Raw genomic sequence first — 222,631 nt, 5'->3', positions numbered from 1 at the left:
AACCGAGGCCGGACCGCGCGTGCGCCGCGCCCCTCGTCCCGGCCCCCGTGTCGAGCCCCGCCTCGCCCCCTCTGTCGAGCCCCGTCGCGCTTCCTGCGTCGCTTCCCGTCTCGCTTCCCGCGTCGCTCCCCGTCCCGCTCTCCGTCCCGGTCGTCCTCTCGACGGCCGGATCGCACAGGTCGGTCAGCAGCCGCCCCACGCGGGCGGTCGCCTCCGCGGGGAGCCCGGCGCCGTCGAGGACGGTGGCGGCGCGTCGGCGCAACTGCTCGGTCCGCGCGACGACCTGGTCGCGGGCACCGCTCGACACGAGCACGTCGCGCACCCGGCGCAGCTCGTCCTCCGTCGCGTTCGAGGACCCGACGACCTCGTCGAGCAGGCGCAGCCCGGCGCCGTCACCGCGCCTCGCACAGCGGGCCCGGGCGACCGCCACCAGGTAGGTCGCCTTCCCCTCGCGCAGGTCCTCCCCGGTCGGTTTGCCCGTGACCGACGGGTCACCGAAGGCGCCCCGCAGGTCGTCCCGCAGCTGGAACGCGATGCCGGCGCACCGCCCCGCGCCGCGCAGCGCGCGCACCCACTCCGGTGGCGCTCCGGCCATGGTCGCGCCCAGGACCAGAGGGTGGGCGACGGAGTAGAGCCCGGTCTTCAACAGAGCGGTACGCAGGGCACGCCCGGGCGAGCAGGACCCCGTGGCCTGGGCGTGCAGGTCCAGGTACTGCCCGGCGACCATCTCGGTGCGCATGTGGCGCCAGACACGGCCCGCCTCCCGCGCATGGGCCGTGGCCGCGACGGCCTCCGCGAAGACGTCGTCCGCCCAGGCCAGCGCGAGGTCTCCGGCCAGGACTGCGGCGGAGCCGCCGAACGTGCCGTACGGCCGTGGTCGCCTCGCCGTGCCGTACTGGGCGTCCATGGCGACGTGCACGGACGGGCGCCCCCTGCGGAGCGGCGAACCGTCCATGACGTCGTCGTGGATCAGCGCACAGGTCTGGATGAGTTCGAGGGCCGCTGCGGCGCGGAGAGCCGCCCCTGATTCCGGCGCGCCTCCACCACACGCCCGCATCGCCCACCACAGGAGCTGGGAGCGCCGCCGCCGGCCGCCGGCCAGCGTGAAGGCCGCCACCCGTCGGGCGAGGTCCGCGGCGAACAGCGGGTCCGCGGCCGCGGCGTCCTCGAGACGGCGCCCGAGCACCTCGTCCAGCACCAGCCCCACGGCCGCCGGGACGTCCCGGTCGACGACGAGCGGGTCGAGTGTGCGCATCGGGAACCCCTTGCTGCCAGGCGTCGGCGAGTACCGTTCTTCTCTGGCCTTTCCGTACCGCCGCCGGGTTCGGATGCATCACCTTTTGAGCCGTCCGGCTCAAGCACACGCCCGGCTCGGCGCCAGGCGCACGGCGTGGTGCGACGATGTGTGTTCCGGGCAGGCCGCCCCGCACCCGAGGAGTGCGTATGACCCTGTTGCGCGACACCGAACTCGCCGCCGCGTTCGACCACGCGTCGGACACGTACGACCGGATGACCTCGGCGAGCCCCGGATACCACGCGCACCTGCGCCGTTCGGCGCGCCGCCTGGGCCTGCCCGGCGACGGGGCCGGACTGTCGGTCCTGGACCTCGGGTGCGGAACGGGCGCGTCGACCCGCGCGCTGCTGCGGGCCGCGCCGTCGGCGACGATCACGGGCGTCGACGCCTCCGCCGGCATGCTGGCGCACGCACGGCGGAAGAGCTGGCCGGCGCGGGTCTCGTTCGTCCACGCGCCGGTCGAGGCCATGACGGCCTCCGGGGTGTCGGGGCCCTACGACGCGGTCTTCGCCGCCTACCTCTTCCGCAACGTCGCGGATCCGGACGCCGTCCTCGACGTCGTGCACGGTCTCCTCCGCCCGGGTGGGAGGCTCGCGGTCCACGAGTACGCGCTCGGCGGCCGTACGCTGCACCGGGCTCTGTGGTCGGCCGTCATGGGCGGTGTCGTCCTGCCGTGGGGCCGCCTCCACGGCGACGCGCGGCTCTACGCCCACCTGCGGCGCAGCGTCCTCGACTTCGACACGGCGGACGCCTTCGCCGACCGTCTGCGGCGCGCCGGATTCGGCGGGGTGCGGATCCTTCCCCAGCCGGGTTGGCAGACGGGGATCACCCACACGTTCGTGGCCCACCGCCGCTGACACCGGTACCTGCTGACACCGGTACCTGGGTACGCATCGCGACGCGCGATCGGCACGCGTGGCAGGGCGGCCCCGGCGGGAGGACCATGGGAAGGACTCGTGGGTACGCCACCGAGGGCAGAGGAGGCGTCATGGTCGACAAACTCGTACCGCCCCAGGAAACACCCCCCGGCGAGGGCTCGACATCGTCCGCACACCCCGAACGGCCGGACGGCGGCATGTGGGAGCACCCCTTGATGTGGGTCTCCCTGATCGTCGTCGGATCGGTCATGGTGGCGCTCCTCTTCGCGTTCCGCATCGGCGGCGGTCTCTGACCGCTCGCTCGCGGGGGACGCCCGAGGGCGGCCCGTTCCGTACCCTGGCGACATGCGTATGCGTCCCACGTTGAGCTGGACCCCGACCGAGGGCCTGCCCCCGGGCAGCACGGATCTGGAGCCGGTGGCCGACGCGCTGGGCACCGGCGGTGTGCTGGTGCTCAGCGGGGCGGGCATGTCCACGGAGTCGGGGATCCCCGACTACCGCGGGGAGGGCGGGAGTCTGAGCCGGCACACCCCGATGACCTACCAGGACTTCACCTCCAGCGCCCAGGCGCAGCGACGGTACTGGGCCCGCAGTCATCTCGGCTGGCGTACGTTCGGCCGGGCCCGGCCCAACGCCGGCCACCGGGCCGTGGCGGCGTTCGGGCGGCACGGCCTGTTGTCGGGTCTGATCACCCAGAACGTCGACGGTCTGCACCAGGGCGCCGGCAGTGAGGGTGTCGTCGAGCTCCACGGGAGCCTGGACCGCGTCGTCTGCCTCGGCTGCGGAACGTACAGCGCGCGCGGTGAGCTCGCCCAGCGGCTGGAGCAGGCCAACGCGGGCTTCGAGCCGGTGGCGGCCGGGCTCAATCCCGACGGTGACGCCGACCTCTCGGACGAACAGGTCAGGGACTTTCGTGTGGTGCCCTGCACCGTCTGCGGCGGAGCCCTCAAGCCGGACGTGGTGTTCTTCGGTGAAGCCGTCCCGCCGCAGCGGGTCGAGCACTGTCGCGCTCTGGTCCGGGCGGCCGCCTCCGTACTGGTCCTGGGATCCTCGCTGACGGTCATGTCCGGGCTGCGGTTCGTCCGCCAGGCAGCCCAGGACGCGACGCCGGTCCTGATCATCAACCGGGACCCGACCCGCGGCGACCGGCACGCCACGACACGCGTCGCCCTCCCCCTGGGAGCGGCGCTCACGACTCTCGCCGACCGCCTCGGTGTTCCCGTCGACAGCTCGCCCGTTCGCTGAGAACTCACCGCGCGGCCCGGTCGACCATGGGGCGCGCGGACGTACGGCCAGGTCATGGCCATGCGCCGCCCGCCGCCGTCACGCACTCTCGACACCGGGCCGTCCGAGCGCCACCATGTCAGGCATGTCCACGACAACCAGAATCGCCGTCTCGTTCGCCGCCGTCGGCGCTCTCACTCTCGCCCTGGCCGCCCCCGCAGGAGCGGAACCGACGGTCCCGGAGCACGCGGTGATCGTCTGTGACAGCGCAAGCTTCTACGCCAACTACGACAGCTCCGCCGGGCCGGTCGGCCTCAAGCGCACGCTCGCGCGCGGCAACAAGGTCGGACACACCCGTGGGGCTCATCCGGTGTACAACGGCTGGGCGGCGACCTTCGACTTCGGACCCAACGACTGGGGCTTCGTCCGGTCGGAGTGCCTCGGCGGCTTCGGCTCGTGGTGACCGCCCGCGCGCTCGCGACCGGAGACCGGACACCCGACTCAGGAGAACGCGTGAAGCTGCGAACATCCGCCACGGCGGCCCTTGCCCTCGCGGCAACCCTCACCCTCACCCTCACGGCGACACCCGCCTCCGCCGCCGACGGCACGGTCGGCCAGCGGGAAACCGTCTGCGCGGAGGACCTGTTCGTCCGCGTCACGGCGCCGCACGGAGCCTGGATGGGGACGCTGTACCGGGGTCAGACCTTCCTCGTCGAGAAGGACGGCGGCGACTGGGTGTACGGCTTCGCCTACGGGGACATCAACCGGCGCGGCTGGGTCCAGAACGGCTGGTTCTGCCCGTAGAGCCGCGCGTCCCAGCCGCCGCACCCGCACACCGCCCGACGCCGGCGGCGGCGCCCACGGCTTGGTGGACGGCTCGCGCCAGGCGCGCGCCCCACAGGGAGCGCGGACCGGCGAAGGCGTGGACCTCGTCGCCGGGGCGCGGGGACAGGGCGGCGACGCACACCGCGTCCGTCGGGGTGCCCGAGCAGTCGTAGCCCGCGTCGAGCAGCGCCTGCACCTTGGCCTCGGTGGCGGTGGCCACGGCGTTGACCAGTGCCGCGTCCGTGAGTGCGACCGGCAGCGCGACCAGGATGTTGACGGTGCCCGGCCCCTCCGCGAGGGCCGTCCCCTGAGCGGGGGAGGCGGCCCAGCCGCGTACGCCGAGCCCCGCGGTGGCGACAGCGTCCACACCGCCGTCGTGAGCGTGGCCGTACTCCCGTACGTCGGCGGCCGTCATCAACCCCACCCCCGGCCCGTGGGCGCCGGCGTCACGTGCCAGGTCGGCGAGGTGTCGGTCCGGGTCGGTGCGCCGGTAGCCATGGGAGACCTGGGCGTTGAGGACCCAGGCGCGCTCCCCGGTGCCTCCGCCGAGCACGGCGCTGCTGATCATCCGCCGGCGCTCACCCACCCGCCACAGCAGACCGTGCAGACGCTCGCCGTTCTCGACACGGGTGAGAAGGAGCGCCGGCGGCAGACCGGTGGCGGGACGGGGCGGCGGAATGACGGCGGTCACCGAACAGGCACTCCTTGCAGGCGTGGGGCCCATGATCGTACGTCGCGCGGCGCGGCCCGCACGGAGAGACCAAAGTCGAACCACGGCCCCGAAGACGGATACCTTCGGCCGATACCGGGGCGGTGGCTCGCGCTCTAGCGTCGAGGGTGAGGCCGGAAGAAGGAGCGCGGGTGCGATGGCGGGGGACGCGGTGGATCTGAGCAAGGGCGGCGGGACGGGGACGTCGACCGAGGTCTCGCTGCCGAAGCGCGACCGGTGGGTTCTCGTGGGCGGCGGCTTGGTGCTGGGCGGGCTTGTGGGCCTGCTCCTGCCGCCGCTGTCGGGTTGGATCCTCGACCTTCCGGTCGTGCCCTTCGAGCGGGTTGTCGCGTGGGTGGCGGGCCTGTCCGGCGGCTGGGTGCCGCCGGTGGCCGCGGCGATCGGCGCCCTGCTGGGGGCCCTGGGGGGTGCCGTGCTCGTGTCGGTCTGCATGCGCGTGACGCTGGAGGACGGCACGGTGCGCATCGACAAGGAAGGCAAGCACTGGACGTTGCCGGGTCCGGAGATCGGGGCTGTCTTCCTGGACGGCAGAGAACTGGTCGTCCTCGACCGAGCCACACGCCATCTGTACCGGGGCGAGTCCGACGTGGACGCGGGCGAACTGGCGGCGGCCTTCACCGCGCACGGCTATCGCTGGGTGGACGCAGATCCGCACGCGACGGAGTTCAGCCGCTGGATCCCGGGCACGCCCGACCTCCCGGCGGCGGCCCACGCGATCCTGCGCGCCCGCCGGTCGGCGCTGGAGAAGAAGGACACGGCGGACGCGACGGAGCTGCGCGAAGAGGCCGAGCGCCTGGGCTACACACTCCGTGACAAGGGCGAGCGCCAGTACTGGCGGCGCCTGGGGGAGTCCGGAGTCGCAGACGTCTGACGTCAGCGCGTGGGCGGGGTGAACTCCGGCTGGTCGAGGACGCACAGCCAGCTCGGCGCTGAGCTGTTCGACCGTTCCGCCCGCGCCGTCACCCCCACCGTCGCCGGAGAGGCGGCGCTCACACACGCCCGCGCCGCACTGGCCGCCGCCGAGGCGGTCGGCCAGGCGGTCGGGGAGGTGACCGGACTGATCCGGGGGGCGGCTCACCGTCGGGATGGTGGTCGGCTGCACGCTCACCCCGCTGTTCGACGCCCTCGCGGCGTTCCACGAGGCGCACCCCGCCGTGGAGATCTCCCTGCTGGAGGACAGCTCCGACCGGCTCGTCGAAGGGGTGCGCGCCGGAACCGTGGACCTGGCGGTCATCGGGGCCGCGGTGGCGACCCCGGACGGCCTCGACGCGCTGACCATCATCAGCGAGCGGCTCGTCGCCGCGGTCCCGCCCGACCACCCCTTGGCGAAGAAACGGCGGGTCACCCTGCGCGACGTGATCGCCCACCCGCTGGTGTGCATGCCACCCGCCACCGGCCCGCGCGCGGTGCTCGACCAGGCGTGCGCCGCACAGGGCCTGAGGCCCGAGATCGCTCTGCAGGCCGGCGCCGCGGACGCCATCGCCGACCTCGCCACCCGCCGCCTCGCCGTCGCCGTCCTCAGCGACTCCATGGCCGCCGCCTACCGCGACCGGCTCACCGCCCGCACCATCGACGACGTCGACACGCCCGCCCTGCTAGCCCTGATCTGGAAGGGCACGCACAACCCAGGAGTACGTGACCTGACGGCCCGCGCCCGACAGGCGTTCACCAGCTGGAGCGGGTGATCAGACCGCGGTGGTGAACAGGTCGGTCAGGGGCTGGGCCGAGTCCGTCCCGGAGTGGCCGAGGGGCGCGTCGAAGCTCCAGACGAGGAAGAGCAGGAACACCACCAGGGCGCTGAAGGCGGTGGCCAGCAGGAGTTCGCGCGCGGAGCGGCGGATCTGCAGGGTGTAGAGCAGGCCGAGCGTGACCAGGGCGCCGGCGACGAGGCCGAACCAGAGAGCGGCGGGCAGGGTGGTGCCGGCGGTGTCCAGGCGCTGGTGACGGGCGTCGTCCGCGGCGGCCACCTGGTCCAGGAGGGGCTGGTAGGCCTGGGCCTGGAGTTCGTCGGCGGGGGTGCGGTGGGCGAGGTCGCTACGGATGCGCCCCAGCAGCTCGGCGCCGGTGCCGTCGACGGGCGTGCCGTCCTTCAGCGCGGGCCATTCGGTGGTGACGGCGTGCCGCGCGTAGGCGTCGATGTGCGCCTTGACCTGCGTACGGAAGGCGTCCGGGTAGACGTCCAGGCGCTGGTCGATCTCGTACAGGGCCTGCGCCTCGCGCTGGACCGTGTCCTCGGCGGCGCTACGTGCTTCCCATACGCCGGCGATGGCCAGGCCGAGCACGATGGCGTAGACGACGCCGACCATCATGACCATGTACTCCAGCACGTCCGGGGTCTCGGAGGTGTCCTCATCGACCGCCACGCGGCGGTGGCGTACGACGGTCGCCGTGACGACGAGCACGCAGACCAGGACCGAGGCCAGGGTGTAGACGAGCCATTCCGGCATTGCACAACTCCAGGACTAGCGAAGTGACGTGAGAACGAGATCCGGGCGGTGGAAACCGGGCGGTGAAGTCCGGCCGGTGGTCAGCCACGACCGCGGCGACGACCCGGCCGCAGGGCCGCCGCGGCCAGCACGGCCGGCAGGGTGATGACGACCGTCGACATGGTCATCGAGATCGTGGCGGGTGCCGGACGCGACGGACCGCCGGTGTAGTGCGAGCGCGGCACCCACCGGAAGGCCTGAGGGACCATCGCCGGGCGGGAGGTCGCCGGGTCGGGGGCGGCGGCCCGGGGCACCGGCTCGACCGGTGGTGCCGACGAGGGAGCGGCAGCGAGTGGCGCCGGTGCGGCGGGCGCCGGGACCGGCTCCGGCGCGGGCGCGGCGGAAGGTGCGGGCCCGGGCCGCCCCGCCTCCGTCGGCTCGGAAACGGCCGCCGACGGAGCCGACGGAACCGGCGGAGAGGGCCGCGAGAGGGGCGGCGAGGGCGGCGACGGCGGTGCGCACGTGAGGCTTTGGGGCGGGGCCTGGTCGCCGTACGCCAGGTCGACCCCTACGTCCGGTGCACAGACCAGCAGGCGGCTGCCGGTGGGGGAGTGGTCCATGACGACGGCTACGTCGCCGCACTGCGGCAGCGGGCACAGGGCTGCCGCAGCCCCGAGACCGACACTCATCCAGCCCACCACTCGAATTCCTCCCGTGCCGACCCGACGTCGACGCGCCTTGATGCCACGTGATGCAAAGGGGGCGGGGATCCCGCCACCGCGGGCGCCGCCACGCGGGTAACGATCATGTGCGGAGCGAGTCACGGACCCCGGGCAGCCGCGCCACCCCTGGCGCTCTTCACCGGCAGTGGCTCTTCGAGGGCACCGACCCGGATCCGAGGCAGCGGCCGAGAGGGTGCCCCGGACGGGGTCGGTGCGAGGACTGGCGGTCTGCCCTGGGGGCGGGATGATGGAGGAGACCCGTCCGCGCGCCCGTGCCCGCGGATGGGGTGGCGGTGGGGTGGCTGGTCGCGGGGGCGTCGAGGAGGGATGCGGTCTGGATGAGCGCGGCGGCTTTCCCTGCCGGCCCGGACGCGGCGGGTAGTGACCTTGCCTGGGAACCCGGCGGTCTTCTTGATGTACTCGGGGTGGCCGCGATCGTGCTCGACGCGAGCGGGCGCGTCGTGTTGTGGAGCCCGCAGGCCGAGACCGTCTTCGGGTACCGCGCGGAGGAGGCCCTGGGCCGGCCCGCCGCCCGGCTGCTGGTCGAGGCGCGCCACCGGCACCTGGTGCTGTCGCTCTTCGAGCGGGTGCTCGCGGGGGGCGGACCGTGGGCCGGTGTCTTCCCGGTACGGCACAAGGACGGCCGTACGATCCCGGTGGAGTTCCGCAACACCCGGCTCCAGGACGACCAGGGGCGGTTCTACGCCCTCGGCCTGGCCTCCGACCGGACCACGGTGCGGCGCGTGGAACAGGATCTGTCCCTTTCCTCGCGCCTTGTCGCCCACTCGCCGATCGGGCTGGCCGTCCTGGACCCCGATCTCCGGTTCGTCCTGGTCAACCCGGCGTTGGAGCGCATCGACGGCCGGCCGGCCGTCAGCCATCTGGGCCGTACGTTCCGTGAGGTGGCCGCGTCACCCGACGTCGCGGCACTGGAACCGACGCTCCGCGAGGTGCTGCGGACCGGGACCCCCGTCCTCGCCCAGACCCTGCGGGGACCCGTGGGCCCGGGCGGGAGGGAGCGGGTGTGGTCGGTGTCCCTCTACCGCCTGCAGACCCCGGGGCGGCTCGTCATCGGAGTGGCGGCGTCGGTCGTGGACATCACCGACCAGCACCACGCCGCCCATGCCGCCGCACAGGCGAGGCGCCGTCTCGCGGTCGTCGCGGACGCGTCCGAGCGGGTGGGCACCACACTCGACCTGGACCTCACCGCGCACGAACTCGCCGACCTGGTGGTGCCGGAGTTCGCCGACATCGCGGCCGTCGACGTCCTGGAGTCCATCCTGAGCGGACCGCACCTGCGCGGTGCCCGGGCAGCCCCGGGCACGGCGGTGTTCCGTGCGCTCGCGGTGAAGGCCGCGTACCCCAGCCCGGCGGAGGCGGCCGCCGACCCCGTCGGTGAACCGGCCCGCTACGACACGGAGCGGTTGGTCACCCGCTGTGCACGGACCGGCCGGCCCGTCCTGGTCGAACACGTCACGGACGGCGACCTGACCCGGATCGCGCGTGACGGTCCCGCCGCGGCGCTCCTGCGGCAGGCGGGCGTCCACTCCTACCTCGCCGTCCCCCTGCGCGCCCGCGGTGTCGTCCTCGGTGTGCTCGACCTCAAGCGCGCCCGCAACTCGGTCGCGTTCGACCAGGACGACGTACTGCTGGCAGGGGAGCTGGCGGCCCGCGCGGCCGTCGCGATCGACAACGCCCGCTGGTACCGGCACCAGAGCCAGGCCGCGCTCGCCCTCCAGCGCCACCTGCTGCCGCACGGCCCGCCCCGCCTGAAGCAGCTCGACGTCGCCGCCCGCTACCAGCCCGCGTCGGCGGCGGTCGAGGTCGGAGGCGACTGGTTCGACGCCATCCCGCTGCCCGACGACCGGACGGCCCTGGTCGTGGGTGACGTGATGGGCAGCGGTATCAACGCCGCCGCCACCATGGGGCAGTTGCGCACCGCGGCACACACGCTGGCCGGGCTGGGCCTCGCCCCCGCGGTGATCCTCGACCAACTGGACCGTACCGCCGCCGACATGGACGACGCGATGGCCACCTGCGTGTACGCCGTGTACGACCCCCACCGGGAGACCTGCCGACTGGCCTGCGCGGGACATCCGCCGCCCGTGTACGTGCCGGCCGGACAGGCCCCGCGTCTGCTCGACCTGCCCACGGGCGCGCCCCTCGGCGTGGGCGGCGTCCCCTTCGAGACCGTGGAGATCCCGTTCACCGCCGGGGACGACCTCGTCCTGTACACGGACGGCCTGGTCGAGACCCGGGACCAGGACATCGACGTACGCCTCTCGGCACTCACCGACCTCCTCGCCCAGTCCGCCTCCCTCCCCCTGGAGGAGACCTGTGACCTGATCCTCGGCGCGCTGCGACGCCCCGACGACCACGACGACGTCGCCCTGCTGATCGCCCGCGCCCAGCCCGCGTCCGGCCGGGACCACGGCCTCGACGGCGAGGAGGAGCACGCTCGGGACCACGGGCACGGCCGGAAGGAGGCGGCGCCGTGAACGGCGTCGCCGTCCCGGGCCACGGCCTCCTGCCGTTCGCCGAGGAGACCGCCGCCGCCGTCCTCGACCTCCGGGGAACGGTGAGCTGCTGGACACCGGAGGCCCGGACGCTGCTCGGCCGGTCCGCCGCGGACGTCGTCGGCCGGCCCGCACGCGCCCTCCTCGCGAACCCGCTCGCCTGGACGGCGCTCGTCGAGGCGTACGCCCAGGGGGAGCGGCGTGGCGAGGCCGTGCTGCGCACGGGCGGGGGTGAGGACCTGCCCGTCGTCTTCAGGACGTTCGGGCTCACCGGCGGCGACGCGCACGACGGTGCCAGGGAGCACCGCGCGCGGGACGAGGCCTCCTGCCTCGTCCTGGCGGCCCCGGCGGCCCTCGCCACCCGCTGGAGCCAGGACCGGGCGTTCGTCGACGAGCTGTTCCTCCAGGACCGGGTGGGGCTCGCCGTCTTCGACCCGGAGCTGCGGCTCCTGCGCACCAACACCCACCTCCTGCCCTACACCGGCGTACCGTCCGACCTGCGCGGACGCCGCCTGTCGGACTTCCTGTGGGCCAGGGACGCGGCCGCGGTCGAGGAGCAGCTCGGAGGGGTTCTGCGTACGGGCCGACCGCTGATCGGGGCCGAGCAGATCCTGCGGACCGTGGAGGATCCCGCCGGCGGAGTGTTCATCACGATCTCGGCGTTCCGGCTGCAGGCTCCCGACGGCCGGGTCCTGGGGCTCACCGCCCTGTTCACCGACGTGACCGAGGTGCGCCGTTCGGGCGAGCGCCTGGCGCTGCTGCACCGCGCCACGGCCTCCGTCGGCGGTTCGCTCTCGGTCACGGACACGTGTGCGGAGCTGGCCGCGGCGCTCGTGCCCGGCCTCGGCGACCTGGCCGTCGTGGAGATCGCGGACACCGTGGCGCTCGGCGAGGAACCGGTACCCGACGGGGAAGGCCGGCTCGTGCTGCGCCGTACGGCCGTCGCGGGACGGCCCGCGGACGGGGACGACCCCCCGGCCTCGGCCCTGGTGCGCGTCGCCGCCCCGATCGCGAACACCGCACGCGTCTCCGGGACCCCCCGCTCCCCCGGGAGCGCGCCCGTCGGCAGGGCCGCCCCCGCCCCCGGGGGCGCGCACGAAGGGGCAGCGCCGACCGCGGACACCGCGCCCGCCCCCGACGTCGTCGGGGGCCACCCGATGACCATGACCGCTCTTCTGCGGGCGCGAGGAATGATCCTCGGCCGGGTGTCGGTGGGCCGGCGCGCCGAACGTGGCCCGTACGAGAAGGCGGACCACGACCTCCTGCGCGAGATCGCCGACCGCGCGGCCCTCGCCCTGGACAACGCCCGCCGTTTCGCCCGCGAGCACCGGGCGGCGGTCGGACTCCAGCGCAGCATGCTGCCTCCGACGCAGAGCGAGACGGTGGCGGCGACCACCTCGGGCACCTATCTGCCCGCCGACACCTCGACCGGTGTCGGGGGAGACTGGTTCGACGTCATTCCGCTCTCCTCCGCGCGGGTCGCGCTGGTCGTGGGGGACGTCGTCGGACACGGACTCGCGGCCACCGCCACCATGGGCCGGCTGCGCACGGCCGTGCGCACCCTCGCCGACCTCGACCTGGAACCCGACGAACTGCTCACCCACCTCGACGATCTCGTCTCCCAACTGGTCGCCGAACCCGAGGACCCGGCGGAAGAGGACGTCGAGGACGGCGGCCGGGACACCGGGGGCGACGGCCGGGACGGTGGCGGTGGTGGCCGGGGCGTCGGGGGCGCCGCGGACGGCGGTTGGCGCGCGCGCCACCCTTCCTCCTCCTCCACGGGCGCGACCTGCGTGTACGCGATCTACGACCCGGTGTCCCGGAGGTGCGTGGTGGCGTCGGCCGGGCATCCGCCTCCGGCGGTGGCGGATCCGCAGGGCGACGTCTCGTTCCTGCCGGTCGACCCGGGCCCGCCGCTCGGCGTCGGCGGGCTGCCGTTCGAGACGACGGAGGCCGAGGTGGCCCCCGGTACCGTCATCGCCCTCTACTCCAACGGCCTGATCGAGAACCGGCACGGCGACCTGGACGCGGGGATGGCCGAACTGGCCGGTCGGCTGGCCCGCCCCGACGCCCTCGGCGGGTCGCTGCGCGACCTGGGCAGGCAGACCGTCGCGGGCCGTCCCGCCGCCGGGCTCGGGGACGACGTCACCGTCCTGCTCGCCCGCACCCGTGCCGTACCGGACGGGGACGTGGCCGCGTGGGAGGTCGAGACCGATCCGGCGGCGGTGGGCACGGTGCGGGAGGCCGCCGAGGCCCAACTGTGCGCGTGGGGACTCCAGGAGCTGGTCTTCACCACCGAGTTGGTGCTCAGCGAACTGGTCACCAACGCCATCCGGTACGCCGGCGGGCCGGTCCGGGTACGGCTGATCCGCGCGGGCCGGCTGATCTGCGAGGTGTCCGACCCCAGCGCCGCCCATCCCCGTATGCGCCGGGCCCGGTTGACCGACGAGGGCGGCCGGGGCCTCTACCTGGTGGCTCAGCTCACCACCCGCTGGGGCAGCCGCTACAGCCGGAGCGGCAAGACCATCTGGGCCGAGCAGGAGTGGGGACCCCCCGGATGACTCGACCGGAGCGGTGCGGTACGAAGGCTTCCGTGAACGATCAGTACCCGACCTCGACCGTCCGCGCCTTCATCGCGCTCGCGCCGCCCGACGACGCCAAGGCGGAGCTGGCCCGGGCGCTGCGCCCCGCCTATGAGGCGTACCCGGGAATGCGGTGGAACCACATCGAGGACTGGCACATCACCCTGGCGTTCCTCGGAGAACTCCCGGTCGCGACCGTACGGCTCCTCCAGCCGCCGCTCGCGCGGTCGGCGGCGGCCCGCAACCCCCTGAAGCTGGCGCTGCACGGCGGCGGACACTTCGACGGACGGGTGCTGTGGAGCGGGATCGACGGCGACCTCGAAGGCCTGCACCTGCTGGCCTCCGAGATACGCGCCGTGGTCGACGGGTGCGGGGTGGTCCTGGAGGGCCGTCCGCTGCGTCCGCACCTCACGCTGGCGCGTGCCCGCCGGAACGATCCCACCGGCGTGGTGGACGCCGCGGCCGAACTCGACACCTTCACCGGCCGCCCCTGGTCGACCCCACGCCTCCACCTGGTCGCCAGCAACACCGCCCGGGGCCCAGGCCCGATCCACTATCGCGACGTCGACTCCTGGCCCTTCGGCGGAGCTCTCTGAACCGGCCGGTCCGCCGTCGCCCGTGTGCGGGTGACGGCGCCGCGTGGCGCGGCCGGGGCCGGCCAGGGCGCGGTTACCTTACGTTTCATGACGGCAGCAGCACCTGACAACGGCCCGGCCGAATCGGCCGACGCGCGGGAGGCCCGCCGGGCCATCGACGACCACCTCGGTCGCACCGCCGCCCACGAAGAGCTGGCCCGCTGGAGGGACGGCGGCCGCATCGACGACCGGACGGCCGAGGACGTCGCGCGGGCGGCGTGGGACGCGGTCCAGGACGCCACCCCGCCCCCGCCGTCACCTACGGACGCCACCCCGCCCCCGCCCCAGGCGGGCCCGGCGGAGAAGACCGCCCGGTCGCCGGAACGGGCGGAGCGGCATCGGCGGGCAGTGGCGGTGGCGCTCGGCCTGCGCGAGCTCGGCTACCACCTGGACGAGACGCTCCTGCCCGGTCCGGACATGGCGGCCGGATAGTCCGTCGGACCGGAGACCGGCCGGCCCGCGGGTCACGCGGACATCCTCCGTGAACGCGTCGACGGTACGACCGGCCGCTGAGGCCGCGACGACGTGCGCGGAGCGGCGCCCCGGCCGGAAAGGGGGAGAGCCCGGCCGGGGCGCGTCACGGTGTCAGTTCACCTCCCAGGGCACTCCTTCCACGCGAGGTGGTACACGGTGCTGATGTCACCGTCGGTGGAGTCCATGGTCATGTAGCTGGTGGCGGCCGGGTTCGACGTGCCGGCGTTCACCCGCAGCTCGGTGTTGATGTTGAAGTTCCGCTGCACACCGCACGGCGCCCACACGAGCTGCGCCCAGTCGGTGGTGTCGGTGGCCTGCCAGTTGTCCTCGTACGGCCCGCGGAAGGTGTGGGTCCGGGACGCGGTGCTCGGCGAACCCTGGAAGTAGTACGAGGCCTTCTCGGTGCTGCTCGCACCGGGCCGGAGCGAGGCGTAGCCGCGGTAGTCGGCGCTGGCGACCGCGTAGGTGAACCCCTGGGGCACGTGCACCAGAAGGTTGAGCTGACAGTTCCTGCGCGCCGCGGTGGGGGAGGAGCCACCGCCCGCCTGCGCCAGGTACTCGCTGTAGGTGACGGTGAAGGCGGTGTTGTCCTCGGACACGGCGACCGCGGCTGTGCCGAGCGGGCAGCCGGAGCCGTTCACCGTGGCGACGTCGATGACGATCCTGTCCGGGGGTGGATCGACGATCGACGACGGGCCTGCCTGCGCGGGCAGGGCCGAGGCGAACAGAGCGGTGATCGCTCCGCTCACCAGCAGGGGGACTCGCATGGTTCTCCCATCTGTTGCTCGGACAACTGTTGAACTATCATGTTCATGTCAGTGCAGTCCCTCGGGCGCCCCACCGGTGCGGGCGGGGGTGGTCGAATGCTAGAAGCCCGCGAGCCCCAGGGCAGGGCGGACCCCGGCCAACAAACGCCCCGCGAACACCCCTGCCTTTGGCTCACAACAGCGGGTGCCGCCCCCGGTGCCCCACACGACCCGCACGCCCCACCGGTCACCCAGCCGGGCGGCGCGCCGGGCGCCCGCGGCTCCGTCGACGCTCAGGAATCTCCGCCGAGCCGTTCCCGTGAGCGTGCGAAGGGAATGCGGGGGCAGACGGGCAGCACCCGACCAGAGGAGTCAGTTCATGCTTGGTATAGCGGCGGCAGTGCTGTTCTTCGTTGCCTTCTTGATCAACGCGGCGGACATCGGCACCAACGAGGTGTTCTCCTCGGCGAATGTGATGCTGCTCGGGCTGGTCGCCCTGGCTCTGCACATCGCGGGAATCGGTGCCGGCCGGCCCGCCCGACGCAGGCGCTGACCGGGCGGGAACACGCCCGTCAGGGCCGCAAGCCGGCCTGTCTGAGGGCGACCTCGCAGAGGTCGGCGATGACGAGCTGGTCCCCCCGGCGCCAGGCGTCGGCGAGCCCGCCCGGCGGGACCGAAAGCGCCACCAGGTCGCCGGGCGGGCCGGTGAGAGCGCGCAGGGCGAGCAGGTCGACGCCTCCGGGTGCATCGACGAGGCGTCGGACGGTCGTACCGCGCCGGATCCAGCGCAGCCGCGGGGGGAGCCACAGGAGCAGGACCAGGGCCACCGGGACGACGATCAACACCGTTGTGGTCACGGTGGCCAGCTGGCTGACGGCCTGCTGCAGCGACTCCCCGGCGTCGGCGAATCCGGCACTGGCGTCGGCCGCCGACCGGAGCGGCTTCGACAGAAGGCCGCCGACGAGCGGCACGTCCGATGCGGCATCGCCGGCGTTGCCGAGTTCGGCGGCCAGGCCGTCGCCCGAGCTTTCGACCCTCACCCCCGGCTCGGCCAGGAGCATGATCGCTTCGCGGACCGCGAGGGCGCCCCACACCACCGCGCCGATCAGGAGTACGGCGATCAGATCCACGAGCACCTGACGGTTCCGGCGAGCTGGTGTCTGGGCGTACAGGCGCATCGGCGGCCCCCTTGGGTCACAGGCGTCGGGGAGGGCCGGTCGCCGGGCGCGGCTCGGCCGACCACGTCGGGCCCGACTCTTCCATCTCCTCGCGCGGACGGACACCGTGACACGACGCGCGGTTGCCGCACCGTCCGACCCCCGCCCGCGGCTGCCGGGCACGCCCCGGTGCCGAAAGCCGGTGCGAGGCCGCCCGGGGTACTCAGCCGCGGGCTCCCCCGGCACCCAGGCGATTGAGTAGCTGCGCCCAGGCTTTCGAGGGAGTGCGCGCCCGACGATGGGGGCAGTTCCCGCGACAGTCAGGAAGGCCTCGCATGCTCAGTCGTCTCGCCGCCGCGATCGCTCCCGCCCTGGGGAGACTCGCCGTCACGGCCGACATGCCCCGGGTTCCCGAGGGCGGGGCCCTGATCGTGGCCAACCACACCAGCCTCGCCGACCCCGTCGTCGTCCTGGCGGCCCTGCGCCGGCTGGGCGTCGAGCCCGTCGTCCTCTGCGCGGCCGGCCTGTGGCGAGTCCCGCTGCTCGGCCCCGTCCTGACCCGCGAGGGGTACGTGCCCGTGCGCCGCGGCACCGCCAGGGCCGCCGAGGCCCTCACCGCGGCGGAAGCCGCCCTGCGCGCCGGCCGCTGTGTCCTCGTGTACGGCGAGGGTGGCATCCCGCCCCACCCGGACTCCTCGGACGCTCCGCCGCAGGCCTTTCGCAGCGGGCCGGCCCGACTGGCGATGCGCGCCGGGGTCCCGTTGCTCCCGCTCGGTCAGGCCGGTGCCCGCCGCATCACGTCCGGTAGCGTCGCCAAGCAACTCGCCGGACTCCTCACCGCCCCCTTGCGCCGCCCCCGTCTGCACGTCCACCTCGGCGCGCCGGCGCGGCTGCCGGCGGACACCACCTCCGCGACCCATCTGATCCGGCAGTCCGTCACGTCCGCCTGGCGCACGGCCGCGGACCGTCGCGTGACGGCCGGCTCGCGCCCGACCGGCTGAGGGCGCGGTCGGGCCGTCTCTTCGGAGCGCGGGGAAGCAAACCGATTCGCACGTCTATCGCTGGGGCTCCGATCGCTGCTACAAGAGTGACGCTTCAACAACTCCTGGCCCTCACCTCACCCCAAGGAGTAGGTTGTCATGTTCGCGTCTAGATTGAGATGGGTCCTGCCCGCGTTACTGTCCCTCGCCGCCGCGACCGTGGGACTGGCCCAGCCCGCCTCCGCGGCCACGGCGGCAGGGGAGCGCTACGTCGCTCTCGGCGACTCGTACTCCTCAGGAGTGGGCGCCGGCAGCTACCTGTCCGACAGCGGCAGTTGCCAGCGCAGCAGCAAGGCCTACCCGTCCCTGTGGGCGGCGGCCAACGCCCCCGCCTCGTTCTCCTTCACCGCCTGCTCGGGAGCGACGACCAGTACGGTCAAGAGCGGTCAGCTGGCCCCGCTCACCAGCTCCACCACGCTCGTCAGCGTCACGGCGGGCGGCAACGACGTCGGGTTCGCGAACGTCATGCAGACCTGTGTGCTGCAGAGCGAGGCGACCTGCGTCAACGCGGTGAACAACGCCATCACGCAAGTCAACAACACTCTGCCCGGGAGCCTCTCCTCCCTCTACAGCGCCATCCGCGGCAAGGCGCCGCAGGCCCACGTCGTCGTACTCGGCTACCCGCGCTTCTACCGGCTGAGCGGCAGCTGCATCGCCGGGCTCAGTGAGACCGAACGCGCCGCCATCAATCGGGGCAGTGACGCTCTCAACGCGGTGCTGGCCAAGCAGGCCGCCGACGCGGGATTCACGTACTCCAGCGTCGTGGACGAGTTCACGGGCCACGAGATCTGCTCGGGCGACGCCTGGCTGCACAGCGTCTCGGTGCCGGTGTCCAACAGCTACCACCCCACGGCCACAGGCCACTCGGGCGGCTATCTGCCCGCCTTCCGCTCCGCCGCCTGATCCCCCGGTCCGCTGTACGGAGGTCTTTCGCGTCCAGGAGTCGACGCGGGTAGACCACCAGGCCCAAGGCCGCGCCACCGCGCACCGGACCACCGAAGCCACGGCACCGCACACCGAGCCACCGCACACCCCGCCACCGCACACCGCACCCATCCACCGAAGTCCGCACCAGGAGGAACGTCATGAAGTCTCCGCACCTCCCCACTGACCCCGCGACCGACGGCACGGCCGCGCGTCGCCCCCGGCGATCGGCCGTCCGCTCCGTCGTCACCGCACTCGCGCTGGTCCTCGGCGCCCTCTTCGCCCCGGGTGTGGGCGTCCTCGGCAGCGCCGGCGACGCCCACGCGGCCACCAAGATCAGTCACGCCTCGGCGACCTCGATGTTCCGCGGCTCGGGGATCACCTGGTCGTCGTCCGGCGGTTGCTCGGACCGGAACAACCCGACATGCACGTCGTTCGAGCAGCTCAACCTCGCCACCGCGCAGGGGGCCCAGACCCTCAGGAGCGCGAGCGGCTGCGCCCTGAACATCACCGGCGGCACGGAGACGGGCCACGCGTCCGGCACGTACTCGCACTGGAACGGGTACAAGCTCGACTTCAGCAAGTACACATGCCTCGGGAACTACATCAAGAACACGTTCACCTACATCGGCGTGCGCGGCGACGGCGCCCCGCAGTGGAAGTCCGGTGCCGGGAACGTCTACGCCGACGAGGGCAACCACTGGGACGTCACGTTCTACAACTGCGGCGGCTGCTGAGCCCGCACCCGTCGGGTAGCAGGGGCGGTCCGTCCGGACTCCGGTCCGGGCGGGCCGCCCTTCCGTACGCGCGGGCTTCCGTCTGTTTCCGATGACATGCCCGGAAAGGGCACTCGCCGCCCAAACCTACTCTTCACGCGAGGAATCCATCGCATTCTCACTTCGCCCCGAGGCGGAGAGCGAGAAGCGCCACAGGTCCTGTCGTTCTCGTACGTCCCGGAACCGACAAGAGGGCAGGCCCGGGCGGCTGCGGGGGTGTCACGACGCGACGTGCGAGAGCCTCGTCCGGACATGCGCGAGGGCGCCACGAAGGTGAAGAACCTGTAAACGCAACCGTGTTGTCGTGCACCTTTCCACGGCACGCTCTTGTGTGCGACTGCGACGCCTCGGAATAGTTCGGCGGGTCATCCTCCGTACCCGGAACCCCACTTCGTCCGGGCACGGCCCCCCACAGGAGGTCACTTTGAAGCATCGTCGCATCACCGGGCGAAAGACTGTCGTCGCGGGCGGAGCCGCCGCCGCGTTGGTCATCGCGGGAATCACGTTCCAGAGTGCGAACGCCAGTGACGACACCGAGCAGTTCTCCGTGAAGGCGCTGACCGCGCCGGCCGCCGGCACCTTGTCTCTCTCGCTCAAGACGGACCTGGGCGCGGCAGAGGCGGGCTCCTACTACGAGGCCGGCACCAAGGCGCTCGTCGTGAACGTGGTGTCCGAGGACGCCGCGCAGACCGTACGGGCGGCGGGTGCCAAGCCGCGGGTGGTCGCGAACACGCTCGCCGAACTGGGCGCCGCACGGAAGACCCTGACCGAGAAGGCGACCATAGCGGGCACCTCCTGGGCCACCGACCCGGTCAGCAACAAGGTGATCGTCACGGCCGACCGCACGGTCTCGGGGGCGAAGCTCGCCACCCTGCAGCAGGTGGTGAAGAACCTCGGCGGCAAGGCCGAGCTCAAGCGCAGCGCGGGTGAGTTCAAGACCTTCGCCTCGGGCGGAGACGCGATCCACTCCGGCGGAGGGCGCTGCTCGCTCGGCTTCAACGTGGTGAAGGGCGGAGAGCCGCACTTCATCACCGCCGGTCACTGCGGTGACTCCGGCAGCGAGTGGTCGGCCTCGGCGGGCGGTGCGGCGATCGGCTCGATGGTCGACTCCCAGTTCCCGGGCAACGACTTCGCGCTGGTGAAGTACAGCGGCGACACCCCGCACCCAAGCGAGGTCAACCTCTACAACGGCAGCGCTCAGGCCATCACCAAGGCGGGCGACGCCACCGTCGGCATGCAGGTGCAGCGCAGCGGTTCGACCACCCAGGTCCACGACGGCCAGGTCACCGGCCTCGACGCGACCGTGAACTACGGCAACGGCGATGTCGTCGAGGGCCTCATCCAGACCTCGGTCTGCGCCGAGCCCGGCGACAGCGGCGGCTCGCTCTTCGCCGGTGACACGGCGATCGGCCTCACGTCGGGAGGCAGCGGCGACTGCTCGTCGGGTGGCGAGACGTTCTTCCAGCCGGTGACCGAGGCGCTCGCGACCTTCGGCGCCGAGATCGGCTGACGGCGGGATCGCCCCGACCATCGTGGGACCGTCCTTCCCAGCAGGGGAGGGCGGTCCCACGCGTCGTATCGTGATGCTCGGCCCCCCGAGGGGCCGGACGCGACCGGACGCGACCGGACGCGCGCGCTGGCGCGCAGCGGTTGCTCCTGTACGGGTCAGCTCGTACCGACGGTCTCGGGCGCGGCCGCCACGCTGCCGTCCGCATCGAGCCCCCAGCGCCGGAGGCGATCCGCCTCGTCCTCCCGTCCGTGGCGCGTCAGCCATCCCACCAGCTCACTGGCCGCGAGCTTTCTGCCGGCGTCCACCCCCTCCCGCAGCAGAGCGAACGCCTCTGCGAACCTGCCGCGCGTGACCAGGGCGTCAGCGGCGACATGCGTCAGCCGCTCCAGGGCGATCGTGTCGCCTCGCGTCGCCCGGTCCGCCAGCTCGTCCGCATGGCCGTGCTCGGCCAGCAGGTGGTCCAGCCAGACGAAGACGAAGGGGTCCCCGGCCCGCTCCCTCTCCCGCAGGAGGTCCAGTGCTTCCTCCGCCCTCCCGCAGGCGACGAGCAGCTCCGACAGGCGAATCGCGGAACTGAAGTCGCCCGCCGCGGCCAGGGCCCTCAGCCCGTCGAACGCCTCATCGGGCCGTCCGTGCTCGCAGAGCAGTGTGGCGCGCATCCATTCGGCATTTCGCTCGCCACGGACCTGGTCGAGTGCGTCGAGCGCGGCACCGACGTCCCCAGCCTCCGCCGCCTCACGAGCCACCTCCTCCGGCGGTCGCGGAACCCCGAGAGGAGGTGGCGGTGTCCCCAGGGACGGCTGCTGCGTCACCGCCAGGCCGCTCAGACGTGCGGCCTCCGACACGAACAGCTCTGTCACAGCGAGAAGCCGATCCACGAAGGTGGCGTGGTCACTGTGGTGAGCCGGCGCCAGAAGTGCCCCCGGCCCCGTCATGCGCCCTTGGGAGAGAAGGACGAGGAGGGCGTCGGCTTCGACGATCTCCGCGCGAGGGGCTTCCGACGTCGGTCCGGTCGATCCATGAGTGTCCGCCTCGGCAGGTTCCCCTTGCGTCGGCGGCTGTTGAAGCAGCTTCAACAGCTCGCTGCCGCTGTGCAGGAAACGGCGGGAGAGCAGGCTCGAAGCGAATCCGTTGCCCGCCTCGGCCAGCTCCGCCAGCCTTCCGACGTGCCCCGAACCGTCGCAGACGGTGGCGGTCAGCAAGGAGGCCAAGTCGTTCTCGGCGTGCGGCAGCAGCAGTGCCACAGCCTCGTCCGCGCAACCCGCCTCGGCCAGCGCGTGAGCCAACTGCATGGCGCTCATCACCGGCAGCCGGGTGCAGCGCTCTTGATGCGCACGGACCAGCGCGACCAGAGCCCCGACTCTCCGCTGCCCCTGCAGAATCGTGGTCAGAGACAACAGCGCACCCGCCTCACCGTCTTCGAAGGCCTTGGTGAGCAGCGGAACGGCATGGACGTAACGAAGCCGGTCGACCGCCGAGGAGCCCAGGGCCAGCAGCTCACGCCCATCGGTCAGATGTGTCGCGCAGGCCCGCCAGAAAGCCTCCGGAGGGGAGAGGCCCGCCCTGTCCACCGACGCCCGCTCCAACAGGTAGTCCGCCGGGCGATAGCCGACGGTCTCCGACCCGTCCCTCTCCACCATGACGGGGACGAGGGCGGAGGTGGCTCCGAGGAGGACGCGGGTGGCGTAGGTCAACGCCTCGTCGAACCAGTCCGCAGTAGCCCGTGCGCGCTGCTCCGGTGTGCAGTAGCCCCAGGCGACCGCCTTCAGCAGTTCGGCTCCCAACGGTGAGGTGACGCCGAGACGAGCGAGGTCGATCCCGGCGGTGAGTACGGACCTCGCGTAGGGAAGCTCCTGGCCGTCCGCGTTGCGCCAGCGTTCGATCAACTGGGGAGCGGCCGCCAACGTCTGCGTCAGCCCGAACCGTGAGCTGTCGGACGGAATACGGGGCTGGGCGGCCTCGACCTGCTCGCTGAACCAGAGAATGGCCCGTTGCTGCACCTCGGACATGAGGGCGTGGTCGGGACCGAGGTGGAGCATCAGACCGGAGCCGTCCGACGCCTGCGGTCTCCCACCGGGAGCCGTCCCGCGGCCACTGTCCGCCGCAGCCGGCTCGGCGTCTTCCGCCGAGGAAGCGGACGGGCCCTCTCGTCCGGAGCGCGCGTACTCCACGGCGACCCGCAGGCGCCGGTCTCCCGCGGCGGCCGACTTCCGCGCCGTCATCTCCGCGCGGTGCCACTCGCGCGGGCTGAACTCGCTGCCGACGTGGAACACCTCAGCCAGCCGAAGCACCTCACGCTTGCCGCGGTGCCGGTCCTCGCTCCCGTCGCCCGCGGGGGGAGCGGTGAAGCCGGCGTAGGCGCGGGGGCCGATCGTCGCGACGACGAGGACACCGGCCTTCAGCAGGGCTCGCACGGTCGGCGCGCCGACCGCCTCCTGGCCCTCCAGGTACCGGTGCAGCTCGTCCAGCCACACCACCAGGCGCCTGGACGAATCGCCCACGACGGCCGCCGCCACCTCGGACGGCGACGAGGGCTGCAGGAGATGCCAGGCCGGCACCGTCTCGGCCAACGCCTCGTACAGAGTGCGGGTCTTGCCGACCGAGGACCCTCCGACGAGAAGCAGGAACCCTCCGTTCCGTACGGCTGTGCGCAGGCGTGTGCGCAACCCGCCGGCCCCGTGGTCCACGTCGCGCCGCACATAGGGCGGCAGCGTGGACTCGTCGTGACCATGGACGCGGATCGGCCGGTGCACACCCAGAAGGAGCGGGTCGGCTTCACGGACGGTCGGCAGGTCCCGCAGGCTGTTTCGGGCGGGTCGAGGGCGAGGTCTGCTGCCGGGCCGCCCACCCCGGGCCGCGCTCTTCTGGGCGAACGCCCGAGCGCGCAGCTCCTCGTACCAGTCGACTCCGAAGAGCTCGTCGTGGTCGCGCGCGACAGCCCTGCCGTGGAGGTAGCGCAGCAGAAACGCGATCGGTGGCTGCGCATCCGGAGCGCTGCGCCCGTTGAACCAGTCGCTGAGCGTGGAGCTTTTCAGGGAGACAGGCGGAACCTGCCTCTCCGCCTGATGCGTGATCTCCTTCAGCGGCGGGTTTCCCGCGTACCCTTTGAGAGCGCGAAGCTCCGAAGCGAACACGGCGAGAGCGTCCTCGTGCACCTGCGGCCTCCCCCAGGCAGGGCCGCGGTGGACCCGGCCGGCAGCCACCCGCGAGTCTAGAGCGGCGCCGGGTGCTTCCGCGGAGTCTCCGGACGGAACGCCACGACATCGTTCCGGAGGGGCCGTTCGTCGGAATACCCAACGCCTGCCGCTGACCGGCGACTTCGAGCGGAGCCCTGCCCCTTGCCACGCGGACGACATCGCCGGAAACCCTCCGGACGCCGGTTGATGAGACATCGCGAGCCGGCCTGGATCGCCTTCGTCCTGGAGTCCGCATGACCATCCTGTCCGCACCCGACGCCCCGGGTGCGAAGCCCGGTACCCCTGCCCCGCGCCGTGTCCCGCTGATCATCGTGCGCCTTTGCACCGTGCCGATCGTGCTCGCACCCACGGAAGGCTGAGGCGGACGGGAGCCTCGTATCCGGCTGATCGTTCCGGTCAGCCGGGTTTCGCCATGCCCGGCGCCTCGCAGTGCCTCACACCATGCGAGCGGCGGACAATCGGTCGTTTACGGGTGAGAGAGGAGTGGTCATGGAGACCGAGACCGCGCATCACGACGCCGACGACTCCGGTGAACGGTTCGAGGCGTTCCGTCGAGCCGTCACCCGCTCGGACCGCCCGAGCAGGTGGGCCGAGGTGAGGGAACCGTGCCGTTCAGGGGTCGGCACGGCTCCCTCGCACGAGGCGGGAGGTGCGCCACAGCACGGTGCGGGAGAAGGCGGCCCGCGGGGAGGTGGCTTTGCCGAACCGGCAACAAGGGTGGCGTGACAGGCCCCTCCTCGGCGACGGTGGCCCGGTGACCGAAGACATCGCACATGGATCGCCCGCCGACGCCTACAGGGGAGACCCGACCGTACGGGCGGAGTGGGACAGCCGCTACGCCGATCGCCACCAACTCTGGAGCGGCCGCCCCAACGGCGCCCTGGTGGCCGAGACCGCCGGCCTCACCCCCGGCCGGGTGCTCGACGTCGGCTGCGGCGAGGGCGCGGACGCCGTCTGGCTCGCGCGCGGCGGCTGGGACGTCACCGCACTCGAGGTCTCGGGCGTGGCACTGGAACGGGCCGCGGGCCACGCCCGTGACGCCGGCGTCGACGTCCGCTGGATCCACGCCGAACTGACGGAGGCGCAGCTGGAACCGGCCTCCTTCGACCTGGTCTCCGCCCAGTACCCGGCGCTGCTCCGCACCCCCGACGCCGCGGCCGAGCGGGCCCTCCTCGCGGCCGTCGCGCCTGGGGGCGTACTCCTGCTGGTCCACCACGCCGGCATGGACACCCGCACCCCCGACGACAACGGCTTCGACCCGGCCGACTACGTCTGGCCCTCCATGATCCCCGCGCTCCTGGACGACGCCTGGCAGATCGAGGCCGACGAACAACGCCCCCGCGTCGCCCCGGAAGGCGGCGCCGGCGCCCACCACACGGACGATGTCGTCCTCCGCGTCCGCCGACTACGCTGAGCGCACGACGGGACGTGGCGGCGCTGGGGGGCAAGAGTGGGACGACAGGAACGCGCGGACGTGCTGGACGCGGAACTGATGAAGCGACCGCTGCCGACCGACGGTGTAGCCGCCATGGGCGCATGGTGGTCCGGCCCGGGGGCCGCATACGCGACGGGCACGGCCGCCCACACCGTCATCTATGTCCGGCCGTGCTCCGCGCGGACGTCGACGACGACATCACCGAGGACCACAGCTGCACCCAGGTGACGTACCCGAGCACCCAGGACTTCCCTGTCCCCTGAGCACCAGCCGTACCGAGTAACTCCGGGCCGCTCGCGTGTCCTTGCTCGTGGACGTGCGTTGGTATCAGCATGACGACACGTACTCTGCTCGGCGCCGCCGCGCTCACGATCCTGCCCCTCGTCCTCGCCGCTCCTGCCCACGCCGAGGGCCCCAGCAGTGTCGCGGTCACCGCCAATGACGTGAACGACACGGCGGGCGCCCTGGCCGGACCCGAGGGGCTCGGTCTCGACGGCGTCGCCCACTCGCTCGCGGGGCACTGAACCCGGTCCCTTCGTACCACCGTCCGCTGCGCGCCGGCTCCGACATCGGGCCGGCGCGCGGCGCGTTCGAAGTCGAGTGCAGTCAGTCGGCTGGAGGGCGCCAGGCGGCTTCGGCGGCTTCCGTGCTGGGGTGGGTCGGGAAGACCTGGTCCAGGCCGACGATGCGGAAGATCCGGCTGACACGGTCGGGGACCGCGGCCAGGGCGATGGTCGCGTGCGCGGCCAGGGCGTGGTTGCGGGCCGCGATCAGTACGGTGATGCCGCTGGAGTCGCAGAAGGAGAGGCCGCCGAGGTCGAAGACCAGCTGTTGACCGGGTCGCAGGCTGATACCGGGCAGGGCTGCCCGGACTTCCGTCGCGGTGTGGTGGTCCAGGTCCCCCACCAGCTCGACGACCGCTCCGGCGGGGGTGGCGTGGGTGGCCAGGGTCAGATGCTTGGTCACTGGTGCTCTTCACTGGGGGTTCGGGGCGCGTGGATGGCGAGGACGGCGGTGTCGTCGTCGACGCCGGTGCCGAAGGTGTCGAGCAGGTCGCGGACCGCGCGGATGGTGGCCGAGGCGGTGGTGGGGGCGAGGGCTCGGCCGAAGTCGAGGAGGGCGTCGTCGCCGTAGCGCTCTCCGTCGCCCGCACCGGCGTTGGTGTGGGCTTCGGTGAGGCCGTCGGTGTGCAGGAGCAGGGTGTCGCCGGGGGCGAGGTGGACGGTGGTGGTGGCGATGTGGGGGTCGGGCAGGACGCCGATGAGCTGGCCGCCGGGGGTGGGCAGGTAGTCGGCGGTGCCGTCGGCGCGCATGAGCAGGGCGGGAGGGTGGCCGCCGGCGGCCAGGGTGATCCGGAAGCCGCCCCGGTCGGTGTCGGGGGTCAGGAGGCCGAAGACGACCGTACAGAAACGGGGATCGGCGCCGTTGTACTCGTGGTTGAGGACGGTGTTGAGGTTGCCGAGGACCGCGGCCGGGTCGGGGTCGTAGACGGCGGCGGCGCGCAGGGTGTAGCGGGCCAGCGAGGTGACCGCGGCGGCGGCGGCGCCCTTGCCGCAGACGTCCCCCAGGAACATCCCCCAGGTGCCGGCCGCCAGGCGGAACAGGTCGTAGAAGTCGCCGCCGACCTCGTCGGCGGACGCGAGGTGGTAGTGGGCGGAGACGTCCAGGCCCGGCACGTTCACCAGGGCCGGGGGCAGCAGGGTCTTCTGCAGGGTGGAGGCCAGGGTCTGGAGGCGGTCGCGTTCGCGGTCGGCTTCCTGGCGGGCGCGCAGCAGTTCGGTCTCGTAGGCGCGGCGGTCGCGGGCGTCGAAAAGCGTGGTGCGGACCAGCAGGGGCTGTCCGTCGCTGCCCGTCTTCACCGTCGAGGTGACCAGGACCGGCAGCCGGGAGCCGTCGGCGTCCTTCAGCTCCAGGGCGATGCCGCTGACCTCGCCCTGCATGCGCAGCATGGGGGCGAAGTGGGTCTCGTGGTAGAGCCGGCCGCCGACGGTGAGCAGATCGGAGAAGTGCCTGCGGCCGACCAGGTCGTCGCGTCGGTAGCCGAGCCAGTCCAGCAACGTGGTGTTGACCTTCGCGATCAGGCCGTCGAGCTGGGTCGAGAGGTAGCCGCAGGGAGCGTTCTCGTAGAGGTCCTCGGCGCTGTCCTCGAGCAGCGCGAAGAACTGGGCCTGCTCGTCCGTCGGCCCCTGGTTCTGTCGCGGACCGCTCTGTTCCTCGTCGTCGGTCTGGCTCATGGCCGGGTGGCCCCCGCGAACGCGGCGATGGCCGCAGCCGTCTCCTCGGGCGCGGCGAGCTGAGGGCAGTGCCCGGTGGCGTTCAACGTGATGAGGCGGCTGCCGGGAATCTGCGCATGCACGAAAGCACCCACTTCGGGAGGGGCGATCGCATCACGGGAGCACTGGGCGACCAGCGTGGGCACCCCCACCTTGGCGAGGTCGGCGCGGTTGTCGGACAGGAACGTCACCCGGGCGAAGGTCCGCGCGATCTCCGGATCGGTACGACAGAAGCTGCTCGTCAGCTCCTCGCCCAGCTCCGGCCGCTCCGGGTTGCCCATGATGACCGGCGCCATCGCACCCGACCAGCCCAGATAGTTCGCGTCCAGCGACTCCAGCAGCTCCTCGATGTCCTCGCCGGTGAACCCGCCCCGGTAACCGGTCTCCGGATCGTCCACGAAGCACGGCGAAGGGGCCAGCAGGACCAGCCCGGCGAACGCCTCGGGCTCCCGCGCGGCCGCCAGGACGCCCATCATCGCGCTCACCGAATGCCCCACGAACGTCACGGGGCCGAGCGCCAGCTCCCGGCACACCTCCAGAACGTCATCGACGTACCCGTCCAGGGTGGAGTACCGCTCCCGGCTCCACGCCGACAGCTCCGACTTCCCCGCGCCCACATGATCGAAGAGGACCACGGTGAAGTCGCGCTCCAGCACGGGCACCACCAGACGCCACAGGTTCTGGTCACACCCGAACCCGTGCGCCAGCACCACCACCGGTCCGCCGGCCCGCCCCGTCACCGTCACATGGTTCCTGCGCCGTACATCCATGCGCCCCATACTCCCAGACCGATCCCCGACCGGTCCCCGACCATCCGGGCAGCTCACGACTCCCGACCGGCCGACTCTGCCGACCGGGACCGACCGAGACCGCCGATCCGCAGACAGCCGGTCGCCCACGTGCGGTGCCGCAAGGGCGAGGGAGGCGGCGTACTTCCGCCACTGCACCGAACAGTGGGCCTCCGGTGGACCGTTGCGTGCGTTCGGGATCCGGGTGGATCCGGGTGGATCCGGGCAACTCCCGGTCGGCAGCGGTCGCGCGACGGTGCGGGTTCACGTACGACAAGCGCGTTCGGGAAGCGGACGGCAACCTGAACCGCATTGCTCCGCGCACGGGCGTCACTTACCGTGTTTAGCGGCTCGGATTCTGGTAACAACAAGTAGCTACAGACAATCGGAACCCGACGGAAGGCAGGAACATGACCCTCGTCACCGTGCTCATCCTCGTCGCGGTCCTCGCGTTCATCGCCCTCTTGGTCCTTGCCCCGAGCGCGCCTGCGCGGCGTAACCCCTTCCCGGGGCGCCCGCGTCGCTCCACCCACCGCCGTTCCGCGAGGTCCAAGCTGACCAAGGTCCCCTCGCAGCGGGGCATCCAGCACCACGCCCGCTGAACCAGGCGGGCGGACGGGCGACGGAGAGTTCGAAGAAGTCGAGTGCTTGTGAGCTGGCCCACGAGTGGTGACGAGATCCCGCCCGATCGATGCATCGGGCGGGATCCCCATTGCCTCGCCTGGGCGCTGTCCGGCTAACGCGCCACGCGGTAGCGGAGGTAGACGACTTTGTCGCCGAAGGTACGGGTCTCGACGAGTTCGAGATCCACCTGGCGCTCGTGTGGGGGAAAGAAGGGAATGCCGCCGCCGACCAGGACCGGGTGGACCATCAGCTGGTACTCATCGATCAGTCCCAGCGCGGCCACCTCGGCGGCGAGAGTCGCACCGCCGATCGCGATGTCGCCTTCCCCCGGCTCGGCACGCAACCGCTCGATCTCCTCCGCCACACCGCCGGATGCCAGGCGGGCATGACCCTGCACCGCCGACAGCGTGGTCGAGAAGACCACCTTCGGAAGCGGGTTCCAGAGCTGTACCCACTCGCGCGTCGAGTCGTCGAGCGACGGATCCTGGTCGACGGTCTCCCAGTACAGCATCGTCTCGTACAGCCGTCGGCCCAACAGGTGGACGTCGACCTTGCGAATGTCCTCGATCCAGAAGCGGAAGACCTCCGGGTCGGGCTCCGTCCAGTCGAAGCGGCCGTCCGGTCCGACGATGTAGCCGTCGAGTGAGACGCCCATCGAATAGGTGACCTTGTGCATCAGAAGTCCTCTCGACAAGGGGGTCGACAGTACGACTGCCGGACGCCGCAGTTCTCATCGCGGCTCGTGGGATTACCTGAGCCGAGTCACCTCACGAGATCACTCCGCTGCGAAAACCTTACGCACCGACGCCAGGAATATCCTGATCATCTCGCCGTGGATCAAGAAGGAGTTCGCCGTAACCCCATTCGCGCACGGTCGACAGATCGAAGCGCGACGTGCACGCGTTCGGGGCGCGGCTATCGGCGACCGCTTACGAAGCGGGTCGGTTCTCCCCGCCCGGGCAGCTCAAGGGCCAGGCCCCGCACGTCCGTTCGCAGCAGCGGCTCGCCCAGGGGAGATCGGATCTGGACATTCCCCGGTGGCCCCGGTCGCCCTCGCATCGCTTCGGCCTGCCCACCGGTCGTACGCAGGGATCGGTTCCGGCCCCAGCGCCCCCGAGCGCGCCCCCTGTGCGCCAGGTGCCGCGTTCTCGCGCGGGAGACAAGGGCAGAGGGGGGAGGGGCTGATCGCGTCACGCCCTGAGGGCGTGACGCAGACCGAAGGGGTGGGAATGATAAGAGTGACGGTGGTGTATGAGGCACAACTCCTGCGTGCCGCGCTGGTGGATCTGCTGCGGTCGGACGCCGGGGTCCTGGTCGTCTCCTCGATGTCCCACTGGCCGGACGGTTCGGAGGCCGTCGCATCGGCGCCCGACGTGTACGTCGCCGACGCCGAGTGTCTGCCGCCCTCCGCGGCGGAGTCCGACACCGCCACCACGTCGGTGTCGGCGACAGTCGCGGCGGGCGGTTCGGCTCTGCTCGCGCTGATCCCCGCGCACCGGCCCGGTGTGCTGCGCCGGGCGCATGCGGCGGGGGCGACCGGTTTCGTCGACAAGAACGGTTCGAAGAGCCGATTACTCCAGGCCCTGCACCGTGTCGCCAAGGGGGAGCGTTTCATCGACGACGCGCTCGCCCTCGGGTTCCTCCAGGCCGCGGAGATGCCGCTGACCCGGCGTGAGCTGAGCGTCCTCTCGCTGGCCGCCGAGGGAGCGCCCGTCGGTGAGATCGCCGCGACCCTGTACCTCTCCAAGGGGACCGTACGGAACTACATGGCGAGCGTCATCCGCAAGGTCGGCGCGCGTAACCGGGTGGACGCCATCCGCATCGCCCAGGGGGCCGGGTGGACCTGACCGCCGCGGTGTGACGTCTCCGCCGCCGGTTGACGCGTCGCCGTCGCCGCGTGACGTCTCCGTGGGCGCGGTCCCTTCTCAGCGCTGGACGTCGTTCCAGTGCCCTACCAGATCGCGGTAGAGAGCCGACCGTACGAGCAGGTCCTCGTGCGTGCCGTACTGGGCGCGGGTGCCGTCCAGGACGAGGATCCGGTCCGCGCGCAGAGCGGACGACAGCCGGTGGGCGACGACGACCAATGTCCCGGGCCGGGCGCGCAGGGCGCGTTCGGCCACGGCCTCCGCGACGGGATCCACGTGGCAGGTCGCCTCGTCGAGCAGCACCAGCGGGGCCGGGGAAAGGTGGGCGCGCCCGAGGGCGATCAGCTGGCGCTCGCCGAGGGACAGGGCCTCCGGCCGCAGCGGACGGTCGAGCCCGCCGACGCGCTCGACGAGCGGCTCCATCGCGAGAGCCCGTACGACGTCGTCGACGTCGGACCGGTCGGCGTCGGGCCGCAGATAGCGGAGGTTGTCCCGCAGGGTGCCCGTGAAGACGTACGCCTCCTGCGGAATCAGCGTGCGGAGGGCGGCGAGTTCGGACGGCCGGAAGCGGTCGACCGGGCGGCCGGAGAGGCACACGTCGCCCTGATCCGGAGGCAGCAGGCCTGCCGCGACCTGGAGGAGGGTCGATTTGCCGATGCCGCTCGGACCGACGACCGCGATGTGCTCCCCGTCCTCGACGGTCAGGTCCAGAGCGTCGAGGACGGCACGGGCGCCGGGGCCGTACGCGGCTCGGACGCGGCGCAGCTCCAGCGCCGCCGTCACGCGTACCGCAGGACTGTGTCCGCCTGCGCGGGGCGCGGCGGAGGGAGATGCGAGGGCGGCGGCGGGGGAGGGGGGAGGCCCGGGGAGTGGGCCGGTGAGTCGGTCGAGGATGACGAAGAGACGGGCACCGGCGGCCCCCAGGACGGTCATGAGCGTGTGCAGGGCCGGCAGCAGTGCCTGGAGGACGTAGGTGAGCGCACCCACGAGGGCGCCCGCCGTGACGCCCTGGCGAAGGAGCCACGGGGTCGCGGCCAGGAGCAGGAACACCGGCAATTGCCCCGCCGTCGCCACGGACAGCGTACGGACCGCCGCCCAGCGGGCCATGGCGCGCTGGGCGGCGGCTGCCTCCTCGACCGCACGCCGGTTCAGGGCGGCGGTCGGTTCCTGGGCGCCGCAGGCGACGATGTCGCGCAGCGCGGCACGCGTGATCTCCGCGCGCCGCCCGACCGCCTCGTCCGCGTCGAGGTAGCGGTGCTGGGCCCGTGCCATGGGCCGCAGGGAGGCGACGAAGAGGGTGAGGCCCAGCGCGAGCGGCGGCAGTACGACGAGGAGGAACTGCGGCGCGAGGGACAGGAGGCCGACCAGGGCTCCGGCGGCGACGAAGACGAAGGAGCGGGCGGCGAGCACCAGCCCGGCGAAGCTGTCCCTGGCGATCTCCGTCTGGCTCGTCAATCGGGACACCGCCGTCGTGTCCACGCTGCCGCCCCCGGCGGTGGCGGCACGCAGAGCCCGCACCACCGACCGGCGGACGAGATGGTCGCGTAACGGTTCGGTGAGGTGAGGGAGTTGAGCGAAGACGCCCCGGACGATCGGCGCTCCGAGGACGATGACCGCGGCTGCTCCCGCAAGCCAGAGCAGGCCGGTGGCTGTGGCACCGCGCAGGAACCCGTCGTCCAATGACCGGGCCACGCAGTAGCCGCCGAGGAACGTCTGCGCGGATTCCGCCGCGGACCACGCCGCCAGTTTGACCAGGACGCGCTTGCGGCGGCCGAGAAACCCGCGCGCCGAAGCCATGACGCGCCGCGACGTCCCCGCGACGGCGGGCCTGGGTTCGGCGGCGGCCGGCTCGGGTTCGGACCGCCTCGGAGCCGGCCGAGGCTTCGGAGCCGTCGCCCGGTTCGCGTCCGCTGCCGGTTTCACTCGCCGCTCCCCAGGTCGACGCGGGCGGGTCGTCCGGCAGGGCGGGTGTTCCGCGCGACCGAAGGGTCGGGCGAGGGCGGCGTGCGTGGTGTGGCGGACGACGCCTCGGCCAGGAACACCGCGCGGTAGTCCGGGTCCTCCCACAGCAGCCGGTGCGGTGCGTATCTCCGCACGCGTCCCGCCTCCAGCCAGATCACCCGGTCCGCGCGGGCCGCCGTACTGACCCGGTGGGCCACCACGAGTTTCGTGCAGGGCCGCAGTGACGTGGCGAGGGCGAGCTCCACCTGGCGTTCCGTCGCCGTGTCGAGGCTCGACGTCGCGTCGTCCAGGATCATGAGCCGCCCGCCGCCGATGAACGCCCGTGCCAGGCCGAGGCGTTGACTCTCGCCGCCGGAGAGTGGCGCGTCGTCCAGAGGTGTGTCGTACCCGCGCGGCAGCAGGCGGATGAGGGCCCGGTCGAGGGCCTCGTCGTGGCGGTGGAGGAGATAGTCGTCGATCACCATGCCGATGCCCACGCTGCCGGCCCCGAGGTACGGCATCGTGCGCCAGCCCTCGTCGACCTGGAGCGTGCCGGAGACCCCGCGCACGCAGCGGCTGAGATCGTCGTGGAGCGCTTCGGCGGCGAGATCGAGGAGCGCGGTGTCCTGGGTACGTTCGTAGAGCCGTACGAACAACAGGGCTCGGCCGGCCGCGCCGTGCAGCAGTCCGGTCCGCACCCGGCCCGACGCCGCGGTCCGGGTGGACGCGGCGGGCGGGCGGGCCGCCAGTTCGGCGCACCGCAGCGCCGCCGCATGCAGGCCGGTCTCGCCGGTGGCGGTGGCGAGGGCGTCGAGGGCGAGGCCGATTCCGGCGGTTCCGCCGTGGAGGTCGGGCGCGAGCCCGACGTGGTCCTGGGCGAGGACGAGTTCGGCCAGTTCGAGGGCCGACGCCGTGTGCCCGAGTCGATCGAGGGTCCACGCGATGCCGCTGAGCCCGTCGTAGAAGCCGAGCGGCGTGCCGGACTCGGGCCGCTTGGCGTACCGTAAGAGCTTTTCCTCCGCCGCCGGACATCGTGCGGCCCCGCTCTCGTGCAGGGCATGGAGGATGCCCGCGGTGCCGTGACCGACGGTCATGCCGCCCCCGGCCGTGGCGAACTGGGCGATGTCCCCAGGGAAGAAACGGTCCTCCCGGTCGGGTGTCGCCGACGCCAGGATCGCGCGGACCATCGAGTCGCGGCTGTCGGGCCATGCCCCGGGCTCCACGGGCGGGAACGGGGCGCGGCGGCCGGCGGGGCCGCCGGGAGCAGCGCCGCCTCCGGCGACCGGGGCGCTGTCGTGAGGCCCGGCACCGTCGTGCGGCGAACCACCGACGCGGGTCGCCGGCGCGCCGCCACGGGCCGAGGTGCCGGCGCCGGGCGAGGTGTCAGTGCGTGGCGAGGCGCCGGCGCCGGGGGAGGTGCCGGCGCGTGCTGAGGCGCCGGCGCGGGCCGAGGTGCCCGCGTCTGTCGCCGCTCCGATGCGCGGGCCGCGCGGCGAGGTGCCGACGGGCTCGCGTGTGATCTCCCGTACCGCCGCGTCCAGGAACCCGGGCGGCAGGGGGAATTGCGCCGCCGCGACCTCCGCCAGATGTGCGGCCTTGGCCCGGTCCACGGCGAGCAGGCTGGTCAGCGGGACGAACAGGGCGATCCGCAGACAGGCGAGCGCGTAGCGGTCCACGTCGACGCCACGCCGGTCGGCGGGTGCGACGAACGCCGGGTTGGCGACGGTCTGCCGACCGCCCTCCGCGGCCGGCTGGGCCGCCTCGAAGTCCAGGAGCACCACGGACGTCTCGTCCTCGGACACCATGATGTTGAACAGGTGCAGGTCGTTGAAGACGATCCCGCGTGCGTGCACCGCCGCCACGGCCTGCTCGACGAGACCATGGATCCGCAGAGCCCAGTCGGTGTACTTCGCGAGCCGTTCCGCCGACGGTTCGGACTCCATCAGGGGATGCCTGCGGGCGAAGAAGGTGTTGAGCGGCCTGCCCCCCACGAATTCGAGGGCCAGGAAGTGATGGTCGCCGAGGGTGAAGCTGTCGAGGACCTCCGGTGTGCAGTCGAGCCCGGACAGCCTTTCCAGCGCGCTGCGTTCGCGGTGCAGCCGGGTGACGGCGTCGGCCCCGTCGGCGGCCAGCCCCGCGAACGGACGCGCCTCCTTCAGGACGACCCGCCGACCGGTCTCGCGGTGCCGCGCCTCGTACACGCCTCCGCCGTTGGAGAAGTGCAGCGCCTTGTCGATCCCGTAGGGCATCTCCTGCACCGTCACCGAGGCTCTCGCCTCCAGGTGCGGGCGCAGGAACGGCGGCGGTGTGACCCAGTCGGGCACCCGGAAGACCGGCCCGCGCTGGTCGGGTACGAGGGTGCCCGAGCCGTCCTCCATGGCCGGCCGCAGCTCGCCGTGCTCGTCGTAGCAGTGGCGGCGGGTGAAGCTGCCGTACCGCAGGTGCACGGGGCCCTTCCCCCAGCGCAGATCGCTGAGGATGTACGGGCCGGGCCGGCCGTCGAGCAGCCGCGCGAGATCGGTCGCCAGGCGCTCGCACTGCTCGTCGTCGGCCGGGTAGACCGTGATGAACTTGCCGCTGGCAGCGCGGTCCGCGTACTTGGCGTTGCGCTGGTGCAGCAGGTACCGGCTCGGCACGAACTTGAACGCCACCTCGTGCCGCAGGCAGTGCTCCTGGACCGTGTCGAGGACCTGCTCCGCGTTGTCGAGACAGGCCGATATGTGGATCTTCCAGCCCTGCGAAGGGAGCTGACGACCGCCGAGGGGACGCAGAGCGAGCCAGTCGCCCGTCCGATGGCTGGTCCACCCCTCGGGGACGGGGCGGGTGGCGGCCCGGTAGAGGGAGTCGCCCGCGCCGTCGGCGAAGACGAGTCGGTGCGGCGCGTCGTAGAAGTGACGGTCGGCGTCGCAGAAGACCGCGTACCCCTTGTTCACAACGCACTCCCTCGGTCGGTGACGGAGATGACGTTGTCACGCCCCACGAGGGCCCCGACAGTCGCCGCTGTCACGTCTCGCGTGTGCAGTACGCACAGGTAACCGAGGCTTCCCGCGCCCCGCCTGAGGTCGCCCGCCCCAGGGGCCGGGCCTCGGCTCGCCCGAGCCGTTGTCCTGCGGCGACGTCCTGCCCGTTCGGCGTCGGGCATGGGCCCGGGGATTCCCGCCGGTCGGGGCGAGAGACGGGTCAGCCGCGGTGGATGCGCGTGATCCCGTAGTACTTCGAGACGCACGCGGACACCCAGTCCCGTTCGTAGGCCTTCGTGTAGAAGGGCTCCGCGAGCTCGCCGATGTGCAGAGGTCGATAGGCGACGTCCGTCGCTCCCCGGGCGATGTCTCCGCGGATGCGCGCGTTCTGCGCGTCCCAGGCAGCGCCCCGCGCGGTGGTCTCCGTCGTCAGGGTGCGCACGTCCGGCACGAGCGAGGCCATCAGCCCCAGGGCCGCCGCGCCGACGACGAGCGCGGCAGCCGTGGCCAGGCCGGCCTGCGGGAGGTGGAGCGTCCGCAGCCGCCGGCCGAGCGCCCGGCCCAGCAGCGTCCCGTAGAGGACGAGGGCGAGAACCATCGGTACCAGGAAGCTCATCCAGGTGCGGGCGTACGTCCAACCGCTCGGTCCGTAGCCGCTGTGGAGCCCGAGGGCCACCATGAAGGACCCGAGCGCCACGAGGGGCACGGGGAGGACGACGACGGCGATCCGCACCCCTCGCGGGGCGTGGCGGAGAGCGCTCCCGCCCGGCGGGGGGACCGCGGAGGGAAGGACGAGGACCAGGCCCAGGAGCACGCCGACGGCCAGCGCCCCCAGGTAGGCGGGCTGGCTCGCCACGGCGCTCCACATGTGACCCCAGTCCTCGACCGTGGCCTTCATCTCCGCGGGGGACAGGACGGAGGTGGTGCGGGGGTTCTGGGCGCGCCGCCACCGGGCGCCGGGCGAGGTGTAGAGGAAGACGAGACCGGCGAGGAGGCCGGTGCACCAGACGACGCACCAGGTGAACGGGCGCCAGTCCGGCGCCAGCCTCAACGCGGGCAGGGACAGGACCGCGACCGTCGCGGTGATCAGTCCGCCGACCAACGAGAACGGCTCGCTCGTGGTGCCGATGGCGAAGGACAGGAGCAGCGCCGAGAACAGGCCTGCGCGGCGGACGGCCACGGACGGGCTGCGGGCGGCCCAGATGCCGCACAGGATCGCCCACACGGCGATGATGCCGGGAAGGGTGTGGGAGATCGTGGCGGGCGCCCACAGAAGCACCTGGTAGGAGCGCGTGCCGGCGAAGAAGAGCAGGACCTGGAGGGTCAGCACCACGGCGAGCAGAGCTGCCGCGTCGACTTTCCAGCCCACCAGGCGCAGTACTTCGCGGCCCAGCAGAAACAGACCCGCCGTGAGAGAGAGAACGATGAGCGCAGGCAGGATTTTCGGCCCCACGATCCCGTTGCTGTAGACGATGCCGCTCAGGAAGGCGTTGGTGACGCGCCCGTTCTGCGTCATGTAGAAGTCGGACGTGATGCCGAAGACACCCATGTCGCGGGCTTTCCAGGCGGCGCACCAGTCGTCGGATGTGGGGCGTACGTACAGTCCGAGGAAGAGGCCGACAGCGAGAAGCGCTCCGGCCGCGCTGGCGAGGACGAGCGTCACGGAACGCAGCGACCAGCGACCGAGCGCCTGATTCCGACCGTTTCTCGGGGGGTTCAGGATCTTCCCCCCTTCAACATCGACGACGGTCGGGGCTGCACTCATCAATTCACTTTCGGCAAAAGTAATCCAGCACGTCGGGGGGTGCGAGTCGAACCCGAAAGGCGAAGAGCTGACAGTGTGTGACGTGCCCGGCGGAAAAGTACAACACTCGCCGACGGGAAGTCCACACGCCCTGGCGGTCGCGTGCCGAATTGAATCCCCTCGCTCGAAAACATATGGCACGAACGAAAGAAAGAATGAGAATCGCACAGAAGGCGGTCCCGGAATGGCGGACCGCCCTCGGCATCCGCCTCGCGGCCGCCGGCTACTTCGCCTCCAGGCCTTCGAGGCTGTCCATGAAGGAACTCACGGAGAACACCGCGCGACCGGGGCCGGCCGGCCCGTAGCCCGGCGGGGAGCTCAGGCCGTACTCCTCCAGCGTCGCCCGGTAGGTCTCCAGGAGGCGGATGTGGTATTCGAGCGGCGCGCCCAGCGGGTTGGCCTTGCCCAGCGGGGTCGTGGGCTCCGGGCACCAGGTGGTGAACCGGGGGACGACACCGTTCGACATGAAGAACCGCAGCCCCTCGGCGGTCGACTCGATCGCCTCGCTCACCTTGGTGAAGCCGAACGGCTCGGCCATCTCGATGCCCGCCACGAAGTTGGGGATCACGTTGCGGGGTCCGAACACCTCGGTGGAGTCCAGGATCCTGCGGTGCCATTCGTCCCGGCCGACGTAACGCTCCTTGCCCGGGCAGTGGAGCTCGAACAGACGCCGGTCCCACACTTCGAAGTTGGGGTGGTAGATCCGGATCCCGTAGTCGTGGAAGCGCTGTACGGCGTCCCTCGGCAGGGCCTGGGCGACGACCTTGCCGGTCCACCGGCCCGGGAAACGCTCCTCGATGGCCTTCGCGTAGTGGCCGTAGAAGTCCGCCTCGTCACGGCCCGCGACCTTCGACGTGATCGAGCCGCCGGTGAGCGTGTAGGCCCGGGACGTGCCCGCCGTGTCGTAGCGGTCGATGATCTCCAGGGCCTCCAGCACCTCCTCGACCGGCTTCACCCCGGTGTACGGCCGGCCCGCGGCCTTGTGCTGGCGCCAGTTGTGGTTGATGTCGCAGAACTGGCACTCCTCCTTGGCGCCGAAGTACTGGCACACCCGGAAGACCGTCAGATAGATGAGGTAGCCCCACTGGATCGTCGGCGCGACCTCCATCACCGACTTACCGTTCGACAGCGTGTGCCGGTAGTACTCCGGCATCGGCGGCAGACCGACGTCCGCGATCCGCGCGCCGTCCAGGTACAGGCCGAGCGCACCGTCCTCGCCGCTCCGCACGACGTACGGCGAGTCCGGATTGACCCGGACGGAGACGACCGTACGGCGCAGTTCGTACGGTCCTCCGGTGAGCACGATCTCCTCCGGCGGGCGGTTCAGCGCGGCGGCACCGAGCTCCGGAAGGGTGCGGTGGTCGAAGGAGAAGATGAAGTACGACTTGGGCTTGACGTCGCCGGAGGCTCCGTCGACCGTTCCGCTCAGCGCGGACTCGTCGAAGGCCATACCGCCGCGCAGCAGGTCCTCCTTGATCACGGCCTCGCGCGGGACCTGCGGGAAGCGCCCCATCAGGTCCTCGACCAGCGCGGTACGGCTCGGGCTGTCCATGTGCTCTCCTCAAGCGTGAAGGTCCGTCGGAACGTCGTTCAGGCGCCGTGACCGTGGCGCAGAGGCCCCCAGTCCAGCCGAAGGACGGCGAGGTCGTCGGTGTGCCGCCCGGCGTTGAGGGCGCGGGTCTCCTTGATGAGCAGGTCCACGTGCGTGCCGGGATCCCCGGGCGGCAGCCGGTCCATCAGGGCGAGGAGACCGTCGACACCGAGCCGGTTCCCTGTCGTGCCCGCATGCCCCTCCGTGAGGCCGTCCGTGTAGAGGATCAGCGCCCCGGACTCCGGCAGCGGAATCACGGTGGGGGGCCAGTGGCCGAGCTCGGGGGCGATGCCCAGAGCGATGCCGTGCGCGGCGGCGACCTCCAGTGTGCCCTGGTCGGTGCGGAGCAGGGGTGCGTCGTGCCCGGCCAGGTGCAGGGTCGCCGTCCCGGCGGCCCGGTCGAGGGTGACGAGGGAGCAGGTGGCGAAGAGGGGCTGCTCCCGGCGTTCCGCACCGAGGATGCGATCGAGCAGCCCCAGCAGCTCCGCGCCCCGGTGGCCGCCGAGGACGAGCGAGCGCCACGCGATACGCAGGCAGACCCCGAGGGCCGCCGCGTCCGGGCCGTGGCCGCTGACGTCGCCGACGATGGCGTGCAGCTGACCGTTGTCCTCGACGACGTCCAAAAAGTCGCCGCCCAGCAGGGCCTGTTCCCGCCCGGGCAGATAGCGGGTGGTGATGGTGACCGACCGCGTCTGCAGTATCGGTTGGGGGAGCAGCCCCCATTCCAGCCGGGCGTTCTCCTGCGCCTGCAGCCGGGCGGCCTGGGCCTCGACGGCCGCGCGTTCGGTCCGGCTCCGGTACACCGCGTACCGGACCGTACGCCGGAGCAGGTCGGGCTCCACCTTGCCCTTGACCAGATAGTCCTGCGCGCCGGCGGACATCGCGTCGGTTCCGGCCTGGCGCTCGGACAGACCGGTCAGGACGACCACGGCGGTGTGCGGGGCACTCGCGCGCACGGTCGCCACGGCGGCCGTGCCCGAGGCGTCCGGCAGGTGCAGGTCGAGCAGGATGCAGTCGGCCGCATCGGTGGCCAGCTCCGCACAGGCCTGGGCCAGCGTCGTGGCCACGGTCAGCTCGAAGGGCAGCCCGGTGTCGTGGAGCAGCTCCTCGACGAGCAGGGCGTCGCCGTCGTCGTCCTCGACGAGAAGGACCCTGTAGACCTGCTCTTCCCCGTACGCGACGTAGGACGGCGCCGTGAGGGTCACAGTGCTTTCTCCGTTCCGGATCCCGTGCCGTCCGGCGGACCGGCCTCGGTCTCCTCGGCCCTGTCGGCCTCGGTCGGCAGCGGTTCGGGAGCCAGAGTGAAGGTGATGCGTGTGCCGTCGGTGTACGAGGTGTCGACGGCGATGCCGCCGCCGTGGAACTCGACGATCTTCTTGCACATGGCCAGGCCGATGCCGCTGCCCGAGTAGGCGTCCTTGGTGTGCAGCCGCTGGAAGATCACGAAGACCTTCTCGGCGTACTCCGGCGCGATGCCGATGCCGTTGTCGGTCACCGTGAACCGCCACAGCTCGCCCTCGCGTTCGGCGCTCACCGCGATCCGGGGCGGTTCTCCGGGGCGGCGGAACTTCACGGCGTTGCCGACGAGGTTCTGCCAGAGCATGCCCATCTGCGTCGGATCGGCGACGAGCGTGGGCAGCGGGTCCCTGGTGATCTCCGCGCCCGACTCCTCGATGGACACGCTGAGGCTGTCCAGAGCGTCGTCGAGGACCTTGTCCAGGGAGACCGGCTGGGAGGCGTTGTGGACCCGGCCCACCCGGGAGAAGTCGAGCAGGTCGTTGATGAGGGTCTGCATCCGGTTGGCGCCGTCGACGGCGAAGCCGATGTACTGGTCCGCCCGGTCGTCGAGCTGCCCTCCGTAGCGGCGCTGCAGCAGCTGGGTGAAGCTGGACACCTTGCGCAGCGGCTCCTGCAGGTCGTGCGAGGCGACGTACGCGAACTGCTCCAACTCCGCGTTGGACCGGCGCAGATCGGCGGCCTGCGCGTCCAGGCGCGCCCGTGCCTCCTCCGTGAAGGAGAGCTCGCGCAGGAGCCGCTGACGCATGAAGTCGATCTCGTTGCCGAGCCGACGCAGGTCGGCGGGGCCCGTGGGGGTGATGGTGTGGGCGAAGTTGCCGCCGGTGACCGTGCGGGCGTCCCTGCCCAGCCGCTCCACCGGAACGTTGATGCCGCGCCGCAGCCCCTCGAAGACCGTCGCGGCCAGCGCGACGATGACCAGAGCGATGGCGGTGAAGACCCAGTTCCGCAGACGCATCACGTCCCGGAGCTCTTCCCGCTTCTCGTCCCGCTCCGTGCGCAGGTGCTGCTGCAGGGCGCCCACCGCCTCGCGCACGGTGTCGAAGGCGGCCTTCCCCTCCGTCGCCCGATCCATGGTGGCCGGGGAGGGCGGCCCCGCGGGCGTGGACGCGATCGGCCGGGCGGTCTGCGCCTGCCACGTCTCCAGCGCCTCTCGTACGGTCGCCAGGTCGCCGCGACCGGTGGCGTCACCGCGCAGCAGGTCGGAGAGGTCGGCGGCGGCCTCCTGCTCCGCGGTCAGACCCTGCCGGTACGGGGCGAGGAAGTCGGTCGCGCCGGTGAGCGCGTAGCCGCGGATGCCCGTCTCCTGGTTCAGTACGGCCAGCTCCAGCCCATCGGCCGTCGACAGCGCCACGGAGGTCACATCGACCAGCTCGTCGCTGATCGAGGCCGTCCGCGACAGGACCCACCCGCCCAGGGTGCCGAGCACGGTCAGCACCACCAGCCAGACGGTGAAACCCACGCGCAGCCATGTGCGGGTCGTCCATCCGGAAAGGCGCCCGTCGGGCGACGGTCCCTCCATGCCGCTCACCGTGTCCACTCCTCCGTCTCTGCGTACCCCTGGTGGGGTGCGGCGTGCACACTCTAAAGCCACAGTGGACAACGCTTGTTGTCGAGGGTGCGTTCGTCGGCCTAGAGTGCACGGCATGGACGGCAAGAACTTCTCCGCGCGAAAACCGCGGCAGGACCTGGCCGCCTTCGCGGACACAGGAGTCCATCAGCTGGCCCAGCGCATCACCCATCACGTTCTCGACGCCATGACCTCACCTGGCATGGACCCTCGGGTACCGGCACTGACACGGCTGCTCGTCCTCGAGGAGCTCCGTCAGGCCGCCGAACGACTCCAGCGTGTCGCAGCGGCCGAAGCCGCTCGCGCCGGGGCCGGATACCCCCAGCTCGGCGAAGCATGCGGCATGACCCGGCAGGGCGCGCGACGCCGCTGGCCCGGACTCCTCGCCCCACCCCCCGACCACCCCACGGAGCAACGATGACGACCGCCACTGCCCGCCCCTTCGATGTCCTCCTCGTCGAAGACGATGCCGCCGACGCGATGCTCATCGAGGAAGCCCTCTCCGAGCGAGGCACGCGCAACCTCGTCCAGGTCACCGATGGGGTCGCCGCGCTGGAGCACCTGCGGGCCCCCGGCAGCGCCCGCCCGGACCTCATCGTCCTGGACCTCAACATGCCCCGGATGAGCGGCCGCGACCTCCTCCAGGTCCTCAAGAACGACGAGGCCCTGCAGACCATCCCCGTCGTCGTCCTCACCACGTCCTCGGCCCCCGAGGACATCGCCGGCGCGTACAGCAGCCACGCCAACGCCTATGTCACCAAGCCGGTCAACCTCGACGAGTTCGAGCGGGCCGTCCAGAGCATCGACGCCTTCTACCTGGAGACCGCGGTGCTGCCGCGCACCTGAGGCCGCGGCACGGTCGCGACCCGGCAGAGGGGCCGACGATCAGACCCCGGGATCCGGGCCGGCCGGCTCCTCCACTCCCGCCCGTACGGCTTCCAGCTGCGCGGCGAACGCGACGCCGAGGAAGAGGGCCAGCGACGTCAGGTACGACCACAGCAGCAACGCCATGACCGCGCTGAGCGGCCCGTACACACTGGTGAAGGAGCCGCTCGCCCCGACATACAGGCTCAGCCCCCAGGTCGCCGCGTTCCACAGCACCAGATAGAGGATCGCGCCGAAGGCCAGCCACGTGTAGCCGGGCTGGTCCCGGCGCGGGGAGAGCCGGAAGATCGCGCTGGTGGCCAGCACGGCCAGCAGCACCCCCACCGGCCACCGCACCACCTCCCAGGCGCGGGTGGCGTCCGGCCCGAGACCGTAGACCTCCGCGAACGCCTGGGTCAGATCCGAGCCGAGCACGGTCAGGAGGAAACTCAGCCCCAGCGGCAGGCCGGCCAGCACGGCCATCACCATGCCCCGGACGTACTTGCGCAGGAACGGCCGGTCCCGTTCGTCGCCGTAGATGCGATTGGCGCCGCGTTCGACCTGACACAGGCTGGTGGTGACGTTGACCAGCGAGAAGAGCAGCCCCAGCCAGAGCGCCGCCTGGCCACCGTCGCCCGCGTGCCGTCGGCTCAGGCGCAGCGCCTCGTCGACCATCTCCTGGCTCGGGCCGCTGGTGATCCGGCGGATGGTCAACTCGGCGACGCGGCCGACGCCCTCCGTGTGCAGCACCCCGGACAGGCCGATCGCCACGATGGCCAGGGGCACGAGGGAGAGCACGGTCTGCAGTGCCAGCGCGCGGGAGTGGCTGAAGCCGTCGGCGTAGCGGAACCGTATGAACGAGTCCCGCGCAAGACTCCACCCTCCGTACCGCCGCAGAGCGGTCCACGCCTCGTCACCGGACAGTTCCTCACCCACGACATCACGTCTCTGGGGTACGCGTGTGGCGGTGCCCATCATCGTCCTTTCCGCGCGGTCGGGGACCGAGGCACGTCGACGTCGGCTCGCGCGACGAGCGGGCCCTCGGCGGGGGAGCGGATCGACAGCAGGACCCACCCCACGAGCAGGAGTGTGACGGTGCCGTTGAGCAGGCCGCCCAGGACGTCGGTGGGAAAGTGCATGCCCCGGTGGATCCGGGACACCCCCACGGCCGCGGGGACCAGGAGCAGCACCACCGACGCGTACCGCCACGGGCCGCGTGCGCGAGCGAGCGCCAGGACGACCAGCCCGCCGTACAGCGCGACGGACGCCCCCACATGGCCGGAAGGGAAACTCGACGTCGGCGGAGCCGGGTCCAGCGGGAGAACGCCGGGGCGCGGCCGCTGCACACAGGCCGTGACCGCGAGAAAGACCGCCGACTGCAGAGCGACCGCGGCTCCCAGGAAGCCGGCCTCACGCCACCACCGCCCGCCCGACAGCAGGAGGAGCACGGCGCAGGACACCAGCGTCACGCCGATGACCGTCTCCGTACGGGCCAGTGCCGACAACCACGTGGATACGGCGTCGACCCAGCCGCCGCGGTACGAGACCGCCTCACCCACGGCGCGCCCGTCCACGAACTCCAGCCGACCGTCCTTCCCTCCGGACGCCACGGCGCGACCCAGCCCCACCATCAAGGCCGTCTGCACCGGCACCAGCGCCGCGAGCCAGGAGAACCTCGCGACCGTGCCGCACCCCGTCGTCATGACACTCTCGTTGCCCGGTCAGGGCCAGATGATGTGCCCATGCCCGCCCCGCGTCGGCGTGGCCCCACGAGAGGCCGCCGCCGTCCCGGAAGAATGTCGGACGCTGCGCGATGGTTCGCGCCGACCGGGGTACACGGCCCGGCATGGCACCGAAGACTGATCACCTCACGTCCTTGCGGGCCGCGCGGCAACTGCGCCGGGTCCGTACCTTCTACGCGGCAGGCTTCCTGTTGTGGGCGGTCGCGGCGGCGTGGACGGGATGGGCGCAGCCGGGGAGCCGGCAGATGTGGGTCTCCGTACTCCTCGCGGCGATCTTCGCCGGCCTGCTCGCCGCCGCCTCCCAGTGGCTACGACGCCTTCGCCTGACCACCGGCCACGAGCCGGCCCCTCACACCGCCCCGCGACGAGCGGCCGGTCCGCGACGGGCGGCCGGTCCGCGACGGGCGGCCGCTCCGCGCCACGCCGGAGCCTGACGCACACGCCTGCCGCGGCAGGCGGCGCTCAGAGGTTGCTGTCCAGGAGTTCTCGTACCTCGGCGGTGGTCGTGGGCCAGGTGCCGTGTGCCACCGCCTCTCCTTCCTTCAGCAGGACGTAGGACGCGGCTTCGGTGATCCCGTAGCGCCTGGTCGCGGCCGGGCAGCGGGTCATGTCGGTGCGGACGGCTGTCAGGCGGCCCGTGTACGCGTCGGCGAGGCCACTCAGGACGAGGTCCATCGCCCGACAGGGTTCGATCGCCTTGGGCCATGTCCCGATGAAGTACGCGAGGACCGGGACTCCGCTCATCCTGAGGATGAAATCGAACTCCGCGTCCTCACGGGGCTGGTGAACCGGCTTCGCCATGGAAGCTCCTGACCTAGCGTTCCGTCATTACGCCCCCATCATCCCCGCATGACCCCGCGTCCCCCGCGCGCGGTGCGGCGTGCGAGGTCGGGCGAGGTCGGGCGAGGGCGGGCGGGGCGAGGCCGGTCCGGCCCCGGCGTGGGGGTCGCGGTCGGACCGGCCTCGCCCCGGCTGTCGGGGTGGATCAGCGCAGCCGGCCGGCGCCCGCGCGGTGGTCGACCAGGCCCGGTACGGCCCGTGGGCTGTCGACCCGGCCGCGGAGCACCGGCGTCCAGCCCGCGTCCCCGCGCAGCACCTCGTCCGGGAACTCCGCGTTGTGGACGGCGAGAAGGTCGACGGACCTGCCGTTGACGTAGTTGTCCGCGGTGGTGACCGGGGCGTCCTTCCACTTCTTCAGGATCTTCCCGGCGCCGACGCCCGCCGGCAGGGTGAACGCGTTCTTCTCGGCCACCAGCCGCGACTCCTGGCCGATGCCGAGGCTGTACGCGTATCCCGACACGGGCACCACGAAGTGGTTGTTGTACGCGTCGACCTTGCCGAAGCGGACGCGCGGCGCCCGCTCGACGACGTTCTCGAAGAGGTTGTGGTGCAGCGTCACCCGCAGCCTGTCGCGGTCCGTCGCGCCCGCGCTGTCGCTGTTGCCGATCATCAGCGTCTTGTCGTGGTCGGCGAAGACGTTCCAGGAGACGGTCACGAGATCGGCCCCGCGCACCACGTCCAGCTCGCCGTCGTGCCGCTGGTAGACCTCCCCGTAGTACGACGGCAGCGAACTGTCCGGGTGCGCACCGTCCGTGAAGGTGTTGTGGTCGATCCAGACATGGGTGGAGCCGTACACGACCATGCTGTCGTACTCGGAGTTCCAGGCGCCGGTCGCCCCGTCCGTCGGGTCCCACTGCGGGAAGCAGTCGAGCGGGCTCTCCAGCGTCAGGTTCCGGATCACGACGTTGTCGACACCCTGGATCTGCAGGCTGCCGCCGGTGATGCCGGCGTTCCGGCCGACCCCGACGAGGGTGGTGTTGGCCGGGACGTAGGCCTTGATCGCCTTGCCCTGCGCCGCGGCGGAGGCGGCCCGCAGCTCCTCCTGGGGGCCGCTCACCGGGGTCTCGTACCCCCAGACGGCCGGGTCGTAGTCCGCGAGGTACCGCGCGAAGTCGTAGCCGGGGGCCTCGAAGGCCGAGCACCCGGCGGCGGTCGCGTTCAGCGTCCCCTTGACCTTGACGATCCTCGGCTCGGTGCCGGGGACGGCGAGCGCGGCCCGCAGCTGCTCCCAGGTGGTGACGGTGAAGACCCGGGCCGCGGCGGCCTTCGCGCCGCCGCTCGTCCCGGTGCCCTCCGAGGCCCAGCCGTCCCCGGCGGGCAGGGTCTGCCGAGCCGGGTCGGGCGAGGCCTGGGCGGCGGTGGCGGCGGTGGCCGGCGTGGCAGCAGGCGCGGTGGCCGGCGTGGCGGCCGTTGCGGGGGCGGTGGCGACGACGGTCAGGGCCAGGGCTGTCGCGCCCACCGCCCACAGGTGTGTCTGTCTCACGGGTCAGCTCTCCTCGGAATCGGGCCAGGTGATCCACTCCGCGGGGATCTCGTCGTCGAGGCGACGTGTGTCGCCCGGCGCGAGGACGCGCGTGTGGAGGAGTGCGCCGGCGACCAGCCGGGCCACGGCGATGGCGCCGGGCGGGTTGACATGCGTGTTGTCCTGCTCGGTGGGCGTCCAGTTGAAGTACGTCTTCGAGGCCTCCGGGCCGAGCTCCTGCCAGAGCGCCAGCGACAGCTCCTGGACGTCGAGCAGCGGGACGCGCTCCTCGCGGGCCACCTCGCGCATCGCCGCCGGATAGTCGCCCAGCGTCCGCAGCGCCGTGCCGGCGTCGTCGAACCTGCGCCGCTCGACGGAGGTGGCGAGCACCGGCCGTGCGCCGCGCTCACGCGCCCCGGTGACGAAGCGGCGCAGGTTGTCCTGGTAGCCGGCCCACGGCTCGGTGTAGCGACTCGGGTCGGCGGCCTTCTGGTCGTTGTGGCCGAACTGGACGAGCAGGAGGTCGTCCGGGCGGATCACCTCCAGGATCGCGGCCAGTCGCCCCTCGTCGAGGAAGCTCTTCGTACTGCGGCCGTCCACCGCGTGGTTGGCGACCGTGACGCCCTTGCGGAGGAAGAAGGGCAGGGCCATCCCCCACCCCGTCTCGGGCGCCGCGTCGGCGTACTTCGGCGCGGCGGTGGAGTCACCCGCGATGTGGAGGGTGCGCGGGGGACGGTGTGCTCGGGACGGGCGGCGGGAGGCCGCGGCGGCGGTCGCGGTCGGGGCGAGCGCGAGGGCCGTCCCGGCCGCGACCACCGCCCGGCGACTCGGCGCGGACGTCACTTCTGCTGCGACTTCCGCTCGGCCTGCGCCGCGTTCAGCTGCTCGGCCAGGCTGTCGAGGAACTCCTTGGCGGTGGACTTGCCCAGCAGCACCTTCTGGAAGGCGGGCTCGTTGTCGGCCTTGGAGATGGTGTTCCAGTCCGGCAGGTAGTACGGCAGCTGCACGATGGCGGCTTTGCCGCTGAACAGGACGTCGGCCGCCAGCTTCGTCGGCTCGGCCTTCTGGAGCCAGGCGTCCTCGGCCGCCTCGGTGTTGGCCGGGATCGCGCCCGCCGACTCGTTCCACTTGCTGTTCGAGGCGTGCGAGGCCGCGAACTCGATGAACTTCCAGGCCGCGGCCTTGTTCTTGCTCGACGAGAACAGCCCGAGACCGTCGACCGGGTTGGAGACCTGGACGCGCCTGCCGTCGTCCGTCGTCGGGTTCGGGATGCCCCGGAACTTCTCCGTGCCGAGGGCCTTCACATGGTCCTTGTACGATCCGAGGTTGTGGTTCAGCATGCCGATCTCGCCGCTGTCCCACTGCGCGACCATCTTGGTGAAGTCGTTGTTGACGTCCGCCGCCGGGGTGTTCTTCTTGAACAGGCCCGCGTACCGCTCCAGCGCGGTCACGTTCCTCGGGTCGTTGACGGTGGTCCTGTCGCCGTTCCAGAAGGACGTGATGCCGCTCTGGCCGTAGACGGCGTCCAGCGCCTGCGCGATGGAGCCGGAGCCGCCGCGGATGGTGTAGCCGAAGCGGTTCTTCTCCTTGGCCGTGAGCTTGTCGGCGGCGGCGTAGAACGTCGACCAGGTGGTGGGCTCCGCCAGGCCGGCCGCCTCGAAGAGGTCGGTGCGGTAGTAGAGGACGCCGTTGCTCGCCGAGGTCGGGACCGTGAACAGCTTGCCCTGGCCGCCCGCCGACTTCACGCTCTCCACCATGCCCGCGTTCAGCTTGCCCTTGAGGGCGCTGCCGTCGATCCGGGCGTCCAGCGGCTCCAGGGCGTTCTGGGCGGCGAGCCCGGCGAGCATCGCCGCTCCCACACCGCCGACGTCCGGCAGGCCGCCGCCCTGGATCGCCGTGTCGTACTTGGACTGCACCTCGGTGGAGGCGATCCCCACGTAGGTGACCTTGATGTCGGGGTGCTCCTTCTCGAAGTCCTTGATGATCTCCTTCCAGACGTCGGTGCGGACACCGCCGTTGTTGTCCCAGAAGGTGATCTCTCCCTTGCCCGAGCCCTCGTCGCCCTTGTCGCCGCCCGCTCCGCTGCCGTCGTCTCCGCAGGCGGTGGCGGTCAGGGCGAGCACGGTGGTCAGGGCGAGGGCGCAGACGGCTCTGCGCCGTCCGTCACGGAAGATGGTCATCGTCGGCTCTCTTCTCTCGGGTACTACGGCGGTCCTACGCGGGTTGCTGCGCGGGTTCTACGGGGGTCCTGCGGGGGTGCTACGGGGGCCCTGAGGGGGCTTACGAGGGCCGAGGGCACCTAAAAGGCAGCCCGGGGCCCGTCGCGGGCCGGTCAGGGGCCGACGCGGAACGAGGTGAACACGGCGGTCCCGGCGGGGCCCGTCCCGGGCGGGGCCGCGGCGAACAGGCCCAGCAGCGCGCCGACCCACCGCCAGGGGGTGGCGGCGAAGACCTCGCCGACCGGACGGAAGCCCTCGCCCGTGTCGTACGCGAACCGGCAGCGGGCGTCCCGCCCGAGGACGATCCGCAGCCGGGCCGTGCCTCCGGGAGCCGGCCGGTCGTACGCGGCGTCCCGCTCCCGGTCGGCGTTGGCGGGAGCGAACCGGTGGACGAGCCGGGCGGAGCCGTCCCCCTCGCGGCGCAGCCCGATCCAGCTGTAGGCGTCGCCGAGCACCGCGAGCCCGGCCCGGGCGCCGGGGGTCTCGCTGTCGAGCCGCAGCTCGACGTCCACCGTCGCGGCGCGCGCCGGGACCCGCTGGGTGAGCAGGTGCGGCAGCGCCCGCAGGTCGTCGATCCGCTCCGCGCGCCGGCAGGGAAGCCACAGTCCGTCCCCGGCGTGGAGGGTGGTCCAGCCCGCGCCGGGGTTGGCCGTCCACTGCCACTGGCGGCCGAACCGACCCCCGGGGAAGGCGTCGTCGGTGGCCGGGGCGGAGCGCGGCTGCTCGGGCAGGTCCGGCTTGGCGTGGACGGCGACCGGGGTGCCCGCCGCGCCGAGCACCGGCCACCCGTCGGTGCCCCAGCGCATCGGCTGGAGGTGGACGAGCCGACCGTACGCGCCGCGCTGCTGGAAGTGGACGAACCAGTCCTCGCCGTACTGGGTACGGACCCAGCCGCCTTGGTGCGGGCCGTTGACGTCCGTGTCGCCCTGCCGCAGCACGACCCTCTCCTCGTACGGGCCGAAGAAGGAACGCGAACGGAAGGCGCCCTGCCAGCCGGTGGCGACACCGCCCGCCGGGGCCAGGATCCAGAACCACCCGTCGTGGCGGTACAGCTTCGGTCCCTCCAGCGTGAACCAGCCGGGGATCCGGTCGGCGTCGACGATCGTCGTCCCCTCGTCGAGGACGCTGCTCCCGTCGGGGCTCATCCGGTGCCCGGTCAGGCGGTTGTTGACGCCGGAGCGGGACTTGGCCCAGGCGTGCACCAGGAAGGCCTCGCCCGTCGCCTCGTCCCACAGCGGACAGGGGTCGATGAGGCCCCGGCCCGCCTTCACCAGCACCGGCTCGCTCCACGGACCGCGCACGGAAGGGGAGTCGACCTGCCAGATGCCGTGGTCGGGGTCGCCCCAGAAGATCCGGAACCGGCCGTCGTGATGCCGCAGCGAGGGCGCCCACACCCCGCCGTCGTGCCGCGGCGCGGCGAACGCGGCCTCCGGCCGCAGCCGGTCGAGGGCGTGCCCGACGATCGTCCAGTTCACCAGGTCGCGGGAGTGCAGCAACGGAAGGCCCGGCGCCCGGCCGAAGCTCGACGCGGTGAGGTAGTAGTCCTCCCCGACCCGCACCACGTCGGGGTCGGACCAGTCGGCGGTCAGGACGGGGTTGCGGTACGTCCCGTCGCCGAGGTCTCCGGTCCGGAACGCGGGATCGAGGCGCCCGCTCCTTGGGTCGTTCACCCGACGCCTCCCGTGCGTACCGTCTGGCGTACGGGCGTGCGTACCGTCTCGTGTGCGGCCGTACGTACCGCCCCAAGTACGGGCGTGCGTACCGCCGTGCCCACCGCCGTGCGTACCAACGCTGCGGCCTCGGCCCGGTCCAGGCGGCCGTCGGTGACCACGGTGACCACCCGTCGTACGGCCGTCCCACCGGCCTCGACGGGCAGCCGGCGGTGGTGGGCCAACGAAGAGCCGACACCGGGGTACTCGGCGGCGCGGACGAACCACGGATCGCGCCGTGTCTCCTCCGTCGCCCCGGCGAAGACCAGCGTCCAGCCCTCGCCCGCGAGAGCCACCCAGTCGCGGACGGACCCGTGCACCTGCTCCTCCCCGTCGGCGTCGGGGCCGAACACGGCCGGAGCCGTCGCCGTCCTCGGTGCGCGCCAGAAGAACCCGCCGTATGCCGCGCCGGGCCGCCCGTTGGTGGCGGGGCTGCCGACGGAGAGGCCGGCCCCCGAGACGTTGGTGAGCGCGAAGGTCAGGTCGAGGGCCCACGCCGTACCGCTCAGCGGTACCACCGCCACGGTCCGGACCTCCCTCAGCAGCACCCGGTCCGCCGCCGTCCAGCTCAGTCGCTCCACGAAACCGTCCGGTTCACGCCGTGCGAAGCCGTCGTGCCGCTGGACACCGTGGTTGGCGAGCACCGTCGGCCCCTGACCGCGTACGAAGGTGCGTCCGCCCCAGAAGTTGTGGCCCGCCACATCGGCCACCGCGACGCCCGCGCCGAGGTGGTGCGGATGGTCCGCGGGCAGCACGTCGGTGACCGGGACCCCCGCCAGCGTGGTGACGGGGTGCAGATACGGCCGGGGCGCCTGGTCCGTCGCCAGGTCGGGCCGGGTGAGGTAGCGGGCGACCGGGTGCCCGGCGCAGCGCAGGACGATCTCGCGGTTCATCGGACCTCCGCAGGGGCCGGGAGCGCCCAGGGGGGAGACAGTTCGGAGAAGAGACCGAGGGTGTCGGCGCTCCGGTCGACGAGGGCGTCGATGCCGGGGACGACCCGCCGCGGCCCGCTCCCGCCTGTCTCGGTGCGCCAGTACGACGCGGGCAGAGGCACCGGGTCGGGCGCCTGCCGGATCGCCTCCACCACCCGCATGAAGGCGCCGGTGTCCTCGGGCGGCACGCGCAGGGCCTCGCCCCGGGTGACGTGCCCGACCAGGTTCTCCAGCAGGTCGGTGCGGCCGTGGACCGTCTCCCGCGGACCGTGCCCGCCCCGCTGGAGCAGGACCCGGTCCTGCTTGTACCAGAAGGTGATCCGGCCCCGGGTGCCGTGGACCACGACGTACGGCTCCGCCGCCGTCTCGGCGCACAGCGTCGCCGCCACCGTCACCCGCGTGCCCCGCGCCGTCAGGACCCGTACGCAGGAGGTGTCGTCGGCCTCGATCGCGTGGGCGCGCAGGAGTTCCGTCTCGATGTGCTGCACGTCCTCCGCCCGGGTGGCGCCCGCCAGCGCCAGGGCCGTGGCGACGGCGTGCGCGAGGGGGTTGGTGAGCGCTCCGTCGACCACGTCGACACCGTCGAGCCGCCGCCGGCCCGACCAGGGAGCGCGCCGGAAGTACGCCTCGTCACGGACCCAGGCCCCGGCCGCGCCCACACCGAGGAGCTCGCCGATCGCGCCCTCCTCGACCAGCCGCCGGATCTCCGGGACGGCGTGCGAGCCCAGCGACTGGAAACCGATCTGACAGGCGACGCCCGCCGCGGCCACCCCGTCCGCCATCCGCCGGAACTCCGCGTACGACGGGGCCGGCGGCTTCTCCAGGAGCACGTGCGCGCCACGGCGGGCGGCGGTCAGCGCCAGTTCGGTGTGGGTCGGGATCGGCGTGCAGATCACCGCGAGCCGCGCCCGGGTGGACTCCAGGAGCGCGTCGAGGTCGGCGGACTGCTCGGGCGCGCCGGCCTCCGCCGGCGCTGCCGCGTCCAGCGGCGCGAGCGCGGGCCCGCCCGCCGGCACCGCCACGTCCAGCGGCGCGCGTGCACGCCCGCCCGCCAGCTCGGCCGGGTCCAGCGGCCGCAGCTCGCACACGCCGGCCAGCCGGACCAGGCCGAGCCCCTCCAGACGGCGGATGTTGTCCAGGTGCCAGCGGCCGTGGCCGCGCGCGCCCGCCAGGACCACGGGCAGCGGAGCGGATGTGGTGCTCATCCCTTCACCGCCCCCGCGCTGAAGCCCGTGACCAGCCACTTCTGGATGAAGGCGAACACGATCACGACGGGTACGGCCGCGATGACCCCACCGGCGGCGAGTGCGCCGAGGTCCACGCTGTCGGCCCCCATGAGGGTGTTGAGGCCGACGGGGATCGTCTGCTTCTCCTGGCTGCTGAGGAACATCAGCGCGAAGAGGAAGTGGTTCCAGGCATGGACGAACGCGAAGGAGCCGACAGCCACCAGACCGGGCCGCAGCAGCGGAAGGACCACGATCCGAAAGGCGCTGAAGCGACCGCATCCGTCGACCCAGGCTGCCTCCTCCAGGGAGTACGGCACGTTCCTGATGAAGCCGCTGATGAGGATCATGGACAGCGGAAGCTGGAAGACCGTCTCCGCGATGATGACGCTGCCCAGCGAGTTGATCATCCGCAGGTTGGCGAAGATCTGGAACAGCGGGACGAGCAACAGCGCGCCCGGGACGAACTGGGAGCAGAGAAGGGCCAGCATGAAGCCCCTCTTGAGCCGGAAGTCGAAGCGGGCGAGGGCGTAGCCGCCCGCGAGGGCGATCACGGTGGTCATCACCAGCGTCGCCACACCGATGAGCAGGCTGTTCTGGAAGAAGGTGGCGAAGCTCCGCTCGGTCCACACCTTCTCGAAGTGCTCGGTGGTCATCGGCCAGGGCACGAGCGAGGTCGAGCCCGCCGGGCGGAGGGCGAAGAGCAGGATCCAGTAGAAGGGGATCAGGGTGAAGAGGAGGTAGATCCCGAGCGGTACGTAGATCTGCCAGCGCGGGGCCTCGTCCCAGGCGCGGCGGCGGCGTCGGCGGGCGGCGGGCGCGGGGGTGCGGGTCGGCGGCGGGCCGCCGGAGTGTGTCGCGGCCCCCGGTGCGGCCGGCGCGGTCAGGGTGGTGTCGCGGGCCGTCACGTGTTCTCGCCTCCGAACTTGCTCAAGCGCAGATAGACCATCGAGAAGAAGAGAAGGATCACGAACGCCACCGTGGTGAGCGCGGAGGCGTAGCCGAAGTTGTGGGCGTCGACACTGGTGTTGGCGATGTACAGCGGAAGGGTCGTCGTCTCTCCGGCCGGACCGCCGCCGGTGAGTGTGTAGAGCAGGTCCACGTTGTTGAACTCCCACACCGCGCGCAGCAGGGTGGAGAGGATGATCGCGTCCTTGAGGTGGGGCAGGGTGATGTGGAGGAACTGCCGCAGCCGCCCCGCTCCGTCCACCTCGGCCGCCTCGTACAGGTCCTTGGGCACGGACTGGAGGTCGGCGAGGATGAGGATCGCGAAGAAGGGCACTCCGCGCCACAGGTCGGCGACGACCACCGCGGGGAAGACCGTGGCCGTGTCGGAGAGCCAGGACGTGCCGTACTCGCCGATTCCCATGTCCGCGAGGTAACGGGTGATGCCCGTCTGGGAGTTGTAGAGCAGCACCCAGATGGCGGAGGTCAGGACGCCGGAGACGGCCCACGGCGAGAAGACCAGCGCGCGGCCCAGGGCACGGCCCACGAAGGTCTGGTTGACGATCAGGGCGAGGGCCAGGCCGAACAGCAGCTGCAAGGTCACCTCGACGACGACCCACTTCAGACTGAAGCTCAACGTCCCCCAGAAGTGCGGGTCGTCGGTGAAGAGGCGGGTGAAGTTGTCGAAGCCGGCGAAGCCGTTACGCCAGGGCTTGGTGGGGTTGTAGTGCTGGAGGCTGTAGTAAAAGACGCTGATCACCGGGTAGGCGATGAAGCCCAGCATCAGCAGTCCGGCGGGGGCGATCAGCAGATACGGCAGGCGGCGGGGCGCCGAGCCGGTGCGGCGGCCGGGTGCCTTGGGTGCCTTGGGTGGCGGGGTCACGGCTGTGGCCATGACGGCGGCTCCGTTCTCGGGCGCGAAGCGCTTCGCGGACGGTGTTCGAGATCACGAACAGGGAAACGGGGGTCGGGCGTTGGCGCGGACGGTGCGGCGGGCGGGGACGGCGCGGACATCGACCGGCGTACGGCCGGGCAGCCTCGGGTCCGGTCGGGGTCGGCCCGCGTACGGCCGGGCAGCCTCGGGTCCGGTCGGGGTGTACGGCTCCAGGGGCCGCTCGCGCACGGACGGTTCAGCCCGTGTACGGATCCGGCGTCGTCCCCGGCCGTGCCAGGAACGCGAAGTCGCACCCCGTGTCGGCCTGGGTGATCTGTTCGTCGTACAGCGCTCCGTAGCCACGGGTGTAGCGGGCCGGCGGTGGCGTCCACTCCTCCCTCCGGCGCGCCAGCTCCTCTTCCGAGACCTCCAGGCGGAGGGAGCGTGCCTCGACGTCGAGGGTGATCAGGTCGCCCGTCCGGACGAGGGCCAGCGGACCGCCGACATGTGACTCGGGCGCCACGTGCAGCACACACGTGCCGTAACTCGTGCCGCTCATCCGGGCGTCGGAGATCCGGACCATGTCGCGCACGCCCTGCTCCAGGAGGTGCCGGGGGATCGGCAGCATCCCGTACTCCGGCATCCCCGGGCCGCCCCTGGGCCCCGCACCCCGCAGCACGAGCACGTGGTCCGCGGTGATCCCGAGCGCGGGATCGTCGATGGTCCCCTGCAGGGTGCGGTAGTCGTCGAAGACGACCGCGGGCCCGGTGTGCTTCCACAGGCGCGGCTCCGCGGCGATGTGCTTGATGACGGCGCCGTCCGGACAGAGGTTGCCCCGGAGCACCGCCATGCCGCCCTCGGCCGCGAGTGGCCTGTCCCGTGGGCGGATCACCCTCTCGTCGTGCACCGTCGCACCGGCGAGCTGTTCGCGCAGGGTGGCGTGCGCGACCGTCGGCCGGTCCAGATGGAGCACGTCGGTGAGACGGGAGAGGAACCCGGGCATGCCGCCCGCGAAGTGGAAGTCCTCCATCAGGTACCGCCCGCCGGGACGGAGGTCGGCGAGTACCGGAACGGTCCGGGCGATGCGGTCGAAGTCGTCCGGCGTCAGCCGTACCCCCGAGCGACCGGCCATGGCGATCAGATGGATCACCGCGTTCGTCGAACCGCCCAGTGCCAGCACGGCGGCCACCGCGTCCTCGTACGCCTCCCGGGTCAGGATCCGCGACAACCGCAGGTCCTGCCGCACGAGTTCGACGATCCGCAGGCCCGACGCGGCCGCCATCCGGTCGTGGCCGGAGTCGACCGCGGGGATCGAGGACGCGCCCGGCACGGTCACGCCCAGCGTCTCGGCCGCGGCGGTGAGCGTGGAGGCCGTTCCCATCGTCATGCAGTGGCCGGGGGAGCGCGCCAGACCGCTCTCCAGTTCGGCCATCTCGCAGTCGCCGATCAGACCCGCCCGCTTGTCGTCCCAGTACTTCCACATGTCCGTCCCCGAGCCGAGCGTCTCGCCCCGCCAGTGCCCGGGCAGCATCGGCCCGGCGGGGACGAAGACCGTCGGCAGGTCCACGGAGGCGGCGCCCATCAGCAGCGCCGGGGTCGACTTGTCGCAACCGCCGAGCAGCACCGCCCCGTCGACCGGATAGGAGCGCAGCAGTTCCTCCGTCTCCATGGCGAGCAGATTGCGGTAGAGCATCGGCGTCGGCTTCTGGAACGTCTCCGAGAGCGTGGCGACCGGGAACTCCAGCGGGAAGCCGCCGGCCTGCCAGACTCCCCGCTTGACCGCCTGCGCGCGGTCGCGCAGATGGACGTGGCAGGGATTGATGTCGGACCAGGTGTTGAGGATCGCGACGACCGGCTTGCCCAGGTGCTCCTCGGGGAGGTAGCCGAGCTGACGGGTGCGGGCGCGGTGGCTGAAGGAGCGCAGCCCGTCCGTGCCGTACCACTGGTGACTGCGCAGCTCCTCGGGGCGGCGGCTCATACCGGCCACCCCGCTGCTATCGCGGCGACCTCGGCCCGTGCGGAGCGGGGCAGTTCCCGGCTCGGCGGCCGGATGTCGCGGCGGCACAGGCCGAGCGAGGCGAGGGCCTCCTTGACGACCGTGACGTTGTCGGCGCTGCCGTTCGCGGCCCGCATCTCCTCGAACCGGCGGATTCGCTCCCACACCTTCATCGCGGCCGGATAGTCACCCGCCCGCAGCGCGTCCAGCATCTCCAGCGAGACCGCGGGGGAGACGTTGACCAGGCCGGAGGTGAAGCCGGTCGCGCCGCCCGCGAAGTACGACGGGGCGTACGGCTCGGCGAGCCCCGCCACCCAGACGAACCGGTCGAGACCCGCGTCCCGCGCGAATCCCGCGAAGCGCGCGGCGTCCGCGACGGCGTACTTCACGCCGACGACGTTGGGACAGGCGTCCCCGAGCTCCGCGAGCCGGGCGCCGCCCAGGAGCGCGTTGCGGATGTAGGGGACGACGCCGAGCTCGGGCACGGCCTCGGCGATGGCCCGGTGGTAGTCGACCCAGCCGGCCTCGGAGACGTACGGATGGACGGGCTGGTGCACCATCACCATCCGTGCGCCGCTGTCCCGGGCGTGCCGGGCCGCCTCGACCGCCGTCGGCAGATCGTGGCCGACACCGACCAGGACCACGGCCCGGTCGCCCGCCTCCTCGACGGTCGTCTCCGTGACCAGGCGGCGCTCGTCCGGGGTCAGGGCGTAGAACTCGCCGGTGTTGCCGTTGGGGGTGAGGGTGCGCACACCGCCGTCCAGGAGGCGACGCAGCAGTGCGCGGTGCGCCCCGGTGTCGACGGCGCCGTCGGCGGTGAAGGGGGTGACGGGGATGGCCACGACATCGGCGAGCGCGGTCCGCAGAGTCTCGAACGACATGGTCACTCGCCGTTCCGGGGGAAGGCGCGCTCGACGAAGGAGGCGATGTGGGCGTGGACGGCCTGCCCCGCCCCGGCGACGTCACCCGCCGCGGCCAGGCGCAGGATCTCCTCGTGCTCGGCGGCCTCGCGCTCCCAGGAGGGCACGGCGGCCCACGCGACGGTGGAGACCAGGGCGGCCTGGTCGCGGACCTCGTCGAGCATTCGGCCGAGCAGCGGGTTGCCGCAGGGGAGGTAGAGCGCGCGGTGGAAGTCCCGGTTGGCCAGGGAGCGTTCGGCCGGGTCCTGGGCGGTGGCGGCCCTGCGCAGGGCGTCCTCCGCCGCGTCGAGCGGGGCGCTCGTGGCGACGGTCCGGCGCACCGCCTCGGGCTCCAGGAGCAGCCGGACGTCGTAGACCTCGCGGGCCATGTCGGCGTCGACCATCCGGACGGTGACGCCCTTGTACTGGCTCATCACCACGAGTCCGCTGCCGGCGAGCGTCTTGAGCGCCTCGCGGACCGGGGTCTTCGACACGCCGAAACGTGCGGCGAGTTCGGTCTCCACCAGGGCCTGACCGGGGCTGAGCCCGCCGGTGAGGATGTCGTGCTTGATCGCCTCCAGGACGAACTGGGTGCGGGACGGAATGGGGCTGGGGGCGAAGGTCATGACGCACTCTCAGATCTCGTGTATCGCGTCTCATATATGACGTACGAAGTGCAATGCGATGAAGCTAGGGGCGCGTCGATGCCTCGTCAATGCTTCGCGCACGATTTCCAGAAAGCGCTTGCTGAGACGCTTGCGGGTGCCTGAGGCTCGGTGCGTCGCCCGGTCGGGGATGACACGCGACGTTCACATCACTGAACTTTTTCTGTGTGGCGGAACCTTGTCAGCTTCGCCGGGGCGCCCTACTCTCCCGACCGGCAAGCGCTTTCTCCGCTCCTGTGCACGGTCCAAGACGAATGGAGAACGACCATGAGACGACACGTCGCACCGCGACTCAGCGCTGCGTTGGCCGCGGCGGCCCTCCTGGCCGCCGGCGGCGTGGTGCTGTCGATGCCAGAGGCGTCGGCGGCGCCCGGCGGCGCCACGGGGTACGCGACCCAGAACGGCGGGACCACCGGAGGCGCAGGTGGGCAGAGTGTGCGGGCGACCACGGGGACCGCGATCCACGCGGCCCTGTGTGCCCGCCCCAGCACGAGCACGCCTCTCGTCATCGAGGTCGAGGGAACCATCAACCACGGCAACACCACCAAGGTGTCGGGAACCGGCTGCAACACCGCCGACGGGGCGATCGAACTCAAGCAGATCAGCAACGTCACGATCGTCGGCGTCGGCGGCGGGGCGCTCTTCGACCAACTCGGCATCCACATACGTGAATCCCGCAACATCATCATCCAGAACGTGACCGTACGGAACGTCAAGAAGTCGGGCTCGCCGACCTCCAACGGCGGCGACGCCATCGGCATGGAGAGCGGCGTCCGCAACGTGTGGGTCGATCACGTCACCCTGGAGGCGTCGGGCGGCGAGTCGGAGGGGTTCGACGGCCTCTTCGACATGAAGGACAACACTCAGTACGTGACCCTGTCCTACAGCACGCTGCGCAACTCCGGCCGCGGTGGACTCGTCGGGTCCAGCGAGAGCGACCTCTCGAACGGCTTCATCACGTACCACCACAACCTGTACGAGAACATCGACTCCCGCGCGCCCCTCCTGCGCGGGGGCACGGCGCACATCTACAACAACCACTACGTGAGCCTCAACGAGTCCGGCATCAACTCCCGGGCCGGAGCGCGCGCCAAGGTGGACCACAACTACTTCGAGGACTCCAAGGACGTCCTGGGCACCTTCTACACGGACGCCGCCGGGTACTGGCAGGTCAGCGGGAACGTCTTCGACAACGTGACGTGGTCGAGCCCCGGTACCGACAACAACCCCGCCGGCCCGAACCCGCAGTCCAACACGACGGTCGCCATTCCGTACGCGTACAGCCTCGACACCGCCGACTGCGTGCCGGCGGTCGTGAGCCGGACCGCGGGCGCGAACAAGGGCCTGCTGGTCTCGGACGGCAGCTGCACCCCGCAGACGCCGACGCCCACGACCCCTCAGCCGACGACGCCGGCGCCCACCACCCCGACGCCCACGCCCACGCCGAGCCAGCCCGGTGGGACCAACCTCAGCATCGGGGCGGGCGCCGACGGATCGAGCAAGGCCGACGGCACGAGCTACGGCAACGTACGGGACGGTGACCTGAACACCTACTGGTCCCCGGCCGGCGCCACCGGGTCCGTCTCCGTCAAGTGGGGATCGGCCACCACCGTCTCCAGGGTCGTCGTCCGGGCGGCGGGCGAAGCGGGAGCCGTCGGAACCTGGCGGGTCGTCAACGCCGACACCGGCGTGGTCCTGACATCCGGCAGCGGGGCGGGCGCCATCACCTTCCCCCGGACCTCGCTGAAGAAGATCACCTTCGAGATCACGGGCTCGACGGGCACCCCCAAGGTCGCCGAGCTCGAGACCTACGCCCAGTAGCCCGTCAGGCGCCCCTCCTCCCTCCTCCTCCCCGCCCCCTCCCCACTCCTCTCGCAGCGCGGCGAGGACCGATCGCGACGTGCGAGCGCGGCCGCGCTGCCGGGGGAGTGCCGGCTGCCTCGGCCAGGTGCGACGTACGCTCCCGGACCGGCGGCGCCAGGGGCTACGACTGCGGTGTCAGTCCGCTGAAGTATCCTTCCCGCCACCGCACACCGTCTGTCAGGACCAGGAGATTTGACCGGCTTGTCTGCATTCCCGTTGCCCTTTCGCGCTTCCCGTTCCCTCCCGTACGCGACCCCTCGAACGCTGCGGGAACTGCAGATGATGCAGTGCAGTGCTCACATCCGGGCGAAGCCGGGGTGGTTCGACAAGATGAACGACGCGGACATCGTCGCCAGATGGACGCGCGAGGCGGTCGACCAGGGCCTCACCGAAGCACAGGTCAGTTACGTCCGTGCCGAACTCGCGCAGTACGCCGCGCTGCGGGACGGACGAACCGGCGTCGAGGTGTCCGCCGTGGACGGGGTGTGGCAGTCGGACGAGCTGGTCGACGACAAGCTCGGAGCCCGGCTGCGCGAGGCGGTTCGGGTCCTCGAGCAGGTCCCCGAAGCAGAGCGGGACTGGCACCCCGGATCCGACGGCCAGGTGCTGGATCTGGTTCACCCCTCCCTGTTCTGCTTGGTGAGAGAGGCGAGCGGCGGTCCCGAACGGGCTTGGCGGAACCCGACGGACCGCTACTCGAAACACGAGTTCTCGGAGATGTTCCAGTGGCTGCCCACGGACGTCGACGTCAGCGACGACGGCGAGGTCACCTTCCGTTCGTACGTCAACAACGTCCATCCCGAGACGCATCACGAACTGGCCTCCGTCCTGCCTGACGTGTTCGCGCGCTTCCGCCCGCTGCTGGAGAACGTGCTCACCGATCTGCGCCACCCGCGGCCGCTGCGGATCGAGGCCGACCCCTACGGGTGGTACGGCTCGGCGCCGGAGCATCCGGACAAGTCCTCCTACAGCGACGAGGGCGCGTACGCGGAAGCCGTCTGTGCGTGGGAAGAGGCGCAGGACGACTGGTGGGACAACCGCCGCCCCGTGGTCCCGGACGCCCCGGCCTTCACCCCGCACGAGCCCCCCGACGAATCCGCGCGAGTCGACCTGCGGGGTCGGCGTCTGCAGGTCATCGTCAAGCTCGCGACCATCCATCTCACCCCGGACAAGCCCGAGTACGCCGGTGGTTCCTGGCATGTCGAGGGGATGTTGAACGAGCGGATCGTCTCGACCGGGATCTACTACTGGGACAGCGAGAACATCACCGAAAGCCGGCTGAGTTTCCGGACGGCGCTGGACGACCCGTCCTACGAACAGAGCGACGACAACGGTATGCGTGAGGTCTACGGCCTGGAGAACGAGGACGCCCTGAACCAGGTGCTGGGATCGGCATCGACCCCGGCGGGCCGCTGCCTGGCGTTCCCGAACGTCCTGCAACACCGCGTCGGCTCGTTCCGCCTCGCGGACCCCACCCGCCCGGGCCATCGCAAGATCCTCGCGTTCTTCCTCGTCGACCCGTCGGAGAAGATCGTCTCGACATCCGATGTGCCGCCGCAGCAACCGTGGTCCGACACGTCGACCATGACGCTGGAACAGGCGAAGAACTACCGCGAACAACTCATGCGGGAACGCAAGTTCTTCGTCGCTGAACACAACGAGCAGCTCTACGAGCGAGAGTTCTCCCTCTGCGAGCACTGAGCCGTCAGCCTTACGGCAGGTGAGCGCGGCCCGCCCATCGACCAGGTGGGCGGGCCGCGCGCGTCGGAGCCACCAGTCCGAACGCAACTGTTCCGTCGGGCTGGGCATGACAGATCATCATCGAGAGGGCAGGATCAGTCGTTATGAACGTTGGAGAGATACGAGAGCACCCGCCGATCTACGACCGTCTGGTCGAGGAGCGTGGCGACGTCCTGGCCGAGGCTCGTCACGCGGCAGAGCTGGCGCGGCACCAGTCGGAGCAGGCCCTGGACTGGAGCAGCCTGCGACCGTCCGCGCAGCAGAGCGGGCAGCGGGAGGGGCGGGCTTTCTCCGCCTTCGGCTGAGACGCCCGGCGCCGCCGTGGCCCCCGCGGGGCCGCGGGTCGGCCTCGGCCCCTACCCTGGAGCGGCGGCGCGCGACGTGCTGACCGTCGACGGCGACGACAGCGGCAACAGGGCGGCCGGCCTCCGTAGTTCGTCACGTCCTGAGGGGTACGGCCGACCTGGCGGCCTGCTCGACCCTCGCGCAGTGGGTCGCACGGGCTTCCCCGTCGATCCGCATCTCCAGGTCGGCGCGCAACCCGGTCCGGCCGTCGAGGCCCTCGCGCAGGATGTCGGCGTGCCCGGCATGCCGGATGGACTCGCCGAGGACATGGACCATGATGGCGAACAGGTTCGTGTCCTCCGCCCACCACGGCACGTGGCCGGGGGCGTCGAGGGAGAGCGCGTTGATCGTCGCGTCCGAGTGTTCCCACGTGCGCCAGTAGAACCCGATGATCTGATCGCGGGTCTCGTCCTCGGTCGCCCACAGATCGCTGCCGTCGGAGTCCTGCCACCGGGGCAGCGGTTCCGGGGAAGGCCGGTCGAAGACCTCGCCGAAGTACCTGGCCTCGACGGTGGCCACGTGTTTGACCAGGCCGAGAAGGTTGGTCCCGGTCGCTGTCAGAGGTCGGCGGGCGTCGTATTCGGACAAGCCGTCGAGTTTCCAGAGCAGCGCCTCGCGATCCCGCCGCAGTCTCCTGTGCAGGTTGTCTTTCGCGAATTCATCGATCATGCGGCATGAGCCTGCCATGGGCTGATCGTGGTCTCAAGGTCCCACAGGCTGGAACGCCGGCGCGAGGTCGGTGTTACGCGGACCCCGACTGCGCCGATCGCTTTTCTCCTTCTCAACCCAGTTGCTCGGCCAGTCCGACGATGACGCCCTCCGGACCGCGGACGTAGCAGAGCAGGTAGCTGTCCTCGAACCGGGCGATCTCGCCGACGAGTTCGGCACCGTGTGGGCGCAGGCGGGCGACGGTGTCCTCGAGGTCGTCCACGGCGAACATGACACGGTGCGTGCCCAGAATGTTGTGCGGCCCGGCGCTGATCGCCGCGGGGCTGCGGTACCTCGCCAGCTCGAGCCGGCTGTGACCGTCCGGGGTCCGGACCATCGCGATGTCACAGCGGACGCCATCGAGTCCGGTGCACCGGTCGGCGACGAGACCCTCGATCTCCGCCCTGCCCTCCAGCTCCATACCGAGTTCGACGAAGAACGCGATGGCGGCGTCCAGGTCCTCGACGACGATGCCGACGTTGTCCATCCGCTGAATCGCCATGCTGGTCTCTCCTTCTGCCTCGTGCGGCCGGTGGTGGCCCCTGATGTTCCTGGGACGGAGCCGATGGCGCGTTCTCGACATCCTCGGACCGCCGAATTCCGAAAGCGTAGTGCTCAGCCGCACCATCGGAGGAGGAGGCCCGGTCGGGGCTCGAAACGCGTCCTTGCCGCTCGGCGATCCGCGCCGCTACCGTCCGGCGGATGCCTGACTCCTATGCCGACCTGTCGCACCACTACGACCTCGTCATGACCTCGGGATACTACGACTACGACGCCTACGCGCAGGCCCTCCTGGCCCGCATCGGTACCCGCTCAGACGTGCTGGAACTCGGGGTGGGCACCGGGCTGGTCGCCGATCGTCTGCTGGCGCTGGGCCCCAAGGAACTGCGGCTCACCGGAATCGACCACACCGACAGGATGCTCGCCCAGGCCCGCCACAGGCTGGGCGACCGTGCGCGGCTCCGCCGCGAAGACGTCCTGGACATGTCCCTTCCCTCGTCCTTCGACCTCGCGTATTCCGTCGGTGGCGTCTGGTACATCGTCCAGGACGGTGAAACCTCCTGGCTGAGCAGTCACCTCATGGAAGAGGAGGACAACGAGACAGGGCTCTCCAACCTCGCCGCCGCCATCCGACCCGGCGGCTCCCTGCTGCTCTCCGTCCAGGGGCCCCACCGGCGCGCCGACCGAACCCTGCCCGGAGGCCTGCTCTACACGCAGCACGTCGAGATCGATCCGGAGGGGCGGCACACCAAGGACTACTTCATCGAGGACCAGGGGGCGGTGGTGGCCCATCAGCGTCTTCGATTCCGGCTCTTTCCCCGGGAAACGGCGGACAAGCTCCTGACGCGCTGCGGATTCCACTTCCACGGGAGTGACGGCGTGCTGTGGCAGTACGTTCGGCGATAGGGGAGAGAGGCGGGGCGCGCGACGCGTCGTACACGTGAGCCAGGCGGACGGGTGGCCCCTGAGGGTTTCGCCGAGGCTGCGACCGCTGGAGGCTGCCTGGCCCGCGAAGTGGGCTCGTTCGGGGGAGTCACTCCTCGATCGCCGAGGCTGGAGTGCGGTGAGTGGGCACGGATGCGTTGCCCCGCCGCGGAAGTGGGACAGGCCCGAGGCCGCCCGCGTCCGCTTCACCACCCAGATCGAAGGAGACAGGTCATGTCGCAGGTCAAGGGGTCCATCGAGGTCGACGTCCCGGTCCGTACGGCGTATGACCAGTGGACGCAGTTCGAGTCGTTCCCGGAGTTCATGGACGGGGTGGAGCGGATCGAACAGCGTACGGACACGCTGACGCACTGGGTGACGAAGATCGGCGGAGTCGAGCGGGAGTTCGACGCGGAGATCACCGAGCAGGTCCCGGACACCAAGGTGGCCTGGGTGACGGTCGAGGGCGAGAGCGAGCAGTCGGGCCTGGTGACCTTCCAGCCCATCGATCCGTCGCATACGAAGGTCACGCTGAGGATGGACTTCGATCCCGAGGGAATGGCGGAGAACATCGGCGACAAGTTCGGCTTCGTCGACCGGCAGGTCCAGAGCGACCTGAAGCGCTTCAAGCACTTCATCGAGGAGCGTGGCTCTGCCACCGGAGGATGGCGGGGCCAGGTCTGACACCGTCCCCCCTCGCTCCAGGGGCACGTACCCACCGGCGCATACGCAAGCAGCAGAAGTCCTTGAGTGGGCCGGCTCACTACCTGGGCGCCTCCGCCGTACGACCAGTCCGAGTCGGTGGCCCGTAGGTCGACGCCTGCGAGGTCCGCACCGAAGAAGCGCAGCGTTCGCGGGCCGAGGTGCCCAAGACTACGCCGCGGGAGGCCTTAGTCGGCCACCCGCCCGGACCCCGCGGGAGTCGTCCGGGACATCGTCGGGGAGGCGTCGAACAGGGCGTGGACGGCCGCGCGGACCTGGGTGGCGACCACCTCGGGGGTGGAGATGTCGAGCTTGCCGTCGAGGTGCAGGAACGCGAGGCCGTGGACGAGGGCCCACACCGTGGTCGACAGGGCGTCCGCGTCCACGTCGGGGAAGGTGGCGCGAACGATGCTGCGGACGTACTCCGAGATGGCCGCGGTGGCGGCGACCCGTTCCTCGCTGGTCGGGTCGCAGGGCTCGGCGAACATCACCCGGAACAGGGGCGGGTGCTCGAGCGCGAACCGGACGTAGGCGACGGCGACCGCGGCGAGCTCGTCGGGCGTCGAGGGGGCCGGATGAGCCTCGGCCAGGTATCCGGCGAGTTCGCGGTACCCCTCGGCGGCCACCGCGGAGACGAGAGCGTCCCGGTCGGCGAAGTGGCGGTAGGGGGCCGTCGCCGACACCCCGGCGCGCCGGGCGACCGCGCGCAGCGAAAGGCCCGCGCTGCCGTCTTCCTCCAGGAGTTCGCGGGCGGCACGCAGGCAGGCGGCGCGCAGATCGCCGTGGTGGTACGTGCTGGCCTGCGGCACAGGTCACACTCCTCGATGTTCGCAGTGCTTACATTGTCGTCTAATGTGAACGATGCATACATCGTACGTGACAGAGACGAAAGAGAGGGACGGGCATGACCAGTGAGCTGTTCTCGCCGCTGCCCCTGCGCTCCGGACAGGTGTTGAACAACCGGATCGCGAAGGCGGCGATGGAGGAGAACATGGCGGGCGCCGGCCAGTTGCCCGATCAGCGGTTGCTGACGCTCTACCGCCGCTGGGCCGCCGGCGGCAGTGGACTGCTGATCACCGGGAACGTCATGGTGCACGCCGAGGCCCTGACGGGCCCCGGAGGCGTCGTGCTCGACGAGCACGCGCCGCTGAAGCCGTTCACCGAGTGGGCCACGGCCGGCAAGTCCGGCAACGGGAAGATGTGGATGCAGATCAGCCACCCCGGCCGGCAGGTGGCCTCCGACATGCCCGGCGTCGTGTGGGGCCCCTCCGACGTCGGCGTCGACCTGGGCCGGCACAGCGGCCGCTTCGGCCGTCCGACCGCCATGACCGCCGCCCAGATCGATGCCACCGTCACCCGGTTCGCCGTCACGGCCCACCGCGCCGAGGAGGCGGGCTTCGACGGCGTGGAAGTCCACGCCGCCCACGGCTATCTGCTGTCGCAGTTCCTGTCTCCCTTGGTCAACAAGCGCGCCGATCAGTGGGGCGGGTCGCTGGAGAACCGCGCCCGGCTGCTGCTCGACGTCGTCCGCGCCGTCCGAGCCGCCGTCTCGCCGTCCTTCGCGGTCGCGGTGAAGCTCAACTCGGCCGACTTCCAGCGCGGCGGATTCGACGCCGATGACGCCCGCCAGGTCATCGAGATGCTCGAACCTCTCGGCGTCGACCTGGTCGAGCTGTCCGGCGGGAGCTACGAGAGCCCGGCGATGACCGGCCGCTCCGCCGACGCGCGCACCCAGGCGCGCGAGGCCTACTTCCTGGACCTGGCGCAGGACCTGGTCAGGACCAGTCCCCTTCCGTTGATGCTCACCGGCGGTATCACGCGGCGCGCCACCGCGGAGCGGGTACTGGACAGTGGCGTGGCGGTCGTCGGCTTGGGAACCGCCCTCGCCGTCACCCCCGACCTGCCCCACCGCTGGCGGAAACAACGCGAAGCCGACCGGCAGATGGCGCCGGTGACCTGGTCCGACAAGGCCCTCGCCTCGGCCGCGGGCATGGCGCGGGTCCGCCACCAGATGGCCCGGCTCGCCCGCGGAAGCGACGCCAGGCCCGGCATCCACCCGGCGTACACCCTGCTCTCCGAGCAGTGGAAGCAGCGCGGGGCGCTGCGCCGCTACCGTTCCTGGCTGTCGGCCTCGCAGGGCGCCGGGGCGGTGGACCGGCCCGCGTAGCCGGACCGACGATGCCGCCGGCCTCCCGGGAAATCCCAGGGGGCCGGCGGCAGCTGTCGTACGTGAGCAGCAGGAAAGGAAGGTGGCCCGGTCACGGTGACCGGGCCACCCCCTCGTCGCCTGCGGTACGGGGGCCTGGGCGTCGGGGTCCGCTGTCCGGGACCGCGTTCAGCGGACGCCGACTGCCTTCATGACCTTCAGCGCCCCCGTCAGGAGGGTCGCCCAGGTTCCGGGTGAGACGCGGGACGGCGGGGTGAAGCCCTGGAGGCGCTGGTGGGCGACGGTCTGTGGCTCGGTGTACTTGAGGATGCCGTCGGCGCCGTGGCGGCGACCGAGTCCCGAGTCGCCCATTCCGCCCATCGGTGCGTCGACGCTGCCCCAGGCGGCGGCGAAGGCTTCGTTGACGTTGACGGTACCGGCGCGTACGCGGGCGGCGACGGCCCGTCCGCGTGCGCCGTCACGCGACCAGACACTGGCGTTGAGCCCGTACGGCGAGGAGTTGGCCAGGGTGACGGCCTCGTCGACGTCACGGAAGGAGGAGATCGAGACGACGGGACCGAACGTCTCGTGGTCGTACAGCGTCATGTCGGGGGTGACGCCGGTGAGCACGGTCGGCTCGTGGAACAACGGACCCAGATCGGGGCGGGCCCTGCCGCCGACGAGGACGGTGGCGCCCTTGGCGACGGCGTCCTCGACGTGTTCGGTGACGGTCCTCAGCTGGGAAGGAGTGGTGAGGCTGCCGACGTCTGCGCTGTAGTCGTACGCCGCACCGACCGTGAGCGCCTGGGTATGTGCGACGAAGGCGGCGAGGAACCTGTCGCGGATGGACTCGGCCACGTACAGGCGCTCGATGGAGACGCACAGTTGGCCTGCGGAGGGGAAGCAGGCGTTGACGGCGCCGACGGCCGCCTTGTCGATGTCCGCGTCGTCCAGGACGATCATGGCGTTCTTGCCGCCGAGTTCGAGGGACGCGCCGATGAGACGCCGGCCCGCGTCGCTCGCGATCTGGCGGCCGGTGGCGGTGGAGCCGGTGAACATCATGTAGTCGGCGTGCTCCATCAGCGCGCCGCCGATGGAGCTGCCCCGGCCGATCACCATCTGCCACACGCCGGCCGGCAGCCCGGCCTCGTACATCAGCTCCATGGACCACAGGGCGGTGAGCGCGGTCTGGGTGTCGGGCTTCTGCACCACGGCGTTGCCGGCCATCAGCGCGGCGACGGCATCGCCGGCGGCCATGCTGAGCGGGTAGTTCCACGGCGAGATCACGGTGACGACACCCTTGGGGTGGCGCAGCTCGGTGGTGTGGGTCAGCAGCGGGATCGCGCCGCGGCGCCGTTTGGGCTTCAGGTAGGTGGCGGCGGTGCGGGCGTAGTAGCGGGAGACGATGCCGATGTCGAGGACCTCGAGGAACGCGTCGCGGCGCGTCTTGCCGTTCTCGGCCTGCATGAGGTCCAGCGCCAGGTCCTGACGGGCCAGGACGAGATCGTGGTAGCGCAGCAGGATCCTCTTGCGCTCGTCGATCGGCGTGGCGGCCCAGGACCTCTGCGCCGTGCGGGCACGGGCGAACGCCTCCTCGACGTCGGCCGGTGTCGACACCGGCAGGTCGGCCAGCGGGGCGCCGCTGTAGGGGGCGGTGGTGGTGACCCTGGCCGCGTCAGGAGCGGCCGATACGTGCGCGGCAAGCCGCTGGAGCAGGGCGGGGGTGAGGGATGCCGGCAGGCCCAGGACCCCTGCGATGGGACGAGTGGTGTGTTCGGTGGCCATGGCGGGACCCCTTCCTACGAGTTTCGGCTCGGCACCGAGGTGGGGACCGGCATGTGGAGGGCGAGCTGCCCTTCGGTCATGGCGTCGAACTGAATGGTCCTGATCGGCTTGAGCGAGCGCAGGTCGTCCGCCATCCGGCCCTCCCCGACCTCGAGGGAGACGCCGCGGGCCGAGCGCGTCGTACCGGCGCGGAGCACGTTGGTCTGGCTCAGGGTGGAGTGCCAGGCACCGTTGACCGACGTGTACGACGTGAGTGAGCCGACGCGCTCACCGCTCGGGTAGGCGGTCTGCTTCGGCGTGCTCGCCGCGAGGGCCAGATCGACCTCGCCGATGTCGTTGGCCACGCGGGCCGTCGTCCGCTGGGCGTTGATGTCGACGTCGAGGGCGGTGACCCACTTGGGGAAGCCGTAGCCGTCGTGGCCGCGGACCTGGGCGATCCGCGTGCTGACAGGCAGAGACCGCACATAGGAGCCGAGGTGCTCGTTCTTCAGGCCGGCGACGAGATCGAAGAACCCGAGCTTTCCGTGCCGGGCCGGCTTGACGGCGATCCCGACGGCGGCCTCGGTGTAGAAGTCGATGTCGCACACGTCGTAACGGAAGAACATCACCGAGACCAGGCCGAGTCCGGGCGCGACCTCCAGCGGGGCGAGCTCCTTCGGCAGCCGGGCGCGGATCGCCCGGGAGCGGGCCAGCATCGTCAGTCGGGCGGTCGAGATCCGGTAGTAGAAGTTCGGGGTGAGGGTGGGGCCGATGGGGGAGTCGACCCTGGTCTTGGGCAGCTGCCGGAAGAAGTCCACCCCGCTGACGCGCGGGTCGCCGGCGACCTCGTCGAGGTCGGTGTCCATCCGGTACCGGTCGTACAAGCCACCCCTGGGGACTGTGACCGTACGGCCGCCCAGGTCGACCTCGACCGTCTCCGGCCGGTCCGTTGCCTGCCGGCCTGATCGCCGCCCGCCTGGTTCCTGTCGGCTCGATGACATCGCAGCAGCTCCCTTTCCCTCATGTTTACGGTGCTCACATGAGCCTAGCCCGTCATGTAAGCACCGTCAACACTGGGGGTCGCGGCCCGGCGGCCCGTAGGGGCGATGTCCGTCGCCGTGCTACGCGCGCTCGCCGTGCAGGGCTGTGCGCAGGGCGTCCACGGCGAGCTTGCGTGCGACGTTGGCGGCGCGGGTGTCGCGCAGGCTGTCCAGGAGGAGGAAGTCGTGGACCATGCCGGCCACGCGTACGGAGGTGACGTCGACGCCTGCCTCGCGGAGCCTGTTGGCGTACTGCTCGCCCTCGTCGCGCAGCACGTCGGCCTCGTCGGTGACGACCAGGGTGGTGGGCAGTCCCCGGAGCTGGTCCAGGGGTGCCTGGAGCGGGGAGGCGTGCACTTCGGCGCGCTGGGCGGGGTCGCCGGTGTAGGCGTCCCAGAACCACTTCATGCCGTCGCGGGTGAGGTAGTAGCCCTCGGCGAACTGGAGGTAGGACGGGGTGTCGAAGTCGGCGTTGGTCACCGGGTACAGCAGGACCTGCGCCTTGAGGTCGATCCCGCCGCGCTCCTTGTTCATCAGTGCGAAGACGGCGGACATGCAGCCGCCCACCGACTCGCCGGTGACCGCGATCCGCGAGGTGTCCAGGCCGTGCTCCGCGCCGTTCCGCAGGACCCACTGGCCGACGGCGTAGTTCTGCTCGACCTGGGTGGGGTACTTCGCCTCCGGGGCCCGGTCGTAGACCGGGAAGACGCCCGCCGCCCCGGCTCCGACAGCGAGTTCACGGAAGAGCCGGTCATGGGTCTTGTCGTCGCCGAACACCCAGCCGGCGCCGTGGATGTAGAACACCACCGGCAGTGAGCCGGTGGCCCCCTTGGGCCGGATGATCCGGGTCCGGACCGTGCCCCACTCGCCCGCGTCCACGTCGACCCATTCCTCGTCGACCTCGGGACGGGGCACGCTCGGGTCGCTCTGCAGGCCGAGCAGGATGTCGCGGCCCTTCTCCGGGGGGACCTCGTAGATCCGCGGATGCGGGTCCGTCGCCTCGCACAGCTCCTTCGCGGCGGGTTCGAGGTAGGGCGTGAGCGGAGGAGGAAGATCGGTCATGTCGACTCCATGTCGCGGGCGCACGTGCGCCCTGTCCGCGCGGCCTCGCCGGCCGCAGCTGCTGTCCGCCCCGGGCCTTCCCTCCCCGTACCATCCTCGCCCCCCGCCCGTGAGGCGCAACCGCGCCGGACGCTCCTCTCGGGGGAGCGGCCGCCGGCGCCGTGGCGACCACCTCCCTCCGGCCGGATGATGATCCGGGGTGCTCGACGGCGAGATCGGCGGGAATGTTGACGCTGCATACATCGCGCATTAATGTATGCAGTGCAAACATGAGGTGCGGGCATTCCGATCTCTCCCCCTCCAGACGAACGGAGCGTCATGAAGGCAGTAATGATCAAGGAACCCGGTGGTCCCGAGGTACTGGAGTGGACCGAGGTCGAGGACCCGGAACCCGCCGCCGGAGAAGTCGTCGTCGACGTGGTGGCCGGCGCCGTGAACAGGGCGGACGTCATGCAGCGGATGGGGCTCTACCCGCTGCCCCCAGGCGCCTCGCCCTACCCGGGCCTGGAAGTCTCCGGACGCGTCAGCGCCCTGGGTCGGGGAGTCACCGGATGGCAGGTGGGCGACGAGGTCTGCGCCCTGCTGACCGGAGGGGGCTACGCGCAGAAGGTCGCCGTCCCCGCCACACAGGTGCTGCCCATCCCCGGCGGAGTCGCCCTCGCCGAAGCGGCGGGCCTGCCGGAGGTGACCGCCACCGTCTGGTCCAACCTCGTCATGACCGCCGGTCTCAAGGAGGGCGAGACGCTGCTCGTGCACGGCGGGCTGGGAGGTGTGGGCTCCATGGCGATCCAGGTCGCGAAGGCGCTCGGGGCCCGCGTCGTCACCACGGTGGGCGGACCGGAGAAGGCCGCCCGGGCGCGCGAGCTGGGCGCCGACACGGCGGTCGACCACCGCTCCGAGGACTTCACCGAGCACGGCCCCTACGACGTGATCCTCGACGTCATCGGCGGAGACTACCTCGAACGCAACATCCGTTCGTTGGCCGACGACGGTCGCCTGGTCGTCATCGGTCTGCAGAACGGCCTCGACGGCAAACTCAACCTCGCCGACCTGGTCTTCAAGCGCCTCTCCGTGCACGGCACCACCCTGCGCACCCAGTCCAAGGAGCGGAAGGCCGCCATCGTCGCCGAAGTCAGGGACAAGGTCTGGCCGATGATCGAGAACGGATCCGTGCGGCTGCTCGTCGAGGATCGGCTGCCCCTCGACGAGGCCGCCGAGGCGCACCGACGGATGGAGGCCGGCGGACACATCGGCAAGATCCTGCTGATGAACGACTAGAAGTCACTCCTGTCGGTTCACGGCGGTTCCGTGCCTCGTTCTCGCGCCTGCTCCACCAGGGCGTCCAGGTCCTTGAGCCGGTCGAGGCCGCGCACCGCGCCGGAGACGCGGGCGTTGTGTTCGAGCAGGTCGCGGTGGTGGTGCAGGAAGCCCCGGTAGCCTGCGGTGAACGGGCAGGCGTCCGCTCCGACCCGCCGGTCCGGGCGGTGGGCGCAGGGCGGGCACAGATCACTCATGCGATCGACGTAGGCGCCGCCGGAGGTGTACGGCTTCGTCGTCATCCGGCCGCCGTCCGCGTACGTTCGACGTCCGGTACTCCTCGCCGAAGTGCCAGTAGGGCTGCCGGACGTACTCACGCCGTCCGGCGATCTGCCGGACGAAGCTCTCGACCGAGTTCAACGGTGTCTCGCCCGCCACCCGACGTCGCGCGCGGCGCTTGCCCTTGTACGGTCTCCGGGCAACGTCACCGTTCTGCCGCCAGGGGGACGTGTCGGCCGGGTACGTAACGTCACGCGGTCGCCCAGTTCGGCAGCGCGGTGCCGCATCGCCGACAGGATCAGGTGGGTCTTCGCCCGGTGAAAGCGGTGGCGCCGGAAAACACCTCGGGACTCGATCATCACGACGGGGGCCTCGCGGGAGAGCCTGTCGCCGTCCGCCGCGAGGAAGGCAGGGCCCGGTTGGTCGCCGAAGAGCCAGTGGGTAGCTGCCACTCCGGTCTCGATCCGTTCCGTGCCTGGGTGCCAGGCGTCGCGCTCGCTCCCCCTCACTTCTGGAAGCAGGCCTTTCTCGGATGCGCCGGCTCAACCTGTCGGGGCCGCTGCACCTGCGGTGAAGAGAAGTGCCCCCGACCCCCTGCGGGCCGCGAATCGCCCCCGGACGTGCTGCCGGTGAATCCGAAGGCGGCCCTTGAGGCGAAATCGGCATAGCGGCCAAAAGGAGCCGCCTCAGACTACGGAGGCAGTGATGATCGTCAAGAAGCTGCACGAAGCCGGTGTGCGGAGCGAGCATGCCTACCTCGCCGCGTTCGGCTCCATCGGGCTGTCCCTCGTCTCATGGATCACCTCCAACCGGCAGGAGAACCTCGAGCGGGCCGACCGCTGGGGGATCTTCGTGGGTGAGTGGGCGCCTACCTTCTTCGGCCTCGGCCTGGCGTTGGCCACCTACGAAGGCGACGAGGACCGTGTCGACCTGCGAGCGGTACGCGAGCAGGCGTGAGTCGCGGGGCTCGACCAGCTCGCGGCTGTGTGCGGATGCTTGCCGGAGTACCAGGGCCGTGCGGCGCCGCGCGGCCCGCGCAGCCCGTCCCGCCCGTCGCGTTCGTCCAGACCGGTAAAGCCGTAGGTGACCGCGCGGGTCCGCAGGGGCTCTCGCCGTCATGGCTGGTTGCCTGACATCCACAGCACCGGATCGCTCAAGGAGTCCCCTCATGTCGTCATCGCGTACGAACACCCCCTACACCGTCCCGGGTGTGAACCCGGCGGATGCCGCCGAGGTCGTCGGGCTGCTGCAGATGCGTCTGCATTCCCTCAACGACCTGCATCTCACGCTGAAGCACATCCACTGGAATGTCGTCGGCCCGCACTTCATCGCGGTGCACGAGATGATCGATCCGCAGGTCGACCAGGTGAGGTCGATGACTGACGACCTGGCCGAGCGGATCGCCACTCTGGGCGGGGCGCCGGACGGCACGCCGGGTGCCCTGGTCGACGCCCGCACCTGGAACGACTACTCCATCGGCCGGGCCGAGGCCATCGAGCATCTCGGCGCGCTCGACCTCGTCTACACGTCGGTGATCAAGGATCACCGTGAGGCCATGCAGGCAACCGAGACGTCCGATCCGGTCACCCAGGACATGCTCATCGAGCAGCTCCGAGCCCTGGAACTCTTCCAGTGGTTCGTCCGCGCCCACCTGGAATCCAGCGGCGGCAAGCTCAGCACCAGCGGCGCCACCACCGAGACCGGCGCGGCCGGGCAGGCGGCCGATCAAGCCCGCAGCCAGCCCTGACACCCTACCGGTTCGGCCTGCGGAACAGGGCGAGCGTCTTCGTGAGGGATTTCAGCGGTGAGGTGTCCTGCTCGTCCGTGGCCGGTGTGGGTGTCCTGGGTGTGTGGGTGCCGCTGGTGGCCTCGGCAAGCGCGGCGAGTGCCGACTCGGCCGCCTCGCGGTACAGGTCGCAGGATGCCGTCATGGCCTGGAGCGATTCGGCGTACCGGGTGACCATGGCCCGTGCGTGGACGAGTTCCTCGTCGGGGGTCAGCAGGTGCCAGCCTTGGCGCAGTCGTGTCAGGACTTGTTCGGCGTCGGCCGGCAGCGGGCGTGGCAGGGACGCGAACTCCGTGACCTTGTCCAGGAGTTCGGTCGGCTCGGTACCGTCGAGGAAGACGTTGCCCACGGTGAAGCGTCCCGCGTCGGAGCCCGGGGCCTGCGGTGTGGAGGGCAGGACGACGGCCCCGCCGCGCGGCAGCCCCACGCCCAGCTCACGCTTCATCGCGAAGTCGGCGATCAGCGCCTGCTCCGGCGTGGCCCGGTGCTCGACCACCCGGTGCTTGAGACTCGGTGGCAAAAAGGTCGTGACCGGCCGCCGCCCCCGCGCGTCCGGTGTCATCGCCTCGTGCACCACGACATGGATGAACCAGCTCTGCCGGGTGCAGTCCCGCAGCAGGCGCCGCAACTCGCCGTCGTCCTTGGGCAGGTAGTTGAGCGTACGCAGACGCACTCCCGCCACCATGTCGTGATCCCAGGCGACCTGGTCGCTGTCGGGCCAGAACACGGTGGCCGGTGAGGGCCAGCTCGCTTCCCACGCCCGCTCCGCCTCGGCGGCGAGCACCCAGGTGACCCCGCTCTCGTTGCCGACGCGGCGAGACTCGGGCTCATAGGTGGTCAGCTGAGCCCGTACGGTGACGCTTTCGGCCACGCGCCAGCGTGCTTCGAACACGCGGCGGGCCAGGGGGCCGGGGTCGGCGGTCTCGTCCCGGGGAAACAGGTCGGTCGAGCGGGCCGCCTCCACGGGGTCGAGGTCGAGGAAGTCGTCGATCACCCTGGCCGCCTTGAGGGCGAGCAGATTGCGCCGCACGTCCCGCTCGGCCTCGGGCCCGAGGTGACGCCCACGCCCGAGCCATGCGGTGCCGGGGACAGTGGTCGATGAAGAGCTGCTCGTGGCCATGGAACCGTCCAGTGGGTGATCGGGGCCCGACCAGTATGCTCTGCGGCCCGAGCGGCGGGGCCCACCGGTCCACATCGGCCCGCGGCGGCACGGTGGCCACACTTGCTCGGGGTTCGCATGCCTGGGGTTCGCATGCCTGGGGTTCGCGCGCCTGGCGTTCGCACGCCTGAGCTGCGCCCGCCCGGGGGCCGCACGCCTCGGCTCCGCCCGACGGGCCCGGCCAGGGGTGTCCGATCCCCCGAATGGACCCGTCGGCCCTCAGCGCGCAATCTGGAGAGGTGAAGACCGAGGCGCCCCCCACGGACCGCGGTGCTGTCGCCGGTTTCCTGGAGAATCCGGTTGTCGGGATGACGCCGTGGATAGTGTTCTCCCTGCTCGTCGGACCCGGCCGGTTCGAGATCGCGGTCGCGCTCGCCCTGGCGACGACGATCGTGCTCGTCGCGGCCGGGCGCATCGTCAACCGGGGCAGCTCCTGGAAGCTGCTGGAACTCGCCGACCTGGTGTTCTTCGCGATCCTCGCCGTCATCGGCATCCTCGCGAGCCCAGGCACCCTGAACTGGCTGGAGACGTACGCCGGGGAGGTGTCCAACCTCGCCCTCGTCCTGATCGCGTTCGGCTCCATGGCGTGCCGTACGCCGTTCACCCTCCAGTACGCCCGGGAACAGGTCGATCCGTCGTACTGGAACACGCCCACCTTCGTGCGGACCAACTACGTCATCACCGGCGTGTGGGGCCTGGCCTTCCTGATCGCCGCCGTGGCGGGTGGCTACGGCGACCTGGTGCTGCGCAACGCGAACAACATCTGGACGGGGTGGATCATCCAGATCCTGGCCATCATCGCCGCTCTGCGGTTCACCGAGTGGTACCCGGACGTCGTACGGGCCCGCGCCCGGCACGCGGCGGACAGCTCCGCACCCGAGCCGCCGCACATGGCGGGAATGCTCCTGCCGATGGCAGGGCTGCTGGTGCCGCTCGGAATCGCCGTCCTGATCTTCGACAGCGACATGTGGTGGCTGGGCGTGGCCCTGCTCGTGGTGGGCGTACTGCTCACGAAGGCGTTGGCCGGCCATCAGCGACATCAGCGACCCCGTCGACCCCAGTGACGCCCGTCGCCGTTCGACGGCGGCTACGGCGGCTACCGCGGGAACGGTGGGCGGCGGTGCAGCGCCCGCGCGGCGGAGACCGTTGCCGTGCGCGCGCGGTCACGGGCCACCGCGGCCTGGGCCGCGTCGCCCAGGGCGTCGGCGAGGTCGGCCCGGGTCAGCCAGTTGTAGTTGCTGTCGGGTCGTAGGCCGATGCGTTCGCTGAGCAGCGCACGGGCCAGGTCGTGGCTGCCGGCCCGCAGCGCCGAGTCGACGAGCGTCCTCTGCACCGCGTCACGCTGGGCATGGCTGCCGCCGAATTCGTGGAACCGGCGCCGCAGCGGGAGGAGCAGCTCCACCACGGTGCGGTGGCGTCCGCGCGCATGGGCGATGAGCGCCTCGCAGACGGGCAGGCCGATCTCGGCCGTCATCCTGAGGTTCGTGACCGGGCTGGTGACGGTCTCCGAACCACCCGTGTCGGCTTTCGCGAGCCATGTTCGCCGGTCGGCGACGAGCCGATCCGCGGCGTCGAGCCTCCCGGAGCCCGCGTACGACATGACAGCGTGCACATCGTTGAACGCGTAGTACGGCGGGTCGGCGCGTGCGGCCCACGCGGCGGCCAGCGTCTCCCAACGATCCGCCTGCTCGACTCCGGCGAGGTGGAAGCGCCACAGCAGCGCGGACGCGTCGAGCAGTTCCATGGCGAGTCCGGCGGACTCGTCGTTGTTGATCGCCGCGTCGTAGATGCGCAGCGCCGTGTCGGTGTCACCCGCCTCCAGGGCGTACAGCGCGTAGTGCCACCAGTTGTGCACGTTGAGGTAGTTGCCGTCGGACCAGTCGCCGAGCCGGGCGTCCAGATAGCCGATCCCCTCGGCGACGCGGCCCTGCATCTCGTAGGTGTGGACGACGGCGTGGATGGCCCAGACGTCCCGGGGGTTCTGTTCGACGGCGGCGAGTCCCGCCTCCTCCGCGAGGGCGTAGTGGCCGGACTCCTCCAGGCCGAAGGCGTACATGCCCAGCACCATGCCCCGGTGCGGCTCGGCCGTGTCCCACTCGGACAGCGCGGCGCCGATCCTGTCGCGCAGGCGGACCGCGTCGCCGGTGAAGAAGTCGAGCTGGTGGCCGACCGCCAGGGCCAGGGCGTCCCGGGGGTACATCAGCGTGAGCTCTTCGAGATGGGCCCCGGCCCCCTTGAGATCGCCCGCCAGCCAGGCACCGGCCGCGGCCATGTGCAGACGGTCCCGCACGGGGAGGGCCGTGCGATCGGTTCCGGCCGCGAAGTCCTGGAACCGCCGGCGGGCCTCGACGGCCTCGCCGGGCTCGGTCCCGAGCAGCCCGAGATAGGCGGCGAACGACTGGGCCACGGGTGAGGCAGGGGCCGCCGCGACGGCGTCGTCCACCGCCGGAGCCACCTCGGGGCTGAAGTGCAGCAGTGCCGTCACGGCGCGGTCCAGGTGCCCGGCCGCTTCGGGTGTGCACGCGTGCAGGGGGTTGCCGTACCGGTCGTACTCCATCGTGGATCACCTCGGCGCGCGTTCTCGACGGTGTGCCGTACGAGTGACGACAGAGCCGTGACGACAGAGCCGTGACGGTGGAGCCGTGACGGTGGAGCCGTGACGGTGGAGCCGTGGCGGCAGACCCGTGGTGGCGCGGCCGTACCCGTACAAGACCATGAAGCCACGTGAAGGGGGCCCGGGTCACCCGTGCCGTGCCGGTTCCTGCGAACCGCCATGAGCCGCCGTGTGCCCGGGCGGCATCGGGAAGCGGTCACGGCGCGACGGCCGGACTTGATAGGCAAGCCATTGCTTGCCTATCCTGGGGAGGTGGCCGACGACCTTTTCAAAGCCTTGGCCGACCCCACCCGCCGCACCATCCTCGACGAGCTCACGGAGCAGTCCGGACAGACACTGTTCGAGATCTGCTCACGGCTGAGCATGAAGCATCAGCTCGGCATCTCACGCCAGGCGGTCTCCCAGCACCTGGCTGTGCTGGAAGCCGCCGGGCTCGTCGAGACCAGGCGGGAGGGCCGCTACAAGTTCCACGACCTGAACACGGCTCCGCTGCGGCAGATCACCGCGCGGTGGCTCGTGCCCGACCCATCCGGACCGGAGAAGAGCACCCCATGAAGATCCATCTGACCAGCGTCTCCGTCGACGACCAGGCCAAGGCCCTGCGCTTCTACACCGAGATCCTCGGCTTCGTGAAGAAGCACGACGTCCCGGTGGGCGAGACGGACCGGTGGCTGACCGTCGTCTCGCCCGAGGAGCCCGGCGGCACCGAGCTCCTGCTGGAGCCCGCGGGCCACCCGGCGGTCAAGGCCTACCGCGACGCGCTCACCGAGGACGGCATTCCGCTCGCCCAGTTCGCTGTGGCGGACGTGCACGCCGAGTACGAGCGCATGCGGGACCTCGGTGTCGTCTTCGTCCAGGAGCCCCTGGAGATGGGCCCCGTCACGACCGCGGTCTTCGACGACACCTGCGGGAACCTGATCCAGATCGCGACGGAACCGCAGTAGACGACGGCGGGGGGCTCCGTACGACGGGCGGCGGCGCTGGGCGGGAGACCGGCGGGCAGCGACGGGCGGGGAGGGGGGAGCGACGGGTGGGCCCCTGGGCCACCAGACGCAGCCGGCATCCGCTGCCGACGGATCCGGAGGCCGCTGCCCCGGGGCGGTCAGCCGGACAGCCGGTCGCGCCGGTCAGCCGGTCGCGTCGGTCAGCCGGTCGCGCCGGCCGCGCCGGTCAACCGGTCGCGCCCCGCGGGAGTGCCGTGAACGTGGCCTCGGTGAACTCCGTGACCTCGGAGAAGCCGAGCCTGCGGTAGAGCCGCACGGCGGTGGCGTTGTCCGCCCGGACGTTCAGCCCGATGTGGTCCACGGTCTCGCCGAGCCGCCGGCACAAGGCGGCCACGCAGGCTGTGCCCGCGCCCTGCCCGCGCACCTCGGGGTGGGTGGTGACGTTCCCGATCGCGGCGACGCGGTACGCGGGCGAGTAGACGTGCACGCCCGCGACAGCGACCAGCCGTCCGTCCCGCCGGGCGCCCACGTACTGGCCCGTGTCCAGCATCCGGTCGTCGAACCAGTTCCCCGGGTACGCCGCCGCGAACAGCTCCAGCAACTCCGGCAGGTCCGACCGGCACAGCGGCGCGGGCTGCCACGGGCCGTCCGGGTGCGCCGCGGGCGAGCCGGGGTCGGTGAGCACCATCCGCAGCAGGACGCCGTGCACGCGCACCTCGTACGCCGACTCCAGGACCTTGGCGGCCTCTCCGGTCAGATGGCCGAAGAAGCGCCGGGGAAGGACGGGCAGCAGTGCACCGGCCAGCTCCTCCAGCTCGGCCGCGTCCCCGGGGCGGGAGAAGGCGAGCAGGGTGGGAATGTCGCCGACCGCGTAGAGGAGAGCGACCGGACCGCTCCGCGACACGGTGTACCAGCTGGTGTGGGGCCACAGCAGATCGTCGAGATCGCCGAGTTCCATCAGGTGCATCGCCGGATCCCGGTCGAAGCGTCCGGCCAGTGCGGATCGGTCGTGAAGAGCGCGCAGAGTCACCCGTAGAGCGTACGGCGCGCCTCGCGCGGCTCCCGGGAGGGGCCCCGCACGCCTCGGAGCCGGCGGTTGCGGCGCCACCGCGGTCCACGTGGAGCGACACCCGTGCGCTTCGACATACAGGTCCCTGGTGACCTGCTGTCGACGCTCACCTGGCGCAATCGCCGAGGCCGGACACGCGGCCTGAAGTACGTCGCGGACGGTCGGCTGGAGCGCTCGGTCAGCCTTCAGGGCTTCTACCGCCTGACTCCCGAGTCGGCCGACGAGCTGGCGGCACTCGTCACCAACGCCTCATGAGACGCCATCCCTCCCCACTCGGTGCGCTGCGGTGACCCTGCCGTACGCGCCGTCCGACCGGCAGAACACGCCATCACCCGCGGGCGTGAACGGCTGGAAGACGGGCGCCTTTCGCCAGTTCCTCGTCGAGGTCGCCCGCCTAGCGTGGAAGCCGCGACCACCGCAGGAACACACCACCCGTCTTCGTGTGAGGACCCCCCATGACCACCAAGACCGCCCTCGTGACCGGCGCCTCCTCCGGCATCGGCGAAGCGACAGCCCTCAAGCTGATCAGTCTCGGCTACACCGTCTACGGAGCCGCCCGCCGCACCGACCGCCTGCAGAGCCTCGCCGAACGGGGCCTGCGCCCCCTGGCCATGGACGTCACCGACGACGACTCCCTGCGCGGCGGAGTCGACCGCGTCATCTCCGAGACCGGCCGCATCGACGTCCTGGTCAACAACGCCGGATACGGTTCGTACGGCGCCCTGGAAGACGTCTCCCAGGAAGAGGCCCGCCGCCAGTTCGACGTCAACGTCTTCGGCGCCGTACGTCTGACCCAGCTCGCCCTGCCCCACATGCGCTCCCGGCGCAGCGGGACGGTCGTCAACATCACTTCGATGGGCGGGAAGATCTACACCCCTCTCGGCGGCTGGTACCACGCCACCAAGTTCGCCCTCGAAGCACTCAGCGACTGCCTGCGGGTCGAGCTCAAGCCCTTCGGCATCGACGTCGTCGTGATCGAGCCAGGCGGCATCGCCACCGAATGGGGCGCCATCGCCGCCGACCGGCTGGAGCAGTCCTCCGCCACCGGCCCCTACTCCGACCAGGCCGCCGCCGTCGCCACCTCGCTGCGCTCCGAGACCATGTCCAAGCGCCTCTCCCCGCCCACCGTCATCGCCGACACCATCGCCAGAGCCGTCACGGCACGCCGGCCGAAGACCCGCTACGCCACCGGCTTCGGCGCCCGCCCCCTGATCGGCCTGCGCCGCCTCCTGCCCGACCGCGCCTACGACACCCTGATCTCCCGGTCCGCGGGCCTCCCTCGCTGAGCGGGGCAGGCCGACGGACCACGGGCACGCTCCCCCCACCCGCTCGCCCTCGCTGACGCGACCGGCTTCAGGTCCGTCGTCCCGCAGCAGGTTCTCAACCGGGTACTCACACGCTGATGCTGCCGGAACGTCAGTCCTCCGCCAGGCGCCACAGCGGAGCGACGTGCCGTGGGGAGGTCCCGGACCTCAAGGTCCCGTAGAGGGTGAGGGCTTCGGGGAGGGTGAGGTCGAGGTCCTCGGTGATCCTGCGGGTGGTGACGTAGCCGAGGCCCTCGGCGAGCCGCGACCGCTCCCATACGGCGAAGCGGGCGAGGACGGCGTCCGCGTCCGCAGACGGAGCCTCGTGCCGTCGGGGCGTCGGCGGCGCGGTCGCGGCGCGGTCGCGTTCCCGGGCGACCTCGGAGAAGCCGCAGATCGCCGTCGACGCCTTCTCTGCGGCCTCCAGGCTCGGGCAGAGGTCGAGCGCCCCGGCCAGCGGGCTGAGCCGGAGCGCCTCCTCGCAGGTGAGCCGGTGGACCTGGCGCGCGGTGTCGTCCAGCAGGACGGGCCGCGGAGCGTCGCGCGTCCCGCAGACGCCGCGCACGCCACGGGCCGCGGCGACGAGCATGGCGCCGGCCTCGGACGGGTGCCAGTCGAAGACGCCCAGCACACCGTCGGTGTCCTCGGGCGTGAGGGCGAAGGCGGGCGGGCCCAGCCGGGGCATCAGGTCGGACAGGGGCACCTCGTTGTCCAGGCCCGGCCCTGCGACGTACACGCTCGTGGTGATGCCCGTGGCGGCGCAGGCCGCGAGCGCGAGGGCGTCGCCCAGGGGGCTGCGCAGGGTCGGCTCGTCCCCCCTCGCCACGATGTCCCCGCCCACGTCCACGAGTTCGATGCGGTCGGCTTCGCACCAGCGTGCCGCCGCCTCGATCTGCCGGGCGAGGCCGACCGTACCGTCGTAAGGATCGAGCAGGCCCAGCGTGGGCCGAAGGTGTGCGGCCAGGCGAGGGAGGAGGGAGCCGACCGGTGCCTTCGGCGCGGTCCGCGGGGTGACGAGGGCCAGGCCCGGCGTGGGGCTTGCGAGGTCGGTGAAGTCCGCCGCGCCGCGGGGGCCGGGGACGGGGTCGACGACCAGCCTCTCCCAGGCGTAGGTGAGCACCAGGGCGGGAGCGTCGGCTCCGTGCAGCGCCGCGTGGACCAGGGCCGCCGTGATGGCGTCACCGCCACCGCCCGCGGCGATGAGAAGTCGCTTCATGCCGGACAGGGAACCCCAAGAACTGCCCCGCCGCCACAGGCAGCGGACGTATTCCTGTGCGTCAACCACCGTACATAGGCGGGTAATTGGCGATAAAACTCCGACGCCGCAAAAAGTGCATACGAAGCTCCATCCGGAGATTCCGATTTTTTGTCGATCACACTACTGATATCGAACGGACGGTCGCTCTAGGGTCCCGAACTGTCACCCAACGTGACACCGTCTTCCCGAGAGTGAGTCACACCCCGTCATGACCAAGTCCGTCATGCTTCCTTCGCCGTCGATCCGGCCGCCCGCCCGGCCCGCCGCCGAGGCGGAGACGCCCTACCAGCAGTACGTGTACGCCTACCCCCACCAGAAGGCGTACCGCCTGCTCGACAACGGCCCACTGCTGAGCGATCTGTGGTCGGGCGAGCGCCTGGACGCCCTCTCCCTCTACGTGCACATACCGTTCTGCGAGATGCGGTGCGGCTTCTGCAACCTCTTCACCCGCACCGGCGCCCCCGAGGACGTCACCCACGCCTTCCTCGACACGCTGGAACGACAGGCCCAGGTCACCCGACAGGCCCTGGACGCCCAGGGGAAGCCGTTACGGTTCACGCTGGCGGCCTTCGGCGGCGGCACGCCGACCTACCTGACGGCCGACGAGCTCACCCGGCTCTGCGACATCTCCGAACACATCATGGGCGCCGACCTGCAGGCGGCGTCCTGGTCGGTGGAGACCTCGCCGGCCACCGCGACCGCCGACCGTCTCGCCGTGCTCGCCGAGCGGGGCGCCACCCGACTGAGCATCGGGGTGCAGAGCTTCATCGACGAGGAGGCCCGCGCGGCCGTCCGCCCGCAGAAGCGGGAGGAGGCCGAGGCCGCCCTCGCCCGGCTGCGGGACGCGGAGTTCCCCATCCTCAACATCGACCTCATCTACGGCATCGACGGCCAGACCGAACGCACCTTCAAGGTCTCGCTCGACGCCGCCCTCGCCTGGGAACCGGAGGAGATCTACCTCTACCCCCTGTACGTGCGCCCCCTGACCGGCCTGAGCTCCCGCCACGCGGCCACCCCCGACGAATGGGACGACCAGCGGCTGCGCCTGTACCGCTACGGCCGCGACCACCTCCTGTCGGCCGGCTACGAACAGACCTCGATGCGGGTCTTCCGGCGCATCGGCACCGCCGCCGTGGAGGACACCGACGGCAGCAGCATCAGCGAGTACAACCAGCAGGCCGGCATGGTCGGACTCGGCGTCGGCGCCCGCTCCTTCACCACCGATCTGCACTACACCACCGACTACGCCGTCGCCGTCCCCGAGGTGCGCCGCATCATCGACGACTACATCGCGACCCCGAGCGACCGCTTCCGCAGGGCGCAGTGGGCGTTCCGCATGAACGGGGACGAGCGGCGCAGGATGTACGTGCTGCAGCACCTGCTCGAATCGACGGGTCTCGACCTGGGCCACTACGAGCGGCAGTTCGGCACCCGCTTCGAAACCGACTTCGCGCCCCAGCTCGACACCCTGCTGGAGCACAACTGGCTCCGGGACGTCGGTGGGACGCTCCTGCTGACGCTCGAAGGGATGGCCCGGGCGGACGCGATCGGTCCGAGGTTCTTCTCCGCCACGGTTCGGGAGAAGATGCGGACGTACCAGGACCGCTGACCCGGACGGACACCTCGGTGCTGACGGGTCCTGGCTCCGCGCCGGTGTCGGCTCCGCCACCGTTCCCGCTGCCGCGCCGGTGCCGGTGCCGGTCCCGCGCCGGTGCCGGTCCCGCTTTCGCGTCCGTTTCGCCCGTCCCGCTGCCGCTCCGGCCTCAGTTCCGGACCGGCTCGGGGCGGGGCGTCTCCGTCGGCCGACGGAGACGCCCGGGTACGGAGACGGCGACCAGCCCACCGAGCAGCAGCGCGGCCCCGGCTGCTGCCGGCGGACCCGGGCGTTCGCCGAGCAGGGCCACGCCGAGCACCGTGGCGACCAGCGGTTCCGTCAGGCTCAGCGTCCCCACCGTGGCGGCACTGAGCCCGCCGACCCCGCGAGTGAAGAGCAGATAGCCGAGCGCGGTCGTCCCCAGTCCGAGCCACCCCACCAGTGCGAAGCCGCGCGCCGTGAAGAGCCCTTCGGGGGCGAGCAGGAGGTACGGGGAGACGAGGATCCCCGCGCACAGGACGCTGACAGGGGCCGCCGCGTTCAGGTCGACGCCGTGCGCGCCCAGCTGCTTGGTCGCGGCGATGTAGACCCCGAAGCTCGCCCCGGCGACCATCCCGTACACGACGCCGAGCACGTCCGCGCGCCCGCCGCCGCCCGGGAGCAGCAGCAGCCCGATCCCGGCGACGGCGCAGACCGTGCCCCACGCCCAGCGCCGCGACGGCCGCTCACCGGACAGCAGGCGCCCGCACACCCCGCTGACCACGGGCACCGTCCCGAAGGCGACCGCCGTGGCCAGCGCGGCCCCGGAGCGCTCGACCGCTTGGAGGAAGCACACCTGGAACGCGGCCGTGACCAGCACGCTCACCGCGACCCAGCGGGGCGCTCCGGGCAGCCGTAAGGTGCGCAGCCCGGCCGGCCGGACCATCAGGACGGCGAGTACGGTTCCGCCCAGAAGCATCCGGGCGGCGCCGAGCGACACCGGATGTGCCCCGGTGCCGGCCCAGAGCTGCGCCGGCCCCACGGTGCCCCACAGAACGGCCGCCACCAGTACGGATGCCACAGCTCTCACGTCAACCCCCACCTCGGCACACACGGACGGCGTGAACGTATCGAGGTCGGCCGGGTGAGGGCCCCTGGCGAAAACCATGAGATTCACGCCGTACGCAGGACGGATCCCATGTCTTCCCACCACACGACCGGTTACGACGGCAGGTCAGTCCGTCGCTTCGCGGACGTCCTTCCCCTGCTCGGCGAACGCCTTGAAGTCCTGCATGTGCTGTCGCGACTGCTTGCGGAAGGCGCCGGGCATCAGCAGTCCCACCAGCTTCATCATCAGGCCGCTGAACCGGTATTCGTTCTCGCTCTCCCAGAGCGTCGTTCCCGGGCCGGCCTCGGTCAGCCGGTCGCGTACGGCGCTCCACATGCCCTCGCCGACGATCTCGCGGTCGAAGTGAACGACGCTCGTTGTCGGGATCTCGCGCAGGTCCGCCGGTTCCCGGCGTGTGATGGTCTCGGTGCACTCGAGCTTCCGCTGCCCCATCTCCAGCACGACCCGCGACGTGGTGCCGAGCTGCCCGTGCTCCCCACTCAGCGGCTCGTGCAGCACCAGGCCCCGCAGCCATTTCGGCAGGTGCACGGGGTCGGAGAGCAACTGGGCCACCTGCTCCCGCGGCAGGGCGATCTCGATGGAGACCGTGTACTTCATGGGACGCATCGCTCTTTTCCTTCTGGGTGTGGGGCAACGTGCTGCTGGGCTGCTGTGGCAAGGGCGCGGCGGCGTCCGCCCGGCCGGGCAGGTCCTAGGCGTCGGCGAGCAGCGGGTCGTACGGGGTGCTGGTGCGGCGGCCCGCCATGAAGGAGAGGAAGTCGCCCACGAAGGCGCTGCGGCCGTAGGCGCCATCGGTGGTGGTGAGATCCCGGTGGAAGGCGGTGCGGAAGAGGGCCCGGTACTCCTCCGCGTCGATGGTCCCGCTGCCGTCCTTGTCGGTGGCGTCGAAGAGTACCTCGGCGACGCGGATGAGCGCGGGACCGGCGAGGGAGGGGATGGCGGCGGCGTACTCGGCGGGGCTGATGCGGCCGTCGCCGTCGGTGTCGAGGGCGGCTTGGAGCTCGCGCCACCAGGCGGCGAAGGCGTCGTAGAGACGGGTCTCCTCGGGTTCGTCCAGGTCGAGGCGGGTGGCCAGTTCTCGGGCCATGGCGGCGAGGTCGGGCCAGTCGAGGTGGCCGTCGCCGGTCTGGTCCAGGACCTGGCGGAAGAACTCCTCCGCCGAGCGCTGCCCCTCCCCACGCGTCCGGGAGGGGTCCGGGCCGGCGACGTCGTCGTCGCCCAGGGGTGTGAGGAGGCGGAGCAGTGCGGACGCCCGCTTCATCCGGGCCGCCAGGGCGGTCGCGGTCCGGGCGCGGGGGTCGTCTCTGCCGGGCGAGAGGGAGAGGACCTCGATGATGCTTTCGGGGTCGACCACCCCCTGAGGCAGGAAACGGGCGAACCCGGCGGCGAGGTAGGCGCCCTGCATCAGGGTCTGAGCGCCCGGCATCTCGGGCAGTCCGGCCCGGCGACGGTACGGCTCGGGGAGCGAGGCCACGGTGATCGCCCCGAGGAGAGGACCGGCGACGGCGCGGCCGGCCGCCCACAGCGTCGGGACGCCGGCGAGCAGGGGAGGGGCGGGCAGGTGGTCGAAGAGCCGGTAGAGAATGACACGGGCCGCCTCGGTGTCCTCCAGCTCGTCCTCCACGACGCGGTCGAAGTACCGCCAGAAGTCGTTGAGGCTCTCGGGCAGTTCGTCGGCGTCGCCGTCGAGCGCGGCGAGGAACCCGCGGTACGCGGCGTACATGTGCGCCATCGTGGCCCGCTCCAGCGGCTGGCCGCTCAGCCGACGCATGGTGACCCCGCTCTCGAAGAGGGTGGCGACCACCCAGGCGCGGGTCGCCCGATCCATCGCGTCGTAGGAGCGGCCGTGGGAGTCGGAGCCGCTCATGCGGGCGTGCAGTCGGTTGAGCCGGGCTGTCTCCCGCTCGCGTACCGCCGGGTCGGGGTCGAACATGCGTCGCATGCTGAGGAAGGTGTTGCGGAGGCGGCGCCACGGGTGGACGACGAAGGTGGAGTTGTCGACGAGGGCGGCGCCGACCTGCGGGTGAGCGGCCTCCAACACGGTGGCGCGGATGATGGCCAGCGCCCAGCGCGGGTCGTCGAAGAAGCCGCTGAACTGCGCTTCCGGGCCGAAGACCGATGCGTCGGCCGGCGAGGGATCGGCCGGCGAGGCGGGTCGGGGGGTCATGGCGAATCTCCGTTCGTCCGGGGCGGCACTCCGCCGAATCGGCGGTCGCGGCGCCGGTAGGCGTGCAGGCAGGCGAGGAAGTCGGGGGCCCTGAAGTCCGGCCAGAGCGCCTCGGGGAAGACCCATTCCGCGTAGGCGACCTGCCAGAGCATGAAGTTGGAGATGCGCTGCTCGCCCGACGTGCGGATGACGAGGTCCACGTCGGGGGTGTCGGGGAAGGGCAGATGGTCGGCGAAGAGCCGTTCGGTCACCTCGTCGGCGGGCGTCCTGCTGCGGATCAGTGACCGGGCCGCCTCGACGATGTCCCGGCGCCCGCCGTGGTCGAAGGCGACCGTCAGTGTCATTCCGCGGTTGTCGGCGGTCAGCGTCGTCAGGTCCTCGAAGTCCCGGGCCAGTTCGGGAGGAATGCGCGGGTCGGCGACCCCGAGGAAGCGGCAGCGGATGCCGCGCGCGAGCAGCAGGGGCGCGTGTTTCCGCACGACCCGGCGGACCAGGCGCATCAGATAGGCGACCTCGGTGTCGGGGCGGTTCCAGTTCTCGGTGGAGAAGGCGTACAGGCTGAGCCACTCGACGCCTGCGCCCCGCGCCGACTCGATGATGTCGATCACGGTGGTTTCGGCGGCTCGGTGGCCCGCGGTGCGGGGAAGAGAGCGGCGCTGCGCCCAGCGGCCGTTGCCGTCCATCACACAGGCCACATGCCGAGGCCCCGCCCGCTCGGGACTCTGGTCCCGCCACGCGTGCTCCGGCCCCTCGTCCCGCCACCGCTCCCCAGGCCCGTCAGCGGGCTGACGCCCGCCAGGCCCGTCACCGGGCTGTCGATCGCCCGGCGTGTTCTCCGCCCTGCCGCGTGCGCGCGGAACGCCCTGGTCCCTCACGCCCGGACCCGCCCCGCTCGCAGCGACACGCCCGGCCGTCCCGCGCTCGGTCACGCCCACCCTGCCTCACCCCGACCCCCGCCACACCACGCCCCACCGGCGCGTTCCCTCTCGGGAGTCTGACAGCGAGAAAGTGCCGCTACGGGCCGAACGGGCGGCCGTCACCCGTGGAGCGTACGTCCGATCTCGCACCCCAATCCGGACGTGTCAGCGGGTGACACGGCGGATGCGGATCGGGCCGCGGGCCTCTGTCGGCTCGACGGGACGACCCCTCTGGGTGATCTCCACCTCGCCGGCCGTGACCAACCGCCGAGCGGCACGCCGGGCAGGCTCCATCAACCCGCGCCACCCGTCGTCGTCCCCGCCGTACACCGCCCGCGCGGCGTCGGACGGGCAGATCGTCCTGCCCGGGCCGCGTTGCTCCAGGAGCTCCAGGATGGCTTTCTCCAGGAGCCGGTCCACCTGCCGTTCGCTGTCCGTCACTCCACCAGTGTCGCAACTGTGTCGACGGCGGCTGAAGCGTCGGCGACGACGGCGGTCACGGGTCGCCCCCGCAGACTGCGGCGGCGACCGGGGTGGGCGCCTGCATGACGCAGCGTAGGGGGTGGGACCGGCCCGTGAGCCGGCAGGGCGCTGCGCGGCACGCCGGCCGTCAACTCTCCTCCGTCAGACGCAGATCGAGGACACCGGTGAGCCGGGCACCCGCGCGGTCGGTCCCGCGCCGCCCCCGCTGCGCACCGGCCGAGGCCCGCTCCAGCCGCAGGCGTGCCGTACGCCCCCGCATGGTCAGCGTCATCAGTTGGTTGCCGAACCACGGTCCGCCGGTGCGTTCCCACCGGACCGTCGGTCTCGTGACCCGTCCGTGGCGGGCGAGCAGGTGCCCGATCCCCTTGGCGAACCGGCTCCAGCCGAAACGGAATCCCACCCGCATGGCCGCCGGCACCGAGTTGTGCAGCGGGGAGCAGGTGAGCTGGAAGACACGGGAGCCCGGCCGCCGGCCGGTGGTCCATACCGGCTCCGCCACATAGGCGTGGTGCACGTCCCCGGAGAGCACGCACACCGTCGCGGGGGCGGTGTCGGCCCTCCCCAACTCGGCGATGGTGTCCGTCAGCTTATCGAACGACGAGGTGAAGGCAGCCCAGTGCTCCAGGTCCGCCCGCCGGCGCAACCACTCGCCGAAGCGGGCCCAGCGCGGCCCGCGTTCGCCCCGGCAGAGCGCCGCGTGCCAACTCTCCGCGAAGTGGACCATCGGCGGCAGCAGCCACGGGAGCGAGGTCCCGATCAGCAGGTGGTCCACGCCGCCGGAGCCGTCGAACGCCTGCGTCCGCAGCCACGCCGCCTCCTCGGCGTCCAGCATCGCCCGGTGCTGCTCCTCCAGTACCCGCGCGGCCCGGGTGTCGACCATCAGCAGGCGGGTGCGGCCGAAGTCCCTGCGATAGCTCCAGCGGACCGTCGCCGGGTCGGCGTCGGCGCGTTCGGCGAACGCGCGCAGCACCTCCGTGCCGTCGCCGGCCTCCCGTACCGCCTTGTACAGCTCGTCCTCGGCGAGCTCGGCGGGGGAGAGGTTCCCGAGGTGCTGGTAGACCCAGTACGACATCAGGCCACCGGTGATCCGCTCGTGCCACCACGGCGTGGCCCGCATCTCGGCCACCCAGGCGGTGCTGGTGTTCCAGTCGTCGATCACGTCGTGGTCGTCGAAGATCATGCAGCTGGGTACGGTCGAGAGCAGCCAGCGCAGTTCAGGGTCGCCCCAGGACTCGTCGTAGAGACGCGTGTACTCCTCGTAGTCGGCGACCTGGTCGGGCGGGGCGGTGGAGCCGGTGCCCGCGGCCTGCCGGTGCCGGGCGATCCAGGCGCGGGTCTCGGCGGACGTCTCGTCCGCGTACACCTGGTCGCCGAGGAGGACGAGAACATCGGGACGGTCGCCCTCCGGATCGGAGGCGAGCCGGGCGGAGAGGGTGTCGAGGACGTCGGGGCCCACCGGATCGGACTTGCCCATGGCAGGCGCGGCCCACCGGCACGACCCGAAGGCGACCACGGCGCCGGTCGCCGGGACCGACGGCGTGTGAATGGCGCTGGGCGGCCGTGGCGAGTCCGCGAGGGGCCACACCCGCTCGCCGTCGAGCAGCATCTCGTAGGGGGTGGCGGACCCGGGGGCGAGTCCGGTCACGATCACCAGTGCGTAGTGGTGGCCCGCGACGCTGAACGTACGAGCGGACCCACCGGCGCCGCCGGGGCACCGGACCTCAGCCGTGCACGGCCGATCGGTCTCGACCCACACGGTCGCACTCGTGCCCGACTCCCAGTCGACGTGTCGCAGGAGCGGGCCCAACCTCAGACCGGCCATCGCGAGTCCCTTCCGGTGCTCCGCACGGTACGGAACGGCCGCTCCGTACAGTACTGAACGACGACGGAAACGACGCCGCCGCACCCGGGACGGGCCCGGAACGCCGCGCGATCCGAGCCGCAGGTATACGGGTGGCGGAACGGGGCACTCGATGGCCTGATGGCGATACTGGGACGGGTCACTGCGACGCATCAGCGCCGCGAGACCGCGCCGCGGCCGGGGGAGGGACCATCATCGATTCCGAAACAGGAGTGGTTCGTTCGTGAGTGAGAACGCCTGGAACTACCGGCCGTCCTTCAACTACGCCGTCGGCGCGGACCTGACGGGCTACAAGGTGGAAGCGGTCGACGGCAGCATCGGCAAGGTCGACAAGCACTCGGAAGAGGTGGACGACGCCTACGTCGTGGTCGACACCGGTGTGTGGATCTTCGGCAAGGAGGTGCTCCTGCCCGCGAACACGATTTCACGCATCGACGCGGAGGACGAGAGGATCTACCTGGACCTCTCGAAGGAACAGATCAAGAACGCTCCCGAGTTCCACCGCGAGAAGCACCTCGACGAGGTCGAGTACCGCGATCAGGTGGCCTCGTACTACGAGCAGGCGGGTGGCGACGGCGCCCGGTAGGGCACGCCCGTACGCCCCCGCCGCCGGCCTTCCGCCGCGTGGCGTGCGGTCCGGTTCGGTTCTGCCAGTCGGCTCAGAAGGCGTACCGCACACGCAGCCACGGCGCGCGGGCCTCGATCAGGCGGGACAGCGTCTCGACGGCGTCGCGCTTGACCGTGTTGCGGTAGCGCACGTTCAGGGCGCCGTTCTGGGACCTCTTGGGCTGCTGCAGATCCGGCTGCCACAGGACGTCCTCGGCGCGGGGGTGCCAACCCAGATTGACCTCGTGCAGGTCCTGGTTGTGGGTGAGCATGATGACCTCCGCCGCGGCCTGCTCCTTCACCCGCCGTGGCAGGACGTCGTCCATCATCCGCAGCAGATCGTCCCAAGCCGCGCGCCAGCCCGGGCGGATCACCACCGGGGACAGGTTGAAGTGCACCTCGTAGCCGGCGTCCACGAAGTCGGCGGCCGCCTCGACACGTGTGGAGACCGGGCTGGTCCGGATGTCGAGGAGGCGCGAGTCGTCCGGAGGCATGAGGGAGAAGCGGATGCGGGTGCGGCCCTGCGGGTCGAGCCGCAGCAGATCGGGGTTGACCAGCTTCGTCGCGAAAGACGCCTTGGCGGTGGGCCACCGGCGGAAGGCGTGGACCAGGTCGGCCGTGTTGTCGCTGATCAGGTCGTCCACCGAGCAGTCGCCGTTCTCACCGATGTCGTAGACCCAGGCCCGCTCGTCGCACTGGTTGGGGTCCTTCTTGGGCCCGCCGGCGGCGATGTGGCGGCCGAGGGCGTGCAGGACGCGGTCGACGTTGGTGAAGACGGTGATGGGGTTGGCGAACCCCTTCCGACGCGGGACGTAACAGTACGCGCAGGCCATGGCGCATCCGTTGGAGAGGCCGGGGGCGATCCAGTCGGCGGACCGCCCGTTGGGGCGCACGCCGAGGGAGGTGCGTTCGCCGAGGACCAGCGTCTCCCGCTTGATCCTGACCCAGCGCTCGACGTTCCCCTCGTTGCCGTGGAGCCGCGGGATGCGCCAGTGGGAGTCCGTCTCGACGAGCCGGGCATCGGGGAAGCGCGCGATGATCTGCCGGCCACGCCAGGACGCGGCGGCGGCCGGTTCCGCATGGATCTCCGCCACCCCCAGCAGCCTGCGCGCCTCGGGCCCGTCGCGAAACGGCCGGTCCTCGTGCGCCTCGGCCGGTGCGGCCGCGGCCATGAGCTCCGCCATGCCGAACAGGCCCTCGGGTTCGCCGGCCGCCTCCTGGGCACGCCGCCCCATGTGCACTCCGCTCCGCTGCGCCGCTGGACTTCCTCGGTCCGAGCCATGGCCGTTACCGAGGTGTTTGCCCCAGTCTACGAAGCCCTGCCCCTCACCCCGCCCGGCGGCCCTCCCGATCGGACGCCGGCCAGACGTAGGGCAGGTCGTCCGGTACGTCGGGGAAGTGGGGGCGGTAGTACGCGGGGTCCTTGCGCAGGAGCGCCGACTGGTGGCTCCGGTGGAAAGCGGACTCGCCGAGCCAGGGCGGCAGCTCACCGGCCGCCGCGAGCCCGCTCTGCCCGCGCACCTCGGCCGACGGACGCCAGGCACGATAGTCGGCCATGAGGGTGACGGCGCAGGTGTCGACCCGGCCCTCGGCGGTCCAGACGCCGCAGACGTCCAGGCCGTACCGCACCAGGGCCTCCTCGTACCCGGCCCACATCCGCACCGCGGGATGCCGGCGCCACCCGTACGTCGGCACGGTCAGCCCCCGGAACACCTGAAGCGCCTCGACACGCTGCTTGCCCAGTCGCCTCGGGTCCAGGACGGCCGCGGAGCCGGAGAAGTTCTCGTACGGGAGAAATGTCTGCATGTGTGCTCTTGTCCCCGCGGCAGGGCGCCGGCTCACCTGGGCGCCACCCGAGCGGGAGGTCGGCCCGCTATGGGCGCGGTCGGCGATGACGTCGCGGCGGCCGAGCCAGGAGTGGCTGCCGTCGCTGCCCTCCGTACACGTCGGACATGCGGACCGGGTCGGCCGTCGGCGCGGACCGGGTCGGCCGTCGGCGCGGACCGGGTCGGCCGTCGGCGCGGACCGGGGCGGCCGCCGGTGCTCGGAGGTGCGCAGGTTCCCTCTGCGGCAGCACCGGGCCACCCCGGCTGCAGGTCTCATACCCCGCCTTCCAAGCAGCCAGTGGTCCACACCCGTGAGGATGGTGTGACCGCTTCGCGCACGCGGACAGGCGGTGGCCCGACCGCCCTCGGTTTGAGGGGATCAGGCCACCGCCTGCACAGCGATATGAGTGATTCTGTGCCTTCGGCTACCAGCGGTACCAGCGTCCGCTACTGCCCTTCGGGCGGGCGACGAAGCCGATCAGCCACAGCACCAGGACCGCGATGGCGACCCACCACAGGACCTTCACCGCGAAACCGGCGCCGAAGAGAATCAGAGCGAGCAGAAGAACGAGAAGCAGGGGAACCATAGTTATCAACCTCCGCAGCACCGTGTGCCCCGACTTCATTCGGCCATGCGTGCGAAATTTACGGGTTTCTTATCTCCGTGGGCGGGCAGCCTTCCACGTCCTTCTCTGTCGACCGGGTACGCGGTTCCAGTCGTCCGTGCTGGAGCGTCGGCACGCGGCTGGAGAAGAGGTCGATGAAATGCGGCGACCGGGGTACCGGAGTTCGGACAGCTGCCTGCTCACCGAAGGAGAACCATCATGGCGTCCTCGTTGCTCGAAGCGGTCGACATCAAGGCACCGGTCTCGGTGTGCTGGTCGCTCTGGGCGGATGTCGAGCGCTGGCCGTCGTTCCTCAGCCACGTCAAGCACGTCGACCGGATCGACGCGACGACGTTCGCCTGGCAGGTGTCCCTGCCGGGAGCGGACAAGGAATTCGTGGCCGAGCTGACCGAGGTGGTCGTCGAGGACCGCATCGCGTGGCGGACCACCGACGGAGTCCACCACGCGGGAGTGGTGACCTTCCACCGACTCAGCGCCGTCGAAAGCCGGGTGACCTTGCAGGTCGAGTACGAACCCAGCGGTTTCGTCGAGCACCTGGGGGCGCTGACGAACCTCGACGCGACGCTGACCAACTACGACCTCGGCGAGTTCCAGAAGATGGCCGAGCACGCGTTCGCGGGCGGCGAAGTCACCCCGTGACGTGGGGCTCGGTCACCCCGTGACGTGGAACTCGTTCCCGGCGGTGTCGACGAACTCGCCCGGCTCCCAGTCGGGGTGGGTGACCTCCAGGCGCAGTCTGTTCCGCGCCCCCTTCGGCGCCGCCGGTGGTCCCATCACCAGCGAGACCGTACTGGCAGGGGCCCGGCGCAGCCGGACACCCCAGTCGTGAGACTCGACCGCGTGCCAGGCGGCTTCGGACTCCCAGAAGGCCCACTGTGCGTACCGGTCCGGCTCCGCGACGTCGAGGCAGATCGCGACGAGGCCGGCGTCTGCCAGTACGCCGGGGTGACCGGGGCGCAGCACGCAGAACTCGTTGCCCTCCGGATCGGCCAGCACGTCCCAGGGGACGTCGCCCTGCCCGATGTCGACCCGCGTCGCGCCGAGGCTGAGCAAGCGCGCCACTTCGGCCTCCCACTCCGGTCCGCCGGCCAGGTCGAGATGGAGTCGGTTCTTCTGCGCCGACTTCGGCTTCGTCGTCGGTACGAAGCGGAGTCGCAGCTCTCCGGTCCGGCCCCGCGTCGCGCTCGACCAGAAGCGCTCCATGCCGGCGACGTCCAGCGCGTCGATCACGATCCCGGTCAGCATCCCATTCCCCCCCAAGCCCAGCCCGCCACCTGCTCGTCATGGTCGCCCCCACCGCCAACCACACGGCCAAGTGACGAATCCTGTCACGGCGGTTCGTTGAGTGAAGAGGACTTTTCCACCAGTGGTCGGGCGGTCTACCGGATCTGTTCATCCACCGTCGGTCGGCAACCAGCAGCCGTGCAGGCCGAGGGGGACCCGGACCGGGACGCGGGCGCGCGCCACCGGCCCCGAGGCCGGGTCCTCGGCGGGGATCACCAGGAACCAGCTCGTCCCGTCCCTACGATCGGTGGCGAAGGTCAGCCAGTAGCCGTGCTCCTCGGACTCGCGGCCCGGTTCGGGGGCGAACACCGGTTCGCCGACGGACAGGTCCCCCGCGGACCAGACGCGCGCGGTACCGGTCTCGGTGTCGAACCAGCGGACGGCGTCGTACTCTCCCGTCAGCAGGTCCTCGCGGCCGGTCCCGGTCGCCAGCGCCGTGTGACGGTGCCGCCGGCCGATGCGCCGGTCGTCGACGCGGGGGAACTCGACCCGGGCGTCGTCCAGCAGGGTACGGGCCATGCTGCCGGCCACCGGATCGATCCGCGCACGCACCAGACCACCACTCACCGGGCCCGCCGACTCCTCCGGGGCGCCGCCGACGGTCAGCCGGCTCCACTGCACGTAGTCGAGGACCACGGGAGCGTCCTCGCCGGGACCGTCGTCGTAGGCGTTCACCGTGTGCCAGAGCCAGAAGGCCTCGTCGGCCGCCCAGCGCGGTGCCCCGCCGTCGCGGGGGATCAGCGCCACCCGGGTGCCGTGCTCCGGCCGCCAGGCGAGGAACGAGCCGCCTGCCATGGCCGCGCCGAGGTCGAAGAAGGCCGGGGCCAGGACGAGGACGGCGTAGCGGTCGGTCAGGGCCATGTCGTGGATCATCATCGGCGCGTCGACGCCGTCGACAGGCGTGGGACCGCGGCTGACGGTTCCGTCGGGAGCCAGCACCGACCAGGTCAGATACGGCGGCTCGAGGCCGTAGCAGAAGACGACCATCTCTCCCGTGACCGGGTCGATCTTGGGGTGCGCGGTGATGCCGGCGGGAAGTGCGCCGTCGAAGTCCTCGCGGCCGACGGTCGCCAGGGTCCCGTCGATGCGGAAGGGGCAGGCCGACTCGGCGAGGGCGAGCATCCGGCCGCCGTGTCGCCCGACGTTGATGTCCGGGAGTTCCCGGAACGTGCCCGCGAGTTCCGGTCCGACCTGGTCGGCGTCCGGCGTGATCATCGAGGCGAGCCCTCCCCAGAGGGCCCGGCCGGCCCGCTCCTCCGCCTCCAGCGCGGGGGTCCGGACGAAGCGGTTGCGGTAGCGGGCGCGCCCCTCGGACAGCCGGACGCCGTGCAGCATGCCGTCGCCGTCGATGGGATAGAGGTACGAGCCGATCGGAGTGAATCGGGGATTCGGCCCGTTGCGCAGGTACAGGCCGTCCAGGTCGGCCGGGATCTCGCCGGTCACCTCCAGGTCGACGACGTCGACCTCCTCGGTCACCGGGGCGAACGAGCCGAGCAGGTGGGGCACCCGGGTCGGGTCGAAGCGGGGTGTCGTGTGCGTGCTCACCAGACCTCCCGGCGTGCGCCCGGCGGGGCCGGCGGATCGGTCCCCCGCGGCACGCGTGTGCGGCACTTCCAGTGAAACGCGCTCGGGACCGTACCGCCAGCCGCGGAGCACGCGGGCCCGGCGCCCAGGCCGCGTACCGCCGACGAGTCCACTGCAGGCCGCAGGGCCGAGATCTCGCCGGCGTCGGTGGTTCGAGGCGCCACGCCCGCATACGATGGGGAGACGACCGGGTGAAGGGGGGAGACGGTGCTGACCGAGGGCTTTGCCCCGCAAGGGTTTCCGGACGGCGGTCCGTTGTCCACGCAGGAAGCCTTTCAGATCTTCGGGAAGAGCCGGTACGACGCCTTCCTTCACGGATACGTCAGCACGGGCGGCGTGACGGCTTGGCCCGAGCCCGGCAGGACGACCCGGTACCGATATGGCGGTGCCACCGGGCCGACGCACGCGTACAACGTGGACCGTGAAGCCGGCGTCGCGCGGCTGGCCGGCGCGGCGGACAGCGACCTCGTGCGCAAGCTCCGGCGTGACCCCTGGACGCGGATCGTCGCCATGCACCATCTGCATTGGCACTGGACGGCCGCAGAAGGCACGGTCGAGATATCCCGCCCGTCACAGGAGCCGGGCGATGAGATCGGGCAGGAGCTCCTGGCCAGCGGCCTGATCGGGCGCCCTGGGCGGTGGGACAAGACGCGAGACGGCCTGTACCAGCACGCTGTCGAGGACCAGATCGTGGTGATCCGCCTGACCATCCTGGATGTCTACGGCGAGAGGCTCCCGGAGTCCGAGCACTGGGACGAGGTGCCGACGTACTGGTGAGCGCGGTCGCGGCCCACGAAACCGCGACCATCGCACCCGGACATACCCGGGCCCGTGAGGGTCAGTCGCCCTTGGCCTCTTCGGCGTTGCGCCAGATCCGCAGGTCGATGGTGACGTAGGAGCCGGGTTCGTTCTTGCCCGACTTGCCGCGGTAGGTGGCCACCGCGACATGGCCCGCGTCACTGAGCACGCAGATCTCCGAGCCGCTGCTGAGCTGGGCGAGGTCGACCTTCTCGGTGTAACGCGTCACCGCGCGGCAGGTCTCCAGGGAGCCCTCCTGCGTGTTGTTCAGCACGACGAGCTTTCCGTTGGCCGTGCCGAGCTTCGCCTCTTCGAGGAAGCCGATGACGCTGTAGTAGAGGTCTCCGTTGCCGTACGCCACGTCCTCGCGCTCGGCCGGGCGTGGCGGGTTGTCGGCGAGCATGAGTTCGTACCCCTCCGTCAGGTCGACGCCCGTGTACGAGACGGGCTTCGTGTCCGCTTTCGCCTTGCCCCCGTCAGAGCTGCCACCGTTGCTCCGGCTGGTGCTGGTGCTGGTGCTGGTGCTGGGGGAGGGGGAGCCGCTCGCCTTGTCCTTGGGGTCCCCGTCCGGGAGCAGGGAACTGATGACTCCGAGGAGGACGACCGCTCCCACGACCGCAGCGGTCACGATCAGTCCGGTCCGCTTCGGCTTCGGGCTCGCCGGGGGCGCGTAGGGCGGGTAGGGGGCCGGATGCGGCATGTGGCGGCCCGGGGCGGGCGTGGAGTACGCCGGATGGCCGGGGGCCGGGGTGGGGTAGCCCGACCCAGGGGACGGGTGCCCGGGCTGGGGCACCGGACCGGGCATTCCCGGCGCACTTTGAGTCGGCGCGGAGGGCATGCCGAAGCCGGTCGGCGCGTGGGGGTCCACCGCTCCCGGCGCCGAGTTGGGCGGGGAAACCTCGGTCGGCGTCGGTGTGACGGCGGGCCGCGGCGGCGGGGTTCGCGCTGGTTCGGGCAGTCGCAGTCGCTCGGTGATCGATCCGGCGACCTTCTGCGGCAGCCAGTCCTCGCCCTGGCGCAGCGCGGCGGGAGACAGTTCGTGGCACAGCTCGATGATCTCGGCCGGACTGGGCCTGCCGGCTGGGTCGCGGCTGAGGCAACGGGTCACCAGAGGCAGCAGATCCGCCGGCAGCCTGCTGAGGTCAGGGTCCTCGTGGACGATCCGGTAGAGCACCGCGTGCGAGGACCCGTCGCCGTAGACGGGAGAGCCGATCGCCGCGAAGGCCGCGATCTGTCCCAGGGCGAAGACGTCGGTGGCGGCGGTGACCGTACCCGCCGACGCCTGTTCGGGCGCCATGAACGCCGGGGTTCCCACGCTGACGCCGGCGCCGGTCAGCGCGGTGGCGTCGGCGGCGCGGGCGATGCCGAAGTCGATCACGCGAGGCCCGTCGGACGCCAGGAGCACGTTGGCGGGCTTCAGATCGCGGTGGACGATGCCCGCGCCGTGGATCACGTGCAGCGCTTCGGCGACTCCCACGGCCAGCAACAGCACGCTGCGCAGGGGCAGTCCACCGTGCTCGGCCACGGCGTGCGCGAGGGAGGGCCCCGGGACGTAGGCGGTGGCGAGCCAGGGCTGAACGCCGTCGGTGTCGAAGTCGATGACCGGCGCTGTGTACAGACCCTGCACCCGCTGCGCGGCCTGGACCTCCTGGCGGAACCGCCGCCGGAATTCGGGGTCCTCACTGAACTCGGGCCGGATCACCTTGAGCGCGAGGGGTCTCCCGCCCGGCGTGTAGGAGAGGTACACCTTGCCCATGCCCCCCGTGCCGAGCACGGCCGCCAGTCGGTAACCGCCCACGACAGCCGGGTCGCCCTCTTGGAGCGGCCTGAAGAGATCGGCGGAAGGTGTGCTGTTCATGATGACTCATCCCCTGTGTACGGCAGTTCGGCCCCCTGTCGAAGCCGCGAAGCCGCGAAGGGGGAGCGTACCGATTCTCGCCGCACCCCTTCGCCACGTCGCGCAACGGTTCCACTACGGATCTGCTTGTGGACCGTATGCGTTCGGGGCGTCGAACCATCCGGGGACCCGGTAGGGGAGGATGCATGTATGGCTATCAATCAGAATCCCGTCGGCATAGAGGACTCCGAGGGACCCGTCGCTTCTGAGCCCCCCGCCGGCGCTCCAGCATCGGACGCGGAGCTCGCGCCTCGCTGCAACACGGTGGGACCCGACAGCTGGGACCTTCTTCTGCAGGGCAACTTCTTCTGCTCGCTGCCACGCGGCCACGAGGGCTTGCACTACGAGGAGGGCGCACCCCGCAAGTGGTGGGACAACGAGTAGGCAGGTGCCCCGCCAGGCGAAAGAGCTCCCGGCGAGAAGACGGTCCCTTTGGCGCGTCGGCGCCATCCACGCCGGTGTGGAGCGCGCCGGGCAGGCCCCGGCAGTGCCCCTACCCGGTGGCCTGCCGCTCCTGAGCCCGGGGACGCCGACGGTAGTCCGGGCCGATGCGGGGTGAGCTGAGCTGGATCGTGCAGGTGACGCGTGATTGGCGAGGCCGGGGTGCTGGTCGCCGACCACGTGGGGCGGTCGTCGCGCTTCACGACGAGCCACTGGTCTGCGGGCCCTCGCGGCCCTCCCGGATCAGCCTGTGTGCCCGCGCCGGGAGAGCACAGCGGCCTGCCTCAGATCCGCGCGCTCTGTGTCGAGCCGTGCGTGCGCCGCGCGCACGCCGGAAATCAGCTGGGGGGACACGTTCTTCTCCTACGCACCTGACGGCGTCCTTCCGACGACGACCCAGCCCTTCGCGACTGTCGTGACCAAGAACTACCCCGGGGACGAGGCATCGCGTCTGGACCGGCCGGACACCTTCCGCCTGAACATCGCCGCCGGGAAGGAGGCGTTCATCCGGTGGACCGGTCACGCACCGCGAGAACCGGCCCCCGTCGACGTCGACCCCAGCACCACCGACACCGTGATCGCGCACCCCGTCTACGGCAGCGTCGGCTGGCTCGCCGTGGTGAACCCGGGCGAGCGCACCGAAGCGTCAACACGCGAGCTGCTGCAGGCGGCCTATCACCTCGCACGCTCGCGCCATGAGCGACGCGCTGAACCCACGGACTGACGCGGGGCACCAGCTAGCTGCCCGACGCCGGGACGCCGGGACGCCGGGGGATCGGGGCGGCTCGGTCGAAGCCGTGGGAAGGGGCAGGCGTGCCGGTGATAGACCTTGTTGGCGATGCGCCAGTTGTCGTCGACGAGGATCAGAAGGAACAGGTCGGTGAAGGTGTCCGGACCGTGCGCGAGCGTCATCGTCGCTGTTGCTACGGTGCCCGTGACGTCGACCGCATCGATACGCCGGGACCGGGCGGATTCGTCGGGCGCCGGCCGCCCGCTGAAGAGATCGCAGTAGTCGTCCAGGTTCCATGAGACGAGCGCCCCCGCCCTGAGGCCTTCGATTCGGGCGGTGGGCATGAAGGCGTCGCGGAAGTGCTGGGGGTCGCCGGTGGCGTGGCCGCGCATGTAGGAGCGTAGGGGTGCCAGGACGGCGTCCGGCGCGGCCGGGGCGGTGGCGAGAGCGGCAACGTCCGCATCGCCATCGCCCTCGCTGTCGCGGGTGCCGGCCAGAGAGCGAGCGCTACGCAGAGGAGCACCTGAAGCAGCCGCCAGAAGGGCCATGTCCTTGGCGAGTGCGTCGACACTGAACTGCGCCGGAGCGTCGACCGGTTCCCTGAGGAGGTACGGGCGTTTGCGGGCGACGAGCCCGCCGAGCTGGCCGCGTTCGAGCACGGCCAGGGCCTGCTGACGTGACAGGCCGAGGGCGTCGGCCTGGCGCAGCGAGTCGCCGAGCGCCGCCAGGGCACCGGCGAGGCTGTGGTTGGCGACCAGTTTGAGTGCGGCGGCGGTGCGAGCCTGGCCGACCGGCAGCACGGTTCCCAGTGTTTCCAGGACCGGCCGTACCTGGTCGAGCCCCTCCCCGTCCGCAGCGGCGAGGATCTGCAGGGCGCCGGCCGCCGCGGCCGGCACGGAGCCGAGAACAGGCGCCTGGATGTAGGACGCGCCGAATCGCCGGGCCAGCTCCGAGGCTTCGCTGACGGCGATGGTGCTGGTGTTCAGCACCACCGTGCCGGGCCGCAACGATCCCGCAATGGTCTCCAGGACGTCCCGGCAGGCTGCGCCGTCGAACAGCGACAGCAGGACGACGTCCGCTGCCGCCACGGCATCGCTCGGGTTCCGGGCCACTGTGAGGCCCGTCGGAGTACGTCCTGCCCTGGTCCAGCCCACGACGCTCCAGCCCTGGGACGCCAGCCGTCCTGCCATCGCGCCGCCCATACGTCCCAAGCCGAGGACGGCGATCGTCTGCCCTGTGGTCATACGGATGAGCCTGGTACACCCAGCGGCATGCGACAAGCGCAGATATCGCAGAGGTGCTCTGCTGAACTCGCATACGTACGAGGCATACTGACGCCATGGACCTCGCTGTGTGGCGGACTTTCGTGGCTGTGTGCCGGCTCGGTTCGCTGTCGGCTGTAGCCGCCGAGAACCACCACACGCAGTCGGCGGTCTCACGCCAGATCGCGGGGCTGGAGCGACAGCTCGGGGTACGCCTGATGGAACGTCACGCGCGGGGCGTACGGCTGACACCGGCCGGAGAGGTATTTCACCGCCACGCCCTGGCCACAATCAACGAGGCCGACCGCGCCGTGCGCGCCGCCCAGGACGCGGGGGCCGGGGCCGTCGACCGAGCCCTCGTCATCGGTGCGACGCCCTCGTTCGCGGCGGGGATCGTTCCCGAAGCAGTACGTGCCCTGCTGACGCAGGTCGGTCCGCTGCGCTGGAGCCTGCTCCCGGGTCTCAGTGCCGACCTGCACGTGCGCGTGGCCGAGGGCCACCTCGACCTCGCCGTCGTGACCGACGCGCCGCCCGGGCTACCGACCGACGCACGGGTGGAGCGCCGCCTCCTCGGGTTGGACGAGATGGTCGTGGTCCTGCCCACCGACCACCCTCACGTAGGGCGCGGCCCGGTGCACATCACCGCCCTGGCCGACCAGATGTGGGTGGAGGACAACGACGGATCGGCAGCGCTCCTGCGCCACCATGCCGCCCGCGCGGGCGTCGACGCCCGCATCGGACTCTCGGCGGTCGACCTGCCGGGCAAACTGGCCCTGGTCGCCACCGGCCACGCCATCGCACTCGTCCCTGGCGTCCTGAGGCGTGCGCTGAGGGCGGACGTCGCCGCGATAGACCTGGTCGATCCTCCCAGGCGGGGCATATACACGGTCACGCCGCGACGCGCGGTCCACCCGCGTACAGGACCCCTGTTGGAACACCTCGCCGCGGTCTTCGCGTCGGTCCGCTCCAGCCGGCCGGCGCACTCGGGCGACACGGCGGACGGCCTTCATGGCGTTCCGGAAGGGCACAACACGACGCATCCCTGAGGCGGCCCGCCAAACAGCCGCCTGAAGGTCACCGACGCCCAACCGGTCCGGGAGGTCGGGAAACGGTAAGGCACTGCCCGGGGGAATCCAGGCGCGCCGACCCTGGTAGAACACTGACCTGTGGGTGTCCAGGAGCGCGAACGCAAGATGTATCGGCCGCTGCGGCGGGCCGGCCTCGAGGTGATCCAGAACGCGGTGCCGGACGGCACGATGCCGTTCGTCTTCGGGTACCGCCCGGAGGACATCGGCGGACGCGTCTCTCACCGGTACGAGACCCACAGCTTGTCCAGCGTCTCAATGAGGACTGGTACGACCTGGCCGTTTCCTCCGGTCTTCTCGACCAGCGGCGCGAGTTCCTGGTCATGCTCCCGGAAGGCACCCGTACGCACGGCGCCTTCTTGCGGGACATGCACGCGGGCCGCCGTGCCGCACCGAGCGCCTGGAGGGACAGTCCTTACTCCGACCGCGAGTTGCAGGAGCGGGTCGCCCTCTGGCTCGCGGCCCGCGCACCACGTGCTGCCAACCGTTCAGACCGATGACCACGCGGCCCGGGAGACCGAGGCATAAGCCCTTTCATCCGGGGCATTCGACGTCCTGCTTGACTCTGCCGGGGCCGTTGACCCTGGCGTCGGAATGCCAGGGAGACAGTCACCCCCTCGCGGTGCGGCCGGGTCGTACCGCGAGGAGGGGTATGAGGGGAGAGGTACGACCATGATCCTTCCGGCGGAGAAGGAGCTGCGCGAGGTGCTGGCCCGGTTCGCTCAGGCGCGCATCGAACATGACGTGCGCCCAACCGGGTCCACCAGCATGGCCCTTGAAGACACCGCGTACACCCTGTGCGTGATGACCGGGGAACGCACCGTCGAGCGTGCTCTCCTCGCGGCGGACGCGCTGCTCGAGCAGTACGCCGGTCGGGCGGGCGTCGTCCAGGCGGACGCGACGCTGGCGGCGTAGACGGCGCCTCCCGACGACCGGACCACGCCGTGGCCCGTGGCGGCTCCTCAGAGGCTGCGGGCCTTGACGATCTGGGCGGCCGTGTAGTCGCGGGTGTTGGTGTAGCGGTCCTTCGGGTCCGAGGAGTACGTCCACGGGGCGCAGCCGATGTACCCGTCGATCTCGCGGTACTGCTCCAGCGCCTCTTCGTAGCGGTCCTGCCAGAACAGCATCCAGGCCAGCATGTGCCGCACCATCAGGATCCGTCCGTCGCGCGGGTCCATGAGTGCGGTCGCCGCCGCGACGTCGGCCAGCGCGGCGTCGGTCGCCGCGACGACCTCCGGACGGGAGTAGAAGGACTGCGGGTCGATGTCGCTCTCGTGGGTCTCCTCCTCGAAGTACGCCTCCAGCGGCAGGAGCGTCAGCAGCCGGCCCTCGCCGCCCCTGGCCGCCGCGCGGCGGGCGAATTCGTGCATCGCCTCGTGGGAGCCGCGCCACTTCGCGCACCAGTACTGAAGGGCGTTGGTGTGCGCCGTCAGGTGGTACGGGTCGCGCTTCTCGATCTCGGCCCAGAGCTCTTCGACGTACTCGTGCGGCAGCCCGAGGCCCATCGCCAGCGGCAGCTCGCCGATGAAGGGCGAGGGGTCGTCGCCCGCGAGTTCCTGCGCCTTCGCGAATGCTGCCCGCGCCTGCGCCAGCACGCGGTGGAAGCCGTCGAACTGCTCGCTGCTGGTCGCCTTGGCGCGGAGGTTGCCGCGGATCTCCCAGGCCACATAGACGAGCGCGGAGGCGTTCACCGCGTTCGCGGCCGGGTCCTGCGGCTGCTCGCGGAGCCACGCTCGCAGCCAGTCGTCGTCCTTGACGGCCAAGTCGGCGAGGAGGGTGATGCGCCGCGTCCGCTGGTGCCAGTCGCGGCCGGCCTCCTCGGCGAAGGCGGCGGCCGCCTTCCAGTCCCCGGCGGCGACGGCCGCCCGGACGGCCTTCCGTTCGGGCGTCTCGGGCGCGATCATCTCGACGTCGAGCCGGTCGGCGGGCACGAGCCCGAGCTTCGCCGCGGCCTTGGCGACGTCCCCGTTGGAGACGCGCCCGGCGGAGCCGTGGGCCCCGGTGGCCTTCTTGGCCTTGCGGGCCTTCAGCCAGAAGTAGATCGCCACCGCGATGACGATGAGCGGGATGAGACGAGGCACGAGCTTTCCTTCGTGGATCGGTGGTGGGGGGTCAAGGTTCGTGGGTCAAGGTTCGGGGCTCGGGGCTCGGGGTGAGCGCGGGAGTCGGAAGTCGACTCCGGCGCCGTGCGTGGCCGCACCGGCGTGCCCCGCCGTCGTCAGGCGGTCGGCGTTGCCGTCGGGGTCGGGCCGTCGTCTCGGTGGATGTCGGCGTCGGCGTCGGCGTTGCGGTCGGGGTCGGGCCGTCGCCCAGGCAGACGACCGGCGAGGGCGTTGCCGTCCGGGTCAGGGCGTCGCCTAGGCAGATGTCGGCGAGGGCGTTGCCGTCGGGGTCAGGCCGTCGCTTCGGCAGATGTCGGCGACGGCGTTGCCGTCCGGGTCAGGCCCTCGCCTCGGCAGCCGCCGGCGCGTCGGACGCGGCCGGCTCCGCGCCGACGGTCTCCGCCGCCGGTGTGGCCAGGAGCGAGCGGAGACCGCTCGTGTCCGACTCGTCCGCTACGGCCGCGTCCAAGGCCGCGTCCAAGGCGTCCGCGACGCCCGATGGGAGGTGGAGGCCGGCCGACTCGGCCCAGGACAGTTCCCAGCGAGCCCGGCCGTCCGCCAGGAAGGCGAGGACCACCAACCGGGACAGGCCCCGGCGCAGTACCGGTCGAGCGAACTCGCGAGCCGCGCGGCCGGTCGCGGACTCTGCCTGCTCGGAGCGGGGCAGGCGCTCGACGATCCGCCGAACGGTTCCCGCGTCGATCGCGTCGAGCAGCGCGTCCAGCGTGCCGCTACCGGTCACGTCGGCCGTGGCCTGCCGCAGGGGTTCCGCGTCACGCGCGAAGTGTGCCGTCATCGAGGTGTGGACCAGCTCCGACCACTGCAGGCGCCGCATCCGCGACGCTTCGGGCGTCAGGGTGGCGTCCTCCACGGCGGCGAGCGCCCGGTCCACGTCGGCGAGCAGCGCGAAGGCCGGGGCTGCCCGCTCCGCGGCGCGGCCGTCGTCCGGGAGCGCCTCGATGCGGGCGACGCGCTCGGCGGTCGGCGGATGCGAGTCGTAGGCCGACGCCGGTTCCGCCGGCGGCTCGCGCCGCAGCCCGTCCAACTCGTCGGGGCGCGCGGCCAGCAGGTGCCGTACGCCACCGAAGACCTCGCCCCGCGGCGGGAGCAGGCCGTGCTCGGCGCCCATCGTCGCGTAGGCGTTCATGTAAAAGCCGAACGCCGCGTCAAGGGCGGGGATCTCGCGCAGCGCCGACGCCGTCGCGTCGCGTCCCGCGATCCGGGCGGAGGCGAGGTCGGCGGCGAGCTCCTGACGGCGCGAGCCGGCGAAGGTGGCGCGCATGTAGAAGCGGGCGTACGCCGTGTAGATCTTCGCCATCGTGCGGTAGGTGATCCCCGCGCCGCCGGTGTCGATCTCCTTGTCCTGCTTTCCCTTCGCCAGTCGCTTCTTCTGCTTGGCCTCCTGCTTCGCCCGCTCCTTGGCCTCCTTGCCGCCCGCCTTCTCCTCGAAGTGCGCGATGGTGCGGACGACCTGGACGCGGCCGCGCTCGGTCATCCCGGCCAGCCGCGTGTCGGCGTTGCTGTAGTGGCCGAGCTCGTGGGCGAGTACGGCCCGCAGTTGCGCCTCGTCGAGGCCGGCCATCAAGGGCAGCCCGAGGTAGAGCCGACGACGACCGCCGAGCAGGCCGAGGAGGCGGGCATCCTCGCTGACCGCCGCGTTCACGTCGGCCGTCAGCCGGATCTCGTCGGGGGCGCGTGTGCCGACCTGCTCGGCGAGTTCGCGGACGGCGGCCCACAGACGGGGCTCGTCGGTCTCGGCCACGAGGACGCCCGCGGGTTCGTCGTCGCGCCCGGTCCGCAGGAGGAACATGCCTCGGACGATGGGGACGGCCAGCACGGCGCTGACGATCCAGAGCTTGAGGTAGACACTCGCGGGCGCCCAGAGCCAGGAGAGCACGTCGACGAGGCCGAGCAGAGCGAGCATGACGACGCCGAGCAGGTAGAAGCCGGCGAGCAACAGGAAGGCGCGCAGGGCACGCAGAGAAGCGCCCATCGGGCAGAGTCCCCCCACGGAAACGGTAAAGAAGTGACGGTCGGTGAAGCTGTGGGGGGAAGCGGAGTATCGCTCATCCGTACGGCCGCAGTCCAACTGGTTCCCGCGGCCCCTGCCGCCTCGGGCCCCGCGGGACCATCGCACACTTCACGGACACCCCGTCTGCCTGGTCACGAACCTCACGCCCACTACCCTCGCTGGCTGGAAGTCCGGCGTCGCATCAACGAGCGCTGTTCACCGAACGCTGGCGTGACAGCGCCGGCTGAGCGGCGGACTCGGCCCGGCCACCGCGCGTTGAGCAGACCGGGCACCCACGTAATGCTCTGCTCACCGGCGTGGGCCGCGCCCGCCCGACGTAGACCTGTGTTGTCTCGGCGGGTGCGGCCCCCGGGGGTGCCGGTGGTGGATCAGGAGTGGCTCCAGATGAGGCCGCCCTTTTCCTTGGTGCTGCTGCCCTTTACCGTGACCGCCCACATCTGGATGGGCCGCCCTTCAGGTTCGATGTTGCCGCTGACCCAGCCGGTGCAGTAAGGGGCGTCTTTGCCGCGGGTTGAGGCGATGCGGTCGACGGTGCCGTTCCGGTCGATGTCGAGCCAGGCCTCGATCCCCCACCCGTCGGCCGTGGTGTCGCAGGCGCGGATCGCGTCGCCGGGTATTCCGTTGTACGGGTCGGCGTTCCACTCGGCGTAGCCGCCCTCCGTGACGGCGCGTTGAGGGGCTGCTGTGGCGGTGCCCTGTGCGGCGAACACGAGAGCAGCGGTGGTGGCGGCCACGGCAACGAGGCGGCCACGGGTCAGCTGGAGCATGGATCTCCCATGGGAGTGAAGGGAGTGACCAATGGTGATCAACTCCTGTGGAGTGAAGATAAGCATGTCGAAGCCGGTTTTGCTGAGGGGGTGGACCTACCGGATTGAACACCGCCGCGGCCGTCGACGCGGCGGCGAGCGTGGCACCGCCGGCCATCAGGACCGCTGCGCTGACGGCTGCGACTCCTCAGGTGGACATACTCACCAGAGCTCCATGGTCGACGAATGGCTCACTGGCAGGGTGCTGGCCGCACCATGACGGCGCGTCACAGGCCAGGGCGAGGAAGCGCTTGGCCAGAAGCGTCGGCTCCTGTGGCTCGCATAGGCTGGCCAGTCTCATCCGACGCACCGCGACGAGGATCACCCGATGCACAACAGCACTAGGATCCGCCTGATCGAGCCCACCGACGCCGCCTCGATCGCCGCGCATCGGGTGCGGGACTTGGAGGCTTTCCGGCCGTGGGAACCGGCCCAGCCGGCCGACTTCTTCACCCCGGAGGGCCAGGAGGAGCGGATCGAGAAGCTGCTGGCCGGCTACCGGGCCGGCACGGTCTGGCCGGGCGTGGTACTCGCCGACGGCCAGGTGATCGGGCAGATAACCGTCGGAGGCATCCTGTCGCAACCGCACCTGCGCCGCGGTTCCGTCGGATACTGGATCGCCAGCGTCGCCCAGAATCAAGGGCACGCCGGCCACGCCCTCGGGCTTGTACTCCAGTTGATGACGGACGAACTCGGATTGCACCGCGCCGAGGCGTCCACGAATCTGCAGAACCTGCCGTCGCAACGGGTCCTGCGCCGTCACGGGTTCAGCCCCTACGGGGTCGCGCACTCCTCGATCTTCCTCGACGGGAGCTGGCAGGACGGGCTGCTGTGGGAGCGCATCCTCAGTGACTGACGGGCCGTCGCAACGGCAATGTGAAGTGGCTCGACGTCGATAGGCACGTCGGTTTCACCGCCCAGGACGGCGGTCTGTCCGGACGTCTTCGCGTACTGCTCCAGCATGTCCGTCAACCGGCACCGAGAACTGGTCGAGGGCGAGACGGTGGTCGGCTTCGGAAGACCGCCATCCTGTCAGTCGACCCCAGCGCCAGATCCCGGTGCTCCGGGAGGACCACGACCGGCTGGTCGCTGACGCGGCACGGCTGGACTCGGAGGACCTGCTGTCGGAGACGGGCCTCGAACGGTTCGTCATCGGCTGAACCCGAACGCACCGCCTTCCCTCGACGGCGGTGCTCACGGTCCTCTGTCATCCGGCACCACGGGCCCACGCGCCGAACGGCCCGCACCGTCAACCGGTGCGGGCCGTTCACCACCCAAGAGCCCGCCGGAAGGGGGGATGTCCGGCAGACCCTGTATATCCAGAGCGGTCCCACGCGCTCACCACGCGCATGCCCCCGATCCCACGACCCACACCCATTCGCCCGACCGAACGCCCGGACAGCCCGGGCCTGCCAGGGGCCGACGCAGGGGACCGAGCCGTCCCACGCCCGGAGTTCAGCGGCGACGGTCTTGCCTCGATCCGGAAGCCGGCGGGCAGCTGGACGGTCGCCTCGACGGATGCGTGGCGCGTGAGTCTGCCTGGCGCGTCAAAGCTGGCTGCCTACACGCGCGGGGATCCGGCAGGTCCAGCAGCGTGGGATGGCAGCGGTGTGGAGAGGAGGCGCGTGCGGTACTGTGCGGGAAGCGTCGCGTGCCGGTGGCAGACCGTGTCAGGCATGGAGGCGCCGGATCGAAGGAGGCCGACGATGTACTCGTCGTACCCTTCGCTCTCGCGTGACTGAGCGCGAGACGACCAGGCTTGTCGCCTGGAGCCAAGAACTCCGTCGGGTGCACCAGCGCCTACGAGAAGCATTGTCCGTGACCCGTGCCTCCCTTGCCGACGGCACTCCCGGTATTGCGGCCACCCGCGAACTGCTGCTGTACTGCCACGGCTTCTGCACGGCTCTCGACGCCCACCACCAGGGCGAGGACCGCACCCTTTTCCCAGCCATCGCGGCTGCGTACCCCGAACTGCGCCCGGTGCTGCGCTCGCTCGAGCAGGATCATTCGATGATCGCCCATCTGCTCGGCAGCCTCCGTGCCGCCGTCGAGCGGGCCGCGCCGCCCGAGGAGCTCGACCAGCATCTCGAAGGCATCGCCGCGATCATGGAGAGCCACTTCCGTTACGAGGAACGGCAGTTGCTCACCGTGCTCGAAACCCTTGAGCCGGCAGCCGTACCGGGCGAGGTGCTCGGACCGCTCTGACCCCGACACCCCATCTCCCGGCCCTTCGTGTCGGCGTCACCGGGCGTCGCGCCGCCGACGCGCGCGCTCGAACTCGGCGACGTCCGACATCCAGGGACCGTACTGCTCGAGTGCGGCGCAGCCGCCGCGGAAGAAGGCGCTCACCAGCTTCCGGTACCCGCCGATCCCGTCGACCAGGCTGTAGTCGACCCGGCCGGCCCCTGTCCCACGGGATCCGCCGAAAGAGCGGGTCGACGTCCGCGGGCGCGGCGAGGAGAATCGGGTCGAGGAGCGCGACGGCAGCGTTCTCGTCGAGCCGGCCCCGGGTTCCCGCGGCGTCGCAGAGCGGAAGGGCCGCACTCCACAGCAGCAGATGCCGAGCCAGGTCTTCGCGGATCACCGCATGATGGGCTTCACTGATCGAGAACGTGAACGTGCGAGGCTCGTGGTTGGCGTCGGCCCCGGCACCGAGCATCAGTTTCAGCTCGCCGTCCTCGCGGATCACGTTCGGGATCCAGCCGCTGGTGCGCGTGAAAACGATCTCTTTCACGAACTCAGCCTTTCCCCGAACGGCACCGGCCGGCGCCACGGTGATGTCGCCGTCCCACCCCGCACCGTCTGTTCACGACCACCGTGCGAACTCGACGTCGAGGCGTGTGTCGGTACGCACCCAGACCTCGCCCCCAGCGGCCTCGGGCGGGGCGTCGACCCGTTCGACACCGAGGAACTCGATCAACTTGAGCAGTTCGGCCCGTTCCGCCCGGTCCTCGTCGACACCATGCGCGTCGAAGAAGACGTAGTACTGGTCGCTCGGATCCACGCAGCCCGAATCTGCCCAGATCCGACCGACTTCTTCGATCGCCGCTGCTTCCGTCGTGATCGTGGCGGCGCGGGCGGCACCGCGAGTCTCCGGGGACGCGTCGAGGTCGGCGACGTCGGAGAACCACTGGCCGAAGCGATCGAGCCCGGCATATCCGTTCTCGAAGAACAGCATCGCGCTCGGAAGGTAGCGGTTGCCCCTGTCGACCTGAAGGTATTCCGACCGAGGTTGGCCTGCCACCTTGATCCGGGAGATCACACCTTGCCCAGGCATGAGTACCAGACTCTGCCCCGAGGACTCATCGGCGATGGTGTAGATCTCGGACTCCCGATCACGGAAGAACGCAGAGAACGCCACATAGGCTTCTTGGGGGTCGCCCACGGAGACCTGTTGGTCGTTGCCGTCACCGACAGCGAAGACGAACTGTCTCGGTCCGGGGTTGTAAGGGCGAGCCATACGCGTCCTTCGTTCACGTGTGCGGTTGCTCCACCAGCGTAGCGGCGGTGGCAGCCTCCACGCGGTTGCGTACGCCGAGCCTGTGGGAGAGCCCCCTCCACGCCCTGGGACCAGGGTCTTGGAGTTCATTGTCCGTCCGGGCTGCCGAGCGGGGTGGTGAGCCGTGGCCGCCAGCCCCTGTCTGTCAGGACTACCAGCTGGAGTGCCGCCGCACGGGTGCGCAGTGGCAGCAGTCTGCCGACCGCAGCGTGGACACGGGCGGCTGTCTGGTCGTCAGCGCCCATGGCGACCGTGACATGCGCGGCAGGCCGCGCACCGTAGCGGCCCCTGTACGGGGTCAACTCCGGCCACCGAACACGGAAGGCATCAACGACCGGTTGTAGCTCCGGAACGGCCACTCCGACGAAACCGGCCGCCGTCACAACCTCCCGCAACAACAGATCAACTGCCGGAAACCCCGCAGCCAGGCACCGCACTCCGGTCTCGTCTTGACCCGTAAGCGCCGATTCCGGCACGAACGGATAGACCAGCGAAACATGCGCCGGCACCCCATCACGCACCAGGGCCGGCTCGATCCGCCACGCCGCGTCGAGAAGCGCGGCGGCATCGGGAAGCAGAATGACGACGGCAGTGGTCCCTGGCTCTGGCACCGCGTCATCATCGCAGCACAGATAGGCAACCCGACACGCCAGGCTGGGACTGCGAGCCAGAGCGCGTTTCGAGCCGACGTGGTCGATCAGGGCCAGGGCCTGCCGGTTGTTTCAGGCCGGCATGCGGGTCCCTGCGCCGCCGACCCTGATCCGCTGGTCGCCCGCCCGCAGTTCCACCGTCAGGATGCCGGGGCGCCCCATGTCCTCCCCCTGGTGCAGGGTGAGAACCGTCGCCTCGGGGACGAGTCCGAGCTCACGGGCGTACGCGCCGAAGGCTGCGGCCGCCGCCCCGGTCGCGGGGTCCTCCACCACGCCGCCGACCGGGAACGGGTCGCGGACGTGGAAGACGTCCGCAGAGGCGCGCCAGACCAACTGCACCGTCGTCAGGTCGAGCCGGTGCATCAGGGCCTCCAGGCGGGCGAAGTCGTACGCCAGGCGGGCCAGGCGCTCTCGGGTCGCGGCGGCCAGGACCAGGTGGCGGGCGCCCGCGAAAGCGATACGGGGAGGCAGGGCGGGATCGAGGTCGCCAGCCGGCCAGTCGAGCGCGGCGAGCGCCTCGGCCACGTCCTCGGCCGCGACCTCCTCGATGTGCGGCTCGACGCTCGTCAGCGTGGCCCGCAGTGCCCCGCCCTCGCTCGTCACGGTGACCGGCACCGTCCCGGCCTGCGTGGTGAACACCAGCTCGCCGGGGCCGAGGCGCTCGCCGAGGGCCACGGCTGTCGCGACGGTGGCGTGACCGCAGAAGGGCACCTCCGCCTTGGGACTGAAGTAGCGGATGGTGTACGCGCGCCCGGCGTCCGACGCGCCGGAGTCCGCGCCGTCAGACGGCACCGTCAGAAACGCGCTCTCGCTGTAGCCGAGTTCGGCGGCGATCGTCAGCATCTCCTCATCGCTGAGGCCCGTGGCGTCAAGAACGATTCCGGCGGGATTGCCTCCCTCGGGATCGTCTGAGAAGGCGGTGTAACGGAGGACCTCGGGCATTTCCCGTACGGAGTTCATGACGGGGGAACGGCGTCTAGCCCCAAGGTGGTTCCCGGGTACAGGAACCGTCTCGGAACTCCGTGCCCGGACACGACTACACACGGGCGCCGGCGGCGGATGCCGCCCCGGAGACGTCACGCAGGCCGAGCCGCAGGTGCTCGACGTGGAAGAGGGCCTGCTCCAGAAGCTCGGCGACGTGGTTGTCGTAGAGCGCGTAGACGATGGAACGTCCGTGGCGCTCGCCGGTGACCAGCCCGAGGTTGCGCAGCAGCCGGAGCTGATGCGAGCACGCGGACGCCTCCATGCCCACCGCCTCGGCGAGGTCTCCGACCGAGCAGGGGCCCTCCTGGAGGCGGGCCAGGATGTACAGGCGGGACGGGGTGGCGAGGGCTTGGAGGGTCGCGGCGACGTCGGAGGCTCCCGCCGCGTCCAGGCGTTCGCGCGGGGTGGCGTCGTTCTTGCCGTCAGCTCCGTGACCCATGGCCCCCATCCTACCGATGACACATGAAGACCTCTTCAGATGTTCCTGTACGGTGGAGATGTCGCCGCCCCCCGCCCGTGAAGGGTCGCTTTGTCATGCCTTCTGCCCTCGTCCAGCGCCCCGATCGGGCCACCGCGGCCCCTTCGCCAGCGGTGCCGCGCCGCCGTACACGTGTCTTCGCCCTGGCCGAGGCCCGCTGGGCCGCTGCCGCGCTCGTGCTGTTCCTGATCGCGCTGCCGCTCCAGCTGGCCGGCGCTCCCGCCTGGGCGTGGGGCCCGCTCTACGCGCTCGCCTGTGTCACGGGCGGCTGGGAGCCGGCGTGGGCGGGCGTCCAGGCGCTGCGCGAGAAGACGCTGGACGTGGACCTGCTGATGATCGTGGCCGCGATCGGCGCTGCCTCGATCGGGCAGGTGATGGACGGGGCGCTGCTCATCGTCATCTTCGCCACCTCCGGCGCCCTGGAGGCGCTGGCCACCGCGCGCACCCAGGACGCGGTCCGCGGCCTCCTCGACCTGGCCCCCGCCACGGCCGCCCGGCTGTCCGACGACGGGAGCGAGGCGACCGTTGCCACCGAGGACCTGGTGGTGGGGGACATCATCCTGATCCGGCCCGGCGAACGGGTCGGCGCCGACGGCCGGGTACTGGAGGGGGTCAGCGATGTCGACCAGGCCACCATCACCGGCGAGCCGCTACCCGTGCCGAAGGAGACGGGAGACGAGGTCTTCGCCGGCACGCTCAACGGCACCGGCACTCTGCGGGTACGGGTCGAACGCGACGCCGCCGACTCCGCCGTCGCCCGGATCGTCGCCATGGTCGAGGAAGCCTCCGCGACCAAGGCGCCGACCCAGCTGTTCATCGAGAAGATCGAGCAGCGGTACAGCCTCGGCATGGTCGTGGCGACCCTGGCCGTCTTCCTGATTCCGCTCGCCTACGGCGACGACCTCACCGGCGCCCTGCTGCGCGCGATGACCTTCATGATCGTCGCCTCGCCCTGTGCGGTCGTCCTCGCGACGATGCCGCCTCTGCTTTCGGCCATGGCCAACGCCGGACGTCACGGCGTACTGGTGAAGTCCTCCGTCGTCATGGAACGCCTCGGCCAGGTCGACAGGGTCGCCCTCGACAAGACCGGCACCCTCACCGAAGGCACACCCCGCCTCACCGACATCCGCCCCCTGCCCGGATCGGGCCTGGACCAGGACGCGTTGCTGGCGCTCGCCGCCGGAGCCGAGCGTCCCAGCGAGCACCCCCTGGCCCGCGCCGTCGTCGACGCCGCCCGCACCCGCCGCCTCGCCATCCCGGCGATGGGAGACTTCACCTCCGCACCGGGCATCGGCGTCACCGCCACCGTCGACGGCCACATCGTCGCGGTCGGCGCCCCTGCTCGGCTCCTGGGCGACACCGAACCCGCCTCCGCCCAGGCCTCCGTCATCGCACGGGGCCTGGAGAACGAGGGCCGCACCGCGGTCCTGGTCCAGCGGGACGGCGTAGCCGTCGGCGTCCTGGGCATCGCCGACCGCCTGCGCCCCGACGCCGTCACCACCGTCGCCGCTCTCACCACCCTGACCGGCGCTACGCCGATCCTGCTGACCGGCGACAACCCGCGCGCCGCTGCCCGGTTGGCCGAAGAGGTCGGCATCAGCGACGTACGTGCCGGTCTGCTGCCTCAGGACAAGGTCGCCGCCGTACGGGAACAGGAGAAGGCCGGCCGCAAGGTGCTGGTCATCGGCGACGGTGTCAACGACGCCCCGGCGCTGGCCGCCGCACACACCGGCGTCGCCATGGGGCGGGCCGGTTCCGCCCTGGCCCTGGAGACGGCCGACGCCGTCATCGTCCGCGACGAACTCGGCACCGTCCCCGCTGTCGTGAACCTGTCTCGGACAGCCCGCCACCTGGTGGTGCAGAACCTGGTGATCGCCGGAGTGTTCATCTCCGGCCTCGTCATCTGGGACCTCGCCGGGACCCTGCCCCTCCCGCTCGGCGTCCTCGGCCACGAAGGCTCCACCGTCATCGTCGGTCTCAACGGTCTGCGTCTGCTGCGCGACGCCGCCTGGAACCGCGCCGCCCAGGACGCACGGTGAGCCGCCGCGGCAAGAAGGCCGCCTCTGCCCCTGCGGCCGCGCGGCCCACCGTCACCGTCTGCCGCGGCTGCTGCTGTGGAACCGCCGCCAAACGAAGAGGGCCGGGCCGGACGGTGCCGTGGCTGCGACCACCGTCCGACCCGGAGTATGCGGGGCTGGGTGTTCAGGCCGCCTGTTCGTGCTCGCAGGCGGCCTCGATGCCGTACGTCTCCCAGGTGGGGAAGTCGTCGTCGGAGGGAACGGCCTCGCCCGGAACCAGCAGGCAGGCGTTCAGCGCGGCGCGCAGGGCGTCGACGCGCAGGCCGGTGCCGATGAAGACCAGTTCCTGGCCCTGGGTGGTGTCAGGGCCGCGTGCGCCGGACGGTTCGAACCGGGCGACGGCGCCGGCCTGAGACCACAGGCCCGTCACGCGAGGCCGGCTGGCGAGCCAGAAGAAGCCCTTGGAGCGGAGGACGCGCCCGAATGTCCCACTGTCGAGGCCCTTGGTGACGAATGCCCACAGCCGCCCGGGGTGGAAGGGCAGATCGGAGCGGAACACGAGCGAGGAGATGCCGTACTCCTCGGTCTCCGGCACGTGGTCGCCGTTGAGCTCCTTCACCCAGCCCGGCGCCTGCTGGGCCTTCTCCACGTCGAACAGGCTGGTGCCCAGGATGCGTTCGAGGAGGACCTGCCCGCGGACGGCCGGTACGATCCGCGACTCCGGATTGAGCCGGGAGAGGGTGGCGCGGAGCCGGCGCGACTCTTCCGGGCCGACCAGGTCGAGCTTGTTGAGGACGATGACGTCCGCGAACTCGACCTGGTCGATGAGGAGATCGCTGACGGTGCGCTCATCGTCCTCGTACTGATCGAGGCCGCGCGCGACGAGTTCGTCGCCGTCGCCGAGCTCGGCGAGGAAGTTCGCGGCGTCCACGACGGTCACCATCGTGTCCAGGCGGGCCAGGTCGCCGAGGGTGGCGCCGTCGTCGCGCGGGAAGGAGAAGGTGGCGGCGACGGGCATGGGTTCGGAGATGCCGCTGGACTCGATGAGCAGGTAGTCGAAGCGTCCCTCGCGGGCGAGCCGGTCGACTTCTTCGAGGAGGTCGTCGCGCAGGGTGCAGCAGATGCACCCGTTGGTCATCTCGACCAGCCGCTCCTCGGTACGGGACAGGGCCGCCTCGCCGCCGCGCACGAGCGCCGCGTCGATGTTGACCTCGCTCATGTCGTTGACGATGACCGCGACCCGCAGCCCTTCACGGTTGCCGAGCACATGGTTGAGCAGCGTGGTCTTCCCGGCCCCGAGAAACCCGGAGAGAACCGTGACCGGCAGGCGGTCGGTGGACGTCATCAGCGCTCAGCCCTCGGGGTGGATGAGGCCGCGCTCGTACGCCTTCACCAGGCGCTGCGGGACCTGGTGGACGACGCCGTCGACGGTGACCGGCACCAGCTGGGGCGTGGTCGCCTTCCACTGGGCGCGACGGTGACGGGTGTTGCTGCGGGACATCTTCCGCTTGGGGACGGCCATCGTGAGACTCCTTGGTCCGGGTTTCGACGCCGAGAGGCTATATGAAAATGGATGCCATTATCAACATGGGCAGGGGTGGGCCACCCGCTCCGGGTCGCGGGGTCCGGCGACAGCTCGGAATCGGTGCTCTATGTGCTGTCCGCCGCGCCCGTGACGGGGCGCCCGGGGCCGGTTCCGGCGGCATGTCTCGGCCGCTCGGGCGCACTCGGGCGTCCGCGCGCGGCCCCCTCGGTTCCCCTCGCGGGCCCGAAGGGTGCCGCACGCGGACGGGGGCGACCCTGGAAGCTCATGGCATCCATTTCGGTGGCCGAGGTGGTCCGCTTGCGCGGGTGCCGCCCGGCCGGGCCGGTTGTGCGGTGAAGGCGGCCCCTACCAGGACGACTTCGTCACTCCCGGCAGGAATCCGGCGTGGGCCTGCTGTCGCGTTCGCACCCGCGAGAGGCCGAACGTGCGCAGGTAGCCTCGCGGCCGCCCGTCCACGCTGTCGCGGTTGCGCACGCGGGTGGCACTGGCGTCACGCGGCTGCCGCCGCAGCTCCGCCTGGGCGGCCTCGCGTGCGGCCGCGGTGGAGGACGGGCGGCGGATGACCGCCTTGAGCTCGGCCCGCCGGGCCGCGTACCGCTCGACGATCGCCTTGCGCTTCTCGTTCTGCGCGATCTTGCTCTTCTTCGCCATCAGACCTTCCCTCCCCGTGCGCGGATCCGGGCCACGGCGGCCTCGATGCCGATCGAATCCACCGTCTTGATCGCCCTGGCGCTCAGCGTCAGGCGGATGTGCCTCCCCTCGCTCGCCAGCCAGTAGCGCTTGCGCTGGACGTTCGGGTCGAAGCGGCGAGAGGTGCGCCGGTGCGAGTGGGAGATGTTGTTGCCGAAGCCGGGCTTGGCGCCGGTCAGTTGGCAGTGGGCCGACATGGAGGCAGCCACCTTTCTCGTCGATGGAGCGTATTGGTAATGGAAATCATTGCCATATACTAGCCCCATGGCACGCAACGAGATCCGCCCGGTCATCAAGCTCCGCTCCACGGCAGGCACCGGGTTCACCTACGTCACCCGCAAGAACCGGCGCAACGACCCGGACCGGATGGTCCTCCGCAGGTACGACCCCGTCATCGGCCGCCACGTGGACTTCCGCGAAGAGCGCTGACCCACCCCGCACCCCCGCCATCGAAAGGCCTGCCATGAAGCCCGGAATCCACCCCGCCCACGAGCGCGTCGCCCGCTGATGACTCACGCGCACCCACTGCCCGTCGTCCTCGTCGCCGGCCTGCACGCCGAAGCCCGGACCGAGGTCGTCGACCGCCTCCTGAAGACCGTCCCCGGAAGCGTGGCGCTGCACCACGACCTGACGGGCGGGCCCGACGCCCGCGTCCCGCGGGTGATCCGCGATGCCACCGGTACCGTCTCCCGCGGTGAGACACCCATGGTCAACGACTGCGCGTGCTGCGCCCTGCGCGAGGACCTTGTCCCGGAACTCACGCGGATGGCCGACAACGGCTTGACCCGCCTCGCCGTGGTCGAGCTGTGGGACTCGGTCGAACCGAAGGCCATCGCGGAGGTCATCGCCGGACACGGCGGAGACCGCCTTGCCCTGACGAACGTGATCACCGCCGTGGATCCCGCCCTCGTCCTGCCCTACCTCGCCAACGGCGACGACCTGTCGGAAGCCGGCCTCGCGGCGGCGACCACCGACCAGCGGACCGTCGGCGACACCTGGGCCCGCCAGCTGGAGTACGCGCCCGTCATCGCCCTCGTCGACAACGACGAGGCCGACGACGAAGACCATGCCCTCCTCGCCCAGTTGCACCCCACGGCACGGCGCGTGCCGGCCGGCTCCGGCGAACTCGCCGGGGCCGCCCTCGCGGGCTTCGACGTCGAAGCCGCCGCGGCCGCCCAGCACCCCGCGTGCGCGCTGCTGCCCCAGGAAGCGGACGAGGCCGGAGTCACCACCTTCGTCTGGCGCCGCCACCGCCCATTCCACCCCGAACGCCTCTATCAGGCCCTCGAAGACCTGTGCTGCGCCGCCGCCCGCAGCCGCGGCCGGTTCTGGCTGGCCGACCGCCCCGACACCCTCCTCGCCTGGGACGCGGCCGGCGGAGCCCTCTGCGTGGAGAACGCCGGCCCGTGGCTGGCTTCACTGCCGGACGCGGCCTGGGAACTGATCCCTCCCGTGCGCCGCGCGGCGGCCGCGCTCGACTGGCACCCCGAGCACGGCGACTGCTGCCAGCACCTCGTCTTCACCTCGCCCGGCCTCGACCGGGACGGCCTGGAACAGCTCCTCGACTCCTGCCTGCTGACGGACGCGGAGTACGCGTCGGGGCGCGAGGCGTGGAAGCACCTGCCCGCCGCGTTCGACCCTCTCCTCGACGCTGCCTGACACCCACCCGTACGACCCGTCACGGCCTGGCACGGCCGTGACGGAACCCCCCTGCAAGGAGACGCCGCCATGGCCCGACGCCCCGATCCCCGCAAGCCCGTCACGTCCCGCCCCAACCCGCTCGACGCGGCCGGGATCACGTACATCGACTACAAGGACACCGACCTGCTGCGGAAGTTCCTCTCCGACCGTGGCAAGATCCGCAGCCGCCGCGTCACCCGCGTGACAGCGCAGCAGCAGCGAGCCTTGGCCACCGCCATCGAGAACGCCCGCGAGATGGCCCTGCTGCCGTACGCCAGCCGCTGACGGGCGTACGAGCGGTCGGAGAGGCCCCCTGAGGGGATCGGCCGGGGCGGGGGCAGCCAAGGTGAACGGATTGTCCCCGGCCCGAGGTCTGCCGCCGACCACGGACACCTCGGATCCGGTGCACCGAATGTCCGTTTCCCTACCGTGTTCCACGGCGGCCTACCGCCTGCCGCGTGGGAGTACGCGCCCCCTTCACCTTCGCATGCCAGGGGCGCGGCGGCCCGCGGGCGCGGCGCGGCACGTGGTCCACCACCGGTCCGAGCCGTCGGTCATGGCAGCCATGGGGCGCACGCTCGCAAGCTTGGGTTGAGCCGCCGGAGTGAACGCGCCACCGGGAGGGGAACCAGGCGTTCGCCGCAGGGCGCCGGCAGGGCGCCGGCAGGGGGCAAGGCCTCGGCCCGACGATCCGTCCTCGTGTCCGGTGCCGGCGCCTGTCGCGCGGTTCCCGGCGCGATCAGGTAGTCAGGAACGGTGAACAAGCACGTGAGCGACCCCTTCGTGCACGTCCGGGGCGCCAGTGAGAACAACCTGCGGAACATCGATGTCGACGTTCCGCGGGACGCGATGGTCGCCTTCACGGGTGTCTCCGGTTCGGGTAAGTCCTCGCTCGCGTTCGGCACGCTCTACGCGGAAGCCCAGCGGCGCTACTTCGAGTCCGTGGCACCGTACGCCCGAAGGCTGTTGCAACAGGTCGGCGCACCGCACGTGCAGGAAATCACCGGACTGCCACCCGCCGTGGCCCTGCAGCAGCGACGCGGGTCGCCCAGCTCGCGCTCGACTGTCGGCACCATCACCACCCTGTCCAACCTGCTGCGCATGCTGTACTCCCGCGCCGGCACCTATCCGCCCCGGGCCGCCCGGCTGGAAGCCGAGTCGTTCTCACCCAACACCGCGGCCGGCGCCTGCCCCGAGTGCCACGGACTGGGCGTCGTGCACGACGTCGCCGAGGACCTGCTCGTCCCGGACCCCTCGCTGAGCATCCGCGAGGGCGCGATCGCCGCCTGGCCGGGCGCCTGGCAGGGCGCCAACCTGCGCAGTGTCGTGAGCGGCCTCGGTATCGACATCGACCGACCGTGGCGCAGGCTCAGAAAGAAGGACCGGGACTGGCTGCTGTACACGGACGAGCAGCCCTCCGTGTACATCGAGCCGGAGGAGGACCGCGTCGACTACGGCTACCAGGGCACATTCTGGAGCGCCCGCAAGCACGTCATGCACGTGCTCGCCGACTCCAAGAGCGAGAAGATGCGCGAACGGGCGCTCCGATTCGTCAGGAGTGTGCCCTGTCCCGAGTGTCACGGCAGCGGACTGCGGCCCGAGGCGCTCGCCGTGACGTTCGCCGGACGTTCCATCGCCGACTTCAACGCGATGCCGCTCACCGAGGTCGCGGCTCTGCTGCGGCCCGTCGCGGGGCGGTCCACCGCAGACGCCACGACGTCGACCGCCCGATCCGGGGAGACGACCGAGGTCGCTGTCCGGATCTGCGGCGATCTGGTCGCGCGGGTCGACGTACTGCTCGACCTGGGCCTCGGATATCTCAGCCTCGGGCGCCGCTCGACGACCCTGTCGCCCGGCGAGGCGCAGCGCCTGCGGATCGCCACCCAGCTGCGCTCGGGGCTGTTCGGCGTCGTCTACGTCCTCGACGAACCCTCCGCGGGCCTCCACCCGGCTGACGCGGAACCGCTGCTGGACGTGCTGGACCGCCTCAAGGCCGCGGGCAACTCGCTGTTCGTCGTGGAGCACGACATGGACGTCGTACGGCGGGCGGACTGGGTGGTCGACATCGGCCCCGGCGCGGGCGAGGGCGGCGGACGCGTGCTGTACAGCGGCCCGGTCGCCGGTCTTGAGCGGGTCGGGGAGTCGGCCACCGGCCAGTACCTCTTCGGGCGCGCCCAGCCGCTCGACCACCGCCCGCGCACACCGCAGGGCTGGCTGCACCTGCGCGGCGCCTCCCGTCACAATCTGCACGACGTGTCCGTCGACGTGCCGCTGTGCGTACTGACGGCGGTGACGGGCGTGTCCGGTTCGGGAAAGTCGACGCTGGTGACGCAGGTGCTCGCCGAGGTCGTCCGCGGCCACCTCGGGCTCATGCCCGAGGAGCCCGACGAGGCGCGGCTGGAGGTCGACGTCCAGGGCGCGTCGGGGGTCGAGGCGTTCGACCGGCTGGTTCGAGTCGACCAACGGCCCATCGGCCGCACTCCCCGGTCCAACCTGGCCACCTACACGGGGATGTTCGACGCGGTGCGCAAGCTGTACGCCGCGACGGACGAGGCCAGGGCGCGCGGCTACTCCGCCGGACGATTCTCCTTCAACGTGCCCGAAGGGCGCTGCGAGACCTGCCAGGGCGAAGGATTCGTCGCGGTGGAACTGCTGTTCCTGCCCGGCACCTACGCGCCGTGTCCGACCTGCCGGGGCGCCCGGTACAACGCCGAAACGCTGGAAGTCACCTACCGCGGCAAGAACATCGCGGAAGTCCTGGCGCTGTCCGTCGACGCCGCCGCCACGTTCCTGTCCGCCGTCCCGGCCGCCTCCCGCAGCCTGGAGACGTTGCGCGAGGTGGGGCTGGGGTACCTGCGGTTGGGCCAGCCCGCGACGGAACTCAGTGGGGGTGAGGCGCAGCGCATCAAGCTGGCCACCGAACTGCAGCGAGCCCGCCGCGGGCACGCGCTCTACCTGCTCGACGAGCCGACGGCGGGGCTGCACCCCTCGGACATCGCGCTGCTCCTGCGACAGCTGCACCGGCTCGTCGACGCCGGCAACACGGTCGTCCTCGTCGAGCACGACCTGGACACGATCGCCACCGCCGACTGGGTCATCGACCTCGGGCCGGGCGGCGGCGACGCGGGCGGGCGGGTAGTCGCGGCCGGCCCGCCCGCCAAAGTGGCAAGAGCCCGGCGCAGCGCCACCGCGCCCTATCTCGCGGCCCGGCTCGCGCGCTCCTGACGACGGCGCGCGGGGCTGAGCATCGCCGGCCTCCTCGAACGGGGCTCTCGTCGTCTATGCGGCGGGGGCGAGTTCTGCTTGGCCGAACAGCAGGGCCCAGCCGTGGGGGAGTTGATGGAGGATGCGGGTGATGAGGTCGGGGCCGGCGTGGGCGGTGATGGCGGCGAGGACGGATCCTGTGTCCCAGCGGGTGGTGGCCAGGGAGGCGCCGGAGCGGGCGGCGAGGTCCTTGACGAAGGCCCAGCCGGTCAGCGGCTGGCTGTCGGGGATCTGCGCGGTCAGCACGCGTGCGGCCTCCAGGGGCAGGCAGCGGGCCAGGGCGACGCGCTCGTCGCCGGTCAGCTGGCGCCCGAGCCCGGCGAGGACCAGGCGGACGGCTTCCTCGGCCCGCTCGAGGGTGGGGTAGGCGCCCTCGTAGCGGACTTTCTCCAGCATCTGCTCGTACGCCGTCGAATACGGCTGCTGGTGCTCAAGCGGTACGCGCGCGTCGGAGATCACTGCGGTGCATGCCTTTCACGGTGCAGGGGGGTGCCGGGTGTGGCACCCCCCATGGTGGTCAGGTGGGTTGGGGGCGGCCGAAGAGGAGGTCGTAGCCGTCGGGAAGCTGGAGCAGGATCTGCTCCGTGAGGTCCTCGCCTGCCGTGTCGGCGACGGTGGACAGCACGGCGCTCACATCCCAGGTCGCGGTCTGCTCGGTGGCACCATCGATCCACGCGGCGGTCGCGCGGACGAACCGCTCCGGGGGCAGCGGCTCGGCGCTCTGCAGCGGGTTGAGCAGGACCAGGGCGAAGCTCTCCGGCAGGCGGGCCGCGAGCTGGGCGCGGACTTCGCCGACCAGGTGTGCGCCGAGCAGAGCGAGCACCACACGGGCCGTACGGTCGGCTTCCTCCGCGGTGTCGTATTCGCCGCGGTGCTTCACGTGGTCGAGGAAGGCTTCGAGTCGCAAGGTCATCGGCCGCCACCCCTTGTTGTCTCGGGCTGTCCACGGGAGTGCGGAGGACGGGGAGGGGGAGGGAGGTGTCCGCCCTCCGCACCGGTCCGGCCGGTGTCAGCCGGAGATCTCCTTGCGGCCGGATCCGGCGCCGATGGAGATCTTGCGGGGCTTGGCGCGCTCGGCGATCGGGATGCGCAGGGTGAGCACGCCGGCGTCGTAGTCGGCCTGGATGCGCTCGGTGTCCAGAGTGTCGGCGAGCACGATCTGGCGGGAGAAGACGCCCAGCGGCCGCTCGGACAGCTCCACCTTCACGTCGTCGGCCTTCGCCGCCGGCCGCCGCTCGGCCTTGACGGTCAGCATGTTCCGTTCGACGTCGATGTCGATCGCGTCCGCGCTCACGCCGGGGATGTCGAAGGCCACCACATAGTCGTCGCCCTCGCGGTAGGCGTCCATCGGCATCACCGACGGCTTCGACCACGTGGCCGGGCCCATCAGCTGCTGCGTCATCCGGTCCAGCTCACGGAAGGGGTCAGTGCGCATCAACATCGTGAAACACCTCCAGCAGGTTCGAGCGGTTGCTGCCAATGCGCTGCACTGACACCGTTGTAACATGTCATCCGATGGATGACAAACATGATGTCGTCGACCTGATGACCGCCCGAGGGAGGCGCCCGTGACCGCAGCCGACCAGCCGTCCACGACCGACACCGACGCCCAGAGCCCGGGGTCCTTCCTCGCCGCCGCAGCGGCGCTGGCCGCCATAGACGACGCGCTCCGCGACGCCCGGCACGAGGCCCCCGACGCCGCCCGGCCCGGCCCCGAGCAGGCGCTGGCCTCCTTGCTGCTGCTGCGGCAGGTGCGCGAGCAGCTCGCCGGCTGGGAAACCGGCCTGATCGAAGCGGCCCGCGACGCGGGCGCCAGCTGGGCCGACCTGGCCGGCCCGCTCGGCGTCGCCAGCCGCCAGGCCGCCGAACGCCGCTACCTGCGCGGCCGCCCCGGCGACGTCGGCACCACCGGCGAACAGCGCGTCACGGCCACCCGCCAGGCCCGGGCGGCCGAACGCGCCACCGCCACCTGGGCCCGCGCCAACGCCGCCGACCTGCGCCGCCTCGCCGGACAGATCACCGCGCTCGCCCACCTCGGTCCCGAAGCGCGCTCGGCCCAGGCCACCCTGCACGCCGCTCTGGGCGCCGCCGACGCCGCCGAGCTCATCGCGCCCCTGGCCGGCATGCGCCCCTACCTCGATGCCCGCCACACCGGCCTCGTCGAATCCCTGAACACTCTCGAAGACCGACGCCCGACGACAGCCGCTGACGACGGCGCGATTGCGTAGAGATGCTTAAGGCAAGTACATGATTCTTTGATGGTGCTTACGGTTCGCGGCAGGCATCGTTCCCTGGGACGGAGATTCCGGGAGGAGAGCGAACGTGAACAGCGCCGCCGGCAGGAGACCGATTGTGGTCCGGGCAGGAGCACATGCCCCTCAAGAGGACAGGACAGCGATATGACCACCCTGGCCGTGACCACCTCCACCGCTGCGTCGGCGCGTGTGAACTGCATCGTGATCGGTGTCGCCAAGAATGCCAAGACCGCCGAGAAGCCCGTCCTGGCGCCCGGTGCCGATGCTTTGAACGAGGCGTTCGAAGGCAGGCTGGCCGAGATCATCCACGTCCTCGGGATGTCCGGCTCGCCAGGCGAGACGCTGAAGCTGCCGGCCCCGAGCGGCTTCAGCGCCGACTTCGTCCTGGCGGTCGGTCTGGGTGATGCCCCTGACGCGAGCGAATACGCCCCCGAGGCATTGCGCAGGGCCGCCGGTGAAGCGGCCCGTGCCCTGGCAGGGACCGAGCGTGCCGCCCTGGTCCTGCCCGTCTCCACCGCCGAGGCGGCAGAGGCGGTGGCCCTGGGCGGACTGCTCGGCTCGTACGCCTACACCGCCCACCGCGCACCCGGCGACGACGGGGGCCCCGTCGGTGCACTGCAGATCGTCACCACCGCCGAGGCCTGCGACGACGTGACGGCAGGCGTCCGGCGCGGCACCGTGATCGCCCAGGAGGTGAACCGCGCACGCGATCTCGTCAACATGCCGGCGAACCACCTGACTCCGGAGACCTTTGCCGCCGCCGTCCAGACGGTCGGCGCAGAACACGGGCTGGACGTCGACGTGCTCGACGAAAAGGCGCTCGCCGAGAACTCCTACGGCGGCATTCTCGGCGTCGGCCAGGGCTCGGCCCGACCGCCACGCCTCGTCAGGATCACCCACACACACCCGGAGGCGCACACGACTCTGGCCTTCGTCGGCAAGGGCATCACCTACGACTCCGGCGGCATCTCGTTGAAGCCGGTCGGCTTCAACGAGATCATGAAACGCGACATGTCCGGTGCCGCCGCGGTGTTCACCGCCGTGGTGGTCGCGTCCCGCCTCGAACTGCCGGTCAACATCACAGGATGGCTCCCGCTCGCCGAGAACATGCCGTCCGGATCGGCCACTCGGCCGGGAGACGTTCTGCGGATGTACGGAGGACGGACCGTCGAGGTCCGTAACACCGATGCCGAAGGGCGTCTGGTGCTCGCCGATGTGCTGGTGCGCGCCGGTGAGGACGGCCCGGATGCCATCGTGGACGTGGCCACCCTGACCGCGGCGATGAAAATGGCGTTGGGCCACCGCACCTTCGGCGTGATGTCCGATGACGAGTCCTTCAGGGACCACGTCGTGGATGCCGCTGGACGTGCAGGCGAACAGGCCTGGCCCATGCCGCTGCCGGTCGAGCTGCGTGAAGGCATGAAGACCCCGGTGGCGGACATCGCCAACACCGGCGAGCGGATGGGCGGGGGACTGGTCGCCGGCCTGTTCCTCAAGGAATTCGCGCCGGCCGGCATCCCCTGGGCCCACATCGACATCGCCGGGCCGGCCTTTCACGAAGGGGCGCCCTACGGCTACACCCCCCACGGGGGCACCGGTTCCGCGGTGCGGACGCTCGTGCGACTGGCTGAGGACGCCGCGACCGACGCACCGCACCAGTTCCCCACACCCCGGTGAGCCGCCTCATGCCCCTCCTCCGCCCCGTCGACACAGCCGCGGCTCCCGCACCCTTCGGCCCCTACGCGCAGGCCACGCTCACACCGCCGGTCGAGTCGGGAGGCCGACCTTGAGAATCCTCTACCAGGTCGACGCCTTCACCCGTACCCCGTTCACCGGAAATCCAGCGGGCGTGATGCTGGCCGCGGAGGGCATGACGGATGCCGAAATGCTCGCGGTCGCGCGGGAACTCAACAATTCCGAGACGGCCTTCGTCCTGCCCGCGGACGGTGCCGACCACGACGTGCGCGTCCGCTTCTTCACGCCGACGACGGAGGTGCCCTCATGCGGACACGCCACCGTCGGGGCGCACTTCGCCAGGGCGGTCGAGTACGGACTGCCCTCGTGCTCCCTGAGGCAGAAGACGGGGAGCGGCCTGGTCCAACGTGTGGAGATCCAACGCCACGGGGAACGCGTCCGAATCGGTATGCACCAGGGCGCGGCCGAGTTCGGCCCCGAGCTGGACGGCGATCAGGTGGACCGGCTCCTGCGCGCACTGGGAGGCGACACCAGGGACCTCGCCGACAACGGCCCCGTCCAGATCGTCTCGACCGGCCATTCCAAGGTGATCGTGGAACTCCGCGACCGCGCCGCCGTCGACGCACTGCGGCCGGATGCCGCCGCGCTGACGGCGCTCAGCCGTGAGATCGGCAGTAACGGCTACTTCGTCTTCACCCGCGCCACCGCCGACCCCGCCCTGCTGTCCTGGGCCCGGATGTTCGCACCAGCCATCGGCATCGCCGAAGACCCGGTCACCGGAAACGGGCACGGTCCCCTCGGCGCCTACCTCGTACGGCACGGCATCGTGCCGGCCCCTGCCGGGAGGCTCGCCTTCACCGGCCGCCAGGGAGCGGCGATGGGCAGACCCGGCGATGTCCGGGTACTCGTCGACACGGGACCCGACGGCCAACTCTCTGTGTCCATCACCGGTGATGCGGTGACCGCGTTCCGGGCCGAGCTCCCGCACCGAAAGGAACCGAAGGGGGACGACTGAGACAGCCTGTGCGCCTGCCCCGCCGGACGATCCGCTGCGCGCTTCTGCCCCTCGTACTCGGCGGTCCCGCGGACTGGAAGCCCTGATGTCACCAGGACGCCCCCGCCCGGGCCCCGCATGACACGTTCCGGACCGGTCATACGTGGTGTCGGAAGGTCTCCTATTCGGTGATCGCGTCGTCGCGAGTGCCGGGACGGCGGCCCCTGAGAGCGGGAGTGAGGAGAGTCGATGGGAGAGATGCAGGGCGCGAACGGCCTGGTCGCCATACCCGAGGTGGTGGACAGCCCCGCGCTGCGGTCGCAGCCGACGGGGCGGCCGGCCCGCTGGATGCTGCGCCATCAGGTGCAGCCGGTGGGGCCGGCGGCCGGGGAGGGGCACGCGGAGCGGCACGCGTGGTGGAAGGTGATGTGCCTGACCGGCGTCGACTACTTCTCCAGCCTTGCCTACGTGCCGGCCATCGCCGCGCTCGCGGCGGGTGCGGTCTCCCCGCTGGCGACACTGCTGATCGTGGTCCTGACCCTGCTCGGGATGCTGCCGATGTACCGGCGGGTGGCCAAGGAAAGTCCGCGCGGCGCCGGGTCGGTGGCGATGCTGGAGGATCTGCTGCCGTTCTGGTGGGGCAAACTCTTCGTGCTGGTCCTGCTCGGGTTCGTCGCCACGTCGTGGATCATCACCATCACCCTGTCGACTGCGGATGCCTCTGTGCACGTAGTGGAGAATCCCTTCTTTCCCGAGGCTCTGCACGGCCATGAGGTAGCCCTCACCGTGGCGCTGCTGCTGGTCCTCGGTGGCGTGTTCCTCCTCGGCTTCAGCGAAGCCGTCAGCGTCGCCATCCCGCTGGTCGCGATCTTCCTGGCCCTCAACGCCGTCGTCATCGGCGTCGGCGTGGCACACGTCGTCACGACCCCGGGCGCGTTCTCGGCCTGGACGGACGCGTTTCTCGGAGGCGGCGCCGGTTTCGGCGACCTGATGGCGCCCGCGCTCCTCGCCTTCCCCCTGCTCGTACTGGGACTGTCCGGCTTCGAGACAGGCGTGAGCATGATGCCCCTGGTGTCGGCCGACGGCGCCGGCGACGAGGAACGACTGCGCTCACGTATCCGCAACACCCGCAGACTGCTGACCACAGCCGCGCTCGTCATGAGTGTGTACCTGCTCGCCTCCAGCTTCGTCACGACCGTCCTCATCCCCGAGGACGAATTCAAGCCCGGCGGTGCGGCCAACGGACGCGCCCTGGCCTGGCTGGCCCACGAGCACGTCGGCGAAGCGTTCGGCACCGTCTACGACATCAGCACGATCCTCATCCTCTGGTTCGCCGGCGCGTCCGCCATGGCGGGACTGATCAACATCGTTCCCCGCTACCTGCCCGACTACGGCATGGCCCCCGAATGGGGGCGCGCGGTGCGGCCCGTCGTCCTCGTCTACACGGCCCTGTGCATTCTCATCACCATCGCCTTCGACGCCGACGTCGACGCCCAGGCCGGCGCGTACGCCACCGGTATCCTGGCCATGATGGTCTCCGGCGCCTTCGCCGTCACCGTGTCCGTCGCGCGCAGCGGTCGTCGAACGGTCGCCACCGGATTCGCGCTGTTGACCCTGGTGCTGCTCTACGCCCTGGCCTACAACATCCTCGACAAGCCCGACGGCATCACCATCTCCGGCTTCTTCATCGCCGGCATCATCGTCGTGTCCCTGGTCTCCCGCGTGTCCCGCACCACGGAACTGCGCGCCGACCGCATCGTCTTCGACGAGGCCGCCCGCCGCTTCGTCGCCGGCACCCTGGCCCATGACAACGCGATCAACATCATCGCCAACCGCCGCCAGGCCGGCGACAGGGCCGAGTACGGCGACAAGGAGCGCGAGCAGCGCGGCACCAACCCGGTTCCTGGCCCTGCCGACGTGCTCTTCCTGGAGATCGACGTCGTCGACCCCTCCGACTTCAGCGATACCCTCACCGTCCGCGGAGTCGAGGTCGACGGATACAGGATTCTGCGTGCCGAGGCGCCGGCCGCCCCGAACGCCATCGCCGCGATCCTCCTCGCCCTGCGCAACACCACAGGCGTCAGGCCCCACTGCTACTTCGCCTGGGCCGAGGGAAGCCCCCTGAAGCACATGTTCCGCTACTTCCTCCTCGGCCGCGGCGACACCGCCCCCGTCACCCGGGAGATCATCCGCAAGCACGAATCCGACCCCAACCGCCGACCGGGCATCCACGTCGGCGACTGAGCGGACGTCACACTCCGGGAAGCGGCGCTCTGGTACCGCTCCTTCCGAGCACTGAGGAGAGCAGTTCCGCCGCGAGGGCCCTCCCGCGCTCAAGTCGTCCAACCGAGCCCGATTGCCCAGGTGGGGCGCACCAGAGGGCCAGTCAGCAGGCGGCGGGCTGCATTCCTTCTCGCAGGCGCTTCAGGGTGCGGGACAGCAGCCTGGAGACGTGCATCTGTGAGCAGCCGAGACGTTCGCCGATCTGCGCCTGGGTGAGTTCCTCGACGAACCGCATGTGGATGATCTGGCGGTCGCGGGCAGGGAGTTCGGTGATCAGGGGGGCCAGGGTGTGGAAGTCCTCGACGAGTTCCATCGCGGGGTCTTCGGCGCCGATGAAGTCGCTGAGGGCGGCTTCTCCGTCCTCGCTGTCGTTGTTGATCGCAGCGTCGAGAGAGCTGGAGTTGTAGCCGTTGGACGCCAGTCGGGCCTCGATGACCTCCTCCTCGGTGAGGTTCATCAGCGTCGACAGTTCCTTGACGGTGGGGGTGCGGCCGAGGCGTGTGGTCAGCTCGTCGGTGGCGCCGGCGAGCTGGACCCGGGCTTCCTGAAGGCGACGGGGGACGTGCACGGCCCAGGAGGTGTCACGGAAGAAGCGTTTGATCTCACCGACGATGTACGGCACGGCGAAGGTGGTGAACTCCACCTCGCGGGTCAGCTCGAACCGGTCGATGGCCTTGATCAGGCCGATCATGCCGACCTGGACGATGTCCTCCATCTCCTCCGGTCCGCGGCTGCGGAAACGGCCCGCCGCGTACCGGACCAGGGACATGTTCATCTCGATCAGCGTGTTGCGAACGTCCTGGTGCTCGGGCGTGCCTTCTTCGAGCACGGTGAGGCGATCGAAGAACAGCCTGGACAACCCGCGGGCATCCTGGGGGGCCAGCTTTCGCGGCTGGGAGATCTCGGGCAGTACTGACCCGGTGACCTCTGCGTTCGCCGACTGCTGAGTCGTCGTCACCGTCACGGTTCCCCTCCAACGTCGTTCGTGGTCTCTGCCTTCCCGACAGGCCCGCGACGCGTTCCTTACCCTTCATCGCGGTCGCCATGCTGCCCGTTCGAACAGCGGAAAGACGGACGGCGCACGCCCACCGGGCGCCCGCCAGGGAAACTGTACGACGCAGGGCGGCCCACCCGGTACACGCCCTCGACGGGTGCCCCTGTTCCTGCCTGCTGTCCGCCAACCCGGCGAGGACGGTCTTTGCTCATGTGTTCGAGAACGATTACCTCACCGTCGAACACGCGAAAATCTATGTCGGCCGGGGTAGACATTGGGTCGTCACGTGGTTATGTTTTCTCACGTAACCGGAAGGACCGCAGGGCTCGGCAGAGAAGAACTGCCGGGGAGCAGTACGGCAGTACACGCAGTCGCAGTGCGCAGGACGGTGCGGTGACGGAGTTTCGAAGCCAGGGTTTGCATGACGGCGACGGGACTGGTGACCGGACCGGGCGGCCCGCAGTGATCAGGGGCCGCCGCGAGCAGTGCCGCAGTGGCAGTACCCAGCAGTGCAGGCAAGTGAGCAGTACCTCGGTGAAGGCGTCGGCTGCGGGCGCGCGCACCGGGAAGTTCGGCAGTGGGGTTCTGAGCCAGAGCAGATGCAGGACGGGCGACGGGGCTGGTTGCCGAAGGGGCGCTGGGAGAGGCCTCCAGCAGTAACAGCAGTAACAGCAGTAACAGCAGTACGCAGTTCCGGTTCGGCAAACGATCGACCCAGAGGGAAGAACGGAGGAGCCGAGCGCCATCAGGATCGCCCGGACGCCACGCGAGTCCGGGTACCGCAGGACATCGAAAGTGAGGTGGTCTCCGGTCACGCAGCCGCGATCCCCGCACGCCCGACAGCATCCAGGTCAGGTCTGCGGAAACAGAAGGTCGGCCCAGCATCACGGCCGACAGGTGGTGTAAGCAGTTCCTTCGGGGCCCGGGTGCCAGTACGGCACCCGGGCCCCTCCATGCGTTCCAAAGAGAGGTGCAATGACAGCAGACGACACCTTCGGCCGTCTCGACGACGACGACTACCCCGCCTACACGATGGGCCGGGCCGCCGAGATCCTCGGCGCCACCCAAAGCTTCCTCCGCGCCCTCGGCGAAGCCCGCCTCATCACCCCGCTCCGCTCCGCGGGCGGACACCGCCGCTACTCCCGCTACCAACTCCGCATCGCCGCCCGCGCCCGCGAACTCGTCGACCAGGGCACCCCCATCGAGGCCGCCTGCCGCATCATCATCCTCGAGGACCAGCTCGAAGAAGCCCAGCGCATCAACGCCGAATACCGCCGCGCCGCCGAATCAGCGAACCGGACCGACGAGGCCTGAGAAGGGGCGCGCCTGCCTGCGCAGGGTGTGAGGGTCCGCTGGACGCCGGGGCGGATCCGGCGCCGAAGTGGCGCAGGCGCGTGGTGCCTTCGACCGCGTCGGGATACCCGAGGGCGGATTGCACGCCGACGGCGCCGATCCGCACGGCCAGGTGGCCGTTGACCCTCAGAGGGGTGGCGCGTTCTCGCGGCCCTCCCCGCGCCGGTATGCCGCCCGGGGGATGTCTTTCCGCGGGCACGCCGCCTTCACATGTGTGCAGATGGCCGGGTGGGTGAGGGGGCGGGTTGTCAAGAGGTTGGCCCGTACGGGATCGTTGCCTGAAGGAAATGATCTCTACGAGTTGGTGAGGTGAGGGATTCGCCCAGCGGGTCCTCGACATTTGGTCTCCACCCAAGCGCACACCGTCGCAGCCATGGAGCCGGACTTCCCTTGGGGCCGTGCCCCCTACCCCGTCCTGGTCGCTGACGCGGCGGGCCGTCTCGTGCAGCGCAACGACGCCGCACAGGCACTTCTGCCCGCGGCCCGCCCCGGGGCACCACTGGCCGACGCGGTCCCGGCATGGCTGGTCGCGGCCCACCGGTCGATGAGCATGCACGACCCGTGTGCGGCGCCGGAGTCGGACGGACCACTGTCCGGTGTGATCGACGAGCGCCGCTTCGAGGCGCACCCCAGCGCGCGGGACGACGGCACGGTGGCGTGGTGGCTGGTGGACGACACCGACCATCAGCTCGCCCGTGAAGCCCTGCACATGGAGCGGGAGCGGACCGCGTTCCTCGCGAAGGCGTCCAGCATCCTGCTCTCCTCTCTCAACCTGGGGCGCTGCATGGACGTGATCGCGCATATGGCCGCCGAGCACCTCGCCGACGCGGTGCTGGTCATCGCACCGGCCCGCGGCCACCTGCTTCCCATGGTGACCTGCCTGCGCGGCGGTACTCCCACCGCCTCGCAGGAGGTGGTCGACCCGGACGAGGTCCCCGGTCTCGGTGAAGCCCTGCGCGGGTTCCCGCCGGTTCCCTCCCGATGGATAGACCCCGCCGCCGCCCCGGCATGGATGATTCCCGAAGGCTTCGGCCCCATCGGAGCGGTAGTGATCACTCCGCTGCCCGGGCACGGCGTACCGGCCGGTGTACTGGTCCTGCTGCGCAGGGAGAACAGCGCCGCCTTCACCGAAGAGGAAGAAGTCTTCGCCCGCCTGTTCGCCGCGCGCTCCGGGGCGGCGATGTCGGCCGCCCGCCTGTACGCGGAGCAGACAGCTATCACCGAGGTGCTCATGCGGGAGCTGCTGCCCCCGGCCCTGCACCAGATCTCCGGAGTGGACTTCGCCGGCAGCTACCGCCCCTCGGCCGACCACGAACGGATCGGCGGCGATTTCTACGACGTGCACCCCGCCGCGGTGGAGGGAGAGCCGTCCCTGGTGACGTTGGGCGATGTGTGCGGCAAAGGCCTGGAGGCAGCCGTCCTCACCGGCAAGATCCGCAACACCCTGCACGCCCTGCTGCCCCTGGCCGACGACCACCAGCGGATGCTCACCCTCCTCAACACGGCACTGCTGAACTCTCACTCCACCCGGTTCGCGACGCTGGTCCTGGCTTCCGCCGCCCGCACGGGCAACGAGGTCCAGGTGCGCCTGACCAGCGCGGGCCACCCGAACCCGCTGATCATCCGCAAGGACGGCACCGTGGAGGAGGCCGACACCGGCGGCACGCTGGTCGGGGCCCTGCCGGACGTCCGTGCCCGCACCACGACCGTCCAGCTCGCCCCGGGGGAGTCCTGCGTCCTGTACACCGACGGCATCACCGAGGCCAAGGGCGGCCCGATGGGCGACGCCCAGTTCGGGGAGGAACGCCTCACGCGCGCGCTCGCCGGATGCGCCGGAATGCCGGCCGAGGGCATCGTGGAGCACGTCCAGATGCTCGCCTCCCAGTGGCTCGGCGACCGCCGTCACGACGACATGGCCGTCGTCGCGATCTCCGCCCCCCGCGTTCAGCACCTCAGTGCGGTGAACGGCCACACTCGGGGCAGGTACACCGCATGAGCACCAGCACCAGCACCAGGACTCCGTCCCGTCTGCCGGACAGCGCCCGCATCGGTGAGCTGTCGGACCGTCTGTGGGAGGCCGTGGCGGCCGCGGACGAGTACGCCGCCACCGACGTCGTCGTGCGCGCTCTCGACGACGGCATCGACCCGGAGGCTGTCCTGCTGGACGTGATCGCCATGGTCCAGGGCAGAGTCGGGGAGGAATGGGCCGCGAACCGCATCAGCGTCGCGCAGGAGCACGCGGCGACGTCCATCAACGAGCGCGCTGTCGCCGCGCTCGCCCTGCACCCTGCCGCCCGCGCCACGGCCCACCGGGGCCGGATCACCGTGGCCTGCGTGGACGGCGAATGGCACGCACTGCCCGCGCGGCTGGTGGCCGAGGTCCTGAAGCTGCGCGGCTGGCAGGTCGACTACCTCGGAGCGCAGGTCCCCGCACCGCACCTCATCGCCCACCTGCACACCACCAAGGCCGACGCGGTCGCCCTGTCCAGTTCGATCGCAACCCGGCTGCCCACCGCCCACGCGGCGATCACCGCCTGCCAGGCCGTCGGCGTCCCCGTCCTGGTCGGCGGCGCTGCCTTCGGACCCGACGGCCGTTACGCGAAGCTGCTGGGCGCCCAGGCCTGGGCCCCCGACGCCCGAGCCGCTGCCGACCAGCTCGCCCGGGCCCCGCTGACGCGCCCCGAGGTCGACCACCAGCAACTCGACGACCTCCCGCACCTGGCCGACCAGGAATACACGATGGTCGCCCGCAGCAGCGCCTCCCTGGTGCGAACCGTCTTCCTCGCCCTGGAGGACGCGTTCCCCGCGATGCGCGCCTACGACGACCTCCAGCGTGAACGCACGGCGGAAGACCTCGCGCACATCGTGGACTTCCTCGCCACCGCCCTCTACCTCGGCGACGAAGACCTCTTCACCTGGTTCATCACCTGGACCGCCCAGATCCTCCAGGCCCGGGGCGTGCCCGCGCAGTCCCTGCCGCCGGCCCTGAACCTCTTCGCCCGCGAGCTCAAAGACTTCCCCCGGGCCTCCCGCATCCTCAAGCGCGGCATCGAAGCCCTCACCACCGAACACACCACCGCCGGAACGCCTGCATGAGCACCCAGCACCCCACCCACCACCTGACCATGGTCGACACCGACGACACAGTCCGCATAGAAGTCACCGGCGACATCGCCTACGACACGGCCGACCTCCTCCTGGACGAGGTCACCGCCCAACTCGACGCCCGAACCCACCTCGAAGACCTGCACCTGCACTGCGCGGGAATCGGCACAGTCGACTCCATGGGACTGTCCATCCTGCTGATGATCGCCCGACGCACCGCCGCAGCCGGCGCACGTCTGCACCTGGACGACCGGCCCGCCACACTGGACCGGCTCCTCACCGTCACCGGTACGCTCGAACACCTCACGGCCACGCCCCCCACCGACGCCGCGACCTCGCACCAGAACCCGCAACAGCCCCCGATGGCCATGGGGACAGCACAAGCGGCCCGCCCCACCGGACCGGACGGCACCACCTGAGCCACGCCCGGCCGGCCATCTGGCAGAGCACCCACCCACGGGGAAGTCATGCCCGCACCCGAAGCCGCCCCCAGCAGGACCTGCTCCGACGCCACCCAGGCCGCCAGCGGCATCGCCGAACTCCTCGACGTCCTGTGGGAGCACTCCAAGGCTTCCACAGGGCAGGCCACCGCACCCACCTCCGCATCACAACTGCGGCTGATGTATGTCGTCGACGGGCAGGACGGCATCAGGATGCGGGCCGTCTGCCACCGCCTGGCCGCGTCGCCCCCCAACGTCAGCCGCATGTGCGACCGCCTCCAAGCCCTCGGCTTCCTCGAACGCCTCCCGTGCCCCGGGAACGGACGCGAAGTCACCCTTCGCCTCAGCCCCGCCGGAAAGCGACACCTCCAACGCATCCGCGAGAAGCGCGAAGCCATGCTCCACCACGCCATCCACACCATGCCGACCGGCGAGCGCCGCGCTCTGACACGAGGCCTCACCGCACTCGCCAAGAACCTCACCGCCGGCCACAGCGAGGCGCGCCGAACCACCGGCGGCCCCCCTGCCGTTTGAACGGCTCCACCGGCCGACCCGGCTGGCGCGCCTCGACAGCATCAGCTCCGCGACGGCGCTGCGTCCTGGAGGCAGCAGATGAGCGAGGGCAGCAGGACGCCTTGCCAGCCCAGGAGCCGCATCTCCGGTTTGCCCAACTCGTAGCGTGCCTCGAGGCCGGGCACAGAGGTCCTCTGCCACCCGTCGTCGGGGCTCGTCGCTGCTGGGCCGGGGGCAGGCTGAGACAGCCTGCCCCCGGCGTCTTCAGCGTTCAGTGCTGGTCGAGGGGGAGAGCGACGTCGACGACCTGGCGGCTGGCGGGGAAGGCGCCGACGAGGTCGGCGCGGCCGTTGAGGGTGTTGACCTTGTAGAAGCGCTGCTTCCCGTCGACGGTCAGGGCCGCGAAGCCGTGATTCCAACCGTTGGAGGCCTTGTAGTAGATGTCGAACCCGGCCGAAGGCCCGGCGTTGACGCCGAGGTTGCCGGTGGGGGCGAGGGTGCCGGCGTTGGCCGGTGACTGCAGCGAGACCCGGTCGTTCGTGGTGTCGATGTCGAACAGGGTGGTGGCGGTCGCCGCGTTCAGGTCGTTGTTCGTGTAGGCGGCACCGGTGACACCGAGAGCGGTCGACGGCGGCATGGTCGGGTTGGTGAGCGTGCCGTCGACGGTGGTGCTCCTCGGGGCGGCCGGGTCGTCGATGTTGTGCCGCAGGTTCTGCCCGGTGTCGCTGATGACACGAAGCCGGTTGGCGGCGGGGTTGAAGTCCACCCCGAAGTGCCGACCCTGCAGGGCGACCGTCAGCTGCGACACCTTGACGGCCCTGGCCTCGCTGTCGACCGTGTAGACGCCGCCCTTCTCCCCGACGCCGTACAGCTTGCCGTTCTGGACACGGAAGTCGATCCCGACCAGCTTGCTGTCACCCCGAAGGCCGCGGACCTTGCCCAGCGACCAGGTGTCGCTCGGGTCGGAGACGTCGAAGCCGACCAGGCGCTGGTCCGAGGTCAAGCCCACGCTGATCAGACGGTGCCCTCCCGTACGGCCTTCGGGTACGAACGGATCGGCGCCCTGGGCCTGCGCCGAGGCCAGGGCGGGGAACAGCAGGGAAGCGGCTACCGCGGTAGCGGCCACAGCGGTGGTAGCGAGTCGAGCGCGCACGTGAGAACTCCGATCGATCAGCGGCCCGCATCTCTTGTGAGGCGAGTCCGCAGATCCTTCGACACATCACGTGCGGGAGATCGGTACCGAAGGACGCGACCCCTCCAACAGCCCGCAAAAGTCCTACCGCAACGCCCACCCACGGACCAACCGAAATCACTCTCCATGGGTGATCGGAACGACATGGCGCCAGCTGGCTTCCGCCGGTCCGGCGGCGGCTGCCGGCGGGGCTGTCAGACGCTGCCGCGCCAGGCGCCGGTCTCTTGTCCGCGGGATTCGATGAAGTGCTTGAACCGCTCGAGGTCGCCGGTGACCTGCTTGCGGACGAACCCCAGCTTGTCGCCGACCGTTTCAGCCGGTCCGCTGGGGTCGAAGTCCATCTGCAGCATCACCTTCGTCCGTGTGTCCTCCAGTCGGTGGAAGGTGACCACGCCGGCCTGCTTGGCCTCACCGTCGACCGTCGTCCAGGCGACCCGCTCGTCCGGGATCTGCTCGGTGATCCGCGCGTCGAACTCGCGCTTGATCCCGCCGACGGAGGTGACCCAGTGGGTGAGCGTGTCCGTCCGCTGCTCGATCCGCTCGACGCCGTCCATGAACTCGGGGAAGGACTCGAACTGTGTCCACTGGTTGTAGGCGACGCTGACGGGGACGTTGACCACGATCGACTCTTCGACCTGCGACATGACTGTGCATCCTCTGTCCGACGGGAAAGGGGTGCGCCCTGGTTGCGGCAGCCCTTACGGGCCGAGGCCCGTGCCACGGCGCGTACCCGCTCCCGGGCGTGCCATGACCACCCGGGTGGGCCAGCCTGCGGGAGGGATGCGCGCCGGGTGGCCGTACACCGGTTGCCGTCGCGTCGCTACGAGGCTGGGATGAGTCCGCGAGTTCAGTACGGGTCGGCAGGGGTGGCCGTCCCGATGGCCTGTTCCCGCGGCGCGCCGGGCGACGACCGCGCAGTGCGGGGAGGCGAACGCTGCGGATCGTGAGGCTCTCTGGAAGGAAGGTGTTTCGTGCCGATGAGCGCAGACAGTCCTGATCGTGGACACCAGCGTCCCGAGGGTGTCACCGACGCCACGGTGGAAGCGCTCGGATCGTTGTCCAAGGCCCTGGAGACGACTGAGCGAGCCCGCGGCCACCTCTACTCCTTTCACCAGCTCACCGGACGAGCCGACCTGGAGCTGGACCGGGCGGTGAACCTGCTGCGCGAGGCCGGCCATGACAGCTGGGCCGACCGCGTGGACAAGGAGATTGTCGGCCGCAACGTCATCCCCGGCCGCTGGTCCTTCCAGATCATCGAGGAGTACGACGGCACGTACTACGAGCCGTTCAGGCAGGTGGAGCGGGAGGCGCTGGACGCCCTGGCCGAGGGCAAGGAGCACCTGTACGAGGCGGAGATGAAGGAAGCCCGCCGCACGACGGGCCACCCCGACCACTCGGCCCGACCCGACGACACTCGAACCGACCAGTAGGGCGCTGAGACCCTGGTCCGAAAGCGCACCGTGCCGGTTGCTCGGCGAGCTCCGATCGTCTCCGGACCCCGCTCCGGCACAGTCGTCGCCACGCTGCGTGAGGCCGGCGTGCACCGCGGTGACGTCACCCTGGGGCCCGTCTCACTGTGGATCGACCGTGCCGACCGCGTCGCGATCACCGGCGCGAACGGCTCCGGCAAGTCGACGCTGCTGGCCGCGCTGCTCGGCCGCATCCCGTTGAACACCGGCCATCAGGCGCTGGGCTCCGGCGTGATGATCGGCGAGATCGACCAGGCCCGCGAGCTGTTCCACGGACGCGAATCGCTGCTGGACGCCTTCCGCGCGGCCACGCCCTCGATGGAACCCGCGGAGGTGCGCACCCTGCTGGCCACGTTCGGCCTGGGCACCGCGCACGTGCTTCGCGAGGCAACCACCCGCTCGCCAGGCGAACGCACCCGGGCCGCACTCGCCCTGCTCCAAGGCCGCGGGGTGAGCCTGCTGGTCCTGGGCGAGCCCACCAACCACCTGGACCTGGTGGCCATCGAACAACTGGAGTCCGCCCTGAACACCTACGACGGCACGCTCTTGCTCGTCCCCCACGACCGCCGACTGCTGGAGCGGTACGTGTCACCCGACGGCTGGCGGTGTCCGACCGCGCCGTCACCGACACCCCGGCGTGACAGGCCCCTTCGGGCTGTGGCCGAGCAGTCGAAGAACTTCCGGTGCTCCACCAACCACCACGTCACACAAGCAGGTCCGTGCCCGCGTCGAGCACGTCTTCGTCCTGGTCGGTGGGCCCGGCTGTCAGACATTGCGGCAAGCCCCGGCCGCGTCAGTTGCCGCGCAGGGGAACAATCACGGCCATACGGCCCCTTCCCGGGTCTGGCGGATCGACTCCTGCAGTTGGTGATCAGCGGTAGGCGGCGAGAAAGACGCGCACGCCGACGGCGGCGTAGCGGTCGAGGTCGACGTCGGCGTGCCGGGACCGGCCGGTGAACATGGCCTGGTTCACCGGGATCCACAGCAGCAGGCCGGAGAAGTGGTTCGCGGCCAGGAGCGTGTCGTCGATGTGGAGCAACCCCTGGTCGGCCAGGCGCTGGAAAGTGGCTGCCAGCGTGGCGAGTCCTCGTTGGAAGCCCCGCTCGTACCACTCGGTTCCCAGGTCGGGGAAGACATCGGCATTGGCGATGATCAGGCGCCGTAGCTGGATCACTCGGGGGTCGGTGAGGGCGGTCAGGAGCTGACGGGCAAGCCGGGTCAGGTTCTCTTCCAGGTTGGCGTCGTCAGTCGGGAAGTCGGCCAGCAGGTCGATCGTGGTGTCGAGACGGTCGGTGGTGGCGAGGACGATGTCGGCGAAGAGCTTCTCCTTGTCGGAGAAGTGCTTGTAGACGGTCTGTTTGGACACCGCGGCCAGCTTCGCGATGTCATCCATGCTCGTCCCGGCGTACCCCTTGTCCAGGAAGACGCTGGTCGCAGCCTCCAGGATCGCCTCGTGTTTGCGCGCTGAACGGCTGTCCATCATCGACCCCTTCTCCATCCGTCTCGTCCCCCTCACAGAAGAGTACTGGACTGACCAGTACCCGTGTGAGTACTGTACGGTCCAGTTCCGAAGCGCAGGGCTTCCGGACCTTCGCACTGCGTGAAGATGTGGAGTGGTTTCCCATGGACAAGGTGTTCTCCGCCGACGGCACGGCCATCGCCTACGAACAGCAGGGCTCGGGCCCCGCAGTGGTGCTCGTGGGCGGTGCTTTCATGGCGCGCGGTGACTCCGCCGCCCTCGCCGGCCTGCTGGCCGAGCACTGCGCCGTGGTGACGTACGACCGCCGGGGCCGCGGTGACAGCGAGGACAGTCCGGTCTACGACGTGCAGCGCGAGGTCGAGGACCTGGACGCACTGATCGGGCGTGTGGGCGGGGAGGCGATGGTCTTCGGTATGTCCTCCGGTGCCGTGCTGGCGCTGGAGGCCGTGGCACGGGGCAGCTCCGTGACTCGACTCGCCCTGTACGAGCCGCCGTTCATCACCGACTCCAGCCGGCCTCCGCTGCCCACCGACTACGTTGCTCACCTGACGGACCTCGTGGAGCAGGGGGCGTACGGCGATGCGGCCGCCTACTTCATGACCGCGGCCGTGGGGATGCCCGCCGAGGCCGTCGCGGGGATGCGGCATGCCCCCTTCTGGGCCGGCATGGAAGCCGCCGCCCGCACCCTGCCCTACGACGGTCAGGTCATGGGCGACACCATGTCAGGACGGCCGCTGCCCGCCGACCGCTGGAAATCCGTGAAGGTGCCCGTGTTCGTCGGCAGCGGGGACGCGGGCGCACCGCACATGCTCACCGGCGCTCGGGAACTCGCCGCACTGGCGGACAACTTCGCCCTGCACGTCTTCCCCGGCGAGGAGCACACCATCGCCCCGGAGCTCCTCGCCCCCGCCCTGACCGACTTCTTCACCACCGGGGAGCAGGCGTGAGCAAGGTCTTCGCCAGTCTGGGCATGCCCCTGGACGGCTTCATGGCCGGCCCCAACTCCCGTCCCGAAATCCCGCTCGGTGACGGCGGAATGCGCATCCACGCATGGGTCTTCGGCGTGGAGAGCTGGCGGGAGCGCCAGAGCATCGCGGGCGGCCGGACCAATCAGGACGACGAGATCGTCCAGGAGGACTTCGCCCGCGCCGGCGCCTACATCATGGGGCGGCGGATGTTCGCCGAAGGCGAGGTCGGCTGCCCGACCCGCCGCCCTTCCGCGCCCCCGTCTTCGTTCTCGCCCACACCCCGCGGGAACCCTGGGTGCGGCAGAGCGGCACCACCTTCACCTCTGTGACCGAAGGGATCGACAGCGCGCTGGCCCAGGCCCGCAAAGCCGCAGGGGGCAAAGACGTCCAGATCTCCGGCGGGGCGGACACCGTACGGCAGTTCATCGACGCCGCGCTGCTTGGCGAGCTCCAGATCCACCTCGCGCCCACGACCCGGCAGTCGGTCGACCAATCAGCGCAGCGAGCTCGTCGGTACGTCCTGGGCGCGAGCGAGATCCCTCGGCAGTGATCGTGGCGAGCGCGCAGAGGTTGAGGGGCGACGCCTGCATCACTCGCTCGGGCGACCCCCATTAGGCCTTTGAATGTGGCAGTTGGGGCAGCAACCATCGATGAGTGCGGGCCCGCCCACGGTCAAACACCGATTTCAGGTCTACCTGTTTGCCAGACCCGTTCGTGACTCTGTGCTGTCATCTCCACACTGTGGGTGTCATTCCCGACGGAAGGTAACCAGGCATGCCTGAGTGGAAGCAGATCCGCGGAAACCTCACAGCCATCTCGGCCGGCTCCCGGACGAACGTGTGGGGCGTCAACGCCGCCGGCAACATCTACAAGTTCTCCGGCTACGACGACCTCGCCACCAGCCCGTGGATCCAGATCCCCGGCAGCCTCACCGACATCGGTGCCGGTGCCGACGGCACCGTCTGGGGCGTGAACGCGGCCGGCAACATCTACCGCTACGCCGGCGACCAGGAGGAAAGCGCGGACCAGTGGGTCCAGATCCCTGGCAACCTGACCCGCATCGCGGTCGGGTCGCGGACGAACGTGTGGGGCGTCAACGAAGCCGGGGACATCTACAAGTTCTCCGGCTACGACTTCCTCACCCCGAGCCCGTGGATCAAGATCCCCGGCAACCTCTCCGACATCGGCGCCGCCGCCGACGGCACCGTCTGGGGCGTCAACCGCAACGGCAACATCTACCGCTACGCCGGCGACCAGCACAACAAGAACCACTGGTTCGAGATCTCCGGCAACCTGACCCGCATCGCGGCCGGGTCGCGTACAAACGTGTGGGGCGTCAACTCCGGCGACAAAATCTACAGCTTCTCCGGCTACGACGACCGCACCTCCAGCCCCTGGAACCAGATCACGGGCAGTCTCACCGACATCGGCGCCGCCGCCGACGGCACCGTCTGGGGCGTCAACCGCAACGGCAACATCTACCGCTACACCGGCGACCGCCAGGACTGACCTCGGTCGGCAACGTGACGCGGGCCCCCGGTTCTTGCACGGGCCGGGGGCCCACCGCGTTGCCCGCAGGTCCTGTCCTGGGTGGCGCGTGCCCACCACTCTGTGCGGGTGGCGGAACGGGTACGCGTCCGCGAGATCGATGACGACGAAGTCCGGCGGCCGGCCTCGTCGGCGCCGCCGTCGCCACGCAGCCCAAATCCCCGGCCCGCACCGCGCAGAACGCTCATCCACTGCCACCTGGCGCTCCCGCTCCCAGGCACACCGGCGTAGACGAGGAGAGGGCGTCGCGACCAGCGGCTGGGCGTAGGACCCAACGCTCAGAGCACCTTTCGTTCTCTCGCTCCGGCTCGCTGGGCGGGATAGTGGCCGGCCCGATCCCCCAGACCCACCCGGTCGAGGAGCCGCCGGGCGTCGGCGCGGGCGGTCGCGGTGCTCGCGTCGGCCATCCGGACGGGAGCCTCCATGATGTTCTGCTCGGCGGTCAGGTGCGGGAAGAGGTTGAAGCGCTGGAAGACCATGCCTATGTCACGACGGTGGGCTGAGACCTCCTCGTCCGCAGTTCGTGCAGGCGGCTGCCGTGCCGGCGGTAGCCGACGAGGTCGCCGTCGACCGCGAGCTTGCCGCCGTCGATCTTCTCCAGGTGGTTGATGCAGCGCAGGAAGGTGGACTTTCCCGACCCTGAGGGGCCGAGCAGGCAGCACACCTGCCCGCGTTCGACGGTCAGGTCGATGCCCTTGAGGACCTCAAGCTTCCCGAAGCGCTTTCGCACGACCTGGGCGTGCACCATGAGGGCGCTCAACGGTCCTTCTCCTTCTTCTCATCGCGTCGTGATTCCGACGCGAACCCGGTGAGCATCCGTCGCAGGGGCGAGGTGCCGCTGCCGTTCGTGCTGCCCCGCCCGTAGCGTCTCTCCAGCCAGGTCTGCGGGATGCTCAGCACAGTGACCAGGGCGAGGTACCACAGGGATGCGACGACGAGCATCGGGATGACCTGGTAGTTCTGCGCGTACACCTCCTGGATGTTGGACATCAGGTCGTGAGCGGCGATGACCGAGACCAGTGCGGTCATCTTGAGCATGTTGATCGTCTCGTTGCCCATCGGCGGGATGATCACCCGCATGGCCTGGGGGAGCACGATGCGGCGCATGGTCAGGGCGGGCCGCATACCGAGCGAGTGCGCGGCCTTCGTCTGCCCGGGGACGACGGACTGGATGCCGGCCCGGACGATCTCCGAGGTGTACGCGGCCTCGTTGAGCCCGAGGGCAAGCAGCGCGGCGACGGTCGGGGTGAGCAGGGTGTTGGTGTCGGCCTGGAACTGCGGATGACCCCAGCCTCTGCTGCCAACCCGAAGGAGCGAATCAGCAGCGATGAGTGTCAGGCCATGTTTCTTGATGCGTGGAGTGAGGTGACGTTTTGGGGGTAGGCGGGCCGGGTTGCTGACGGTCCTTCGGACGTGGGGCGGACTGTATGTACCTGACTGGGCAAGAAGAGAGCCTGGAGCCGTGGGCGAGACGTCCGGCTCTGGTGTCCGCCGTGTTCGAGGAAAGCGAGGACATCGCTGCCGCGCGCGTCACGGCCCGGGACTTCATGGTGGAGTTGCAGGTTGTGCACGGTTTGCCGGTGTCGCAGCGGGCGCTGGGCACCGTTCAGCTGGTGGTGAGTGAGTTGGTCACCAATGCCCGTAAGTATGCTCCGGGCCCCTGTCTGCTGACCCTGGAGGTCGTCGGGGGGGCCGTCGAGGTGACCGTGTGGGACAGCAGCACGGCCATGCCGCTGATCTTGGCACCGGACCCGGCGCGGATCGGCCAGCACGGACTGGAGATCGTGATGGCGGTGTGCCGCAGCTTCGAGATGCACCGCGAGCCGGTAGGCAAACGCATCACGACAGCGGTCGTCCTGGCCGATGACCCGGACGACGACGTGGCCGGCCGTCAGGCGATGTGATCAGACGGCCGGGTCATGCCACGCTGGCTCCGGGTCGGGGGGCATGCCCGCAGACCCGAGCTCTTCTCGTGGTCCCCTGATCCGCCAGGCAGGCTCCACAGCCCCCGCACGACAGAGGGAAACTCCGCCACTCTGCTCCGGGCTCAACGTCCGGGAGCCCGGAGCACCGGAGCGACCACATGCTGTCGCACTGCCTGTTCCGGATCTGCTCCGGGGCCCAGCGCGGGAGGGGAACCTACAGCGGCCCGGGAGGCGAAGCCCGTGTCCATATGCGGCATCCTCGCATCCACGACGGTGATGCCGGCGCGACGCGCCTCGCGTCCGCTCACGCCCAGCCACATGGCGAGCGCTGCTTTGCCCGCCGCGTAATCGGCCATGCCCAGAGCGGGACGATCGACGATCTCGCCGGTCACCACGGCGACGACGCCACCGGGGGAAATGATGGGCAGGGCGCCCCGTACGACGGCCATAGGGCCCAGGGCATTCACGGTGAGCAGATGCTCGGCCGACGCGTCAGACACCTGGGCCGCAGCCCCGAAGCCCGCCACACCCACGGCCACGACCACGGCGTCCAGCCCGCCGAGCGCGGTGTTCGCCCACAGTGCCAGCTGAGCACACCCATCCAAGTCGTACGCGTCGAAGGTGCGCCATGGACGTCCCCCGAGCGCCCGCGCCCTTTCCTGAAGCCGTTCCCGGTGACGGCCGGCGAGGGCGGTCGTCGCGCCGTGCTCGACGAGTTGCCGAGCGGCCAGCCCGCCGATCTCGCCCGTCGCGCCGACCACGAGGACCCTCGTTTCGCCGGCGCTCATAGTCGTGCTCCTCCGTAGGGACGTCTCGCAGATGATTCGCGAATGGGGAGCGTTATGGATGCGAGCCCTTACCTCGGGCAGCGCGAAGCTGCTGCGCCCGATGGCATCGGCCCCAGCCGTAGGTCTGCCGCCGACCGATGGCATCGGCCGCAGCCGTCGGTCTGCCGCCGGGCCCCTAGGGGTGCTCACGGCGAGCACAGTCCCTGCGTCCGAGCGTCCGCTGTCGTACGGTCGCGATCACACCGTGCCGTCTCCGCTCGATGGAGCCTTCACAAGGAAGAGCTCGTCCACGTAACACCAGGCCCACTCCTCGTCCGACGCCAGGGAGATGACGACCGGGTGTGCGGTCGTCGCATGATGGCGGTAGGCGTGGTGCCCCCGGGAGCTGTCACAGCACCCCACGTGCCCGCACTCCGTGCACTGGCGAAGCCGCACCCACTTCCAGCCCAGGTCGAGGCATTCCTCGCAGGCGCGGGGCCGGCGCTCGGACTGCGGCGACACGATGTCGAGATGGGGGCAGGAACGGCCAGTCGGCCGGCCGCCATCAGGCGCCACGGTCCACGTCTCCTCGGCGGTCACGGCAGCCAGCCCTGTCGAAGGTGAAACAGACCGCCTGTGCACGCACCCGCCTGCGGGCGTGAGCGGTGTCGTTGGCGCTCTCTCATCGTGCCCACTCCCTACCTTGCGCACCACCGTCCAGGCCGGCTCGCCGACGAAGGCGCCCCACCGGTCACCACATTCCGTACTCTCGTCCGGGGTGACGTCCGCCGCAAGAACACCTTGGCGCAACAATCGTCTGCCGTCGCGATGCCCCGCCTGCTATCCGCCCTGCACGACGCGCTCAGTCGACGCAAGCGTCGTCAGAGACGAGCGTGAATTCCAACGACTGCGGCGAGCCAAGCGGCGCGGCAGCAGAGCCGGGTACATCCTGGCGGCGTGAGCAGCACCCCGAGGCGCGGGTCAGCTGAGCGTTGGGCCCCGGTGCTGTCGTCGACGGGGCCCAACGCTGCCTCCCGCGCCCAGGTAGGCGCAGGTCGCACCACGGCGCCCCGGTTCCGCAGCCGTCACCTTCGGCATCTCGTGGACGCCGGCGTTTCGCCGCTGGTCTCGCCTTTGTAGCGGCTGCTCGTCCATGAGCTCGTCCAGACGCGGCGAAGGTTCGTTACTGCGGAGGGGGCATCTCCGGTGGGCCGCCTCGTTCGGTCGTCATCGGGTGGAGGGCGCCGGGCCGGACAGGCTCGCGGCGCACAGGACGGCCCAGGTGCTGGCGAAGCCCGGCCACCTTCCATCGCTTGTCACGGTCTTCGAGGAATGCGCCGAACAGCAGAGCGTCCGAGGCGTCTGCCGCGATGCGGCAGCCGGTGACGGCCTTTCGTTCGCGGGCGCTGTCGGCGAGGAGCATGGCGCTGCCGATCGCGGCGTCGCGTGCCCCGATGGCCCGGATCAGGAGTACCCCGCGCCGACACGCCAACACGGCGCGCGGGCCCGGGAGTGACCTGACTGCGTTCCTCGACGGGCGGAAGAACTGATCCGGTGATTGCCTGCTATTGCCTGCTAGGAGACGTTTCGCTTGACGACAGCAGAAAGGCCCGGTCGTGGCTTCTGAGTCCGCCTTCCAGTACACCGCCCCGGGTCTGTCCGCCCACGACGGCGGCAGCGTCATCACCCATCGGCGCAGGCCGTCGGCGGCCAGCCCACACGGCTTTCAAGGCCGCCTGCTTCGGCGCCCGCTTCACCCCCTTATCTGAGTCGCACGATCGAGCGCACGGCGACTCGCGCCCACGACCCACGCAGCTCTGGAAGGAATGGAGAGAACGATGTCCAAGGACAAGAAAGTCGAAAAGGGGGACGAAGTCGCGTGGAAGAGCCACGGTCAGACGGTCACCGGAAAGGTCAAGCGCAAGATCACCAAGCGCACCGAAGCCGCCGGTCGCACAGTTGACGCCTCGAAGGAGGAACCGCAGTACGAGGTGGAAAGCGACAAGTCCGGACGCTCCGCGGTCCACAAGCCCGGTGCACTGGACGACAAGGGCAAGAAGTCATGACCAAGCAGGACGAGAGCCGGGACGGCAACATCGACGAGTTCAAGAAGGCGGTCAACATGTCCGCCGGCCAGCTGGAGAGGTGGCTGGAGACGGACGAGTCGAAAAGTGTCGGGCAGAGCAAGAACGACGGCGAGAGCGTCGGTCATGCTTCCGGACGGCGCATCGTCGAACTCCTGCGCACCAAGAAGGGCGACCTCAGCGACGACGATATCGCCCACATGCGCAAGGTCACCGGATACATCCACCGACACCTGGAGCAGCGGCCCAAGGGCGACGTCACGGACACCCCGTGGCGCTACTCGCTGATGAATTGGGGACACGACCCGCTCTGAACGTGCGGAGCGTGGCCGCGCACACGAAGCGCGACCCAGGCAACCGGTCGACAGACCATGGCGCGGCCGGTGGCCGCGGACCATCCGTGGCTGCGGCCACATCGCCGGTGACGCCTCGCCTGGACCAACGCGTGTGTGCGCCTGTGGCAAGGATCGCCTCGTTACGAGCGGGGTCCCTCGCGAGACAGGGGAGATCGGCGCCGACAAGGGACGATGCGGGCGTCGCCGTCGTCGAATCTTCGGCCGAAGCGAAGCGAAGCGAAGCGGTTCCCGGTGACACCGCGATCGGCGGCCTTGCCACGACCGCTTGCCGCTCGGTGTACAGCGTCCAGGTGACGCCCCGCCGCTGCTTGAGGGGCGCACCCCGGCCATCGCCGGTGATCCGGTGACCGCCCGGTGCGCGCACCATCTCTACGGCTCTGGACATTCATCGGTCGCTCCCTCGGCCGACACGCACGACAGCCAGACGAAGCACGGCATCCCAGTGGATGACCTGCGCACCCCGAAGGTCCGGGGGAAGGAGGTCGTCATTGGTGACGCCAATGGCAGCTACACACAGGCCCGCAGCACAGTGGTCCGCCCGCACATTGACGTGGACATGCAATCTTGCTGAAGTGGCTCCGCAGCGCACCCGATCGCCGTGTCGGAAACCTACCCCGGCTCGCCGACCGACCCCGTCCGATCCACACCGATGAGGGGATACCTCCGCATGCACCTGCAACCGCGATCATGGAGACGCACCACCTCGCTCATCCTCGGCACAGCCCTCGCCGTCCTGTTCACGGGTACGGGCGGCCCTTCTGTCGCTGCGGCGCCCGCCGTTCACGACACCGTCGACCGCTCCTTCACACGGGCCGGCGTCGAGTTCGATGTCCCGCGCGATCTGCTCGTGGCCATCGGGTACGGCGAGAGTCGACTCGACTCCCACGGGGGCCAGCCCAGTCACGCCAACGGGTACGGGATGATGCACCTGGTCAGCAACCCCCGCTCGCGCACTCTGGAGCGGGCCGCGGAGCTGACGGGCGAGACACCGGACGCGCTGCGGCGCAGCACCGCGGCCAACATCCGCGGCGCGGCCGCCGTACTGCGCTCCTACGCCGACCGGCTGGGGCTCGGCGCGGACGACCGCGACGATGCCAGTGCCTGGTATCCGGCCGTGGCCGAGTACAGCGGCAGCCCGGACGAGCGCACGGCCCGCCTCTACGCGGACTCCGTCTACGACTTCCTGACGAACGGTCTCCGCGCCACCACGGCCGCAGGCGAGACCGTCACCCTGCGCCCACGCACCGTACGCCCCGAACGCGGCCGCTACGCGGACGTGCCCGCCCTGGACGAAGGCGGCTCGGCCGCGGCGGGCACACTGAGCACCGATTATCCGCCGGCCCTGTGGGTGGCGGCGAACAGCGGGAACTACGCGGTGGGACGCACCTCGGCGATCTCCGCCGTCGTCATCCACGTCACCCAGGGTTCGTACGCCGGGTCCATCAGCTGGTTCCAGAACCCCAGCTCGAACGTCAGCGCGCACTACGTCATCCGCTCGTCCGACGGACAGGTCACCCAGACCGTGCGCGACAAGGACACCGCCTACCACGCACGCTCGGGCAACCCCTACAGCGTCGGCATCGAACACGAGGGGTACGTCGACAACCCCGCCTGGTTCACCGACGCGATGTACAGGTCATCCGCCGCCCTCACCCGCCACCTGGCGGACAGGTACGGCATCCCCAAGGACCGCGCGCACATCGTCGGGCACGCCGAGGTCCCGAACAACGACCACACCGACCCCGGACCGAACTGGAACTGGTCCTACTACATGCAGCTCGTCGGCGGCACCGGCGGCGGGACCGTCAACCTCGACTTCCCGTCCTACGACACGCTCCGCAGCGGATCGACCGGCCCCCAGGTCACCGCGGCGCAGACACTGCTCAACGCACAGGGATTCGCGGCGGGCACCGCGGACGGTGTGTTCGGCACCAGGACGGTGACCGCCGTGAAGGCGTTCCAGAGCGCCCGCGGCCTGCCTGCCGACGGGATCATCGGCCGGCAGTCCTGGACGGCGCTGCTCTCGGCGGGCACGAAACCCGTCCTGCGGGAGGGTTCCTCGGGCGCCGACGTGAAGCGGCTCCAGCGGTCGCTGACGGCCGCGCTGGGCCGGACCGTGGGAATCGACGGCAGCTTCGGCTCCGGCACCGCGCAGGCGGTCCGGGACTACCAGAGCAGCCGGGCGCTGACAGCGGACGGCATCGTGGGCGCGGCGACCTGGACGGCGCTGCAGACCGGTCGGTGACATGCGCGGGCCGAGCGGCCGTGGCGGCCGGACGCCCGGCCCGCACCTGGCGCACCGCGGCACGCTGGGCAGGATCGCCCGCCACGGCGAGGTCATCAGCCCCATCGGCCCCATCGGCGCGGCCCTCGCCCTCGTGCGCGAACAGGTCGAACGCGTCATCCCCGGCGCCGGCCATGAGCAGCTCCTCGCCCTCCGGGTCGAGGCGGAGGCCGCCGTGATCGACCACGGGGCCGCCGCCGACGGCGTCATGGTGACCGTCGACCCGCAGCCCAGCACCGTACGCGCCGTCTCCGCCGAACTGCCCACCCACGACCGTGCCCACCGCGCCGACGAGGAGGAACGGCTACGCACCACCGCGGCCGGCCTGCGGACCGAACCCGGGCAGGTCCGCTGACTCGCGGGTACCGGCGCGCACGCCGTGTACGGCGCCGAGGTCGGACGTCGCTTCCGCGCCACCCGCCGACCGGTGCGGGTCGAGGTCGGGCGCGGTGATCACATCACTCCTTGAGCCGGCCTCACCTCACCCGCCCAGCGCACACGCATCGGGCTTCGGATGGCCGGCCAGCCCTTAGCGCAGCTCACCCTTCAGCATTCCCATGGCGTACTGGTCGTACCACACCCCGTCCCGGTGGAACACCTGACGCAGTCGGCCCTCTTCGACGAAGCCGACCTTCTGGTAGATGTGGTGAGCCGCATGGTTCTCCGTGACTACGGTCAGGGAGATCTTGTGCAGCCGCATGGTGTCGAATCCGTACCGGCACATGGTGCGCAGCGCGTCGGTGGCGTACCCGCGGCCCCAGTGATCCTTCTCGCCCAGGTAGATGTCCAGCTCGGCGCAGCCCGTCTCCGGCTCGGCATCCCGCAGCCGCACCAACCCGATCAGCCTCTCGTCATCACGTACCTCGATCCCGTACAGCGTGTCCCCGTACGTGTTCGGTCCCCGTTCACCGAGGCGTTTGCGCACCCCCTCCAGGTGCTGGTCGTAATACGCGTGCATCCAGCGCATCACGTCGGGGTCGTTGTTCCACCGCCACAACGGCTCGGCGTCGGACGGCGCCAGCGCACGCAGGTGCACGAGTTCTCCGAAGATCATGGTGGGCATTGCATCACGGCGTGCGTGGCGCCTCCAGTGAATTCCGCCCACAGGCAGGGAACCCCGCACGGTTCGGTTCCCCACTGTTTGACCACCCCTCCGCCGAGGCCGTGATCGCCCGGACACGACCTATCAGCTGGCGCCGCGGCGTCCCGTCCTGGTCGGCCAGTCGCTGGGCGGGCACAGGCCATGCTCATCGCTCCCGCCGCGCATCCCGGACTCGTCGGCGCGCTCGTGTTCATCGAGGCCGGCCCCACAGATCTCGACACTTGATCGAGCCCCCTGTCGGCGCACACGTTGATGTGCTCAGACACGTACGGATGAACGTGCTCAGGACGGACCGCGTGTCGTAGCCGGGGCGGCAGGCAGCCGCGGTCGACGCTTGGAGTGTGGGTCGCTGTCTGGATGACCGGCATCAGGAGTGGAGGCGCATGCTCGTTCTGGGGCGCTCGCAGGTCGAGGCCCTGCTCGACGTGGACTCGCTGGTCGACGCCTTGGCCTCGGCGATGGCAGACCTCAGTGCGGGCCGCGCCTCGGTACCCGACCGCGTCGCCGCCCTGGTGGGCGAACGCGATGGGTTCCTGGCGGCCATGCCAGGCTTCCTGCCGTCGGCCGGAGTCCTTATGACCAAGCTCGTGTCGCTCTTCCCGCACAACGACCGGCTGCCTACCCATCAGGCGCTGATCGTGGCGTTCGATCCGGACACCGGCGAGCCCGCCGCGCTGCTGGACGGTACGGCCATCACCGCGGCGCGGACCGGCGCCTGTTCCGCACTGTCGACACGACTGCTGGCCCGCGAGGACGCTTCGGTGCTGGCGGTCCTGGGCACCGGAGTGCAGGCCCGGTCCCACGCCCGTGCGATCTGCCGGGTCCGCCCGATCCGGCAGATCCGCGTGGCGGGCCGGGATCCGGCGAGAGCCGCTGCCCTGGCCGAGGAACTCTCAGCCGTACTGGAGGCCGAGGTCCAGGCCGTGACCAGTTACCCCCAGGCTCTCGACGGAGCGGACATCGCCGCCGCGACCACACACGCCGTCGAACCCGTGATCCGCCGCTCCTGGCTGACGCCTGGGGTGCACATCACCTCCGTGGGGTACAACCCTGCCGGCCGCGAGATCGATGACGCCACGGTCGTCGAGGCACTGGTGTGCGTCGAATCGCGGCAGGCCGCGCTTGCCCCGTTCCCCGCCGGCAGCAACGACCTGCTCATGCCGATCCGCGACGGCCTCATCACAGCCGATCACGTCTACGCCGAGCTGGGCGAACTCATCACCGGCAGTAAACCGGGACGCACCTCGCCGGACCAGATCACCCTCTACAAGTCGGTCGGCGTGGCAGTACAGGACGCCGCCGCCACGGGCCTGGTCGTCACCGCCGCCCGCGAGCGGTCGATCGGTGAGGAGATCACGCTGCGGTGATGCCACATTCCGGCGCGCGATCGTCCCACGGTGAGCGGCTGGATCGACAACCCGCACGACACACCGGCGCCTTGTCCGACGTGGAGGTGAGGGTAGCTACGAGCCTTCAGCCCGCAATCGGCGGATCGATCTGGTGCTCGTGGAACACCTTGACCAGGGCTTTCATCAGGGAGAGCTGACGGCTGCAGTCGTTGACCAGGTCGCCGGCCGACTCGAAGACGATTTCCTGCGTGTTGGCTTGTCCTCCGCCGCGGGCGAAGTGGGCACTCAGACGGCCGGTGCCCGGGTCGTCAGGACAGCTGGTGTGGAACGCGGCGGCCTGGCCGAACTCGGGCAACGCGCCGTAGCCGGACGCGACCCCGGGCTTGCCCATGGTGGCGTCCTTCGCCCGGGCGAACACGTCGAGGCGGAAGCCGAGCGGATGGCGCGCCGCAGGCTCGTACCGGCAGTGCCAACCGCCGTCCCTCCACGCCTGATGGCTCGCCAGCTCGAACGCCGGTCCGCCAAGGACAGATTCCAGCACATCGGAGTCCGGGCACCCCGTCGAGCCGGCCACGCTCGTCGGCGCCTTCGCCTTCGGCCGCCCCTCAGCGTCGGAACCGGGCTCCGACGAGTCAGAAGCACAGGACACAGATCCCGCGAGAAGCACCGCAGCGATCACTGACCGGCGGAAATGAGCGTGACGCATCGACATCTTGTTCTCCCCCGGACGATCCTGGGCTGGTCAGGATGAGTCCGATGCTAGGCGTGTACGCGGCGCTTCACCTCACGATTGCCGCATGACGTAGCGAGGGCGGCGCAACCCTGTCGGGTGGCTCCGCCCTCGACGTGCCCAAGCCCGAGGTGCAACCGCGTGGTGTGAGCGGCCGATTTGCCCAGTGAACCCCCCTCGCCCGGGCAGCTGAGCTGCGAGGCCCTCCCTCGCCCTGGCCCGCGGGTCGTCCCCGCCTTCGGTCGGACCGCCTCGCAGTGCCTGCGCGGAGGTGGAATGAAGCGCTCACTGGAGTTCGGGTAGGAACGACAAGAATTCCTATGAGCGACCAGAGAAGTGTGCGTTTTCTCGACGCCATACGTAACCCTCGATGAGCAGTGGCCAATCGGTCGAGGGTAGCCCCCAGCCTCACGAGTCGGCAGGAACACCAGGCCAGTACCAGCGCCACGACGGGACCCCTCCTGGTGGTGCCCGCGGGCCTCAGCCGTGCCGTCGGGCGTACCCGCTGGTTCCTCAGTCTTGGGCAGGGATGTCCAGGGCGGTTCCGTACAGGCGGGAGACCCTGATCAGGATCACCACGCGCCGATCGGGCAGCGGCTTCTCGCCGGGGCCCGCGTCGTCGGCCGAGTCCACTATTTCCGCCTCGCCTTCGGCTACCGCGAACGACCAGATGTCCGGTCCGCTGACATGGAGCGAGGTGTGGGGGTTACGTCTCAGCTGACGGACTTTGAGGCGGTCCGCAGTGGATGAGACGCGCACGACGCGTTCCTCGGCGTCCCAGTCGTAGAGGACGGTCGACAGGTGTGGGTGGCCGCTGCTCCTGACGCTCGCGAGTACGCCGAACTGCTGCTGTCGCAGCAACTGGGAGAGCTCTTGTGCGGTGAGTGCGCGGGGGGCCGGGCCGTCGTTCCTGGTGGTGCCGCCGGCGATTTCGGTGGCGGTGTCTTCACTCATGGGGCTGAACCTTACGTAGTCCGAGGGCGTCTATGGCATGGCGGTAGCCGGTGTGCCGGTCGGCGGTACCGGGCCGCAGGGCGGGCGGGTCCTGCGGCGGGCGGGCAGCCCGTGGGAGGGGCGGCGGCGGAGGGTTCTGACCGCGATGCTCTGATCCGGCGCCCGAGTCAGGCGTCGGTGTACTGGGCTGCGTATTCCTCGCTGGGCGGGACGACAGTGATGATGTCGATCAGCACGCCGTCGGGGGCGGCGACGATGAAGTGGCGCTGGCCGAACTCCTCGGTACGCAGGGGCAGTACTTCGGGCAGACGGCCCTCTGCCACGAGCCGCTGGTACTCGGCGTCGACGTCCTCCACTTCGAAGTTCAGCAGCAAGCCGCCCTGGAGCGCGACCCGGTGGCCCGTCGGCACTGTGGGGTGCGCGTGGTCGAGGAGGGCCAGCTCGTACTGCGGGGTGTCCGGGCGGCGCAGGCTGACGTACCAGTCCGCCTCGAAGGTGACCTCGAACCCGAGGTGGCGGGTGTAGAAGTCGCGGGCGGCCGCCACGTCCCGGGTGGCGAGCACCGGGTAGAAACCGCTGAGCTTGGTCACGGGCATCGTCGTCCGTCCCTCTGTCATGGCAAGGTCCCCCACTTTCACTTTCGCATACCTTGGGTACGTGAATCGTGGCGTTAGCATACCCTCGGTACGCGAAATGGGAAGGGTGGTGCGCGCGATGGCGGTCAGCCGGGCGGAGCAGCGGGAGGCCACGCGGCAGGCGCTGCTGGCCGAAGGGCAGCGGCGGTTCGCCGCAGACGGGTACCACCACGTGGTTCTGGCCGACGTGGCGCGGGGCGCCGGGGTCACCAAAGGGGCCGCATACCACCACTTCGACAGCAAGGCGGGGCTCTTCCGGGCCGTCCTTGCGGAGGTCCAGCAAGAACTGGGCGAGTGCGTCGCGACCGCAGCCGAGCGGCACAAGGACCCCTGGGAGCAGCTCCGTGCCGGTTGCCGGGCCTTCCTGGCCGCGGGAACCGACCCGGCGGTGCGACAGATCCTGTTGGTCGACGCGCCGTCCGTGCTGGACTGGGACGAGTGGCGGGCGCTGGACGAGGAGCATTCCGCTCGCCACCTCACCGAGGCCCTCGCCGCGCTCGCCGCTACCGGGACCATCGCCGACCAGCCGGTGGAGCCCCTGGCCAGGCTGCTCTCGGGGGCGATGAATGAGGCGGCGCTCTGGATCGCGCGCGGCGGAGATCTGCGCGCCGCTGAGCAGGCACTCGACAGGCTCCTGACCGGCCTGCACACTCCGCACCGACGCCCGCCGACCGCGCCGCCGCGTCCGCAGCCCACGCCATCGGAGCAGCGTGGCCACTGATCGGGTGACGCCGGTGAGATCGAGGTACGGGCCGCGACGCATAAGGCCCCCGTGCCGTTGAGGCAGGTGTTCGACGTCTCAACCCACCGGCAGAGGAGCCCTGTTGGTTCCCTGCCCTGCCGCCCTCGACCTCCCTCACGCTCTAGTCGAGTAGGTCACGACGCTCGCCGTCACCCGCGAGGGGTGGCCCGGCGGCGCAAGTTCCCGCCACGCCAGCGTGCGCGCGTCGCTCTGGTGTACCAGCGCCGCCACGACGCCCTCGCTCGCATCGCGGCCGGGTTCGGGATATCCGTCGACATCGCCCATGCATCCGTCGCCGCCGTCACCGGCCTGCTCACCCCTGACGGGGTGGCTGCAGAGCCCAGGCGGCACGCCGCGTACGGTCAGGCGCATGTACGACCGACGAGACCAGGATCAGGGCACCGGCAGGGCGGCGCCCAAGCACCGCGCCCCCGCTACCGAGGGCGCCGCAGGGGTCAAAGCGGTGGTCTTCGTTTGCGTGACATGTGAAGCCCCTCTGACGGGCCCCCTCACTCGACTGCCCGCGGTTCCCGAGGCGCCGTACTACGAGTGGTGGGACGCCGAGGAGCCTGGTCCGTCGCCGCCGACTGTGCCGTCAGGCTGCTATGCCATCGAGACGGAGCCGTACGGCGCGCCCCTGGTGGTCTCCGAGGCGCCTGCGCCGGCGATGCCGCGCTACGGGACGATCAGCAACGAGCACGGGCAGTGGCTCGTGTCGCAAGGCCCGCGAGGCAACATCGTCATCAACCCGGACGACGCCCATGGTCTGGAGCTTCAGCACGCGTCCTCCGCTTGCTGCGGAGCGACCCCGACCGGCGGAATGAACCAGCTGTGCGCCTGCGGAACCCTCGTCGCCACGCTCTGCTCCGACTGCTGCTGCCCCTACGAACTACATCTTTCAGCCGACCACGTCCGCGCCGCCGGCCTCTGAGACGGCAGCGGGCCGCACTCACTTGTCGGCGACGTTTTCCACATCCACTCCGGGCGTTCGCACCCCGGGGCGGGCCGAGAACGCAGACTCTGCAGCCGCGCCGACGTCAGCAGAAGGATCGGGACCCGCACCGTTTGAACGCGCTGTATCGATCTCGGCAGACGATCTCGACTCCAGGATGCTCCGTGAGCCAGGCGGCGAGGGTGTCCGCGGCGCGGTCCGGGAGGAGAGCGACGGGACGGCCGGATTCGACGTCGAGGAGCACTGTTCCGTAGGTGCGTCCCTTTCGGAACGCGAAATCGTCCACGCCGAGAACACCCCGAGGTCGGCCCCATGGAGTTGACCTACCAGTCCGAGGACCTGCCCGTTTCGCAGCGAGCCGTACACGACCTGAGCCTCTACACCGCCGAACCCGGCAGTACCTCCGGAGATCACCTCAAGCTCCTCGCCAGCCTCGCGGTAACCCGCCGGACGACAGAGCCCACCGACCAACCCGGCTGAGCCGCCCATTCCCATGCGCCGGGCTGGTCAAGCGCCAGAACCCGCACCTGTCGCTCACTCCGGCACTCCGGCGCTCGGGCGCGGTCACCCGGTCGGCCACGCCGACCGCGAAATCGAGACCGAACAGCAGCGGCTTGAGCTGGGCGCCGGCCGTGGAGAGGGCGACGGTGTGTCCGGCGGGCCGAAGCCTGTGACGGTGACCTCGCGGACGTGGTCGTGGTGGCTTCGGCCGCGTCGGTTACGCCTCCTACTTCGCGTCGATCTCGGCGATCAGGCTCTCGATCAGGACCTTGATCTCGTCACGGATCGGGCGGACGGCCTCAACGCCCTGACCGGCCGGGTCCTCCAGGGCCCAGTCCAGGTACTTCTTGCCCGGGAAGATCGGGCAGGCGTCGCCGCAGCCCATGGTGATGACATAGTCCGACGCCTGGACCGCCTCGGTCGTCAGGACCTTCGGCTTCTGGCCGGAGATGTCGACGCCGGCCTCGGCCATGGCCTCGACGGCGGCCGGGTTGACCTGATCACCGGGGATCGAACCCGCGGAGCGGACCTCGATACGGTCGCCGGCCAGGTGGTTGAGGAATCCGGCGGCCATCTGGGAGCGACCGGCGTTGTGGACGCAGACGAAGAGCACGGAGGTGAGCGGCGCGGTGGTCATCGGTTCTTCCTCGGGCAGGGATGGAGCCTGGTGCGGCTGTCGGAGCTTCAGGCGGTGGGCAGGTGTCCAGCAGGGTGGTGATCCGGAGTCGATGCGTTGATGCGTCGATGCGTCGCGGATGGATCGCACGACCGCGATCCGGGTGCCGTCGGGGTCCGGGACGGGCTGGTCCAAGTAGCGGTGGCCGGGCACCACGGTGCAGGCGTTGCCGTAGCCCACGATGATCACGATGCCGACGGCCTGGATGACCACGTCGGTCAGCGGCTGGGGCCGAGGCGGGCGCCACCGGCCGCGCGACGTTCGTCAAGAAGGGCCGGGTGCGAGGACTTGGCCATGGTGGGAACCCCCCGGGTTCGAAGAGGTCAGCCCAGGCTGGTATCAGCTCAGGATGATGTGACAGTATCAGCACATGATGACGTCAGTCGATACTGATCTGATCCGGGTTCTGGGTGATCCCCTGCGCCTCCAGATCGTGACCCTGCTCGCTCGCGAGACGCTCTGCACCACCCACCTCGTGGAGGAGACGGGTGCCAAGCAGACCAACCTCTCCAACCATCTGAGAGTGCTGCGTGAGGCGGAAGTGGTGGAGACCGAGCCGTGCGGCAGGTTCACCTACTACCGGCTCAGGCCGGACGTCATCGAGCAGCTCGCCGGGCAGTTCGCCGCCCTCGCGCAGACCGCGCGCCTGACCGCCGAGGCGAACTTCAAGCGTTCCTGCCCCTGACCTGCCTGCCCCCTGCGCCCCTGACTCGCCTGCCCCCTGCGCCCCTGACTCGCCTGCCCCCTGCGCCCCTGACCTGCCTGCCCCCTGTGCCTCACCTGCCTGCCCCTGTGCCTCACCTGTCGAGGAGACCCAGCCTGTGACCGCCACCGAGCCCGCTGCGAGCGACGCCATAGCCACCGACGCGTCGCCGCAGCCCGCGCCCGGCGCCACCCCGCCCCGCACCCCGCTCGCCGCCCGGGCCGCCGCCGAACTCGTCGGCACCGCTGCCCTGGTGGCGATCGTCGTCGGCTCGGGCATTCAGGCCACCGAGCTCACCGACGACGTGGCACTGCAGCTCCTCGCCAACTCCACCGCCACCGTCTTCGGCCTCGGCGTTCTCATCGCCCTCCTCGGGCCGGTCTCCGGCGCGCACTTCAACCCGGCCGTCACCCTGGCCGAGTGGTGGACCGCTCGCCGCGGCGGTGCGGGCGTGAACGCCCGCGAACTCGCCGTCTACGTCCCCTCCCAGACCGCCGGCGCGATCCTCGGCGCGATCCTGGCTGACGCGATGTTCGGCGAGCCGCTGGTGAAGTGGTCCACGCACGACCGCTCGGCCGGCAACCTCCTCCTCGGCGAGGTCGTGGCGACGGCCGGCCTGATCCTGCTGATCTTCGGCCTGGCCCGCACCGACCGGCTCCGCCTCGCACCCGTGGCCGTCGCCTCGTACATCGGCGCGGCCTACTGGTTCACCTCGTCGACCTCGTTCGCGAACCCGGCGGTGACCGTCGGCCGGGCCTTCACCGACACCTTCGCGGGCATCGCCCCCGCCTCGGTCCCGGCATTCGTCGGCATGCAACTGATCGGCGCGACCGTCGGCCTGGCCCTGGTCGCTGTGATCTTCATGCGTGGCAAGGCCGGCAGCGAGGCTCCCGCGCCACGAGCGGGTCGTACGGCCGGTACAACTCGGTCAGTTCCGGGAACGAGCGAGCTCGCAGTGTGTCCACTCGGTGTCGCAGATCATCACGCCCTCACCCTCAGACCCACTGGCACGGAAACCGGCCTGGCGCGGCGACCGTCAGGAGATGACGGGGCTGCGCCGCTCGACCAGCACGACGTCACGCCAGACGCCGTGATGGCGGCCGATGCGCTCGCGGGTGCCGATCACCCGGAACCCGGCCCGCTCGTGCACGGCCAGGCTTCCGGCGTTCTCGGGGAAGATCCCGGACTGGATGGTCCAGATCCCGGCCGTCTCGGTGGACTCGATGAGCGCCGTGAGCAGGGCGGAAGCGATGCCCTGGCCCCGGGCGTCGGGGTGGATGTAGACGGAGTGCTCGACGACGCCGTCATACGCGCACCGGTCGGAGACCCTCGTGGCGGCGACCCAGCCAAGGACACGCCCGGTCTCGTCGAGGGCGGCGAAGCGGTGCTCGGGCAGCTTGGCCGCGTCGAACTGCTCCCAGGTAGGGGCGGCGGTCTCGAAGGTGGCGTTGCCCTCGTCGATGCCCGCCCGGTAGATCGCGACGACTTCCTCGGCGTGTGCGGCGGTCAGAGGCACGACGACGGTGGCCGCGACGGTCATTCGGCGACCGCCTTGGTGAGGAGCGCGCCCAAGGCGGCGAGGACGGCGGGCTCGGCGCGGTAGTAGACCCAGGTCCCCCGCCGCTCGGAGGAGAGCAGCCCGGCCTCCTTCAGCTTCTTCAGGTGATGGGAGACGGTCGGCTGCGAGACCCCGACGTCGGAGATGTCGCAGACGCACGCCTCGCCGCCCTCGTGCGAGGCGACCGCCGAGAACAGGCGCAGCCGGACCGGATCGCCGAGGGCCTTGAACATCTTCGCGGTCCGCTCGGCCTCCTCGGCGTTCAGCGGGCGCTCGGTGAGCGGCGGGCAGCAGGGGGCGACCTCAGGCTCAAGGAGCGGCAGCGCGGTGACATTCGACATGCATCTATGTTGACACATGTCGAAGCAGGCGCCCAGGGGTGCCCGAGAAGGCGATCCATTTCGATGAATGTCTATGTTGACGAGTGTCGATCCAAATGCCACCCTTGGCAACGCAAGGGATCGACAGATGTCGAAACAAAGGGGATGCCTCGTGAACACCACCGCCACCGACCAGCTGCCCGTCGTGGTCATCGGCGCCGGGCCCGCCGGCCTGGCCGCCGCCGCCCACCTCGTCGAGCGCGGTCTCGAACCGCTGGTTCTGGAGGCCGGACCGGCGGCTGGTGCGGCGGTACGCGAGTGGGCGCACGTCCGTCTCTTCTCCACGTGGGGAGAGGTGACCGACCCGGCCGCCGAGAAGCTTCTGGCCCCCACCGGATGGGTGAAGCCCGACGCCAAGACCTACCCGTCGGGCGGCGACTGGGCGGAGGAGTACCTGGAGCCGCTCGCCGATGTCCTCGGCGACCGCGTCCGCACCGGCGCCACGGTCACCGGCGTCTCGCGCGCCGGCCGCGACCGCGTCGTGGACGCCGAACGCGAGGCCCAGCCGCTCGTCGTCCACGTCGCCTACGCCGCCGGCCGCGAGGAGCGGCTGTTCGCCCGCGCGGTGATCGACGCCTCCGGAACATGGTCCACCCCGAGCCCGGCCGGAGCGTCCGGCCTCACCGCCCTCGGCGAGAAGGCCGCCGCCGACCGCGTCACCTACCGCCTCCCCGAGCTGGGGGACCCGTCCGTCCGATCCCGATACGCGGGCAAGCGCACCGCCGTCATCGGCTCCGGCGCCTCCGCCTTCACCGCCCTTGCCTCCCTCGCGGAGCTGGCCAGGGCGGAGGACGGCGCGGGGGCGAAGGCCGTGTGGATCCTGCGCCGGGGCATCTCCGGCTCCACCTTCGGCGGAGGTACGGCCGACCAGCTCCCCGCCCGCGGCGCACTGGGTCTTGCCGCGAAGGCGGCGGTGGACGAGGGCCACGCCGACGCCGTGACCGGCTTCCGTACGGAGGCGTTCGAGCGCATCGGTGACCGTCTGGTCCTCGTGGCCGAGGACGGCCGCCGGCTCGACCCGGTCGACGAGGTCATCGTCCTCACCGGCTTCCGCCCGGACCTGTCGTTCCTCGACGAGCTCCGCCTCGGTCTCGACGAGCGCCTCCAGGCCCCGGTGGGGCTCGCCCCGCTGATCGACCCCAACCAGCACTCCTGCGGCACCGTCTATCCCCACGGCGTGAAGGAACTCTCCCACCCCGAGCAGGGCCTGTACCTGGTCGGCATGAAGTCCTACGGCCGTGCGCCCACGTTCCTCGCCCTGACCGGCTACGAGCAGGTCCGCTCCGTCGCCGCCGCCATCGCGGGCGACAACGAGTCCGCCGAGCGCGTCGAACTCGTCCTGCCCGAGACCGGGGTGTGCGGCGGCGCCGGCCTCTTCGATCAGCCGGAGACCAGCGAGGCCGCCGACGGCGGTGGCTGCTGCGCGCCCTCGCCGGCCCTGATCCAGCTCGGCATCACGACCCCGGCACCTTCCTGCGGCTCGTGACCGACCTCAACACCCTCACGGACGGGACCGCGACCGGGACGGGGATCCGGTCGCGGCCCCGCCGTCCTGCCCGCGCCGCTCCGTGGCGTTGGCCCGCCCGCATCCACTGATGTGACTCGACGCCGCAAGAGGCGGTGCGGAGCCCCTCCTTCCTGCTGCTAGCGCTCCGGGGCGAATCCAGGGTGTGCGGAGTTATTCGAACACATGCTCTACTGGGTTCATGAGGCACCACACCTTCCCCGACGATCTCGTCGCCGCCCAAACCGCTTGGGCCCACGCGTACGCCGAGCTCGCACGCCCTGGCACGGTCCGTACGACCGTCCTGCGGCGCCGGCTCATCCGGCTGTCGGCCCGGATCGTCTTCCACCCCTACTGGGACCGGCCCGCTCCCGCCGCCGGACGCCCCGAGCTGCTGCACCTGGTCCGCACCGAACAGCGTCACGGAGCGGGCGCGGCATGAACACCCTGCCGCCGCTCGCCGCGCTCGCCCAGGTGAAGGGCGCCCTACGGTTCTTCGCCATGGACGCCGGCCGGCTCGCGCACCGGTTCAGGAAGCGTGCGCTGGTCCAGGTCGGCGTCGACGTCCACATCGGGGTCGCCGACACCTGGGCGAGCGCCGCCACCGCGTCCGCGTGGACCGGGGACCGGTGCGTGGTCCACCAGCGCCGGCACAGGGTTCGACCGCGACGTCCTTGACCCCGCCGTCGTACGGGCCGCGCTCCTGGACGCGGCCGTCACCCTCGCCGCACGACTCCGCGGCTGCGCCCAGGTCACTCGCGGTATGACGCTGGCCGTGCGGCTGGCGGACCACTCCACCGTTCAGCGCACCCGCCGCCTGCCTCAGTCCTCCGCTCACACCGACGACCCGCGCACCGGTGCACTCCGGCTCCTGGACGCGCTCGCCTTCCAGCGTGCGAGGATCCGCCGCATCACCCTGACCGCCGAGGATCTCGTCCCGGCCGTAGAGGGCAAGGGCACCCAGCTCTCCCTCGACCACGCCCGCGAGAACCGACTCCGCCCGGAACCCGTCATCGACCGGCTCAACCAGCGCTACGACACCCGGGTCGCCGGCCCGACCGTCGGCTACCGGAAAGCGAGCTGACCGCCCGCACACCGCAGGGGTCGTCCGGTCGTGTCAGCGCAGGTACGCGTAGTGCGACAGCCGCGAGCCGGCGACCTTCTTCGGTGACCCCGAGGGCCGCGGCCACCTCTAGGACCGGCACGTCCTCCAGGGAGATGATGCGGGCCGCGACAGTGGCCGTCGAGGTGATTCGCGTACTGGGAGGGCTGGACGCCCTCGAAGAGGTTCTCCGGGCGGTTGACGGTCATGAGGTTGCCGTCCTTCCTGGACTGCTCCAGTTCGGCGATGGTGCGGGAGACGGTGTCGGCCAGGGCATCGAGCCGGTCGCGCTCCGCGAGCAGCCGCTGGTGGTGGCTCCGGAGGGCGTCCACCTCGTCGACCTGCGCTGCGAGGATCCGGCCGATCTGCGGTAGCCCGACGCCCAGCGCCCGCAGTACGAGGATCTGCTGAAGCAGCAGAAGCTGGTGCTCCTCGTAGTGGCGGTGGCCGTTGGCGCCGATCCGGGCCGGCGGCAGGAGACCGGTCTCGTCGTAGTGGCGCAGTGTCCGGGCGGTCACGCCCGACATCCTCGCCCGAGTCGGCGCCGGCACCTGGGGGCGGCTCGCCCCGATGGTCGCCGCCGCCCCCATGAGCAGCGCCCGCCCCCGGCCGCGTCCACATCGCCCAGGACGGCGGCGTCCACCCCGGCCCAGGTGCCGTGTCCAGGGTGCAGGTGCCGCCGCCGTGGCGCAGGGCGTTGGTGACGAGCTCCGAAACGACGAGGAGCACGGCGGAGGGTTGCGGTGACGCTCATGCTGTCCATCTGGCCCCCCGGTGTCCGTCGATGTCCTGCTGTCTTCTGTCCGGGGCTTGTGCCCACGCCGGGGCCCTAAGTCCGGCTGGGCCCCCGTACCCTCACTGTTCGAAGGCGATTACCACCCCCTCGAACACACGAAAATCTATCTCGGCCGCAGTAGACATTGAGGGGCGGCGGGGCTATGGTTTCTCACGTAACCCAGAAGGACCGCAGGGCCTGGCAGAGATGAACTGCCGGGCAGCAGTACACGCAGTTGCAGTTCGCAGGACGGTGCGGTGGTGGAGTTTCGAAGCCAGGGTTGTTGCGGGACGGCGACGGGGCTGACGACCGGACCGGGTGGCCCGCGGTGATCAGGGGCCGCCAGTACCGCAGTGGCAGTACCCAGCAGTGAAGTCAGTGCAGTACCCCTGGTGAAGGCGTCGGCTGCGGGCGCGCGCAGTGGGGAAGTTCGGCAGTGGGGTTCTAAGCCGGAGCAGACGCAGGATGGGCGACGGGGCTGGCTGCCGAAGCGTGGCGCTGTCACAGGCCACGGAGCAGTTCGCATCACCAGCAGGAGGCAGTACCAGCATCACCGGCGGTACCAGCAGTATGCAGTTCCCGTTTGGTAGGTAGTTGATCACCGAGGGAAGAAGCGGAGGAACGAAGCGCCGTCAGGATCGCCCGGGCGGAAGTCTGAGCCCGGGTACCGCAGGACATCGTCAGTGAGGTGGTCCCCGGTCACGCAACCGCGATCCCCGCAGCCCCGGCAGCAGTCAGGTTGGGCGCGCGGACACAGAAGGCCGGCGCAGTATCAGGGCCGGCAGGTGGTGTAGTAGTTCCTTCGGGGCCCTGGTGCCGTACGGCACCAGGGCCCCTCCATGCGTTACAGAGAGGTGCAGATGACAGCAGACGACACACGCGGGCGTCTCGAGGACGACGACTACCCCGCCTACACGATGGGCCGGGCCGCTGACATGCTCGGCACCACGCAGAGCTTCCTGCGCGCCATCGGCGAGGCCCGCCTCATCACCCCGCTCCGCTCCGCCGGCGGACACCGCCGCTACTCCCGCTACCAGCTGCGCATCGCCGCCCGCGCCCGCGAACTCGTCGACCAGGGCACCCCCATCGAGGCCGCCTGCCGCATCATCATCCTCGAGGACCAGCTCGAAGAAGCCCAGCGCGTCAACGCCGATTACCGCCGCGCCATCGAATCGGCAAAGCCACCGGCCGCGGCCTGAGACCATGCGCCGGACACCGGTCGACCCCCGCGCACACATGGCAGAGTGCGAGGCATGAAGCGTTTCCTGTGGTGACAGAGGGTGCGACCGTGTACCGTCCCCGTTAGCTGTCGTGGTTCGGATCTTCCCTTTGCCCATGCCGTCGGCGTGGGCTTTTTTGCTGTGCGTGCCGCAGGAACCAGGGCGATCACCTCCGTCTCCCGCATCGTGCGGGAGGCGTTCATCGACTGGAAGGCATGAGACATGGCTACAGGAACTGTGAAGTGGTTCAACGCGGAGAAGGGCTTCGGCTTCATCGCCCAGGACGGCGGCGGCCCGGACGTCTTCGCCCACTACTCGGCGATCAACTCCACCGGCTTCCGTGAGCTCCAGGAAGGCCAGACCGTGACGTTCGACGTCACCCAGGGCCAGAAGGGCCCCCAGGCGGAGAACATCAGCCTGGCCTGACCTTCACCACTCCACCGTGAGGACAGGGGCCCCGATCCGGACGACGGAATCGGGGCCCCTTCTCTCACCCGGAAGGACCAGGGTCATCCCGGCCCCGTCGAGAGTCACACCGGGGCGCCCATCACGTGGGCCGGCTCCCAGTCCAGTCCCGAGACCACCGCGGCCATGGTCAGGACAGACGCTGCACGTGGATGCGTAGCGAGGTCGCCGCGAAGTGCGCGGCTGCTCGGCTGCCGAACGTCTGGTGGAAGTCGGGGTTGGTCTCGTACTGCTGGGCCACGCCTCGGACCATCGCGGCGGATCGTTCTGCGTCCCCGGCGTGGGTGGGGGTTCCGGGGATGTCGGCGAACCAGGCCATGTGTACGGACGCGTGCTGTTGGGCGGCCACGGAGTCGGGCTCGCGGCCTTCCTCCTGCAGTTCGCGCCAGCGGGCCAGGAGACGTTCCGTGTTGGTCTTCCAGTCACGTTGCTGGCGGATGGACTTGCCGTGCCACCACCGGTTGGAGGCGTCGAAGGCCGCGCGTCCCCATCGTTGGACGACCTCGTCCTCGTAGCGGTCGTTGAAGCCGTCGAGCATCACATCCATCTGTGGCGCGCGGCCCTGACGACGCATCGCCAGCGTGTGCTCGACCGCACTGATACGCCGGTCCAGGGCCTCGCGGTCCGCAGCCAGCCGCTCCAGGTGGGCCTGGAGTGCTGCGACTTCCGCGGTGGGTGACTCGGGCGCGTCGAGCGCTGCGGCGATATCGGCCAGCGGCATGCCCGTGTCGCGCAGCAGGAGGATGCGTTGCAGGCGTGCGACCGCATCGGGTCCGTAGTAGCGGTAGCCGTTGGACCCGACGCGGTCGGGTTCGAGCAGCCTGATCCGGTGGTAGTGGCGCAGGGTGCGGCCGCTGATGCCGGCGCGCTCGGCAAGCTGGTGCACCGTCCACTCCATCGCTGGCTCCCGTCGTTCGATGTGGTGCTCAGTCTCCCTCGGCGGGCGTGAAGCCGAGTTCCGGCAGAGCGGTGCGAAGGATGTCGGCTGCGGGAGTGCGAACGTTCTGCGCCGCCGTGCTTCCGGTGGTCTCGAGATATGCCTGGACGATCCGAGCGCCCGCCGCGTAGCCGGCTCCCATCGGTAGCCCGACGGGCGTTGCCCCGAGCAGGCGCGCCGTGGGGTCACCGAGGACCCACGCAGCGAAGTTCTGCATCCCGATGACGTCGAGCCCGGTCGTCACCTTCGCCAGCACGGTGTCGTCGGTGCGGGTTTCCTCGCTGACGAAGTGGGTGTAGCCCGCCTCGCCGTGCAGTTCCGCGGCGAACACATCCGCCAGACCCTCGGACACGACGTGCTCCCCGACGGTCACCGTCATGGGGTCCCACACGATGCCGCCCGGGGAGTAGCGCACGTTGTGGTGGAGCTCGTGAATCGCGATGGCCTCGAGTCGGTCGAGGACACGCGGGGTGGGCCAGACGGTGAGGGCGATGTAGCCGCTGATGCCGCCGAACCCCGAGAGGCCTTGCGCCTCGTCGAGAAAGTGCTTGTCGGTGGGATCGCCCAGGACGAGCAAAACGTTCAGGTCGCAAACCGCCGTGCCGGGGGCGGCGGACTTCAAGGCGGTGACTCCATCGTCAAGGGCCCTCGCGATGCGCGTCCACGCGTCGGCCGCGATCAAGGCATCCAGACCTTCGCGGATCCGATCGGTCGGCTTCTCCCAGTCGAACCCGAAGTTCTGCCGGTGCATGGTGGCCATGTCGACCCCACCAGGGGCGAAATGGTACATCCCCGCCATCGGCGCCCACATCTGTCGTACGAGGTCGACACGCTCCCCGGGGGGCGCATCCAGAACACGCGCCATCGACGAGGCGCTGTCAATCACTGAGATGGTCATGACGCTCGACCGTAAACATTGCCCCTACGACAAGGTCAATCACTTCCCGCGCTGCCCGGCCGTCATCACGGTCGACACGGGCTTTGGCCCTGCTCGACGGTCAGGTACGGCTCGGTGGTGAACCCACCGCGCGAGCGCCCGACCTGGGCCTCGCCGTCGCGTCCGCGGCGGGCCTCGGCCATGTGTCGCACCGGCGCCGAGGCCGGGGGTTGATGGCCGAGGGCGGCCGTGGCGGGATCACCGGCAGGTGATCAACGGGGTGGCAGATCAGCCAGGGACGACTGGTGTTCGTGCTGGTCGTCGGTGCGTGCCGTTCAGGCATCCATGAGGGCGTCCACGACGGCTCTGGCGACGCGGCTCGCGCGCTCCGGTGTCCAGTAGGTGGGCTCTTCCACGGTGGAGATGTAGTAGCCGCGGGTCAGGAGGGAGAGGACGTCGGCGGCGAGGCCGGCGTCCGGTACTCCCGCGGCGGTGGACGCCTCGAGGAACTCCTCGCGTGCTTCACGCGGTTCCTGGCGGTCGACGCCGGCGGGGTCGGAGTGGGCCGACGAGAGCATCTCCACCCAGAGCGTGCGGAGCAGCAGGTCCTCGGGTTCCGTGCTCAGGTGCCACTCCACCGTGGCGCGCAGCCGGTCCGCGCCGGACAGGTCGCCCAGGTGGGCGTCCAGGTCGGCCCGCCACCGTGATTCGGCCGCACGTACGGCGTTGGTGATCAGCGCGGTACGGGTCGGCACGTAGTTGGTGACCATCGCCGTGGATCCGCCGAGTTCCTTGGCCACGGCGCGGATGGTGATGGCGCGCGCGCCGTCCCGGGCGGCGACGGCGAGGGTCGCCTGGGCGATTGCCTTGCGGCGCTGGACTTCGTCGACGTCGATCGGCATGGAATCAACCTAGCTCAGAGGGGGGTTGACGTTGAACGCACCTAGATGCAACGCTGTTATATCACGTTGTTATCTAAAAGTTTCCTTCCCTGGAGGGGCTTCATGAGCCTTGCCGTCCGACGCGTCACACCGGAACCCGTCCCTCCGTGCGCGCGGCAGCACATGGTGCGCGTGCGTGACGGAGTGCAGCTGGCCACCGACGTGTACGGCGCCGACCAGGGGGCGGCGCCTGCGCCGACGATCCTGGCCCGCCTGCCCTATGACAAGAACAGTCGGTACGCGTTCTTCGACAAGATCGCGGACAGGTTCACGGCACACGGCTACGTCGTCGTGGTCCAGGACGTCCGGGGCAAATTCCGCTCGCAGGGGCGGACGCTGGGCTGGACCGGAGAGGTCGACGACGGCCACGACACCATCGAATGGATCACCCGCCAGCCCTGGTCCGACGGGACCGTGGGCATGTTCGGCGACTCGTACTACGGCTTCACCCAGTGGTCCGCCGTCTCCAGCCAGCACCCCGCCCTGCGCGCCATCGTCCCCCGGGTGACCAGCACCACGAACGCCCCTGGCATCGCCACCTACGACTCAGGCTCCGGGCGACAGCCCCTGTGGCTGGAAGGCACCACCTACCAGGCGCAGGTGTGGACGGACAACGACATCCACGAGTTCGACGTCGATCTCACCAGGCGTCCGATCATCGCCGCCTACGAGGAGGCGTTCACCGCGATCGGGAAGCGCTCGGCCGGCTTCGACCTCATCGTCGGCGGCATCCCCCTCGACCCGTACAACGGTCCGCACCCCTACGACGCCCGACCCGTGCCCGTGCTGCACTGCGTGGGATGGTTCGACAACCTCGGCATCGCCCACATGCGCGACTACACCGAACTGGCCAAGCGTCCCGGCTGGGCGGCCGTCCAGTACCTGATCGCCGACACCATCGACCACGAGAACTACTTCCTCGAGGACGCCCCGGCGACCCCGGAGACCGACCACCTGGCCGGCGACGCCGCCCTCGCACGCATGCTGGACTCCTCTACCGGCCCCGCGATCGAGTTCTTCGACATTTTCCTGAAGGGCCTCGTCCATCCCGACTCCCTGCCCCGGGTCCGCTGGAAGCTCGGTCACGAGGGCTGGCGCACCGCGGCCACCTGGCCGCCGCCGGAAGCCACGGCCATCGAGCTGTACCTGGCGGATCCGGTCGCGGCGACCGGCACGGTTCCCGGTGGAAAGCTGGCCCGGCGTACGGGCGACACATCGGAAGCGGGGGAGTGGAGGTACGACCCCGACGATCTCGTACCGTCGGCCGCGGCAGACACCTTCCTGCAGCTGCGGGACCACGTCGACGAGCGCCGCACACTCGACCGGGACGACGTGCTCGTGTTCACCGGCCCCGCCTCCGACCGGCCACTCGACCTCGCCGGCCCCGTCCACGCGGTGCTGCACGTGGAGAGCACGGCCCCCACGTTCGACGTATTCGTACGGCTCCTCGACCTGGCCCCGGACGGCACGGCACGGCTCATCGTGCGTGGCTGCGCCCAGGCCGACAGGCCGGGCGAGTTCGACATCGCCCTGGGCCACACCGGCTACCGGGTGCGCCCTGGCCATCACCTCGCGCTGATGATCGCCGGCAGCGACTTCCCGAACCACCTGCCCAACTCCGGCTCCCTGGAGAGTCCGTGGCGGACGACCGCTCCCAAGGCGAGTCTGCAGAAGCTCCGGACCGGCACCGCTCACCCCTCCCGTCTGTGTCTGACCGTCCTGCCCGAAAGCGGCGAACAGCCTCTGCACCCAGGAGGGCCCATGCTCCCTCTGCGACAATTCCCCCGTACGACTCCGGCAAGCGGCGCAGGAGCGCACCACCCCGCCGTCGAACGGCGCCGTGAAGGAGGCGGTCCGAAATGAGTCTCCGATTCGTCGTGGTCAGGCTGGGCATGCTCATCCTGACCGTGCTCGCCTCCAGCCTGGCGATCTACGGCGCGATGTTCCTCACCCCCGGGGACCCCGCCACGCTGCTCGTCGGGGGCAGCCGGAATCCCGACCCCGCCGTACTGGCGCAGATCCACCGCGAGTACCACCTGGATGATCCGTTCGTCCAGGGCTACTGGCACTGGCTGAGCAACTTCCTTCAGGGAGACTTCGGCACGTCCCTCGTCTACCGCGACTCCGTCGCCGGCCTCATCGGCGCTCGCGCCGGCGACACTCTGGCACTCGTCGCCTACGCCTCCGTCCTCGTCCTTGGCGGCGGCGCTCTCATCGGCACGGTCACCGCCCTGCGCGGCGGACTTACGGAGACGCTGGCCACGACCCTGACGGCGGGTGCGATGGCGGTACCGACCTTCGTCATGGCGGTCCTGCTCATCTGGCTCTTCGCCGTCCAGCTCCCGTGGTTCCCCGTCTACGGCTCCGGCGCGGGCTTCACCGGCACCCTGACGCACCTGACGCTTCCGGCTGTCGCGCTGGCGCTGAGCTGGATCGGTTACGTCGCCCAGGTGACCCGGACCGCCGTCCGCGCGGAGTTGCGCTCCGAGCACGTGGAGACCGCCCGCAGCCGCGGCGTCCCCGAACGCACGGTCATCAGGCGACACGTGCTGCACAACGCCTCCGGACCCGTCTTCGCCGTCTCCGGCGTCGGCATCGCCGGACTCATCGCCACCGCGGCCGTCGCCGAGCAGGCGTTCGGCACCGGAGGGCTCGGAGCCCTGATGATCGAGGCCGCGTCCAAGCAGGACATGGCCGTGGTCCAGGCGGTGTCGCTGATCTTCGTGATCGTCTTCGTCGTCATCAACACCACCGTGGACCTCATCAGCGCCGCCTTCGACCCCAGAACCGCACAGAAGGGGGCAGCCCGATGACGACCGCCCTGCTCACCCGCGCCGTGCCCAAGCGGCGGACCGGACGCCCACGCGACCACCTCACGCTCGGCGCGGGATGTGTCGTCGCCCTGTTCGTCCTCCTGGCCGTACTCGGGCCGCTGCTGGCCCCGCACGACCCGACCGCCGTCGACCCGCTGAACGTGAACGCCGGACCGTCCGCCAGCCACCTTCTCGGGACGGACGACACCGGACGCGATCTGCTGTCCCGGCTGATCGTCGGAACCCGCGCCAGCCTTGCCGCCCCCGCCGTCATCATCGCCGCGTCCACCACGCTCGGTACCCTCCTCGCGCTGACAGCCGCCTGGTTCGGAGGTGGGCTGGACCGGTTCGTCTCCGGGGCCCTCGACATCGTCTTCGGCTTTCCGGGGCTCATCATGGCCGTCCTCGTCGCCGCGGTCTTCGGCGCCGGGCTCACCGCACCGATCGTGGCCCTGTCGATCGCCTATCTCCCCCTGATCACCCGCGTCGTACGCTCGGCCGCGATCAAGGAGCGCAACCTGCCGTACGTGTCGGCGCTCCAGCTCCTTGGCGCGCCCACCGTCCGCATCTGGCTGAGGCACCTCCTGCCGAACCTGCTACCCCTCGTCCTTGTCCAGGCCACCATCGGCTTCGGCTACGCCCTGCTCGACGTCGCCGCGATCTCCTTCCTCGGCCTCGGCAGCCGGCCCCCGGACCCGGAATGGGGCCTGATGGTGTCCCACGGAGCCCCCTCCATCCTCGCCGGCCAGCCGCAGCAGTCGCTGTACGCCGGCATCGCCATCCTCGTCGTCGTCGTCGCGTTCAACCTGCTGGGGACGGGGCTGTCCCGACGTCTGCTCGGAGAGAACGCATGAGCACCATGAGCACACCACCCCTGCTCCAGATCGACGCGCTCGGCGTCGACCTGCCCCTCGACGGAGCACCGCGCACCGTCATCCACCGCGCCGACGTCACCATCCCCGACGGCGCGGCCGTCGCCCTGGTCGGCGAATCCGGTTCCGGCAAGTCCCTGACGGCTCGCTCCGTCATGGGACTGCTGCCCGAGAACGCCCGGATCCGAGGGGACATCCTGTTCGACGGGGAGTCCGTCCCGCGGATGACGCCCGAGCGCCTGCGCGCCTTCCGCGCGCGAGAGGTCGCCATGGTGTTCCAGGACCCCCGCGCCCACATCAACCCCGCCCGCGGCGTCGGCGACTTCCTGATCGAAGGACTGACCACCACGCGCCGTGTCCCAGCAGCCGAAGCGGTCAAGAAGGTCACCGGGATCCTGCGCGAGGTCGGTATCGCCGATGCCGACCGGCGCATGCGCCAACGGCCGCACGAACTCTCGGGCGGCCTCCTCCAACGCGTCATGATCGCCGCCGCGCTGGCCGCCGAACCCCGCCTGCTCCTCGCCGACGAGCCGACCACCGCCCTCGACGTGACCACCCAGGAAGAGGTCATGGCCATCATCGGGGAAGCCCGTGAAGCCCGCGGACTCGCCATGCTCTTCATCACCCACGACCTGGAACTCGCCGCAGCCGTGTGCGACCGGGTCGTGGTGATGTACGCGGGAATGACCGTGGAGGAGCTGCCCGCCGACCGCCTGCGCGGGCGCGCCGCCCATCCCTACACGCGCGCCCTGCTCGCCTCCCGCCCTCCGCTCTCCGATGTCGGCGCGGAGCTCCGCTCGATTCCCGGAAGGCCCCTGTCCGGCTTCGAAGCACCCGACGGATGCGCCTTCAGCGACCGATGCCCCCACGTTCAGGACCTGTGCCGAAGCGACCGGCCACAGCCGAGCTCCGACGGTGACGCCTCGGCGGCCTGCCACTTCCCCCACACGCTCACCCCCGAGGAGGCCGCCCGCCATGCTTGAGGTACGCAACCTCCGTAAGGAGTTCGGTGACTTCGTCGCCGTGGACGACGTGGCGTTCTCGCTCCCGGAGCAGGGGTCCCTGGCCATCGTCGGCGAGTCGGGGTCGGGTAAGACGACCACCGCTCGCATGATCGCCGGACTCGAGACGCCCACCGGCGGACACGTCGTCGTCGCCGGCGACGAGCGCAGGGCCGGCCGGCTGCGGTCACGCGAGCGCCGCGCCCGCGGCCGCCAGATCCAGATGGTCTTCCAGGACCCCTACTCCTCCCTCGACCGTCGCCAGCGCGTCGGGGACGCCGTCGCAGAGGCGGTCGGTCTGCACAAGGACCTGCCGGCGGACCGGCTGCGCGCCCGGGTGGCCGAACTCCTCGACATGGTGGGCCTGGACGACCGGCAGGCACGCTCCCTGCCCAAGGCGCTCTCCGGCGGACAGCGCCAGCGCGTCGCCATCGCCCGCGCCCTGGCCGCCGAACCACGGGTACTGATCCTGGACGAGGCCATCGCCGCCCTGGACGTCTCCATCCAGGCACAGATCCTTACCCTGCTCACCCGCATCCGGACGGACACCGGCACCGCCCTGCTGTTCATCACCCACGACCTCGGCGCCGTCCGGCACATCAGCGACGACGTCCTCGTGATGCAGACGGGCAGAGTCGTCGAGCACGGCCCTGTCGCGACGGTCCTCGGCGATCCTCAGGACCCCTACACCCGACGTCTCATCGCCTCCCTCCCGAAGCCGGGCTGGAAGCCGCGGAGAAGGGCGGACAAGGCCGCCGCCTGACGTGTGCGCACGCCACGCGGCCCACCGAACGAAGACGTCTGTCCCGGCGGGGGAGCGGGGCAGACGTCTTCCTCGTGCTTCACCTGAGTCACAGCTGCTGGAGAGACGGCTCCCCAAGTGCGTTCCGCACGCGACGAGTCGGCAATCGCGTCCGCCGCCGACACGGTTGCGGACGCCTCCTGATGTCCAACACCTTGACGCCCCGTCACATCGGCCACATATTACGAGCGAGTACGACCGACCGGTAACACTGCGCGCAGTGCCCTCGAACTTCCGTCGGCAGACGTACGGGAACGTCCTGCCGCCGGCCCGGCGCGCCGACTGGCCCTCCCCGGCGGCCAGAAGGCGCCCGCCCCCCTCACTCCGTCACGAGAGGCACATCGCCATGCGATCCGTTCCATCGAGCCGTCGCGCCCGCACCGCCGCCGCCGTCACCGCTGCCCTGGCCACCGCCGCCGGCCTCGGCGCCGGCCCCGCCGCGGCCGCCGGCACCGCGCCCGACCGTTACGTGGCCCTGGGCGACTCCTTCGCGTCGGGAGCCGGCGTACCGGACCAGGTCGATGCCGACTGCATGCGTTCGGGCCGTAACTATCCCGCTCTGGTGAACGCCGCGCTCGCCCCCGCCGTCCACAAGGACGTCACCTGCGGAGGCGCCACCACGGTGCACATGACCTCCGCTCAGAACGCGTCCGCGCCACCGCAGCTCGACGCGCTGAGCGCCGACACGGACCTGGTCACCCTCACCATCGGCGGCAACGACGTCGGCTTCGCCGACATCATCGTCCGCTGCGTGACGCTCGGGGCGTTCAACCTCGGCGGCTCGCCCTGCAAGAACAGCTACACCTGGACGGGCACCGACCAGCTCGCCGCCACCGTCGCCGCCACCGCTCCCAAGATCGCCGCCACCATCGACGGCATCCGTCAACGCGCCCCGCAGGCCAGGATCCTGGTCACCGGCTACCCGGCGATCCTTCCCGACAACGGCACCAACTGCCCCTGGGTCGCGACGATCGCCAAGGGGGACGCTCCCTGGCTGCGGGACACCCACAAGCGTCTCAACACCATGATCGCCACCCAGGCCGCCGCGCGCGGAGCCGTCTACGTGGACACCTACACCAAGTCCATCGGCCACGACATCTGCAAGCCGGCCGGAACCCGCTGGATGGAGCCGCTCATCACCAACGCCGCGGCGCCCTTCCACCCCAACGCGGCGGGTGAACGGGCGATGGCCGACGCCGTACTCGCCGCCGCCGGCTGACCGGCGAGCGACCCTCGTCGGCCCGCGGCACCGCGCGGGCGCGGGGTCGAACAGGGACATGGCAGGACTCCTGGAGGCTGTGCGCGGGAGGGGAAGAGAAGGAAACGGCGTGCCCCGGCGGTCACTGCGGACCGCCGGGGCACGCCGTCGAAGGGCCGGGGTGGGCGGTCAGCCGGCCTGCGCCCAGGAGAGGGTCGGCCTGGTACGCGTGGCGCGGGCCTCGATCGCCGTGGCGACGTGCAGCAGCAGGTCCTCCTGGAAGCGGCCGCCGATCAGCTGCACGCCGGAGGGCAGCCCGTCGCGCAGTCCGGTGGGCACGGAGACGGCGGGGAAACCGAGCACCGGGACCGCCTGCATCGGCCATTGCGCCGCCAGGAGTTCGCTCACCCGGACGTCGCCGGCGAGGTCGGCGTCCTGCTCGAACGGCGGCTCGGCGCAGACCGGCGTCAGGACGATCCGGTCCTGGCCCAGGAACTGCTGGAGGCGGCTGATGAGGGTGCCGCGGCGGGCGTAGCCCCTGATGTAGTCGGTGAGGGTGGGCTGCTCGCCCCAGGTCTCCGCGGCGGCGGTGAACGAGGCGGCGAGCGAGACGCGTACGGTGTCGTCGCCGAACCGCTCGATCTCGGACATCATGGTCTTCAGCTCCTGGTAGAGCAGGAGCGACCACAGCCGGGCGGCCTCGCCGAGGAGGGGAAGTTCGACCTCCTCCACCTCGTGGCCGGCCTCGCTGAGCCAGCGGGCAGCGTCGTCGATGGCGGCGTCGACGCCGGGATGCGGCTTCAGGCCTGTGGCGTCGCGGACGATCGCCACCTTGACCCGACCGGGCTCGCCCAGCGGCGGGCGTACGGGGAGGCCCACGGGGTCGGTCAGATCCGGGCTCACCATGGCGTGCAGGCCGAGCCGGACGTCGTCGACGGTCCAGCCCAGCGCGCCGTGGACCGCCATGGTCTGGAAGGAGAGCGGGCTGTCGAACTCCTCCGCGCCGCGCGGCTCCACCCCGGAGACGAGCCCCATGGTGGGACGCAGGCCGACGGCGCCGCAGCAGTACGCGGGGAAGCGGACGGAACCGCCGATGTCGTTGCCCTGCGCGAGGGGGGTCATGCCGGCGGCGACCGACGCGGCGGCGCCGCCGGAGGAGCCGCCCGGAGTGTGGCCGGGGTTCCACGGGTTGAGGGTCGTGCCGTGCAGGTCGTTGCCGGTGAACCAGCGCACGGCGAAGGCCGGACTGTTGCTGCGGCCCATCAGCGTCGCCCCGGCGTCGCGGAGGCCGGCGATGCAGACGGCGTCGTCCTGGGCGACAGCGCCGGCCCAGGCGGGGACGCCGTGGGAGCTGGCGTATCCGCGCTGCGAGGTGTTGATCTTGGTGGACACCGGGACGCCGAGCAGCGGGGGGAGTTCCCCGCCGACTGCGACCGCGGCGTCGGCTGCCGCGGCCTGGGCGAGCGCTTCCTCGGGCCGGATGTCCACGAGGGCGTTGAGCGCCGGGTTGGTCTCGTCGACGCGGGCGAGGAACGCCTGGGCGACCTCGGTCGCGGAGAACGTCTTCGCACGGATGCCGGCGGCCAGTTCGGCGGCCGAGTGGTCCCACAACGGCGTGCCGCTGGTGGTGTCGGTCATCGTCGTCTCCTGGTTCGAAGGGGTGGCGGTCACTTGTCGGTGCCGCCGAGGTAGGCGGCCCACGGCATGCCCATGTACGCGAAGGAGGTCGGCGCGCCGCTGATGCGCTGGTTCATGAACATCCGCTCGTGCGTGGTGGCCAGGAACACCGCCGGGGTGGTGGGGGTGAACAGCGCCTGGGCCTCGGCGTACGCCTCGGCCGAAGCCTCGGGGTCGGAGGAGGTGCGGGCCCGGTCGAGCAGCCGGGTCACCTCGGGGTTGTCGTAGCCCGTCCAGTTGAAGAGACCGCGGGGGGTGACGCTCTCGGCCACGTAGGACGACGGGTCGGGCATCGTGACGTAACCGAAGGTGAGGATGAGGTCGAGGCCCTCGCGGACCGCGGGGTCGTAGAAGAGCGAGGACATCTCGGTGGGCTGGAGCTGCTTGATCTCGATTTCGACGCCGATCCTCTTGGCCGCGGCCTGGATGAACGTCAGCGCCTGCAGTCCGCGCTGGTCACCCGCGGGGATGGCGGCCACCAGGGTACGCGCGAGGGGGCGGGCCTGCGCGACCAGCTTCTTCGCCTTCTCCGCGTCCGGCTTCGGGACGTCGGGCAGTGCGGCGTAGGCGGCGTCGAACTGAGCGGCGGCCTTGTCCCCGCGCCAGGTCAGCGGGGGGACGAGCGACTTCAGGGTGGTGGCGGCGCCGCCGAAGACGTTCCTGATCAGCGCCTCGCGGTCGATGACCAGGGACAGGGCGTCCAGGAGCTTGCGGTCGGCCGCGGGCGACTCGGCGTCGGCGGGGATCAGCAGCACGTTCTGGGTCGACGGGCCGAGGTGCACGGCGCCGTTGCCGGCCTTGCCGAGCGCGGTGGCGCTGCTGGGCGGCAGCTCGTAGGTGCCGTCCACCTCGCCGGACAGCAGCGCGCTGGTGAGTGTGTTGTTGTTGGTGATGAACTGGAACTCGACCTGCTTCGCCTTCGGCTTGAGTCCGGTGTCCCAATAGGCGTCGTTACGTTCCAGGGTGATGCCGTTGCCGGACTTCCAGGAACCCAGCGTGAACGGCCCCGTACACATGAGGCCGCCCTTGGCCGTCCCGTAGGCGGGGCCGGCCTTCTCGGTGTAGGCCTTCTGGTTGACCGCGCCGAACGACGTGGAGAGCGCCTTGGGGAGCGTCTGGTCGTACCCCTTGGTGCCGAGGGTCACCTGGTGGGGCCCGGTGGCCTTGATCGAGGTCACGGCGGCCAGGTAGTTCCCGTACAGGGCCTGCGTCCTGGGGTCCCGCTGTCGTTCCAGGCTGTGGATCACGTCGGCGGGGGTCATGGCCGAGCCGTCCCAGAAGGTGACACCGGGGCGGAGGTCGAGGACAAGGGTGTGGTCGTCGGTCCACGTGACCTTCTGGGCGAGGCCGGGGCTCAGGGAGAAGTCCGCGTTCATCCGGGTCAGGGTGTCGCAGAGGTTGGCTTCGACCGTCTGGGGCGAGTAGTCGCCGATCTTCGCGGGGTCGAGCGTCGTCGGTTCACCGTAGGGCAGCGCCCAGGTGACCCGGTCCACTTCGGCGGTTCCGGGCGCCGTGGTGGTGGTCAGACGTCCGGGCTTGGAGGTGGTGCCGGTTCCGTCGGACGAGCTGGTGCAGGCCGTGGCGGCCAGCAGTCCCAAGCTCGTGAGCACCGTCAGCACCTTTTTCTTCGCAGCCATAGCTGATGCTCCTTGCCGAGAGGAGTGAGGAGAGAAGGGGGGACGCTCGACATGGGGGGAGATGAGACACGCCGACGAGCCGTCGTAAACGAACGTCATATAACGTTGTTGCATGTCACGCTTGCATCTGGTGAGCTAACGCGTCAAGAGCAAGACGTGGCCGGATCGCATCGGGCTTCGGGTGCGCCGTCCTCTCACAGAAGCGGAGAACCACCATGTCCTTCACCCCCGCCCTCGACTTCGCGTTCGAGATCCGGGCCGAGGTGTCCGACACCCTGCACATCGGCAACGGTGACGGAGAGGTCACCGAGTTCACCCCCATCACCGGGGGCAGCGTGGACGGGCCCCGCCTGCGCGGAACGGTCCTTCCCGGCGGAGGCGACTGGAGCAGCACCCGCGGCGAGGTGTGCGAGCTGGAAGCCCGCTACCTGCTCCGGGCGGAGGACGGCGCCGCGATCGACATCGTCAACCGTGGCTACTACCGGCCCAAGGCCGACACCCCGGACCAGTTCGACGGGGAGGTGCAGGTCTCCGAGGCCGGTCACTACTACCGCACCTCGCCGGTCTTCCGTACGGACGCCCCCGCCCACCGCTGGCTCGCGGAGACGGTCTTCGTCGGCCTCGCCCGCCCGGACGGCGACGACGCCGTGATCATCCGCATGTACGCACTCAAGTAGCGGCGAGGCCGTGGCCCGCGCGACCGCACGGGCCGCGGCGCAGTCGCCGCCCTCCGGCTAGGACAGGGACCGCCACGCTCCGACCAGGGCCTCCCGGAGCACCCCGATCTCCTCGGCGCTCAGGTCGGCGACCATGCGCTCCTCGAGGCGGCGGGCCGGTTCGGCGTACTCGGCGAGCAGCCGCCGCCCCGGGTCGGCGAGCAGGACAAGGCGTTCGCGGCGGTTGACGGGGTTCGGTTCACGGTGGATCAGGCCGCGGCTCTCCAGCGCCCGGACCATGTCGGCCATCGACTGGGCGGTGACGAAGGAGTCGCGGGCGAGCTGTGCGGCGGAGATGCCGTCGTGCCGCTCCAGCACCGTGAGGGCGGTGTACTGCAGCGCCGTGATGCCGGCGGGCTTGACCAGCTCCTCGAGGCGGGCGCGTACCGCCAGCTCCGTCCTCTTGAGCAGGTAGAGCAGTGAGGTGCTCACGTTCGTTCCTCCGTGGTGATCGTCCGCGTGGGGCGGGCCATGTCGCTGCGGCCGGGGTGGTGGCGCCTCTCACCCTAAAACATTGACAGGAATCCTGTTCGTTGCCCAGACTGGACTTCATCAGGATTCCTGTCGATCACGGCTTGTGCCGGTGCTTTCGACATCCCTCTTCCACCTTCTACGAGAGGCACCTCTCATGGATCTTCAGGGCAAGGTCGCCCTCGTCACCGGCAGCGGACGCGGTCTCGGGCTGGCCTACGCGCAGGCCCTCGCCGCAGCCGGTGCCGCCGTCGCCGTCAACGACGTCGACCAGACAACCGTCGACGCCGCCGTCGCCTCGATCACGTCCGAGGGCGGCACCGCGACGGGTGTCGTCGCCGCCGTGGGTGACAGCGAGTCGGCGCAGCGGCTGGTGGACACGGCGGTCGAGGAGTTCGGCCGTCTGGACGTGCTCGTCACCAACGCCGGCATCCTGCGTGACCGCGTGCTGTGGAAGATGACCGACGACGACTTCGACGACGTCGTCCGCGTCCACCTGCGCGGCACCTTCACCTGTGCCCGTGCGGCGGCCGTCCGCATGCGCGAGCAGGGCGCAGGCGGCCGACTGATCCTCATCTCCTCCCCGGCCGGGCAGCGTGGCAACTTCGGTCAGACCAACTACGCCGCCGCCAAGGCAGGCATCGTCGCCATGGCCCGCACCTGGGCCTTGGAACTGGGCCGCGCCGGCATCACCGTCAACGCCGTCGTCCCCGTCGCCGCCACCGAGATGACCAAGACCATCCCGGTCTTCGCCCAGGTCATCGAGGAGTCCGAGCGCACCGGCAAGCCGTTGCCCGACTGGCTGCGCAAGGACGAGGGCCTCGGCACCGTCGAGGACGTCGCCGCCCTGATCACCTTCCTCGCCTCCGACGCCTCCGACGGGGTCACCGGGCAGGCGATCGGCATCGGTGGCGACCGCCTCGCCCTGTGGGCACACCCCAAGGAGAAGACGGTCGCCCTCGCCGACGGTGGCTGGAGCGCCGACGCCATCGCCGCCGAGTGGCCGAGCGGCGTCGGCGCCGAACCGGAGACGTACGGGATCCCCGCCCCGCAGGCCCCGGTGGCATGACATGAGCGACCTCGCGCTCGACCTCGACCGGCTCGTCGCCATCGACGTGCACACGCACGCGGAGATCTCCAAGGACGGCCACGGGGCGCTGAGCCCGGAGCTGTTCGGCGCCTCCGAGGCGTACTTCAAGGCCCACGGCCACCGGCAGCCGACCATCGAGGAGATGGCCGACCACTACCGAGAGCGCCACATGGCCGCAGTGGTGTTCACCGTCGACGCCGAGCACGCCACGGGCCACCCGCGGATCTCCAACGAGGAGATCGCCGAGAGTTGCGCCGCCCACGCCGACGCCCTCATCCCCTTCGCCAGCGTCGACCCGCACAAGGGACGCGCGGGCGTACGGGAGGCCCGCCGGCTGGTCGAAGAACACGGAGTCCGCGGCTTCAAGTTCCACCCCAGCATCCAGGCGTTCTCCCCGAACGACCCGCTCGCCTACCCCCTGTACGAGGCCATCGAGGAGCTCGGCGTGCCCGCGCTCTTCCACACCGGCCAGACCGGCATCGGCGCCGGCCTGCCGGGCGGCGGCGGCATCCGACTGAAGTACTCCCACCCCATGCTGATCGACGACGTCGCCGTGGACTTCCCCGAGTTGCGGATCATCCTGGCCCACCCGTCCTTCCCCTGGCAGGACGAGGCGTTGGCGGTGGCCACCCACAAGCCGTACGTGTACATCGACCTGTCCGGCTGGTCCCCGAAGTACTTCCCGCCGCAGCTCGTGCGTTACGCGAACACGCTGCTCAAGGACAAGGTGCTCTTCGGCTCCGACTATCCCGTCATCACCCCCGACCGGTGGCTCGCCGACTTCGAGAAGCTCGACATCAAGCCCGAGGTCCGGCCGAAGATCCTCAAGGAGAACGCCGCCCGTCTGCTCGGCCTCCGCACCGACTGAAGGAACCCCTCGTGTTGAACCAAGGCATCGGCTCCTGGCCGGCACGCCGGGCCCGAAAGACCCCCGATCGGATCGCCGTCGTCCACGACGACCGCACCTGGACCTACCGCGAGCTGCACGGGCGGGTCCTGCGCCTCGCCCACGCCCTGCGCGCACTGGGCGTGGCACGGGGAGACCGCATCGCCTACCTCGGCCCCAACCACCCCGCGTTCCTGGAGACCCTGTTCGCCGCCGGGACACTGGGGGCGGTCTTCGTCCCGCTCAACACCCGCCTCGCTCCACCGGAGTTGGCGTACAACCTCGCCGACTCCGGCAGCACCGCCCTCGTCCACGCCCCCGAACAGGCCGAGGCGGCCCGCGCCGCGGCGGCCGAGGCGGGCGTACGGCACCGGATCGCGCTGGTCGGCCCCGACGAGGACGGAGCCCTCGGCTACGAGGGGCTTCTCGCCGGCGCGGGATCCGGCCCGCTGGACGAGGCCGTGGCGCCCGAGGACCCGTGCATGATCATGTACACCTCCGGAACCACGGGCCGCCCCAAGGGCGCCGTCCTCTCCCACGCCAACATCACCTGGAACAGCGTCAACGTCCTCGTCGACACCGACCTGTCCGGCGACGAGGTGACCCTCGTCGTGGCGCCGCTGTTCCACACCGCCGGGCTCAACATGACCTGCCTGCCCACCCTCCTCAAGGGCGGCCGGGTGGTCCTCCTCGGCGCCTTCGACGCCGAGCGCGTTCTGGAACTGATCGAGGACCTGCGGGTGACGTACATGTTCGGCGTCCCCACCATGTACGACGCCATGGCCGCGCGGCCCCGCTGGCAGACCACGGACCTGTCCAGCCTGCGCACCCTCAACTGCGGCGGCGCACCCGTGCCCGCCCGCACCATCGCCGCGTACCTCGACCGCGGCCTCGCCTTCAGCCAGGGATACGGCATGACCGAGGCGTCCCCCGGAGTCCTCTACCTGGACCGGGAGCAGACCTCGGCCAAAGCAGGCTCCGCCGGCGTGCCGCACTTCTTCACCGACACCCGCGTGGTCCTGCCGGACGGCCGCGCCGCCGAACCCGGCGAACGCGGCGAGATCCTCGTCCACGGCCCCCACGTCATGACCGGCTACTGGAGACGGCCCGAGGACACCGAGGCCGCCTTCACCGACGACGGCTGGCTGCGCACGGGCGACGTCGCTCGAACCGACGCCGAGGGCTACGCCTACATCGTCGACCGGGTCAAGGACATGTTCGTCTCGGGAGGTGAGAACGTCTACCCGGCCGAGGTGGAGGACGTGCTCCTCAGCCATCCCGCCGTCGCCGAATGCGCGGTCATCGGCGTGCCCGACCTGGTCTGGGGAGAGGTCGGCCGCGCCGTCGTCGTCCTCGAGCCCGGTGCCCACGCCGGCGAGGACGACATCCTCGGCCACCTGCGCGGCCGGCTCGCCACGTACAAGATCCCCAAGTCCCTCGTCGTCACCGAAGCGCTGCCCCGCACGGCCTCCGGGAAGATCATCAAGCCCGCCGTACGCGATGCCTACGCGACCGGTCCCACCGATCGTCCCCACCCGTAACAGAGGTCCCGGCGACGTCCATTCATGGGTCGCGCTCACCGTTGCTCACGCCATCGAAAGGAACTTCCATGCCCACCACCGCCCACGGCCTCGACGGACTCACGTCCCTCAGCGGAACCGACCTCGGTCGCACCGAATGGCTCGACATCACCCAGCAGCGGGTGAACACCTTCGCCGACGCCACCGACGACCACCAGTGGATCCACACCGACCCGGAGAAGGCCAAGGACGGCCCCTTCGGCGGCCCCATCGCCCACGGCTACCTCACCCTCGCCCTCATCATCCCGCTCTTCGGAGAGCTGCTCAGCATCACCGGCACCAAGATGAGCGTCAACTACGGCCTGGACAAGGTCCGCTTCCCCAGCCCCGTCCCCGTCGGCGCGAAGATCCGCCTCCACGGTGTCGTCGGCACGGTGGAGGAGGTCAAGGGCAACGGCGTCCAGATGCCGCTGACCTTCACCGTCGAGGTCGACGGCAGCGACAAGCCGGCCTGCGTCGCCCAGGCCGTCTACCGCCACTACGCCTGACCAGCCCCGTGCCGTGAGGCGAGATACCGTCACCTGCCGCTACCAGCGACGTACACCGGTAGCTCGTCCTGCTCGTCACCCGACGCTCCCTCGCCCGCGCCGACCGCGACCAGGGCCGCCGCGACCTCTGGCTGCGCACCCTCGACCGCCTCGGCCTCGGCTTCGGCAGCTGACCGGAAGCTCTCGCCGCCCGGGCCGCGGCGGCGTGGGAGGCCACTCCCCGTACGAAGGCGGGTCGGGGGGGGGGGGGGCCCCCCCGGGGGGGGGGGCCCGCCCCCCCCCCCCCCCCCACCCCGGGCCCCCCCGCGGGGGGGGGGGGGGCCCCCCCCCCCCCCGCCCCCCGGGGGGGGGGGGGGGGGGCCCCCCCCCGGGGGGGCGCCCCCCCCCCCCCCGACCCGCCTTCAGCCTGCTCGCCCGCAGCGCTCGGTGTCGATCTCGGCGAGCGTGGCCTCGTTGTAGGGGGCCCCGTGGACGGTCGTGCGGTTCAGCACCCGCCCGACCAGCTCCTCGTTGGCCACGCCCCTCCTCCAGTGCCGTCAGGAGCAGCCGCTCGGCGTCCGGCGCAGAGGGCGCGACGCCATAGGCGCGGCTCAGGTCCATGCAGCCCAGGCCGACGGCAGGAACCTCGAAGGGCCCGAGCCGGCGCGGGGCCCACCCCGCGCCGGCACGCGTCGGTGCGGTCACGCGCCCGCGGCGGCGGTGAGCTGCTGTTCCAGCTCCGCCAGCGTCCGGTAGCAGGGAAGGACCTGGGCGATGGACGAGTTCGGCTCGCGGCCCTCGCGGATCGCGGCGACGAACTCGCGGTCCTGGAGCTCGATGCCGTCCATCGACACGTCGACACCGCTCACGTCGATCGGCTCGTCCTTGCCCGTGAACAGGTCGTCGTACCGGGCGATGTAGGTGCCGGTGTCGCCGATGTAGCGGAAGAACGTGCCGAGCGGGCCGTCGTTGTTGAACGACAGTGACAGGGTGCAGATGGCGCCGTCGGCCGCGCGCAGCTGGATCGACATGTCCATCGCGATGCCCAGCTCGGGGTGGATCGGGCCCTGGATCGCGTTGGCCTGCACGATCGGTGAGCCGGTCTGGTACGCGAAGAGGTCGACGGTGTGCGCGGCGTGGTGCCACAGCAGGTGGTCGGTCCAGGAGCGCGGCTCCCCGAGCGCGTTGAGGTTCTCCCGGCGGAAGAAGTACGTCTGCACGTCCATCTGCTGGATGTTGAACTCGCCGGCCTCGATCCGTCGGCGCACCCACTGGTGGCTGGGGTTGAAGCGGCGGGTGTGGCCCACCATCGCGACGAGCCCGGTGCGCTCCCGCGCCGCCTGGCACGCCTCGGCGTCGGCGAGGGAGTCGGCGAGCGGGATCTCGGTCTGCACGTGCTTGCCCCCGTCGAGGCAGGCCAGGGTCTGCGCCGCGTGCATCTGGGTGGGGGTGGCGAGGATGACGGCGTCGACGTCGTCCATCGCCAGCACCTCGTCCAGGGAGGCGACGGCGCGACCCACGCCCTGCTCGGCGGCGAACTTCTGGGCCCGTTCGAGGCTGCCGCTCACGACGGCGGCCACCTCGACGCCCTCGATGCGGCGGAGTGCGGCCGCGTGCTTGGCGCCGAAGGCGCCGCCGCCGGCCAGAGCGATCCGCAGGGTTCGGTCGTCGGTCATGTCAGTTCTCTCCTTCGGCGGGCGCTTCGGCCCGGGGACGGTTCTCCAGGATCAGGTGGCCGACGGCCGTGTTGGAGGCGGGCACATGGTAGAAGCGGTGCTTGACCTCGACGTCGCCGGTGCCGTCCACGTCGCTCAGCGCACCGCGGGCGATCAGCCACATGACCAGCTCGATGCCTTCCGAGCCGGCCTCCTCGACGTACTCCAGGTGCGGCACCTCGGCCAGCCCCGCGGGGTCGGCGATCAGCCGGTCCAGAAAGGCGTTGTCCCACGCCCGGTTGATCAGACCGGCGCGCGGTCCCTGGAGCTGGTGGCTCATTCCGCCGGTGCCCCACACCTGCACTCTGAGGGGGCGGTCGTACGACTCGATGGCCTTGCGCAGTGCCTGGCCGAGCTTGAAGCAGCGGGCACCGGAGGGGACCGGGTACTGCACCACGTTGACGTGGAACGGTATGACCTTGCACGGCCACGTCTCGACGTCGCCGAACATCAGCGACAGCGGGACGGTCAGACCGTGGTCGACGGCCATCTCGTTGACGAGGGTGAGGTCGAAGTCGTCCCGGATGAGGGAGTGCGCGATGTGCGCGGCCAGGGCGGGGTCGCCCTCGATGCCGGGCACGGGGCGGGGCCCGTACCCCTCGTCGGCGATGGGGTAGGAGGCGCCGGTGCCGAGGACGAAGGTGGGGATCATCGACTGGTCGAAGGCGCTGGCGTGGTCGTTGTAGACCAGGAAGATCACGTCGGGGACGTTCTCCCGCTCCCACCTCCTGGAACGCTCGTACCCCTCGAACACCGGCTGCCAGTAAGGCTCTTCGGTCTTTCCGTGGTCCAGAGCCGCGCCGATCGCCGGCACGTGCGAGGTGAAGACGGCGCCGGTGATGGTGGCGTGCTCGACCGGCGCCTCCGGGTTCGTGTACGCCGCGTCCAGGACGGCGTGGTCGATCCGGTTGCCCTCGACCGAGCGCCCGCCGCCGACCATCATGGCGCGGTACTCCTCCTCGGTCATGCCCGTCATCGAGCCTGCCATCTGCTGGAACGAGAACCCCAGCGTCGCACCCCACTTGGCGAGGAAGTAGATGTTGCCGCCCTCGCGCATCGCCGCGTTGAGGTCCCGGTCGAGGAGCGCCTGCTTCTGCTCCTCGCGCAGCGGCCACGCGTCCAGGTAGGCGCGCTCGTCGGCGAGGTAGGCCGCGCGGTTCTCGGCCGTCATCAGGGACATGCAGAACTGGTTGAGGTGATAGCCCTTGGCGGACTGCTCGGCGTCGAAGACGGTCGTCCCCGGCACCAACTTGTAGGTCTTGTCCAGTGACATGGTGGGGCTCCGATCGAGGATGGGTCAGTCGGCGTCGGGCCAGTACAGGCGCGTCGGGTTGTCCACGAGGAGCTTGCGCCGGAGTTCCGGCGTCGGCGCGATGTGCGGGATGAAATCGACCAGCAAGCCGTCGTCGGGCATGTGGGAGACGAGGTTCGGGTGCGGCCAGTCGGTGCCCCACAGCACCCGGTCGGGGAACTCCTCGACCACCCGCCGGGCGAACGGCACCACGTCCCGGTACGCCTCCTGCTCGCCTGCGAGGGCCGACGGGCCGTCCACCGTCAGCCGCTCCGGGCAGGTCACCTTGCACCAGATGTCGGGCCGGGCCCGCAGGAAGTCCAGGAACGCCTCGAACTCGGGCCCGTCAGGATCCTTGGTGACATCAGGCCGGCCCAGGTGGTCCACGACCAGCGGGACCGGGATCGACAGGAGGAAGTCCCGCAGGTCCGGCAGGTCGGGCGCCTCGAAGTAGACGACGACGTGCCAGCCCAGCGGCGCGATCCGCTCGACCACGTCCAGCAGGTCCTGGCGCGGCGCGGCGTCCACCAGCCGCTTCACGAAGTTGAACCGCACGCCACGCACCCCCGCCTCGTGCAGCTCGCGCAGCTCCTCGTCGGAGACACCGGGGCGGACGGTCGCCACGCCCCGGGCCATGCCCTTCGACGCGCGCAGGGCGTCGGCCAGGGCGCGGTTGTCGGCGCCGTGGCAGGTGGCCTGCACGATGACGTTGCGGGTGAAACCGAGGTGGTCGCGGAGCGCGAAGAGCTGGCCCTTGGAGGCGTCGCACGGCGTGTACTTCCGCTCGGGCGCGTACGGGAACTCGGCGCCCGGGCCGAAGACGTGGCAGTGGGCGTCGACGGCGCCCTCGGGGAGCCGGAACCGCGGCAGGCTCGGGCCGGCGTACCAGTCGAGCCAGCCCGGGGTCTTCTCGAAGTCGGTCGTCATGGGTTCAGGTCCGTCCTCGTCAGTCCTCGTAGCGCAGGCCGAGTTCGGCCAGCGGGCCGCGCATCCCGTACATGTCCAGGCCGAGCTTCCCGGCACGGAACTGCGTGCGCTTGCCCTCCTCGTTCGCCTCGCGAGCGGCCGACGCGGCGGCCACCTCGGCGGCCCGCTCGCGCGGCACCACGACGACGCCGTCCGCGTCGGCGACGATCACGTCACCGGGGCGTACGAGGGCGTTGCCGCAGACCACGGGCACGTTGACGGAGCCGAGGGTGGCTTTGACGGTGCCCTTGGCGTGGACCGCGCGGGAGAAGACGGGGAAGTCCATGCCCTCCAGGTCGGTGACGTCGCGGACACCGCCGTCGATGACCAGGCCGGCGCAGCCCCGGGCGCGGAAGGAGGTGGCGAGCAGCTCGCCGAAGAAGCCGTCCTCGCTCTCGGTCGTGCAGGCCGCGACGACGACGTCGCCGTTCTGGATCTGCTCGGCGGCGACGTGCAGCATCCAGTTGTCGCCGGGCTGGAGCAGCACGGTCACGGCGGTACCGCACATCCGGGCCTTCGGGTAGACCGGGCGCAGATAGGGGCGCATCAGCCCGACCCGGCCCATGGCCTCGTGGATCGTCGCGACGCCGTACTTCGACAGCTCGGCGACGGCCTCGGGGTCGGCCCGGTCGATCTTGGTGTGGACGACGCCGATCTCGGTGTGTTCCATGGGTCCCTCTCCTGGGGTCAGCGGCCGGCCGCGGCGAGGCGGGCGGCGAGGCGGGGGTAGACGCGCCGGGCGTTGCCGGAGTACACGGCGGCGCGTTCCTCGTCCGACAGGTGCGGGGTGGCGTCGACGTAGCGCTTCGTGTCGTCGAAGTGGTGGCCGGTGCGCGGGTCGACGTCGCGGACGGCGCCGATCATCTCGCTGGCGAAGAGGACGGACCGGCTGGGGATCACGCGGGTCAGCAGGTCGATGCCGGGCTGGTGGTAGACGCAGGTGTCGAAGAAGACGTTGTCGAGCAGCGTCTCCGGGTCCGGCTTGCCGAGTGCCATCGCCAGCCCGCGGAACCGGCCCCAGTGATACGGCACGGCGCCGCCGCCGTGCGGGATCACGAACCGCAGTGTCGGGAAGTCGGCGAACAGGTCGCCCTGGACGAGCTGCATGAACGCCGTGGTGTCGGCGTTCAGGTAGTGGGCGCCGGTGGTGTGGAAGGCCGGGTTGCACGAGGTGCTGACATGGATCATCGCGGGGATGTCGTACGCGACCATCGCCTCGTAGAGCGGATACCAGCTCCGGTCCGTCAGCGGCGGCGCCGTCCAACGGCCGCCCGAGGGATCCGGGTTGAGGTTGACCGTCACCGCGCCGAGCTCCTCGACCGCGCGGCGCAGCTCGGGCAGGCAGGTCGTCGGGTCGACGCCGGGGGACTGCGGCAGCATCGCGCCCATCGCGAACCGGTCGGGACAGAGGGCGCTGACGCGGTGGACCAGGTCGTTGCAGATCCTCGCCCACGTCGAGGAGACCGCGAAGTCGCCGATGTGGTGGGCCATGAAGCTGGCCCGCGGGGAGAAGATCGTGAGGTCGCTGCCCCGCTCGTCCATCAGGCGCAGCTGGTTGTCCTCGACGGCTCGGCGCAGGTCGTCGTCGGTGATGACGAGGTCGTCGGGGTCGGGCGCGTCCGAGGGGGAGCCGACGGCCGCGATCTGCCGGTCGCGCCACTCGGCCAGCTGCGGCGGCGCGGTGGTGAAGTGACCGTGACAGTCGATGATCAAGAGAGGTCTCCTGGGGTTGTCGGGGCGGGGCCGGCCGGGCCGGGGACGCGATCAGTCCTGGGCGCTGACGGGCCAGCCGGTGTACTGCTCCGAGAGGTACGTCCGTCCCGCGCGCGTGCCCACCACGTTGTCGAGCTCGCCGAGCTGGCGCCGCAGGTCGAAGACCGAGGCGCCGGGCGCGATGTGGAGCAGCCGGGTCATCCAGTACGAGAAGTTCTGCGCCCGCCACACCCGCTGGAGGGCTCGCGACTGGTACGCGTCCAGCGCGGCCTCGCCCTCGCGGCCGAGGGCCCGCAGCAGGACGTCGGCGAGGACCTTCACGTCGTGCAGCGCCAGGTTGAGCCCGCGGGCACCGGTCGGCGGCACGGTGTGCGCGGCGTCGCCGGCGAGCACCATCGAGCCCCAGCGCATCGGCTCCTGCACGAACGAGCGGAACCGCAGCACCGTCTTCTCGACGACGGGCCCCTCCTTCAGCCGGAAGCCGTCCTCACCGGCCACCCGCGCCTGCAGGGTCTCCCAGATGCGGTCGTCCGACCAGGCGTCGACGGACTCGTCGGGGGCGCACTGGAAGTACATGCGCTGCACGGACTCGGTGCGCCGGCTGATCAGCGCGAAGCCGTGCTCGGAGTGGGCGTAGACCAGTTCGGGCGCGCTCATCGGCGCCTCGGCGAGGATGCCGAACCACGCGAAGGGGTACTCCTTGCCGTACCGCGTCCGCCGGTCCTCCGGCACCAGGTCGCGGCACATGCCGCGGGACCCGTCCGCGCCGACCACGTACCGCGCGCGGATCTCGTGCCGAGACCCGTCGGCCGCGGTGTACCGGACCCGCGGGGCGTCGGTGGTGATGTCCAGGACTTCGGTGTCCCTGACGCCGAAGTGGACCGTGCCGCCGTCGCGTTCCCGCGCGTCGGCCAGGTCGATGAACACGTCGGTCTGCGGGTAGAGCCACACCGACTCGCCCACCAGGGCCTTGAAATGGATCCGGTGCGCCCGGCCGCCGAACCGGAGCTCGGTTCCCTCGTGCTCGTGGCCGTCCCGCAGGATCCGGTCGGAGACCCCGGTCTCGACCAGATCCCGGGCCACGTCGGCCTCCAGGATCCCGGCGCGCTGCGTCGTCTCGATGTCGCGCCGGGTACGGGTGTCGAGCACGATCGTCCCGACCCCCGCGCGCCCGAGCCGGTGCGCCAGCATGAGGCCGGCGGGACCGGCGCCGACCACGGCTACGGGGACCGAGGCGACGGTGTCGACGGGGGCATAGGCCATCTCAACTCCTGAGCGACTGCGAACGTTCCGGACACCCCGAACGGTGACACCCGCTCCGATGCCAGGTCGCTGCCGTTTCCGTCAGGCGGAAGCCCGTCCCGATCCGGGGCTTCAGGAGGTCGTACGGGTACGGGTCTCCGTCAGGCGGAAGCCCGTCCCGACCCGGGGCTTCAGGAGGTCGTACGGGTACGCCGGCCGAGCTCCTCCGAGATGCCGTGCGCGGCTCGCAGCAGCGGCTCCCGCAGCCGGCGCACACGGCTCGCGCCCTGCGCCGTGATCACCACCCCCAGAGCGGCGCTCACCGGCCCGGCCCGCCCGATCCGCACCGGCGCGGCCATCGCGACCGTGCTCTCGGACAACTGCCGGTCGCTGACGAAGACGTGCTCGCGCCGGACCCGGTCCAACTGCGCCCGCAGCGCCTTCGGATCGACGACCGTGTGCGGGGTCCATGCCCGCAGCGGCGCGTCCAGGACCTCCTCCTGGATCTCCTGCGGCGCGTGCGCGAGGAGCACCCGCCCCATCCCCGTGGAGGCGATCGGGAAGCGCGTCCCGACCATGGTCAGCAGCTCCACCGAGCGGTGCCCGGCGATCCGCTCGACGAACACGAGCTCCGTGCCCTCCCGCACCGCGAGCTGGATGTTCTCGTGCGTGACCTCGTACAGGTCCTGCATGAACGGCAGCGCCACATCGCGCAGGATCTGGGTGCGCGGGCAGCCCGAGGCGATCTCCCAGAGCCGCAGTCCCACATGCCACGACCCGTCCTCGGCCCGCTCCAGGATGCCCCAGCCCGCCAGCTCGGCCACCACCCGGTGCGTGGTGCTCAGGGCCAGACCCGTGCGCTGGGCGATCTCCGACAATGTCTGCGACGGGTGCTCGCGGTCGAAGGCCGAGAGGACCTCCAGGACCTTGCCGGCCGCCGTGCTCCGGGTTGTGCTCACGTCGCCAGTCTCGCAGACCGGCGTTGAGGCCCGAGGCCGCGAGCCTTACCATCTGCCGACACCAAGGAGGCGATGTGGACCGAGACATCTCTGGGCTGTCTTCGATGGCGACGCGGCCCGTACTGGCCGAGCTGTCCGAACACATCCGGCTCGCTCACGGGCTCCCCGTACGCTTCGATTCCGCCGGCGGGGTCGAGATCGCGCGGCGGGTGCGCGAAGGCGCCGAGGCCGACCTGCTCGTCCTCGCCGACGGCGCACTGGCCGAGCTGGAGAAGCAAGGGCACATCCTCGAGGGCACGACGCGACCGCTGTGGATCTCGCAGGTCGTCGCAGCCGTGGCGGAAGGAACACCCGTTCCGGCGCTGGGCTCGGAATCCGATCTACGAGCCGCGCTGACGTCCGCGGAGGGGATCGCCTACTCCACCGGCCCCAGCGGTACGGCCCTCATCGATCTGATCACCCGGCTGGATCTGACCGACACGCTGTCCGATCGGCTTGTTCAAGCGCCACCGGGGATGCCGGCAGGCAGCCTGCTGGCGTCCGGCCGAGCAGACCTGGCCTTCCAACAGCACAGCGAGTTGATGGACCTGCCGGGCGTCGTCGTCATCGGCCCGCTGCCGGGTGACACCGCGATCAGCTCGATGTTCAGCGGGGGTGTACTGGCCGCCTCCAGCCGGCCGAGCCTCGCCCGCGAAGTCCTCGACCTCCTCGGCTCCGACGCGGCGTCGAGGACCGCCCGCGCCAGGGGCATGCGCGCGGCTGGGGACTAGCGACCCGAGCCAGAGGTTTGTCGCTGAGCATCTCCCTGGGCAGACTCGGCGAACACTCAGGCCACGATGGGACGCGCGAAGGCGAGGCTGCCGGTGAAGATCTCCTCCACCTGGGCGTCGGAAAGCCCGTGCCAGCCGTGGTCGGCACCGGGCACTGTCCGCAACTCGACGGGTGCCCGGGCTCCCTCCAGTGCCGCGGCGAGCGATCGGCTGTGCGAGCAGTGCACCATGGTGTCCTGCTCGCCATGAACGAGGAGGAACGGCGGCGCGCCGGAGTGGACATGGGCGAGGGGGCTGGCCGCCCGGGCGCGCTCCGGGGCGGCCGACGGGGCCGCGCCGAGCATGAGTGCCTCGGCGGTGGCGGCGTCTTCGGGGGCGAAGCAGCCTCGTGCGGCGGTCAGGTCGCTCGGTGCGTACCAGATCACGGCGCCGGCCAGGGGCGGGTCGGCGTGGGTCAGGGCGAGGAGCGAGGCGAGGTGTCCGCCGGCGGACTCTCCCCACGCCACCGTGCGCGCGGTGTCGATGCCGAGTTCCGCGGACCGCAGGGTGAGCCAGCGCAGTGCGGCGCGTAGATCGTCCAGCGGGGCGGGGAAGGTGGCCTCACCGCTGAGCCGGTAGTCGACGCAGGCGACGGCGAGACGGGCGGCCGCGATGCGAGCGAAGGGTCCGGGGCGCCAGTGGCGCGTGCGCAGCCCCATGTCGTCCCGCCGACCTCGTCGCCAGGCGCCGCCGTGCACGAACAGCACCAGAGGAAAGGGGCCGGCCCGGTCGTCCGAGGGCAGCCACAGGTCGAGTTCCAGGGGGCGGCTGCCCTCGACATCGGCGTAGGGGACGCCGCGCAGTTCTCGTACGCCGGGCCCGCTCGGTGTGCCGGGCGGTAGGGGAGCGTGGTCGGGGTGGGGCGCGGTGATCAGTTCCCGCAGCGAGGGCCCGGTCGCCGTCATCGGGTCCGCCACTGGTGGTCGGGCAGGAAGCGTACGTCGTACTGCTCGGGGACACTGACGAACGTGTGGGGTGCCGGAACGACCGGCTCGTGCGGCAGGCCGAGTTGCTCGGCAGGTGCGCCGAAATTCTCGAAGAACCGCTCGAAGGTGCCTCCCGGGCCGGCCGCGACGCCGACGACCTGACTGTGGTGGCGCTCCATGCGGTAGGCATGGCGGCAGTTCTTGGGTACGAAGCCGAAGTCGCCGGGCGTGAGCAGCTTCTCCTGCTGGTTGCCCTCGGTGTCCTCGACGAACAGCCGGACCGCGCCCTGGGTGATGTAGAAGACCTCGTGGGTGTCGGTGTGCAGGTGGGCCGGGACGAGGTCGCCCTTGGGGCCCTCGACGGTGAAGAAGTTGAAGGTGTTCTCGGTCTGCTCCCCTCCCGCGTAGATGGTGATCAGGTCGCCGAACAGGTGGGCGCGGTCTCCCTCTCCCTTCTCGATGAAGTAGGGCTTGCCCGGCTCCGCGGGTATCCGTGATGCCTGCCGGTAGCGGGTGGCGTACTCGATGGTCATGTGTCCTCCGGTGCTCGGACTCCGCCACTAACGTCAGGTAGCCTGACATGAAAGAGTCTCGACAATCAAGCGTTGGATGACGAGCCCGGCCCATGGTGAGGAACAGATGCAGTCCACCCGCCGTAACCTTCCCCAGTTGCTCGGCGACGCCCGGCGCTGGTTCGAAGAAGGTCTGCTGGGGGCCCTGGAAGCAGCCGGAGCCACGCCGGTGTCCCCGACGCAGGCCCAGCTCTTCGCCGTGTTGGACGACCAGGGCACCACGGTCTCCGAGCTGGCCCGGCGCATGGGCGTCACACGGCAGACCGCGCACCAGGCCGTGCACGGCCTCGTCGCCACCGGGCTGCTCGAACAAGTCCCGGACCCCGCCTCCGCCCGACAGCGCTTGATCCGCCGCACCAGTGAAGGAGAACGCGCACACCGTCAGGCCGGCATCATCCTCGACCGGCTGGAAGTCCAACTCGCCGAGCGGATCGGCCAGAAGGCGGTCGATGCCCTGCGGGCAACGCTGGAAACCCCGTGGGGCCGGCCGCCCACCCCGGGCTCGGAGTGAGCCCGCCAGGACGACCCCCGCGGAGTCAGGCCCCGGGCACGGCGACCGGCTGGAAGCTCCAACTGTTTTCCATGGTTCTCGAAGACGACGGGTGCTCGCGGCAGGGAAGGACGCCGCCGCCCGCGGCCTGGACTTCAACCGGTACGTGGAGCGCCTGATCGCCGAAGACACCACATGCGCCCGGGCCGCCGGCATGGCAGCGGCACAGCGACTCATCGACATCGACGCCCACGGCGACTTCCTCGCCGACTTGGAAGCCGCCCTCGACGATCAGCGAGCCCCAGCCCGGAAGCCCCGGGGCGCCGCTGCGTGAGCATGTCCCTGCACGTCGACCTGTCCTGGACCCTGGAAGTCTGTACAAGGGCGGGGGCCCGGGCGTAGGGCCCTCCGTACACGGGCTGCTCGAGGGAACGGTGACCGTGGCCTCGCTCCGCCTGTGGCTCCGCTCGTGACCCGTCAGCAGCCCTGTTAAGGAACGTCCTGGCCGATCGCCCGGATCACGTCGGCAAGCCACACCAAGTGGTGACCCACGGCTCGATCCTGATGAGCAAGCACATCCTCAAGATGCTGCCATGACTCCGAAAGCTGCCCGATCGTGAGGGCCTGGGGCTCGGCGCCGATGTTGTACAGCTCGTCGGCCGAGACTGACCAGAAGAGGTCTTCCTTGAGTGTCACGGTGGGTCCGGCTGACGCTTCAATGTGCCGAAGCGCCACGTCCAAAGCACGACGAAGCTGATCGATAGGGATCTGCAGGGGTTCGGTGGCCATGGGCGCCATCTTTACTCAGTCACGCCGGCCACGACTCATCGGACAGGTCCTGGTCCTACCCCGACCGCGAGATCGCGACGGCGCACATCGTGATCGGAGAGATCGACATTTTCCCGGACACCGACTGCAGGACCGCACTCCCCGGCCCTGGGGGTGAAGAGAAGGGTGTCCCGCTGGGCCCCTTGGGCCGGTCGCTCGCCGGGCAGCGCCGGTCTGACCCGCACAAGCGGCTGCGCGAGCCCGACCGGCTGAAGGACTCCGACTTCGTCCAGAGACACCAGCCCGACGCGGGGCGCTGGCGTACGGCGTTGGACGCCCGTCCCGTCGGCAGGAACGGATTCGGGAGGCTCGAGCGCGCCGAGGAGCATCATGACCGCCTGGCCTCATCGCCGGTGAGCAGCTTCTGGCCGGCGTCGGTGGCCGACGCTGCGACGGCACAACCTGGCCGGAAAGCACCCGGCCTCGCTCGAGAAGGTGAATCAGGGAGCGAACCGTGTCGAGACCGCGGTCAGGCGCAGTTGGGGAGACATGCAGAGGATTCCCCACGTCAATGCGACGGTCGTAAGGGCGGCTGCCGCCGTTCTGTCGGCGGCTGCGCCGGCTGCCGCTCCGCACCCGGCGACACGTCCGGATATCGCCAAGCGACCGGTCGCCCTGATCACTGGCGCGGCCGGTGGCATCGGCTTCGCCATCGCTCGGGAGCTGGCAGTCAGGGGGGTCCACGTTGCCCTGGCCGACATCGACAGCCGGGCTGTCACCGCGGCGCAGCGCGGGGACAGTCGGCTGGCGGCCTGCCGGGCCGTAGCCCTGGACGTGACCGACCGCACCGCCTTCACACACGCCGTGGACCAGGCCGAAGAGGAATGGGGCCCCTTGGACGTGCTGGTGAACTGTGCCGGGATCATCCCCTCCGGTCCCTTCCACACCATGGCGCCTGAATCGCTCGACCACCTCGCTGCCGTCAACATCCTCGGAGTCATCAACGGCTGTCGCACTGTTGTGCCGCGCATGCTTGTACGCGGCCGCGGCCGGATCCTCAATGTCTCCAGCCTGACCGCCCTCAAACCGCTGAGCGGCTTGGCCGCCTACAGCGCCAGCAAAGCTGCGGTCCTGGCGCTGTCCGAGGGCCTGCGTCGGGAACTGCGCGACACCGGGGTGCGTGCCCAGGTGCTCCTTCCCTATTTGACGAACACCCGGGCCGGGGCCGGACTGGTGTCCCTGCCCGGCCTGAAACCGCTGGAACCGGAGCGGATCGCCCGCACTGCCGTCGCACTCCTGAGTAGCCGCCGCGCCCGCGCCTGCGTCCCCCCAGGCGTCGGACCCCTGCTGGCCGCCCAGGCGCTGCTCCCGGTCGCGGTCCGCGACCGCATCGACGACCTGCTGCGGTGCGACCGCCTCGCCGCCGACCCCGGCCACCCCCGCCGCGTCGGCTACGAAGCCCTCCTCGCCGCTGCCGCCCCGCCCCCACACCGGCAGGAGGGACGGTGAAGGCCGCCTGGCAGCGTCTGCTGATCCTGATCGGCCCCTACCCGTGGGCCGCCGCCATCGGCCGCCGCACGGCCCACGCCGACGCACTGCTACGCCGCTGGAGCCGGGGCCGGATCGGCCTGATCAGCGTCCACGGCATGACACCGTTCCTGCTGACCACCACCGGCCGCACCAGCGGGCTGCCCCGGACCAGCGCACTGCTCTGCGTCCTCGACGGGCCCGACCTCATCGTGGCCGGCTCCAACTTCGGCCGGCCCCATCATCCGCACTGGTCGGCGAACCTCGTCGCCTGCCCCGCCGCGCGGGTGCAGATCCGCGGTGTCGCGCACCGGGCACGCGCCTGCCTGGTCACCGACACCGCCGAACACCACCGACTGTGGACCCTGCTGGTCGCGGCCTGCCCCACCTATGACACCTACGCGGCCCGCACCCCGCGCCGCATCCGGATCTTCCGGCTGAGCCCGGTGTCGAACCGCGCAACCCGCAGCACGTGCTGCCCGAAGCCGGACCATCCGGCAACATCCGACTGACACCCGGCCGGGCCCTGCCTCCCTCTCCCAGGCCCGGATGCGCCTACGCGCCTGGGGGCGGGGACGCCGGAAAGGTCAGCGTGTCCACGGACCGTGCGACATGCGCGTGAGTGGACTTCCTTCTGACCTCCTTGCTGGCGGACAGTTCATGTGTCCGCGGAGAGGGAGATCAGCTGTCTGCAGAAGGGGAGTTGTCCTGTCCGCCTACAAGGATCTTGCGCTCTCCGCTCTCGCAGCGGCCGAGCGAAGCGGTCGAGTTCCCACCGACCGCCCGCCGCCCGCTCGCACCACGCATGCCTATCGGCGGGCGAACAGTTCCCCTCCCTCGGACGAACCCTGGTAACAGCGGACGTGGTGGTTCGTTAGGGCCAGGCATGACGAGCGACGTTCATGGAGCAGCACCGTTGACAACCGAGGCGCGGAAGGTGCCGCGGGCGCCGGGCGGCAGGGGTCCGCTCAGCCATCTCGGCTTCTCAGGCCTGTATCGGGGAGCCGAACCCGTCCTGGCTCGGCTACGCTCGGCGGGACCACTGGTCCGGATCCGTAAAGCCCTGTACCTGGTCAACGACCCGGACCTGATGCGGACCGTTCTCACCGACACGACGGGCCGGTTCGCGCACTGGAGCGCCGCTGCCGAACTGAATGATGTCTTCGGCCACGGACTGGTGGCACTCGGACCCGATGCCTACAGGCAGCGGCGCGCCCGGATGCTACCGGCGTTCACCTCAAGTCCCGCCAAGGACGCCGGTCCGATGATCTACAGGATCGTGTCGGACTTCGCGGCCTCGCTCCCCGAGGACCGCCCGGTCGACGTAGCCGCGGCGATGACCCGCCTGACAGCGAAACTGATCACCCACTGCCTGCTTCGGGCCCCTGTGGCCGACGACGTGCTCGACCTGGCGGCACGCTGGGAGCCCGCAGTGTCGCAAGTGATCATCTGCCGGTTGCTGATGCCCTCGTGGGCCCTGAACCTACCGACGCCCCAGAGGCGGAGGTTCCGCCGCGCACTCGCGGCCAGAGCGGAAGTGGCGCTGCGGACCCTGGAGGCACACCGACCGCCCGACGACGGAGAGGACGTACTGTCCCTTCTGGGGAACACCAGCTGTCCGACAGCTCGCCGCGGGGCGGTATCACGGGAGGCACTTCTCGCCGAGATCAGCACCCTGGTCTTCGGCGGACTGGAAGGGACCGTGGCCACGCTCGCCTGGGCCTGTCACGAACTGGCGTCCCACCCGGACATCGAAGAAGCCGTCCTGCACGAGGCCGATGCCCTCGCCGCAGCCGGCGGCCTGCGCCCCGGTCACGTCTGGGCCGACGTCCTCCCGGCCACTGGACGCTTCATCCAGGAGGTCGAACGCGTCCATCCCCCCACGGCCCTCATGCGGGACGTACGCCGCCCCACCGTCCTGGGCGGTTTCCACCTCCCGGAGGGAGCCAGGCTCTGCATGCCGCTGCGCGAAGTCCACCACGACCCCGGCCTCATCACCGACCCAGGCCTCTTCGACCCGGACCGATGGCTGCCGGAGAACGTGGAGGCCTCCGCCTGCCGTGCGGTCACGCCCTTCGGGCTGCCACCCAGGCGTTGCATCGCCGCGCCCCTGGCGACTGTCCTCGTTCCCGTCGCCATTGCCGCCATGGCCGCCCAGCGGCGCTTCCGCCCCGCACACCCCGGCCGCGCACCCCGTACCGGGCTTCGTGTCATCGCCCATCCCGTACGGCTGATGATGTTCCCCCAGCCCCTGCCGACCACCCGGGCCGTCCTCGCCGGCGCGGGAGACCACCCCACTCAGCAGGTGAACGGCACACTCAGGTGAAGGAGCAGGGCACAGGCCACCCCAAGCACCCCGGTGTTCGCGAGTCCCGACCGCCGACGCCGACGCCGGATCGTGTCCGGTGTGCGGTTGTCTCGTTGAGCTGTTCCGTGCGAAGTGGATCACGCGTGGACCAGAAGTGGAGCAGGCCAGGGCCGCCACTGGCCATGGAGCAGGTATGGAAGTCCTACGGGCGGCGAACCGTGCTGCGCGGAGTGGACGTGGTGGTCGAGCCCGGCTCTCTGGTCGGCGTGGTCGGTGAGAACGGTGCCGGCAAGACCACCCTGTTGCGCACGATGGTGGGCGAGCTGGCACCGGACCGTGGGGCGGTACACCGGCAGGGCGAGGTGGGGTACTGCCCGCAGGACACGGTGGTCAACCCGCTGCTGAACGTGGCACAGCACCTCGAACTCTTCCGTATGGCCTACCGGTTGCCCGACGTGGAGAGGGCGCGGACGCTCCTGGGAATGCTCGGTTGCGAGGGTGTGATGGAGCAGAGGGCCGGGACGCTGTCGGGCGGGACCCGGCAGAAACTCAACCTGGTACTCGCGCTGATGCACCAGCCGACCCTGCTGGTCCTGGACGAGCCGTACCAGGGTTTCGACTGGGACACCCATCAACGGTTCTGGCGCCTCGCGCGCCGGCTACGCGACGGAGGGCAGGCTGTCGTCGTGGTCTCGCACCTCGTCCACGACCTCCGGCACTTCGACACGGTCTACGAACTGCGCGACGGACTGCTGACCGAGGGGGTGCGCGCCACGTGAACCTGTACGGCGCGTCCTTTACGACGGCCCTGCGCTTCGCGCTGGCAGCCCACGTCCGCAACCGCCTTGCGCTGGTGCTCGCAGTGCTCTTCCCGCTTCTGTGGATCGTCCTGACACGGACATACGGCTACCACGTCACTCTCCGCTTCCAGGTGTTCCCGGTCGGCGGCTACATCGAGGCCGACAACAACCACACCACCCAGGTCAACAGCGCGATGAACGCGGTCACGGTGATCGCCGGATTCACGGCGTTCATGGAAGCACTCACATCCGGGCCGCTGGACCGGCGCCTGGTCCTGGCCGGCTACCGACGGAGCCACCTGATGACCGCGAAGGTGGCTGCACTGGTCGTCATCGCCGCGGTGCTCGCGGCATACACGGCCGCACTACTTCACCTGTCTTTCCACCAGCAGCAGTTCGCGGCTCTCACGCTGGCCTTCTTCACGGCGAACCTCGCGTTCGGCGGGATCGGGATCATGCTGGGCACGCTCCTGCGGGGTGAACTGGAGGGCTTCTTCGCGATCATCATGATCAGCATCATCGACAACGGGCTGCAAAACCCGGGCATGAACCCACCGGCCGACCAGCCGGGCCTGCCACTCCTCCCACTGCACGGACCGTCCCAGGCCGCCTACGCCGCAGCGTTCACCGAAGCGTGGCCGGGCGCATACGCAGCCCGGGCACTGGTCTGGTTCTCGCTGACCGCGACCGCAGGACTGCTCATCTTCTTCCTGCGCACACGCTCCTATCACCGCGGCCGACGCAACACACCGGCACAGTTCCCGGCGCAGGCCGCGAGCAGCGGGGAAGCCGCCGACCCCGCTGCCGAACCCCCGGGCCAGGCGCTGAAGGACAGCGGACGATGACGGGGCCGTCGGCAACAACGTCAGACCCGAGCACCTCACTCGCACCATGCGCAGGCGCGCTACGCACCGAGCAGATGGAGACGCAGATGTCCGCCGGACAACAAGGCGAAGTCACCACCTCGGAGACGATCACGCCGCCAGACCGCCAGAACACCCCCGCCACACGCTCCGACACCCCGCAAGCCATCCGACTTCCCGACCCCCACCGGCACAGCGTCACCGTGAGCGCGCCGTGCGAGGCACTCGGCGACCGGTCCGGACGCACACCGCAGTGGCTGGAACGGGACATCGACCACCTGTACCCGGCGCTGCCGCACCCCGAGGCAACCGGAGACCTCCTGGCGTCGGCGAGGACGCAGACCCTTCTCCCCGGGACCGCACAACGCCTCCAGCCCCGACTCCACGCGGCGCTCATCGCACCCGTACGCCACACCGTCGATCACGGCGGACGTCGCTGGCGGCCGAGGCTCGCTGCCGGCGTGATCGACGCACTGGGCGTCGACAGCCGCCCCTACGGCGCCCTGTGGGCGGCCTGCGAACTCCTCCACACCGGCTCACTGATCATCGACGACATCCAGGACGCAGCCACACTGCGCCGCGGACATCCCAGCGCCCACCTCGTCCACGGCACCGCCACCGCCATCAACGCCGGCACCACCGCCTACTTCACCATGCACCGGGCCATCCGCCGGACCCTGCCCGATGACCCCTCCCTGCGCGCCGCCGTGTACGACGCGTACCTCGACGCCCTGCAGGCCGCGCACACCGGACAGGCGCTCGACCTGCAAGGACACCACGAGGAAATGGCCACCGCGCTGGAGACGGGGGACACCCGAGTCCTGAGGCAACTGGTCACACTCACCCATCAACTCAAGTCGGGGGCGCCCGTCGCCGCGGCGTTCCGCATCGCAGCCCTGGTCGCCGCAGCCGACCCCGAACAATGCGACGCACTGGCCGCCCTGGGCGCAGCCGTCGGCACCGCCTACCAGATCGCGGACGACGTCGCCGACCTGCGAGGCGTCACAAGCCAGGACGCCTTGACCAAGCGCGTGGCCGAAGACCTCCTCAACGCCAAGGTCACCTACCCCCTCATCCACGCCGTCACGTACCTGCCCCGCGACGAAGCCCGCCATCTCTGGCACCAGGTCCGCTCGGGTCTGGACCGCGACGGCGCGGCTCGCGCCGCACGCCGCATCACCGACTGTGGAGCCCTCGAGCAGTGTGCGCAGGAGGCTGACCAGATGGTCCGCGGCGCATGGGCAACCGCTTCAGCCGTCCTCGCCTCCTCACCGGCGGTGCAGACCCTGGGCAGGCTCTGCACCGAGGTCCTGCGCCCCCGCATCGCGTGACTGCGGGGCGAGCCGAGAAGGGCGCCTCCCGACGCTTGTTGGCGGGATCGCCCAGGACGAGCAGGCCTACCCCCGGAACCCATCCGCTTCAGGGATCCACCGGTCGTTGCTGTAGGCGCTGGTCCGGCGCGTGGTGGGATGCCCGTCGAATTCGTCGACCACGGCGAGGGAGGCCGTCTCGGTGGACGACGCGGTCGCGGTTCGGCCGTAGGCGAGGTCGACCGAGTCGGGGTCGGGCTCGGACGCCGGGCCGTAGGCCGGTAGTGCCCGCCGGATAGCGGCACCGCTCCGCTGGAACCGCGAGGCTCGGATACCGCCCGCCGTTCTTCGACGCGGACGTGCACACCTGTCACCATTCGCCGATGTCGAAGTTGGCCGCGACGGGCATGACATTGTCGTCGAACACAAGGACCAGGTAGGTGCCGAAGTCGACCAGTCGGTCGTAGAGACGCTCGGCGAGCTGATAGGTCTCCACCGTGTCGGACCGGGACCGCGCGGTCAGCGTGGCCGGAACGAATTCGAGGGGAGGACCAGGGTCCGGCTCGCCTACGTACAAGCTCACGGTCACATCGTCGCTCAGGAAGCCGTAAAGGCGGCCGCCGTCCTTCTGGGTGACGCCGGGGGCCTGCCCGGGGGCCACGTCCAGGATGACCCCGACGTCCTGCCAGAGCCGGTCTCCGAAGCCGATGGTGTCCCACGGCCCGGCAGTGGGGCCGACCCGGAACTCGAAGTCCCGATCGCTGGAGCGGACCTGGCAGGGCCCGAAGGCTCGATCCCAGGCCGGAGGATGAGCCCGTACGTCTCTGGGCTCGTGCGAACGGCTTTCTCGTAAGTGACCGCGGACGTATTCCCGCAGCCGTCCGTGAGGCTTACGAAGCACCACGCTGAACGCCGGGTCCGGCGGTGCCGGTCACAGCCGGTCGTTGATCGCGGCGATGAGGATTGTCGCCTCATAGCGGACTGCGTTGCCGACCCTCATGCGCCATGCGGCTCACCAGTCAGGCTGCGGTCGACAAGACTGCTTTTGGTGAACCCCCTGCCACCGTCGCCCCGCCGCACCCTGCGCCAGTACCGGACCTGCGCGCCGGTGACACCGTCCTCGGCTATGAGGGTATGCACGCCCTGGTCGTCGACCGGGGTTCTGTCCGGCGGCGCGTCAACGTACGTCAACAGCACGATGGAAACCGCCCGCGATCTCATCCGGCACTCCTCCTACCGGTACGAGTTCGCCACCGTCGCCGTCACTCACTCCCCGTTCGCCCTGGAGCCGCGTCCTCGCCGAGCGTCTTGCCATCGCCAGACCGCTCCAGGACCTCATCGAGCGGGCCACCGACGCAGGACTCATCGCTGAACGTGCTGATGGTGGTGGGCCCATCCCAGCGGGTGCGGGGAGCAGGTCCCGGAGTACATCAGGACGGAGGCGGACTGGGTTGCCACCAACTTGAAGTTGCAGGTGTATGTCGACCTCCGGCAGCAGGGCGGATTCGCACCTGGGACCATGAGCGGATGTCCGAGGAACCGAACCCGATGTCTAGCCTGTGGCCGCTCGTGCCGCCTGGGGCTACCGACTGGCTGCTGGAGCTGTGTGGCGACGGCCTGACCGGGTTCATGCCTCCAGCGATGCCTGACGCGGTGTGGGTGCTCAATGCCATGTACGAGCACGAGCAGGGATCTACCGACGTGTCGTACGACGAGTACCACCAGGCAGGTCTCGCCGACGGGAGTACCCAGCCCCACATGGTCGGAGGCCTCGACCTCAACGCCGTGGGCATCGCCACGGGGGGAGGTCTGGGCCGTGCCCGGCACCCCGGCCCTGGCTGGCGGCGGCTGCGATGGACCGAGCTTGCCCGGCGCACCGGCGACCCGATAGTGCGCGACGGGCGGATGCCTTCCTACCGCTGCTTCCCTTCGGCCAAGAAGGAGGGCAGCTGGCCGCTGAGCATGATTCCGCCGACCGAAGGAAGCCTGGACCGGGATACCTGGACCCGGCTGATCGCCATCCTCACCCAGTACAGCCCCGCAGGCCCGGACACCCGCTGCCTTGCCTACTACAACCCGCTGACGCTCGGAGCCACTGACTTCGACAACCTCCACGTGCGTGCGGGCCGGCTCGGCGACGCCGAGATCCTTTACGACCAGGCCGAAGCAGACTTCAGCCCCTCCAATCTCTGGGCCGATGACCGCTCGTGGGTCCTATGCACCGACTACGACCTGTGGGCCACCAAGGTCGTCGGTTCACCAGCCCTCATCAACGCACTGCTGAACGACTCCGAGATCGAGGCGGTTCGCCTGCCTTGGGCACACTGAGCGTTTTCAGCTTCGCCATTCCAGGGTGACGCCGTGGGTCTCGCTTGACATGCGCACACGCACGAACGACATCCTCCCTACCGGGAGGTCCTGAACCGCGTCCAGCGTGTTCTCGTCGACATCGCTGTAGAGCGCCATGTCCCCGGCCAGGCCGTCCGCGTCAATCCGTGCCTTCACTGTCCAGACCTCGAGCGTGTCGTCGAACTCGGAGGCTCCGACAGGGTGTTCCTGGTCGTAGGAACACTGATGAGCGAAGGTCAGCCGACGCCGCATGGCCTCGGTGAGCGCAGTGGACACCTGGTCAGCGTAGATGCCGCTGCCTGCCGCGCGGCCTCGCAAGGGGATCACACCCGCCCCACGGGTATCGAGAGTGCTTCCGACGGAACACGACAGGGGCCCGGCACAGCCGGGCCCCTGTCTTTCGTAGCGGGGACAGGATTTGAACCTGCGACCTCTGGGTTATGAGCCCAGCGAGCTACCGAGCTGCTCCACCCCGCGTCGGTGATGCCACTCTACACACAGCTCCTGAGGCCACCGCCACCGCGGACCTCAGCCGCGGACGATGTTCTCGGCCTGGGGGTCCTGCTGGCCCTGCGTGACGTCGAAGGTGACCGCCTCCCCCTCATCCAGATCCCGGTACCCGTTACCGGAAATACTGGAGTAGTGACTGCCGCTGCTGCGGTTGCTGAACAGCGACACGGTGGCGGTGGCGTGGCGAGGAGTTCGGCCAAGGCTTCGGCGTCGACACCGATGATCCCGATCCCTCGATCGCGACCATCAGCGACCACGGCCAGCACCCCGGGGGGTCACCCGGGGGCTCCGTCAGAGGTCCTCGAGGCTGGTCAGCAGGGAGAGCGCCTTGTCCTTGTCCAGCGGCCCTTCGTCCGCTCCGCCGGTCAGGAGAACGGCCCGCTCAGTGGTCGGACGACAGGGCGCGCCAGCGCAGGACCGGTTCGAGTGCGTGGAGGGCGCCGGAGAGGAACCAGGCCATGCGGCCGTGTGTGCGTGCGTGGGCGATGGCAGCGCGGGACGGGTACGGGGCGCCGGCGCCACGACGGGCACCGGTGCCCGGCTGTTGGGGGGCGGCCCCGATCTCCTGTGTGGCATCGGGGCCGCGGACCGGACTGGTCCGGCCGGACCCGTACACGCGTCAGCAGGGCCAACGTCCCCACCCCGCCAAGGACACGCACCACGTCAACCTGGTACGCGCGCTGCTCTCCTCGCGTACGCGGATGGTGCGGGTGCCGGCCCCGCGCCGGACATCGCCAGGGCGAGGACGCCGACCGGGGCCACGCGGAGCGAGCAGCACCATCAGGACGTGCACCACGCCTGCCCTCACAGCCGGTCGAGGACGCCGCCCGGCGCTGTGCGGCGTCTGAGAGCCGAACGCCGCCCGCCCTCACCCAAGGGGTGAGGGCGGGCGGTGGCGCTCAGAACGGCGCAGAGGCCGCTTGCAGGATCGGCGCTGAACTCAGCCGTTGGCCTGGTCTACCGCGGGCTTGATCGTATTGGCCTGGTCGACCATGTCCTGTGTGACGGTCCCACCCGGACCGGCGGAGATCACGTCGTTGACGAGGCTGGAGACGGCGGAGGTGACCGAGCCGACGGTGTCGCCGAGGTGGCCGGGAAGATTGCCTCCGCCGAGGCCAGACAGATCGGGCATGGGGGTCGTTCCTTTCGCTGTGGTGGTACGTGCCATCTCACCTGGAGCGGCACGGTTGGTCTTTCGGGTCCTACCCCGCAGACCCCTGCGTCGGTATGCCGAGCAGAGTTGCCACCCGTAAGGAGGGGCGCGTCTGTCCCGGACACGCGACGGCGCACTCCCGGCGCGCGCCACCGACTTATCGTGCGCTTGGCCAGATGGCGGGGCGGGGGCGCGGGCGTTCCTGGGTCCTCGCGCTCCGGGGGGTTGGTCAGCCAGCCCTTTCGGTGGGCGCCAGCGGGCCCGGAGAGACGCGCCCGATCATGCGCCGAGTTCACTCCGGAGTGCGCTCGACTGGTCGGACGAAGTGGCGTCGCGGGGAGCAGTTGGTGGGGAAAGGGCCGAAGGGCAGGGGGGAGCAACGAAGGCGAATGGTTCGCCTGGGGCCCGCCGGTGGGTGAGTGCACTCCAAGGTCAGCGCCTCACTCACCGTTGAGCTGGGCTACGAAACCTCGACCTCCGTCACCGTGATGCAGGAGAACGAGGTCGGGGTCAAAACCGGAGCCGCGGCCGGCGCGGTGACCGCCCTGTATGCCGAGCATCACGCGATCAAGGTGCTGCGCTCGGACGGCACCGAGGCTTCGGACAACATTGGTGTCGGCTTCGAGGCCGGCCGTCGCTATGCCGCCTGCCAGTACCCCCCCCGGCGGCCGAAGAGCCGTGGAGCCACCTGGACATCCCGCTGATCAACGCCATGGCGGAGAGGGAGAAGGCCCCGGCCTTCCACGCCGCGATCACGGGTCCCACTGCTCGTCGGTGAGATCACTCGGGTACCGCTTGGATTGCTCATGCCGCAGCCCAGTGAACCCCGAACATGCGACCGGCGACGTGACCCAACATCACACCATCGAGCGGTGTCAAGCCGGACGGAAGATCACGTACCGCACTCTCACATCCCCAGTGCTTCGTATACGGCATCCATGGTGGCTTCTGTGTGGGTCACCCTCCTGATGCGATCGGCCCTGGCCGTGGAGCCGAGCTTGTCGAGCACGGCAGCGTAAGTGATCAGTGCGCCTCTCAGGTCGTCCGCGTACTCGTGCGGCGCGTACGTGGCCAACTGCACGAACAGGGCGACCGCTTCCTCCAGCGCGGCCTCGGCCTGCGGGAGCCCGCTGCCCCGGGCGGCCCTCAGTCGGCCCGCTCCCCACAGCGCCTTGGCGATGAAGGGGCGGTAGACGGCCGGGTCGGCCGCAGAGAGGCGGCGCAGGCTCCCGACGACCTCGTCGGCCGCGGTGAGTGCCTCGTCGTACCGCTCACCTTTGACCAGCAGGCTGTTGAGCCTGTTCACGGACACGGCGAGGTGCGGCAGATGGGTCGCGGGATCCGCTGCGACCAGGCGCCAATAGACGGCCAGCGCTTCGCGCGCGGTCGGCAGCGCCCCGTCCTCCTCAGCGTCGGCCAGCAGACTGCTCAGGTTGACCAGGCTCCTGGCGAGGCCCGCCTGGTGGGCCTCGGAGCCGGTTCCGGCCAGGCGCCGGTGGATCTCGACCATCTCGCGCAGGGGCACCAGCGTCTCCCGCAAGCGCCCAGCAGCCCGGAGCCGGGTGGCTAACTCCTCCAACAGGGCGATAAGGCGGTCGAGTTGGGCGTCCGGGTCGGCTTCGGCCAGTCGCCTGCGCACTTCGATCGCCTCCCGCAGGGCGGCCAGCACCTCGGGGCGCCGCGCGCCCCCCAGCAGGGCGCACAGGTTGTCCAGGGCCAGCGCGAAGTCGGGCAGGTGGGCGGCGGGGTCCACATCGGCCAGTCGGCGGCCCACGTCGACCGCTTCCCGTATCAACTGCGACGCCTCGTCCAGACGTCCCAGTCGGGCGAAGACGGCACTCAGGTTGTTCAACGACTTGGCGAGGTCGGGCTCGTGGGCGTCGGGGTTGATCGCGGCCAGCCGGCGGAAGAGCGCCACGGCCTCCTCAAGCGTCGGCACCGCCTCGTCCGGCCATCCGGCGTCGACCTGGTAGCTGCCGAGATTGTCCAGGGCCGCGGCGAGGCCGGGTTCATGGGCATCGGAGTTGGCAGTGACCAGTCGTCTTGAGGTGGTGACGACCTCCTCCAGGGTCAGGGCCGCCTCCTGCGGCAGTCCGAGTTCCCGCAACCACATCGCCCGGTGGCGCAGCGCCCGGGCGAGATCGGGCAGGTGGGCGGAGAGATTCCGCTCCGCGGCCAGCTGGAGAAGCTCGATGGCACTGTCGGCTGCCGCCAGCGCGTCCTCCGGCCGCTTCAGGGCGGAGAAGATCATCCCGAGATTGTCCGCCGCGGTGGCGACCGGGACGACGTAACGCTGTCGCGTGGCATCGTCGCCCTGGAGCAGGATGGCCGCCGACTCCATCGTGACCTGCAGAGCCTCTTGTGGCCGGCGGTGCCGAAGAAGGGCGGCGCCCAGATTGATCAAGGCTCCGGAGAGAACGCTGGGGTCGCTCTCCGGGTCGGCCGCCATCAGTTCCCGCGAGATCGCCGCGGCCTCTTCCGCCACCACCAATTCCTCGACCTCCCTGCCCACGCCGGGCAGGTAGGCGCTGAGGTTGACCAAAGCTCCTGCCAGGCCTGCCCGGTGGGCCCGAGGATCGGCCTCTGCCAGCGAGCGGAACGTAGTGGTGGCACGCTCCGCAGAGGCCACCGCTTTGTCGGCCAGACCGGCATGGGCGTAGCGCGCGGAGAGATGGCTGTGCAGGATCGCCCGGTCAACGGCGGATTCGGTGTCCGCCAGGCGGCGGTCGGTGAGGCGCTCGGCCACCGCGGCGATGCCCGCGTCGAGGTCGATGTGCCGGTTGGCCGGCAGGACCGTGTCGATCGATTCAAGGACCCCGAGCAGGCTGCCGTCCAGCACCTCGCCGTCCGCGATCCTGGCCAGGGCGCCGAGCGCGGCCGAGCCCGCGTCCAGCGCGATCCGGGGATCGGCCTTCACCACCGGGTACAGGTACCCCTCCCCGACGTGCGGCCAGCGGTCCGCCGCCGCCGCGAGGTGGGCCACGGTTCGCGGCGTCCAGGCCGGCGCCGCGCCGTCGTCCCCACGGCGCAGGAGCACAGCGGGAACGGAAGCAGCCCAGTCGTCCGACGGGTACCCGGTGATCGGGCTGCCGGGCAGCATGAGCGCGACGAAGTCCTCTGCCAGGCGATCGGGCAGCAGCGGTTCGAAGGAGTTGACGCGTGCGGGGTCGCCGGGCGGGTAGCAGACGCCGTGGTCCAGGAGGATCGGCTCGGCGGGTGCGTGCGGCATGAGCCGTTCGATGACGCTCCTGGCGGTCCGCCGGTCAGTGGGTCCGATCAAGGTGGCGGCGAACACCGCGCGCGCCATGTCTTTGTCGGGGGTCCGGAAGCCGAGGCCGTGCCGGGCGTTCTCGTACAACTGGCGCCAGTTCTCGTGCTCCCGGTCCAGCAGGTAGACCGTCCGGCCGACCATGTCGGCGGGGGCACGGCGGCCGTGGGTCGCCGCGTCTACCGCCACCAGGGCGGCCATGTGCACCACCAGCGTCACCCCGAAGTCCGGATCGTCCAGGGCATCCGGAGGCGTGATCGCCCGAGGTTCGTCGATCTGCGGGTAGTGCCGGGCGAAGCACTCGCACGCCGTGGTGAACATGCGCTGGCGCGCGCTGCCGTCGTCGGGCAGCGGCGGCAGAAACTGATCGGACGTGTCGATGGTCTCCCGGAACTGACCGAGCTTTCCCCGCAGTGCCGGCCATCCGGTCGCCGACCGTCCGATCAGCAGGACCCTCGCCGGGACGGAGTGGCGCAGGATGCGGTTGTGGAGCAGCCAGCTCAGGTCCGCCAGGGGCCAGCGGTCCGCATAGTCGACCAGCAGCAGGATCCCGGTGTGCCCGTCGGGACGCAGGTCCTCGCCGGCTTCCGCCGGCGGGTGGGCGTCGGTGCCGTGCGTCGCGTCGACCACCTTCCAACCCGCGCCCAGGGACTCGGCGGCCAGCAGGTTCGCCAGGCGCGTCTTTCCCTGGCCGCCCTTCCCGTGCAGCCACCGCACCGAGAGCCGCGGACCGGTGTCCCGCCACGTGACCAGCTCCTCCAACTCGGCCGCGCGGCCCGTGAAGTCGACGATCTCCGCGCGTGCGTCGAGCATCCGGCTGGGCTGGGCCCGCAGCCACGGCGACTCCAGGCCCGTCCGCCGACGGTGGCCGAACAGCAGGTACACCGGCCTGCCGTCGCCGAAGACGTGGATGTCCGCGCCGATGCACCCGTAGCCGAAGCCGTTCTCGACGTGCACGACCTGCTGGACACCGGCCGATTCCCCGGACGGCACTTGGGTCATTCGGTGGCCTCGGGCTCGTCGCCAACGACGACCGAAGGTGCGGGCGGCGGCTGCGCCGGCCCGTGATGGACGATCACATTGCCGCCGAGAGAGGCGAACACCTGCCCGTGGTCACGGGCGATGTTCGTCTGTCGCTGCTGCCAGACCTGTTGCGCCGACGGCAGTTGCTCCTGGATCTCGCGCACCAGCAGCCGAAGTTCCTCCCCCGCATCGGGATGCTGCCGCAGCAGGGCCGCGAGCTGGAGCCGCCAGACCGGAACCAGGTCCTGACGGACCGCCTCCGCGTCGTCGGAGCCCGCCACCAACGCGGCGTGTCCGTCCAACTGTTCCTCGACGGCAGCTCGTTGGACGTCATCGGCACGGCGGAACAGTCCGGCCATCCGTGCGCGCGCCGTCGACCAGCCGTCGGTGGCCATGGCAGCCACCACCGTTGTCGCCCCTGTCATGGCCAAGGCGGCCACCTCTTCGAACACGACGCTCCCTCGCCATCCGGGATCGGATCCCGCTCCTGCGGCCACTCAACTTAGCGGCACCTGCTGTAAGTTGTCCCGCCTCGCCCTCCCCTCACTGCGCGACGGCACCGTGGGACGCCACGTCGCCGTCGAGCAGGGCGACCACCAGCGGAGCGAGATCGGGCCGGGAGAACACCACGGCCGCGAGCCACTCCGGGGTTCTCGTCCGCGTCGCCAGCAGACGCATGATGTGGCGGCGGCAGAGCGCGGGATCGACGGACACGGCCGCGAGCACCAGCGCCCGCACCTCGCGCTCCTTGTTGGCCAGGCTCCGCGAACCGAGGCTGCCGAAGGCTTCCTCCAGCAGGTCGGCGGCCGCGTCCTGGTCGCCGTCGCGGGCCAGTGCCTCGGCACGGGCGGCGAGCACCCGGATCCGCGGGTTTCCGAGCGCATCGTCCCCGAGACGAAGCATCGCGTCGGCGCGGTCCGGACGGCCTATGCGCGCGGCCACCTCCGCCACGGCCGCCCCTTGCTGCGCCCGTACGCCCTTCGTAGCGTCCCTCCATCCCTCGGCGGCCCGCCGGGCCAGATCCAGGAGGCGGTCGACATGGTCGTCCCTCCCCAGGGCGGCCGCGATCTCCGCGACTCTGAGCAGTGCCTGCGCCCTGTTCGGCTCCGTCACCGCCAGCGCCTCGTACTCGGCGGCGGCGAGATCTCCCCCGACCGCGCGCTTCACCGCCGGTCCCGACTGGTCGCTGAACATGTCGGGCATCCGGATACGGTCGGCGAACCTCCCGGCCCACTCCGGTTCCCCGCTGCGCAGGGCCGCCGACGCCGCAACGGCGGCGGGGTCCTGCTCCAGGCCCCTCCGGGACCTGGAGACCGAGGTCTTGGACACGGACCGGGCCACGGTCAGCAACCGCTCGGCCAGGGCGAAACGGCCCGCCTCGGCGGCTCCGATCGTGGCCTGTTCGAGGGCGAAGACGTAGCTTCTCTCTCCGGCGTGCGAGGCGAACTCCCGGGCGAGGGCGTGGTCTCCGGCGCGTCCCGCACCCCGCCCCAGGATCACCGCGATGCGGTGCACCGCATCGGCGTCGCCGTTCGAGTTGGCCAGCGCGAACAGCGGTCCCGCCTGGTCGAACCGACCGTGGTGGGCCACGGCCTCGGCCACTGCCAGGGTCTCCCAGAAATGGCCCGTGCCGGGTGCGCCGAGGTCCCGTAGGATCCGTTCGGCGCGGCCCGGACTCCCGCATCGGGCCAGGGCCACGGCGAGATCGACCCGGCTGTCCGAATGATCGCGCGGACGGTCGATCGAGGCGGCCGCCCGCACGGCGTGTTCCAGATACACCGACGCGGCATCGGAGTTGCCGCCCTCGTTTGCCGCCTCGGCGCAACGTATCAGCGCGGCCAGCCGCGCCTCCGGGTCGACGAGGCCGTCGAGCAGATGCCAGGCCTGAGCGGGGCGGTCGAGCAGCTGGTACAGATGCGCCACGCGGGCGGCCCCCTGCCGGCCCTGCCCGGCCGCCTCTTCCACCAGACGTAGGCAGAGGTCCCGATCGGGCACGCGCGCCGCGGCCTCGGCGAGGTCAAGCACGGCGAAGAACCGTTCCCGGACCGCTCGCAGCACGGCGGCGTCCGTCGCGTCCGGTACGGGAGCGGGCAGCCTGGCCAGCATCTGCTCCGCGACCCGCAGCAGCGCGGCACCGGCCTTGCTCCCCTCCTTGTGGGCGACCCCCCGGGCGAACTCGGCGTACACACGGATCTGCGCACCCGCACCCTGGGGCCGGGGAAAGGCGAGAACACACTCCTGCGCCCCGCGCACCTGGGCCGAGCGGGCGGCGATGCCGACGAGGGTATCGTCGCTTCGCCCGCCGGCGCTGTCGGCGAGGCCCTCGGCGGTTCCGAGAATCCGCAGGGCGTCGGCGCGGTCGCCGACCTCCAGGTGGGCCTCGGCCACTGCGGCCAGGGCCACGGCCATGAGATCCGTCCCGGGGCTGGGCGGTGCGACACAGGCGATGTGCTCCGCCTCCCGGAGCAGCTCCAAGGCCGTCGTCCGCGCACCGCAAGCGTGCGCGGTGCGGGCCAGGGCGGCCAGTGAAGGAGCGTTCCAGACTCCGCCGGCCTGATCGTCGAGGGCGATGGCCCGGGCCCGAGCGACGTAGCGGTGGGCGCGCTCGGTGTCTCCCAGTCGTGCGGCCGCCTCGGCCATGCCCGTGTACGCCCGGACGGAGTGCCAGATCACCGATGCCAGGCACTCGGCCCAGGACCACTCCCCCTGCTCGGCCCAGGCCACCGGGAGAGCCGGCGGGAAGCCGAAGCTCACATGCCCCGGACGTTCGGTCAGCCGATAGCGGCGCATGGCCAGGACGCACGCCTCGCCCAGGCTGTCCGCCTCCGTCGCGGCCAGGACGTTCAGGACATCGGTGATTTCCTGCCAGGCAGGGGCGGGGTGACCGGCCCGGCGTTGCCACAGCGCGATCCGCTCGGGCGAGGGGAGGGCGGCGAGCGCGGCGATATCCGGGCCCGCGACGAGCACCGCGGGGTAATGGTCCAGGAGATACGCCGGGGTGTCGTCCGGCCAGGCCCGACGGGCGAACTGTTCGGCCCAGGCGCGCAGAGCGCCACGATGCCGCTCGGCCTCGGCGGGACCGATCGCGGCGACGGTCTCCCGGCGCAGTGCGTCGTCGGCGAGGTCGAACCGCTCCTGTGACGAGTCCGGGTCGCCACGCGACACCAGTAAGCCGGAAGGGACCGTCCGCAGCACGGCCCGCGCCTCGTGCGCGTCCATGCCGCCGCCTCGCGCGGCGAGGACCGCCTCGAGGTCGTCCGCGGTCTGGGGGCCGCCGACGGCGAGAGCCCCCAGCACCGTACGGGCATCACGGTCCGCCAGCACGGTGGCGAGGGGGCTCGCGGACAACCAGACGCGAGGGCAGCGTCGCTCGTCCCGCAGCGGGTGCGACCGGGGCACGGCCTCCGGAATCCGGGGCAGGACGCGACTGAGGACCAGAACGTGACCGTGGGAGCTCGTCGCGGCGGGCAGCAGGGCCGCGATCGGGGGCGACTCGTGGTTTCCGTCGAGGCCGTCCACGAGCAGCAGCAGGTGTCGGCCGCTCGCCTCGGCCCGCGCGCAGGCACGGGCCCAGAGGCCGTCGAGCGTGCTCGGTCTGGAGAGCGGCGGAGCCGACTCGCCCAATAACGCCGCGAGCCGGTCGTGGACTTCCTGTCGAAACCGCATCGTCTGTCCGCCGGAGGCGCCCGACGCGAAAAAGGAGACGACGTCGACGTCCCCCGGCGGGTGAGCGGCGAGCCGCTCGGCCAGAGCGGTCTTGCCGGACCCGGGCGGCCCGATAAGCCAGCGGTAGGACTCGTGCGAGCGCGCGAACGCTTCGAGTTCCGCCAGTTCGCCGTCCCGGCCGCGAACGTCGTCCATCAGCTCCCCCTCACCGGGAGCCCCGGAGGGTCACCCTCGTCCCCACGGTGACAGAAAACACTGTCAACGGCCAGGGCCAAGATCCCCGTACGGCCGGAAGCGGCAGCCCTGATCGACCGCAAGTCGACGTCGGAAAGCCGCTGGGCAAGCCCGTGCTGATGGACCCGCGCGACGACCGCGGCCACCCAGTGCTCGGGTTCGACGTCGAGGCCGACCGAGTCGTTCTCTTTGCAGATCAGCGGGTCAGTGCTGGGTGAGGGTGACGGCGAGGTCGCCAACGTCGGGGCGGGCCGGTGGTGGCGGGTACCGGGGTCGGGTCGGCGAGCGCGGTACGATTGCTTCCCCATTCCCTAGCGTGAGGATGGAACCGATCTCGCGAGACGGGGGTGTGTTCACGTTTCGTACGCGGGCCCGGGCCGAAGCGGCGAGACGCCCGCGGTGCACGCTCGAGTCATGCGCCAGCCCATCGAGTCTCCCGACGCCCTTCTGCGTGCCACCGTCGTGGCCATCGCCAGCCGGACGACGGATGACCCGAGACCGGCCGGGGCGCTGCGGTCGGTGCTCGAACTCATCGACAACGACGAGGCGGAGCTCGCCCTGGACCACCTCGCGCGGAGCGTGGAGTACCACCAGATCCCGGTGCCGCGGGAGGAGTACGACCGCCTGGTCGCTGAGGCGGCCCGGCTGGACTCCGGGTACTTGCCGTCGGAGACGGGCCTCGAACGATTCGTCATCGGCTGAACCCGCACGTGCCGCCTCCTCTCGGCGCCTCTCATCCGCAGGTACGGGCGGCCGCCGCCACCTGACCCCCCGGCGCTTTTCGTTCTTCGAAGCGGGTGCGGCACCAAGTGGCCGATGCCGGAGGCCAGACCTGATGGTCTGGCCCTTCTTCTGTGTCCGGGCGAATGAGCGGCCCCGTTCGCCCCGGAGTTCCGCTCTCCAGCGCGCAACGAGCCCCCGAGTTGCCTGCGTGACGCGCACGCATCTCAACAGGCAGTTGTGCCGGTGCCGTTGACAAAGTGGTGACCTGGCGGAAACCTGTCACCTGATCGTCGCAAAAGATTGACTGAACAGCTCAAAACTCTCGCTGAAACGCGAATAGTCCGTTTTTGGGCATGGAAGGTGTCGTGCGAGGGCTCCGTCGACGTTCACTCGTGCATCCGCCCCCAACCCGCCCTCCTCCCCGGCGCTGTTCACGCAGCGGCAGGACGGGTCACGGTCGGCCGCCCGGGTGAGCAACCAAGAGGACTTTTCATGCGATTGAGAAACCACGGGCGGCGAGTGATCGTCGGCTCGGTGATGGCGGGCCTGAGCGGCGTGGGGATGACACCCGCCCCCGCCTATGCGGCTGAGGGCCCCAATATCGCCTTGGACAAATCCGCGACTGCGGGTCACGGCTGCCGCGTACCCCTGCCGTGGAAGGCCGACGCTCCCTCGTACGGCTTCGGCGCCGGTACGGAAACCTGGCTGCAGCAGCCCGCCGACCGGGCACGCTACGCCGTCGACCGGCAGACAGCGGACCCCGGATCGATGCTCAGCCTCTACCGCACAGCGCTGCGAATACGCCGCACGGAGACCGGAGTCGGCGACGGCCCCCTGACCTGGCTGCCGTCTCCTGACGGACTGCTGACCTTCACCCGCGCGGAGAACGTCCTCAGGGTCGCGAACCTCTCTGCTGGCCCCGTCCCCCTGCCGTCGCACAACGATGTCCTGCTGGCCAGCGAAGAGCTGGCGGCGGACCGGACGCTCCCCTCGGACACCGCCGTCTGGCTGCGTACCTGACCACGCCGTCAGTCGACGGAGAACTCGCCGTCCGACGGCGTACCTGACCACGCCGCGCACGGTGGGGTGCCCGGTGTGCTGCCGCCTCGCGGGGCAGCACACCGGGCCTGCTGCTCCCACTGCCCGGGCCGCGACGCCCGGTCGATGTCCGCATCACCTCTGACAGAAGTGAGCCAGAAATGAACTCGAGCCGATCCGGACGCGGCGCACGCAGCGGCCGAAGAGCCGTCCTGGCGACCGCCGCCCTCGCCCTGAGCCTTAGCGTGACCCTTGACGGCGTGGCCTCAGCGGGGACGGCAGGCCGGGAACCGGCCGCCGGCGCCACGGGCCCCGTGGTCACGCGAGCCGGCCTCGCCCCCGAGCTCGTCGCCGGGCGCGGTGCCGTCGTCTCCTTCGACGAGCAGGAGGCGGAGAACGCCTCCACCGACGGCACGGTCATCGCACCCGACCGCACCCCGTACACGCTGGCCTCCGAGGCGTCCGGACGCTCCGCGGTGCGGCTGGCCCCCACGCAGCACGTCGAGTTCGTCCTCCCACGTGCGGCCAACGCCCTCACCGTCCGCTACAGCATCCCGGACGCCCCCGAGGGCGGCGGCATCACCGCGCCGCTGAACGTCACCGTCAACGGCGGCCACCGCAAACCGATGACGCTCACCTCGCAGTACTCCTGGCTCTACAACCAGTACCCCTTCACCAACAACCCCCAAGCGGACCTGCTGCACCCCGACTGGTGGATCACCGAATGCGCGTGCGTCCCCGCGGCCACCAGCCCGGCGCCCCAGATCGCCAAGCCCTTCCGGCCCACTCACTTCTACGACGAGCAGCGACTCCACCTCGGCCGCACCTACAAGGCCGGCGACCGGGTCCGCCTGACCGTCCCCGAGGGCAGTTCCGCCGCCTGGACCGTCATCGACCTCCTCGACACCGAACTCGTCGCCGCACCGCACGTGGAACGCGGCGGCGTGAACGTCCTGGCCTTCGGTGCCGACCCCACCGGCCGGCGTGACGCGGCCCCCGCCATCGAGCGCGCCATCGCCCTCGCCCGTCGTATCCACCGGCCCGTCTACCTGCCGTCGGGCACCTTCCGGGTCGACCGCCACATCGTCGTCGACGACGTGACCATCGTCGGCGCCGGTAACTGGCACACGATCCTCAAGGGCCGCCAGGTCACCCTGGCCGTGCCCGCACCCGACGGCTCCCGGCACGCCGGCGTAGGCCTCTACGGCAAGAGCGCGGCCGAGGGCGGCAGCCACAACGTGCATCTGCGCGGCTTCGCCATCGAGGGTGACGTCCGCGAGCGGATCGACAGCGACCAGGTCAACGCCATCGGCGGCGCCATGAGCGACTCGACGGTCGACGGCCTGTACCTGCACCACACCAAGGTCGGCCTGTGGTTCGACGGCCCCATGTCGAACGTCAAGATCACGAACAACGTGATCACCGACCAGATCGCCGACGCCCTCAACTTCCACACCGGCGTCACCGACTCCCTCGCCCACAACAACTTCATCCGCAACACCGGCGACGACGGCCTGGCCATGTGGTCGGACACGACCACCGACGCCCGCAACACCTTCTCCCGCAACACCGTCCAGTCCCCGACCCTCGCCAACGGCATCGCCATCTACGGCGGCGAGGACAACACCGTCAGCGGCAACCTCGTCGCCGACCCCGTCCGCGAGGGCAGCGGCTTGCACGCCGGCTCCCGATTCGGAGCCGAGCCCTTCACCGGAGCACTCCGCTTCACCGACAACACCACGGTCCGCGCCGGCACCCTCGACCTCAACTGGCAGATCGGCCTCGGCGCCATCTGGTTCTACGCCCTGGACAAGAGCATCGACGCCGACATCCAGGTCACCGGCGACCACTACCTCGACTCCACCTACAACGCCATCATGCTGGTCAGCGACTACGGGGTGAAGGACAAGGTCGACATCCCGGCCGTCCACTTCAGGGACGTCCGCGTCGACGGCACCGGGAACTCCGTGGTCAGCGCAAGGGTGAAGGGATCCGCCCTCTTCGAGAACGTCGACGCTCGCAATGTCGGGGCGATCGGCGTCAACAACTGCGGCTCCTTCAACTTCCCCGCCGCAGGATCCGAGTTCACCCTGACCGACCGCGGCGACAACGACGGCGGCTGGCTCGCGCCGTGGATGCTCCCCAACACCATCACCTGCGACGACCGCCCTCCGGTCGTCGCCCCGCCGGCACCGACCACCTGGTGACGCGACAGGCGTAGGGGGTAGGGGCGGCACGCCGGTCCACGGACCGGCGTGCCGCCCACACCGCGTTCAACGACAGAGCAGAGAGGGCACGCATGCGAAAGAAACAAACCACCTCACGGACGACCTCCCTGCCCATCGCCGACGTGTACAGCGGACAGAACCCCGTACGCACCCTCGGACGACTGCTGCGTCCTGAGCTGCCACGGCTGACGGTCGCCGTCGTGACCTTCGTCGCCAAGCACAGCCCCATCTGGTTGCTGCCGCTCATCACGGCGTTGATCCTCGACGTGGTGGTGGAACACCGGCCCGTGTCCGAACTGTGGACCGCCACTGCGGTCCTCCTGACGATCCTCCTGCTGAACTTCCCCCTGCACCTCATCTACGTGCGCTGTATGGGAACCGTCGTTCGAGGACTGGGCACCATGCTGCGATCGGCGCTGTGCGCCCGCATGCAGCAGCTGTCGATCGGCTACCACTCGCGGACCAGCGCCAGCGTCCTTCAAGCCAAGGTCATCAGGGACGCCGAAGCGGTCGAGCAGATGCTCATGCAGTGCGCCGACCTCGGGCTCGCGGCGGTAGTCACCCTCGTCGGAGGCCTCGTCGTCATCGGCCTGCGCGTCCCGTCCTTCCTGCCCGTATTCCTGATCGTCGTCCCGGCGGCGGGCCTGCTGGTGATGAGGCTCCGAGGCCGACTGCGGGACCAGAACGAACTCTTCCGACGACGGATGGAACAACTGTCATCACGGGTCGGGGAAATGACCACACTCATCCCGATCACCCGGGCCCACGGCCTGGAGCACGCAGCCCTCGGCCGCGTGAACGCCTCGTTGGACGAGGTCCGCTCGGAGGGCATCCGGCTCGATCTGCTCAACGGGCGCTTCGGCTCCCTGGCATGGATCATCCTCAACACACTCGGTCTGCTGTGCCTGACGGGCTCCGCGCTGGTCGCCTACCACGGCTGGCTGCCCGTCACAGCCGGCGACGTCGTCATGCTGAGCGGCTTCTTCACCGTCCTGACGGGTTCGGTCACCACACTGCTCAGCCTCGCCCCGATCCTCAGCAAGGGTTTGGAATCGGTCCGGTCCATCGGCGAGGTACTCCAGGAACCCGACCTGGAACAGAACACCGGTAAGGAGCAGGTCCCCTCCGTCGAGGGACGTATCGATTTCGAGAACGTCACCTTCGCCTACGGGGAGCCGGGGGCGCCAGACTCCCGGACCGCCGTCGACGGGGTGACCCTCTCGGCACGGCCCGGCGAAACCGTCGCCCTCGTCGGTGCCTCGGGCGCGGGCAAGTCCACCGTCCTGAACCTGCTCATCGGCTTCATCCGTCCCGCCGGCGGACGCATCCTCCTCGACAGGACCGACATGGCCCGGCTCGACCTGAGGAGCTACCGCCGCTTTGTCTCCGTCGTGCCCCAGGAGTCGATCCTCTTCGAAGGCACGATCGAGGAGAACGTCACGTACGGTCTGCGTCACGTCGGCAAGGACGCCGTGCGGCGGGCCCTCCAGGACGCCAACGCGCTGGAGTTCGTCGACAACCTCCCGCATGGCCTGGACACCGTCGTAGGCGAGCGCGGCGCGCGCCTCTCCGGGGGGCAGAAACAACGCCTGGCCATTGCCCGGGCCCTCATCCGCGACCCCCGCGTGCTCGTTCTGGACGAAGCCACCTCAGCCCTGGACAACCATTCGGAAGCGCTGATCCAGCAGGCACTGAGCCGCCTGGTCCGGGGCAGAACGGTCTTCGTGGTCGCCCACCGTCTCTCCACGATCCAGGGCGCCGACCGGATCGTCGTCATGGACCATGGCCGTGTCGCCGAGGTAGGGAGCCACGACAAGCTCATCGAGATGGGCGGCCTATATGCGCACATGCACGTCGCGAAGACCTGACCCGGACGGATCTCTCAGGTCGATGTGACCTCAGCTAGTGCCGCATCAGGCAACGTTCGCCCTGGTGATCAGTTCGCGTAGCCGTTCGTCGGCGGCGTGCTTGTTCCGCCAGACGATGTAGCGGCGGATCATGCTGCCCTGGGCTTTGTGGGACGGGTGGTCGGTGCCGTCGAGGGCGAAGTAGCGCAGGGCAGCGAACTGGGCCTCGATCCGGTTGAGCCAGGAGCTGTTGGTTGGGGTGTAGGCGATCTCCACGTTGTTCGCCGCCTCCCACGTCCCGACCCGCTGGCACCGCTTCGTGGTCAGGTGCGGGGAGTAGTTGTCACAGACGATTGCGATCCGCACGTCGACCGGGTGCAGCGAGCGCAGGTAGCGGCAGAACTCCAGGAACTTGGACCGGTTCTTGGTCTTCTTGATGTGGCCGTAGAGCTGGTCTTTGGCGAGGTCGTAGGCGGCGAACAAGTGGCGGACCCCGTGCGGTCGGGTGTAGGTCGCGCGTCTTCGGGGCCTGGGATCGCGGCCGCGGTCCTTGTGCCGACCGCCGCGTTCAGCCCACTGCCGGCCGGGGTGGGGCTGGAGGTTGAGCGGCCCGAACTCGTCCATGCAGAAGACAACTTAGGTTCGCCTTCCTCAGGTCTGACCTCGCCGTCGGCGATCGCGTAGAGGTGCTCGACACGCGCTTTCTTGGCGGCGTAGTCGGGGAGCAGGATGCGCAGGCCCTCGTGGCTGATGTCGTCGACCACCCCCTCGGCGACCAGGAAGTCGGCCAGCTTGGCCAGGCTCCAGGTCGAGAACGGCAGGCCGTGTTCGACCGGCTTGGACTTGGCGATCTTCTTGATCTCGCGGCGTTCGGGCAGCGTGAACGTCTTCGGTCGCCCGCCCCCGTACTTCGGGTAGAGCGAGTCGAAGCCGTCGGCGTTGAAGTTGTGGATCACGTCGCGGACCCGGTCCGCGCTGGTGAACGTCACCTCCGCGATCTTCGCCACGTCCATGCTCTGCGCCGACTGCAGCACCATCTGGGCCCGCCTCCAGGTCACCACCGACCCGGTGCCCCGGCGGATGATCCGCAGCAGCCGCCGCCCCTCGCCGTCATCGATCTCACGGACCCGCACGCGTTTCAGCCACGTGATCATTCTGACCACCCGGAGCTACCGATCACCGCAACCGGGCGACTCGCCCCAAGAGACCGAACGCTGCCTAACCCCCGCCGCAGCGACCAGCCTCACCACAGGTGCAGGAAGCTCCGGATGTCGTCAAAGCCGTCCAGAGCCCGACCGTCCACATCCGACGGATCCGCCTCCGCACCGCCAGCGACTCCGCCAGCGCAAGGGCCTCATCGCCGAGATGTCCGAAGCGTCGGGCGGTATGCCCCAGGCACAGGCCGGCCAGACCGAGCAGAGGACTGCCCGGCACAGCCCGTGTTCCGACCTCCATGCACCAGTGCTCGACGTACTCCCGATCGTCGTCGTTCAACGCGCTCCCGACCAGGACGCTCGCCGCCTCGCCCTCTGCCGAGCGGTCACGCAGGGCCCGCTCCAACGCCTCAACCACCACCTCGTGAGGCAGCGCGGGAGGGTTCTCAAAGCTCAGATGAGAGTGCATCCCGCGAGACTACGTGCCCCATGCGATCCGCACGCAACCGGCAAGACCGAGGCGAACGTTGCCTGATGCGGCACTAGACCGTGTATCGAAAGTGGATCTTGCACCGTGAATGATCACCGTTCATGGGACGGGGAGATCTCACGGACGAGCAGTGGGCGGTGCTGGAGCCGCTGCTGCCGAAGGGGTCGGAGGCGGGGCGGCCGCCCGTCTGGCCTCGGCGTCAGTTGATCGACGGCATACGGTTCAGGGTCCGGACCGGTGTTCCGTGGCGGGACGTGCCCGTTGAGTACGGGCCGTGGGGCCGGGTCTACGACCTGTTCCGCCGGTGGCAGCGGAACGGCACCTGGTACCGGATCCTCACTCGGCTCCAGGCCCTGGCGGAGGCGAAGGGGGCGATCATGTGGGACCTGAATGTCGATTCCACGGTCTGCCGCGCGCATCAGCACGCGGCCGGGGCCCGCAAGCAGGGCGACCGGCAGAAGGAACCGCCGGGCGGCATCTTCACCGAGCCCTCTGATCACGGGCTGGGGCGCTCGCGCGGCGGGTTCACCACCAAGCTGCGCCTGGCCGTCGAGCAGGGCCAGGTGCAGCTTGGTGGTGATCACGGCAGGACAGCGCGGTGACTCACCGCAGTTCGAACCCGTGCTGGAAAAGGTCCGAGTGCCCCGCCTCGGGCCGGGTCGGCCACGTGTCCGGCCCGATCGCGTGCGGGCTGACAAGGCGTACGCCTCCCGCGGCAACCGTGCCTACCTGCGCCGCCGCGGGATCCGCGGCACCATCCCGGACAAGGCCGACCAGGCCCGCAACCGTCGAAAGCTCGGCTCTCGCGGTGGCCGGCCGCCGCGCTTCGACCCGGTCGACTACCGCGAGCGGCACGCGGTCGAGTGCGGAATCAACCGGCTCAAGAGGCACCGCGCTGTCGCCACGCGGTACGACAAGCAACGGTGATCGGACGTGAACGGCATACCAGCCGGTGGATCGTCATCGACACGGCGACACGCCACCTCCACACCTTCCGGCCTAAGCTCGTCCACAC

Annotated in this window: 211 protein-coding genes, 1 tRNA gene and 16 pseudogenes (1 of these 228 cut by a window edge); 114 read left to right on the top strand and 114 right to left on the bottom strand. The window is 70.8% G+C overall.

Annotated elements, in window-relative coordinates:
• Positions 1-1,255: the 5' portion of a polyprenyl synthetase family protein gene (locus tag ACIPPS_RS12140; RefSeq protein WP_401430023.1), read on the bottom strand. Its footprint begins 41 nt before the window's first position; 1,255 of the gene's 1,296 nt are visible here — the first part of the coding sequence; it begins with the start codon at positions 1,253-1,255; its stop codon lies off the left edge, out of view.
• A gap of 188 nt (positions 1,256-1,443) precedes the next feature.
• Here ACIPPS_RS12140 and ACIPPS_RS12135 point away from each other — a divergent pair, with 188 nt between their 5' ends.
• The 5 genes from ACIPPS_RS12135 to ACIPPS_RS12115 all read left to right on the top strand — a co-directional run bounded on the left by ACIPPS_RS12135 (position 1,444) and on the right by ACIPPS_RS12115 (position 4,200).
• Positions 1,444-2,151 (top strand): class I SAM-dependent methyltransferase, encoded by a 708-nt coding sequence (locus ACIPPS_RS12135; RefSeq protein ID WP_401430021.1) that lies wholly within the window; start codon positions 1,444-1,446, stop codon positions 2,149-2,151.
• A gap of 131 nt (positions 2,152-2,282) precedes the next feature.
• A complete protein-coding gene (locus tag ACIPPS_RS12130; RefSeq protein ID WP_401430019.1) occupies positions 2,283-2,465 on the top strand; it encodes a DUF6480 family protein in 183 nt (60 codons plus the stop codon).
• 52 nt (positions 2,466-2,517) lie between these two features.
• Positions 2,518-3,417 carry an NAD-dependent protein deacetylase gene (locus ACIPPS_RS12125; RefSeq protein ID WP_401430017.1) on the top strand — a complete coding sequence of 300 codons (900 nt, stop codon included), beginning with the start codon at positions 2,518-2,520 and terminating at the stop codon, positions 3,415-3,417.
• A gap of 124 nt (positions 3,418-3,541) precedes the next feature.
• A complete protein-coding gene (locus ACIPPS_RS12120; protein ID WP_401430015.1) occupies positions 3,542-3,859 on the top strand; it encodes a hypothetical protein in 318 nt (105 codons plus the stop codon).
• A 50-nt stretch (positions 3,860-3,909) separates the two neighbouring features.
• A complete protein-coding gene (locus ACIPPS_RS12115; protein WP_401430013.1) occupies positions 3,910-4,200 on the top strand; it encodes a hypothetical protein in 291 nt (96 codons plus the stop codon).
• Here the strand turns inward: ACIPPS_RS12115 and ACIPPS_RS12110 are convergent.
• Positions 4,157-4,912: an adenosylcobinamide amidohydrolase gene (locus ACIPPS_RS12110; protein ID WP_401430011.1), complete on the bottom strand. Its 756-nt coding sequence runs from the start codon at positions 4,910-4,912 to the stop codon at positions 4,157-4,159. The two genes, ACIPPS_RS12115 and ACIPPS_RS12110, sit on opposite strands and share 44 nt — an antisense overlap.
• Positions 4,913-5,087: 175 nt before the next feature.
• Here ACIPPS_RS12110 and ACIPPS_RS12105 point away from each other — a divergent pair, with 175 nt between their 5' ends.
• Complete coding sequence (locus tag ACIPPS_RS12105) at positions 5,088-5,822, top strand: hypothetical protein (protein ID WP_401430009.1); 735 nt, start codon at positions 5,088-5,090, stop codon at positions 5,820-5,822.
• A gap of 15 nt (positions 5,823-5,837) precedes the next feature.
• A pseudogene (locus tag ACIPPS_RS12100) lies at positions 5,838-6,636 on the top strand (LysR substrate-binding domain-containing protein); the annotation flags it as partial.
• Here the strand turns inward: ACIPPS_RS12100 and ACIPPS_RS12095 are convergent.
• Complete coding sequence (locus ACIPPS_RS12095; protein ID WP_401430007.1) at positions 6,637-7,398, bottom strand: hypothetical protein; 762 nt, start codon at positions 7,396-7,398, stop codon at positions 6,637-6,639.
• A gap of 80 nt (positions 7,399-7,478) precedes the next feature.
• A complete protein-coding gene (locus tag ACIPPS_RS12090; protein ID WP_401430005.1) occupies positions 7,479-7,691 on the bottom strand; it encodes a hypothetical protein in 213 nt (70 codons plus the stop codon).
• Between the two features lie 746 nt (positions 7,692-8,437).
• On the opposite strand from ACIPPS_RS12090, the gene ACIPPS_RS12085 reads away from it, so the two are divergent.
• From ACIPPS_RS12085 to ACIPPS_RS12070, 4 genes are all read left to right on the top strand, one after another.
• Positions 8,438-10,597, top strand: a complete 2,160-nt coding sequence (locus tag ACIPPS_RS12085) for a SpoIIE family protein phosphatase (RefSeq protein WP_401430003.1) — start codon at positions 8,438-8,440, stop codon at positions 10,595-10,597.
• Positions 10,594-13,176, top strand: a complete 2,583-nt coding sequence (locus ACIPPS_RS12080; protein ID WP_401430001.1) for a SpoIIE family protein phosphatase — start codon at positions 10,594-10,596, stop codon at positions 13,174-13,176. Before ACIPPS_RS12085 ends, ACIPPS_RS12080 begins: the two co-directional genes overlap by 4 nt.
• Before the next feature lie 32 nt (positions 13,177-13,208).
• Complete coding sequence (thpR, locus tag ACIPPS_RS12075) at positions 13,209-13,793, top strand: RNA 2',3'-cyclic phosphodiesterase (RefSeq protein ID WP_401429999.1); 585 nt, start codon at positions 13,209-13,211, stop codon at positions 13,791-13,793.
• A gap of 87 nt (positions 13,794-13,880) precedes the next feature.
• Complete coding sequence (locus ACIPPS_RS12070) at positions 13,881-14,264, top strand: hypothetical protein (protein ID WP_401429997.1); 384 nt, start codon at positions 13,881-13,883, stop codon at positions 14,262-14,264.
• Positions 14,265-14,422: 158 nt separating this feature from the next.
• Here the strand turns inward: ACIPPS_RS12070 and ACIPPS_RS12065 are convergent, their stop codons facing one another.
• A complete protein-coding gene (locus ACIPPS_RS12065) occupies positions 14,423-15,073 on the bottom strand; it encodes a DUF4360 domain-containing protein (RefSeq protein ID WP_401429995.1) in 651 nt (216 codons plus the stop codon).
• Between the two features lie 358 nt (positions 15,074-15,431).
• Between ACIPPS_RS12065 and ACIPPS_RS12060 the strand changes: the two genes are divergently transcribed.
• Complete coding sequence (locus ACIPPS_RS12060) at positions 15,432-15,605, top strand: hypothetical protein (protein ID WP_401429993.1); 174 nt, start codon at positions 15,432-15,434, stop codon at positions 15,603-15,605.
• 19 nt (positions 15,606-15,624) lie between these two features.
• Here the strand turns inward: ACIPPS_RS12060 and ACIPPS_RS12055 are convergent, their stop codons facing one another.
• Complete coding sequence (locus tag ACIPPS_RS12055; protein WP_401429992.1) at positions 15,625-16,230, bottom strand: hypothetical protein; 606 nt, start codon at positions 16,228-16,230, stop codon at positions 15,625-15,627.
• Positions 16,231-16,544: 314 nt separating this feature from the next.
• On the opposite strand from ACIPPS_RS12055, the gene ACIPPS_RS12050 reads away from it, so the two are divergent.
• The 4 genes from ACIPPS_RS12050 to ACIPPS_RS12035 all read left to right on the top strand — a co-directional run bounded on the left by ACIPPS_RS12050 (position 16,545) and on the right by ACIPPS_RS12035 (position 20,459).
• Entirely contained in the window at positions 16,545-17,210 is a 666-nt protein-coding gene (locus tag ACIPPS_RS12050) for a lysophospholipid acyltransferase family protein (protein WP_401429990.1), read from the top strand.
• A 138-nt stretch (positions 17,211-17,348) separates the two neighbouring features.
• A complete protein-coding gene (locus ACIPPS_RS12045) occupies positions 17,349-18,152 on the top strand; it encodes an SGNH/GDSL hydrolase family protein (protein ID WP_401429988.1) in 804 nt (267 codons plus the stop codon).
• A 182-nt stretch (positions 18,153-18,334) separates the two neighbouring features.
• Positions 18,335-18,910: a hypothetical protein gene (locus tag ACIPPS_RS12040; protein ID WP_401429986.1), complete on the top strand. Its 576-nt coding sequence runs from the start codon at positions 18,335-18,337 to the stop codon at positions 18,908-18,910.
• A 463-nt stretch (positions 18,911-19,373) separates the two neighbouring features.
• Positions 19,374-20,459, top strand: coding sequence for a S1 family peptidase (locus tag ACIPPS_RS12035; protein WP_401429984.1), 1,086 nt, complete (start codon positions 19,374-19,376; stop codon positions 20,457-20,459).
• Positions 20,460-20,614: 155 nt separating this feature from the next.
• On the opposite strand, the gene ACIPPS_RS12030 is transcribed toward ACIPPS_RS12035, so the two are convergent.
• Positions 20,615-23,614 (bottom strand): hypothetical protein, encoded by a 3,000-nt coding sequence (locus ACIPPS_RS12030; RefSeq protein WP_401429982.1) that lies wholly within the window; start codon positions 23,612-23,614, stop codon positions 20,615-20,617.
• A 275-nt stretch (positions 23,615-23,889) separates the two neighbouring features.
• Between ACIPPS_RS12030 and ACIPPS_RS12025 the strand changes: the two genes are divergently transcribed.
• From ACIPPS_RS12025 to ACIPPS_RS12015, 3 genes are all read left to right on the top strand, one after another.
• Positions 23,890-24,015, top strand: a complete 126-nt coding sequence (locus ACIPPS_RS12025) for a hypothetical protein (protein ID WP_401429980.1) — start codon at positions 23,890-23,892, stop codon at positions 24,013-24,015.
• A 395-nt stretch (positions 24,016-24,410) separates the two neighbouring features.
• Positions 24,411-25,070 carry a class I SAM-dependent methyltransferase gene (locus ACIPPS_RS12020; RefSeq protein ID WP_401429978.1) on the top strand — a complete coding sequence of 220 codons (660 nt, stop codon included), beginning with the start codon at positions 24,411-24,413 and terminating at the stop codon, positions 25,068-25,070.
• 353 nt (positions 25,071-25,423) lie between these two features.
• A complete protein-coding gene (locus ACIPPS_RS12015; protein WP_401429976.1) occupies positions 25,424-25,615 on the top strand; it encodes a hypothetical protein in 192 nt (63 codons plus the stop codon).
• Positions 25,616-25,697: 82 nt separating this feature from the next.
• Here ACIPPS_RS12015 and ACIPPS_RS12010 read toward each other — a convergent pair whose 3' ends face one another.
• Genes ACIPPS_RS12010 through ACIPPS_RS12000 form a run of 3 tightly spaced genes read right to left on the bottom strand, consistent with a single transcriptional unit; the run spans position 25,698 to position 28,134 of the window.
• Entirely contained in the window at positions 25,698-26,057 is a 360-nt protein-coding gene (locus tag ACIPPS_RS12010; RefSeq protein ID WP_401429974.1) for an STAS domain-containing protein, read from the bottom strand.
• Positions 26,054-27,325: a PP2C family protein-serine/threonine phosphatase gene (locus ACIPPS_RS12005; protein ID WP_401429972.1), complete on the bottom strand. Its 1,272-nt coding sequence runs from the start codon at positions 27,323-27,325 to the stop codon at positions 26,054-26,056. Before ACIPPS_RS12005 ends, ACIPPS_RS12010 begins: the two co-directional genes overlap by 4 nt.
• Positions 27,322-28,134, bottom strand: coding sequence for an alpha/beta fold hydrolase (locus ACIPPS_RS12000; protein ID WP_401429970.1), 813 nt, complete (start codon positions 28,132-28,134; stop codon positions 27,322-27,324). Before ACIPPS_RS12000 ends, ACIPPS_RS12005 begins: the two co-directional genes overlap by 4 nt.
• A 428-nt stretch (positions 28,135-28,562) precedes the next feature.
• On the opposite strand from ACIPPS_RS12000, the gene ACIPPS_RS11995 reads away from it, so the two are divergent.
• The gene (locus tag ACIPPS_RS11995) at positions 28,563-28,754 is read left to right on the top strand and encodes a hypothetical protein (RefSeq protein WP_401429968.1); all 192 of its coding nucleotides are present in this window, start codon (positions 28,563-28,565) and stop codon (positions 28,752-28,754) included.
• Positions 28,755-28,888: 134 nt separating this feature from the next.
• Here the strand turns inward: ACIPPS_RS11995 and ACIPPS_RS11990 are convergent, their stop codons facing one another.
• On the bottom strand, positions 28,889-29,452 hold the full coding sequence (locus ACIPPS_RS11990; RefSeq protein WP_401431366.1) for a dihydrofolate reductase family protein: 564 nt from the start codon (positions 29,450-29,452) through the stop codon (positions 28,889-28,891).
• A 553-nt stretch (positions 29,453-30,005) separates the two neighbouring features.
• Here ACIPPS_RS11990 and ACIPPS_RS11985 point away from each other — a divergent pair.
• Entirely contained in the window at positions 30,006-30,623 is a 618-nt protein-coding gene (locus ACIPPS_RS11985) for a LuxR C-terminal-related transcriptional regulator (protein WP_401429966.1), read from the top strand.
• A 78-nt stretch (positions 30,624-30,701) separates the two neighbouring features.
• Here the strand turns inward: ACIPPS_RS11985 and ACIPPS_RS11980 are convergent, their stop codons facing one another.
• From ACIPPS_RS11980 to ACIPPS_RS11955, 6 genes are all read right to left on the bottom strand, one after another.
• Positions 30,702-32,438, bottom strand: a complete 1,737-nt coding sequence (locus ACIPPS_RS11980) for an ATP-binding cassette domain-containing protein (RefSeq protein WP_401429964.1) — start codon at positions 32,436-32,438, stop codon at positions 30,702-30,704.
• Between the two features lie 122 nt (positions 32,439-32,560).
• The gene (gene lanKC / locus ACIPPS_RS11975) at positions 32,561-35,515 is read right to left on the bottom strand and encodes a class III lanthionine synthetase LanKC (RefSeq protein WP_401429962.1); all 2,955 of its coding nucleotides are present in this window, start codon (positions 35,513-35,515) and stop codon (positions 32,561-32,563) included.
• A gap of 247 nt (positions 35,516-35,762) precedes the next feature.
• Positions 35,763-37,205 (bottom strand): DUF6056 family protein, encoded by a 1,443-nt coding sequence (locus ACIPPS_RS11970; RefSeq protein ID WP_401429960.1) that lies wholly within the window; start codon positions 37,203-37,205, stop codon positions 35,763-35,765.
• Positions 37,206-37,569: 364 nt separating this feature from the next.
• Positions 37,570-38,898 carry a radical SAM protein gene (locus ACIPPS_RS11965; RefSeq protein ID WP_401429958.1) on the bottom strand — a complete coding sequence of 443 codons (1,329 nt, stop codon included), beginning with the start codon at positions 38,896-38,898 and terminating at the stop codon, positions 37,570-37,572.
• 38 nt (positions 38,899-38,936) lie between these two features.
• Positions 38,937-40,142, bottom strand: a complete 1,206-nt coding sequence (locus tag ACIPPS_RS11960; RefSeq protein WP_401429956.1) for a PP2C family protein-serine/threonine phosphatase — start codon at positions 40,140-40,142, stop codon at positions 38,937-38,939.
• Complete coding sequence (locus ACIPPS_RS11955; protein ID WP_401431363.1) at positions 40,139-41,755, bottom strand: CHASE3 domain-containing protein; 1,617 nt, start codon at positions 41,753-41,755, stop codon at positions 40,139-40,141. The genes ACIPPS_RS11960 and ACIPPS_RS11955 overlap by 4 nt, the downstream gene beginning before the upstream one ends.
• Positions 41,756-41,879: 124 nt before the next feature.
• Between ACIPPS_RS11955 and ACIPPS_RS11950 the strand changes: the two genes are divergently transcribed.
• Together ACIPPS_RS11950 and ACIPPS_RS11945 are read left to right on the top strand one after the other, a co-directional pair.
• Positions 41,880-42,224: a hypothetical protein gene (locus tag ACIPPS_RS11950; protein WP_401429954.1), complete on the top strand. Its 345-nt coding sequence runs from the start codon at positions 41,880-41,882 to the stop codon at positions 42,222-42,224.
• Complete coding sequence (locus tag ACIPPS_RS11945) at positions 42,221-42,649, top strand: response regulator (protein ID WP_401429952.1); 429 nt, start codon at positions 42,221-42,223, stop codon at positions 42,647-42,649. The genes ACIPPS_RS11950 and ACIPPS_RS11945 overlap by 4 nt, the downstream gene beginning before the upstream one ends.
• Before the next feature lie 39 nt (positions 42,650-42,688).
• On the opposite strand, the gene ACIPPS_RS11940 is transcribed toward ACIPPS_RS11945, so the two are convergent.
• Together ACIPPS_RS11940 and ACIPPS_RS11935 are read right to left on the bottom strand one after the other, a co-directional pair.
• Positions 42,689-43,642 (bottom strand): YihY/virulence factor BrkB family protein, encoded by a 954-nt coding sequence (locus ACIPPS_RS11940; protein ID WP_401431360.1) that lies wholly within the window; start codon positions 43,640-43,642, stop codon positions 42,689-42,691.
• Positions 43,642-44,370: a phosphatase PAP2 family protein gene (locus ACIPPS_RS11935; protein WP_401429950.1), complete on the bottom strand. Its 729-nt coding sequence runs from the start codon at positions 44,368-44,370 to the stop codon at positions 43,642-43,644. Before ACIPPS_RS11935 ends, ACIPPS_RS11940 begins: the two co-directional genes overlap by 1 nt.
• A gap of 143 nt (positions 44,371-44,513) precedes the next feature.
• On the opposite strand from ACIPPS_RS11935, the gene ACIPPS_RS11930 reads away from it, so the two are divergent.
• Entirely contained in the window at positions 44,514-44,843 is a 330-nt protein-coding gene (locus ACIPPS_RS11930) for a hypothetical protein (protein WP_401429948.1), read from the top strand.
• 28 nt (positions 44,844-44,871) lie between these two features.
• On the opposite strand, the gene ACIPPS_RS11925 is transcribed toward ACIPPS_RS11930, so the two are convergent.
• From ACIPPS_RS11925 to ACIPPS_RS11870, 12 genes are all read right to left on the bottom strand, one after another.
• Positions 44,872-45,210 carry a thioredoxin family protein gene (locus ACIPPS_RS11925; protein ID WP_401429946.1) on the bottom strand — a complete coding sequence of 113 codons (339 nt, stop codon included), beginning with the start codon at positions 45,208-45,210 and terminating at the stop codon, positions 44,872-44,874.
• Between the two features lie 184 nt (positions 45,211-45,394).
• Complete coding sequence (locus ACIPPS_RS11920) at positions 45,395-46,732, bottom strand: polysaccharide lyase family 1 protein (protein ID WP_401429944.1); 1,338 nt, start codon at positions 46,730-46,732, stop codon at positions 45,395-45,397.
• Positions 46,733-46,735: 3 nt separating this feature from the next.
• Positions 46,736-47,554, bottom strand: coding sequence for a rhamnogalacturonan acetylesterase (locus ACIPPS_RS11915; protein ID WP_401429942.1), 819 nt, complete (start codon positions 47,552-47,554; stop codon positions 46,736-46,738).
• On the bottom strand, positions 47,551-48,891 hold the full coding sequence (locus ACIPPS_RS11910) for an ABC transporter substrate-binding protein (protein WP_401429940.1): 1,341 nt from the start codon (positions 48,889-48,891) through the stop codon (positions 47,551-47,553). Before ACIPPS_RS11910 ends, ACIPPS_RS11915 begins: the two co-directional genes overlap by 4 nt.
• A gap of 152 nt (positions 48,892-49,043) precedes the next feature.
• Complete coding sequence (locus ACIPPS_RS11905; RefSeq protein ID WP_401429938.1) at positions 49,044-50,600, bottom strand: family 43 glycosylhydrolase; 1,557 nt, start codon at positions 50,598-50,600, stop codon at positions 49,044-49,046.
• Positions 50,597-51,532 carry a PmoA family protein gene (locus tag ACIPPS_RS11900; RefSeq protein WP_401429936.1) on the bottom strand — a complete coding sequence of 312 codons (936 nt, stop codon included), beginning with the start codon at positions 51,530-51,532 and terminating at the stop codon, positions 50,597-50,599. Before ACIPPS_RS11900 ends, ACIPPS_RS11905 begins: the two co-directional genes overlap by 4 nt.
• Positions 51,529-52,776 (bottom strand): Gfo/Idh/MocA family protein, encoded by a 1,248-nt coding sequence (locus ACIPPS_RS11895; RefSeq protein WP_401429934.1) that lies wholly within the window; start codon positions 52,774-52,776, stop codon positions 51,529-51,531. Before ACIPPS_RS11895 ends, ACIPPS_RS11900 begins: the two co-directional genes overlap by 4 nt.
• Positions 52,773-53,681, bottom strand: a complete 909-nt coding sequence (locus ACIPPS_RS11890) for a carbohydrate ABC transporter permease (protein ID WP_401431358.1) — start codon at positions 53,679-53,681, stop codon at positions 52,773-52,775. Before ACIPPS_RS11890 ends, ACIPPS_RS11895 begins: the two co-directional genes overlap by 4 nt.
• Positions 53,682-53,698: 17 nt before the next feature.
• Positions 53,699-54,634, bottom strand: a complete 936-nt coding sequence (locus ACIPPS_RS11885) for a carbohydrate ABC transporter permease (protein ID WP_401429932.1) — start codon at positions 54,632-54,634, stop codon at positions 53,699-53,701.
• Positions 54,635-54,869: 235 nt separating this feature from the next.
• Complete coding sequence (gene araD / locus ACIPPS_RS11880; RefSeq protein WP_401429930.1) at positions 54,870-56,591, bottom strand: L-arabinonate dehydratase; 1,722 nt, start codon at positions 56,589-56,591, stop codon at positions 54,870-54,872.
• Positions 56,588-57,490 carry a dihydrodipicolinate synthase family protein gene (locus ACIPPS_RS11875; RefSeq protein WP_401429928.1) on the bottom strand — a complete coding sequence of 301 codons (903 nt, stop codon included), beginning with the start codon at positions 57,488-57,490 and terminating at the stop codon, positions 56,588-56,590. Before ACIPPS_RS11875 ends, araD begins: the two co-directional genes overlap by 4 nt.
• Before the next feature lie 2 nt (positions 57,491-57,492).
• On the bottom strand, positions 57,493-58,134 hold the full coding sequence (locus ACIPPS_RS11870) for a GntR family transcriptional regulator (RefSeq protein WP_401429926.1): 642 nt from the start codon (positions 58,132-58,134) through the stop codon (positions 57,493-57,495).
• 306 nt (positions 58,135-58,440) lie between these two features.
• Here ACIPPS_RS11870 and ACIPPS_RS11865 point away from each other — a divergent pair, with 306 nt between their 5' ends.
• The 3 genes from ACIPPS_RS11865 (at position 58,441) to ACIPPS_RS11855 (ending at position 62,081) form a co-directional block, all read left to right on the top strand.
• Complete coding sequence (locus tag ACIPPS_RS11865) at positions 58,441-59,994, top strand: polysaccharide lyase family 1 protein (protein ID WP_401429924.1); 1,554 nt, start codon at positions 58,441-58,443, stop codon at positions 59,992-59,994.
• A gap of 234 nt (positions 59,995-60,228) precedes the next feature.
• The gene (locus ACIPPS_RS11860; RefSeq protein WP_401429922.1) at positions 60,229-61,737 is read left to right on the top strand and encodes a DUF4246 domain-containing protein; all 1,509 of its coding nucleotides are present in this window, start codon (positions 60,229-60,231) and stop codon (positions 61,735-61,737) included.
• A gap of 143 nt (positions 61,738-61,880) precedes the next feature.
• Positions 61,881-62,081 (top strand): hypothetical protein, encoded by a 201-nt coding sequence (locus tag ACIPPS_RS11855; RefSeq protein WP_401429920.1) that lies wholly within the window; start codon positions 61,881-61,883, stop codon positions 62,079-62,081.
• Between the two features lie 133 nt (positions 62,082-62,214).
• On the opposite strand, the gene ACIPPS_RS11850 is transcribed toward ACIPPS_RS11855, so the two are convergent.
• Both ACIPPS_RS11850 and ACIPPS_RS11845 read right to left on the bottom strand, forming a co-directional pair.
• Positions 62,215-62,790: a DinB family protein gene (locus tag ACIPPS_RS11850; RefSeq protein ID WP_401429918.1), complete on the bottom strand. Its 576-nt coding sequence runs from the start codon at positions 62,788-62,790 to the stop codon at positions 62,215-62,217.
• Between the two features lie 112 nt (positions 62,791-62,902).
• The gene (locus ACIPPS_RS11845) at positions 62,903-63,331 is read right to left on the bottom strand and encodes a VOC family protein (RefSeq protein WP_401429916.1); all 429 of its coding nucleotides are present in this window, start codon (positions 63,329-63,331) and stop codon (positions 62,903-62,905) included.
• Positions 63,332-63,531: 200 nt separating this feature from the next.
• On the opposite strand from ACIPPS_RS11845, the gene ACIPPS_RS11840 reads away from it, so the two are divergent.
• Both ACIPPS_RS11840 and ACIPPS_RS11835 read left to right on the top strand, forming a co-directional pair.
• Positions 63,532-64,236, top strand: coding sequence for a class I SAM-dependent DNA methyltransferase (locus ACIPPS_RS11840; protein ID WP_401429914.1), 705 nt, complete (start codon positions 63,532-63,534; stop codon positions 64,234-64,236).
• 252 nt (positions 64,237-64,488) lie between these two features.
• Entirely contained in the window at positions 64,489-64,938 is a 450-nt protein-coding gene (locus ACIPPS_RS11835; protein ID WP_401429912.1) for an SRPBCC family protein, read from the top strand.
• A 206-nt stretch (positions 64,939-65,144) separates the two neighbouring features.
• Here ACIPPS_RS11835 and ACIPPS_RS11830 read toward each other — a convergent pair whose 3' ends face one another.
• Positions 65,145-65,765 (bottom strand): TetR/AcrR family transcriptional regulator, encoded by a 621-nt coding sequence (locus ACIPPS_RS11830; protein ID WP_401429910.1) that lies wholly within the window; start codon positions 65,763-65,765, stop codon positions 65,145-65,147.
• 95 nt (positions 65,766-65,860) lie between these two features.
• Between ACIPPS_RS11830 and ACIPPS_RS11825 the strand changes: the two genes are divergently transcribed.
• Positions 65,861-67,123 (top strand): NADH:flavin oxidoreductase/NADH oxidase family protein, encoded by a 1,263-nt coding sequence (locus ACIPPS_RS11825; RefSeq protein WP_401429908.1) that lies wholly within the window; start codon positions 65,861-65,863, stop codon positions 67,121-67,123.
• A 168-nt stretch (positions 67,124-67,291) separates the two neighbouring features.
• Here the strand turns inward: ACIPPS_RS11825 and ACIPPS_RS11820 are convergent, their stop codons facing one another.
• The 3 genes from ACIPPS_RS11820 to ACIPPS_RS11810 form a co-directional block, all read right to left on the bottom strand.
• Complete coding sequence (locus tag ACIPPS_RS11820; RefSeq protein WP_401429906.1) at positions 67,292-68,887, bottom strand: succinic semialdehyde dehydrogenase; 1,596 nt, start codon at positions 68,885-68,887, stop codon at positions 67,292-67,294.
• Between the two features lie 14 nt (positions 68,888-68,901).
• Complete coding sequence (locus tag ACIPPS_RS11815; protein WP_401429904.1) at positions 68,902-69,867, bottom strand: acetoacetate decarboxylase family protein; 966 nt, start codon at positions 69,865-69,867, stop codon at positions 68,902-68,904.
• 120 nt (positions 69,868-69,987) lie between these two features.
• Complete coding sequence (locus ACIPPS_RS11810; protein ID WP_401429902.1) at positions 69,988-70,968, bottom strand: alpha/beta hydrolase; 981 nt, start codon at positions 70,966-70,968, stop codon at positions 69,988-69,990.
• Between the two features lie 318 nt (positions 70,969-71,286).
• Here ACIPPS_RS11810 and ACIPPS_RS11805 point away from each other — a divergent pair, with 318 nt between their 5' ends.
• Positions 71,287-72,246: an NAD(P)H-quinone oxidoreductase gene (locus tag ACIPPS_RS11805; RefSeq protein ID WP_401429900.1), complete on the top strand. Its 960-nt coding sequence runs from the start codon at positions 71,287-71,289 to the stop codon at positions 72,244-72,246.
• A gap of 17 nt (positions 72,247-72,263) precedes the next feature.
• Here ACIPPS_RS11805 and ACIPPS_RS11800 read toward each other — a convergent pair.
• Positions 72,264-72,956 (bottom strand): annotated as a pseudogene (locus tag ACIPPS_RS11800) (cryptochrome/photolyase family protein).
• 253 nt (positions 72,957-73,209) lie between these two features.
• Here ACIPPS_RS11800 and ACIPPS_RS11795 point away from each other — a divergent pair.
• Both ACIPPS_RS11795 and ACIPPS_RS11790 read left to right on the top strand, forming a co-directional pair.
• Positions 73,210-73,461 carry a hypothetical protein gene (locus tag ACIPPS_RS11795; RefSeq protein WP_401429898.1) on the top strand — a complete coding sequence of 84 codons (252 nt, stop codon included), beginning with the start codon at positions 73,210-73,212 and terminating at the stop codon, positions 73,459-73,461.
• A 211-nt stretch (positions 73,462-73,672) separates the two neighbouring features.
• Complete coding sequence (locus ACIPPS_RS11790; protein WP_401429896.1) at positions 73,673-74,251, top strand: Dps family protein; 579 nt, start codon at positions 73,673-73,675, stop codon at positions 74,249-74,251.
• Positions 74,252-74,255: 4 nt separating this feature from the next.
• Here ACIPPS_RS11790 and ACIPPS_RS11785 read toward each other — a convergent pair whose 3' ends face one another.
• The gene (locus ACIPPS_RS11785) at positions 74,256-75,410 is read right to left on the bottom strand and encodes a hypothetical protein (protein ID WP_401429894.1); all 1,155 of its coding nucleotides are present in this window, start codon (positions 75,408-75,410) and stop codon (positions 74,256-74,258) included.
• 347 nt (positions 75,411-75,757) lie between these two features.
• Between ACIPPS_RS11785 and ACIPPS_RS11780 the strand changes: the two genes are divergently transcribed.
• Positions 75,758-76,513 (top strand): hypothetical protein, encoded by a 756-nt coding sequence (locus ACIPPS_RS11780; RefSeq protein ID WP_401429892.1) that lies wholly within the window; start codon positions 75,758-75,760, stop codon positions 76,511-76,513.
• Positions 76,514-76,545: 32 nt separating this feature from the next.
• On the opposite strand, the gene ACIPPS_RS11775 is transcribed toward ACIPPS_RS11780, so the two are convergent.
• Positions 76,546-78,006, bottom strand: a complete 1,461-nt coding sequence (locus ACIPPS_RS11775; protein WP_401429890.1) for a tetratricopeptide repeat protein — start codon at positions 78,004-78,006, stop codon at positions 76,546-76,548.
• Between the two features lie 309 nt (positions 78,007-78,315).
• On the opposite strand from ACIPPS_RS11775, the gene ACIPPS_RS11770 reads away from it, so the two are divergent.
• Both ACIPPS_RS11770 and ACIPPS_RS11765 read left to right on the top strand, forming a co-directional pair.
• On the top strand, positions 78,316-78,618 hold the full coding sequence (locus tag ACIPPS_RS11770; RefSeq protein WP_401429888.1) for an ArsR/SmtB family transcription factor: 303 nt from the start codon (positions 78,316-78,318) through the stop codon (positions 78,616-78,618).
• Positions 78,615-79,007 carry a VOC family protein gene (locus ACIPPS_RS11765; RefSeq protein ID WP_401429886.1) on the top strand — a complete coding sequence of 131 codons (393 nt, stop codon included), beginning with the start codon at positions 78,615-78,617 and terminating at the stop codon, positions 79,005-79,007. The genes ACIPPS_RS11770 and ACIPPS_RS11765 overlap by 4 nt, the downstream gene beginning before the upstream one ends.
• A gap of 226 nt (positions 79,008-79,233) precedes the next feature.
• Here ACIPPS_RS11765 and ACIPPS_RS11760 read toward each other — a convergent pair whose 3' ends face one another.
• A complete protein-coding gene (locus ACIPPS_RS11760) occupies positions 79,234-80,037 on the bottom strand; it encodes a GNAT family N-acetyltransferase (protein ID WP_401429884.1) in 804 nt (267 codons plus the stop codon).
• Between the two features lie 102 nt (positions 80,038-80,139).
• On the opposite strand from ACIPPS_RS11760, the gene ACIPPS_RS11755 reads away from it, so the two are divergent.
• On the top strand, positions 80,140-80,331 hold the full coding sequence (locus tag ACIPPS_RS11755) for a hypothetical protein (RefSeq protein ID WP_401429882.1): 192 nt from the start codon (positions 80,140-80,142) through the stop codon (positions 80,329-80,331).
• A gap of 200 nt (positions 80,332-80,531) precedes the next feature.
• Positions 80,532-81,362, top strand: coding sequence for an oxidoreductase (locus ACIPPS_RS11750; RefSeq protein WP_401429880.1), 831 nt, complete (start codon positions 80,532-80,534; stop codon positions 81,360-81,362).
• 130 nt (positions 81,363-81,492) lie between these two features.
• Here ACIPPS_RS11750 and ACIPPS_RS11745 read toward each other — a convergent pair whose 3' ends face one another.
• The gene (locus ACIPPS_RS11745) at positions 81,493-82,596 is read right to left on the bottom strand and encodes a DUF1152 domain-containing protein (protein ID WP_401429878.1); all 1,104 of its coding nucleotides are present in this window, start codon (positions 82,594-82,596) and stop codon (positions 81,493-81,495) included.
• 250 nt (positions 82,597-82,846) lie between these two features.
• On the opposite strand from ACIPPS_RS11745, the gene ACIPPS_RS11740 reads away from it, so the two are divergent.
• Complete coding sequence (locus tag ACIPPS_RS11740) at positions 82,847-84,247, top strand: STM4012 family radical SAM protein (RefSeq protein WP_401429876.1); 1,401 nt, start codon at positions 82,847-82,849, stop codon at positions 84,245-84,247.
• A gap of 154 nt (positions 84,248-84,401) precedes the next feature.
• Here the strand turns inward: ACIPPS_RS11740 and ACIPPS_RS11735 are convergent, their stop codons facing one another.
• From ACIPPS_RS11735 to ACIPPS_RS11710, 6 genes are all read right to left on the bottom strand, one after another.
• A complete protein-coding gene (locus ACIPPS_RS11735; protein ID WP_401429874.1) occupies positions 84,402-85,301 on the bottom strand; it encodes a DMT family transporter in 900 nt (299 codons plus the stop codon).
• A 144-nt stretch (positions 85,302-85,445) separates the two neighbouring features.
• Positions 85,446-85,946, bottom strand: coding sequence for an SRPBCC family protein (locus tag ACIPPS_RS11730; protein ID WP_401429872.1), 501 nt, complete (start codon positions 85,944-85,946; stop codon positions 85,446-85,448).
• Positions 85,947-86,031: 85 nt separating this feature from the next.
• Entirely contained in the window at positions 86,032-87,507 is a 1,476-nt protein-coding gene (locus tag ACIPPS_RS11725) for an oxygenase MpaB family protein (protein WP_401429870.1), read from the bottom strand.
• The gene (gene uppS, locus ACIPPS_RS11720) at positions 87,504-88,190 is read right to left on the bottom strand and encodes a polyprenyl diphosphate synthase (RefSeq protein ID WP_401429868.1); all 687 of its coding nucleotides are present in this window, start codon (positions 88,188-88,190) and stop codon (positions 87,504-87,506) included. The genes ACIPPS_RS11725 and uppS overlap by 4 nt, the downstream gene beginning before the upstream one ends.
• 399 nt (positions 88,191-88,589) lie before the next feature.
• Positions 88,590-88,865, bottom strand: a complete 276-nt coding sequence (locus ACIPPS_RS11715) for a DUF3253 domain-containing protein (protein ID WP_401429866.1) — start codon at positions 88,863-88,865, stop codon at positions 88,590-88,592.
• 169 nt (positions 88,866-89,034) lie between these two features.
• A complete protein-coding gene (locus ACIPPS_RS11710) occupies positions 89,035-90,729 on the bottom strand; it encodes an alkaline phosphatase D family protein (protein WP_401429864.1) in 1,695 nt (564 codons plus the stop codon).
• Positions 90,730-90,991: 262 nt separating this feature from the next.
• On the opposite strand from ACIPPS_RS11710, the gene ACIPPS_RS11705 reads away from it, so the two are divergent.
• Positions 90,992-91,354, top strand: a complete 363-nt coding sequence (locus tag ACIPPS_RS11705; RefSeq protein WP_401429862.1) for a PRC-barrel domain-containing protein — start codon at positions 90,992-90,994, stop codon at positions 91,352-91,354.
• A gap of 73 nt (positions 91,355-91,427) precedes the next feature.
• Here ACIPPS_RS11705 and ACIPPS_RS11700 read toward each other — a convergent pair whose 3' ends face one another.
• The 3 genes from ACIPPS_RS11700 to ACIPPS_RS11690 all read right to left on the bottom strand — a co-directional run bounded on the left by ACIPPS_RS11700 (position 91,428) and on the right by ACIPPS_RS11690 (position 93,787).
• A complete protein-coding gene (locus ACIPPS_RS11700) occupies positions 91,428-92,558 on the bottom strand; it encodes a spore photoproduct lyase family protein (RefSeq protein WP_401431356.1) in 1,131 nt (376 codons plus the stop codon).
• 142 nt (positions 92,559-92,700) lie between these two features.
• A complete protein-coding gene (locus ACIPPS_RS11695) occupies positions 92,701-93,180 on the bottom strand; it encodes an MSMEG_6728 family protein (RefSeq protein ID WP_401429860.1) in 480 nt (159 codons plus the stop codon).
• Between the two features lie 445 nt (positions 93,181-93,625).
• Positions 93,626-93,787: a hydrophobic protein gene (locus tag ACIPPS_RS11690; protein ID WP_401429858.1), complete on the bottom strand. Its 162-nt coding sequence runs from the start codon at positions 93,785-93,787 to the stop codon at positions 93,626-93,628.
• A gap of 237 nt (positions 93,788-94,024) precedes the next feature.
• Here ACIPPS_RS11690 and ACIPPS_RS11685 point away from each other — a divergent pair, with 237 nt between their 5' ends.
• A complete protein-coding gene (locus ACIPPS_RS11685) occupies positions 94,025-94,465 on the top strand; it encodes an SRPBCC family protein (protein ID WP_401429856.1) in 441 nt (146 codons plus the stop codon).
• Positions 94,466-94,477: 12 nt separating this feature from the next.
• Here ACIPPS_RS11685 and ACIPPS_RS11680 read toward each other — a convergent pair whose 3' ends face one another.
• Positions 94,478-95,071, bottom strand: a complete 594-nt coding sequence (locus tag ACIPPS_RS11680; RefSeq protein ID WP_401429854.1) for a VOC family protein — start codon at positions 95,069-95,071, stop codon at positions 94,478-94,480.
• Between the two features lie 147 nt (positions 95,072-95,218).
• A complete protein-coding gene (locus tag ACIPPS_RS11675; protein ID WP_401429852.1) occupies positions 95,219-96,655 on the bottom strand; it encodes a carotenoid oxygenase family protein in 1,437 nt (478 codons plus the stop codon).
• Positions 96,656-96,901: 246 nt separating this feature from the next.
• Here ACIPPS_RS11675 and ACIPPS_RS11670 point away from each other — a divergent pair, with 246 nt between their 5' ends.
• Positions 96,902-97,471: a hypothetical protein gene (locus ACIPPS_RS11670; protein WP_401429850.1), complete on the top strand. Its 570-nt coding sequence runs from the start codon at positions 96,902-96,904 to the stop codon at positions 97,469-97,471.
• 61 nt (positions 97,472-97,532) lie between these two features.
• Here the strand turns inward: ACIPPS_RS11670 and ACIPPS_RS11665 are convergent, their stop codons facing one another.
• Entirely contained in the window at positions 97,533-99,350 is a 1,818-nt protein-coding gene (locus ACIPPS_RS11665; RefSeq protein ID WP_401429848.1) for a protein kinase, read from the bottom strand.
• 189 nt (positions 99,351-99,539) lie between these two features.
• On the opposite strand from ACIPPS_RS11665, the gene ACIPPS_RS11660 reads away from it, so the two are divergent.
• Both ACIPPS_RS11660 and ACIPPS_RS11655 read left to right on the top strand, forming a co-directional pair.
• Positions 99,540-99,773 (top strand): hypothetical protein, encoded by a 234-nt coding sequence (locus tag ACIPPS_RS11660; RefSeq protein WP_401429846.1) that lies wholly within the window; start codon positions 99,540-99,542, stop codon positions 99,771-99,773.
• Between the two features lie 358 nt (positions 99,774-100,131).
• Positions 100,132-100,554: a DUF6194 family protein gene (locus ACIPPS_RS11655; protein ID WP_401429844.1), complete on the top strand. Its 423-nt coding sequence runs from the start codon at positions 100,132-100,134 to the stop codon at positions 100,552-100,554.
• Here the strand turns inward: ACIPPS_RS11655 and ACIPPS_RS11650 are convergent.
• A complete protein-coding gene (locus ACIPPS_RS11650; RefSeq protein ID WP_401429842.1) occupies positions 100,506-101,804 on the bottom strand; it encodes a nuclear transport factor 2 family protein in 1,299 nt (432 codons plus the stop codon). The two genes, ACIPPS_RS11655 and ACIPPS_RS11650, sit on opposite strands and share 49 nt — an antisense overlap.
• Positions 101,805-101,899: 95 nt before the next feature.
• Between ACIPPS_RS11650 and ACIPPS_RS11645 the strand changes: the two genes are divergently transcribed.
• Positions 101,900-102,868: a LysR family transcriptional regulator gene (locus ACIPPS_RS11645; protein WP_401429840.1), complete on the top strand. Its 969-nt coding sequence runs from the start codon at positions 101,900-101,902 to the stop codon at positions 102,866-102,868.
• A gap of 260 nt (positions 102,869-103,128) precedes the next feature.
• Here the strand turns inward: ACIPPS_RS11645 and ACIPPS_RS11640 are convergent, their stop codons facing one another.
• Positions 103,129-103,257, bottom strand: coding sequence for a hypothetical protein (locus ACIPPS_RS11640; protein WP_401429838.1), 129 nt, complete (start codon positions 103,255-103,257; stop codon positions 103,129-103,131).
• A 322-nt stretch (positions 103,258-103,579) separates the two neighbouring features.
• Here ACIPPS_RS11640 and ACIPPS_RS11635 point away from each other — a divergent pair, with 322 nt between their 5' ends.
• On the top strand, positions 103,580-103,822 hold the full coding sequence (locus ACIPPS_RS11635; RefSeq protein ID WP_401429836.1) for a DUF5133 domain-containing protein: 243 nt from the start codon (positions 103,580-103,582) through the stop codon (positions 103,820-103,822).
• A 47-nt stretch (positions 103,823-103,869) separates the two neighbouring features.
• Here the strand turns inward: ACIPPS_RS11635 and ACIPPS_RS11630 are convergent, their stop codons facing one another.
• The 3 genes from ACIPPS_RS11630 to ACIPPS_RS11620 all read right to left on the bottom strand — a co-directional run bounded on the left by ACIPPS_RS11630 (position 103,870) and on the right by ACIPPS_RS11620 (position 107,808).
• Complete coding sequence (locus ACIPPS_RS11630) at positions 103,870-104,988, bottom strand: hypothetical protein (protein ID WP_401429834.1); 1,119 nt, start codon at positions 104,986-104,988, stop codon at positions 103,870-103,872.
• A gap of 358 nt (positions 104,989-105,346) precedes the next feature.
• The gene (locus ACIPPS_RS11625) at positions 105,347-107,002 is read right to left on the bottom strand and encodes a M48 family metallopeptidase (RefSeq protein ID WP_401429832.1); all 1,656 of its coding nucleotides are present in this window, start codon (positions 107,000-107,002) and stop codon (positions 105,347-105,349) included.
• A 407-nt stretch (positions 107,003-107,409) separates the two neighbouring features.
• A complete protein-coding gene (locus tag ACIPPS_RS11620; RefSeq protein ID WP_401429830.1) occupies positions 107,410-107,808 on the bottom strand; it encodes a hypothetical protein in 399 nt (132 codons plus the stop codon).
• Between the two features lie 367 nt (positions 107,809-108,175).
• On the opposite strand from ACIPPS_RS11620, the gene ACIPPS_RS11615 reads away from it, so the two are divergent.
• Both ACIPPS_RS11615 and ACIPPS_RS11610 read left to right on the top strand, forming a co-directional pair.
• Positions 108,176-108,703, top strand: coding sequence for a GNAT family N-acetyltransferase (locus ACIPPS_RS11615; protein WP_401429828.1), 528 nt, complete (start codon positions 108,176-108,178; stop codon positions 108,701-108,703).
• Between the two features lie 878 nt (positions 108,704-109,581).
• Positions 109,582-110,052, top strand: a complete 471-nt coding sequence (locus tag ACIPPS_RS11610) for a hemerythrin domain-containing protein (protein WP_401429826.1) — start codon at positions 109,582-109,584, stop codon at positions 110,050-110,052.
• A 36-nt stretch (positions 110,053-110,088) separates the two neighbouring features.
• Here the strand turns inward: ACIPPS_RS11610 and ACIPPS_RS11605 are convergent, their stop codons facing one another.
• From ACIPPS_RS11605 to ACIPPS_RS11580, 6 genes and pseudogenes are all read right to left on the bottom strand, one after another.
• On the bottom strand, positions 110,089-110,199 hold the full coding sequence (locus ACIPPS_RS11605; RefSeq protein ID WP_401431354.1) for a DUF6357 family protein: 111 nt from the start codon (positions 110,197-110,199) through the stop codon (positions 110,089-110,091).
• Positions 110,200-110,245: 46 nt separating this feature from the next.
• A pseudogene (locus ACIPPS_RS11600) lies at positions 110,246-110,581 on the bottom strand (DUF6357 family protein); the annotation flags it as partial.
• A 72-nt stretch (positions 110,582-110,653) separates the two neighbouring features.
• Positions 110,654-111,307: a DUF6357 family protein gene (locus ACIPPS_RS11595; RefSeq protein WP_401429824.1), complete on the bottom strand. Its 654-nt coding sequence runs from the start codon at positions 111,305-111,307 to the stop codon at positions 110,654-110,656.
• 125 nt (positions 111,308-111,432) lie between these two features.
• The gene (locus ACIPPS_RS11590) at positions 111,433-111,957 is read right to left on the bottom strand and encodes a 2'-5' RNA ligase family protein (protein WP_401429822.1); all 525 of its coding nucleotides are present in this window, start codon (positions 111,955-111,957) and stop codon (positions 111,433-111,435) included.
• Between the two features lie 111 nt (positions 111,958-112,068).
• Positions 112,069-112,956: a PhzF family phenazine biosynthesis protein gene (locus tag ACIPPS_RS11585; protein WP_401429820.1), complete on the bottom strand. Its 888-nt coding sequence runs from the start codon at positions 112,954-112,956 to the stop codon at positions 112,069-112,071.
• Between the two features lie 76 nt (positions 112,957-113,032).
• Entirely contained in the window at positions 113,033-113,419 is a 387-nt protein-coding gene (locus ACIPPS_RS11580; RefSeq protein WP_401429818.1) for an ArsR/SmtB family transcription factor, read from the bottom strand.
• A 95-nt stretch (positions 113,420-113,514) separates the two neighbouring features.
• On the opposite strand from ACIPPS_RS11580, the gene ACIPPS_RS11575 reads away from it, so the two are divergent.
• Positions 113,515-115,497 carry a heavy metal translocating P-type ATPase gene (locus ACIPPS_RS11575; protein ID WP_401429816.1) on the top strand — a complete coding sequence of 661 codons (1,983 nt, stop codon included), beginning with the start codon at positions 113,515-113,517 and terminating at the stop codon, positions 115,495-115,497.
• A gap of 163 nt (positions 115,498-115,660) precedes the next feature.
• Here the strand turns inward: ACIPPS_RS11575 and ACIPPS_RS11570 are convergent, their stop codons facing one another.
• The 4 genes from ACIPPS_RS11570 to rpmB form a co-directional block, all read right to left on the bottom strand.
• Complete coding sequence (locus ACIPPS_RS11570) at positions 115,661-116,821, bottom strand: GTP-binding protein (RefSeq protein WP_401429814.1); 1,161 nt, start codon at positions 116,819-116,821, stop codon at positions 115,661-115,663.
• Between the two features lie 6 nt (positions 116,822-116,827).
• Positions 116,828-116,998: a 50S ribosomal protein L32 gene (rpmF, locus tag ACIPPS_RS11565; protein WP_376197138.1), complete on the bottom strand. Its 171-nt coding sequence runs from the start codon at positions 116,996-116,998 to the stop codon at positions 116,828-116,830.
• 369 nt (positions 116,999-117,367) lie between these two features.
• Positions 117,368-117,673, bottom strand: a complete 306-nt coding sequence (rpsN, locus tag ACIPPS_RS11560) for a 30S ribosomal protein S14 (protein ID WP_401429811.1) — start codon at positions 117,671-117,673, stop codon at positions 117,368-117,370.
• Positions 117,673-117,909 carry a 50S ribosomal protein L28 gene (rpmB, locus tag ACIPPS_RS11555; RefSeq protein ID WP_401429808.1) on the bottom strand — a complete coding sequence of 79 codons (237 nt, stop codon included), beginning with the start codon at positions 117,907-117,909 and terminating at the stop codon, positions 117,673-117,675. Before rpmB ends, rpsN begins: the two co-directional genes overlap by 1 nt.
• Before the next feature lie 67 nt (positions 117,910-117,976).
• On the opposite strand from rpmB, the gene rpmG reads away from it, so the two are divergent.
• The 4 genes from rpmG (at position 117,977) to uvrA (ending at position 122,617) form a co-directional block, all read left to right on the top strand.
• Positions 117,977-118,141 carry a 50S ribosomal protein L33 gene (rpmG, locus tag ACIPPS_RS11550; RefSeq protein WP_401429806.1) on the top strand — a complete coding sequence of 55 codons (165 nt, stop codon included), beginning with the start codon at positions 117,977-117,979 and terminating at the stop codon, positions 118,139-118,141.
• A gap of 78 nt (positions 118,142-118,219) precedes the next feature.
• Positions 118,220-119,371, top strand: coding sequence for a CobW family GTP-binding protein (locus ACIPPS_RS11545; RefSeq protein WP_401429804.1), 1,152 nt, complete (start codon positions 118,220-118,222; stop codon positions 119,369-119,371).
• A gap of 69 nt (positions 119,372-119,440) precedes the next feature.
• Positions 119,441-119,677, top strand: a complete 237-nt coding sequence (rpsR, locus tag ACIPPS_RS11540; RefSeq protein WP_401429801.1) for a 30S ribosomal protein S18 — start codon at positions 119,441-119,443, stop codon at positions 119,675-119,677.
• A 471-nt stretch (positions 119,678-120,148) separates the two neighbouring features.
• The gene (uvrA, locus tag ACIPPS_RS11535) at positions 120,149-122,617 is read left to right on the top strand and encodes an excinuclease ABC subunit UvrA (RefSeq protein WP_401429799.1); all 2,469 of its coding nucleotides are present in this window, start codon (positions 120,149-120,151) and stop codon (positions 122,615-122,617) included.
• A gap of 54 nt (positions 122,618-122,671) precedes the next feature.
• Here the strand turns inward: uvrA and ACIPPS_RS11530 are convergent, their stop codons facing one another.
• The 3 genes from ACIPPS_RS11530 to ACIPPS_RS11520 form a co-directional block, all read right to left on the bottom strand.
• Positions 122,672-123,115, bottom strand: a complete 444-nt coding sequence (locus tag ACIPPS_RS11530) for a DUF2267 domain-containing protein (protein ID WP_401429797.1) — start codon at positions 123,113-123,115, stop codon at positions 122,672-122,674.
• Between the two features lie 58 nt (positions 123,116-123,173).
• Positions 123,174-123,569, bottom strand: a complete 396-nt coding sequence (locus tag ACIPPS_RS11525) for a DUF2267 domain-containing protein (RefSeq protein ID WP_401429795.1) — start codon at positions 123,567-123,569, stop codon at positions 123,174-123,176.
• Positions 123,570-123,665: 96 nt separating this feature from the next.
• Positions 123,666-124,097 carry an Hsp20/alpha crystallin family protein gene (locus ACIPPS_RS11520; RefSeq protein WP_401429793.1) on the bottom strand — a complete coding sequence of 144 codons (432 nt, stop codon included), beginning with the start codon at positions 124,095-124,097 and terminating at the stop codon, positions 123,666-123,668.
• Positions 124,098-124,224: 127 nt separating this feature from the next.
• Between ACIPPS_RS11520 and ACIPPS_RS11515 the strand changes: the two genes are divergently transcribed.
• The 4 genes from ACIPPS_RS11515 (at position 124,225) to ACIPPS_RS11500 (ending at position 129,844) form a co-directional block, all read left to right on the top strand.
• Positions 124,225-124,884 carry a type III effector protein gene (locus ACIPPS_RS11515; RefSeq protein ID WP_401429791.1) on the top strand — a complete coding sequence of 220 codons (660 nt, stop codon included), beginning with the start codon at positions 124,225-124,227 and terminating at the stop codon, positions 124,882-124,884.
• Between the two features lie 171 nt (positions 124,885-125,055).
• On the top strand, positions 125,056-126,588 hold the full coding sequence (locus tag ACIPPS_RS11510) for a leucyl aminopeptidase (RefSeq protein WP_401429789.1): 1,533 nt from the start codon (positions 125,056-125,058) through the stop codon (positions 126,586-126,588).
• A gap of 109 nt (positions 126,589-126,697) precedes the next feature.
• A complete protein-coding gene (locus ACIPPS_RS11505) occupies positions 126,698-127,621 on the top strand; it encodes a PhzF family phenazine biosynthesis isomerase (RefSeq protein ID WP_401429786.1) in 924 nt (307 codons plus the stop codon).
• Positions 127,622-127,858: 237 nt separating this feature from the next.
• Complete coding sequence (locus tag ACIPPS_RS11500; protein ID WP_401431352.1) at positions 127,859-129,844, top strand: amino acid transporter; 1,986 nt, start codon at positions 127,859-127,861, stop codon at positions 129,842-129,844.
• Positions 129,845-129,986: 142 nt separating this feature from the next.
• Here ACIPPS_RS11500 and ACIPPS_RS11495 read toward each other — a convergent pair whose 3' ends face one another.
• Positions 129,987-130,847, bottom strand: a complete 861-nt coding sequence (locus ACIPPS_RS11495) for an RNA polymerase sigma factor SigF (protein ID WP_401429784.1) — start codon at positions 130,845-130,847, stop codon at positions 129,987-129,989.
• Positions 130,848-131,852: 1,005 nt separating this feature from the next.
• Here ACIPPS_RS11495 and ACIPPS_RS11490 point away from each other — a divergent pair.
• From ACIPPS_RS11490 to ACIPPS_RS11470, 5 genes are all read left to right on the top strand, one after another.
• The gene (locus ACIPPS_RS11490; protein WP_401429782.1) at positions 131,853-132,191 is read left to right on the top strand and encodes a MerR family transcriptional regulator; all 339 of its coding nucleotides are present in this window, start codon (positions 131,853-131,855) and stop codon (positions 132,189-132,191) included.
• A gap of 412 nt (positions 132,192-132,603) precedes the next feature.
• Complete coding sequence (locus ACIPPS_RS11485) at positions 132,604-134,226, top strand: PP2C family protein-serine/threonine phosphatase (RefSeq protein WP_401429780.1); 1,623 nt, start codon at positions 132,604-132,606, stop codon at positions 134,224-134,226.
• Positions 134,223-135,326 (top strand): B12-binding domain-containing protein, encoded by a 1,104-nt coding sequence (locus ACIPPS_RS11480; protein ID WP_401429778.1) that lies wholly within the window; start codon positions 134,223-134,225, stop codon positions 135,324-135,326. Before ACIPPS_RS11485 ends, ACIPPS_RS11480 begins: the two co-directional genes overlap by 4 nt.
• A complete protein-coding gene (locus ACIPPS_RS11475) occupies positions 135,323-135,754 on the top strand; it encodes an STAS domain-containing protein (RefSeq protein ID WP_401429775.1) in 432 nt (143 codons plus the stop codon). The genes ACIPPS_RS11480 and ACIPPS_RS11475 overlap by 4 nt, the downstream gene beginning before the upstream one ends.
• 48 nt (positions 135,755-135,802) lie before the next feature.
• The gene (locus ACIPPS_RS11470; protein ID WP_401429773.1) at positions 135,803-136,309 is read left to right on the top strand and encodes a MarR family winged helix-turn-helix transcriptional regulator; all 507 of its coding nucleotides are present in this window, start codon (positions 135,803-135,805) and stop codon (positions 136,307-136,309) included.
• A gap of 250 nt (positions 136,310-136,559) precedes the next feature.
• On the opposite strand, the gene ACIPPS_RS11465 is transcribed toward ACIPPS_RS11470, so the two are convergent.
• Both ACIPPS_RS11465 and ACIPPS_RS11460 read right to left on the bottom strand, forming a co-directional pair.
• A complete protein-coding gene (locus ACIPPS_RS11465) occupies positions 136,560-137,441 on the bottom strand; it encodes a DUF4394 domain-containing protein (RefSeq protein ID WP_401429770.1) in 882 nt (293 codons plus the stop codon).
• Positions 137,442-137,674: 233 nt separating this feature from the next.
• Positions 137,675-138,124: an SRPBCC family protein gene (locus ACIPPS_RS11460; RefSeq protein ID WP_401429768.1), complete on the bottom strand. Its 450-nt coding sequence runs from the start codon at positions 138,122-138,124 to the stop codon at positions 137,675-137,677.
• 333 nt (positions 138,125-138,457) lie between these two features.
• Between ACIPPS_RS11460 and ACIPPS_RS11455 the strand changes: the two genes are divergently transcribed.
• Both ACIPPS_RS11455 and ACIPPS_RS11450 read left to right on the top strand, forming a co-directional pair.
• On the top strand, positions 138,458-138,910 hold the full coding sequence (locus ACIPPS_RS11455; RefSeq protein ID WP_401429765.1) for a hypothetical protein: 453 nt from the start codon (positions 138,458-138,460) through the stop codon (positions 138,908-138,910).
• 45 nt (positions 138,911-138,955) lie between these two features.
• Positions 138,956-139,590 (top strand): annotated as a pseudogene (locus tag ACIPPS_RS11450) (ATP-binding cassette domain-containing protein); the annotation flags it as partial.
• 230 nt (positions 139,591-139,820) lie between these two features.
• On the opposite strand, the gene ACIPPS_RS11445 reads toward ACIPPS_RS11450, so the two are convergent.
• Positions 139,821-140,432 carry a TetR/AcrR family transcriptional regulator gene (locus ACIPPS_RS11445; RefSeq protein ID WP_401429763.1) on the bottom strand — a complete coding sequence of 204 codons (612 nt, stop codon included), beginning with the start codon at positions 140,430-140,432 and terminating at the stop codon, positions 139,821-139,823.
• A 140-nt stretch (positions 140,433-140,572) separates the two neighbouring features.
• Between ACIPPS_RS11445 and ACIPPS_RS11440 the strand changes: the two genes are divergently transcribed.
• From ACIPPS_RS11440 to ACIPPS_RS11425, 4 genes are all read left to right on the top strand, one after another.
• Entirely contained in the window at positions 140,573-141,376 is an 804-nt protein-coding gene (locus ACIPPS_RS11440) for an alpha/beta fold hydrolase (protein WP_401429761.1), read from the top strand.
• On the top strand, positions 141,373-141,726 hold the full coding sequence (locus tag ACIPPS_RS11435) for a hypothetical protein (protein ID WP_401429759.1): 354 nt from the start codon (positions 141,373-141,375) through the stop codon (positions 141,724-141,726). Before ACIPPS_RS11440 ends, ACIPPS_RS11435 begins: the two co-directional genes overlap by 4 nt.
• Positions 141,723-141,947, top strand: coding sequence for a hypothetical protein (locus ACIPPS_RS11430; protein WP_401429757.1), 225 nt, complete (start codon positions 141,723-141,725; stop codon positions 141,945-141,947). Before ACIPPS_RS11435 ends, ACIPPS_RS11430 begins: the two co-directional genes overlap by 4 nt.
• 224 nt (positions 141,948-142,171) lie before the next feature.
• Complete coding sequence (locus tag ACIPPS_RS11425; protein ID WP_401429755.1) at positions 142,172-142,906, top strand: tectonin domain-containing protein; 735 nt, start codon at positions 142,172-142,174, stop codon at positions 142,904-142,906.
• 323 nt (positions 142,907-143,229) lie between these two features.
• Here the strand turns inward: ACIPPS_RS11425 and ACIPPS_RS11420 are convergent.
• Both ACIPPS_RS11420 and ACIPPS_RS11415 read right to left on the bottom strand, forming a co-directional pair.
• Positions 143,230-143,693 (bottom strand): annotated as a pseudogene (locus ACIPPS_RS11420) (ATP-binding cassette domain-containing protein); the annotation flags it as partial.
• A gap of 8 nt (positions 143,694-143,701) precedes the next feature.
• Positions 143,702-144,220 (bottom strand): annotated as a pseudogene (locus ACIPPS_RS11415) (amino acid ABC transporter permease); the annotation flags it as partial.
• Between the two features lie 152 nt (positions 144,221-144,372).
• Here ACIPPS_RS11415 and ACIPPS_RS11410 point away from each other — a divergent pair.
• Positions 144,373-144,849 carry an ATP-binding protein gene (locus ACIPPS_RS11410; RefSeq protein ID WP_401429753.1) on the top strand — a complete coding sequence of 159 codons (477 nt, stop codon included), beginning with the start codon at positions 144,373-144,375 and terminating at the stop codon, positions 144,847-144,849.
• A gap of 143 nt (positions 144,850-144,992) precedes the next feature.
• Here ACIPPS_RS11410 and ACIPPS_RS11405 read toward each other — a convergent pair whose 3' ends face one another.
• The gene (locus ACIPPS_RS11405; protein WP_401429751.1) at positions 144,993-145,658 is read right to left on the bottom strand and encodes an SDR family NAD(P)-dependent oxidoreductase; all 666 of its coding nucleotides are present in this window, start codon (positions 145,656-145,658) and stop codon (positions 144,993-144,995) included.
• A gap of 237 nt (positions 145,659-145,895) precedes the next feature.
• Positions 145,896-146,159 carry a UBP-type zinc finger domain-containing protein gene (locus tag ACIPPS_RS11400; protein WP_401429749.1) on the bottom strand — a complete coding sequence of 88 codons (264 nt, stop codon included), beginning with the start codon at positions 146,157-146,159 and terminating at the stop codon, positions 145,896-145,898.
• 1,316 nt (positions 146,160-147,475) lie between these two features.
• Between ACIPPS_RS11400 and ACIPPS_RS11395 the strand changes: the two genes are divergently transcribed.
• The 4 genes and pseudogenes from ACIPPS_RS11395 to ACIPPS_RS11380 form a co-directional block, all read left to right on the top strand.
• The gene (locus tag ACIPPS_RS11395) at positions 147,476-147,703 is read left to right on the top strand and encodes a DUF2945 domain-containing protein (protein ID WP_401429747.1); all 228 of its coding nucleotides are present in this window, start codon (positions 147,476-147,478) and stop codon (positions 147,701-147,703) included.
• Positions 147,700-148,035, top strand: a complete 336-nt coding sequence (locus ACIPPS_RS11390; RefSeq protein ID WP_401429745.1) for a DUF3140 domain-containing protein — start codon at positions 147,700-147,702, stop codon at positions 148,033-148,035. Before ACIPPS_RS11395 ends, ACIPPS_RS11390 begins: the two co-directional genes overlap by 4 nt.
• Positions 148,036-148,744: 709 nt before the next feature.
• On the top strand, positions 148,745-150,322 hold the full coding sequence (locus ACIPPS_RS11385) for a peptidoglycan-binding protein (RefSeq protein ID WP_401429743.1): 1,578 nt from the start codon (positions 148,745-148,747) through the stop codon (positions 150,320-150,322).
• Positions 150,323-150,359: 37 nt separating this feature from the next.
• Positions 150,360-150,797: pseudogene (locus ACIPPS_RS11380) on the top strand (hydantoinase/oxoprolinase family protein); the annotation flags it as partial.
• Between the two features lie 93 nt (positions 150,798-150,890).
• On the opposite strand, the gene ACIPPS_RS11375 reads toward ACIPPS_RS11380, so the two are convergent.
• A complete protein-coding gene (locus ACIPPS_RS11375) occupies positions 150,891-151,415 on the bottom strand; it encodes a GNAT family N-acetyltransferase (RefSeq protein WP_401429741.1) in 525 nt (174 codons plus the stop codon).
• A 431-nt stretch (positions 151,416-151,846) separates the two neighbouring features.
• Here ACIPPS_RS11375 and ACIPPS_RS11370 point away from each other — a divergent pair, with 431 nt between their 5' ends.
• Positions 151,847-152,830, top strand: coding sequence for an ornithine cyclodeaminase family protein (locus ACIPPS_RS11370; protein WP_401429739.1), 984 nt, complete (start codon positions 151,847-151,849; stop codon positions 152,828-152,830).
• Between the two features lie 106 nt (positions 152,831-152,936).
• Here the strand turns inward: ACIPPS_RS11370 and ACIPPS_RS11365 are convergent, their stop codons facing one another.
• From ACIPPS_RS11365 to ACIPPS_RS11355, 3 genes are all read right to left on the bottom strand, one after another.
• Positions 152,937-153,386: a hypothetical protein gene (locus ACIPPS_RS11365; protein WP_401429737.1), complete on the bottom strand. Its 450-nt coding sequence runs from the start codon at positions 153,384-153,386 to the stop codon at positions 152,937-152,939.
• Positions 153,387-154,055: 669 nt separating this feature from the next.
• Complete coding sequence (locus ACIPPS_RS11360; RefSeq protein WP_401429735.1) at positions 154,056-154,496, bottom strand: pyridoxamine 5'-phosphate oxidase family protein; 441 nt, start codon at positions 154,494-154,496, stop codon at positions 154,056-154,058.
• A gap of 167 nt (positions 154,497-154,663) precedes the next feature.
• On the bottom strand, positions 154,664-155,113 hold the full coding sequence (locus ACIPPS_RS11355; RefSeq protein ID WP_401429733.1) for a VOC family protein: 450 nt from the start codon (positions 155,111-155,113) through the stop codon (positions 154,664-154,666).
• Between the two features lie 76 nt (positions 155,114-155,189).
• Between ACIPPS_RS11355 and ACIPPS_RS11350 the strand changes: the two genes are divergently transcribed.
• The 3 genes and pseudogenes from ACIPPS_RS11350 (at position 155,190) to ACIPPS_RS11340 (ending at position 156,804) form a co-directional block, all read left to right on the top strand.
• Positions 155,190-155,852 (top strand): TetR/AcrR family transcriptional regulator, encoded by a 663-nt coding sequence (locus tag ACIPPS_RS11350; protein WP_401429731.1) that lies wholly within the window; start codon positions 155,190-155,192, stop codon positions 155,850-155,852.
• 103 nt (positions 155,853-155,955) lie between these two features.
• Positions 155,956-156,188, top strand: a pseudogene (locus ACIPPS_RS11345) (IS5/IS1182 family transposase); the annotation flags it as partial.
• Positions 156,189-156,243: 55 nt separating this feature from the next.
• Complete coding sequence (locus ACIPPS_RS11340) at positions 156,244-156,804, top strand: hypothetical protein (RefSeq protein ID WP_401431458.1); 561 nt, start codon at positions 156,244-156,246, stop codon at positions 156,802-156,804.
• Between the two features lie 136 nt (positions 156,805-156,940).
• Here ACIPPS_RS11340 and ACIPPS_RS11335 read toward each other — a convergent pair.
• A pseudogene (locus ACIPPS_RS11335) lies at positions 156,941-157,129 on the bottom strand (transposase); the annotation flags it as partial.
• 8 nt (positions 157,130-157,137) lie between these two features.
• On the opposite strand from ACIPPS_RS11335, the gene ACIPPS_RS11330 reads away from it, so the two are divergent.
• Positions 157,138-157,305: a hypothetical protein gene (locus tag ACIPPS_RS11330; RefSeq protein ID WP_401429729.1), complete on the top strand. Its 168-nt coding sequence runs from the start codon at positions 157,138-157,140 to the stop codon at positions 157,303-157,305.
• A 247-nt stretch (positions 157,306-157,552) separates the two neighbouring features.
• Here the strand turns inward: ACIPPS_RS11330 and ACIPPS_RS11325 are convergent, their stop codons facing one another.
• The gene (locus ACIPPS_RS11325) at positions 157,553-157,963 is read right to left on the bottom strand and encodes an arsenate reductase ArsC (protein WP_401431350.1); all 411 of its coding nucleotides are present in this window, start codon (positions 157,961-157,963) and stop codon (positions 157,553-157,555) included.
• Between the two features lie 409 nt (positions 157,964-158,372).
• On the opposite strand from ACIPPS_RS11325, the gene ACIPPS_RS11320 reads away from it, so the two are divergent.
• Together ACIPPS_RS11320 and ACIPPS_RS11315 are read left to right on the top strand one after the other, a co-directional pair.
• Positions 158,373-158,687: an ArsR/SmtB family transcription factor gene (locus ACIPPS_RS11320; RefSeq protein WP_401429727.1), complete on the top strand. Its 315-nt coding sequence runs from the start codon at positions 158,373-158,375 to the stop codon at positions 158,685-158,687.
• 136 nt (positions 158,688-158,823) lie between these two features.
• Positions 158,824-159,591: pseudogene (locus ACIPPS_RS11315) on the top strand (aquaporin); the annotation flags it as partial.
• 150 nt (positions 159,592-159,741) lie between these two features.
• Here the strand turns inward: ACIPPS_RS11315 and ACIPPS_RS11310 are convergent.
• Both ACIPPS_RS11310 and ACIPPS_RS11305 read right to left on the bottom strand, forming a co-directional pair.
• Positions 159,742-160,245 (bottom strand): GNAT family N-acetyltransferase, encoded by a 504-nt coding sequence (locus ACIPPS_RS11310; protein ID WP_401431347.1) that lies wholly within the window; start codon positions 160,243-160,245, stop codon positions 159,742-159,744.
• A complete protein-coding gene (locus ACIPPS_RS11305; protein ID WP_401429725.1) occupies positions 160,242-160,604 on the bottom strand; it encodes an ArsR/SmtB family transcription factor in 363 nt (120 codons plus the stop codon). Before ACIPPS_RS11305 ends, ACIPPS_RS11310 begins: the two co-directional genes overlap by 4 nt.
• A gap of 127 nt (positions 160,605-160,731) precedes the next feature.
• Here ACIPPS_RS11305 and ACIPPS_RS11300 point away from each other — a divergent pair, with 127 nt between their 5' ends.
• From ACIPPS_RS11300 to ACIPPS_RS11285, 4 genes and pseudogenes are all read left to right on the top strand, one after another.
• Positions 160,732-162,129 (top strand): FAD-dependent oxidoreductase, encoded by a 1,398-nt coding sequence (locus tag ACIPPS_RS11300; RefSeq protein WP_401429723.1) that lies wholly within the window; start codon positions 160,732-160,734, stop codon positions 162,127-162,129.
• 220 nt (positions 162,130-162,349) lie between these two features.
• Entirely contained in the window at positions 162,350-162,589 is a 240-nt protein-coding gene (locus ACIPPS_RS11295) for a hypothetical protein (RefSeq protein WP_401429721.1), read from the top strand.
• The gene (locus ACIPPS_RS11290) at positions 162,586-162,825 is read left to right on the top strand and encodes a hypothetical protein (protein ID WP_401431455.1); all 240 of its coding nucleotides are present in this window, start codon (positions 162,586-162,588) and stop codon (positions 162,823-162,825) included. Before ACIPPS_RS11295 ends, ACIPPS_RS11290 begins: the two co-directional genes overlap by 4 nt.
• 19 nt (positions 162,826-162,844) lie before the next feature.
• Positions 162,845-163,231: pseudogene (locus ACIPPS_RS11285) on the top strand (hypothetical protein); the annotation flags it as partial.
• A 161-nt stretch (positions 163,232-163,392) separates the two neighbouring features.
• On the opposite strand, the pseudogene ACIPPS_RS11280 reads toward ACIPPS_RS11285, so the two are convergent.
• Positions 163,393-163,839: pseudogene (locus tag ACIPPS_RS11280) on the bottom strand (MerR family transcriptional regulator); the annotation flags it as partial.
• 1,045 nt (positions 163,840-164,884) lie between these two features.
• Between ACIPPS_RS11280 and ACIPPS_RS11275 the strand changes: the two are divergent.
• Both ACIPPS_RS11275 and ACIPPS_RS11270 read left to right on the top strand, forming a co-directional pair.
• Positions 164,885-165,223 (top strand): MerR family transcriptional regulator, encoded by a 339-nt coding sequence (locus tag ACIPPS_RS11275; RefSeq protein ID WP_401429718.1) that lies wholly within the window; start codon positions 164,885-164,887, stop codon positions 165,221-165,223.
• Positions 165,224-165,466: 243 nt separating this feature from the next.
• Complete coding sequence (locus ACIPPS_RS11270; protein WP_401429715.1) at positions 165,467-165,670, top strand: cold-shock protein; 204 nt, start codon at positions 165,467-165,469, stop codon at positions 165,668-165,670.
• 169 nt (positions 165,671-165,839) lie between these two features.
• On the opposite strand, the gene ACIPPS_RS11265 is transcribed toward ACIPPS_RS11270, so the two are convergent.
• The 3 genes from ACIPPS_RS11265 to ACIPPS_RS11255 all read right to left on the bottom strand — a co-directional run bounded on the left by ACIPPS_RS11265 (position 165,840) and on the right by ACIPPS_RS11255 (position 168,425).
• Positions 165,840-166,607: a MerR family transcriptional regulator gene (locus tag ACIPPS_RS11265; RefSeq protein ID WP_401429712.1), complete on the bottom strand. Its 768-nt coding sequence runs from the start codon at positions 166,605-166,607 to the stop codon at positions 165,840-165,842.
• Positions 166,608-166,635: 28 nt separating this feature from the next.
• Complete coding sequence (locus tag ACIPPS_RS11260; protein WP_401429710.1) at positions 166,636-167,544, bottom strand: DUF2268 domain-containing protein; 909 nt, start codon at positions 167,542-167,544, stop codon at positions 166,636-166,638.
• A 314-nt stretch (positions 167,545-167,858) separates the two neighbouring features.
• Positions 167,859-168,425 (bottom strand): TetR/AcrR family transcriptional regulator, encoded by a 567-nt coding sequence (locus ACIPPS_RS11255; protein WP_401429708.1) that lies wholly within the window; start codon positions 168,423-168,425, stop codon positions 167,859-167,861.
• A gap of 162 nt (positions 168,426-168,587) precedes the next feature.
• On the opposite strand from ACIPPS_RS11255, the gene ACIPPS_RS11250 reads away from it, so the two are divergent.
• The 6 genes from ACIPPS_RS11250 (at position 168,588) to ACIPPS_RS11225 (ending at position 175,171) form a co-directional block, all read left to right on the top strand.
• Positions 168,588-170,327, top strand: a complete 1,740-nt coding sequence (locus ACIPPS_RS11250; RefSeq protein ID WP_401431345.1) for a CocE/NonD family hydrolase — start codon at positions 168,588-168,590, stop codon at positions 170,325-170,327.
• A complete protein-coding gene (locus ACIPPS_RS11245) occupies positions 170,324-171,277 on the top strand; it encodes an ABC transporter permease (protein WP_401429706.1) in 954 nt (317 codons plus the stop codon). Before ACIPPS_RS11250 ends, ACIPPS_RS11245 begins: the two co-directional genes overlap by 4 nt.
• Positions 171,274-172,131, top strand: coding sequence for an ABC transporter permease (locus tag ACIPPS_RS11240; protein WP_401429704.1), 858 nt, complete (start codon positions 171,274-171,276; stop codon positions 172,129-172,131). The genes ACIPPS_RS11245 and ACIPPS_RS11240 overlap by 4 nt, the downstream gene beginning before the upstream one ends.
• Positions 172,128-173,132 (top strand): ABC transporter ATP-binding protein, encoded by a 1,005-nt coding sequence (locus tag ACIPPS_RS11235; protein WP_401429702.1) that lies wholly within the window; start codon positions 172,128-172,130, stop codon positions 173,130-173,132. Before ACIPPS_RS11240 ends, ACIPPS_RS11235 begins: the two co-directional genes overlap by 4 nt.
• Positions 173,125-173,913 carry an ABC transporter ATP-binding protein gene (locus ACIPPS_RS11230; RefSeq protein ID WP_401429700.1) on the top strand — a complete coding sequence of 263 codons (789 nt, stop codon included), beginning with the start codon at positions 173,125-173,127 and terminating at the stop codon, positions 173,911-173,913. The genes ACIPPS_RS11235 and ACIPPS_RS11230 overlap by 8 nt, the downstream gene beginning before the upstream one ends.
• 385 nt (positions 173,914-174,298) lie before the next feature.
• Positions 174,299-175,171 carry an SGNH/GDSL hydrolase family protein gene (locus ACIPPS_RS11225; protein ID WP_401429698.1) on the top strand — a complete coding sequence of 291 codons (873 nt, stop codon included), beginning with the start codon at positions 174,299-174,301 and terminating at the stop codon, positions 175,169-175,171.
• A 168-nt stretch (positions 175,172-175,339) separates the two neighbouring features.
• Here the strand turns inward: ACIPPS_RS11225 and ACIPPS_RS11220 are convergent, their stop codons facing one another.
• The gene (locus tag ACIPPS_RS11220) at positions 175,340-176,788 is read right to left on the bottom strand and encodes an amidase (RefSeq protein ID WP_401429696.1); all 1,449 of its coding nucleotides are present in this window, start codon (positions 176,786-176,788) and stop codon (positions 175,340-175,342) included.
• Positions 176,789-176,817: 29 nt separating this feature from the next.
• Positions 176,818-178,464 carry an ABC transporter substrate-binding protein gene (locus tag ACIPPS_RS11215; RefSeq protein ID WP_401429694.1) on the bottom strand — a complete coding sequence of 549 codons (1,647 nt, stop codon included), beginning with the start codon at positions 178,462-178,464 and terminating at the stop codon, positions 176,818-176,820.
• 215 nt (positions 178,465-178,679) lie between these two features.
• Here ACIPPS_RS11215 and ACIPPS_RS11210 point away from each other — a divergent pair, with 215 nt between their 5' ends.
• A complete protein-coding gene (locus tag ACIPPS_RS11210; protein WP_401429692.1) occupies positions 178,680-179,141 on the top strand; it encodes a DUF3237 domain-containing protein in 462 nt (153 codons plus the stop codon).
• A gap of 57 nt (positions 179,142-179,198) precedes the next feature.
• Here ACIPPS_RS11210 and ACIPPS_RS11205 read toward each other — a convergent pair whose 3' ends face one another.
• Positions 179,199-179,612 (bottom strand): MarR family winged helix-turn-helix transcriptional regulator, encoded by a 414-nt coding sequence (locus ACIPPS_RS11205; protein ID WP_401429690.1) that lies wholly within the window; start codon positions 179,610-179,612, stop codon positions 179,199-179,201.
• A gap of 196 nt (positions 179,613-179,808) precedes the next feature.
• On the opposite strand from ACIPPS_RS11205, the gene ACIPPS_RS11200 reads away from it, so the two are divergent.
• The 4 genes from ACIPPS_RS11200 to ACIPPS_RS11185 all read left to right on the top strand — a co-directional run bounded on the left by ACIPPS_RS11200 (position 179,809) and on the right by ACIPPS_RS11185 (position 183,695).
• On the top strand, positions 179,809-180,720 hold the full coding sequence (locus ACIPPS_RS11200) for an SDR family oxidoreductase (protein WP_401429688.1): 912 nt from the start codon (positions 179,809-179,811) through the stop codon (positions 180,718-180,720).
• Position 180,721: 1 nt separating this feature from the next.
• Entirely contained in the window at positions 180,722-181,609 is an 888-nt protein-coding gene (locus ACIPPS_RS11195; protein WP_401429686.1) for an amidohydrolase family protein, read from the top strand.
• Positions 181,610-181,620: 11 nt separating this feature from the next.
• The gene (locus ACIPPS_RS11190) at positions 181,621-183,168 is read left to right on the top strand and encodes a long-chain fatty acid--CoA ligase (protein WP_401429683.1); all 1,548 of its coding nucleotides are present in this window, start codon (positions 181,621-181,623) and stop codon (positions 183,166-183,168) included.
• Positions 183,169-183,236: 68 nt separating this feature from the next.
• Positions 183,237-183,695, top strand: a complete 459-nt coding sequence (locus tag ACIPPS_RS11185) for a MaoC family dehydratase (RefSeq protein ID WP_401429680.1) — start codon at positions 183,237-183,239, stop codon at positions 183,693-183,695.
• Positions 183,696-184,375: 680 nt separating this feature from the next.
• On the opposite strand, the gene ACIPPS_RS11180 is transcribed toward ACIPPS_RS11185, so the two are convergent.
• The 7 genes from ACIPPS_RS11180 to ACIPPS_RS11150 form a co-directional block, all read right to left on the bottom strand.
• Entirely contained in the window at positions 184,376-185,350 is a 975-nt protein-coding gene (locus tag ACIPPS_RS11180; protein ID WP_401429677.1) for a Gfo/Idh/MocA family oxidoreductase, read from the bottom strand.
• Position 185,351: 1 nt separating this feature from the next.
• The gene (gene ligA / locus ACIPPS_RS11175) at positions 185,352-186,662 is read right to left on the bottom strand and encodes a protocatechuate 4,5-dioxygenase subunit alpha (protein WP_401429675.1); all 1,311 of its coding nucleotides are present in this window, start codon (positions 186,660-186,662) and stop codon (positions 185,352-185,354) included.
• Positions 186,663-186,686: 24 nt separating this feature from the next.
• Positions 186,687-187,607, bottom strand: coding sequence for an amidohydrolase family protein (locus ACIPPS_RS11170; protein ID WP_401429672.1), 921 nt, complete (start codon positions 187,605-187,607; stop codon positions 186,687-186,689).
• Positions 187,608-187,626: 19 nt separating this feature from the next.
• Positions 187,627-188,316: a 4-carboxy-4-hydroxy-2-oxoadipate aldolase/oxaloacetate decarboxylase gene (gene ligK / locus ACIPPS_RS11165; protein ID WP_401429670.1), complete on the bottom strand. Its 690-nt coding sequence runs from the start codon at positions 188,314-188,316 to the stop codon at positions 187,627-187,629.
• A 17-nt stretch (positions 188,317-188,333) separates the two neighbouring features.
• Positions 188,334-189,359 (bottom strand): amidohydrolase family protein, encoded by a 1,026-nt coding sequence (locus ACIPPS_RS11160; RefSeq protein WP_401429667.1) that lies wholly within the window; start codon positions 189,357-189,359, stop codon positions 188,334-188,336.
• 51 nt (positions 189,360-189,410) lie between these two features.
• On the bottom strand, positions 189,411-190,622 hold the full coding sequence (locus tag ACIPPS_RS11155) for a 4-hydroxybenzoate 3-monooxygenase (RefSeq protein WP_401429665.1): 1,212 nt from the start codon (positions 190,620-190,622) through the stop codon (positions 189,411-189,413).
• 170 nt (positions 190,623-190,792) lie between these two features.
• A complete protein-coding gene (locus ACIPPS_RS11150; RefSeq protein WP_401429663.1) occupies positions 190,793-191,560 on the bottom strand; it encodes an IclR family transcriptional regulator in 768 nt (255 codons plus the stop codon).
• 104 nt (positions 191,561-191,664) lie between these two features.
• On the opposite strand from ACIPPS_RS11150, the gene ACIPPS_RS11145 reads away from it, so the two are divergent.
• Positions 191,665-192,330: a substrate-binding domain-containing protein gene (locus tag ACIPPS_RS11145; RefSeq protein ID WP_401429660.1), complete on the top strand. Its 666-nt coding sequence runs from the start codon at positions 191,665-191,667 to the stop codon at positions 192,328-192,330.
• A gap of 56 nt (positions 192,331-192,386) precedes the next feature.
• Here ACIPPS_RS11145 and ACIPPS_RS11140 read toward each other — a convergent pair whose 3' ends face one another.
• Complete coding sequence (locus tag ACIPPS_RS11140) at positions 192,387-193,274, bottom strand: alpha/beta hydrolase fold domain-containing protein (RefSeq protein ID WP_401429658.1); 888 nt, start codon at positions 193,272-193,274, stop codon at positions 192,387-192,389.
• Entirely contained in the window at positions 193,271-193,828 is a 558-nt protein-coding gene (locus ACIPPS_RS11135) for a quercetin 2,3-dioxygenase (protein ID WP_401429656.1), read from the bottom strand. Before ACIPPS_RS11135 ends, ACIPPS_RS11140 begins: the two co-directional genes overlap by 4 nt.
• A gap of 106 nt (positions 193,829-193,934) precedes the next feature.
• On the opposite strand from ACIPPS_RS11135, the gene ACIPPS_RS11130 reads away from it, so the two are divergent.
• Positions 193,935-194,378 carry a MarR family winged helix-turn-helix transcriptional regulator gene (locus ACIPPS_RS11130; protein WP_401429654.1) on the top strand — a complete coding sequence of 148 codons (444 nt, stop codon included), beginning with the start codon at positions 193,935-193,937 and terminating at the stop codon, positions 194,376-194,378.
• Between the two features lie 91 nt (positions 194,379-194,469).
• On the top strand, positions 194,470-194,691 hold the full coding sequence (locus ACIPPS_RS11125; RefSeq protein ID WP_401429651.1) for a hypothetical protein: 222 nt from the start codon (positions 194,470-194,472) through the stop codon (positions 194,689-194,691).
• A 155-nt stretch (positions 194,692-194,846) separates the two neighbouring features.
• Here the strand turns inward: ACIPPS_RS11125 and ACIPPS_RS11120 are convergent, their stop codons facing one another.
• Positions 194,847-195,146: a hypothetical protein gene (locus tag ACIPPS_RS11120; RefSeq protein WP_401429649.1), complete on the bottom strand. Its 300-nt coding sequence runs from the start codon at positions 195,144-195,146 to the stop codon at positions 194,847-194,849.
• A gap of 528 nt (positions 195,147-195,674) precedes the next feature.
• Here ACIPPS_RS11120 and ACIPPS_RS11115 point away from each other — a divergent pair.
• The 6 genes from ACIPPS_RS11115 (at position 195,675) to ACIPPS_RS11090 (ending at position 201,954) form a co-directional block, all read left to right on the top strand.
• Complete coding sequence (locus ACIPPS_RS11115) at positions 195,675-196,634, top strand: SDR family NAD(P)-dependent oxidoreductase (RefSeq protein WP_401429647.1); 960 nt, start codon at positions 195,675-195,677, stop codon at positions 196,632-196,634.
• Positions 196,631-197,164, top strand: coding sequence for a nitroreductase/quinone reductase family protein (locus ACIPPS_RS11110; RefSeq protein WP_401429645.1), 534 nt, complete (start codon positions 196,631-196,633; stop codon positions 197,162-197,164). Before ACIPPS_RS11115 ends, ACIPPS_RS11110 begins: the two co-directional genes overlap by 4 nt.
• A 404-nt stretch (positions 197,165-197,568) precedes the next feature.
• Positions 197,569-198,978, top strand: coding sequence for a cytochrome P450 (locus tag ACIPPS_RS11105; RefSeq protein ID WP_401429642.1), 1,410 nt, complete (start codon positions 197,569-197,571; stop codon positions 198,976-198,978).
• A gap of 125 nt (positions 198,979-199,103) precedes the next feature.
• Positions 199,104-199,739, top strand: coding sequence for an ATP-binding cassette domain-containing protein (locus tag ACIPPS_RS11100; protein ID WP_401429640.1), 636 nt, complete (start codon positions 199,104-199,106; stop codon positions 199,737-199,739).
• Positions 199,736-200,605: a hypothetical protein gene (locus tag ACIPPS_RS11095; RefSeq protein WP_401429638.1), complete on the top strand. Its 870-nt coding sequence runs from the start codon at positions 199,736-199,738 to the stop codon at positions 200,603-200,605. The genes ACIPPS_RS11100 and ACIPPS_RS11095 overlap by 4 nt, the downstream gene beginning before the upstream one ends.
• A 221-nt stretch (positions 200,606-200,826) precedes the next feature.
• Positions 200,827-201,954, top strand: a complete 1,128-nt coding sequence (locus ACIPPS_RS11090; protein WP_401429636.1) for a polyprenyl synthetase family protein — start codon at positions 200,827-200,829, stop codon at positions 201,952-201,954.
• A 349-nt stretch (positions 201,955-202,303) separates the two neighbouring features.
• On the opposite strand, the gene ACIPPS_RS11085 is transcribed toward ACIPPS_RS11090, so the two are convergent.
• Complete coding sequence (locus ACIPPS_RS11085; protein ID WP_401429634.1) at positions 202,304-202,516, bottom strand: hypothetical protein; 213 nt, start codon at positions 202,514-202,516, stop codon at positions 202,304-202,306.
• A 137-nt stretch (positions 202,517-202,653) separates the two neighbouring features.
• Between ACIPPS_RS11085 and ACIPPS_RS11080 the strand changes: the two are divergent.
• Positions 202,654-202,842: pseudogene (locus ACIPPS_RS11080) on the top strand (histone-like nucleoid-structuring protein Lsr2); the annotation flags it as partial.
• Positions 202,843-203,460: 618 nt separating this feature from the next.
• Entirely contained in the window at positions 203,461-204,261 is an 801-nt protein-coding gene (locus ACIPPS_RS11075; RefSeq protein ID WP_401429632.1) for a hypothetical protein, read from the top strand.
• A 6-nt stretch (positions 204,262-204,267) separates the two neighbouring features.
• Here ACIPPS_RS11075 and ACIPPS_RS11070 read toward each other — a convergent pair whose 3' ends face one another.
• The 4 genes and pseudogenes from ACIPPS_RS11070 to ACIPPS_RS11055 form a co-directional block, all read right to left on the bottom strand.
• The gene (locus tag ACIPPS_RS11070) at positions 204,268-204,558 is read right to left on the bottom strand and encodes a hypothetical protein (RefSeq protein ID WP_401429630.1); all 291 of its coding nucleotides are present in this window, start codon (positions 204,556-204,558) and stop codon (positions 204,268-204,270) included.
• Positions 204,559-204,685: 127 nt separating this feature from the next.
• Positions 204,686-204,759, bottom strand: a tRNA-Met gene (locus ACIPPS_RS11065).
• Positions 204,760-204,810: 51 nt separating this feature from the next.
• Positions 204,811-204,930, bottom strand: a pseudogene (locus ACIPPS_RS11060) (cold shock domain-containing protein); the annotation flags it as partial.
• A gap of 802 nt (positions 204,931-205,732) precedes the next feature.
• Positions 205,733-205,924, bottom strand: a complete 192-nt coding sequence (locus ACIPPS_RS11055; protein ID WP_401429628.1) for a hypothetical protein — start codon at positions 205,922-205,924, stop codon at positions 205,733-205,735.
• 440 nt (positions 205,925-206,364) lie between these two features.
• Here ACIPPS_RS11055 and ACIPPS_RS11050 point away from each other — a divergent pair, with 440 nt between their 5' ends.
• Positions 206,365-206,649: a hypothetical protein gene (locus ACIPPS_RS11050; protein WP_401429625.1), complete on the top strand. Its 285-nt coding sequence runs from the start codon at positions 206,365-206,367 to the stop codon at positions 206,647-206,649.
• 203 nt (positions 206,650-206,852) lie between these two features.
• Here ACIPPS_RS11050 and ACIPPS_RS11045 read toward each other — a convergent pair whose 3' ends face one another.
• The 3 genes from ACIPPS_RS11045 to ACIPPS_RS11035 form a co-directional block, all read right to left on the bottom strand.
• A complete protein-coding gene (locus ACIPPS_RS11045) occupies positions 206,853-210,215 on the bottom strand; it encodes a tetratricopeptide repeat protein (protein ID WP_401429623.1) in 3,363 nt (1,120 codons plus the stop codon).
• Positions 210,212-210,688: a hypothetical protein gene (locus ACIPPS_RS11040; protein ID WP_401429621.1), complete on the bottom strand. Its 477-nt coding sequence runs from the start codon at positions 210,686-210,688 to the stop codon at positions 210,212-210,214. Before ACIPPS_RS11040 ends, ACIPPS_RS11045 begins: the two co-directional genes overlap by 4 nt.
• Positions 210,689-210,779: 91 nt before the next feature.
• Complete coding sequence (locus ACIPPS_RS11035; RefSeq protein WP_401429619.1) at positions 210,780-214,097, bottom strand: hypothetical protein; 3,318 nt, start codon at positions 214,095-214,097, stop codon at positions 210,780-210,782.
• A gap of 453 nt (positions 214,098-214,550) precedes the next feature.
• On the opposite strand from ACIPPS_RS11035, the gene ACIPPS_RS11030 reads away from it, so the two are divergent.
• From ACIPPS_RS11030 to ACIPPS_RS11015, 4 genes and pseudogenes are all read left to right on the top strand, one after another.
• Entirely contained in the window at positions 214,551-214,838 is a 288-nt protein-coding gene (locus ACIPPS_RS11030; RefSeq protein WP_401429616.1) for a hypothetical protein, read from the top strand.
• 654 nt (positions 214,839-215,492) lie between these two features.
• Positions 215,493-215,879: pseudogene (locus ACIPPS_RS11025) on the top strand (DUF3459 domain-containing protein); the annotation flags it as partial.
• 179 nt (positions 215,880-216,058) lie between these two features.
• Positions 216,059-218,104, top strand: coding sequence for a glycosyl hydrolase family 28-related protein (locus ACIPPS_RS11020; protein WP_401429613.1), 2,046 nt, complete (start codon positions 216,059-216,061; stop codon positions 218,102-218,104).
• A 92-nt stretch (positions 218,105-218,196) separates the two neighbouring features.
• Positions 218,197-219,993 carry an ABC transporter ATP-binding protein gene (locus ACIPPS_RS11015; protein WP_401429611.1) on the top strand — a complete coding sequence of 599 codons (1,797 nt, stop codon included), beginning with the start codon at positions 218,197-218,199 and terminating at the stop codon, positions 219,991-219,993.
• 45 nt (positions 219,994-220,038) lie between these two features.
• Here the strand turns inward: ACIPPS_RS11015 and ACIPPS_RS11010 are convergent.
• Positions 220,039-221,126: pseudogene (locus ACIPPS_RS11010) on the bottom strand (IS630 family transposase).
• A 591-nt stretch (positions 221,127-221,717) separates the two neighbouring features.
• Between ACIPPS_RS11010 and ACIPPS_RS11005 the strand changes: the two are divergent.
• A protein-coding gene (locus ACIPPS_RS11005) for an IS5 family transposase (RefSeq protein WP_401429609.1) occupies positions 221,718-222,543 on the top strand; the annotation gives its coding sequence in 2 pieces (ribosomal slippage) (positions 221,718-222,178 and positions 222,177-222,543; 828 coding nt in all).
• Positions 222,544-222,631 lie beyond the last annotated feature (88 nt).

The organism is Streptomyces sp. NPDC090127 (assembly GCF_044746945.1).
Lineage (GTDB): Bacteria > Actinomycetota > Actinomycetes > Streptomycetales > Streptomycetaceae > Streptomyces.
This window is presented reverse-complemented; position numbering and strand designations above follow the sequence as displayed.

Bases quoted from the DNA above. Each gene is read 5' to 3' on its own strand.
- ACIPPS_RS11765 (WP_401429886.1), top strand. From the start codon at position 78,615: ATGAAGATCCATCTGACCAGCGTCTCCGTCGACGACCAGGCCAAGGCC.
- ACIPPS_RS11405 (WP_401429751.1), bottom strand. From the start codon at position 145,658: ATGAGCGCCGGCGAAACGAGGGTCCTCGTGGTCGGCGCGACGGGCGAG.
- ACIPPS_RS11020 (WP_401429613.1), top strand. From the start codon at position 216,059: ATGAACTCGAGCCGATCCGGACGCGGCGCACGCAGCGGCCGAAGAGCC.
- ACIPPS_RS11320 (WP_401429727.1), top strand. From the start codon at position 158,373: ATGATGACGTCAGTCGATACTGATCTGATCCGGGTTCTGGGTGATCCC.
- ACIPPS_RS11785 (WP_401429894.1), bottom strand. From the start codon at position 75,410: ATGGCCACGAGCAGCTCTTCATCGACCACTGTCCCCGGCACCGCATGG.
- ACIPPS_RS11260 (WP_401429710.1), bottom strand. From the start codon at position 167,544: ATGACCATCTCAGTGATTGACAGCGCCTCGTCGATGGCGCGTGTTCTG.
- ACIPPS_RS11240 (WP_401429704.1), top strand. From the start codon at position 171,274: ATGACGACCGCCCTGCTCACCCGCGCCGTGCCCAAGCGGCGGACCGGA.
- ACIPPS_RS11140 (WP_401429658.1), bottom strand. From the start codon at position 193,274: ATGACGGCGACCGGGCCCTCGCTGCGGGAACTGATCACCGCGCCCCAC.
- ACIPPS_RS11870 (WP_401429926.1), bottom strand. From the start codon at position 58,134: ATGACCTTCGCCCCCAGCCCCATTCCGTCCCGCACCCAGTTCGTCCTG.
- ACIPPS_RS11895 (WP_401429934.1), bottom strand. From the start codon at position 52,776: ATGAGCACCACATCCGCTCCGCTGCCCGTGGTCCTGGCGGGCGCGCGC.
- ACIPPS_RS11955 (WP_401431363.1), bottom strand. From the start codon at position 41,755: ATGGAGGGACCGTCGCCCGACGGGCGCCTTTCCGGATGGACGACCCGC.
- ACIPPS_RS11685 (WP_401429856.1), top strand. From the start codon at position 94,025: ATGGCGTCCTCGTTGCTCGAAGCGGTCGACATCAAGGCACCGGTCTCG.
- ACIPPS_RS11390 (WP_401429745.1), top strand. From the start codon at position 147,700: ATGACCAAGCAGGACGAGAGCCGGGACGGCAACATCGACGAGTTCAAG.
- ACIPPS_RS11410 (WP_401429753.1), top strand. From the start codon at position 144,373: ATGTACCTGACTGGGCAAGAAGAGAGCCTGGAGCCGTGGGCGAGACGT.
- ACIPPS_RS11225 (WP_401429698.1), top strand. From the start codon at position 174,299: ATGCGATCCGTTCCATCGAGCCGTCGCGCCCGCACCGCCGCCGCCGTC.
- ACIPPS_RS11525 (WP_401429795.1), bottom strand. From the start codon at position 123,569: ATGACCTTGCGACTCGAAGCCTTCCTCGACCACGTGAAGCACCGCGGC.
- ACIPPS_RS12000 (WP_401429970.1), bottom strand. From the start codon at position 28,134: ATGGATGTACGGCGCAGGAACCATGTGACGGTGACGGGGCGGGCCGGC.
- rpmF (WP_376197138.1), bottom strand. From the start codon at position 116,998: ATGGCCGTCCCCAAGCGGAAGATGTCCCGCAGCAACACCCGTCACCGT.
- ACIPPS_RS11300 (WP_401429723.1), top strand. From the start codon at position 160,732: ATGTCGAAACAAAGGGGATGCCTCGTGAACACCACCGCCACCGACCAG.
- ACIPPS_RS11200 (WP_401429688.1), top strand. From the start codon at position 179,809: ATGGATCTTCAGGGCAAGGTCGCCCTCGTCACCGGCAGCGGACGCGGT.
- ACIPPS_RS11210 (WP_401429692.1), top strand. From the start codon at position 178,680: ATGTCCTTCACCCCCGCCCTCGACTTCGCGTTCGAGATCCGGGCCGAG.
- rpsN (WP_401429811.1), bottom strand. From the start codon at position 117,673: ATGGCGAAGAAGAGCAAGATCGCGCAGAACGAGAAGCGCAAGGCGATC.
- ACIPPS_RS12095 (WP_401430007.1), bottom strand. From the start codon at position 7,398: ATGCCGGAATGGCTCGTCTACACCCTGGCCTCGGTCCTGGTCTGCGTG.
- uppS (WP_401429868.1), bottom strand. From the start codon at position 88,190: ATGGACGGCAACGGCCGCTGGGCGCAGCGCCGCTCTCTTCCCCGCACC.
- ACIPPS_RS11995 (WP_401429968.1), top strand. From the start codon at position 28,563: ATGACCCTCGTCACCGTGCTCATCCTCGTCGCGGTCCTCGCGTTCATC.
- ACIPPS_RS12060 (WP_401429993.1), top strand. From the start codon at position 15,432: ATGCTTGGTATAGCGGCGGCAGTGCTGTTCTTCGTTGCCTTCTTGATC.
- ACIPPS_RS11255 (WP_401429708.1), bottom strand. From the start codon at position 168,425: ATGCCGATCGACGTCGACGAAGTCCAGCGCCGCAAGGCAATCGCCCAG.
- ACIPPS_RS11840 (WP_401429914.1), top strand. From the start codon at position 63,532: ATGCCTGACTCCTATGCCGACCTGTCGCACCACTACGACCTCGTCATG.
- ACIPPS_RS11135 (WP_401429656.1), bottom strand. From the start codon at position 193,828: ATGACCATCGAGTACGCCACCCGCTACCGGCAGGCATCACGGATACCC.
- ACIPPS_RS11485 (WP_401429780.1), top strand. From the start codon at position 132,604: ATGGAGCCGGACTTCCCTTGGGGCCGTGCCCCCTACCCCGTCCTGGTC.
- ACIPPS_RS11120 (WP_401429649.1), bottom strand. From the start codon at position 195,146: ATGGCCACCGAACCCCTGCAGATCCCTATCGATCAGCTTCGTCGTGCT.
- ACIPPS_RS12065 (WP_401429995.1), bottom strand. From the start codon at position 15,073: ATGCGAGTCCCCCTGCTGGTGAGCGGAGCGATCACCGCTCTGTTCGCC.
- ACIPPS_RS11935 (WP_401429950.1), bottom strand. From the start codon at position 44,370: ATGACGACGGGGTGCGGCACGGTCGCGAGGTTCTCCTGGCTCGCGGCG.
- ACIPPS_RS11425 (WP_401429755.1), top strand. From the start codon at position 142,172: ATGCCTGAGTGGAAGCAGATCCGCGGAAACCTCACAGCCATCTCGGCC.
- ACIPPS_RS12015 (WP_401429976.1), top strand. From the start codon at position 25,424: ATGACGACACGTACTCTGCTCGGCGCCGCCGCGCTCACGATCCTGCCC.
- ACIPPS_RS11775 (WP_401429890.1), bottom strand. From the start codon at position 78,006: ATGGAGTACGACCGGTACGGCAACCCCCTGCACGCGTGCACACCCGAA.
- ACIPPS_RS11750 (WP_401429880.1), top strand. From the start codon at position 80,532: ATGACCACCAAGACCGCCCTCGTGACCGGCGCCTCCTCCGGCATCGGC.
- ACIPPS_RS11700 (WP_401431356.1), bottom strand. From the start codon at position 92,558: ATGGCGGAGCTCATGGCCGCGGCCGCACCGGCCGAGGCGCACGAGGAC.
- ACIPPS_RS11220 (WP_401429696.1), bottom strand. From the start codon at position 176,788: ATGACCGACACCACCAGCGGCACGCCGTTGTGGGACCACTCGGCCGCC.
- ACIPPS_RS11740 (WP_401429876.1), top strand. From the start codon at position 82,847: ATGACCAAGTCCGTCATGCTTCCTTCGCCGTCGATCCGGCCGCCCGCC.
- ACIPPS_RS11055 (WP_401429628.1), bottom strand. From the start codon at position 205,924: ATGCCCGATCTGTCTGGCCTCGGCGGAGGCAATCTTCCCGGCCACCTC.
- ACIPPS_RS11885 (WP_401429932.1), bottom strand. From the start codon at position 54,634: ATGGCCACAGCCGTGACCCCGCCACCCAAGGCACCCAAGGCACCCGGC.
- ACIPPS_RS12045 (WP_401429988.1), top strand. From the start codon at position 17,349: ATGTTCGCGTCTAGATTGAGATGGGTCCTGCCCGCGTTACTGTCCCTC.
- ACIPPS_RS11385 (WP_401429743.1), top strand. From the start codon at position 148,745: ATGCACCTGCAACCGCGATCATGGAGACGCACCACCTCGCTCATCCTC.
- ACIPPS_RS12050 (WP_401429990.1), top strand. From the start codon at position 16,545: ATGCTCAGTCGTCTCGCCGCCGCGATCGCTCCCGCCCTGGGGAGACTC.
- ACIPPS_RS12085 (WP_401430003.1), top strand. From the start codon at position 8,438: ATGAGCGCGGCGGCTTTCCCTGCCGGCCCGGACGCGGCGGGTAGTGAC.
- ACIPPS_RS11235 (WP_401429702.1), top strand. From the start codon at position 172,128: ATGAGCACCATGAGCACACCACCCCTGCTCCAGATCGACGCGCTCGGC.
- ACIPPS_RS11645 (WP_401429840.1), top strand. From the start codon at position 101,900: ATGGACCTCGCTGTGTGGCGGACTTTCGTGGCTGTGTGCCGGCTCGGT.
- ACIPPS_RS11045 (WP_401429623.1), bottom strand. From the start codon at position 210,215: ATGACCCAAGTGCCGTCCGGGGAATCGGCCGGTGTCCAGCAGGTCGTG.
- ACIPPS_RS11805 (WP_401429900.1), top strand. From the start codon at position 71,287: ATGAAGGCAGTAATGATCAAGGAACCCGGTGGTCCCGAGGTACTGGAG.
- ACIPPS_RS11900 (WP_401429936.1), bottom strand. From the start codon at position 51,532: ATGAACCGCGAGATCGTCCTGCGCTGCGCCGGGCACCCGGTCGCCCGC.
- ACIPPS_RS12055 (WP_401429992.1), bottom strand. From the start codon at position 16,230: ATGCGCCTGTACGCCCAGACACCAGCTCGCCGGAACCGTCAGGTGCTC.
- ACIPPS_RS11355 (WP_401429733.1), bottom strand. From the start codon at position 155,113: ATGACAGAGGGACGGACGACGATGCCCGTGACCAAGCTCAGCGGTTTC.
- ACIPPS_RS11130 (WP_401429654.1), top strand. From the start codon at position 193,935: ATGCAGTCCACCCGCCGTAACCTTCCCCAGTTGCTCGGCGACGCCCGG.
- ACIPPS_RS11835 (WP_401429912.1), top strand. From the start codon at position 64,489: ATGTCGCAGGTCAAGGGGTCCATCGAGGTCGACGTCCCGGTCCGTACG.
- ACIPPS_RS11170 (WP_401429672.1), bottom strand. From the start codon at position 187,607: ATGACGACCGACTTCGAGAAGACCCCGGGCTGGCTCGACTGGTACGCC.
- ACIPPS_RS11925 (WP_401429946.1), bottom strand. From the start codon at position 45,210: ATGGCGAAGCCGGTTCACCAGCCCCGTGAGGACGCGGAGTTCGATTTC.
- ACIPPS_RS11810 (WP_401429902.1), bottom strand. From the start codon at position 70,968: ATGACCGATCTTCCTCCTCCGCTCACGCCCTACCTCGAACCCGCCGCG.
- ACIPPS_RS11455 (WP_401429765.1), top strand. From the start codon at position 138,458: ATGAGCGCAGACAGTCCTGATCGTGGACACCAGCGTCCCGAGGGTGTC.
- ACIPPS_RS11950 (WP_401429954.1), top strand. From the start codon at position 41,880: ATGGACGGCAAGAACTTCTCCGCGCGAAAACCGCGGCAGGACCTGGCC.
- ACIPPS_RS11695 (WP_401429860.1), bottom strand. From the start codon at position 93,180: ATGCAGACATTTCTCCCGTACGAGAACTTCTCCGGCTCCGCGGCCGTC.
- ACIPPS_RS11940 (WP_401431360.1), bottom strand. From the start codon at position 43,642: ATGGGCACCGCCACACGCGTACCCCAGAGACGTGATGTCGTGGGTGAG.
- ACIPPS_RS11145 (WP_401429660.1), top strand. From the start codon at position 191,665: ATGGCGACGCGGCCCGTACTGGCCGAGCTGTCCGAACACATCCGGCTC.
- ACIPPS_RS11945 (WP_401429952.1), top strand. From the start codon at position 42,221: ATGACGACCGCCACTGCCCGCCCCTTCGATGTCCTCCTCGTCGAAGAC.
- ACIPPS_RS11850 (WP_401429918.1), bottom strand. From the start codon at position 62,790: ATGATCGATGAATTCGCGAAAGACAACCTGCACAGGAGACTGCGGCGG.
- ACIPPS_RS11370 (WP_401429739.1), top strand. From the start codon at position 151,847: ATGCTCGTTCTGGGGCGCTCGCAGGTCGAGGCCCTGCTCGACGTGGAC.
- ACIPPS_RS11650 (WP_401429842.1), bottom strand. From the start codon at position 101,804: ATGACCACAGGGCAGACGATCGCCGTCCTCGGCTTGGGACGTATGGGC.
- ACIPPS_RS11440 (WP_401429761.1), top strand. From the start codon at position 140,573: ATGGACAAGGTGTTCTCCGCCGACGGCACGGCCATCGCCTACGAACAG.
- ACIPPS_RS11795 (WP_401429898.1), top strand. From the start codon at position 73,210: ATGATCGTCAAGAAGCTGCACGAAGCCGGTGTGCGGAGCGAGCATGCC.
- ACIPPS_RS11615 (WP_401429828.1), top strand. From the start codon at position 108,176: ATGCACAACAGCACTAGGATCCGCCTGATCGAGCCCACCGACGCCGCC.
- ACIPPS_RS11305 (WP_401429725.1), bottom strand. From the start codon at position 160,604: ATGTCGAATGTCACCGCGCTGCCGCTCCTTGAGCCTGAGGTCGCCCCC.
- ACIPPS_RS11855 (WP_401429920.1), top strand. From the start codon at position 61,881: ATGAACGTTGGAGAGATACGAGAGCACCCGCCGATCTACGACCGTCTG.
- ACIPPS_RS11030 (WP_401429616.1), top strand. From the start codon at position 214,551: ATGCGCCAGCCCATCGAGTCTCCCGACGCCCTTCTGCGTGCCACCGTC.
- ACIPPS_RS11330 (WP_401429729.1), top strand. From the start codon at position 157,138: ATGGAGTTGACCTACCAGTCCGAGGACCTGCCCGTTTCGCAGCGAGCC.
- ACIPPS_RS11490 (WP_401429782.1), top strand. From the start codon at position 131,853: ATGACAGCAGACGACACCTTCGGCCGTCTCGACGACGACGACTACCCC.
- ACIPPS_RS11620 (WP_401429830.1), bottom strand. From the start codon at position 107,808: ATGCTCCAGCTGACCCGTGGCCGCCTCGTTGCCGTGGCCGCCACCACC.
- ACIPPS_RS11635 (WP_401429836.1), top strand. From the start codon at position 103,580: ATGATCCTTCCGGCGGAGAAGGAGCTGCGCGAGGTGCTGGCCCGGTTC.
- ACIPPS_RS12125 (WP_401430017.1), top strand. From the start codon at position 2,518: ATGCGTATGCGTCCCACGTTGAGCTGGACCCCGACCGAGGGCCTGCCC.
- ACIPPS_RS11845 (WP_401429916.1), bottom strand. From the start codon at position 63,331: ATGGCGATTCAGCGGATGGACAACGTCGGCATCGTCGTCGAGGACCTG.
- ACIPPS_RS11660 (WP_401429846.1), top strand. From the start codon at position 99,540: ATGGCTATCAATCAGAATCCCGTCGGCATAGAGGACTCCGAGGGACCC.
- ACIPPS_RS11295 (WP_401429721.1), top strand. From the start codon at position 162,350: ATGAGGCACCACACCTTCCCCGACGATCTCGTCGCCGCCCAAACCGCT.
- ACIPPS_RS11745 (WP_401429878.1), bottom strand. From the start codon at position 82,596: ATGAAGCGACTTCTCATCGCCGCGGGCGGTGGCGGTGACGCCATCACG.
- ACIPPS_RS11570 (WP_401429814.1), bottom strand. From the start codon at position 116,821: ATGACGTCCACCGACCGCCTGCCGGTCACGGTTCTCTCCGGGTTTCTC.
- ACIPPS_RS11340 (WP_401431458.1), top strand. From the start codon at position 156,244: ATGTACGACCGACGAGACCAGGATCAGGGCACCGGCAGGGCGGCGCCC.
- ACIPPS_RS11575 (WP_401429816.1), top strand. From the start codon at position 113,515: ATGCCTTCTGCCCTCGTCCAGCGCCCCGATCGGGCCACCGCGGCCCCT.
- ACIPPS_RS11325 (WP_401431350.1), bottom strand. From the start codon at position 157,963: ATGACCACCGCGCCGCTCACCTCCGTGCTCTTCGTCTGCGTCCACAAC.
- ACIPPS_RS11595 (WP_401429824.1), bottom strand. From the start codon at position 111,307: ATGGCTCGCCCTTACAACCCCGGACCGAGACAGTTCGTCTTCGCTGTC.
- ACIPPS_RS11195 (WP_401429686.1), top strand. From the start codon at position 180,722: ATGAGCGACCTCGCGCTCGACCTCGACCGGCTCGTCGCCATCGACGTG.
- araD (WP_401429930.1), bottom strand. From the start codon at position 56,591: ATGAGCCGCCGCCCCGAGGAGCTGCGCAGTCACCAGTGGTACGGCACG.
- ACIPPS_RS12025 (WP_401429980.1), top strand. From the start codon at position 23,890: ATGACCATCCTGTCCGCACCCGACGCCCCGGGTGCGAAGCCCGGTACC.
- ACIPPS_RS12070 (WP_401429997.1), top strand. From the start codon at position 13,881: ATGACGGCAGCAGCACCTGACAACGGCCCGGCCGAATCGGCCGACGCG.
- ACIPPS_RS11865 (WP_401429924.1), top strand. From the start codon at position 58,441: ATGAGACGACACGTCGCACCGCGACTCAGCGCTGCGTTGGCCGCGGCG.
- ACIPPS_RS11680 (WP_401429854.1), bottom strand. From the start codon at position 95,071: ATGCTGACCGGGATCGTGATCGACGCGCTGGACGTCGCCGGCATGGAG.
- ACIPPS_RS11275 (WP_401429718.1), top strand. From the start codon at position 164,885: ATGACAGCAGACGACACACGCGGGCGTCTCGAGGACGACGACTACCCC.
- ACIPPS_RS11245 (WP_401429706.1), top strand. From the start codon at position 170,324: ATGAGTCTCCGATTCGTCGTGGTCAGGCTGGGCATGCTCATCCTGACC.
- ligK (WP_401429670.1), bottom strand. From the start codon at position 188,316: ATGGAACACACCGAGATCGGCGTCGTCCACACCAAGATCGACCGGGCC.
- ACIPPS_RS11265 (WP_401429712.1), bottom strand. From the start codon at position 166,607: ATGGAGTGGACGGTGCACCAGCTTGCCGAGCGCGCCGGCATCAGCGGC.
- ACIPPS_RS11965 (WP_401429958.1), bottom strand. From the start codon at position 38,898: ATGGACAGCCCGAGCCGTACCGCGCTGGTCGAGGACCTGATGGGGCGC.
- ligA (WP_401429675.1), bottom strand. From the start codon at position 186,662: ATGTCACTGGACAAGACCTACAAGTTGGTGCCGGGGACGACCGTCTTC.
- ACIPPS_RS12005 (WP_401429972.1), bottom strand. From the start codon at position 27,325: ATGAGCCAGACCGACGACGAGGAACAGAGCGGTCCGCGACAGAACCAG.
- ACIPPS_RS11545 (WP_401429804.1), top strand. From the start codon at position 118,220: ATGACTCACGCGCACCCACTGCCCGTCGTCCTCGTCGCCGGCCTGCAC.
- ACIPPS_RS11825 (WP_401429908.1), top strand. From the start codon at position 65,861: ATGACCAGTGAGCTGTTCTCGCCGCTGCCCCTGCGCTCCGGACAGGTG.
- ACIPPS_RS11310 (WP_401431347.1), bottom strand. From the start codon at position 160,245: ATGACCGTCGCGGCCACCGTCGTCGTGCCTCTGACCGCCGCACACGCC.
- ACIPPS_RS11015 (WP_401429611.1), top strand. From the start codon at position 218,197: ATGCGAAAGAAACAAACCACCTCACGGACGACCTCCCTGCCCATCGCC.
- ACIPPS_RS11475 (WP_401429775.1), top strand. From the start codon at position 135,323: ATGAGCACCCAGCACCCCACCCACCACCTGACCATGGTCGACACCGAC.
- ACIPPS_RS11360 (WP_401429735.1), bottom strand. From the start codon at position 154,496: ATGAGTGAAGACACCGCCACCGAAATCGCCGGCGGCACCACCAGGAAC.
- ACIPPS_RS11875 (WP_401429928.1), bottom strand. From the start codon at position 57,490: ATGTCGTTCGAGACTCTGCGGACCGCGCTCGCCGATGTCGTGGCCATC.
- ACIPPS_RS11230 (WP_401429700.1), top strand. From the start codon at position 173,125: ATGCTTGAGGTACGCAACCTCCGTAAGGAGTTCGGTGACTTCGTCGCC.
- ACIPPS_RS11290 (WP_401431455.1), top strand. From the start codon at position 162,586: ATGAACACCCTGCCGCCGCTCGCCGCGCTCGCCCAGGTGAAGGGCGCC.
- ACIPPS_RS11710 (WP_401429864.1), bottom strand. From the start codon at position 90,729: ATGGCCGGTCTGAGGTTGGGCCCGCTCCTGCGACACGTCGACTGGGAG.
- ACIPPS_RS11480 (WP_401429778.1), top strand. From the start codon at position 134,223: ATGAGCACCAGCACCAGCACCAGGACTCCGTCCCGTCTGCCGGACAGC.
- ACIPPS_RS11155 (WP_401429665.1), bottom strand. From the start codon at position 190,622: ATGGCCTATGCCCCCGTCGACACCGTCGCCTCGGTCCCCGTAGCCGTG.
- ACIPPS_RS11910 (WP_401429940.1), bottom strand. From the start codon at position 48,891: ATGACCATCTTCCGTGACGGACGGCGCAGAGCCGTCTGCGCCCTCGCC.
- ACIPPS_RS11820 (WP_401429906.1), bottom strand. From the start codon at position 68,887: ATGGCCACCGAACACACCACTCGTCCCATCGCAGGGGTCCTGGGCCTG.
- ACIPPS_RS11625 (WP_401429832.1), bottom strand. From the start codon at position 107,002: ATGGGCGCTTCTCTGCGTGCCCTGCGCGCCTTCCTGTTGCTCGCCGGC.
- ACIPPS_RS11350 (WP_401429731.1), top strand. From the start codon at position 155,190: ATGGGAAGGGTGGTGCGCGCGATGGCGGTCAGCCGGGCGGAGCAGCGG.
- ACIPPS_RS11375 (WP_401429741.1), bottom strand. From the start codon at position 151,415: ATGATCTTCGGAGAACTCGTGCACCTGCGTGCGCTGGCGCCGTCCGAC.
- ACIPPS_RS12120 (WP_401430015.1), top strand. From the start codon at position 3,542: ATGTCCACGACAACCAGAATCGCCGTCTCGTTCGCCGCCGTCGGCGCT.
- ACIPPS_RS11115 (WP_401429647.1), top strand. From the start codon at position 195,675: ATGCAGAGGATTCCCCACGTCAATGCGACGGTCGTAAGGGCGGCTGCC.
- ACIPPS_RS11985 (WP_401429966.1), top strand. From the start codon at position 30,006: ATGATAAGAGTGACGGTGGTGTATGAGGCACAACTCCTGCGTGCCGCG.
- ACIPPS_RS12040 (WP_401429986.1), top strand. From the start codon at position 18,335: ATGAAGTCTCCGCACCTCCCCACTGACCCCGCGACCGACGGCACGGCC.
- ACIPPS_RS11520 (WP_401429793.1), bottom strand. From the start codon at position 124,097: ATGTTGATGCGCACTGACCCCTTCCGTGAGCTGGACCGGATGACGCAG.
- ACIPPS_RS11395 (WP_401429747.1), top strand. From the start codon at position 147,476: ATGTCCAAGGACAAGAAAGTCGAAAAGGGGGACGAAGTCGCGTGGAAG.
- ACIPPS_RS11470 (WP_401429773.1), top strand. From the start codon at position 135,803: ATGCCCGCACCCGAAGCCGCCCCCAGCAGGACCTGCTCCGACGCCACC.
- ACIPPS_RS11665 (WP_401429848.1), bottom strand. From the start codon at position 99,350: ATGAACAGCACACCTTCCGCCGATCTCTTCAGGCCGCTCCAAGAGGGC.
- ACIPPS_RS11185 (WP_401429680.1), top strand. From the start codon at position 183,237: ATGCCCACCACCGCCCACGGCCTCGACGGACTCACGTCCCTCAGCGGA.
- ACIPPS_RS11180 (WP_401429677.1), bottom strand. From the start codon at position 185,350: ATGACCGACGACCGAACCCTGCGGATCGCTCTGGCCGGCGGCGGCGCC.
- rpsR (WP_401429801.1), top strand. From the start codon at position 119,441: ATGGCCCGACGCCCCGATCCCCGCAAGCCCGTCACGTCCCGCCCCAAC.
- ACIPPS_RS11790 (WP_401429896.1), top strand. From the start codon at position 73,673: ATGTCGTCATCGCGTACGAACACCCCCTACACCGTCCCGGGTGTGAAC.
- ACIPPS_RS11500 (WP_401431352.1), top strand. From the start codon at position 127,859: ATGCAGGGCGCGAACGGCCTGGTCGCCATACCCGAGGTGGTGGACAGC.
- ACIPPS_RS11445 (WP_401429763.1), bottom strand. From the start codon at position 140,432: ATGATGGACAGCCGTTCAGCGCGCAAACACGAGGCGATCCTGGAGGCT.
- ACIPPS_RS11250 (WP_401431345.1), top strand. From the start codon at position 168,588: ATGGTGCGCGTGCGTGACGGAGTGCAGCTGGCCACCGACGTGTACGGC.
- ACIPPS_RS11980 (WP_401429964.1), bottom strand. From the start codon at position 32,438: ATGGCTTCGGCGCGCGGGTTTCTCGGCCGCCGCAAGCGCGTCCTGGTC.
- ACIPPS_RS11580 (WP_401429818.1), bottom strand. From the start codon at position 113,419: ATGGGTCACGGAGCTGACGGCAAGAACGACGCCACCCCGCGCGAACGC.
- ACIPPS_RS11270 (WP_401429715.1), top strand. From the start codon at position 165,467: ATGGCTACAGGAACTGTGAAGTGGTTCAACGCGGAGAAGGGCTTCGGC.
- ACIPPS_RS11510 (WP_401429789.1), top strand. From the start codon at position 125,056: ATGACCACCCTGGCCGTGACCACCTCCACCGCTGCGTCGGCGCGTGTG.
- ACIPPS_RS11730 (WP_401429872.1), bottom strand. From the start codon at position 85,946: ATGCGTCCCATGAAGTACACGGTCTCCATCGAGATCGCCCTGCCGCGG.
- ACIPPS_RS11460 (WP_401429768.1), bottom strand. From the start codon at position 138,124: ATGTCGCAGGTCGAAGAGTCGATCGTGGTCAACGTCCCCGTCAGCGTC.
- ACIPPS_RS12105 (WP_401430009.1), top strand. From the start codon at position 5,088: ATGGCGGGGGACGCGGTGGATCTGAGCAAGGGCGGCGGGACGGGGACG.
- ACIPPS_RS11035 (WP_401429619.1), bottom strand. From the start codon at position 214,097: ATGGACGACGTTCGCGGCCGGGACGGCGAACTGGCGGAACTCGAAGCG.
- ACIPPS_RS11585 (WP_401429820.1), bottom strand. From the start codon at position 112,956: ATGAACTCCGTACGGGAAATGCCCGAGGTCCTCCGTTACACCGCCTTC.
- ACIPPS_RS12135 (WP_401430021.1), top strand. From the start codon at position 1,444: ATGACCCTGTTGCGCGACACCGAACTCGCCGCCGCGTTCGACCACGCG.
- ACIPPS_RS11780 (WP_401429892.1), top strand. From the start codon at position 75,758: ATGACGCCGTGGATAGTGTTCTCCCTGCTCGTCGGACCCGGCCGGTTC.
- ACIPPS_RS11990 (WP_401431366.1), bottom strand. From the start codon at position 29,452: ATGCACAAGGTCACCTATTCGATGGGCGTCTCACTCGACGGCTACATC.
- ACIPPS_RS11725 (WP_401429870.1), bottom strand. From the start codon at position 87,507: ATGACCCCCCGACCCGCCTCGCCGGCCGATCCCTCGCCGGCCGACGCA.
- rpmB (WP_401429808.1), bottom strand. From the start codon at position 117,909: ATGTCGGCCCACTGCCAACTGACCGGCGCCAAGCCCGGCTTCGGCAAC.
- ACIPPS_RS11930 (WP_401429948.1), top strand. From the start codon at position 44,514: ATGGCACCGAAGACTGATCACCTCACGTCCTTGCGGGCCGCGCGGCAA.
- ACIPPS_RS12130 (WP_401430019.1), top strand. From the start codon at position 2,283: ATGGTCGACAAACTCGTACCGCCCCAGGAAACACCCCCCGGCGAGGGC.
- ACIPPS_RS11815 (WP_401429904.1), bottom strand. From the start codon at position 69,867: ATGTCATCGAGCCGACAGGAACCAGGCGGGCGGCGATCAGGCCGGCAG.
- ACIPPS_RS11215 (WP_401429694.1), bottom strand. From the start codon at position 178,464: ATGGCTGCGAAGAAAAAGGTGCTGACGGTGCTCACGAGCTTGGGACTG.
- rpmG (WP_401429806.1), top strand. From the start codon at position 117,977: ATGGCACGCAACGAGATCCGCCCGGTCATCAAGCTCCGCTCCACGGCA.
- ACIPPS_RS11690 (WP_401429858.1), bottom strand. From the start codon at position 93,787: ATGGTTCCCCTGCTTCTCGTTCTTCTGCTCGCTCTGATTCTCTTCGGC.
- ACIPPS_RS11075 (WP_401429632.1), top strand. From the start codon at position 203,461: ATGTCCGAGGAACCGAACCCGATGTCTAGCCTGTGGCCGCTCGTGCCG.